Source organism: Rhizobium esperanzae, from assembly GCF_002204185.1.
Classification (GTDB): domain Bacteria; phylum Pseudomonadota; class Alphaproteobacteria; order Rhizobiales; family Rhizobiaceae; genus Rhizobium; species Rhizobium esperanzae.
In genome coordinates, this window is sequence record NZ_MXPU01000003.1 from 1 (window position 1) to 227692 (window position 227692).

At 61.8% G+C, this 227692-nt stretch carries 210 protein-coding genes, 1 tRNA gene, 1 other RNA gene, 8 pseudogenes and 1 riboswitch (1 of these 221 cut by a window edge); of the genes and pseudogenes, 93 read left to right on the forward strand and 127 right to left on the reverse strand.

The annotated features are described in order from the left end of the window. The 4 genes and pseudogenes from B5E41_RS04350 to B5E41_RS04370 all read right to left on the reverse strand — a co-directional run. A partial coding sequence (locus B5E41_RS04350) for a VCBS domain-containing protein (protein WP_210191817.1) occupies positions 1 to 766 on the reverse strand: 766 nt, incomplete at its 3' end. Between the two features lie 853 nt (positions 767 to 1619). Continuing rightward, positions 1620 to 2063 carry an SRPBCC family protein gene (locus B5E41_RS04360; RefSeq protein ID WP_088391380.1) on the reverse strand — a complete coding sequence of 148 codons (444 nt, stop codon included), beginning with the start codon at positions 2061 to 2063 and terminating at the stop codon, positions 1620 to 1622. Between the two features lie 111 nt (positions 2064 to 2174). Next, positions 2175 to 2584, reverse strand: a pseudogene (locus B5E41_RS04365) (GFA family protein). 52 nt (positions 2585 to 2636) lie between these two features. Further along, positions 2637 to 3329: a type 1 glutamine amidotransferase domain-containing protein gene (locus tag B5E41_RS04370; protein ID WP_088391382.1), complete on the reverse strand. Its 693-nt coding sequence runs from the start codon at positions 3327 to 3329 to the stop codon at positions 2637 to 2639. Positions 3330 to 3587: 258 nt separating this feature from the next. On the opposite strand from B5E41_RS04370, the gene B5E41_RS04375 reads away from it, so the two are divergent. The 13 genes and pseudogenes from B5E41_RS04375 to B5E41_RS32745 form a co-directional block, all read left to right on the forward strand. Continuing rightward, a complete protein-coding gene (locus B5E41_RS04375) occupies positions 3588 to 4589 on the forward strand; it encodes a LacI family DNA-binding transcriptional regulator (RefSeq protein ID WP_088391384.1) in 1002 nt (333 codons plus the stop codon). Between the two features lie 167 nt (positions 4590 to 4756). Then, positions 4757 to 5791 (forward strand): sterol desaturase family protein, encoded by a 1035-nt coding sequence (locus tag B5E41_RS04380; protein ID WP_088391386.1) that lies wholly within the window; start codon positions 4757 to 4759, stop codon positions 5789 to 5791. Next, complete coding sequence (locus tag B5E41_RS04385; protein WP_088391388.1) at positions 5788 to 6099, forward strand: MocE family 2Fe-2S type ferredoxin; 312 nt, start codon at positions 5788 to 5790, stop codon at positions 6097 to 6099. Before B5E41_RS04380 ends, B5E41_RS04385 begins: the two co-directional genes overlap by 4 nt. A gap of 6 nt (positions 6100 to 6105) precedes the next feature. Next, positions 6106 to 6459: pseudogene (locus B5E41_RS04390) on the forward strand (FAD-dependent oxidoreductase); the annotation flags it as partial. 305 nt (positions 6460 to 6764) lie between these two features. Further along, complete coding sequence (locus tag B5E41_RS04395) at positions 6765 to 8411, forward strand: putative bifunctional diguanylate cyclase/phosphodiesterase (RefSeq protein WP_088391390.1); 1647 nt, start codon at positions 6765 to 6767, stop codon at positions 8409 to 8411. 73 nt (positions 8412 to 8484) lie between these two features. Beyond that, a complete protein-coding gene (locus B5E41_RS04400; protein ID WP_088391392.1) occupies positions 8485 to 8991 on the forward strand; it encodes a hypothetical protein in 507 nt (168 codons plus the stop codon). Continuing rightward, the gene (locus tag B5E41_RS04405) at positions 8988 to 10160 is read left to right on the forward strand and encodes a class I SAM-dependent methyltransferase (protein WP_088391394.1); all 1173 of its coding nucleotides are present in this window, start codon (positions 8988 to 8990) and stop codon (positions 10158 to 10160) included. Before B5E41_RS04400 ends, B5E41_RS04405 begins: the two co-directional genes overlap by 4 nt. Continuing rightward, positions 10160 to 12517 (forward strand): SpoIIE family protein phosphatase, encoded by a 2358-nt coding sequence (locus B5E41_RS04410; protein WP_088391396.1) that lies wholly within the window; start codon positions 10160 to 10162, stop codon positions 12515 to 12517. Before B5E41_RS04405 ends, B5E41_RS04410 begins: the two co-directional genes overlap by 1 nt. Before the next feature lie 3 nt (positions 12518 to 12520). Further along, positions 12521 to 13081 carry a slr1658 superfamily regulator gene (locus B5E41_RS04415; RefSeq protein WP_088391398.1) on the forward strand — a complete coding sequence of 187 codons (561 nt, stop codon included), beginning with the start codon at positions 12521 to 12523 and terminating at the stop codon, positions 13079 to 13081. A gap of 7 nt (positions 13082 to 13088) precedes the next feature. Next, positions 13089 to 13427 (forward strand): slr1659 superfamily regulator, encoded by a 339-nt coding sequence (locus B5E41_RS04420; protein ID WP_085859846.1) that lies wholly within the window; start codon positions 13089 to 13091, stop codon positions 13425 to 13427. Between the two features lie 470 nt (positions 13428 to 13897). After that, the gene (locus B5E41_RS04430) at positions 13898 to 14836 is read left to right on the forward strand and encodes a sialate O-acetylesterase (protein WP_088391969.1); all 939 of its coding nucleotides are present in this window, start codon (positions 13898 to 13900) and stop codon (positions 14834 to 14836) included. Positions 14837 to 15036: 200 nt separating this feature from the next. Then, complete coding sequence (locus tag B5E41_RS04435) at positions 15037 to 15669, forward strand: hypothetical protein (RefSeq protein WP_088391400.1); 633 nt, start codon at positions 15037 to 15039, stop codon at positions 15667 to 15669. A 207-nt stretch (positions 15670 to 15876) separates the two neighbouring features. Beyond that, a pseudogene (locus tag B5E41_RS32745) lies at positions 15877 to 16185 on the forward strand (MBL fold metallo-hydrolase); the annotation flags it as partial. Positions 16186 to 16698: 513 nt separating this feature from the next. Here B5E41_RS32745 and B5E41_RS04445 read toward each other — a convergent pair. The 5 genes from B5E41_RS04445 to B5E41_RS04465 all read right to left on the reverse strand — a co-directional run bounded on the left by B5E41_RS04445 (position 16699) and on the right by B5E41_RS04465 (position 23246). Continuing rightward, positions 16699 to 18831, reverse strand: coding sequence for a beta-galactosidase (locus tag B5E41_RS04445; protein ID WP_088391402.1), 2133 nt, complete (start codon positions 18829 to 18831; stop codon positions 16699 to 16701). A gap of 18 nt (positions 18832 to 18849) precedes the next feature. Beyond that, complete coding sequence (locus B5E41_RS04450) at positions 18850 to 19995, reverse strand: ABC transporter ATP-binding protein (protein ID WP_088391404.1); 1146 nt, start codon at positions 19993 to 19995, stop codon at positions 18850 to 18852. Between the two features lie 37 nt (positions 19996 to 20032). Then, positions 20033 to 20884, reverse strand: a complete 852-nt coding sequence (locus tag B5E41_RS04455) for a carbohydrate ABC transporter permease (protein WP_088391406.1) — start codon at positions 20882 to 20884, stop codon at positions 20033 to 20035. Beyond that, positions 20884 to 21768, reverse strand: a complete 885-nt coding sequence (locus B5E41_RS04460) for a carbohydrate ABC transporter permease (protein WP_088391408.1) — start codon at positions 21766 to 21768, stop codon at positions 20884 to 20886. Before B5E41_RS04460 ends, B5E41_RS04455 begins: the two co-directional genes overlap by 1 nt. Before the next feature lie 203 nt (positions 21769 to 21971). Continuing rightward, entirely contained in the window at positions 21972 to 23246 is a 1275-nt protein-coding gene (locus B5E41_RS04465) for an ABC transporter substrate-binding protein (protein WP_088391410.1), read from the reverse strand. 203 nt (positions 23247 to 23449) lie between these two features. Here B5E41_RS04465 and B5E41_RS04470 point away from each other — a divergent pair, with 203 nt between their 5' ends. From B5E41_RS04470 to B5E41_RS04480, 3 genes are all read left to right on the forward strand, one after another. Beyond that, entirely contained in the window at positions 23450 to 24655 is a 1206-nt protein-coding gene (locus tag B5E41_RS04470; protein WP_088391412.1) for an ROK family protein, read from the forward strand. Between the two features lie 215 nt (positions 24656 to 24870). Then, positions 24871 to 25137 carry a DUF2277 domain-containing protein gene (locus B5E41_RS04475; RefSeq protein WP_088391414.1) on the forward strand — a complete coding sequence of 89 codons (267 nt, stop codon included), beginning with the start codon at positions 24871 to 24873 and terminating at the stop codon, positions 25135 to 25137. Between the two features lie 144 nt (positions 25138 to 25281). Then, complete coding sequence (locus tag B5E41_RS04480; RefSeq protein ID WP_088391971.1) at positions 25282 to 25668, forward strand: cupin domain-containing protein; 387 nt, start codon at positions 25282 to 25284, stop codon at positions 25666 to 25668. A gap of 99 nt (positions 25669 to 25767) precedes the next feature. Here B5E41_RS04480 and B5E41_RS04485 read toward each other — a convergent pair whose 3' ends face one another. Both B5E41_RS04485 and B5E41_RS04495 read right to left on the reverse strand, forming a co-directional pair. Beyond that, positions 25768 to 26223 carry a DUF4168 domain-containing protein gene (locus B5E41_RS04485; RefSeq protein ID WP_088391416.1) on the reverse strand — a complete coding sequence of 152 codons (456 nt, stop codon included), beginning with the start codon at positions 26221 to 26223 and terminating at the stop codon, positions 25768 to 25770. A 696-nt stretch (positions 26224 to 26919) separates the two neighbouring features. Then, positions 26920 to 27783 (reverse strand): DMT family transporter, encoded by an 864-nt coding sequence (locus B5E41_RS04495; RefSeq protein ID WP_088391973.1) that lies wholly within the window; start codon positions 27781 to 27783, stop codon positions 26920 to 26922. Positions 27784 to 27986: 203 nt separating this feature from the next. On the opposite strand from B5E41_RS04495, the gene B5E41_RS04500 reads away from it, so the two are divergent. Further along, positions 27987 to 29393 carry an aminotransferase-like domain-containing protein gene (locus tag B5E41_RS04500; RefSeq protein WP_088391418.1) on the forward strand — a complete coding sequence of 469 codons (1407 nt, stop codon included), beginning with the start codon at positions 27987 to 27989 and terminating at the stop codon, positions 29391 to 29393. Positions 29394 to 29595: 202 nt separating this feature from the next. On the opposite strand, the gene B5E41_RS04505 is transcribed toward B5E41_RS04500, so the two are convergent. Together B5E41_RS04505 and B5E41_RS04510 are read right to left on the reverse strand one after the other, a co-directional pair. Beyond that, positions 29596 to 29997, reverse strand: coding sequence for a response regulator (locus B5E41_RS04505; RefSeq protein WP_064694529.1), 402 nt, complete (start codon positions 29995 to 29997; stop codon positions 29596 to 29598). A gap of 10 nt (positions 29998 to 30007) precedes the next feature. Beyond that, the gene (locus B5E41_RS04510) at positions 30008 to 31702 is read right to left on the reverse strand and encodes a sensor histidine kinase (protein WP_088391420.1); all 1695 of its coding nucleotides are present in this window, start codon (positions 31700 to 31702) and stop codon (positions 30008 to 30010) included. A 134-nt stretch (positions 31703 to 31836) separates the two neighbouring features. On the opposite strand from B5E41_RS04510, the pseudogene B5E41_RS04515 reads away from it, so the two are divergent. After that, positions 31837 to 32369 (forward strand): annotated as a pseudogene (locus B5E41_RS04515) (N-acetyltransferase family protein). A gap of 228 nt (positions 32370 to 32597) precedes the next feature. Here the strand turns inward: B5E41_RS04515 and B5E41_RS04520 are convergent. Both B5E41_RS04520 and B5E41_RS04525 read right to left on the reverse strand, forming a co-directional pair. Continuing rightward, the gene (locus B5E41_RS04520) at positions 32598 to 33227 is read right to left on the reverse strand and encodes a Vgb family protein (protein WP_088391422.1); all 630 of its coding nucleotides are present in this window, start codon (positions 33225 to 33227) and stop codon (positions 32598 to 32600) included. Positions 33228 to 33254: 27 nt separating this feature from the next. Next, positions 33255 to 34475 (reverse strand): ATP-binding protein, encoded by a 1221-nt coding sequence (locus B5E41_RS04525; RefSeq protein ID WP_088391424.1) that lies wholly within the window; start codon positions 34473 to 34475, stop codon positions 33255 to 33257. 115 nt (positions 34476 to 34590) lie between these two features. Here B5E41_RS04525 and B5E41_RS04530 point away from each other — a divergent pair, with 115 nt between their 5' ends. Both B5E41_RS04530 and B5E41_RS04535 read left to right on the forward strand, forming a co-directional pair. After that, the gene (locus B5E41_RS04530; RefSeq protein WP_088391426.1) at positions 34591 to 35388 is read left to right on the forward strand and encodes a DUF899 domain-containing protein; all 798 of its coding nucleotides are present in this window, start codon (positions 34591 to 34593) and stop codon (positions 35386 to 35388) included. A gap of 5 nt (positions 35389 to 35393) precedes the next feature. Beyond that, on the forward strand, positions 35394 to 35723 hold the full coding sequence (locus tag B5E41_RS04535) for a hypothetical protein (RefSeq protein WP_088391428.1): 330 nt from the start codon (positions 35394 to 35396) through the stop codon (positions 35721 to 35723). 98 nt (positions 35724 to 35821) lie between these two features. Here B5E41_RS04535 and B5E41_RS04540 read toward each other — a convergent pair whose 3' ends face one another. Next, positions 35822 to 36829, reverse strand: coding sequence for an SDR family oxidoreductase (locus B5E41_RS04540; RefSeq protein WP_088391975.1), 1008 nt, complete (start codon positions 36827 to 36829; stop codon positions 35822 to 35824). Between the two features lie 280 nt (positions 36830 to 37109). Here B5E41_RS04540 and B5E41_RS04545 point away from each other — a divergent pair, with 280 nt between their 5' ends. Further along, positions 37110 to 38132 (forward strand): LLM class flavin-dependent oxidoreductase, encoded by a 1023-nt coding sequence (locus B5E41_RS04545; RefSeq protein WP_088391430.1) that lies wholly within the window; start codon positions 37110 to 37112, stop codon positions 38130 to 38132. 187 nt (positions 38133 to 38319) lie between these two features. Continuing rightward, positions 38320 to 39276 (forward strand): LysR family transcriptional regulator, encoded by a 957-nt coding sequence (locus B5E41_RS04550; protein ID WP_088391432.1) that lies wholly within the window; start codon positions 38320 to 38322, stop codon positions 39274 to 39276. Here the strand turns inward: B5E41_RS04550 and B5E41_RS04555 are convergent. Further along, a complete protein-coding gene (locus tag B5E41_RS04555; protein ID WP_088391434.1) occupies positions 39239 to 40477 on the reverse strand; it encodes an MFS transporter in 1239 nt (412 codons plus the stop codon). The two genes, B5E41_RS04550 and B5E41_RS04555, sit on opposite strands and share 38 nt — an antisense overlap. Next, a complete protein-coding gene (locus B5E41_RS04560) occupies positions 40474 to 41124 on the reverse strand; it encodes an ArsR/SmtB family transcription factor (protein WP_088391436.1) in 651 nt (216 codons plus the stop codon). Before B5E41_RS04560 ends, B5E41_RS04555 begins: the two co-directional genes overlap by 4 nt. A 156-nt stretch (positions 41125 to 41280) precedes the next feature. Between B5E41_RS04560 and B5E41_RS04565 the strand changes: the two genes are divergently transcribed. After that, on the forward strand, positions 41281 to 41964 hold the full coding sequence (locus tag B5E41_RS04565; protein ID WP_088391438.1) for a class I SAM-dependent methyltransferase: 684 nt from the start codon (positions 41281 to 41283) through the stop codon (positions 41962 to 41964). On the opposite strand, the gene B5E41_RS04570 is transcribed toward B5E41_RS04565, so the two are convergent. The 5 genes from B5E41_RS04570 to B5E41_RS04590 all read right to left on the reverse strand — a co-directional run bounded on the left by B5E41_RS04570 (position 41945) and on the right by B5E41_RS04590 (position 46992). Next, a complete protein-coding gene (locus B5E41_RS04570) occupies positions 41945 to 42757 on the reverse strand; it encodes an ABC transporter ATP-binding protein (protein ID WP_088391440.1) in 813 nt (270 codons plus the stop codon). The two genes, B5E41_RS04565 and B5E41_RS04570, sit on opposite strands and share 20 nt — an antisense overlap. 7 nt (positions 42758 to 42764) lie before the next feature. Next, positions 42765 to 43802: a FecCD family ABC transporter permease gene (locus B5E41_RS04575; protein WP_425350117.1), complete on the reverse strand. Its 1038-nt coding sequence runs from the start codon at positions 43800 to 43802 to the stop codon at positions 42765 to 42767. Further along, positions 43799 to 44803: a FecCD family ABC transporter permease gene (locus tag B5E41_RS04580; RefSeq protein ID WP_088391442.1), complete on the reverse strand. Its 1005-nt coding sequence runs from the start codon at positions 44801 to 44803 to the stop codon at positions 43799 to 43801. Before B5E41_RS04580 ends, B5E41_RS04575 begins: the two co-directional genes overlap by 4 nt. 19 nt (positions 44804 to 44822) lie before the next feature. Continuing rightward, complete coding sequence (locus tag B5E41_RS04585; RefSeq protein WP_088391444.1) at positions 44823 to 45791, reverse strand: ABC transporter substrate-binding protein; 969 nt, start codon at positions 45789 to 45791, stop codon at positions 44823 to 44825. A 103-nt stretch (positions 45792 to 45894) separates the two neighbouring features. Continuing rightward, positions 45895 to 46992, reverse strand: coding sequence for an adenylate/guanylate cyclase domain-containing protein (locus B5E41_RS04590; RefSeq protein WP_088391446.1), 1098 nt, complete (start codon positions 46990 to 46992; stop codon positions 45895 to 45897). Positions 46993 to 47438: 446 nt separating this feature from the next. Between B5E41_RS04590 and B5E41_RS04595 the strand changes: the two genes are divergently transcribed. After that, a complete protein-coding gene (locus tag B5E41_RS04595; protein ID WP_020921685.1) occupies positions 47439 to 47663 on the forward strand; it encodes an alpha-amylase family protein in 225 nt (74 codons plus the stop codon). Positions 47664 to 47742: 79 nt separating this feature from the next. Here B5E41_RS04595 and B5E41_RS04600 read toward each other — a convergent pair whose 3' ends face one another. Together B5E41_RS04600 and B5E41_RS04605 are read right to left on the reverse strand one after the other, a co-directional pair. Then, positions 47743 to 48051, reverse strand: a complete 309-nt coding sequence (locus tag B5E41_RS04600; protein WP_011425935.1) for a GCG_CRPN prefix-to-repeats domain-containing protein — start codon at positions 48049 to 48051, stop codon at positions 47743 to 47745. Positions 48052 to 48224: 173 nt separating this feature from the next. After that, positions 48225 to 48671, reverse strand: coding sequence for an SRPBCC family protein (locus B5E41_RS04605; RefSeq protein ID WP_064803540.1), 447 nt, complete (start codon positions 48669 to 48671; stop codon positions 48225 to 48227). 267 nt (positions 48672 to 48938) lie between these two features. Further along, a riboswitch (FMN riboswitch) is annotated at positions 48939 to 49081 on the forward strand. A 79-nt stretch (positions 49082 to 49160) separates the two neighbouring features. On the opposite strand from B5E41_RS04605, the gene B5E41_RS04610 reads away from it, so the two are divergent. Together B5E41_RS04610 and B5E41_RS04615 are read left to right on the forward strand one after the other, a co-directional pair. Beyond that, on the forward strand, positions 49161 to 49595 hold the full coding sequence (locus B5E41_RS04610) for a 6,7-dimethyl-8-ribityllumazine synthase (protein ID WP_011425937.1): 435 nt from the start codon (positions 49161 to 49163) through the stop codon (positions 49593 to 49595). Positions 49596 to 49844: 249 nt separating this feature from the next. Beyond that, positions 49845 to 50533, forward strand: a pseudogene (locus B5E41_RS04615) (VOC family protein). Positions 50534 to 50836: 303 nt separating this feature from the next. Here B5E41_RS04615 and B5E41_RS04620 read toward each other — a convergent pair. Beyond that, positions 50837 to 51613, reverse strand: coding sequence for a DUF1194 domain-containing protein (locus B5E41_RS04620; RefSeq protein WP_088391448.1), 777 nt, complete (start codon positions 51611 to 51613; stop codon positions 50837 to 50839). Positions 51614 to 51983: 370 nt separating this feature from the next. Beyond that, a complete protein-coding gene (locus B5E41_RS04625; RefSeq protein WP_088391450.1) occupies positions 51984 to 52523 on the reverse strand; it encodes a Pycsar system effector family protein in 540 nt (179 codons plus the stop codon). A 130-nt stretch (positions 52524 to 52653) separates the two neighbouring features. Here B5E41_RS04625 and B5E41_RS04630 point away from each other — a divergent pair, with 130 nt between their 5' ends. After that, the gene (locus B5E41_RS04630) at positions 52654 to 56412 is read left to right on the forward strand and encodes a FecR domain-containing protein (protein ID WP_088391452.1); all 3759 of its coding nucleotides are present in this window, start codon (positions 52654 to 52656) and stop codon (positions 56410 to 56412) included. Continuing rightward, entirely contained in the window at positions 56412 to 58394 is a 1983-nt protein-coding gene (locus B5E41_RS04635; protein ID WP_088391454.1) for an adenylate/guanylate cyclase domain-containing protein, read from the forward strand. Before B5E41_RS04630 ends, B5E41_RS04635 begins: the two co-directional genes overlap by 1 nt. A gap of 32 nt (positions 58395 to 58426) precedes the next feature. On the opposite strand, the gene B5E41_RS04640 is transcribed toward B5E41_RS04635, so the two are convergent. Both B5E41_RS04640 and B5E41_RS04645 read right to left on the reverse strand, forming a co-directional pair. Beyond that, positions 58427 to 58954 carry a GNAT family N-acetyltransferase gene (locus B5E41_RS04640; protein WP_088391979.1) on the reverse strand — a complete coding sequence of 176 codons (528 nt, stop codon included), beginning with the start codon at positions 58952 to 58954 and terminating at the stop codon, positions 58427 to 58429. 253 nt (positions 58955 to 59207) lie between these two features. Further along, positions 59208 to 59789 carry a TetR/AcrR family transcriptional regulator gene (locus B5E41_RS04645; protein ID WP_088391456.1) on the reverse strand — a complete coding sequence of 194 codons (582 nt, stop codon included), beginning with the start codon at positions 59787 to 59789 and terminating at the stop codon, positions 59208 to 59210. Between the two features lie 138 nt (positions 59790 to 59927). On the opposite strand from B5E41_RS04645, the gene B5E41_RS04650 reads away from it, so the two are divergent. Together B5E41_RS04650 and B5E41_RS04655 are read left to right on the forward strand one after the other, a co-directional pair. Beyond that, a complete protein-coding gene (locus B5E41_RS04650) occupies positions 59928 to 60485 on the forward strand; it encodes a DUF308 domain-containing protein (RefSeq protein WP_088391458.1) in 558 nt (185 codons plus the stop codon). 161 nt (positions 60486 to 60646) lie between these two features. Beyond that, the gene (locus B5E41_RS04655) at positions 60647 to 61627 is read left to right on the forward strand and encodes an SDR family oxidoreductase (protein WP_088391460.1); all 981 of its coding nucleotides are present in this window, start codon (positions 60647 to 60649) and stop codon (positions 61625 to 61627) included. 293 nt (positions 61628 to 61920) lie between these two features. On the opposite strand, the gene B5E41_RS04660 is transcribed toward B5E41_RS04655, so the two are convergent. After that, complete coding sequence (locus B5E41_RS04660; RefSeq protein WP_088391981.1) at positions 61921 to 62673, reverse strand: nucleotidyltransferase domain-containing protein; 753 nt, start codon at positions 62671 to 62673, stop codon at positions 61921 to 61923. Between the two features lie 271 nt (positions 62674 to 62944). Here B5E41_RS04660 and B5E41_RS04665 point away from each other — a divergent pair, with 271 nt between their 5' ends. Both B5E41_RS04665 and B5E41_RS04670 read left to right on the forward strand, forming a co-directional pair. Next, positions 62945 to 63640 (forward strand): fumarylacetoacetate hydrolase family protein, encoded by a 696-nt coding sequence (locus B5E41_RS04665; protein WP_088391462.1) that lies wholly within the window; start codon positions 62945 to 62947, stop codon positions 63638 to 63640. A 10-nt stretch (positions 63641 to 63650) separates the two neighbouring features. Continuing rightward, positions 63651 to 64181, forward strand: coding sequence for a gamma carbonic anhydrase family protein (locus tag B5E41_RS04670; protein ID WP_088391464.1), 531 nt, complete (start codon positions 63651 to 63653; stop codon positions 64179 to 64181). Positions 64182 to 64353: 172 nt separating this feature from the next. On the opposite strand, the gene B5E41_RS04675 is transcribed toward B5E41_RS04670, so the two are convergent. Further along, positions 64354 to 65061, reverse strand: a complete 708-nt coding sequence (locus B5E41_RS04675) for a methyltransferase family protein (RefSeq protein ID WP_088391466.1) — start codon at positions 65059 to 65061, stop codon at positions 64354 to 64356. Between the two features lie 215 nt (positions 65062 to 65276). Continuing rightward, positions 65277 to 65678 (reverse strand): hypothetical protein, encoded by a 402-nt coding sequence (locus B5E41_RS04680; RefSeq protein ID WP_064810724.1) that lies wholly within the window; start codon positions 65676 to 65678, stop codon positions 65277 to 65279. A gap of 311 nt (positions 65679 to 65989) precedes the next feature. Between B5E41_RS04680 and B5E41_RS04685 the strand changes: the two genes are divergently transcribed. After that, positions 65990 to 66358, forward strand: coding sequence for a hypothetical protein (locus B5E41_RS04685; protein WP_088391468.1), 369 nt, complete (start codon positions 65990 to 65992; stop codon positions 66356 to 66358). 20 nt (positions 66359 to 66378) lie between these two features. Here B5E41_RS04685 and B5E41_RS04690 read toward each other — a convergent pair whose 3' ends face one another. Both B5E41_RS04690 and B5E41_RS04695 read right to left on the reverse strand, forming a co-directional pair. Then, positions 66379 to 66777, reverse strand: a complete 399-nt coding sequence (locus B5E41_RS04690; RefSeq protein WP_088391983.1) for an ester cyclase — start codon at positions 66775 to 66777, stop codon at positions 66379 to 66381. Positions 66778 to 66844: 67 nt separating this feature from the next. After that, complete coding sequence (locus tag B5E41_RS04695; protein WP_088391470.1) at positions 66845 to 67420, reverse strand: transglutaminase-like cysteine peptidase; 576 nt, start codon at positions 67418 to 67420, stop codon at positions 66845 to 66847. A 191-nt stretch (positions 67421 to 67611) separates the two neighbouring features. On the opposite strand from B5E41_RS04695, the gene B5E41_RS32090 reads away from it, so the two are divergent. After that, entirely contained in the window at positions 67612 to 68760 is a 1149-nt protein-coding gene (locus B5E41_RS32090; protein WP_141098742.1) for a hypothetical protein, read from the forward strand. Positions 68761 to 68991: 231 nt separating this feature from the next. Here B5E41_RS32090 and B5E41_RS04705 read toward each other — a convergent pair whose 3' ends face one another. The 3 genes from B5E41_RS04705 to B5E41_RS04715 are packed head-to-tail and all read right to left on the reverse strand — an operon-like array spanning position 68992 to position 71142. Further along, positions 68992 to 69390, reverse strand: a complete 399-nt coding sequence (locus B5E41_RS04705) for a Fur family transcriptional regulator (protein WP_011425958.1) — start codon at positions 69388 to 69390, stop codon at positions 68992 to 68994. Continuing rightward, a complete protein-coding gene (znuB, locus tag B5E41_RS04710; protein ID WP_020921701.1) occupies positions 69387 to 70199 on the reverse strand; it encodes a zinc ABC transporter permease subunit ZnuB in 813 nt (270 codons plus the stop codon). Before znuB ends, B5E41_RS04705 begins: the two co-directional genes overlap by 4 nt. Further along, positions 70192 to 71142, reverse strand: a complete 951-nt coding sequence (locus B5E41_RS04715) for an ATP-binding cassette domain-containing protein (RefSeq protein ID WP_020921702.1) — start codon at positions 71140 to 71142, stop codon at positions 70192 to 70194. Before B5E41_RS04715 ends, znuB begins: the two co-directional genes overlap by 8 nt. A 101-nt stretch (positions 71143 to 71243) precedes the next feature. Between B5E41_RS04715 and znuA the strand changes: the two genes are divergently transcribed. From znuA to B5E41_RS31600, 3 genes are all read left to right on the forward strand, one after another. Then, on the forward strand, positions 71244 to 72308 hold the full coding sequence (znuA, locus tag B5E41_RS04720) for a zinc ABC transporter substrate-binding protein ZnuA (RefSeq protein WP_088391472.1): 1065 nt from the start codon (positions 71244 to 71246) through the stop codon (positions 72306 to 72308). Positions 72309 to 72421: 113 nt separating this feature from the next. Continuing rightward, a complete protein-coding gene (zigA, locus tag B5E41_RS04725; RefSeq protein WP_088391474.1) occupies positions 72422 to 73627 on the forward strand; it encodes a zinc metallochaperone GTPase ZigA in 1206 nt (401 codons plus the stop codon). Further along, positions 73624 to 73800 (forward strand): hypothetical protein, encoded by a 177-nt coding sequence (locus tag B5E41_RS31600; protein ID WP_176439338.1) that lies wholly within the window; start codon positions 73624 to 73626, stop codon positions 73798 to 73800. The genes zigA and B5E41_RS31600 overlap by 4 nt, the downstream gene beginning before the upstream one ends. A 308-nt stretch (positions 73801 to 74108) precedes the next feature. On the opposite strand, the gene B5E41_RS04735 is transcribed toward B5E41_RS31600, so the two are convergent. Continuing rightward, positions 74109 to 74435, reverse strand: a complete 327-nt coding sequence (locus B5E41_RS04735; RefSeq protein ID WP_088391476.1) for an RcnB family protein — start codon at positions 74433 to 74435, stop codon at positions 74109 to 74111. Positions 74436 to 74760: 325 nt separating this feature from the next. On the opposite strand from B5E41_RS04735, the gene B5E41_RS04740 reads away from it, so the two are divergent. Then, the gene (locus tag B5E41_RS04740) at positions 74761 to 75144 is read left to right on the forward strand and encodes a VOC family protein (RefSeq protein ID WP_088391478.1); all 384 of its coding nucleotides are present in this window, start codon (positions 74761 to 74763) and stop codon (positions 75142 to 75144) included. 93 nt (positions 75145 to 75237) lie between these two features. Beyond that, positions 75238 to 76569, forward strand: coding sequence for a hemolysin family protein (locus B5E41_RS04745; protein WP_088391480.1), 1332 nt, complete (start codon positions 75238 to 75240; stop codon positions 76567 to 76569). Here the strand turns inward: B5E41_RS04745 and chrA are convergent, their stop codons facing one another. Both chrA and B5E41_RS04755 read right to left on the reverse strand, forming a co-directional pair. Continuing rightward, positions 76570 to 77991 (reverse strand): chromate efflux transporter, encoded by a 1422-nt coding sequence (chrA, locus tag B5E41_RS04750; RefSeq protein ID WP_088391482.1) that lies wholly within the window; start codon positions 77989 to 77991, stop codon positions 76570 to 76572. Position 77992: 1 nt separating this feature from the next. Then, positions 77993 to 78808: a chromate resistance protein ChrB domain-containing protein gene (locus B5E41_RS04755; RefSeq protein ID WP_088391484.1), complete on the reverse strand. Its 816-nt coding sequence runs from the start codon at positions 78806 to 78808 to the stop codon at positions 77993 to 77995. A 333-nt stretch (positions 78809 to 79141) separates the two neighbouring features. Here B5E41_RS04755 and B5E41_RS04760 point away from each other — a divergent pair, with 333 nt between their 5' ends. Then, positions 79142 to 79456: a hypothetical protein gene (locus B5E41_RS04760; protein WP_085778663.1), complete on the forward strand. Its 315-nt coding sequence runs from the start codon at positions 79142 to 79144 to the stop codon at positions 79454 to 79456. 350 nt (positions 79457 to 79806) lie between these two features. Here the strand turns inward: B5E41_RS04760 and B5E41_RS04765 are convergent, their stop codons facing one another. From B5E41_RS04765 to B5E41_RS04810, 10 genes are all read right to left on the reverse strand, one after another. Further along, a complete protein-coding gene (locus B5E41_RS04765) occupies positions 79807 to 80109 on the reverse strand; it encodes a hypothetical protein (RefSeq protein WP_085859882.1) in 303 nt (100 codons plus the stop codon). An 89-nt stretch (positions 80110 to 80198) separates the two neighbouring features. After that, positions 80199 to 80495, reverse strand: coding sequence for a hypothetical protein (locus B5E41_RS04770; RefSeq protein ID WP_088391486.1), 297 nt, complete (start codon positions 80493 to 80495; stop codon positions 80199 to 80201). A 136-nt stretch (positions 80496 to 80631) separates the two neighbouring features. Then, positions 80632 to 80707 (reverse strand) — tRNA-Lys (locus B5E41_RS04775). A 219-nt stretch (positions 80708 to 80926) separates the two neighbouring features. Next, positions 80927 to 81838 carry a PhzF family phenazine biosynthesis protein gene (locus B5E41_RS04780; protein WP_088391488.1) on the reverse strand — a complete coding sequence of 304 codons (912 nt, stop codon included), beginning with the start codon at positions 81836 to 81838 and terminating at the stop codon, positions 80927 to 80929. Positions 81839 to 82064: 226 nt separating this feature from the next. Then, positions 82065 to 82835, reverse strand: a complete 771-nt coding sequence (locus B5E41_RS04785; RefSeq protein ID WP_088391490.1) for an NUDIX hydrolase — start codon at positions 82833 to 82835, stop codon at positions 82065 to 82067. Positions 82836 to 82843: 8 nt separating this feature from the next. Then, positions 82844 to 83953: an endonuclease/exonuclease/phosphatase family protein gene (locus B5E41_RS04790; RefSeq protein ID WP_088391492.1), complete on the reverse strand. Its 1110-nt coding sequence runs from the start codon at positions 83951 to 83953 to the stop codon at positions 82844 to 82846. Positions 83954 to 84070: 117 nt separating this feature from the next. Further along, complete coding sequence (locus B5E41_RS04795; RefSeq protein WP_088391494.1) at positions 84071 to 85090, reverse strand: ABC transporter ATP-binding protein; 1020 nt, start codon at positions 85088 to 85090, stop codon at positions 84071 to 84073. Then, a complete protein-coding gene (locus B5E41_RS04800; RefSeq protein ID WP_088391496.1) occupies positions 85078 to 86772 on the reverse strand; it encodes an ABC transporter permease in 1695 nt (564 codons plus the stop codon). The genes B5E41_RS04795 and B5E41_RS04800 overlap by 13 nt, the downstream gene beginning before the upstream one ends. Positions 86773 to 86779: 7 nt before the next feature. After that, positions 86780 to 87757, reverse strand: a complete 978-nt coding sequence (locus B5E41_RS04805; RefSeq protein WP_088391498.1) for an ABC transporter substrate-binding protein — start codon at positions 87755 to 87757, stop codon at positions 86780 to 86782. Between the two features lie 124 nt (positions 87758 to 87881). Then, positions 87882 to 88649, reverse strand: coding sequence for an alpha/beta fold hydrolase (locus B5E41_RS04810; RefSeq protein WP_088391500.1), 768 nt, complete (start codon positions 88647 to 88649; stop codon positions 87882 to 87884). A gap of 185 nt (positions 88650 to 88834) precedes the next feature. Here B5E41_RS04810 and B5E41_RS04815 point away from each other — a divergent pair, with 185 nt between their 5' ends. Next, positions 88835 to 89305 (forward strand): MarR family winged helix-turn-helix transcriptional regulator, encoded by a 471-nt coding sequence (locus B5E41_RS04815; RefSeq protein WP_088391502.1) that lies wholly within the window; start codon positions 88835 to 88837, stop codon positions 89303 to 89305. A 370-nt stretch (positions 89306 to 89675) separates the two neighbouring features. Beyond that, a complete protein-coding gene (locus B5E41_RS04820; protein WP_088391504.1) occupies positions 89676 to 90734 on the forward strand; it encodes an aldo/keto reductase in 1059 nt (352 codons plus the stop codon). Positions 90735 to 91011: 277 nt separating this feature from the next. On the opposite strand, the gene B5E41_RS04825 is transcribed toward B5E41_RS04820, so the two are convergent. Beyond that, the gene (locus B5E41_RS04825) at positions 91012 to 92232 is read right to left on the reverse strand and encodes an aminotransferase-like domain-containing protein (protein WP_088391506.1); all 1221 of its coding nucleotides are present in this window, start codon (positions 92230 to 92232) and stop codon (positions 91012 to 91014) included. 60 nt (positions 92233 to 92292) lie between these two features. Here B5E41_RS04825 and B5E41_RS31605 point away from each other — a divergent pair, with 60 nt between their 5' ends. From B5E41_RS31605 to B5E41_RS04870, 9 genes are all read left to right on the forward strand, one after another. Next, entirely contained in the window at positions 92293 to 92469 is a 177-nt protein-coding gene (locus B5E41_RS31605; protein ID WP_176439339.1) for a hypothetical protein, read from the forward strand. A 94-nt stretch (positions 92470 to 92563) separates the two neighbouring features. Next, entirely contained in the window at positions 92564 to 93664 is a 1101-nt protein-coding gene (locus B5E41_RS04830; protein WP_088391508.1) for a branched-chain amino acid aminotransferase, read from the forward strand. A gap of 329 nt (positions 93665 to 93993) precedes the next feature. Beyond that, on the forward strand, positions 93994 to 94245 hold the full coding sequence (locus tag B5E41_RS04840) for a ribbon-helix-helix domain-containing protein (RefSeq protein WP_088391510.1): 252 nt from the start codon (positions 93994 to 93996) through the stop codon (positions 94243 to 94245). Further along, a complete protein-coding gene (locus B5E41_RS04845; RefSeq protein ID WP_088391512.1) occupies positions 94229 to 94564 on the forward strand; it encodes a type II toxin-antitoxin system RelE/ParE family toxin in 336 nt (111 codons plus the stop codon). Before B5E41_RS04840 ends, B5E41_RS04845 begins: the two co-directional genes overlap by 17 nt. Next, positions 94554 to 95141, forward strand: a complete 588-nt coding sequence (locus B5E41_RS04850) for a class I SAM-dependent DNA methyltransferase (RefSeq protein ID WP_088391514.1) — start codon at positions 94554 to 94556, stop codon at positions 95139 to 95141. The genes B5E41_RS04845 and B5E41_RS04850 overlap by 11 nt, the downstream gene beginning before the upstream one ends. 277 nt (positions 95142 to 95418) lie before the next feature. Further along, positions 95419 to 95856 carry a DUF2231 domain-containing protein gene (locus tag B5E41_RS04855; RefSeq protein WP_088391516.1) on the forward strand — a complete coding sequence of 146 codons (438 nt, stop codon included), beginning with the start codon at positions 95419 to 95421 and terminating at the stop codon, positions 95854 to 95856. A 2-nt stretch (positions 95857 to 95858) separates the two neighbouring features. Then, complete coding sequence (locus tag B5E41_RS04860; RefSeq protein WP_088391985.1) at positions 95859 to 97430, forward strand: PQQ-dependent sugar dehydrogenase; 1572 nt, start codon at positions 95859 to 95861, stop codon at positions 97428 to 97430. Between the two features lie 73 nt (positions 97431 to 97503). Then, the gene (locus tag B5E41_RS04865) at positions 97504 to 97827 is read left to right on the forward strand and encodes a hypothetical protein (protein ID WP_088391518.1); all 324 of its coding nucleotides are present in this window, start codon (positions 97504 to 97506) and stop codon (positions 97825 to 97827) included. A gap of 425 nt (positions 97828 to 98252) precedes the next feature. Continuing rightward, positions 98253 to 98996 (forward strand): TIGR04290 family methyltransferase, encoded by a 744-nt coding sequence (locus tag B5E41_RS04870; protein ID WP_088391520.1) that lies wholly within the window; start codon positions 98253 to 98255, stop codon positions 98994 to 98996. Positions 98997 to 99025: 29 nt separating this feature from the next. On the opposite strand, the gene B5E41_RS04875 is transcribed toward B5E41_RS04870, so the two are convergent. Beyond that, positions 99026 to 100774 carry a hypothetical protein gene (locus tag B5E41_RS04875; protein WP_088391522.1) on the reverse strand — a complete coding sequence of 583 codons (1749 nt, stop codon included), beginning with the start codon at positions 100772 to 100774 and terminating at the stop codon, positions 99026 to 99028. Positions 100775 to 100918: 144 nt separating this feature from the next. On the opposite strand from B5E41_RS04875, the gene B5E41_RS04880 reads away from it, so the two are divergent. Genes B5E41_RS04880 through B5E41_RS04890 form a run of 3 tightly spaced genes read left to right on the forward strand, consistent with a single transcriptional unit; the run spans position 100919 to position 103625 of the window. Beyond that, positions 100919 to 102022, forward strand: coding sequence for an inositol-3-phosphate synthase (locus B5E41_RS04880; RefSeq protein ID WP_085859969.1), 1104 nt, complete (start codon positions 100919 to 100921; stop codon positions 102020 to 102022). After that, entirely contained in the window at positions 102019 to 102618 is a 600-nt protein-coding gene (locus B5E41_RS04885) for a histidine phosphatase family protein (RefSeq protein WP_088391524.1), read from the forward strand. The genes B5E41_RS04880 and B5E41_RS04885 overlap by 4 nt, the downstream gene beginning before the upstream one ends. A gap of 32 nt (positions 102619 to 102650) precedes the next feature. Next, positions 102651 to 103625: a beta-xylosidase gene (locus B5E41_RS04890; RefSeq protein WP_088391526.1), complete on the forward strand. Its 975-nt coding sequence runs from the start codon at positions 102651 to 102653 to the stop codon at positions 103623 to 103625. Here the strand turns inward: B5E41_RS04890 and B5E41_RS04895 are convergent. The 4 genes from B5E41_RS04895 to B5E41_RS04910 all read right to left on the reverse strand — a co-directional run bounded on the left by B5E41_RS04895 (position 103599) and on the right by B5E41_RS04910 (position 108026). Beyond that, positions 103599 to 104900, reverse strand: coding sequence for a Coenzyme F420 hydrogenase/dehydrogenase, beta subunit C-terminal domain (locus B5E41_RS04895; protein ID WP_088391528.1), 1302 nt, complete (start codon positions 104898 to 104900; stop codon positions 103599 to 103601). The genes B5E41_RS04890 and B5E41_RS04895 overlap by 27 nt on opposite strands. Before the next feature lie 115 nt (positions 104901 to 105015). Continuing rightward, positions 105016 to 106077, reverse strand: coding sequence for a polysaccharide pyruvyl transferase family protein (locus tag B5E41_RS04900; RefSeq protein ID WP_088391530.1), 1062 nt, complete (start codon positions 106075 to 106077; stop codon positions 105016 to 105018). Positions 106078 to 106284: 207 nt separating this feature from the next. Further along, a complete protein-coding gene (gene ilvC / locus B5E41_RS04905; RefSeq protein ID WP_004668557.1) occupies positions 106285 to 107304 on the reverse strand; it encodes a ketol-acid reductoisomerase in 1020 nt (339 codons plus the stop codon). A 50-nt stretch (positions 107305 to 107354) separates the two neighbouring features. Next, positions 107355 to 108026: a TetR/AcrR family transcriptional regulator C-terminal domain-containing protein gene (locus B5E41_RS04910; RefSeq protein ID WP_176439340.1), complete on the reverse strand. Its 672-nt coding sequence runs from the start codon at positions 108024 to 108026 to the stop codon at positions 107355 to 107357. Between the two features lie 181 nt (positions 108027 to 108207). Between B5E41_RS04910 and B5E41_RS04915 the strand changes: the two genes are divergently transcribed. Next, on the forward strand, positions 108208 to 108666 hold the full coding sequence (locus B5E41_RS04915; protein WP_088391989.1) for a hypothetical protein: 459 nt from the start codon (positions 108208 to 108210) through the stop codon (positions 108664 to 108666). A gap of 28 nt (positions 108667 to 108694) precedes the next feature. Here the strand turns inward: B5E41_RS04915 and B5E41_RS04920 are convergent, their stop codons facing one another. The 6 genes from B5E41_RS04920 to B5E41_RS04945 all read right to left on the reverse strand — a co-directional run bounded on the left by B5E41_RS04920 (position 108695) and on the right by B5E41_RS04945 (position 115214). Continuing rightward, the gene (locus B5E41_RS04920) at positions 108695 to 110326 is read right to left on the reverse strand and encodes an FGGY-family carbohydrate kinase (RefSeq protein WP_088391991.1); all 1632 of its coding nucleotides are present in this window, start codon (positions 110324 to 110326) and stop codon (positions 108695 to 108697) included. 151 nt (positions 110327 to 110477) lie between these two features. Continuing rightward, a complete protein-coding gene (locus B5E41_RS04925) occupies positions 110478 to 111194 on the reverse strand; it encodes an HAD family hydrolase (protein WP_088391532.1) in 717 nt (238 codons plus the stop codon). 3 nt (positions 111195 to 111197) lie between these two features. Next, positions 111198 to 111926 carry a glycerophosphodiester phosphodiesterase family protein gene (locus B5E41_RS04930; RefSeq protein ID WP_088391993.1) on the reverse strand — a complete coding sequence of 243 codons (729 nt, stop codon included), beginning with the start codon at positions 111924 to 111926 and terminating at the stop codon, positions 111198 to 111200. A 27-nt stretch (positions 111927 to 111953) separates the two neighbouring features. Next, the gene (locus tag B5E41_RS04935) at positions 111954 to 112874 is read right to left on the reverse strand and encodes an ABC transporter permease subunit (protein ID WP_088391534.1); all 921 of its coding nucleotides are present in this window, start codon (positions 112872 to 112874) and stop codon (positions 111954 to 111956) included. Positions 112875 to 112876: 2 nt separating this feature from the next. Continuing rightward, positions 112877 to 113842 carry an ABC transporter permease subunit gene (locus B5E41_RS04940; protein ID WP_176439343.1) on the reverse strand — a complete coding sequence of 322 codons (966 nt, stop codon included), beginning with the start codon at positions 113840 to 113842 and terminating at the stop codon, positions 112877 to 112879. 13 nt (positions 113843 to 113855) lie between these two features. After that, on the reverse strand, positions 113856 to 115214 hold the full coding sequence (locus tag B5E41_RS04945; protein ID WP_088391536.1) for an extracellular solute-binding protein: 1359 nt from the start codon (positions 115212 to 115214) through the stop codon (positions 113856 to 113858). A gap of 152 nt (positions 115215 to 115366) precedes the next feature. On the opposite strand from B5E41_RS04945, the gene B5E41_RS04950 reads away from it, so the two are divergent. Next, entirely contained in the window at positions 115367 to 116401 is a 1035-nt protein-coding gene (locus B5E41_RS04950; protein ID WP_088391538.1) for a sn-glycerol-3-phosphate import ATP-binding protein UgpC, read from the forward strand. Positions 116402 to 116484: 83 nt separating this feature from the next. Further along, complete coding sequence (locus tag B5E41_RS04955) at positions 116485 to 117489, forward strand: sugar-binding transcriptional regulator (protein ID WP_088391540.1); 1005 nt, start codon at positions 116485 to 116487, stop codon at positions 117487 to 117489. Between the two features lie 86 nt (positions 117490 to 117575). On the opposite strand, the gene B5E41_RS04960 is transcribed toward B5E41_RS04955, so the two are convergent. From B5E41_RS04960 to B5E41_RS04970, 3 genes are all read right to left on the reverse strand, one after another. Continuing rightward, entirely contained in the window at positions 117576 to 119258 is a 1683-nt protein-coding gene (locus B5E41_RS04960) for a hypothetical protein (RefSeq protein WP_088391542.1), read from the reverse strand. Further along, a complete protein-coding gene (locus tag B5E41_RS04965) occupies positions 119258 to 120316 on the reverse strand; it encodes a glycosyltransferase family 2 protein (RefSeq protein WP_088391544.1) in 1059 nt (352 codons plus the stop codon). The genes B5E41_RS04960 and B5E41_RS04965 overlap by 1 nt, the downstream gene beginning before the upstream one ends. 101 nt (positions 120317 to 120417) lie before the next feature. Next, entirely contained in the window at positions 120418 to 121326 is a 909-nt protein-coding gene (locus B5E41_RS04970; RefSeq protein WP_088391546.1) for an AraC family transcriptional regulator, read from the reverse strand. Between the two features lie 204 nt (positions 121327 to 121530). On the opposite strand from B5E41_RS04970, the gene B5E41_RS04975 reads away from it, so the two are divergent. Beyond that, on the forward strand, positions 121531 to 122577 hold the full coding sequence (locus B5E41_RS04975) for an NAD(P)-dependent alcohol dehydrogenase (RefSeq protein WP_088391548.1): 1047 nt from the start codon (positions 121531 to 121533) through the stop codon (positions 122575 to 122577). A 192-nt stretch (positions 122578 to 122769) separates the two neighbouring features. Here the strand turns inward: B5E41_RS04975 and B5E41_RS32750 are convergent. From B5E41_RS32750 to B5E41_RS04990, 4 genes and pseudogenes are all read right to left on the reverse strand, one after another. Further along, positions 122770 to 122949: pseudogene (locus B5E41_RS32750) on the reverse strand (hypothetical protein); the annotation flags it as partial. Further along, positions 122950 to 124215, reverse strand: coding sequence for an NAD(P)/FAD-dependent oxidoreductase (locus tag B5E41_RS04980; RefSeq protein ID WP_088391997.1), 1266 nt, complete (start codon positions 124213 to 124215; stop codon positions 122950 to 122952). A 270-nt stretch (positions 124216 to 124485) separates the two neighbouring features. Continuing rightward, positions 124486 to 125013: a BA14K family protein gene (locus tag B5E41_RS04985; protein ID WP_088391550.1), complete on the reverse strand. Its 528-nt coding sequence runs from the start codon at positions 125011 to 125013 to the stop codon at positions 124486 to 124488. A 241-nt stretch (positions 125014 to 125254) separates the two neighbouring features. Beyond that, a pseudogene (locus B5E41_RS04990) lies at positions 125255 to 125719 on the reverse strand (Lrp/AsnC family transcriptional regulator). Positions 125720 to 125872: 153 nt separating this feature from the next. On the opposite strand from B5E41_RS04990, the gene B5E41_RS04995 reads away from it, so the two are divergent. The 4 genes from B5E41_RS04995 (at position 125873) to B5E41_RS05010 (ending at position 129762) form a co-directional block, all read left to right on the forward strand. Then, positions 125873 to 126592 (forward strand): aspartate/glutamate racemase family protein, encoded by a 720-nt coding sequence (locus B5E41_RS04995; protein WP_088391552.1) that lies wholly within the window; start codon positions 125873 to 125875, stop codon positions 126590 to 126592. A 245-nt stretch (positions 126593 to 126837) separates the two neighbouring features. Further along, complete coding sequence (locus B5E41_RS05000) at positions 126838 to 127755, forward strand: bifunctional helix-turn-helix transcriptional regulator/GNAT family N-acetyltransferase (RefSeq protein WP_088391554.1); 918 nt, start codon at positions 126838 to 126840, stop codon at positions 127753 to 127755. A 60-nt stretch (positions 127756 to 127815) separates the two neighbouring features. Next, positions 127816 to 128439 carry a TetR/AcrR family transcriptional regulator gene (locus B5E41_RS05005; protein WP_088391556.1) on the forward strand — a complete coding sequence of 208 codons (624 nt, stop codon included), beginning with the start codon at positions 127816 to 127818 and terminating at the stop codon, positions 128437 to 128439. A gap of 108 nt (positions 128440 to 128547) precedes the next feature. Next, positions 128548 to 129762: an MFS transporter gene (locus B5E41_RS05010; RefSeq protein WP_088391558.1), complete on the forward strand. Its 1215-nt coding sequence runs from the start codon at positions 128548 to 128550 to the stop codon at positions 129760 to 129762. Here the strand turns inward: B5E41_RS05010 and B5E41_RS05015 are convergent. After that, positions 129759 to 130175: a winged helix-turn-helix transcriptional regulator gene (locus B5E41_RS05015; protein WP_088391560.1), complete on the reverse strand. Its 417-nt coding sequence runs from the start codon at positions 130173 to 130175 to the stop codon at positions 129759 to 129761. The genes B5E41_RS05010 and B5E41_RS05015 overlap by 4 nt on opposite strands. A gap of 122 nt (positions 130176 to 130297) precedes the next feature. Between B5E41_RS05015 and B5E41_RS05020 the strand changes: the two genes are divergently transcribed. Continuing rightward, positions 130298 to 131206 (forward strand): SDR family oxidoreductase, encoded by a 909-nt coding sequence (locus B5E41_RS05020; protein WP_088391562.1) that lies wholly within the window; start codon positions 130298 to 130300, stop codon positions 131204 to 131206. Between the two features lie 236 nt (positions 131207 to 131442). On the opposite strand, the gene B5E41_RS05025 is transcribed toward B5E41_RS05020, so the two are convergent. After that, positions 131443 to 132195, reverse strand: coding sequence for a pyridoxine 5'-phosphate synthase (locus B5E41_RS05025; protein WP_088391564.1), 753 nt, complete (start codon positions 132193 to 132195; stop codon positions 131443 to 131445). A gap of 429 nt (positions 132196 to 132624) precedes the next feature. Here B5E41_RS05025 and B5E41_RS05030 point away from each other — a divergent pair, with 429 nt between their 5' ends. Beyond that, a complete protein-coding gene (locus B5E41_RS05030) occupies positions 132625 to 133317 on the forward strand; it encodes a MerR family transcriptional regulator (protein WP_088391566.1) in 693 nt (230 codons plus the stop codon). A gap of 70 nt (positions 133318 to 133387) precedes the next feature. Here B5E41_RS05030 and B5E41_RS05035 read toward each other — a convergent pair whose 3' ends face one another. Continuing rightward, the gene (locus tag B5E41_RS05035; protein ID WP_088391568.1) at positions 133388 to 134515 is read right to left on the reverse strand and encodes an ATP-dependent DNA helicase; all 1128 of its coding nucleotides are present in this window, start codon (positions 134513 to 134515) and stop codon (positions 133388 to 133390) included. Between the two features lie 83 nt (positions 134516 to 134598). Then, positions 134599 to 135525 carry a LysR family transcriptional regulator gene (locus B5E41_RS05040; RefSeq protein ID WP_088391570.1) on the reverse strand — a complete coding sequence of 309 codons (927 nt, stop codon included), beginning with the start codon at positions 135523 to 135525 and terminating at the stop codon, positions 134599 to 134601. Positions 135526 to 135656: 131 nt separating this feature from the next. On the opposite strand from B5E41_RS05040, the gene B5E41_RS05045 reads away from it, so the two are divergent. From B5E41_RS05045 to B5E41_RS05060, 4 genes are all read left to right on the forward strand, one after another. Then, a complete protein-coding gene (locus B5E41_RS05045) occupies positions 135657 to 136136 on the forward strand; it encodes a carboxymuconolactone decarboxylase family protein (protein ID WP_064682658.1) in 480 nt (159 codons plus the stop codon). 68 nt (positions 136137 to 136204) lie between these two features. Next, on the forward strand, positions 136205 to 136960 hold the full coding sequence (locus B5E41_RS05050) for an SDR family oxidoreductase (protein ID WP_088391572.1): 756 nt from the start codon (positions 136205 to 136207) through the stop codon (positions 136958 to 136960). A gap of 55 nt (positions 136961 to 137015) precedes the next feature. Next, complete coding sequence (locus tag B5E41_RS05055; protein WP_088391574.1) at positions 137016 to 137432, forward strand: cupin domain-containing protein; 417 nt, start codon at positions 137016 to 137018, stop codon at positions 137430 to 137432. Between the two features lie 93 nt (positions 137433 to 137525). After that, a complete protein-coding gene (locus B5E41_RS05060; RefSeq protein ID WP_088391576.1) occupies positions 137526 to 139007 on the forward strand; it encodes a cyclic nucleotide-binding domain-containing protein in 1482 nt (493 codons plus the stop codon). Here the strand turns inward: B5E41_RS05060 and B5E41_RS05065 are convergent, their stop codons facing one another. Then, positions 139008 to 139496 (reverse strand): RrF2 family transcriptional regulator, encoded by a 489-nt coding sequence (locus B5E41_RS05065; protein ID WP_088391578.1) that lies wholly within the window; start codon positions 139494 to 139496, stop codon positions 139008 to 139010. A 185-nt stretch (positions 139497 to 139681) separates the two neighbouring features. On the opposite strand from B5E41_RS05065, the gene B5E41_RS05070 reads away from it, so the two are divergent. From B5E41_RS05070 to B5E41_RS05080, 3 genes are read left to right on the forward strand one after another with little or no spacing between them, the layout of a single operon-like run. Further along, positions 139682 to 140062, forward strand: a complete 381-nt coding sequence (locus tag B5E41_RS05070; RefSeq protein ID WP_088391580.1) for a COG4315 family predicted lipoprotein — start codon at positions 139682 to 139684, stop codon at positions 140060 to 140062. 16 nt (positions 140063 to 140078) lie between these two features. Further along, positions 140079 to 140594, forward strand: a complete 516-nt coding sequence (locus B5E41_RS05075; RefSeq protein ID WP_088391999.1) for an RNA polymerase sigma factor — start codon at positions 140079 to 140081, stop codon at positions 140592 to 140594. Next, on the forward strand, positions 140591 to 141373 hold the full coding sequence (locus tag B5E41_RS05080) for an anti-sigma factor family protein (protein WP_088391582.1): 783 nt from the start codon (positions 140591 to 140593) through the stop codon (positions 141371 to 141373). The genes B5E41_RS05075 and B5E41_RS05080 overlap by 4 nt, the downstream gene beginning before the upstream one ends. 3 nt (positions 141374 to 141376) lie before the next feature. Here B5E41_RS05080 and B5E41_RS05085 read toward each other — a convergent pair whose 3' ends face one another. The 3 genes from B5E41_RS05085 to nthA are packed head-to-tail and all read right to left on the reverse strand — an operon-like array spanning position 141377 to position 143056. Further along, positions 141377 to 141748, reverse strand: a complete 372-nt coding sequence (locus tag B5E41_RS05085; protein WP_088391584.1) for a nitrile hydratase accessory protein — start codon at positions 141746 to 141748, stop codon at positions 141377 to 141379. Beyond that, positions 141735 to 142394: a nitrile hydratase subunit beta gene (gene nthB, locus B5E41_RS05090; RefSeq protein ID WP_088391585.1), complete on the reverse strand. Its 660-nt coding sequence runs from the start codon at positions 142392 to 142394 to the stop codon at positions 141735 to 141737. Before nthB ends, B5E41_RS05085 begins: the two co-directional genes overlap by 14 nt. Further along, positions 142391 to 143056, reverse strand: a complete 666-nt coding sequence (nthA, locus tag B5E41_RS05095; protein ID WP_088392001.1) for a nitrile hydratase subunit alpha — start codon at positions 143054 to 143056, stop codon at positions 142391 to 142393. Before nthA ends, nthB begins: the two co-directional genes overlap by 4 nt. 386 nt (positions 143057 to 143442) lie before the next feature. Between nthA and B5E41_RS05100 the strand changes: the two genes are divergently transcribed. Beyond that, positions 143443 to 144714, forward strand: coding sequence for an SDR family oxidoreductase (locus B5E41_RS05100; protein WP_088391587.1), 1272 nt, complete (start codon positions 143443 to 143445; stop codon positions 144712 to 144714). Then, positions 144714 to 145190: a DUF2269 family protein gene (locus B5E41_RS05105; RefSeq protein WP_088391589.1), complete on the forward strand. Its 477-nt coding sequence runs from the start codon at positions 144714 to 144716 to the stop codon at positions 145188 to 145190. The genes B5E41_RS05100 and B5E41_RS05105 overlap by 1 nt, the downstream gene beginning before the upstream one ends. Here the strand turns inward: B5E41_RS05105 and B5E41_RS05110 are convergent. Next, the gene (locus tag B5E41_RS05110; RefSeq protein WP_088391591.1) at positions 145182 to 145775 is read right to left on the reverse strand and encodes a LysE family translocator; all 594 of its coding nucleotides are present in this window, start codon (positions 145773 to 145775) and stop codon (positions 145182 to 145184) included. The two genes, B5E41_RS05105 and B5E41_RS05110, sit on opposite strands and share 9 nt — an antisense overlap. Positions 145776 to 145927: 152 nt before the next feature. Between B5E41_RS05110 and B5E41_RS05115 the strand changes: the two genes are divergently transcribed. Continuing rightward, a complete protein-coding gene (locus tag B5E41_RS05115; protein WP_088391593.1) occupies positions 145928 to 146776 on the forward strand; it encodes an aldo/keto reductase in 849 nt (282 codons plus the stop codon). A gap of 149 nt (positions 146777 to 146925) precedes the next feature. Here B5E41_RS05115 and ilvN read toward each other — a convergent pair whose 3' ends face one another. Beyond that, entirely contained in the window at positions 146926 to 147498 is a 573-nt protein-coding gene (gene ilvN / locus B5E41_RS05120) for an acetolactate synthase small subunit (protein ID WP_011426035.1), read from the reverse strand. Between the two features lie 23 nt (positions 147499 to 147521). Then, positions 147522 to 149312, reverse strand: coding sequence for an acetolactate synthase 3 large subunit (locus tag B5E41_RS05125; protein WP_085860005.1), 1791 nt, complete (start codon positions 149310 to 149312; stop codon positions 147522 to 147524). A gap of 322 nt (positions 149313 to 149634) precedes the next feature. On the opposite strand from B5E41_RS05125, the gene B5E41_RS05130 reads away from it, so the two are divergent. Further along, positions 149635 to 151659, forward strand: coding sequence for an ATP-binding protein (locus B5E41_RS05130; RefSeq protein ID WP_088391595.1), 2025 nt, complete (start codon positions 149635 to 149637; stop codon positions 151657 to 151659). On the opposite strand, the gene B5E41_RS05135 is transcribed toward B5E41_RS05130, so the two are convergent. Together B5E41_RS05135 and miaA are read right to left on the reverse strand one after the other, a co-directional pair. Further along, positions 151644 to 152558: a dihydrodipicolinate synthase family protein gene (locus B5E41_RS05135; RefSeq protein ID WP_088392003.1), complete on the reverse strand. Its 915-nt coding sequence runs from the start codon at positions 152556 to 152558 to the stop codon at positions 151644 to 151646. The two genes, B5E41_RS05130 and B5E41_RS05135, sit on opposite strands and share 16 nt — an antisense overlap. 52 nt (positions 152559 to 152610) lie before the next feature. Continuing rightward, on the reverse strand, positions 152611 to 153507 hold the full coding sequence (miaA, locus tag B5E41_RS05140) for a tRNA (adenosine(37)-N6)-dimethylallyltransferase MiaA (protein WP_088391597.1): 897 nt from the start codon (positions 153505 to 153507) through the stop codon (positions 152611 to 152613). Between miaA and serB the strand changes: the two genes are divergently transcribed. Next, on the forward strand, positions 153506 to 154396 hold the full coding sequence (serB, locus tag B5E41_RS05145; RefSeq protein ID WP_088391599.1) for a phosphoserine phosphatase SerB: 891 nt from the start codon (positions 153506 to 153508) through the stop codon (positions 154394 to 154396). The genes miaA and serB overlap by 2 nt on opposite strands. A 95-nt stretch (positions 154397 to 154491) precedes the next feature. Here the strand turns inward: serB and B5E41_RS05150 are convergent, their stop codons facing one another. From B5E41_RS05150 to B5E41_RS05170, 5 genes are all read right to left on the reverse strand, one after another. Beyond that, positions 154492 to 156204: a DegQ family serine endoprotease gene (locus tag B5E41_RS05150; protein ID WP_088391601.1), complete on the reverse strand. Its 1713-nt coding sequence runs from the start codon at positions 156202 to 156204 to the stop codon at positions 154492 to 154494. A 200-nt stretch (positions 156205 to 156404) separates the two neighbouring features. Continuing rightward, positions 156405 to 157364 (reverse strand): protease modulator HflC, encoded by a 960-nt coding sequence (gene hflC, locus B5E41_RS05155; protein WP_088391603.1) that lies wholly within the window; start codon positions 157362 to 157364, stop codon positions 156405 to 156407. Positions 157365 to 157369: 5 nt separating this feature from the next. Further along, positions 157370 to 158458, reverse strand: a complete 1089-nt coding sequence (hflK, locus tag B5E41_RS05160) for an FtsH protease activity modulator HflK (RefSeq protein WP_088391605.1) — start codon at positions 158456 to 158458, stop codon at positions 157370 to 157372. 149 nt (positions 158459 to 158607) lie between these two features. Continuing rightward, entirely contained in the window at positions 158608 to 159126 is a 519-nt protein-coding gene (locus B5E41_RS05165; RefSeq protein WP_088391607.1) for a dihydrofolate reductase, read from the reverse strand. Positions 159127 to 159139: 13 nt separating this feature from the next. After that, on the reverse strand, positions 159140 to 159934 hold the full coding sequence (locus tag B5E41_RS05170) for a thymidylate synthase (protein ID WP_088391609.1): 795 nt from the start codon (positions 159932 to 159934) through the stop codon (positions 159140 to 159142). 111 nt (positions 159935 to 160045) lie between these two features. On the opposite strand from B5E41_RS05170, the gene ssrA reads away from it, so the two are divergent. The 4 genes from ssrA to B5E41_RS05190 all read left to right on the forward strand — a co-directional run bounded on the left by ssrA (position 160046) and on the right by B5E41_RS05190 (position 161624). Then, positions 160046 to 160408: a transfer-messenger RNA gene (gene ssrA, locus B5E41_RS05175) on the forward strand. A gap of 126 nt (positions 160409 to 160534) precedes the next feature. After that, complete coding sequence (locus B5E41_RS05180; RefSeq protein WP_088391611.1) at positions 160535 to 161050, forward strand: SspB family protein; 516 nt, start codon at positions 160535 to 160537, stop codon at positions 161048 to 161050. Positions 161051 to 161101: 51 nt separating this feature from the next. Next, positions 161102 to 161296 carry a DUF4169 family protein gene (locus tag B5E41_RS05185; protein ID WP_039620947.1) on the forward strand — a complete coding sequence of 65 codons (195 nt, stop codon included), beginning with the start codon at positions 161102 to 161104 and terminating at the stop codon, positions 161294 to 161296. Between the two features lie 103 nt (positions 161297 to 161399). Next, positions 161400 to 161624, forward strand: coding sequence for a ribbon-helix-helix domain-containing protein (locus B5E41_RS05190; protein WP_088392005.1), 225 nt, complete (start codon positions 161400 to 161402; stop codon positions 161622 to 161624). A gap of 56 nt (positions 161625 to 161680) precedes the next feature. Here the strand turns inward: B5E41_RS05190 and B5E41_RS05195 are convergent, their stop codons facing one another. The 3 genes from B5E41_RS05195 to B5E41_RS05205 all read right to left on the reverse strand — a co-directional run bounded on the left by B5E41_RS05195 (position 161681) and on the right by B5E41_RS05205 (position 168215). Beyond that, positions 161681 to 165391 (reverse strand): AsmA family protein, encoded by a 3711-nt coding sequence (locus B5E41_RS05195; protein WP_088391613.1) that lies wholly within the window; start codon positions 165389 to 165391, stop codon positions 161681 to 161683. A 113-nt stretch (positions 165392 to 165504) separates the two neighbouring features. Continuing rightward, entirely contained in the window at positions 165505 to 166917 is a 1413-nt protein-coding gene (locus tag B5E41_RS05200) for an FAD-binding oxidoreductase (RefSeq protein WP_088391615.1), read from the reverse strand. A gap of 263 nt (positions 166918 to 167180) precedes the next feature. After that, a complete protein-coding gene (locus tag B5E41_RS05205; RefSeq protein ID WP_088391617.1) occupies positions 167181 to 168215 on the reverse strand; it encodes an aldo/keto reductase in 1035 nt (344 codons plus the stop codon). A gap of 91 nt (positions 168216 to 168306) precedes the next feature. Here B5E41_RS05205 and B5E41_RS05210 point away from each other — a divergent pair, with 91 nt between their 5' ends. Next, positions 168307 to 169209: a LysR family transcriptional regulator gene (locus B5E41_RS05210; protein ID WP_088391619.1), complete on the forward strand. Its 903-nt coding sequence runs from the start codon at positions 168307 to 168309 to the stop codon at positions 169207 to 169209. A gap of 208 nt (positions 169210 to 169417) precedes the next feature. Continuing rightward, positions 169418 to 170512, forward strand: a complete 1095-nt coding sequence (locus tag B5E41_RS05215) for an AbrB family transcriptional regulator (protein ID WP_088391621.1) — start codon at positions 169418 to 169420, stop codon at positions 170510 to 170512. Here B5E41_RS05215 and B5E41_RS05220 read toward each other — a convergent pair. After that, positions 170472 to 171359, reverse strand: a complete 888-nt coding sequence (locus tag B5E41_RS05220; RefSeq protein WP_088391623.1) for an AraC family transcriptional regulator — start codon at positions 171357 to 171359, stop codon at positions 170472 to 170474. The two genes, B5E41_RS05215 and B5E41_RS05220, sit on opposite strands and share 41 nt — an antisense overlap. Before the next feature lie 33 nt (positions 171360 to 171392). On the opposite strand from B5E41_RS05220, the gene B5E41_RS05225 reads away from it, so the two are divergent. Then, positions 171393 to 171800 carry a DUF2000 family protein gene (locus B5E41_RS05225; RefSeq protein WP_088391625.1) on the forward strand — a complete coding sequence of 136 codons (408 nt, stop codon included), beginning with the start codon at positions 171393 to 171395 and terminating at the stop codon, positions 171798 to 171800. A gap of 67 nt (positions 171801 to 171867) precedes the next feature. Here B5E41_RS05225 and B5E41_RS05230 read toward each other — a convergent pair whose 3' ends face one another. The 9 genes from B5E41_RS05230 to B5E41_RS05270 all read right to left on the reverse strand — a co-directional run bounded on the left by B5E41_RS05230 (position 171868) and on the right by B5E41_RS05270 (position 185441). Next, positions 171868 to 172533: a YiaD family glycine zipper/OmpA-like lipoprotein gene (locus B5E41_RS05230; RefSeq protein ID WP_088391627.1), complete on the reverse strand. Its 666-nt coding sequence runs from the start codon at positions 172531 to 172533 to the stop codon at positions 171868 to 171870. Positions 172534 to 172767: 234 nt separating this feature from the next. Next, positions 172768 to 173766, reverse strand: a complete 999-nt coding sequence (locus B5E41_RS05235; RefSeq protein ID WP_088391629.1) for a flagellin N-terminal helical domain-containing protein — start codon at positions 173764 to 173766, stop codon at positions 172768 to 172770. 267 nt (positions 173767 to 174033) lie between these two features. Then, positions 174034 to 177189, reverse strand: a complete 3156-nt coding sequence (locus B5E41_RS05240; protein ID WP_088391631.1) for an efflux RND transporter permease subunit — start codon at positions 177187 to 177189, stop codon at positions 174034 to 174036. Further along, positions 177186 to 178394: an efflux RND transporter periplasmic adaptor subunit gene (locus B5E41_RS05245; protein WP_088391633.1), complete on the reverse strand. Its 1209-nt coding sequence runs from the start codon at positions 178392 to 178394 to the stop codon at positions 177186 to 177188. Before B5E41_RS05245 ends, B5E41_RS05240 begins: the two co-directional genes overlap by 4 nt. 267 nt (positions 178395 to 178661) lie before the next feature. Continuing rightward, entirely contained in the window at positions 178662 to 179576 is a 915-nt protein-coding gene (locus tag B5E41_RS05250) for an adenylate/guanylate cyclase domain-containing protein (protein ID WP_088391635.1), read from the reverse strand. Positions 179577 to 179780: 204 nt separating this feature from the next. Continuing rightward, a complete protein-coding gene (locus B5E41_RS05255; RefSeq protein ID WP_088391637.1) occupies positions 179781 to 181331 on the reverse strand; it encodes a SpoVR family protein in 1551 nt (516 codons plus the stop codon). Continuing rightward, the gene (locus B5E41_RS05260; RefSeq protein WP_064803758.1) at positions 181328 to 182602 is read right to left on the reverse strand and encodes a YeaH/YhbH family protein; all 1275 of its coding nucleotides are present in this window, start codon (positions 182600 to 182602) and stop codon (positions 181328 to 181330) included. The genes B5E41_RS05255 and B5E41_RS05260 overlap by 4 nt, the downstream gene beginning before the upstream one ends. Positions 182603 to 182614: 12 nt before the next feature. Next, positions 182615 to 184558, reverse strand: a complete 1944-nt coding sequence (locus tag B5E41_RS05265; RefSeq protein WP_088391639.1) for a PrkA family serine protein kinase — start codon at positions 184556 to 184558, stop codon at positions 182615 to 182617. Between the two features lie 406 nt (positions 184559 to 184964). Then, positions 184965 to 185441 carry a VOC family protein gene (locus tag B5E41_RS05270; protein WP_088391641.1) on the reverse strand — a complete coding sequence of 159 codons (477 nt, stop codon included), beginning with the start codon at positions 185439 to 185441 and terminating at the stop codon, positions 184965 to 184967. Positions 185442 to 185654: 213 nt separating this feature from the next. Between B5E41_RS05270 and B5E41_RS05275 the strand changes: the two genes are divergently transcribed. Next, on the forward strand, positions 185655 to 188132 hold the full coding sequence (locus B5E41_RS05275; RefSeq protein ID WP_088391643.1) for an ATP-dependent helicase: 2478 nt from the start codon (positions 185655 to 185657) through the stop codon (positions 188130 to 188132). Positions 188133 to 188157: 25 nt separating this feature from the next. Here B5E41_RS05275 and B5E41_RS05280 read toward each other — a convergent pair whose 3' ends face one another. Beyond that, positions 188158 to 188505 carry a hypothetical protein gene (locus B5E41_RS05280; protein WP_088391645.1) on the reverse strand — a complete coding sequence of 116 codons (348 nt, stop codon included), beginning with the start codon at positions 188503 to 188505 and terminating at the stop codon, positions 188158 to 188160. Between the two features lie 243 nt (positions 188506 to 188748). Between B5E41_RS05280 and pncA the strand changes: the two genes are divergently transcribed. Together pncA and B5E41_RS05290 are read left to right on the forward strand one after the other, a co-directional pair. After that, a complete protein-coding gene (gene pncA, locus B5E41_RS05285) occupies positions 188749 to 189375 on the forward strand; it encodes a bifunctional nicotinamidase/pyrazinamidase (protein WP_088392007.1) in 627 nt (208 codons plus the stop codon). 87 nt (positions 189376 to 189462) lie between these two features. Continuing rightward, positions 189463 to 190128: a dihydrofolate reductase family protein gene (locus tag B5E41_RS05290; RefSeq protein WP_088391647.1), complete on the forward strand. Its 666-nt coding sequence runs from the start codon at positions 189463 to 189465 to the stop codon at positions 190126 to 190128. A 48-nt stretch (positions 190129 to 190176) separates the two neighbouring features. On the opposite strand, the gene B5E41_RS05295 is transcribed toward B5E41_RS05290, so the two are convergent. Next, positions 190177 to 191769, reverse strand: coding sequence for a hypothetical protein (locus tag B5E41_RS05295; RefSeq protein ID WP_088391649.1), 1593 nt, complete (start codon positions 191767 to 191769; stop codon positions 190177 to 190179). Between the two features lie 93 nt (positions 191770 to 191862). Then, positions 191863 to 192108, reverse strand: a complete 246-nt coding sequence (locus B5E41_RS05300; RefSeq protein ID WP_088391651.1) for a DUF2164 domain-containing protein — start codon at positions 192106 to 192108, stop codon at positions 191863 to 191865. A 132-nt stretch (positions 192109 to 192240) separates the two neighbouring features. Between B5E41_RS05300 and B5E41_RS05305 the strand changes: the two genes are divergently transcribed. Then, positions 192241 to 192972, forward strand: coding sequence for an AzlC family ABC transporter permease (locus tag B5E41_RS05305; RefSeq protein WP_088391653.1), 732 nt, complete (start codon positions 192241 to 192243; stop codon positions 192970 to 192972). A gap of 3 nt (positions 192973 to 192975) precedes the next feature. Then, a complete protein-coding gene (locus B5E41_RS05310) occupies positions 192976 to 193284 on the forward strand; it encodes an AzlD family protein (RefSeq protein ID WP_088391655.1) in 309 nt (102 codons plus the stop codon). Positions 193285 to 193310: 26 nt separating this feature from the next. On the opposite strand, the gene B5E41_RS05315 is transcribed toward B5E41_RS05310, so the two are convergent. Next, complete coding sequence (locus B5E41_RS05315) at positions 193311 to 195146, reverse strand: aminopeptidase P family protein (protein WP_088391657.1); 1836 nt, start codon at positions 195144 to 195146, stop codon at positions 193311 to 193313. Between the two features lie 279 nt (positions 195147 to 195425). Here B5E41_RS05315 and B5E41_RS31610 point away from each other — a divergent pair, with 279 nt between their 5' ends. Beyond that, entirely contained in the window at positions 195426 to 195599 is a 174-nt protein-coding gene (locus B5E41_RS31610) for a hypothetical protein (RefSeq protein WP_004668779.1), read from the forward strand. 445 nt (positions 195600 to 196044) lie between these two features. On the opposite strand, the gene B5E41_RS05325 is transcribed toward B5E41_RS31610, so the two are convergent. Further along, on the reverse strand, positions 196045 to 196923 hold the full coding sequence (locus B5E41_RS05325) for a 50S ribosomal protein L11 methyltransferase (protein WP_088391661.1): 879 nt from the start codon (positions 196921 to 196923) through the stop codon (positions 196045 to 196047). A 68-nt stretch (positions 196924 to 196991) separates the two neighbouring features. Beyond that, entirely contained in the window at positions 196992 to 197594 is a 603-nt protein-coding gene (locus tag B5E41_RS05330) for an SCO family protein (protein WP_088391663.1), read from the reverse strand. Between the two features lie 392 nt (positions 197595 to 197986). On the opposite strand from B5E41_RS05330, the gene B5E41_RS05335 reads away from it, so the two are divergent. Continuing rightward, entirely contained in the window at positions 197987 to 199951 is a 1965-nt protein-coding gene (locus tag B5E41_RS05335; RefSeq protein ID WP_088391665.1) for a methyl-accepting chemotaxis protein, read from the forward strand. Between the two features lie 2 nt (positions 199952 to 199953). Then, on the forward strand, positions 199954 to 200421 hold the full coding sequence (locus tag B5E41_RS05340; RefSeq protein ID WP_004668786.1) for a chemotaxis protein CheW: 468 nt from the start codon (positions 199954 to 199956) through the stop codon (positions 200419 to 200421). 266 nt (positions 200422 to 200687) lie between these two features. Here B5E41_RS05340 and B5E41_RS05345 read toward each other — a convergent pair whose 3' ends face one another. After that, positions 200688 to 201179, reverse strand: coding sequence for a CreA family protein (locus B5E41_RS05345; RefSeq protein ID WP_088392009.1), 492 nt, complete (start codon positions 201177 to 201179; stop codon positions 200688 to 200690). Positions 201180 to 201257: 78 nt separating this feature from the next. Then, positions 201258 to 201848 (reverse strand): 3'-5' exonuclease, encoded by a 591-nt coding sequence (locus B5E41_RS05350; protein ID WP_088391667.1) that lies wholly within the window; start codon positions 201846 to 201848, stop codon positions 201258 to 201260. Between the two features lie 273 nt (positions 201849 to 202121). Between B5E41_RS05350 and B5E41_RS05355 the strand changes: the two genes are divergently transcribed. Next, positions 202122 to 202658, forward strand: coding sequence for a GNAT family N-acetyltransferase (locus B5E41_RS05355; RefSeq protein WP_088391669.1), 537 nt, complete (start codon positions 202122 to 202124; stop codon positions 202656 to 202658). Positions 202659 to 202741: 83 nt separating this feature from the next. Here the strand turns inward: B5E41_RS05355 and B5E41_RS32645 are convergent. From B5E41_RS32645 to B5E41_RS05405, 10 genes and pseudogenes are all read right to left on the reverse strand, one after another. Continuing rightward, a pseudogene (locus tag B5E41_RS32645) lies at positions 202742 to 202962 on the reverse strand (type II toxin-antitoxin system HigB family toxin); the annotation flags it as partial. A gap of 40 nt (positions 202963 to 203002) precedes the next feature. Next, the gene (ligA, locus tag B5E41_RS05365; protein WP_088391671.1) at positions 203003 to 205159 is read right to left on the reverse strand and encodes an NAD-dependent DNA ligase LigA; all 2157 of its coding nucleotides are present in this window, start codon (positions 205157 to 205159) and stop codon (positions 203003 to 203005) included. Between the two features lie 110 nt (positions 205160 to 205269). Beyond that, on the reverse strand, positions 205270 to 205797 hold the full coding sequence (locus B5E41_RS05370; RefSeq protein ID WP_088391673.1) for a DUF6886 family protein: 528 nt from the start codon (positions 205795 to 205797) through the stop codon (positions 205270 to 205272). Between the two features lie 267 nt (positions 205798 to 206064). Next, positions 206065 to 207738, reverse strand: a complete 1674-nt coding sequence (recN, locus tag B5E41_RS05375; RefSeq protein ID WP_088391675.1) for a DNA repair protein RecN — start codon at positions 207736 to 207738, stop codon at positions 206065 to 206067. A gap of 5 nt (positions 207739 to 207743) precedes the next feature. Then, complete coding sequence (locus B5E41_RS05380; RefSeq protein ID WP_170965882.1) at positions 207744 to 208613, reverse strand: outer membrane protein assembly factor BamD; 870 nt, start codon at positions 208611 to 208613, stop codon at positions 207744 to 207746. A 268-nt stretch (positions 208614 to 208881) separates the two neighbouring features. Continuing rightward, a complete protein-coding gene (lpxC, locus tag B5E41_RS05385) occupies positions 208882 to 209838 on the reverse strand; it encodes a UDP-3-O-acyl-N-acetylglucosamine deacetylase (protein ID WP_064803794.1) in 957 nt (318 codons plus the stop codon). Between the two features lie 265 nt (positions 209839 to 210103). After that, positions 210104 to 211834 (reverse strand): cell division protein FtsZ, encoded by a 1731-nt coding sequence (gene ftsZ, locus B5E41_RS05390; RefSeq protein ID WP_088391677.1) that lies wholly within the window; start codon positions 211832 to 211834, stop codon positions 210104 to 210106. Positions 211835 to 211890: 56 nt separating this feature from the next. After that, positions 211891 to 213222 carry a cell division protein FtsA gene (gene ftsA, locus B5E41_RS05395; RefSeq protein WP_064803798.1) on the reverse strand — a complete coding sequence of 444 codons (1332 nt, stop codon included), beginning with the start codon at positions 213220 to 213222 and terminating at the stop codon, positions 211891 to 211893. After that, entirely contained in the window at positions 213219 to 214151 is a 933-nt protein-coding gene (locus B5E41_RS05400; protein WP_088391679.1) for a cell division protein FtsQ/DivIB, read from the reverse strand. Before B5E41_RS05400 ends, ftsA begins: the two co-directional genes overlap by 4 nt. Continuing rightward, positions 214139 to 215065, reverse strand: a complete 927-nt coding sequence (locus tag B5E41_RS05405; RefSeq protein ID WP_088391681.1) for a D-alanine--D-alanine ligase — start codon at positions 215063 to 215065, stop codon at positions 214139 to 214141. The genes B5E41_RS05400 and B5E41_RS05405 overlap by 13 nt, the downstream gene beginning before the upstream one ends. Before the next feature lie 446 nt (positions 215066 to 215511). Here B5E41_RS05405 and B5E41_RS05410 point away from each other — a divergent pair, with 446 nt between their 5' ends. Next, positions 215512 to 216441, forward strand: a complete 930-nt coding sequence (locus tag B5E41_RS05410; RefSeq protein WP_088391683.1) for a UDP-glucose 4-epimerase family protein — start codon at positions 215512 to 215514, stop codon at positions 216439 to 216441. A 1-nt stretch (position 216442) separates the two neighbouring features. Here B5E41_RS05410 and murB read toward each other — a convergent pair whose 3' ends face one another. The 9 genes in view from murB to B5E41_RS05455 are tightly spaced (at most 22 nt apart) and all read right to left on the reverse strand, a layout consistent with a single transcriptional unit that may run on beyond the window. Further along, a complete protein-coding gene (gene murB / locus B5E41_RS05415; protein WP_064810823.1) occupies positions 216443 to 217417 on the reverse strand; it encodes a UDP-N-acetylmuramate dehydrogenase in 975 nt (324 codons plus the stop codon). Then, a complete protein-coding gene (murC, locus tag B5E41_RS05420) occupies positions 217414 to 218829 on the reverse strand; it encodes a UDP-N-acetylmuramate--L-alanine ligase (protein WP_088391685.1) in 1416 nt (471 codons plus the stop codon). The genes murB and murC overlap by 4 nt, the downstream gene beginning before the upstream one ends. Continuing rightward, entirely contained in the window at positions 218826 to 219950 is a 1125-nt protein-coding gene (gene murG, locus B5E41_RS05425) for an undecaprenyldiphospho-muramoylpentapeptide beta-N-acetylglucosaminyltransferase (protein ID WP_088391687.1), read from the reverse strand. The genes murC and murG overlap by 4 nt, the downstream gene beginning before the upstream one ends. Positions 219951 to 219956: 6 nt before the next feature. Further along, positions 219957 to 221111 (reverse strand): putative lipid II flippase FtsW, encoded by a 1155-nt coding sequence (gene ftsW, locus B5E41_RS05430; RefSeq protein ID WP_064803810.1) that lies wholly within the window; start codon positions 221109 to 221111, stop codon positions 219957 to 219959. A 1-nt stretch (position 221112) separates the two neighbouring features. Then, a complete protein-coding gene (murD, locus tag B5E41_RS05435) occupies positions 221113 to 222525 on the reverse strand; it encodes a UDP-N-acetylmuramoyl-L-alanine--D-glutamate ligase (RefSeq protein WP_088391689.1) in 1413 nt (470 codons plus the stop codon). A 7-nt stretch (positions 222526 to 222532) separates the two neighbouring features. Continuing rightward, a complete protein-coding gene (gene mraY / locus B5E41_RS05440) occupies positions 222533 to 223633 on the reverse strand; it encodes a phospho-N-acetylmuramoyl-pentapeptide-transferase (RefSeq protein WP_011426095.1) in 1101 nt (366 codons plus the stop codon). A gap of 22 nt (positions 223634 to 223655) precedes the next feature. After that, a complete protein-coding gene (locus B5E41_RS05445; RefSeq protein ID WP_088391691.1) occupies positions 223656 to 225095 on the reverse strand; it encodes a UDP-N-acetylmuramoylalanyl-D-glutamyl-2,6-diaminopimelate--D-alanyl-D-alanine ligase in 1440 nt (479 codons plus the stop codon). Further along, positions 225092 to 226612 (reverse strand): UDP-N-acetylmuramoyl-L-alanyl-D-glutamate--2,6-diaminopimelate ligase, encoded by a 1521-nt coding sequence (locus B5E41_RS05450; protein WP_088391693.1) that lies wholly within the window; start codon positions 226610 to 226612, stop codon positions 225092 to 225094. The genes B5E41_RS05445 and B5E41_RS05450 overlap by 4 nt, the downstream gene beginning before the upstream one ends. A 6-nt stretch (positions 226613 to 226618) precedes the next feature. After that, on the reverse strand, positions 226619 to 227692 hold the 3' portion of the coding sequence (locus B5E41_RS05455; RefSeq protein ID WP_088391695.1) for a peptidoglycan D,D-transpeptidase FtsI family protein. It continues 684 nt past the right edge of the window; only the last 1074 of its 1758 coding nucleotides appear in the window; its start codon lies off the right edge, out of view; the stop codon is at positions 226619 to 226621.

Here is a 227692-nt window from a genome sequence, read left to right on the forward strand (position 1 = left end):
AGCTGACGCTCAGCGTATCGCTGACCGCGTCGCCCTGGTTGAGCGCCTGCGTCGCCGCCCGGCTGTTGTCGAGCGTATAGGTCCAGCTGCCGGTGGCGGCATTGAAGCTGAAGCTGCCATAGATGCCGTCGAGCGAGGCCGGGGCGGCAAACACCGCCTCGCCGTCGTCGACGTCGCTGACCGTCAGCTTGCCGGAGGCACTCGGATCGCCGCTGCCGGCTGCCCCCGCCTCGACCGTCGCCCGGTCGTCGGTCACCGTCGCATCGACGACGATCGCAGCCGCATCGTTGGCGCCGGTGAGCGAGATTGAGACATTTGCCTCGCTCAACGTGCCATTGCCGAGCCGTATCGCATAGACGAAACTGTCTTTGAGGATCTCACCGGCAGACAGCGTGTTGATATCCGCGCCCGAGCCCGCGATGCCGCTTCCATCGCTAATACGGTATTCAATCTTTCCATTGTTGATTCTGACCCAATTGCCGAGCAGGGTCGTCTCCCAGGCAGATGCACCATTCGCTCCGACGTCTTTCGCAAGAAGCTCATAGTCAGTGGTAATTGGATTGCCATCTCCGTCTTCGACCGAGAAGAGGGATTTGGCATTACCACCAAGATCATTCGACATCACGTCAAGGGTTATGGTTTTGGTGGCCGCATTGTAGAGCTGGAGACTGAGCAGCTGATCTTCCGTCCAGATGTAAGAGTCATCCTTCGCCTGTGGCGTATTGGTGAAAGAAGTCGTGCTGCCACCGGTGCTTTGCGTAGCCATTAGAATACCCCCATAACACAAAACAAGTAACCGGGAACTGATTCAAGACTATTCAGGCCAACACGGCACGCATGAACGCGCGGTCACCCCGGTATTGTCGAGGCAAACACCATTTTTCTTAAACAAGAACCGGAATACTCCCCACTCCTAATAAAGTGTTAACATATATACTGTGAAATGAAAGGCGATTTTCTTGCGACGGTTAATTTCTCCCCGAGTTCACTGCGAGAGAGGCCTCTCGTCAGCGCGCACGCGTGACGGCGATCGCCGAGACTGAAGTCGTAGACACTCGCCCTGACGGACAATGGGGTGCGACGGCGCGCGAGCGCGTTGGCGAAGCGCAGGCTCAAACGTCAGAGCGTTTCCACTTTTCCTCGATCAGGTCAGCACCGGCTGAATCCATGCCGATCATTTCATCCAAATATCATGAAACTTCTAGCCAGAACTCGTCAGCAGCCGAACAAGCCGTCGCCGCGTCTGTGCTCGAAGACATGCAGAAAGCAAGCCCGGAGGCCGGTCAGCCGGAGCCGGCAGCCGCGCTGTGGAGCTCGATCCCCAGGACATGGCTAGGCTGATCTGCGAGGGGATGACACTGCCGATGGCCCTGTGATCGACGGGCATGACCCTGACCTATTCCCTTTGGCTGTCTTCGCTGCTTCCCGCACGCGAGACGGTCGGCTCGATCAGGCAAAGCGCGGATTACGCTTAGAATTGGGCCGACCGCGGCCGACCACGCCCCAGCCCCTGCAACCTCCGCCTCTCCGCCCCCGTTCCACCGAATATTTGTGGAATGACGGGTGGAGAGGTGACGAGCGGCTGTGCGGCGCCGCTCGTCAAGTCTCGCGCAATTGCATCATTCGTTGATGTCAGGCTCGACGACCCGAGCCAGATTGCGCAGCGACTCCTGCCAGCCGAGATAGCAGGCTTCGGGCGGGATGAGATCGGGCACGCCGGCCTGGGTGATCTCCACCTCAGTGCCCACCGAGACTTTCTTCAGCGTCACCGTGACTTCCATTTCGCCCGGCAGGTTCGGGTCGTCGAACGTGTCCGTGTAACGAACGCGTTCGCCCGGGACGAGCTCACGAAATTCGCCGCCAAAGGCGTGGCTGTTGCCGGTGGTGAAGTTGCGGAAGGACATTCTGAAGGTGCCGCCGACGGCCGGCTCCAGGTGATGCACGGTGCAGAGGAAGCCGTTCGGCGGAAGCCATTTGGCGAGCGCATCGGCCTCGATGAAGGCGCGATAGACCTTCTCCGGGCTGGTGGCGAAAACGCGGTGCAGTCGTATGGTGCTTGGCATGGTCGTGATCCTTTAATGGACGGAATGAACGAGCTAAGGACGGACAAATCCTCACCGATCCGACACGGGATCGATCTTTTCTTCAAGAAAAATCACTCGGGTATGCGTGTGTCAGCTCGGCATGCCCTCGAACTGCGGAAGATGGAGCGGCGTTGCCCAGGCCAACCGGCGTTTGGTGAACATCTCGACCCCAGGCTGTATCAGCTCGGGCCGGTCGAGGCTGCCGAGTGTAACAAAGACCATGCCAGGGAAACTTTCGAGGTTGCTGCTGAACAGCCTTGCGCCGCAATCGGGGCAGAAGTTGCGGTCAAGCCCCTTGCCGGTATCGGCAATGTAATGAAACGCTTTCGGCGTGCCGGCCATCAGCGTGAAATCATCCTGCGACACGGCGAAGTGGCGGCCTCGCCGCCCGAGGCCTTCTTGCAATCCAGACAATGGCAGTCGGCGACAAAGGTCGGATCGGTATCGAAGGCGAACTGCACCGCACCGCAGGCGCATTTCCCGGTATATTTCCTGCTCATGCCTGGCGCCTTTCATCTGGTGTAGGAATGTCGGCAGGCGTTGCCATCGGACTCAGGCTGCGGCCTGCTCGCCCAACGCGTTGAGCAGCAGGCGGGCGGCCTGCTTCGACGAGGCCGGGTTCTGTCCGGTGATCAGCTGATCGTCCTGGACGACGTGTACGGCCCAGTCTTCCGTCGCCGAAAACTTCGCCCCCTGCTCTCTCAGCACGTCTTCGAGCAGATAGGGCACGACATCGACGAGCTGCACGGCGGCCTCTTCGGAGTTGGTGAATCCGGTCACCGTCCGACCCTTTGCGATCGGCCCGCCGTCCGGCGCCCTGACCTTGGTCAGAATCCCCGGCGCGTGGCAGACGAGCGCCAGCGGTTTTCCCGCAGCAAGCGTCTCCTCGATCAACGTGTGGGCGTTGTGGTCGTTCGTCAGGTCCCAGAGCGGCCCATGGCCGCCGGGAAAGAACACGGTATCGTAATCGGCCTGGTCGACGTCAGACAGCCTCAACGTGTTGGCGAGCGCAGCTGTGGCCGCCGGGTCGCGTTCGAATCGGCGCGTGTCTTCCGTCTGAAACGCCGGCTCGTTGCTCTTCGGATCGAGCGGAGGCTGACCTCCTTTCGGCGAAGCGAGCACGATCTCGGCGCCGGCGTCACGGAAGACGAAATAAGGGGCGGCGAGCTCCTCGAGCCAGAATCCCGTTTTCCTGCCGGTATTTCCCAACTGGTCATGTGATGTGAGAACCATGAGAATTTTCATTGCCCAGCTCCTTTGGCCGGCCGGAGGACAAAGTCTCCCGCGCCCGGTTTAACGGTGAATACTGCCTGCAATCTCATGCTGAATTGGGAGAAATCATAGATCGACTGCACCCGCGATACAAGCTTTCCTTGCGCCAGCAGCAGGTGCCGCTTAACCCGCACCGACGAGCTCTGTGAGTTTTGGGGCTCGGCTGTATGAAGAAGGACGGATTGCCCATAGGATCGATCACATCGCGTTAGCTATTCCAGGGATTGAAAAGTGAGCAAGCCGAATTATCGGGATATCGCCCGCCAGGCCGGCGTCGGGACTGCCACGGTCGAGCGGGTCCTGAACGGACGTGGCGGCGTTCGCCCCGAGCTTGTCGAAAAGGTGATCATTGCCGCGCGCGCTCTGGATTATCCCCGCAAGCTTCCGGACACCCATCGCGGCCTCTTGCGAATAGAGGTGTTGATGGTGCGTCCTGAAACGACGTTCTATCAGCGGCTCTCCGCAGCGTTCGAGAGGATCGCGGCAACCCTCGACCCGCTGGTCATCGTGCATCGCAGCTTTACCGAAGAGATGAAGCCGGAAGAAATCGCGCGCCGCATCTTGTCGGTCGGCCTGCGGCGCGCAGGCCTGATCCTGGCGGTGCCCAGCAGTCCGGAGATTGGCGCGGCCGTCCAAAAGGTCAGCGCCCAAGGCTTGCCGGTCGTCCACGTCGTCACTCGCGCCTCGGAAAATACAGGCGAATTCGTCGGCATCGACAATTATGCCGCCGGCCGGACGGCAGCGCTGTTTATCAGCCGAATGGCCCGCCGAACCGGTCCCGTCTTTGCAATCTGCCATCCGATCTATCAGGTGCACCGCGATCGCATCCGCGGCTTTTCGGACTATTTTCTCGAGCACCCCGGCACCACCAGCTTCCAGTGCCTGGGATTCGGCCTCGACGAAGAGCATCTCGGCGCTGAACTCCTGTCCTCAGCATTACGGATGTATCCCGACCTTGCCGGCCTCTACAATGCCGGCGGCGGCAATTCCGCGCTGATCGATGTGCTGCGGCGGCATGCGCGCGAACGCGGCATCTTCTTCGTCGGCCACGAGCTCACCGACTATACGCGCAGCGCCCTGCAGGACGGCATCATGGATGTGGTCCTCGACCAGGCCCCCGAGGCGCAGGCCAGGCGATCGCTCGATCTGATCCTGCGCCGGATCGGCTTGACCGACATCGAACCGGATCGCGCACCCATCCGCTTCATCACAATCACCAAGGAAAGCGCTTGATCTAATTTGATCAAAAATGGCTTCGTCGCCGCGAAGATCTCCTGCTACTTTCAAGACAGGAGGAGAGCGGGCGTCGAGAGCCGCGACATCCCGGCGCGAAAAGCGCGCTCCTCCGATCAGGATACATATGCGGGCGGGAGGTTCCCATCCGCCCGGAGGAGAGAGCAATGGACGATCTGAAATTCGGCACGCGCAACAAGCGCGGCGACTGGGCGCCGAACCAGCCGGCCGAAACCGCCCCGCTGTTTGCGTTTCCGCTGCGGCTGATGGCGATCCTGAAATGGCTGCCGCATTACTTCTTTCCCTGGAACGCGATTTTTGCCGCCTCCGCCGTCGCTTACTGGGCCTGGGTCATTCCGCCGGTGGAAACGATGCAAACGCTCGACATCGGCTGGATCGCCTGGCTCTATGCCGTGAACGCGATCTGCGTTTTGCTCTTCTACGGCGCCTTCGAAGTGCATCTCTATGTGCTGAAGCGGCAGGAAAATCGTTTCAAATACAACGGAAAATTTCCGTCCGAGCAAAAGAACAAGGCCTTCTGGTTCGAGCGCCAGAACGTCGACAACATGCTGCGCACCTTCCTGTCGGGGGTGACGATCTGGACGGCGATCGAAGCTGCGATGCTCTGGGCCTACGCCAACGGTTACGCCCCCTGGCTGAGCTTCGCGGAGCACCCCTGGACACTTGCTCTCGTTGCGCTCGTCGTGCCGATCATTCACGAGTTCCACTTCTTCTGCATCCACAGGCTCATCCATACGCCCTTCCTCTATAAGTGGGTGCACTCGGTCCACCACAACTCGGTCAATCCCTCGCCCTGGTCGTCGCTGTCGATGCATCCGGTCGAGCACCTGCTCTATCTCGGCACAGCGTTCTACCACCTGATCCTGCCGTCCAATCCGATACTCATGCTCTACCAACTGCATTATGCCGGCTTCGGCGCCATTCCCGGCCATGTCGGCTTCGACAAGGTGGAAATCGGCGGGGACAAGCTCATCGATAGCCACGCCTATGCGCATTACCTCCACCACAAATATTTCGAGGTGAACTATGGCGACGCCCTGATCCCGCTCGATAAGTGGTTCGGCACCTGGCACGACGGCTCTGCCGAAGGCGAGGCGCAGATGCAGGAGCGCTACCGCAGGCGCAAGGAAAAACTCGCGGCCCGCAAGGCCCCCCTGGAAGTCGGAGAAGCCGCCGAATGACCTGGATCACAGCCGTCAAACTCGAGGACATCGAACAGGAAGGCGTCATCCGCTTCGACCATGGCGGGCGCACCTACGCCATCTATCGCGGCCCTGATGACAGTGTCTATTGCACCGCCGGCCTCTGCACCCACGAGGCGATCCATCTCGCCGACGGGCTGGTGATGGATTTCGAGGTCGAATGTCCGAAGCATTCCGGCGCCTTTGACTATCGCACCGGCGAAGCCTTGAGGCTGCCCGCCTGCGAGAATCTGAAAACCTATCCGGCGGAGGTGATCGACGGAGAGGTTCGCGTGGCTCTGATCTGAGCAGGCGCTGCCGAAGGTGTGCGTTTCCACCTCGATCGAGGCGTTGCCGCAATCGGCGATGACGGCGTCACCATCAGCGACGGCAGCGTGGTCCCCGCCGATCTCATCGTCAGCGCCATCGGGGTCCTGCCCGAGACCGCCCTGGCGGACGCGGCGGGACTGGCAACAGGCAACGGAATTCTGACGGACCGGCATCTTCGCAGCAGCGCGCCGAACATTTACGCGGCGGGCGATTGCGCGGCGGTCGCCCAACCCGGCGGAGGGCATATCCGCTATGAGAGCTGGCGCAACGCCAGGGCGCAGGCCGAAACAGCAGCGCGGAACATGGCCGGTGCCGCCGAGACTTTTGCCGCCATTCCCTGATGGGCCGAGGCGCTGGCCCTGCGCCAGATGGTGCGCGAACAGTGGGCTGCCATTGCCTGAGCCGCAGCGCACGAACAATCGCGCGGCAATCCGTTCTCTCGTCAGCCCCTGCAGCCGCCTTTCGATGGCAGCAACCACTTCGTCGGACCAGTGCGCGCGCATCCACAGCCGCAAGCACATTGGGCAGATGTTAGGGATTGTTAATCAGAAATGCCTAATGTATTTCTTAAGGTGCACAAGTTGTGCGGGAGTTGAGTTGCTATAGTATCTGGTAGGACATTCAATCAGGGAGAGCCTCCGACATGCGGAAAATTCCTGCTGCCCGCTTGGCCCTCGAAAAAACGGAGGCAATAACTTGGGGCTTGATCGACCGGCTTTTATTCTTTGATCGCGATTTCAACCCGGTTGAAAATTTGCTTGGCAATGCGCTGCCCGCTTCCGTCAAACCAGCCGCGTCCTTCTGGGAGCTTTTTCCGGAGCTGGACAAATCGGCCGTCATGCTCGCTTTCCGTTCACTGGGTGACAGCGCCCAGCCTTTGCGAATAACAGGCGCACTCGGCGGATCACATGATTTGACGATCTATCGGATCGGTGATCTGTTTGCCGTGGTTCGATCCGAGGAACACGATGACAACGAGCGCGCAACCCTTTTACATCTCGCCACTCATGATCCGCTGACTGGACTGCCGAACCGGCGCCAATTCAGCGAGGACCTGAGCGCGCTGTTGCAGGAAACTGCAGCCTCGAGCGAGACCCTTTCATTAATGCAACTGGACCTTGACGACTTCAAACCTGTCAACGACACGCTCGGGCATGCCGCGGGCGACAAGCTTCTTCAATCGGCTGCAAGGCGTATCCAAGCCTGCCTCTCCAGCGATGACAGGGCCTATCGATTGGCCGGCGACGAATTCACGGTGATCTCCGTGGGCGAAGGACATCCGGCCAAAGCGCACCGCTTGGCGGAAGACCTGGTTGCCGCATTCAAAAAACCCTTCACGATAGACGGCATCGCGCTCTTTGTCGGTACAAGCATCGGCATGTCCACCGCTCCGCCGGACGGCACGAGTCCGGAACAACTGATGAAAGCTTCCGACCTCGCACTCTACGATGCCAAGAAAGAGGGGCGTGGTCGGGCAAAAGCCTATGACCCAACAATGCTAGAATTGCTGGAGCAGCGGGAACTGCTGCGCCGCAGTCTGCGTATGGCGCTCGACCAACAGCAATTCTATGTCGAATACCAGCCGATTGCCGAGGGCGGCTGCATTGTCGGCTTCGAGGCGTTGATAAGATGGCACCACCCCCTGCTTGGAAAAATTCCACCGGCGGCGTTCATTCCGATGGCCGAGGCGGACGGAATGATGCCAGACATTGGCGCGTGGGTTTTAGAGCAGGCATGTCGTGAGGCGATGAAATGGCCGGAGAACTACCTCGTCGCCGTCAATCTGTCAGCGGCTGAATTTTTGACAAGCGGCCTGACCGACCGGATTTCCCAGACACTGGACCTGGTCGGACTACCGCCCGAGCGTCTGGAGCTCGAAATAACCGAGAGCGTACTGCTCGAGCGTACCGTCAACAACATTGATACGCTCAACACGCTCAACTTACTGGGCTTACGAATTTCGCTGGATGACTTCGGCACCGAATATTCGTCCCTGAGCTATCTGAAGACATTCCCTTTCGACACGATTAAGATCGACAAATACTTTATCACCGATCTCGAAACCGATCTGAAAAGCCAAGCAATCGTCCGCTGTATCGTGAACCTTGCACATGACCTCGACATGCAAGTGACAGCCGAGGGAGTTGAAACGCCGGGGCAGGCGGAATGGCTGCACAGTGTGGGCTGCGACAGGCTTCAGGGCTATCTGCTGAGCAGGCCGCTTCCCGTGGAGGCCATTGACGAATTCATCAAAGGGGCGGAAGCATCCAAAAGCCACGCTCGACAATAGTGCTCGAAACTTTTCGCCGTGCTTCTACATTGCATGCAGATCCAACGCTCCTGACAGACGAACGGAGGGCATATTGGAAGAGGAAGCATCCCGCTTCGACGACCACGCATTTGTGCCGATGGTATCGCTGGAAATGAACGTTGCGATGTTCAAATCTCAATGGCAATTTTGCGACGAGATTACCGAATATCTCTCCGACATCCTCGGTCAGGGTCACAGCGATCCGGCTCGCTACTCCAACTTTCTTTCGGTCGCGGCAAACGAGCTGGTAGAGCTCGCCTTCCGCGCGACAAACGAACGGGGAAAGATACGTTTCAGCCTCTCACGCAACGCGACGTTCAACCGGCTGAGAATTGCCTTTCCTTGCGATGAGGAATTCCGCCGCAAACATATCAAGGTAGGATCAAGCGAAATAGCGCCTGGCCTCGATAACGGCTCAGGTCACCTGGTTACCAAGCCCGATGAGGCCTTGCTCAGTAATCTGGCGACTATATTAGGCGCCGCTATCCGCATCGAGAGAGACGGCGAGGACGGGATCGAAATCATTGCCGATTTCCCCTCCGCCGAGGATTTCCAATGAGCCTGCTTCCCCTGCCCTACACCGTGCGGTTTGATCCGACAAATCAAGAGCTCGTGCTGTCCGGCAAGATGCGGCCCGAAAGCACTGCGGAGATTGCCGATGCCCTCGAACTGATGCGGCAATGTTTGGAGAGATATAGCGGCATCGTTTACCTCAACGTCAAACGCCTGACGCACATCAATCTGACGGCCTTCGCCGCCCTTTCCGATGTGGTGGCGGCAGGCTGCCGAACCAGGCCGGAACGGCAGATTAAGATCATTACGTCGAGCGTGATGGCGTGGTCTGCCTCGCTGTTCGAGACGTTGACGGCATCGCAACCAAACGTATCGGTGGAAGTCTATGATTCGGCCTTTTATCCCGGGCAAAGCTTTGTCGAGGACGAGAGCTTCATTCCCATTCTGCGCACGCAGACGAAAATGACATGGAGGCACGAACGCGAACTTTTGCCACGCCACGGTCTGCGCCCCGGCCTTGTCATGGCCGACATCTGTTGCGGCATTGGTGATTTCGCAGCTCTGGTTCAACGGGAATTCAACCCGACCCGCCTTGTCGCACTGGACCACTCGGTCCGCAGTCTCGACTATGCCCGCAAAGTCGCCGCCGAGTTCGGCCTGGAAGGCATCGAGTACACCTATGGCGATGCTTCTCAGATGCTGCTTCGAGACAATCAATTCGACTTCGTGACCTGCCGGCACTCGCTGCAAATTTTTGACCGCCCCGAGATGCTGCTGCGGGAGCTTTATCGCATCTGCAAGCCCGGCGGCCGTGTCTACATCACGAATGAAAAGAATTCGCATTGTTTGGGTGAGCCGCATGGCGACTCGATTAAATGGACCTACGAGGAGGTGGCGAAATTGTTCAGGCATTTCGACATGGATGTCGAGATGGGGCCGAAAAGCCGCCACCTCCTGCTCAATGCCGGATTCGATAGCATCCAAGTCGACTGCTTCATGGTCACGAATCTTGACGGTGATCCCCAGGACTTCGCAGACATCATCGAAGCCTGGGAAAATGTCTATGCAGGCGAGATGGCCGTCCGCCGCGGCGACTCGCCGGATTTCATTCGCCGATTCCGGCAAGGATTCAAGGATCACGTCTTTGCCGCTCTTCACCCCAAGGGTTACGCAGGCTGGCCGATCTGGGCAGCCTCTGGTCGAAAGCCGCTGTAATGGATGGGGCATTATCGAAAAGGCCGGTGGGACTGAGCTCGTTTCGGGCGAAATTCATCCTGGTCGTCGGTGGTGCCGTTCTCTTCGACCTGCTGGTCAGCGGTGGCCTGGCGCTTTGGAATGTTCAGAGGCTGTCGCGCGACGCAACGCTCGAAGTCGGCCAGGGCCTCGAAGCCGCCAGCCAGGAATATATCCGCACCTATGCCGATTCGACCGCAGCCCAAGTGACGCTGCTCCTGCGCCAGGTTCACAACGACGTCGACACCTTGGCGGGCGTGCTCCAGGGGCAGATCGACAATCCCACCCGCAATTCCGACGTCGGAGCGGCGATCGCCCGCACGTCGCCTGGCAGCGTCAGTCTGTCTTACGACGAGAAGGGGAAGTGGTCTCAGAACGCGCCCGGCTCCGCTTCGGTCGTCAGCGTCTGGGGTTACCTGCTCGGTGATGACCATCAGCCGAAACCTGAAATCCGGCGAGATATAGAGACAAGCGCTGTTCTCGATCTCGTTGCGCCGACCCTGCTGCAGCACGGCGCTTCAAAGCTGCAGATGTATTACATCGGACCGAGGGAGCGACCGATTTTCAGAACGGCGCCCTACACCGACCAGGCTCAGACCTTTGACCGCCTTTATCCCGGGCACAACGAAGCTGATTTCTGGAACTTCTTTTTTCCGGGCCTTTATGAGTCCTGGCAGAGCTGGGCCCGGGACACGAAAACTCGACCCGTCGCAGACGATATCACGCAGACGGCCCCATATACGGATGCCATTACCGGCAAGCTGATCGTCAGTTTCTTTCATCCGCTCTGGACCGCCGACCGGAAGGACGTCGCCGGGACGGCCGGCGCCGATATCACGCTCGACCAGCTCGCCCAGACGGTTGAAAATGTGAAGGTGGCCCAGTCCGGCTTCGGCTTCCTGGCCATGTCCGACGGAAACGTGGTCGCGATCAACGGCACAGGCGAACAGACGCTCGGACTGCGTTCCGCGAGTGGTGCGAGCGGAACCGGCGTGACCGGGCTGGAGCGCTCCTTGAAAGGAAGCTCTCAGCCTGCGATAGCGAAACTGGCGCTCGACCGGGAGCAGGGCATTCAACATCTGCTGCTGCAGCGGGACGGCAATGAGGTCCCCTATATCGTCATCGTCAAGAAGCTACCCGCGACCAATCTCTGGTCCAGCGGTCCGGTTCGGCAAGAGGCGATGTTGCTGGGAGTGGTTGTGCCGGAACGGGAAATCGATGCCTCCCTCTACGCCGCCCAAGCGAAAATATCCGAGGCCACCAACCGGATCGTGATCTATCAGATCCTGGCGATCTTGATGTCGCTGCTGATCGTGACGATCGCTGTGTTTGCGGCTTCGAAACGCATAACGAGCGGGATCAGCGCACTTGCGGGGGCCGCTAAACGCATTCAGGCGCAGGACTATTCGGTCAGAGTGGCGATAACAAGCAAAGATGAGGTCGGCGCAGCTGGTGAAGCATTCAATCGGATGGCCGAACAGATCAGCTATCACACCGAAAATCTCGAGCAACTTGTCGAAGAACGAACGGCCCAGATCGAAGATCAGAAGGAAGAAATTTCGGCGCTGAACGCACAGCTCCAGCGAGAAAATCGCCGTCTCGGAACAGAGGTGGCCGTCGCTGAAAGAATCCAGCTTATGGTTCTTCCGTTGCAACAGGAGCTGGAGGAATTTCAGGACATCGAGATCGCAGCCTATATGAGACCGGCGGAAGAAGTCGGCGGCGATTATTACGACGTATTGAAGAACGGAAGGCGGCTGAAGATCGGCATCGGCGACGTCACCGGCCACGGGCTAGAAAGCGGCGTATTGATGCTGATGGTCCAGTCTGTCGCCCGCGCCCTTCAGGAGGCGGGAAACACCGATGCCGTCAAATTCCTGGCGGATCTAAACAGCGCCCTGTTCAAGAACATAGTGAGGACGAAAATAGACAAACATCTGACCTTGGCCTTTCTGGACTATGACGGCCGGGAAATGATCTTGTCGGGGCAGCACGAGGAAGTTGTCATTGTGCGGGCGAACGGTGAGATCCAACGCGTCGACACCATGGATCTCGGCATTCCAATCGGCTTAGACGCCGATATTTCTGCATTCATCAAAACTCGCGAAATTGCGTTCGAGAAGGGCGACCTCATCCTCCTGCACACCGACGGGGTAACAGAAGCAGCAAACGACTCGGGGGAAATGTTTGGCATCGAACGTCTCTGTAGCGAAGCGCTTCGCTTGAAGGGTCAGAGCGCCGAGAAGGTCGTTTCCGGAATTGTCGCGACACTAATGCACTTCATCGGATCGCAGAAGATCTACGACGACATCACGCTTCTCGCAGTACGGCATAGGTGAGACATGGCGCCCAAAATATACGGCATCGAATCTTTGGCGGAGATCAGCCTGGATTCTGGCGCTCGCCTGACATTGAGTGACGGGCCGCTTCAGCTTGGATGGAAGCATTCAGGAATGACGTCGGACTTCATAGCGGAGATCATGGCGCTGCCCTACTCCCGGTCGAGGAAAGATTACCTGCAGGCGCATCATGATATTGGATACCTCAGCAACGAGCTGATCGAAAATGCCGTCAAATTCCGACAGCCTGGCGAGATCCTTATCGAAGCCGGCATAATCGATGGAAGCTTTCTGTTCAGGGTCAAGAATGCCGTCGACAGCGCGACAGCGTCTCGATTCCAGCAGCTCCTGCACCGCCTTCAATCGAAGGAGCCCGGTGTACTTCTTCTTGAGCAAATCGAAATCAACGCCATATCGCCAGAAAGCGGTTCCGGTTTAGGCCTGCTCACCCTTTTGAGCGATTACGACGCGAGAATGGCATGGACATTCGAAGAGAATAATGACGAGCATATCATACTGACGACGACTGCAGCTGTGGCGATGCCCCCCTCCTCCAATCTGTGAGCGAAGAATGGAAATCAGCGACGAGAACTTCCGCGTATGGGCGGAAAAAAACGAGGTGTATTTTGATGGCGTCTTCCGCCTGGCAGGCCCGGACGCCTATGCGCCGATCTATTCACTGATAACAGGCCTGCTCCATGAGGGGCACAAACAAGTGACGTTCAACCTGACGGGCCTTGAATTCCTGAATTCGTCGGGCATCAACCTCCTGGCGAAGCTGACAATCGAAGCCAGAAAGATGGGCGACCTCCTGCTCATCGTCAAAGGCACCAATCAACATCCGTGGCAGGCAAAATCCCTCCCGAATCTGAAGAAGCTGCACCCGCTGCTCGATTTGCGCCTGGCGTGATTTGCGGCAAACAACTCTCCTTCTTCATTCCTGTCTCGGGCTGACCCGCGGGAGATGCAGTCGCGCCCAATCTTGCCAACGACCGCGGTGATGCCCGACCGGATCGACCCTCCCGAGCCGACCCCACCGGTTGGCCGCGACGAATAGCCGGTGCTCTGCTCCCACGTTGTCCTTCGGGCCACAATCTGTGATCGTCTTTCAGTGGACGAGCAACGGGAGTTTTCTCCATGAAGCTGATGCTGCGGAGTACGATCTCTCACCCATCCGGATGATTGTAATCACTGGTCCGATCTATAGTTTAGAGCAGGTTTTTGGCGACGCCACGCGACTAGTCGACGATCGGGGCTCGGATTTCGCGACGAACTCTTTTTGCAAAAAGCATGCCCGAGCAAGCAGATGTGGCAGGTGTAAAGGAACTTTCGTGGCTGGAATAGCTTCGAATAATCCGAATGATGTTTAAAGGTAACAACATGCGTAAAACAGTAGCAGTCGGCCTGGCAGCCCTGATCGCCATGTACCTTCTCGGCGGCACGAGCGCGAGACATGAGATCTTTCCTTGGCCGCAACTTTCCGCGGCGAAGAAAATGGTAATCGGAGAGAAGGCGGCAGCTCCAAGCCGTTATACTTTCGACGACAAGGAACGACTCATTGCCGATGAATCAAAAACCGCTGTGACCTGCCCCGCTCAAACTGATCGAACTGCTGTCCTACTCATTCTTGGCCAATCGAACGCGGCCAACTACGGTGGACAACGGCACCGGTCGGATTATGGCGCTCGCGTTGTAAACGCCTTTGACAAACGGTGCTTCATCGCGGCGTCGCCGCTTCTTGGCTCGACCAATACCAAGGGAGAGTACTGGACGCTTCTTGGGAACAAATTGATCGCGTCGGGACAAAACGACAGCGTCGTCCTCGCACCTCTCGCATACGGCGGATCAGAGGTCGCACGATGGGCGACAGGCGGTGACCTCAATCCTATGCTTGTCGATACAATGAAACAGCTTCACGATTCCGGTTATCGGATAACGAGCGTCCTCTGGGTGCAAGGAGAGGCAGACCTCGTTCACGGCACCACCGGGGAGGCCTATCAAAAACATTTCATGTCGATGGTCGACACATTGCGTCAGCACGGCGTCGAAGCACCCGTTTACATTTCGATCGCATCGAAATGCCTGGAACCGAGCAACGGCGGCTTCAAGGAACACATTCCGGACAATGCGATCGTACGGGCGCAACTGGCTCTATCAAGAAGTGGCCACGGTATCCGAGAGGGCGTCAATTCTGACGCGTTACTCGATGGAGACGACCGCTACGACGATTGCCACTTCGGGGGCACAGCCGGAGAGAAAGTGTCGCAGGCCTGGCTGAACCTTCTGCGTGGCGAGAGCCACCTGGAAAGCTCGCGATAGTCTTCCCTGAACCGGTTCTGGCGCCTTCGCGAGCTTCGACCATGGCCGCCCGCAGGTCGAGTCCCGGATGCTTCTTCTGGGACCATAGCCGGGGCCTTTCGCCAGACCTCCGTCCGATGTGCAGAGCGCGATAGCAATCTATCCTCCAAGTCAGATCTCGTCGTGCAGTTGCACGGCATCTGGTCTCATTGGAGGAAACGATGCGGATAACAACCTTAGCGTCCCTGGCCGTGCTTTCGCTGACGCTTGCAGCAAGCCCGGCAACGCTTGCCGGGCTCGACATGAACGCCCTGGCAAAGGACGGTGGAAACGGTGGCGGCAATGGCGGCGGCAACGGCGGTGGTAACGGCGGCGGCCATGGAAATGGTGGCGGCCAGAACAGTGGTTCAACCCATGGCAACTCCAACTCGTCAGCCGCGAAAGGCAAATCATCCGAGGCAGCAGGCAAGTCCAAATCGGGCAAGTCAGACACCGCAGCCACCAGCACGAAGGAGAAGAACCTGTCGGCGCAGCTTGCGGGACTGAATTCCTTGAAGCGGAACTATCGGGCGCTGATGAATACATCGGATCCACGCATGACTGCCATCTCGGCTTACGCCGTGGCTTATGCCCAGTATGAAATCGACAACGGTATCGAGCCTGCGGCCGACGATCCCCTGCTGGGCGATCAGGCGCTGGAGGACGCGTTGGCTTCCGCAACGAAAACCGGTCAGGTCAGCCCGACGGTCCTGGATGAAGCCAAGACTATTCTCGGGGTTGGCGATGCCGACGGCAAGATTGATCAGATCCGCACCTCGCTGGAAAACGCCGCGTCGGCGGCGCCAGACGAATAGCCACATGGCGAGATGTGAGAGGTGCGAAGCCGACTCTGGTAAGCTTCGCACCGAACTGAGAGCATTTCCGTTTCTGTCTGCGTCCGGAAATGCTCTATTTTTTTGCCAATTTTCCAGCGGTCCAAGCCTTCTTATCGGCCATTATGCATTGGCCAACTCAGCTTTCAGATCGGCGAAGGCCTCTCTCACATAGTCAGAAAGGAACTTTTGTCCCTGCTCTTCCGCCCAGCGGTCGATCGCAAGGCGCAACGCGCCGACAGACACCATCGCCACCACGCGCAGCGCCCGGCGTCGCTCCGCCTGCGGCCAGATTTCGCACAGCACCTCAAATGTCGCCTGCTCCATCTGCAGATATTTGGTCTGGTTGCTAGACGCAGCGTCTATTTCGGCGGCGATGGAGGCTATGCGACGCACTTTGCCGAGATCGGAAATCGCCTTGGCGCTCCGGACATCGCGCTTCTTGGAATCGGCGCTTATGCGCCGCGCTGGTTCATGAAACCGGTCCATATGGACCCTGCCGAAGCAGTCGTCGCGCACAAGGACTTGGGCGCAAAACTGAGCATCGGCATGCATTTCGGTACTTTTCAGCTCGCGGCCGAACCCTTTGAGCAGGCTCGGGCGAGCCTGCGGGAAGCCTTGGAGAAAGAGGGGGTAGATAAGGACAGTTTCGTCACCCTGCAGGAGGGAGAGACCCGTGTTTATGACATGGAACGCAGTGGGGAGGCCACTCTGAAATCAGGAGCGGGGCCGGCGCTCGAAGAGAATTCGAATATGCAACTTGACAGCCCAGATAGTCGCTCATCCCAGTGCTCGTCATGGGGATCCAGAGCGCCCAAGTCCTTGGGCGCGGGAGACTCGCTTCCACCCCAGGTGAGTGGTGCCGACGCGCGGTGGCTGGATTCCTGTCACATCAGCCCTGAGGGACAGAAGAAGGGAGGAGAAGTGACGCCCCGCAGGGCCTCAAGGACGAGGCGGGTGCAACGACGGCGGGAAGGGCTAGCACATCGTCAACGTTCTATGTGCCGCCTCTCACCCCTCCAACTCAACAATCGCACATCCATACCCCCCAAGCTCCAGTCTCCCCATCACCCTCTTTTTCCCATTCAGCAGATCCCGCCCGGCTGGCACACCACCCACCGTCACAGCCTGATCCATATAATTCTGCACGAACAGCAGCCGCCGCTCTTCGTTCATCCTCATCGTCACCTCCACACCCTCCGGCAACCCGCCGACCAGCGGCTCGATGCCGGCTGGCGCAAACAGCCGTTCCGTCAGCGCCTCGGTCAGCTCCGGCGTGAGATAGGTGCCGAGATAGACCACCTGCCCTCTGCCGACCCTGCGGGAGGTCGCCATGGGCTGGCCTTCGGCGTAGCGGTTGGACCAGGCGGCGATGACTTCGACATCGGGGCCGATGGTGAGGTTTTCGTAGAAATGGCCGGCGGCCATTTCGCGGTTGCCGATCTTGAAGCGGCGGACGCGGCGATTGCTTTCGGCCGGTTTGTTCGGCGGGATGACGAGGCCGCCGGAGCGTTCCATCACGTCGAAGAGGCCGTTGGCGCCGGGGGCGGCGAGGCGGCCGAAATCTTCGACGCGCACGCCGGTCAGCTTGGAAAGCGCGGTGCCGGGAGCCGTTTCGCGGATGACGTGGTTGTCTTGCGTGCGGGTGCCGGTGCGCGCGCCGACGACGACAGTGCCGCCTGATGCGGCGAAGGCTTCGAGCCTCGCCGTCCATTCGTCCTTCCACATCACCCAATGCGGCACATAGAAGAGCTTCAGCTTGGAAAGATCATCCTCGGGGTGGATGAAGCCGCAGGCAATACCGCGATCGTAGCAATGCTGATGCAGCAAAATCGCATCGTCCTGCGGGCTCGGCAGGCCGATCGGATAGGTCTTGTGGGCTTCCTGATTGTCGAAATCGGAGCCGGCGATGCCGACATCCATGCGCACATAGGTGCCGAGGATCTTCGGCTGCAGCGCCGTCATCTCGGTCGCGAAGCGCGTGGCCTCCTCATAGCGGTGGCGGCCGATGTCGTCATGGTCGATGATGCCCATCCAATAGATCTCGGCGCCGAAATGGGCGGGCCGCCAGCGGAAGAACATCAGGCCGTCGGCGCCGTGGGCGACCGAGGAGAGCGCCATGCGGCGCAGTTCGCCCGGCTCCGGCGTCAGCGTGCAGAAGCCCGGCTGGCTGCCGAAGCCCGATTGCTGCTCGGGCACGATGTAATTGCCGGAAAAGCCGCGGCAGATATCGAGATGCAGCGCCTGCACCTTGGCGTGGTTGCCGAGCCGCATGAACTCGTCATAGAGCATCGGATAGATGTCGTAGCCGACGAAATCGAGATCCTTGCTGAACTGGCCGCGGAAATCGATGTCCCTCAAGCCGCCGAGATTGTGGAAGACGAACCAGGCGGGTTTCACCGCCCGCAAAATCTCCACCTGATCGTGCTGGAAACGCGCCGTCGAGAAGGCGAGGAAGCGGTGATAATCCTGCAGATGGCCGGGGCTCGGAAAGGTCGGGCCGAATTCGATCGGCAGCACCACCTGATCGAAACTGTCATAGGCCGTCGCCCAGAAATCGCCACCCCAGGCAGCGTTGAGCTTTGATATCTCTCGGTATTTATCGGCGAGGAAGGCCTGGAATTCGCTGAGCGTCGCTTGGGAAAAGCTCTCCGGCATGCTGGTGTTCAGCTCGTTATCGGTCTGCCAGCCGACGACATAAGGATTGTCGCGATAGTGCTCGGCTATCGCCCTGGTGATGCGCTTGCTGTGCTCGCGGAAGACCGGGCTTGCCGTGTCGCAATGCTGGCGAGAGCCGTGGCTCATCGGGCGGCCCTTGCTGTCGATCCTTAAAATTTCAGGGTGGGCAGCGGTCAGCCAGCGCGGCGGCGTCGCCGTCGGCGTGCACATGATCGTATCGACGCCGTGGCGCCCGAGGATTGATATGGCGCGGTCGAAGAGATCGAAGTCATAGGTGCCGAGCCTGGGTTCCAGAATGTGCCAGGCGAACTCGGCCATGCGCACGACATTGAAGCCGGCTTTCGCCATGCGCTCGGCATCGCGCTCCCAATAGCTTTCATCGACATGCTCGGGATAATGCGGCACGCCGACCAGGAAGCGGTCTGTTTTGACGGGGTTCCATACGGAGAGGGTCTTGTCGGACACGGGCGTGGTCTTTCCTGATTACTTGTCGAGGATGGTTTTGCGGGCGCTGATCGTGCGCCCGCCATCGGATGAAAAGAGATAGAGTTCCCGGGCGTCGAGCTTCAGCGCGACGTTCTGCTCGGCGGCAAAGGGTGCGACGTAGCTGAGCTGCACGGTGATATTGCCGGTGCCGCTCTCAGAGGCGATGGTCCTGAGATTGCCGGCATCGACATAGAGGATGGTTTCGCGGCCGAGATGCTCGACGAGCCTGATCTGGCCGTGGATCGCCCCGCCCTCGCCGCCATCGGCGACTATCGATATGTTCTCCGGCCGGACGCCGAGCGTCAGGCTGACGCCTTTCGCCAGCGCTGTCGCCTCCGCCAGTTCCACCGTCACCGGCACGAGGCCCGGGGCGGAGACGGTGACATTGCGGCCGGACACACCGTCGACGGTGACGCCGAGAAAATTCATGCGCGGCGCGCCGAGGAAGCCGGCGACGAAGAGATTGTCGGGATTGCGGTAGAGCTCCAGCGGCGAGCCGACCTGCTCGATGAACCCCTTGTTCAACACAACGATGCGGCTTGCCATAGTCATCGCCTCCACCTGGTCGTGGGTGACATAGACCATGGTGGCGCCGAGCTCGGCATGCAGGCTGCTGAGTTCGACGCGCATCTGCGTGCGGAGCGCCGCATCGAGGTTAGACAACGGCTCGTCGAACAGGAAGACCTCGGGCGAGCGGGTGATCGCCCGGCCGATTGCCACGCGCTGGCGCTGGCCGCCGGAAAGCTCCTTCGGTCGCTTGTCCAGCTGGTCGTCGATGCGCAGGATCTTGGCGGCGCGGGCGACCGCCGCATCGATCTCGGCCTTGGGGCGCTTGGCCATGCGCAGGCCGAAGCCCATATTCTCCGCCACAGTCATATGCGGATAGAGCGCATAGGACTGGAAGACCATGGCGATGCCGCGCTCGCCCGGCTCCTCGCGCGTCACATCACGGCCATTGATCAGGATCTGGCCCGACGAGATCGCCTCCAGCCCGGCGATGCTCTTCAAGAGCGTGGACTTGCCGCAGCCCGATGGCCCGACCATGACGATGAACTCGCCCTGCGCCACGGAAAGATCGATGCCGCGCAGCGCGTGATAGGCGCCGTAATTCTTGTTGATCTCACAAAGTTCGAGGCTGGTCATGTCCTGGCCCTCTCTTATTGAAACGGAAGACACCGGCTCATCCCTTCACCGCGCCCATGGTGAGGCCGGCGATGAAATGCCGCTGCATCAGGAAGAACATCACGACGGGCGGCACGGCGACCACGATCGTGCCTGCTGAAACCAGGTTCCAGGCCGAGACCCACTCGCCACGCAGATTGGCAAGGCCCGCGGTGACAGGCTTGACGCTGTCGCTGACGGTCAGCACCACGGCCCAGAAATAATCGTTCCAGACGAAGGTGAAGATCAGGATGGCAAGGGCGGCGAGCGCCGGCCGCACCAGCGGGATCACCACATGGATGAGCGTCTGGAAGGGCGAAGCCCCTTCGGCCCGCGCCGCCTGGAACAGCTCATCGGGAAGTGCCGCGATGAAATTGCGCATGAAGAGCGTCGCGAACCCGGTCTGGAAGGCGACGTGGAAGATGATCAGCGCCACCGTGGTATCGATCAGGTCGAGGCGCACCATCAGGTCGCGTACCGGGATCATCATGATCTGGTGCGGCAGGAAATTGCCGCCGACGAAGAGCGCGAAGATCAGCATGTTGCCGGGAAAGCGGTAGCGCGACAGCACGAAACCCGCCAGCGTCGACATGACGAGCACGCCGATGACCGAGGGAACGGTGATAATTAGGCTGTTCAGGAAATAGCGCGCCATCGGCGTGTCGGTGAAGACTGCCCGGTAATTGTCGATGACGCCGATCTCGGTCGGCCAGCCCCAGAGATTGCCGCCCATCACGTCAGCCGTCGAGCGGAAGGAGGTGAGGACGATCGCAAAGAGCGGGCAGAGCCAGAGGATGAGCACGACGACGACGGCGAACACATAGAAGCGGCGCTGCCAAGTCGCGGTTTCGGGTATCGGACGAGGATACATCAGCCTCCCCTCTCTTCGCTGCGGATGATGTGGGTGAGATACCAGGCGATAAAGACGGCCATGATCACGAAGAGCACCGAGGCAATCGCCGCGCCATAGCCGAAGCGGTAGGAGAAGATCGACTGCTCGTACATCTGGTAGGCGAGCACCGAAGACGAGCCGAACGGCCCGCCCGCGGTCATCACCGAGATCATGTCGAAGGAGCGCAGCGCGCCGACGACAGTCACCGCAATGGCGATGAAGGTGACTTGCGTCAGCTGCGGCAGCACGATGTGGCGCAGCATGTTCCAGCCCCTCGCCCCATCGACGCGCCCTGCCCCGATCAGCTCTTCGCTCAAATTGTTGAGGCCGGCGAGATAGAGCACCATACAGAAGGTGATCTGCGGCCACAGCGCCGCGATGACGATCGCGAAGGTGACGAAATGCTCGTCGGAGAGCACTGCCGGCGCCACTGCCCCGAAGGCCCGGAAGATCAGCGCCAGCAGCCCGAAGTCCGGCGTATAGACCCAGGTGAAGACGACGCCCACCGTCACCGAGGCCAGCACCAGCGGAATGAAAAACAGTGATTTCAGGAAGCGCATGCCTGCGATTTTCTGGTTGACCAAGAGCGCGATGGCGAGCCCGATCGGCGGTGCCGCCATGAACATGACGAGCCAGATCAGATTGTTCTTCAACGACACGTATAATTGCGGATCGTTATAGAGCTCGATGTAATTGCCGAGCCCGATCCACACCATCGGCCCGAACCCATCCCACTCGTGAAAGCTGATCCAGACGCTGCGCACCGCCGACAACAGGATGACAGTGAAGAACAGCGCGATCGCAGGCGCGATGAGCAAAGTCGGGGTAAGCCACCAACGCTGGCGGCGCCATAATGTCTGCATTTCTGGAGCCTCAAATTATATCGGGAGCGGGCTGATGCCCACCAACACCGCTAACAAGGCGGGCCACTCCCTCCTTCGTCATGCTCGGGCTTGTCCCGAGCATCTGCCCCCTTCGATAGGGCAGCAGATCCTCGGCACAAGGCCGAGGATGACGTCGAGTGAAGAGTACGGCCGTCAACAAGCCGGGAGCGATCCGCCACCCTTCAAATCTTATAAATCCGCTTCCGCGTCCCCTCGAGCCGCGTAAGGATGGCCTTACGCCGGTCGGGCTTAGCCATGAACTCCTGGAAGCCGACGAGGCCGGCCTGGGCCATGTCCGGGTCGCTGTCGCGGTCGTAATATTGCGAGGTGCCCTGCACCGTCTTCATCGTCTCGACAGCGATATTGACGAGCGGATCCTTACTCGGCGGCAGGTCGTGGCGCGGCGGCACGTTGCCGCCCGGTTCTAGATAGGCCGCCAGGTTCTCCGGCTTGTAGAAATAGGCGAGGAAATCGCGCGCGCCCTGTTTGTTCTTCGCCTTGGAGGGAATATGGACGGAATTAACCGAGAACTCCTCGAAACGGCCGATCTTGGGATCGAGCACCGGGAAGGTTGCGTAGGCGAGCTGCGGCAGGTCCGCTTCGGTGAAGGCCGAACGCAGGAAGGCGCCGAGGTTCATCATGCCGGCCTTCTTCTGGGCCAGAAGTGCTGCGGCCTCCTGCCAGCCGAAAGAGGTATGGTTCGGGGTGAAGAAGCCCTTCGAAATCATCGCCTCCCAGTGGTCGAAGACCGGCGTCAGCGCCGGATCGAGATAGCTCATCTCGCCGTTCATCAGCGCCATGTGCCTGTCCAGCCCGTTGATGCGCAGATTCATCTGATCGAACCAGCCGGCCGCGGGCCACAATTCCTTGGTGCCGATCGCCACCGGGGTGATGCCGGCCGCCTTGCACTTGTCGCCATAGGCCATGAAGTCCTCGGCGGTCTTCGGCACTGTCAGGCCGTATTGATCGAACACATCCTTGCGGTAGAACATACCCCAGAGCGTGCCGCCCGTGGGCAGCCCGTATTGTTTGCCGTCATCGGTGACGGCGCCGGCGGTCGCGCCCAGCACGTCCTTGTATTTCTCCTTCTCGAAGAGATCGGAAATATCGTCGAACAGGCCGCGCTTGACGAAGGCACGCATGCGGTTTCCCGAAAACCAGAAGCAGATGTCGGGCGCGCCGGCGACGAGATAATTGCGGATCGCCGTCTTGTGCGCCTCGTGGTCCATATTGTTGATGACGACATTGACGCCGGCTTCCTTGCCGAAGCCCGCCGCGATCGACTTCAGCGCATCGAGTGCGGCGCCGTTATTCTCGGACGAGATGACGGTGACTTCCTGCGCCTGCGCGATCGCAGGCATCGGAAAGCTGCCCGTGACCGCCGCCGCCGAAACCACCCCCGCCCCTTTCAGGAAGCTTCTGCGGGTGGTTGAGGGAAAATGCTTTAAGAATACCATTGAATTCCTCCCGGTTGATCGATCAACACCGCCTGGCCCGAGCCGCCTCCTCCTTGGAACGCGCTCGATCAGGCATTCAACGCGCCGATCCGGTGCCCTGACCTCCAACGTACAATCCCGCTGGCTCTGTTGATCGGCGGCCGAACTTATGCATAGATTGTCCGACCCCGCAATAATTAATTTACAAAATTAAGGAATTCATCGTGAAGCTGAAAGGCGACCAGACCACGGCAAGAGCCATGAACCGACGCCTCATCCTCAACCTTCTCAGACGCGAAGGGCCGAGGAGCCGCGCCGATATCGCCACCGTCATCGGCCTCAGCCCCGCCGCCGTCACCTTCGTCGTTTCAGATCTGCTGGAGGAAGGCATCGTCACCGAGGGCAAGGCCGTGCCCGGCCCGGCCGGCCGCCGGCCGATCCCGGTCGAAATCAATTACGAGCACTCGCTCGCCCTCGGCTTCAAGCTGATGGTGGATTCCGTGGAATGCGTGGCGACCGATCTCGCCACGAATCCCGTCGCTGCCATGCGTGTGGGCCTTGAGAGCCACGACCCGGATTATGTCGCCGATCTCTTGGCGGCCACGGTCCCCGAACTGGTGAAACTCGCCGGCCGGCCGAAAGCAAAGCTTGCCGGCATCGGCATCTCCATGCCAGGCGTCATCAACCACGAGCAGACCGCCTGCGTGCGCAGCCACCGCTTCAAATGGGACAACGTCCCCCTCGCCGCGCTGGTTGCAAGCCGCGTCCACGTGCCGGTCTGGCTGGAGGACGATACCAATGCCTATGCCATCGCCCAGCAGCTTTTCGGCCTCGGCCGCCAGCACCGCAACATGGCGGTGCTCGCCGTCGGCGTCGGCATCAGCTGCGCCCTGGTCATCGACGGCAAGCTCTATCGCGGCGCCAATGGCGCTGCCGGCAAGTTCGGCCACACGCTGTTCGAGGAAGGCGGCCGCCTTTGCGAATGCGGCAAGCGCGGCTGCCTGATGGCCTATCACTCCGAACTGTCGATGCTGCGCCGCTGGCGCGAGGCGACCGGCCGCGGTGACGAACTCGGCCTCCCAGAACTCCGCGAAGCGCTTTCATCGGGCGACGCGACCGCCACCGCCCTCGTCGCCGAATCCGGCCGCGGCATCGGCACGGCGCTCGCCAACCTCGTCAACATCACCGATCCCGAAGTCATCGTCGCCGGCGGCGAAGCCGTCTCGCTTGGCGATCCGTTCCTTACCCCCCTTCGCGAAGCCCTCGCCGCCCGCACCTTCCGCGCCGCCCCACCGCTGCTCCCCGACTGGGAAGACAATTCCTGGGCGCGGGGAGCGGCGGCGCTGGTGACGCAGAAGATCTTCGATTTCGAATCATCTGGGGGCGTGACGGATATTGCGACGCTGGGCGTCAGAGGTTCGGCGGCTTAAGAGAAGAGCGGCGAGTTATCCTGCCGGACAGGTGCTGCCATGCAGCCGTCGAATCCTATATAAGCCGCCCTCTTCGCGAGGCGCTGGCCGCCCGGAGCTATCCCGAGCGAGTACCGCTTCCGCGGTGGCCCGGTTGCAATTCCCGTTTACGCGATTACTTCTTTTGCTGGGAGTAAGTTTCCGTCGGTGACAACAAGAAATGATCGGAGCAAGCCATGTGCCGTAACATAAAACCTCTGTTCAATTTCGATCCGCCGGCGACGGACGAGGAGATTCATGATGCCGCGCTCCAGTTCGTGCGCAAGCTCAGCGGAACGACCAAGCCGTCGAAGCGCAATGAGGCCGCGTTCGAACGCGCGGTCAGTTCGATTGCGGCTTGCGCCCGCGAACTGCTCGTTTCACTGGAGACATCCCAACCGCCTCGCGATCGCGAGGAGGTCGCAGCGAAGGCGCGTGCGAGATCCGCGATGCGGTTCGCGTAAGCCAAGCGTCGTTTTCGCAGGCAGTCTCAGCCGGGCAGATACACTCGCTTACAAGAATGAGGGTTTCCCGACACATACCTGGTTCAATCATCGACTGAAATGGCGATGCGGCTAATTGGCCGCCAATTCAGGAAGGATGACACGATGAAAATGATTCAGGCCATGGCGCTCGCCCTTGCTCTCGGCACTGCTGCGGCAGCGCATGCGGAGCAACCGCTGCAGCGCACCGATCTCGTCAGGAGCGATATCGACGTACCCGGCCATGAGGCCGTCCAGGTGCGGGTCGATTTCGCCCCCGGCGTTCTCGCGCCGAGACACGCGCATCCGGGCGAAGAGATCGCTTACGTTCTCGAGGGGACTCTGGAATATCGGCGCGACGGTGGGGAGCCGGTGACGCTCAAGGCCGGCCAGTCCTTGTTCATCCCCTCCGGCGTAGTGCACTCGGCAAAGAACGTCGGCAGCGGCAGGGCTTCGGAGTTGGCGACCTATATCGTTCGCAAGGGCGAGGCGCTGGTCGTGCCCGCCAGGTGAGGCCGCGTCAGGATTGGGGCGGGCGCAGGCAGCGCTCGCCGCGGGATTGCTAGCCGCCCGCCCCTCGTCCGACTTGAGGATGGTGCAGGGGTGCGCTGTCTATTGCTGCTGCTGCGACTGCGCCGGCGGCGGTGTGCCGATCTTGTCCAGGACCTTCTTGGCCAGGGCCGGGTCGCTCTGCGCCGCCGTCAGGATAGACGAGTACTCCTCGACAGAGATCGCGTTGGAGGCTTTGACGGTATCGACCATCTGCTTCTTGGCCTCCTCCTGCAGCTTTTGCTTGGCGGCTTCGTCCTTCGTCGCGTCGATCTTGGCCGAATATTCCTGCCGGACCTTGTCGACCTGCACATAGGCAACGGCAAAGGCCTCGAGTTTCTGATCGCTGACGGCCGCTGGCGCAGCTGTGCCGCCGCTCTGCCCCTGCATCGGCGCCTGGCCCTGTGCGGCCGGCTGCTGCCCTGCCTGGGCCATCTCGACAGCCGACGCCGGGCTGAATGCCAGCAGGCTAAAAACCGCAGCGGTCATCGTTGCGACAGGTGTGTAACGAGTGATCATATTCGTTCCTTTTCACGTGCGTGATTTGACGGCAGCAAGACCGCCTCGGTCGATCGCTCAGCCGCTCAAAGGCTGGCGAGGTCGCGACGATGAAGCCTGAAATGGGCACGATGCGGCGGTAACGAGGCCATTTGCTGACGATTGAGCGGCGGCTTTGTGACCGGCGGCCTCATCTGCTCGGGTAGTTCTGGGGACGGTATCGAGAGAATGCCCAGAAGGAAGACCGCAACCCTTTTCGACGGTGAACGGCGTGGGCCCTGGCAGCGGCCAGAGCTTAACTCTGATGTTGGGCATGTCCCGTTCCCACAGAAACCGCTTTCGCAACTCTGCCAAGGAGTGTTCCCAGTCTACTTTCTCGCAAGCTGATATTGCGGTGTGCAAATAGCGCTTGAGAGTCAAAAGCTGTATTCGTGAAGCACGATGAACTTGCCTTCTCGTCCCTCACCGCCAGCTCTGCCGGGCGCGACGACATACAGGAAGAAGTGCTCCGTCCAATCGCAATCGACAGGGCCGACGTCGAATTGCAGCTCAAAGCCAACTTTATCGGTGTCCAGCGGCTCGTCGCCGTGGGAGGCATCGAGATCTATTGCCCAGCTATCGTCCGACAGGCCAGGAGCTACAAAATTCGAAATTTAAAGCTTGATCATTCGTCGCGCGATACCATCGGCGATGTCAACCATCAACGGGTCAGGCTCCCTACCGCGCAAACCTCCGTGCCCCGGCGACGCACAGGATAACGGCGACCGTGACGATGAGCATACTCCAAGTCACCGTCTCACGCAGCAGGGTGGCGGCAAGTGCCAGGCCAAAGAACGGCTGGAGCAGTTGCAGCTGTCCGACAGCGGCGATGCCGCCCTGCGACAGGCCGCGATACCAGAAGATGAAGCCGATTAGCATAGAAAACAGCGAGACATAGGCAAGGCCGATGAGCGCCGGTGTTTCGATGCCGGCAAAACTTGCCGGCCGATAGAAAAACGCCACGACCACCATCAGCGGCAAGGACAGCACCAGCGCCCAGGAAATCACCTGCCAGCCGCCAAGCGTGCGTGAAAGCCGGCCGCCTTCGGCATAACCGAGACCGCAAGCGACAATCGCCGCCAGCATCAGCAGATCACCAACCGGTGATGCCGTCAGGCCCTGCGTCAATGCGAAGCCCACGACCAGTGCACTGCCGAGAACCGAGAAGAACCAGAAGGCCGGCTTCGGCCGTTCACCGCCGCGGATCACGCCGAAGATCGCCGTCGCCAGAGGCAAAAGCCCGACGAAGACGATGGAGTGCGCCGACGTGACGTGCTGCAGCGCCAGCGCCGTCAACAGCGGGAAGCCGACCACGACGCCGAGCGCGACGATAGCGAGCGAGAGGATGTCGCGCCCCGACGGCCGCCTTTCACGAAAGGCAATCAGCAGGCAGAGCGCCAAAGCCCCGGCAATCGCCGCGCGTGCGACGGTCAGGAACACGGGATCGAACTGCGCCACCGCAACGCGCGTCGCCGGCAGCGAACCGCTGAAGATCACCACGCCGATCAAGCCGTTGATCCATCCTGCCGTCATGCGTTCCATCATGCACTCTTCCTTCCAGACGCCTGCCGTCCAAAGCGCCCCCGGGTCTTGAACGATCAGCATGAAAACAACGACTTGAGGCACGTCACTTGAATCAAATTCGCAGCGATGCGCCTCAGCCTTTATCGATCAGGACGGATGGTCAGGACAGTGACAATCAGATACGATTTCGACAAACTGTTATGGTTCGGTAAGCAGTACAGATGAACGAAGAACTGGCAGGACGCACACGCGTCGAGATGGTGATCGCAACGATCCGGCAGCGCATTGCCGGCCGCAGCCTGACGCCCGGCGCAAGGCTGCCCTCGGTCCGGGGATTGGCGGCGACGTTGAAGCTGTCGACCTCGACCGTGGTCGATGCCTATGAGCGCCTGGTCGCCGAAGGCGCGATCCTGGCGAGGCCAGGCTCCGGCTTCTATGTCGCCAACCAGGCGGCGCCCTTTGCGCTTGCCGAGGCCGGGCCGAAACTCGACCGCGCCGTCGATCCGTTCTGGATATCGCGACAATCGCTGGAGGCCGGCGAGAGTGACCTGAAGCCCGGCTGCGGCTGGCTGCCGCCCGCCTGGCTGCCGGCCGAAGCGATGCGCCGCGGGCTCAGAACGCTTTCCCGCGCCGATGGGCCGGTGCTTGCCGATTACGGCCAGCCGCTCGGCCTGCCGCCACTGCGCCAGCTGATTTCGCGGCGCATGGGCGAACGCGGCATCGAAGCCTCGCCCGATCAGATCATGCTGTCCGAATCCGGTACGCAGGCAATCGATCTGCTCTGCCGTTTCCTGCTGGAACCCGGCGACACGGTGCTGGTCGACGACCCCTGCTATTTCAACTTTCATGCGTTGCTGCGCGCCCATCGGGCCAAGATCGTCGGCGTTCCCTATACGCCGTCCGGACCCGATATCGAGCTGTTTGCGCAAGTCGTCGCCGAACACCGGCCGCGGCTCTACATCACCAATTCCGCCATCCACAATCCAACTGGCGCAACGCTGTCCCCGGTGACGGCCCACCGTCTTCTGAAACTCGCCGACCAGTTCGACCTCACCATCATCGAAGACGATATCTTCGCCGATTTCGAATATACGCCGGCGCCTCGCCTTGCCGCCTTCGACGGGCTCGAGCGCGTCATCCACATCGGCAGCTTTTCGAAGACCTTGTCGGCCTCGGCCCGCTGCGGCTTCGTCGCCGCCAAACCGGAATGGATCGACGGCCTGACCGATCTCAAGATCGCCACCTCCTTCGGCGGCGGCCGGCTGACCGCCGAACTGGTGCTGAACGTCTTGAGCGACGGCAGCTATCGTAAACACATGGAGACGCTGAGAAACAGGCTTTCCCGGGCGATGGGCGAGGTCTCCGCCCGGCTGAAGGGTCTGGGAATAACACCCTGGCTGGAGGTCCAGGCCGGCATGTTCCTCTGGTGCCGTCTGCCGGGCGGCGTCGATGCGGCCGAGGTGGCGCGGGCCGCGCTGGAAAGGAAGATCGTGCTAGCCCCCGGCAATGCTTTCAGCCTGTCGCAGTCGGCGACGAATTTCATGCGGTTCAATGTGTCGCAGACGCTGGACGCTAGGGTGTTCGAGGTGCTGGGGGACGTGTTGGGGAGGCAGAGGAAGTTGGAGTGAACACGCTCGCCGTTGCCCCTCGCTCACGCTCCCGGCATTCGCTCCTATCGCCGCTCACCCCCTCGTCTGCCTGCCGGCATCTTCTCCCAGGGGCGTGGCCGCGCACTCCCCTCTTCTCCCCATCGCGGAGAAGGTGCCCCGCAGCGTCGGATGAGGGGGCCGCACGGCACGCCCTTCATCCTCATCTCGTTGAAGCCACACCTCAAAACGACCGATTGACCGCCTTATCGTTCTCCAGCCGCGTCACGCAGCCCTCCAGCTTAGCGAGCAGCAGGTCGAAGTCGAGCGGCTTGGTCAGGTAGTCGGCAGCACCGGCCCGCAGGCCGGCGAGCGTGTTTTCCCGATCTGTTAGCGCCGTCAGCATGATGAAAGGAATGTTGGAGAGCTCCGGGTGATTGATCTGGATTTCCGCCAGGAGCTGGTGCCCATCCATAACAGGCATGGAAATGTCGCTGATGACGATATCAGGCCATTTCGACAGGATCATTTCCAGGCCCTCTGCGCCGTTCGAGGCCTCGAGCGTCCTGTAGCCGGCTTCGCTCAACTCTTCGACGAGGAGATTCCGGATCTCGACTTCGTCTTCTATGCACAGGACTGTAACCATAAGCTCTTCCTTAAGCTGCGACTTGTTGATCCGACAATAGAAACTCTATTGGCAGAGAAATGGTGAATGTTGTGCCTTTGCCAAGCTCACTCGTCACCTCGACTGTGCCGCCGTGCAGCTCGATAATCTGCTTGACGACGTTCAGACCAATGCCGGTTCCGGCAATACCCGTCGCGCTGCGGGCGCGATAATAAGGTTGAAACAGTTTCGGCAAATCATCCGCATCCATGCCGATGCCGCTATCGGCAATGGCGATTTCCACCATTTTCGCATTAACCCTGGCGTGAACATAAATGTCAGGCGCATCGGGCGAATATTTGACGGCGTTCGAAATCAGATTGGTGAAGACCTGCTCCATCGCGCTTCGATCGAAGGTCAATACGTCAGGCATGCGATCGAGATCGAGATGGAAGATATGCGAAGGGCTGAGCTCGCGCTGTCGACCGCAGCAGGTGATGAGCAAGGCTCTCAGATCATCTTCGCTCCGTTTCAGCATGATCTGTCCGGTTTCGAGCCGGCCGCTCGCAAGGATGCTCTCCATGAGATCGACCATGCGCACCACCGCGCTGCGGATCACTCCGGCTTTTTCGTGAACATACTCGCCGCTGACGTTGGTCGTCGAGCGGCAGAGCCGCTGGGCGGCTGCGTCGATGATGGCGAGCGGCGTTCGAAATTCGTGCGAGGCCATGGCGACGAACTGGCGCTGCAGCGCATTCACCTGGCGCTCGTGCACCAGCAGCCGATCCAACTCTTCCCTTTGTCGTTCGATCTCGGCTGTTCGGTCCGCCACCATCTCTTCCAGATGGTTGCGGTGGCGCGTGATCTCGGCCTGACTGTCCAGCAGAATCAGCGAAGTGCGATGCAATCCCCGTCCGAGCCCGAACACCGCGGCGATCAGCAGGGCCAGGCAGCCGAGCCCCGCCGGCGCGATCTGCTGAAGCAGCATGAAGCCCGGCCGGATCGGCTGCCACACGAGATAGCCGATCACCCCACCGTCATAAGACGAGACAGGCACTTGCGCCCGCTCGTCGTCACCCTTCGAAGGGGAAAAATGCAATCCTTCAAGTCGCGCGTAATGGGCGATGCTTTCAGCCGCTTTTCCGTCGATGAACTTGACAGAGACGGCGATGAACTCCTGACCCGCTTCGATTTGCATCCTTGTCGAACTCGGCAGAATGGGGCGCGCGCTTGTTATCGCCGGTCTGTTGCCAATCAGGATCGTACGTACCCTGGCCAGCTGGCCAAGCGGTTCGCCACCGGTCCTTTTGCGCTCCACGAGAGCCACCCGAGCCTCGCCCGCCAGCGCCGTCATTTCCTCGCCATCGTCGCTTCCGAGGCGCGGTGGCATAGTGTCCGTCCCGTCGCGGAACGCAAACAGCAGGCGATTGGTATCGTCGAAGATGTATGTTCTATCGTGTCCAAAATATTGACTCGTCCAGCGGCCGACGTTGTCAAGCAACCATTCATGGTTCCGCTGCTTGGAATAAAGGAAGGCGTCGTCCCATTTCGTGATGCTTTCCTGTTCCCGGGGAAGCGCCTTGATCTGCTCATCCAGTCGCTGTCGCACAAAGTCGGCTTGGCGGCGCAAGTAGAGATCATCGACCTTCACGGCGGCAAGCCATGCAAATCCGCACAGCAGCCCGGCCGCCGCACAGGTGAGCGCCACCAGGACGAGCATGATGTGCGATGTGAGCCTTACCTTCAATACTCTCAACCCTTTGATGGCGCCCCTTCCCTCGAAATTGACACGTAAAAGTTGACGGAGGATGAATTATGCGCTTCGGTGCGGGTCTGCGACACGTCCGTCTTGGATATTTCGCTGTCTGCGAAGGAGACCTTGTGGCCGCAACGACATCCAAAACGTCAGGCATCAACGTCGAACCGATCACTGCTGCGCATATCGACAGTTTTCATCGCGCCCTCGACCTGGTCGCGCGGGAGAAAAAATACCTGTCCATGCTGGAAGCAACGCCCCTGCCGCAGACGCGTGAGTTCGTGACGGGCATGATCGCAAAAGGCAATCCGCAATTCGTTGCTGTGATTGGCGAAGAGGTCGACGGCTGGTGCGATATCAGCCGGCATTTCTTCCCGTCCCACGCTCATCGCGGCAGACTCGGCATGGGAATTCTTCCCGCCTATCGCGGCCAGGGTCTCGGGCGGAAGCTCATCGAAACGACATTGAGAGCCGCGCGGGAAGCTGGTTTTATGAGGATCGAACTCGATGTGTATGAGGACAATAGCCGTGCGATCGCACTCTATGAAAAACTGGCTTCGTGCGCGAAGGCATAATCCGGCGCGCCGCGCGCATCGATGGTCGGTTCATCGATGCGATCGGCATGTCTCTTTTATTCGACGAGGATGGGGCGGCATAATTTGGCGTATTGTCCGCGATTTTGTTCCCGCGCCATCGATTGGATCGGCGCCGGCACTCAAGAGAGCCTCGTCCCGCGGGGGCCGCAACGGCGAGGTGGACGTGCCGGCGGTTGGGGCGGCAAGGAGCAGCGTTGGGGCGTGTGCTTCGAGGCTCCGCGAAGGGCGAGGCGGGTGCGCTGACGCCGGCTTCTTGTAAGCAGCAGCCCCCGCACCCGGCGGCGCAGCGCTCACGGCCGGCGCACGGCGCGGATCTTGCCGCTGTTGCCTCCGCCACAGAAGAAGCAGCCGGCGCCGTCGGATTCGAGCCCGGAGACGCCGGCGCCGTCCGGCATGTCGAGCCGTTCAAGCACCTCGCCCGTCTTCGGATCGATGCGTCTGACGTCGCTGTCGTCGCCCTCCCAGGTGCCGTGCCAGAGCTGGCCGTCGACCCAGGTGACGCCTGTCACGACGCGGTTGGATTCGATGGTGCGCAGGATCTTGCCGGTTTCGGGATCGATCTGATGGATCCTGCGGCCGCGATGCTGGCCGACCCAGAGCGTTCCCTCGGCCCATGCAAGGCCGGAATCGCCGCCATGGCCGGGGGCTGGGATGGTGGAAAGGATCTGACCGGTCTTCGGATTGATCTTGTGAATGACGTCCTCGGCGATCTGATAGAGGAACTCGCCGTCGAAAGCCGTGCCGGCGTGGGAGGCGACCTCGATCGACCGCACAACCTCGCCGCTGTCGGGGTCGAGCGCGTTCAGCCTGTCGCCTGAGGCGAACCAGACATGCCGGCCGTCGAAGGTGACGCCGTGAACGCGCTCCGCACCGGGAAAGGGTCCATATTCACGCAGAATGGTCGCAGCCGATGTCTTCATGTCTTCCTCCTTGTCGGTTGACCCATACTAGTCGCTCGGCAGCGGTCCCGGGAGTAACAAGATCGTCGGGAAAGAGGAGAGCGGCGGGCTCATCCAGCGGCGTGCCCGCCCGCGTCCGATCGCTTGCACCTTCCCCTCGCCGGCGAGCGCATCCAGCGCTCGCTGCACGGTGCGCGGACTGGCGCCGAGCGCGATTGCCAGCGCCGAACTCGACCACGCTTCGCCATCGGCGAGGAAGGCGAGCACCGCCGCATGCGGCCCTTCGACGAGCGGGGCAAGCACTGCAACCTCAGAAGTGCCGGCAGGAGAAAGGGCAAAACCGCGCTTGGTAGCCGAGACTTCCGCCAGGCCGCCCAATTCCGCGCGCAGCCGACCGATCTCGACGCGCAGCCGGGCGCGATGCGATTCATCGGCATGCTTGCCGCGGAAGGCGCCTGCGATCAGCGCGCCCCGCGACACATCCGCCGGCCAGGCTTCGGCAAGCGCGCGAGCGAGCGCGAAAAGCACCGGCCGGCTCGCAAGCGGCACCACCGCTCTCGCCGCGCGCACGACATGGCGGCAGGCATCAATGACGAGCGTGCCGCTGGAAAAGAGCGCCTCCACCTCGGCAAGCAGCAGCGGCTGGTCATGCCCACGAGAAACCAACCGCGCCGCCGGCAGATCGAGCACATGTCCAGCGGCTTCGACCTCCGCCGTCAACACGGGCATATTCGCCCGCTCGGCCGCAAGCTGTGCCCGTTCGAGTGCTGCGCGGGCCGCATGCGTGCGCAGGCGCCGAACGGCGATGCCGGCCGCAACAAGCTCATGGGCGGCCCGCAAGGCCGGCGGCAGCGGCGTCGGGTCGAGCGCGGCCAGCGCCTGCTCGGCTTCGTCGAGGCGGCCGATCAGCACCAGTCGGCGAATGGCGATATTGCCGGCATGGGCGGCGTTGACCCGGTCGCCATGCGCTTCCAGAACCTTGCGCGCCGCCTCCAGCGTCTTCGGCGGCCAAGTGAGATCGCGCGAGACGAGCGCGATCTCTGCCTCGGCGACGACACAGCGGGCGCGAGCCACCGCCTCCCGCGGTCCGAAAGCACGCGCGGCACTCTTCAGCAGCGCCTTGGCGCGAATGAGGTCACCGAGCTGTGCCATGGCGATGCCGCGCAGCGCCAACGCCGGCGCATCGTCGCGCAGCGCCACCCGTTTCAGCGCACCGAGCGTATCGCCCGATGCCAGCGCCTGCGCAGCAGCCGTAATCAGCGAGTCCATTCAAATCCCGTCACACTTGTCACTCCCGGCATTTGTTCCCCCGCCGTAATCTTTCGCTCAACGGCAGGCAACAGAGCCGGATGCTACGACGAGAGACAGGCAAAGGAGAAGACCCATGACGGCAATGCTGAACGCAACCCGCGAGCAATGGCTGGCGGCGAGACTTGATCTGCTCGAGGAGGAAAAGGAACTGACGCGCCAAAGCGATGCGCTGGCGGCCAAACGCCAGCAGTTGCCGCGTGTGAGGATCGACAAGGACTACCGCTTCGATACCGAAGGCGGCGGTGCTTCGCTGAAGGATCTGTTCGGCGGGCGTTCGCAGCTCCTGATCTATCATTTCATGTTCGGGCCGGATTACAGCGCCGGATGCCCCTCCTGCTCCTCGATCGCCGACGGCTTCAACGGCTTCTTCGTCCACCTGGAAAATCACGACGTCGCCTTCTGGGCCGTCTCGCGCGCGCCGCTCGCAAAGCTTGAGGCCTTCAAGCGGCGCATGGACTGGAGCTTTCCCTGGGCTTCCTCGGCCGGCAGCGATTTCAACGCCGATTTCAGCGTCTGGTTCAGCCCGGAGCAGCAGCGTCTCGGCGAGATCGAATACAACTACCGTCGCGAACCGCCCGCCTCCGAACCGCCGGCGGGCAAGGCCGTGCCGGAATGGCAGTCGCGCGGCAGCGACGAACCCATCGTCCAGATCGCTTCGATGACCGGCACCGACGTTCCCACCTACACCCGCGACCGCCCCGGCGTCAGCGCCTTCGAACTCATCGATGGCGACGTCTACCACAGCTATTCCAGCTATGCGCGCGGGCTCGACGGGCTCTGGGGCATGTATCAATGGCTCGACCGCGCGCCGAAGGGCCGCAACGAAACCGGCATCTGGTGGCGCCACCACGACCGCTACGGCAAGGAGTGACTGTCATGGCACTCTTCGCTCACGTCCCGAAACGGGCTGACGCCAGCCCCTCCCTCGACACAGATAACTGGCTGTCGATGGCCGCCGCCGCTGACGAACCCGCCGGCGAACCGGCCAAACCCGCTCTCGCCGCCGATTTTCTGTCTCTCGCCGCCGCCCCGACCTTCGCGATCATGGCGCTGCTGACGGCAGCAACTGGCAGCGCCGACGTGATCTGCACCACCACGCGCGATACCTTCCCGCTGACCGGAATGGTGCCGATGTACCTGCTGATGACCGGCTTCCACCTGGCTCCGTGGCTGCGCCTTGTTAGTGGGGGCATGAAGAGATGGTGATGGTTCACCCGCTCGCCTGTGCTCGTCACACGAACGGAGGAGAGGGCGTGCTACACGGCATGCCATACAAACATCCAGCATCTGCACCATCCAACCCGCTACCAAAACCGGTGCCGGCTGCCCAGCGCCAGCCGCCGGCGCGGGTACGTCCTCGGCGCAGCGGCGCCGATCGCCAGCACAGCCACCGCGATGAGACCGAGGAGGATCGGCGCCGAATACCTGTGCCGCGATCGGAGCCCGCCATCGATCCGGGCGGCGTCGGTGGAGGGCCAGTAGAGATTGCCGTCGCTTTCGGCGGCGCGCGGCGCCCGCTTGAAATAGGCGGCCATCAGCCGGCCAAGAGCCCTGGCGGCAAGATTGGGCGCCAGAAGATGGGCAAGCCGCGTTGCAGTGGTGACCACGCCGACCGTGGTGGTGGCGCGCGGCGACCTGGCGACGCCGACGATCGCCTCGGCGACGCGGCGCGCATCGAGAACCGGCGGCGGCGCGGTGACCTGGCGGCCGACATAATTGGCGCCATGCCTGAGGCCCGGCGTATCGACAAAGGCGGGATAAACGTCGCATACGTGAATGCACGGCTTGTCAGCCACCTCCGCCCGCAGTGCTTCGGAGAAGCCGCGCAGGCCGAACTTGCTGGCGCTATAGGCCGCCGCGAATGGCGCCGCCGCAAAGCCGCCGAGCGAGATCATGTTGATGAAGATACCCCTGCCCTGCTTCAGGAAGATCGGCAGCACCGCGTGAGCATCGTTCATGTGGCCGATCAGATTGGTGCGGATGATCTGCTCATGCGCCTCAATCGGCGTCTCCTCGAACCGACCGACCGCCCCGACGCCGACATTGCTCACCCAGACGTCGACGTCGCCGAGCGTTTTCGCCTTGTCGGCCAGCGCCCGCACGGCAGCAGGCTCGGTGACGTCGGTGACAACGGATATCGCCTCCGCACCGAGACCTCTGCACGTCTCCGCAACTTTTTCCAAAGCCTCGCCGTTACGAGCGGCCAGCACAAGCCTGCTTCCGCGCCGCGCGAATGCCTCGGCAGTGGCCTGGCCGATGCCGCTCGATGCTCCCGTGATGACGACCACCGCATTTTCGAGATTGATAGACATCGTTCCGCCTCTCTGTCCTAGCGAAAGCCGGCGCCACAGCAGCACATCCATCAAAACACCGCCGTGAAAGCGGAGTTCCCGAACGACGATCGCTCCTTGCATATCCGGCGCCCGGCCCGGGAAATGCGACTCATTTCCCGACGTTTACGAGCGTTGCCTCGCGTCCCGCTTCAGCAAGCGTCTCCGGCCAAGCGCGCCATTCCATTCCGGTTGTGATTGTCTTGCGCACCGAAACTATGCGATGACCGATCCATCATGAGATGCAACGGATAAAGGCGGCATGAAGAAGATCGGTTTTCTCTCGTTCGGGCACTGGACGCCCTCGCCTCAATCGCAGACGCGTTCGGCGGGCGATGCGCTGCTGCAGTCGATCGACCTTGCCGTGGCGGCCGAGGAGCTCGGCGCCGATGGCGCTTATTTCCGCGTGCACCATTTCGCCCGGCAGCTCGCCGCGCCCTTCCCGCTGCTTGCCGCCGTCGGCGCCAAGACCAGCCGGATCGAGATCGGCACGGCGGTCATCGACATGCGTTACGAGAACCCGCTCTATATGGCCGAGGATGCCGGTGCTGCCGATCTCATCGCCGGAGGGCGGCTGCAACTCGGCATCAGCCGCGGCTCGCCCGAACAGGTGATCGACGGATGGCGCCATTTCGGCTATGCGCCGCCGGAAGGTCAGAGCGAGGCCGACATGGCCAGGCATCATGCCGAAGTTTTCCTCGAAGTGCTGCGCGGCGAAGGTTTCGCCAAACCAAACCCGCGGCCAATGTTTCCGAATCCGCCCGGCCTGCTGCGTCTCGAGCCGCATTCGGAAGGCCTGCGTGAGCGCATCTGGTGGGGGGCGAGCTCCAACGCCACCGCCGTCTGGGCAGCCAAGCTCGGCATGAACCTGCAGAGCTCGACGCTGAAGGACGACGAGACGGGCGAGCCGTTCCACGTCCAGCAGGCCGACCAGATCCGCGCCTATCGCGACGCCTGGGAGGAAGCCGGCCACGCGCGTCAGCCGCGCGTCTCGGTCAGCCGCAGCATCTTCGCGCTGGTCGACGAACGTGACCGCGCCTATTTCGGCTACGGCAACGACGAGGGCGACAAGATCGGCTTCATCGATGAGAAGACCCGGGCGATCTTCGGCCGCAGCTACGCCGCCGAACCTGACGTGCTCATCAAGCAGCTTGCGGAAGACGAGGCGATTGCCGAGGCCGACACGCTGCTGCTCACCGTGCCCAACCAGCTCGGCGTCGCCTACAACGCCCACGTCATCGAAGCGATCCTCACTCACGTCGCTCCGGCGCTCGGCTGGCGCTGACGGCGAGGCTTGTCGGCGCGAGCCTTCGATTTGGGCGGTGGTGACGCGAAACGGCAGCTGTCGCCGACCGCCATCATTTCGATGCGCCCGGGACCTAACTGGCGCGGCCGACGTTGATGATGCGAGCCTTGAATCGGTCACATCTCGACCGAGTTAAGGCTGCAGTTGAATCGCTCGAGTTGCCTTCATGCCGCGCACGAACCTGAACGATATCCTGATCTTCATGGCCGTCGTCGATGCCGGAAGCTTTATCGCCGGCGGCCAGGCCATGGGCCTCTCCCGTTCGGCAGCCGGAAAGGCCGTTACTCGCCTGGAAGAACGGCTCGGCGCGCGCCTGCTCAACCGGACCACGAGGACACTGAGCCTGACCGATGAAGGACGAGTGTTCTACGATCACGGGCTGCAAATCCTGACATCGGTCGACGAGGCGGAGGCGAGCATTGCCGGGCAAAGCGGTGTGCCGCGAGGCGTTCTCAGGCTCGCCGTTCCCGATGTCTTCGGGCCGCTTGTCGGGCTCCCTTTGCTCGACAAATTTCTTCGCACCTGGCCCGACGTGCAGGTCGAAGTGAGCCTCACCGATCGCCCGGCCGAGCTTCTCGAGGATGGCTTCGATCTGGCGATCGGATTTGGCGCAACGCCGTCTGCGGCCGACAGCCGATTGATCACGCGCGTCATCGCCAGTGACAAGGTGCTGCTCTGCGCCTCACCCTCCTACCTCGCCGAACGCGGCGTTCCGCGCGATATAGCGGATCTCGCCGCCCATGATTGCCTGTTCTTCACCAGCCGCGGGCAAAGGCAGAGCTGGCGCTTTCGCAGCGGCAGCGGCTGGATCAAGGCACAGGGGCGCAGCCGCCTGAGGCTCGACAGCGGTCAAGCCGTCCGCGATGCCGCCCTGGCCGGCCTCGGAATCGCGCTCCTGCCGGACTTCCTCATTGCCGCCGATTTGACCGCCGGCCGTCTTCGGCAAGTCCTCCCTGATCTAGAAACCGACGACACGAAGATCGTGGCGCTTTACTCCGACAAAGGCGTGCTGGAGCCGCGCGTCCGGTGCTTCATCGATCTGTTGATCGAGGAAATCGGAGGTCAAGACCAGGGTCTGCGCGGGCTCACACCACAGCCTTATCAAAACCGCGAAAGCTCTTGAGCGCCAGCGGAGAGAGGGTCGTGGCGAAATAGGCGAGCCCGCAGAGGAGCATCGATGCGCCAAGCCCTGTCGTACTGATCAGCGCGCCGCCGACGAGGCCGCCGAAGGGGATGAGGGCAAAGCAGAGGGCGGTGTTCATCGCGGTGACGCGCCCGGTCAGCGGCTTGGGAATGCGCTCGAAGATCACTGCCGACAGGATAGGGTTGAGGAAACCGGAGGCGAAGCCGGCGATTGCGAGAGTCGGAAAGATGGAGCCGAGCGGCGCATCCAACGCGAGCACCAGAAAGCGTGGGCATCCGGTCAAGAGGAAGGCCACGGTATAGACGATCAGACGCGGCATGCGCTCGCCGATAACAGCGGCAATCGCCGCGCCCGCGATGGAAGCGCCGGAGAAGGCGGCGAACATCGCTCCGAGCAGCTCCGGCCCATGACCGGAGTTCTTCGTCCAGACGGGCAGCAGCACGGCGTAATAGGCCTGATCGAGCAGATTGGTGATCGCCACCATGGTGACAATGCTGACGAGCACGGCATCGCTGCGCAGAAAGCGCCAGCCTTCCCGGAGATCGTCGAGATAGGAAGACAGGTTGCCCGACGGAGCGTCGGACGCGATGGGCCGCTCGGGAGCGCGCCGCATGCCGGGTATGCCGGTCGCGACGACCAGCGCTGCGGCGGCGAAGGTGGCGGTGTTGACGAGGAGCGCCTGACCCGGGCCTATCAACCCGATCAATGCGCCGGCCCCGGCAGCGCCCACCGTTGAGGCCAGCCGTTCGATGGCGCTGGAGACGCCGGTCACCCGTTCGAGCGGCACGGCTGCCAGCGCAGCGATATCGGGAACCATCGCTTGCTTGGCGGCATCGGAAGGCCCCCGCAACACGCCCATGACAAAAACGACGGGCAGCAGCACCGGCACGGTCAGCATGCCCAAGAGATCGAGAAGCGGCACCAGCCCGACCGCGATTACGGAGGCCGTGTCGCAGATGATGGCGATGTGCTTGGCGCCGATGCGGTCGATCAGCGGCCCGCCGAGCGCCTTGGCGAGCACATAAGGCAGCATCTCCATCAGCGCCGTCAGCCCGGTGAGTACAGGGCTGCCCGTGGCGCTCAGCACCAACCAGGGAATGGCGATGGTCGATAGCCGGGTGCCGGAAAGCGAAAGCGTCTCGGACGCCGCGAGCGCCAGGAATGGCCGGTCCCGTCTCACGGCTTGTCCTCCCCTTCGCGATGCGGAAGGCGCCCCGGATAAGGAAAGGCGTGCAGCATGACATAAAAGGGAACCATGCCGGGCTCTTGAGACGCTGCCTCCCCCAGCCGGGGGGCAGCCTGCATTGCTTCCAGGATGATATCCCTCAGCCGTTTCGTCAGGGCCTCGGCTTGTGCCGCCGTCATCGGGATGATGATGTCGTCGCCAGCCGTCGCCTTGCGCCATTCGGCCGGCAGCTCGGCATATTCCTCCAGCGCCTTCTGCATCTGGCCGACCTGCAGCGAGAGGGCCGCCTGGTTGAAGGCGATGTCGAGATCGAGCGCCTCCCCTTCGGATTCGATCGCCGGCACCGAGGTCAGCTCATGGCTGGCGCGCCACCAGCGGTCGCGCCGCGAGGCATGCGGCGCCTCCTCGATAAAGCCGTATTGGGCGAGCTGGCGCAGATGATAGCTCGTCGCACCGCTGTTCAGGCCGAGCCGGACGGCGAGCTGCGTCGCGGTGGCAGGCCCATCGATCCTGAGCATGCCGAGCATGCGCAGCCGGACGGGGTGTGCCAGGGCCTTCAGCGCGGACGGTTCGGGTACGACACGGCTGACGGTACGCGAGGCAACGGCATCTGCGGCAGGTTCGGAGTTCTGCTCTTTCATGACCTCATCCTATAATCGCAAACATAGCTTTGCAAAGACTTCTTGGTAAAATTATTCGCCTTTCGAAAGGCACGTGAAAACCCGCGTCGGGCCTAGCCAAGCATCATCACGCGCCCTAAGACCATCGCCACGATCCGCATCAACGAGGGGCAAGGGATGGCTGAGGAATCGCAGAAAAACATCGGCACGTGGTACATCGACCCCGATGCCGAAGACAGGATGGCCGATGGACATGCGCCCATCTGGCGCCACCTAATCGATCTCATGCTGGAGCGCGACCTCTCCGACAAAAGCGTGCTCGATTTCGGCTGCAATCAGGGCGGCCTGCTGCGCCATCTCTATGCGATCCGCCCGTTCCGCAAGGCGCTCGGCATCGACATCGCCGAAACCTCCATTGCCAAGGCCGAGACGCTGAAAGGTAATCTGCCGATCCAGCATCAGGTCGGCGGCAGGCTGGAGGGCTGGAGCGACGAATTCGACCTCGCCGTCAGCCATGAGGTCATCTATCTCGTTCCCGATATCGACACACACGCCGCCGATATTCGCCAGGCGCTGAAGCCGGGCGGCGTCTATTATGCGGTGACCGGCTGCCACACGGATAATCCGCTCTGGCCGAGATGGCGCGAGCTCGTCGCCAACCGCACCAACACCGTCGTTCAGGATCGGTCGATCACCGATTACGGCCTCGCCTTCGAAAAGGCAGGCTTCGACGTCTCCGCCCGCAAGCTCGAATATGAGGGTTTCATACCCTTCGTCGCGGATGGCTGGACGCCTGATTTCGCCGATGCGCTGGACTATTACACCCAGACGAAGATCGTCTTCAGGCTGGTGAAGCGCTAGACGCTGCCGGCTGAAGCCGCATCAGCTCTGCATCGAAATGCGGTGGATTGTTCGGAGCGACCTGGACGAAACGACCCCTGACGCGGAAGATGTCCTGGACGAGGTTGCGCTCGGCAAGCTCGCGTGGCGCGCCGTCGAATCTGAGCTGCCCCTTTTCGAGCAGCGAGATGCGGTCGCTGACGGCGATCGCCTGGTTGATGTCGTGGATTGCCATGACGACCGTCACGCCCTTCTCGCGGCTCAGTCGATGCACGAGATCGAGCACCTCGACCTGATAGCCGATATCGAGGAAGGAGGTCGGCTCATCGAGCAGCAGGATCTCCGCTTCCTGCGCGAGAGCGGCCGAAATCCAGGCTCTCTGACGTTCGCCGCCGGACAATTCGCGCAGGCTGCGGTCGGCCAAATCAGACAGGCCGGTGCTTTCGAGCGCCCATTCGATCGCCTCTTCGTCGCGGCTGTCGTAAGAGCGGAACAGGCCGACATGCGGATAGCGGCCCTGACGCACGAGCTGGGCGACGGTCATCTCGTCGGGTGCGGCCGGCTGCTGCGGCAGGAAGGCGAGCTTCTTCGCCAGCATGCGGCGCGACATCGAGGCGACGGCGGCGCCGTCGAGCGACGCCCTGCCCGCCGCCGGCCGGATGAGGCCTGCCAGTGCATGCAGCGCCGTGCTCTTGCCAGAGCCGTTCGGCCCGATCAGTGCCCGGATCTCGCCCTTCTTGAGCGAGAGATTGAAACCGCTGAGGGCTTTTCGCTTGTTGTAGACGACCGAGAGGTCGGAACAGGACAATGGCATTTCGGCCTCACATGGTTTTGCGCAGCAGCGCGAGCAGAAGCGGCACGCCGAAAACGGCCGTGACCACGCCGATCGGGATTTCCTCGGCCTGGCCGAGCAGCCGGCCGATGAGATCGCCAAGCGTGACGATGACGGCGCCGAGCACGATCGTCAGCACAAGCGACAGCCTGAAATTCCGCCCCGCCAGGAAGCGTGCGAGATGCGGTACGATGAGGCCGACGAAGACGATCGGCCCGACCGCGCCGACGGCGCTTGCCGCAAGCGCGCAGGAGAGGATCAGCACGATCGAGAACTGCCTGCGATAGCCGAGCCCGAAGGATCGGGCGACGAGCGCATCGAACTGCAACAGCATCAGCGGCCGGTGGATGACCGGCAGCATGGCGAGGCCGGCAATGGTGAAGGGCAGCAGGAAGAGCGCATGATCCCAGCTGCGGGCGTAGAGACTGCCGGACAGCCATTCGAGAATGATCTCGATGCGGGCCGATCCCCATCCGGCGATGAGGCCGATCGCCACCGCATGCAGCACCGCGCCGACCGCGACGCCGCAAAGCGTGATGCGCAGGGCGCTGAGGCCGAGACGGAAGGCAAGCAGATAGATGACGCCGCCGGCAAGCAGGCCGCCGGCAAGGCCAGCCGCCGGCAGCCATGCCACCGGCAGTTCGGCCAGCGTGTTCGAGCCCGGCTCGAAAATATAGACGGTAAAGAGCAGGAAGATCGTCACCGATAGTGTCGCCCCCTGCGACACGCCCATCAGCGAGGGATCGGCCAGCGGGTTGCGGGTAATGGTCTGCAAGAGATATCCCGCCAGCGAAAAATGGATACCGGCCAGAATCCCGGTGGAGATGCGCGGCAGCCGGATATCGAGAATGATCAGCCGCGCTTCCGCCGAGCCGCCGCCGGTCAGCACCACCGCGACGTCGCCCATGGAAATATCGGCAACGCCGAGGAAGATCGCCGCCGCAAGCGACAGGAGCGCCAATGCGGCAAGCGCAGCTGTCATGCCGAGGCTTGCCGGGCCGGCCGATATCGATGCCGGCGCGCTCATCGCATCTCACCCGCAAGGCTCAGCCGTCCGCGTTGGACGAGATAGATGAAGATCGGGCCGCCAAGCAATGCGGTGACGATGCCGACCGGCAGTTCACGCGGGATGGCGATGCTGCGCGCGAAAACATCGGCGACCGTCACGATCAGCGCGCCGAGAGCAGCACTCAATCCGATCTCCCATCCGGTGCCGCGTGGCTTCAGCAACCGGGCGATGTGGGGAGCGGCAAGACCGACGAAAGCCACCGGCCCGGCAATTGGCGCGACGCCCGCGACCGGAATAACGGCAAGAATGAGGACGAGCGGTTTCCACAGTCCGAGCTGCAGGCCCATGCCGGCCGCCGCATGATCGCTCAGCATGAACATGCCGATGACACGCCGCAGAAGGAGCGCCCCGACGACGCCGGCGATCGTCCATGGCAGCATATAGAGGAGATGCGACCAGGTGCGCCCCTGGAAGCCGCCGGCAAGCCAGAAGAGCAGTGATGCCGATTGCGGCCCGGTCAAGAGCAGCACATAGGTGGTAATCGCGCCGAGAAACAGCGAGACGCTGACGCCGCCGAGCGCAAGCTGCAGCGGCCGTCCCTGCCCGCCGCGCGAAACCCAGAACGTCACCGAAGCCGCCGCAAGTCCACCGGCGAGGCCGATGAACGGATAATAGGCAGGCGAAAGCCAGGGCACGAAGACGAAGCAGCAGACGATCGGTGCGACCGACCCCGCGGTCACGCCGGTGATGCCGGGATCAGCCAACGGATTGCGCGTCAGCGTCTGCAGCACATAGCCGGAAACGGCAAGCCCCGCGCCGCCGGCAGCTGCCGCCAGACTGCGCGGCAGGCGCAATGTCCAGACGAGAACGGATTCGAGCTTCCCGTCGGGCGCCAGCAGCACGCGAACCGCGGTCTCGACCGAGAGCGTCTTGGCGCCGACCAGCAGCCCGAGCATCGCCGCCAGCATGGCGGCGACGACGATGAGCCCTATGGCCAGGAATGATTGCCGGGGACTCATCGCAGACCTATCCTTGGGCTTAGTTCTGCAGTTCGGCCGGGATCAGCTTGACGGCTTCGGCCTTGACGTCGACGGCCGGGAACGTGTCGGGGTAGAGGTAGTGCGCGGCCTCGCGCAGCACGATTTCGCGGGCGATCGGGCCATTGGTCTCGACCCACTGGTCACCGACATAGAAGACGCGGTTGTTCTTGACCGCCGAAAGCTGCGACCAGATCGGGTTGCTCTCATGCGGGCGATCCGGGCCGGAATCATAGACGAAGATGACCTCGGGGTCCTTTTCCAGCATGGTTTCGAGGCTGAGGTCGATGCCGAACTCGCCGCCCGGGCTCTTCGGGCCGGGAACATTGTCGCCGCCGATCGCCGCGACAATCGAGGCCGCGGTGTTTTCCGTGTGGAAGGCGAAAGGCGTTGCACCGCCCCACATGATCAGGAAGCGCGGATGAACGTCCTTCGGCGCCTTGGCGGCGAACTCTGCAAGATGCTTGCGGAAATCGGCGTTCAGCTGCTCGCCGCGCTCGGGCCTGCCGAGCAGCTTGGAAAGGGCGGCGGTCTCGCTGTAGCTCTCTTCGAGCAGTTCCATGTTGTAGGCGACATAGGGCGCGATGTTCTGAAGCTGCGCCGCATTGCCGACCGTATAGCGGCGGATCGCGATGATCAGATCCGGCTTGGCTTCGGAGAGAAGTTCCAGATTGGGCTTGGCGCGCTGGCCGATCTGCTTCATCCCGGAGGTCAGGCCGAGCAGGAAATCGGGCTCGCGGCCTTTCGTCATATAAGTGCTGGCGACCGGCTTGATGCCGAGTGCCAGCGCGACGTCATCTGCGAAATAGGAAATCGAGGCAATGCGCTTCGGCTGTGCCGGTACTTCGACGGTGACGCCGCGGTCGTCGACGACCGAGACTTTCTTGCCGTCGTCGGCCTGCGCGGCCCCTGCCATGAGCATTGCGGACAGGCCCAGGGCCGAGAAAAACTTATGTGCGTATCGAGTCATATCTGAAAACTCCCCTCTGACGGGCAGAGGCTTTAGCCAAAAAAGCGGAGTTTAACAATCATGTTTTTTGCGCGGTTTCTGATAAAAGACGGCACTGCAGGACTCAATCCTCAGCCAAAGTGAAGACGGCGCACGGCTCGGCGATGCCGCGCAGGGTGTGCTGGCCGAGCGGCATCAGCGCGGCATCGGTATTCGCCGCCACCGCGCCTGAGATCAGTACGCTATGGCCGAGCGGCTTGCAGAGCCCTTCCAGCCGGCTGACCAGATTGACCGCCGGACCGATGGCAGTGAAATCTAGCCGGTCGGCGGCGCCGATATTGCCCCAGAGGATTTCGCCGAAATGCAGGGCAGCGCCAAAGGGCAGCGGCGCCAGCCCCTCAGCCACACGCATCCCATCGAGATAGACCATGCCAGCGCGGCTGGCAGCGACAGCCCGAAGCGCCGCCTCGCAAGCCTCTCGATCAGCCCGGGCCTCGTCACCGGAAGCAGCGGTGACGGGAAAAATCGCCAACACGCCGTCGCCGATGAATTTCAGCACCTCGCCGCCAAACGCGTGCACGGCGCCGGCGACGCGGTCGAAATAAGCGTCGAGCGCTGATATCATCGCCTGCGGCTCCGTCACCTGGGAAAGCGCGGTGAAATCCCGCAAATCGGCGCAGAGAAGAGCGGCGCGAATGGTTTCACCGGTGCCACGGGCAAGCGCACCCGACTGAACCCGAGCCGCACTGCGCCGACCGAGATAGGCTTCCAGCAGTGCTGACCGCGCCTCCCGCGCCGCAAGGGCTGCGAGCGGCGCGGCAGCAAAACGCGCGACCTCCTGCAGCCGCGCGGCTTCATCAGGAGCAAATTCGTCCGCCCCTTCCCCCTTGGCGATGCCCGCCCAGCCAAGCATGGCGTCGTCCTGAGAAGCTCCAACCCTCTCCTCCCAAACCGGCCCGAGCCCTGCCAGCCATTCGCGCCCGGCATCGCTTTGAGGTGCGGCGGCAAATCCCAGCGCCTCGATGACGGCTCCGGTTTCGGCCCGCCACAGCCAGGTACGCCGCGCGATGATCGGATGCGGCACCGAAAGTGTCAGCGCGCCGCCGGAAAGCGCCAGGCCATCGGCCAGCAGCCGGCGCCCGAGCTCGGCCAGAAACCGTTCGGGACCGGGCGAAGCCGCAGCCTCGTCAATCAGCCAGGCAAGAGAGGAAGGCAGATCCATGGGTTAACATTGGCATTGCAACACCACGCGGGCAACCCCGGGACATCAGCCACGGGCACTCCTGCGGCCTCTCAAGAGGTCTCCGGTATCCGCCTGTTGGCAGCCAAAGCCCGAGATGTCACCCTCAGCCTTGTGCCGAGGATCTGCGACGATCCAATTACGGATTTGAAAGCAAAGGGGTTTCTGTCAAGCAATTGCCCTGGTCAAATACTCGGCACAAGGCCAAGCATGAGGGAGGAGACTTTGCCGGCAAACAGAGGACACCGTGGGGGATTTCCTGTCGGCACTTGCTCCCGCCGAGTCCCTCCGCGACCTGTCAACCCCACCGCTCAACAACTCTGTGGAAAACCATTCACCTCGGTGGAAAAAATCCGATAAACACTTTTAAATTGCGCGACATCGATTCGATAATGTGCCAGATTGTCCTTAGCAATTGAGGGGTTGCGATGGGCACGACATACTGGCCGAAAGACCCGCTTGACGGGAATGACATGACGCTATTGACGTCGATCCTTCGGCGGTGGTGTGCGCGCTATGGGATCGAGTTTACGGCCGAGGAAAGCAAGCGGAAGGCGAAGGAACTCATCGAATGGTTCGAGTTCGGCGTCAAGGATCCGGCCGAGCTCGAAGAGCTGATTGACGGAAAGCACTGGCTCGTCAGCCGCATCTGAGCGCGGTCGTTATTTCAACAGATAAAGGCCGGGCGAAACATCGCACCGGCCCTCGTTCGTCCGCTTCTGTCAAAGGCTTTTAGTAGTCATCCCGCCAGCGGCGTTCGCGGTCCCAGCGCCGCTCATAGCGCCAACGCGGGCCATCCCAATCGCGATGACGCCGCTCCCAGCCCCAGCGGGGCGGACCGCCATAGAAAGCTACAGGCGGCGGGCGGCGCCAGTTGCGCCGGCATTCGCCCCAGCGGGTCAGGTGCCAGCCGCGACCACAGGCGTAGTCGACCTTTGTGACAGTGCTCTCAACCTTGATTGCCCCGATCGGCATCGCCTGAGCTGTGCCGATCGAGAGGCTGCCAGCGAGCAAGGCAGCCGCGATAGAAAGTGCCTTCATCGAAAACTCCATTTCGTCCAGCCGCAATCACCTTAGGACCGCCAAATTGAACTGGAGATGAACTGCACGTTCATGTTTACCGACGAATAAGCAGCACTTTTTTGACCGCGGCGGATCGTTCTTCCCGCAGCGTCAAGCGCTTGAGGAACATCCCGCCGCCTGCCGAAAACCGTTCATCTCCTGCCGTAAAATGGATCTGGACCAGGGTTCCGCCCGGCGGCGACCTCGGTGAGCCGTCCGAGGTAATGCGCCCAGCCTTCCTCATGGCCAGCGCATTGCTCCGCACTCGGCAGGCCGCTATGGGTGAGCCGCAAAAGCGTCCCGCCTCCCTGCTCGATCAGGTCGATCTCGACCAGACTCGATCCCGGCGGCACCACCTCGCTGCCGTCCCAGCCGAAGCTGTAGGCAAGCCGATGCACCGGCACCACCTCGCGAAACGAGCCGCGCGCAAAGCGGGCGCCGGTGACGTTGACGAGGTAGAGCCCGCCGGGCTCCGGCTCGACCTCGGCCTCCGTCCCCATCCAGCGCAGGATCTTCTCCGGATCGGTCATCAGCGCAAACACCGCCGCCGGCGGCGCCGCAAGATGCGCCTCACGGCGCACGACGAAAGATTCTGGCATGTCTCTCTCCCATGGTTGCTGCCCCGGTTCGGGGGAACGACACATCCTGCTGTTTTGACGTGAGTGTCCTCAGCGAAGCATGTAGGCGTGAAGATACGCCTAGCAAGGGCGGGCATCCTGTAACGCGCGCTTAGCGTGAGACCCTCACCGGCCTCGGCGCGGCAACCTGCGGGCACCTCAGAATGAGGCTCGCTTGGGTTACAACCCGCACCCATCCGGAAACCATCTTACCCTATTGCCAGCCCGCCGCCTTGCCCCTATTGTCCGCGCCGTTCTCAGGGCGGGGTGAAAGTCCCTACCGGCGGTATGCAGTTTCGATTGCGAGCCCGCGAGCGCCTTCCTCGGAAGGGTCAGCAGATCAGGTGAGATGCCTGAGCCGACGGTCATAGTCCGGATGAAAGAGAACGTGCGCTGCTGCTGCCCTCCAGGCTGGCGGCGGATGCTCGTGATCGCCTTGGGTGACGTGTCTGTACGCCAAAGGAGATTACCATGACACCCACCCGTTACGCCTTCGTCAAAGCCGGCTGGCACGCCGATATCGTCGACCGTGCGCTTGAAGGCTTCCAACAGCTTGTTCCCGCCGAACAGATCGACGTATTCGACGTCCCCGGCGCTTTCGAAATGCCGCTGCTGTCGCGCGATCTTGCCGCGACCGGACGTTATGCCGCCGTCATCGCCGCCGCCTTCGTCGTCGACGGCGGGATCTACCGCCACGAATTCGTCGCCCAAGCCGTCGTCGATGGCCTGATGCGTGCAGGCATGGATACGGGCGTGCCGGTGCTATCCGTTTCGCTGACGCCGCACCACTATCAGGAAACCGAGCATCACACGCAGATCTACCGCGCCCATTTCGTCGAGAAGGGCCGCGAGGCGGCACGCGCCGCCCTGATGATCGGCAAGACACGTGCCGCTCTTGCGGCCTGAAGCAGGTCGCGCAAAAGTGTGCAGCGGTTTGCGGCAACGACATGCGTGAAAACAAAAACCTAAAGCGCAAAGAGCGAATCTGAAAGATCGCGACGCGCTTTAGCAGCCGCGCGACAGGCGGCGGGATCGGCCCGCCGTCTCTTTTGCTCCGATAGAATAATTGATTCGACGCCCCCAACGCGCTGTGGTCCACTCGACCCCGACATGTATCGCCATTCTTAATGCGTCCAAACCTCAAGGGAGCTGAAGATGAGCAATGCAATGCGCAGTGAACCCACCACCGAATCCATGAAAACACGACCGGTCGACACCAAGCTCGAAGTGGTCGTCATCCCCGTTTCCGACGTCGACCGCGCCAAACGTTTCTATGACGGCCTGGGCTGGAGGCTCGACGCCGACTTTGCCAATGATGCCGATTTTCGGGTGATCCAGTTCACCCCGCCGGGCTCCGGCTGCGCCATCATCTTCGGCAGGAACGTCACGGCCGCCGCCCCCGGCTCCGCGCAAGGGCTCTACCTCATCGTCTCCGACATCGAGGCCGCGCGGCGCGATCTCATCGCCCGCGGCGTCGAGGTGAGCGAGGTCTTCCACGACGCATCGGGCGTCTCTGCCGGCAAGGACGAGCCCTATCTCTTCGGGCGCCTGCGCATCGCCGGCCACGACCCCGAGCACCGCAGCTACCGTTCCTTTGCCTCGTTCAAGGATCCCGACGGCAATGGTTGGCTGTTCCAGGAAGTCACCACCCGCCTCCCCGGCCGCATCGACGCCGATGAGACGGCCTTCTCGACATCGAGCGACCTTGCGGCGGCACTCCGCCGCGCCGCCCAGGCCACGGCGAACACGAGAAACGCAACGGCGGCAAGTATGATGAGAACTGGCCGGACTGGTACGCCGAATACATGGTCAGCGAACAGGCCGGCAGGCAATTGCCGTTGTAGGTGGCGCCGGCAGACGTTGGGAGCACCCGGCTCGCCTTCAAACCCCTCATGGCGGGCTTCTTTCCTTTTAAACGTGCCGTGTGCCCCCTCTGTCCTGCCGGACATCTCCCCCACAAGGGTGGAGATTGGCAAGTGGCCTGACCGTCGCTCCCTCCCAACCGGCAGCGACAATCACGATGCTTTAGTTGTTTGGGGAAGCCGTTACGCCCAGCCGATCTCCCTCCCTGTGGGAGATGTCCGGCAGGACAGAGGGGGGTGCGACACGGCGTGTCCTCTCATCCCAAGTCGCGCCACAGCCACGCCTCACCGATCGAATATATCCCGCCACTGCTTCTCGCCGATCAGACAATCCGTCGTCGGCGCGTCCGCAGCGATCCTCTCCACCCCAGGCGACGGAGAAATGCCGCTGATCTCGAGCACCAGCTTGCGGCGCACCGCGATGGCGAAATCCTCGATCTTGTGGACCGGCAGCACGAAGCTGCCGGGGCCGCCGATCACGCAATCGGCGTAATATTTGTCGAGCCCGCCGGGGGCATCGGAAGGACGCAGCATGATGGTCAGGCCGTTGATGATCATGCCTGACGCCACCGCCTTGTCGCGGGCGGGTATGACGGGATCGCCGGAATTGTTAGGGCCGTCGCCGGAAACGTCGATCACCTCGCGCCTGCCGCGAAAGGGACCGGTGGTGATCATGCTGGCGCCCTGATCGATGGCGGTGGAGATCGAGGTGCGCCGTTGCGTGGCAATCGGCCGGGCGTCGAGCTTGTCGGCAAAGGCGATCGCATCCGCCTCCGTCTCGATGACCTGCCAGTCGATCATCGAATCCTGGACGACATAGCCCGCCCATTCGAAATAGCTGATGGCGATGCGGCCGGTGAGCCCGCCCTTGACCGCATCGATGAATTCCTTGTGCTTGAGCGCTTCGACATAACCGTCGCGCTGAATGCCGATCTCTTCGAAGTCCATTGACCGCGAAGTGTCGACGGCAAGCACCAGCGTCACGTCGACCTCGTTTCCGCCCACCCCAGCTGTCGGCACGACTCCGGTAAGACCCATGAGCACCGCAATCGTCGTCAGCATCGACAAATCCCCGCGCCATCAAGCGAGGAAACTGTAACACAGCTTGGCCCGCGCAGGAGGCCCGGCCACGCCCGCGGCTTCAATTTTCGGTGATATTAGGAGTGCCCCTCGCCCTTCGAGGCCCCTCACGGGCACCGCAGGATGAGGCTCTCTTGAACGCTGGGCGATATCCCCACACCGCTCATCGGCCGCGACATCCGCCAACGTCCTCATGAGCGCGGCATCCTCCAACCTCCTTCATACTGAGGCGCGTAGCCCGCAGGGCGAAGCCTCGAAGGACACACTCCAGCGCTGCTCCTGGCTATCATCAATCCAGCGTACCGCCTCGCCATCGCGTCCCTGGAGTGAGGCTCTCTTTAAGGCCCCACCCTCACTCCGCCACCAAAAGCAGCACATAGGCGATCACGCTCACCATCAGCCCGCGAAATGCAAAGGTGACACAGCGGTACTTGTTGCAGGCGATGGCGGAGAGGATGTTGGCATTTTCGAAATACTGGTCGAAGAGGTAGCGCTCGTCACGGCGAACAGCGGCCTCGAAGAACATGTCGCGATGCTTGGGCCAGGAGCCCCAGAACAGCGAGGTGGAGGCGCCGAGACGCCGCGGCAGCACGACGAGAATCGCCGACAGGATGGAGAAGACCGAGGCTGCGGCAAGCAGGCCGGAGAACAGTATGCTGCCCGGCGTCCCCCCGGCGTAGCGCGCCAGGCTGAAGACGGCCCTCACCTCGCTCGAACTCACCAGAAAGGCGAGCATGAAAGTAAAGATATAGGCGGCCTTCTGATCGGATATCTTGATCTGATCATAAAATATGTCATTGATTTTCTTGATATGATCGAAATACTCGGTGCTGACGTCCCCGCTCGAGGGATTGCTCAGCATTACCTCAGTGGCATTTTCAAACTCGCTCACCTGAATACTCCATACCCCAAAGTGTTTCCCTGATATTACACTTCTCGACGAAAGCAAGAACACGTGTGCAACATGCTTGACTTTTCCACTCCACGCGGACAAAGGGGAAGCGGGGTATGGGGTCGAGGACATGCGGGGTTATTCCAGTAACATCTGTCGCATCGGGGTGGCGCTTGCGTTTGTCGTACCCGGGTTCGGGCTGCCGGCGATGGCCGATCCCCTGCCGCGTGCCACGCCGGTCGCCGGCTCGGTCATTGCCCGAAAGACCGGCGAGGAAGTGCGATTCATCGACGTGTCGGACTGGCGCGTCGTCGATATCAACCAGGATCTCCTGACTGGAGACGTACTGCGCACTAACGCCAACGGCCAGCTCGCCATCGTCTTTTCCGATCACACCCAGGTCCGCCTCGGCCGCAATTCGTCGCTGCAGGTCAAGAAGATGGCCGCGAGCGGCGATACGGTGCTCAATCTCCAATCCGGCACCATCTGGGCACGCGCCGAGCGCGGCGGCCAGGGCCTGACTGTGGAAACACCGGCTGCCGCCGCCGCGATCCGCGGCACCGACTGGACGATGACCGTCGAGGGCGCCAAGACCTCGATGATCGTGCTGGAAGGCCGCGTGGCGCTCAGCAACCCGCAGGGCAGCGTCGAGGTCAGCGAGGGTGAAGGGGCAGTCGCCACCATCGGCCAGGCGCCGCACAAGATCATCAGTGTCAATCCCGATGACCGCGAACAGATGCTTTTCTATCTGGACCTGCGCGACGGCTTCGACCTGATGCCGACCTCGCCCTTGCGGGCCGACCGCATGGCGACGGAGCGCCGCCGCCTGCTGGCGCTGCCGCCAGAGCGCCGCACGACTGAAGACTGGCTGGAACTCGCCGAAGTGCAGAGCGCCTTCGATGGACGGCAGGCCGCAGCCGCAACGCTGGAGAATATCCGCGGCCGCAAGCTGACGGCAGCCCAGCAGGCGCGCGTCGACCTGATCGACGCCACCATCGCCGGCTCCGAAAAGCGCTATGGCGATGCCGCAAAGCTCTTCCAGAAAGCCCTGCCGCATCTCGATCCGACACGCCGCAACATGGCGCAATATGGCGGCTATTTCGCCCGTTCGCTTGCCGATCCCAAACATGCCGAACCGCCGCCGGCCAATACCGCCGGCCCCTACGGCGCGATCATGCAAGCCTATACGACCGGCTTCTTGGAAAACCCTCGCGCGGCGCTCGAGATCATCAAGAAAGCCGAACAGCGCTATCCCGACGATCCGACCCTGCCGGCGGTCCGCGCCCAGCTGGCGCAGCTCACCGACGACGGCGAACAGATGAAGGAGGCGATCGAACGCTCGCTGGCGCTCGACCCTGACCATCCAATGGCGCTCTCCGCCCGCGCGAGCTACAGGGCGGTCTATCAGAGCGACATCAACGGCGCGCTTGCCGATCTGAACCGCGCCATCGAACTCGCCCCCGGCGCATCAGGCACGCTGAATTCGCTCGGCCTGCTGCAGAGTTCGCGCGACGCCAATGGCGAAGCGGAAAAGGCCTTCAAGAAGGCGATCGAGCTCGATCCGCAGGACCCGCTGCTGCACGCGAACTTGGCAATACTCTATCTCGACCAGGGGCGGATGAAGGAGGCCAAGCGCGAGATCGATACGGCAATCGCCCTCGATCCATCCTTCGATCTCGTCCTGCTCGCCCGCGGCCGCTATTACCTGCAGACCGGCGAGCGCGATAAGGCGCTCCAAGATCTGCTCGCCGCCAGCACCGCCAATCCGGCGCATTCGCAGTCGCAGCTGATGCTGGCCGCCGCCCATTACGAAAAGGGCGACCGTATCCCCTCGCAGCAGGCGCTCGACAATGCCGACCGGCTCGACAAGAACGACCCGGCCATCTCGGCCTTCCGCACTGCCGTCGATATCGACGATTACGACGCCGACGGCGCGATCCGCAACGCGCAGGAGTTCCTGCGCCGCTCGCGCGCCCGCGGCGGCGATTACAGCAGCCTCGGCGCCAATGCGAGCGCCGGATCGACCTTGAACGATGCCTTCCGCCTGCAGGGGCTGGACGCCTGGGGCCGCTATTATGGTGATGCGGTTTTCGATCCCTTCCAAGGCAGCGGCTATATCGATCAGTCGATCAAGGGCAGCATCTTTCCTTTCGTCAACGCCACCAATTTCAGCGACGACAACATCATCCAGAACCGCGGCAACGCATCGAGCTACTCATCCTTCATCCAGGGCCTGCTGATCAATCCGCACATGCTCTCCGGCCGTTCACGCTCGGCGACGCTGTTCGACGTTCCGTTCATCGAAGGCTCGCTCGGCGGCGGCATCAACAGCCTCGACGGGCATACCAGACGTATCGGTGAAGCCGATATCCAGGGCTATTCCAACGAAACCATCCCGATCAGCTTCTACGGCAACTTGACCTGGGAAGAGCTGGCGCTCGACCGCGACTACCGGGATTTCGGCGGTGTCCAGACGGATAATAAGCTGCTGGGCGCCAACGGTTATCTGACGGCAACGGTCACGCCCGATGATCGCGTGGTCGCGTTCGTCAACCACGGCAAGAATGATGGAACATTGAACGCGCAAACGCAGGGCACGGTGCTGACGGACCTGTTCAATTTGGCGGGCGTTCCGATTAGGGCGATAGTTACGTCGGAATATTTCCGCCGCGATGTGGAGAACGAGCTAACCAATGCCGGCATAGGCTGGAGCCACACCTTCGCCTATGAAAATATATTGAATGGTGCATTCCTCTATTCGGAGACCAGATCGCGAACAGCAAGCTCTCTTCAAGCCGACGATGCGCCTCTTTTCCCCCTACCCGATCCAGACATCATTCCTGTCCTTGATGGGGTCGAGGACATCTCATCCAAAACTTACATCGGGGCCCTCAGCCATTCCATCGGCAGCGGGCCGCTGACCTGGCGATACGGGATCGAGGGCGGGTGGACAGACACCAGCAAGACCATCTCATCCCGCTCTTATGAAATCGTTCCTCTCTTCCCGGTCATCCCGGAAGTCATCAGCGATCCCAGCACCACCAACAACACCGTCGATATCGGCCGCGCCTATGTCGATGTGCTGCATGAGATCACGCCCGATCTCAAGGGCGAATACGCCTTGTTCGCCACGCGCCTGGAAGGCGATGGCATCGATATCAGCCGGCTGGAGCCGCGCTTCGGTCTCGCCTGGACGCCGGTTCAAAACCACTGGCTGCGGGCCGCCTTCATGCGTCAAAGCTTTGATACCACCGTGCCGACCCTTGCCCCGATCGGCATACTCGGGCTGCAGGCCAACCAATTTTCGACCAATCTGCAAGGTTATACGGATACGGTCGCCCTGCAATGGGATGCAGAATGGACTGACCGCTTCTTCACTTCGGTCGAATATCAGCATCAGGAATTGCACGATTTCTCGATCGATTTGCCGCTGATCTCACTTCCCTCGGATACCAGTCTGCCGATCTCGCGCGGCAGCATCGATCGCGCTTCCGTCACTGCCAACGTCGCGCTCGGCAACGGCTTCGGTCTTTCAGCCACCTATGCCTATATGGATTCGGAGAACAGGGACCCGCTCGAGCCGATTTATGGCGGCCCTCTTCCCTTCATACCGCAGAATTCCGGGCAGATTGCCCTGACCTGGGTGAACGAAGCCAAGGTAAAGGCGACGGTCGCCGCCAACTATATCGGCGAGCGCGACGGCGATCGCTTCGGCACCAAGCTCGACGATTACTGGAGCCTCGACGCCCACCTGGTCTGGGAGCCGTTCGACAAGCGCATCGAGCTGGAAGCGGCCGCCTATAATCTGCTCGACGAGGACTTCGAGATCACCCCCGGCGTGCCCGGCTGGGGCCGCGCCTTCAAGGGCACGCTTAAAGTCCGCTTCTGATGCCGGCACAGAACGCGCCTCGGCAGACCGGACTGAACGGCGGTCAGATCGCAAGCCGTCGCCTCAGGCTGCTCGTGCTGTCGCTCGCCGTACTGGTCGCCATCTCGCTTCTGTCGCGCCTGCCCGCCTGGTCGCTGCTGGAGCTCAGAAGCTTCGACTATCTCTCGACCGTCGACGATCCCCGTCCGCCACCCGGCGGACCCGTCATCGTCGCAATCGACGAACCCTCGCTTGCCGATATCAACGCGCAGTGGCCCTGGCCGCGCAGGCTGCATGCCGAGCTCATCAGCCAGTTGCGCGCCGCCGGCGCCCGCGTCATCGGCCTCGACATCATCATGGCCGAGCCCTCGAACCCGGATAATGACGCGGCGATCACCAGTGCCGTCGGATCCGATGTCGTGCTGGCTGGCGACGAGACGCTGATCGAGACGCCACAGGCCTCGCAATTGATCCGCGCCACACCCATGCCGCAGCTGACCGACGCAGGCGCCGTCACCGGCATCGCCTCGATCGATCTCAGCGGCGACGGCATCTTCCGCCGCATTCCGGGCTACGAGGATGGCTTTGCCGCCATGCTTGCAAAGACCTCGGGAGTGGCGCCGGAAGCCCTGCCGGCTGGTCGGCTTATCCAATCCTTCGGCCCGGCCCGCAGCTATCCCACCGTCTCCTATTATCAGGCGCTCGACCCGAAGAACCTGCTGCCGCCGGATTATTTCAAGGATCGCGTCGTGCTCGTCGGCCTCAGCCTGCAGAATGCGCCTGAAATCGACAAAGGCGGCGTCGACGCCTTCGCAACCCCCTATACCGTTCACACCGGCAAGCTCGTCTCCGGCGTCGAGATCCAGGCGACGATCTACGACAATATCCGGCGCGGCCTGTCGATCGCCGAGGCCCGGCTGCCGACGGTTGCCGCCTGCATTCTGATATCGGTGCTGCTGGCCGCCGCCACCGTCTGGCGCTCGACGGGATGGTTGACGGTCGTGAACAGTGCGGCCGCCCTCCTCGCCTTTGCGGCCGTCAGTGCCGCCTGTATCCGGCTGGCCCATGTCTTCGTCTCGCCGCTTGGGCCTACGGTCGCCTATATCTCCGTCGTCTTCGGCCAGGCCGCTTTCGATTTTGCCGAGGAGCGCCGCAACAAGCGCCAGATCACTCGCGCCTTCGCCCAATATATCTCGCCCGATCTGGTCAAGCGCCTGTCGAGCGATCCCACGCAGCTGAAGCTCGGGGGCGAGCGGCGCACGCTCTCGGTGCTGTTCTCAGACGTACGCGGCTTCACCACCATCGCCGAGACGCTGAAGGATGATCCGGAACAGCTGACCGGCCTGATCAACCGGCTGCTGACACCGCTCTCCGATGTGGTGATGGATCACGGCGGCACGATCGACAAATATATGGGCGACTGCATCATGGCCTTCTGGAACGCGCCGCTCGACGATTCCGACCATGCGCTTCACGCCGTGCGGGCCTCGCTCGCCATGCAGGCGGCCATATCGAGGCTGAATGGCCAGTTGGAGCGGGAAGCGGCCGCACTCGGCAGCAAGCCGCACGTCCTGAAGATGGGCGTCGGCATCAACACCGGCGAATGCATCGTCGGCAATATGGGCTCGACCCGCCGCTTCGACTATTCCTGCCTCGGCGACAGCGTCAACCTCGCCTCCCGCCTCGAGGGCGCCTCGAAGAATTATGGCGTGGCGCTGCTGCTCGGCGAGGAAACCGCAAGGCTGGTGGCCGCCGACTACACCACCGTCGAACTCGACCGCATCATCGTCAAAGGCCGCACCGTCCCCTCGCCCGTCTTCACCGTCGTGCACAAGGCCGATGCCGCAGCGCTGGCCGCGCATCAAGCCTTCATCGAGGCGAAATATGCCGGGACGCTTGTGCCATCCGACCCGGTCTTCGATACGTTGGCTGCCGATATCCCAGAACTTGCCCCGTACTACGCCGCCATGCGGGATGCGCTGGTTGGCGATGGTGGGGAGTGATCGCGCAGCGACAGTTCTGCGCAGATGCTCCTCTACGAGCCGAGCGCGTACATGTTCGTCGGCGCGCCATGCAGCATCACCTCGCGCTCGAAACGGAAGCCGCATTTCTCGAGGATGCGGCTGGATGCGGCATTGATGGGACGCACCAGCCCGATCACGCGCTCCGCATGCAGCTCGTCGAAAGCAAAGGCCAGCGTTTCCCGCACCAGCTCCGTGGCATATCCTTGCCCCCAGCTTGCAGGCTGGAGATGATAGGAAAGATTAAGGCCGCCGAACTCCTTGGAAAGGGTCACGCCGCCGAAACCGATCAGCGCGCCTGCTGCCTCGACCGCCCAGCGCCCGAAGCCGTGATCTTTCCAATGACCTATGTCACGGGAAAGCCTCGCAGCACTTTCTTCCGGCGAATCCGGGCGCGGCATAGGCCGATGTGCAACCAACTCCGGTCGGGAAAAAAGCTCTGTCAAAAAATGAAAATCTCCGGCCACAGGAGTTCTAAGCTGCAATCTCGCAGTATGCCGGATCGCCGGAGACGCTGAGTCATTGAACTCTTTTTCCAGCATCGTCTGCCTCGTCATTGAGGACACGATATCCTCAGCACTTCTTGCCGGCCACGGCAATCTCCAACGCTCCTCATCCTGAAGTGCGCAGGCCAAAGGCAGGAGCCTCGAGGGACACGCCGCAGCGCCGCTCCTTGCATCCATCAACCGTCAGCCTGAGCACCCGCCTCGTCCTTCGAGGCCCCTGCGGGGCACCTCAGGATAAGGCTCTCTTGGGCCTCGGCGCGGCATCCGCCAGATTGGCGGGAGGAGATCGCTATGCGGTTCGCAGCCTCGCAATCTCGGGTCCAACCACCGCGATAAACAGTCCGGGATCGCCGAGAGCCCGCGCCGACAGCATTGCCCCATGCACCGAGGCCATCAGCATCTGGGCCTGCTCTTCCGGCCGCTTGTCCAGCCGGAACAGGCCCTGCTCCACGCCGGCCTGCAGCACCGAGGTCAGCCATGCCGCCAGATTTCGGAAATGGGCGCGCACGCGTGAGGCCACCTCGTCAGGCAGCATCTGCATTTCGCCGGCGAGCATGGCGCAGACGCAGAAGGGCTGCGAGGCGTTCTCGATGCAGGTACGCCAGTAGTCGATGTAGAATTGCAGCTGATCGGCAGGGCTTGCGGCTTGCTCGCGCAGCGACTGCAATCCCGCCGCCGCCTGCCTGGTGTAGCGATCGACCAGCACCGCGACCAGCTCGGCCTTCGCAGGGAAATGATGGTGGATGCTCGCCTTGCGGATGCCGATCGCGTCCGAGATGTCGGCATAGCTGAAGCCATTATAGCCACCCGCCACGATGAGCGACTGGGCGATATCGAGGATTTTGTCCGAGGTCGATGCCGTTGATTTCATACCGCCGCCTACCTTCTGGTAGGAAGATTGTCAAGCTCTGGCACTCTGCTCTCCCGTCACAAGAAGGTGTCCGCGAATTGCGTTGACTCCTGTTTGCCGCCTTCCTACTAGCAGGTAGACAAAACAGGAGCCCTGCCGATGCAAAATCAATCTTCCAATCAGTCCGACTGGCTGCGATCCTACTACTTCACACGCGCCGCATTCTCGCTCATCTGGATTGCCGCCGCCATTCTCCTTGCCGGGCAAGCGGGCGCTGCGGCCTTCCTGCTGGTGATCTATCCCTTGTGGGATGCGCTCGCCAATCTGGTCGACGCCCGGGTCAATGGCGGCTTGCGGGCCAATCCGTCGCAGACGCTGAATGTCGTGGTCAGCACGGTCACCGCGCTCGCCGTCAGTATTGCGCTTGGTAAGAGCACCCATGCCGTCCTCGCCGTTTTCGGGGCCTGGGCGATCCTCTCGGGCCTGTTGCAGCTCTATACCGGTGTGAGGCGCTGGCGCACTGAAGGCGCCCAATGGGTGATGATCCTGAGTGGCGCGCAATCCGCCCTTGCCGGCGGCTTCATGATCGGCCGAGCGCTCGGCACGGCCACGCCGACGATCCACGATATCGTGCCTTATGCCAGTTTCGGCGCATTCTACTTCCTGCTCTCCTCGATCTTGCTTGCCGTCGCGGCCTATCGCAAAGCGCACGCATAGGCACTATCCGGCTCCTGCGGTGGTAGACTTGCCGCCGCCGGAAGCCGGGCACGACGCACTCATGATCTCGGCGATGCAAAAGATTTGCGGGAGACGATGAAATTCTTTACCGCTATGAAAGGTGATCACAGTCCCCGCGCCCAGCCTCCGAGGTCACTCCCATGGCTTTGAAAGTTCTCTTCATTGGCGGCACCGGCCAAATTTCCTATCCTTGCGTCGAACGCGCCGTTGCCGCAGGCCACGATGTCAGCGTCTACAATCGCGGCTTGAGAGACGCCGCCCTGCCCACCGGTGTCACCTCGATCGTCGGCGACTTGGGGTCGAGCGCTTACGCCGATCTCGCCGGGACCAATTATGATGTCGTCTGCCAGTTCATCGCCTTCACGCCGGATCAGGTGGCGCGCGATGTCGAGGTCTTCTCGGGCAATTGCAGCCAGTACATCTTCATCTCCTCGGCTTCGGTCTACGAAAAACCGCCGCGCCACTACGTGATCACCGAGGAGACGCCGGCGATCAATCCATACTGGCCATACAGCCAGGCCAAGATCGCCTGCGAGGAACTGCTCAAGAAGTCCGATAACCTCGTCTGGACGATCGTCCGCCCTAGCCACACTGTCCGCACCGGCCTGCCGATCATGATGGGCGATAGCGATATCATGGCAAGGCGCATGCTGGACGGCGACCCCATCATCGTAGCCGGCGACGGCCACACGCCCTGGACGCTCACCCGCTCGGTCGATTTCGCCGTGCCTTTCGTCGGCCTTTTCGGCAAAGACGCGGCGCTAAAAGAGATTTTTCACATCACCTCCGATCGTGCGCACCTCTGGAACGATATCCAGAAGACCATCGCAAGATTGCTGGGCGTGGAAGCCAAGATCGTCCACGTGCCGACGGACACGCTGATCAAGTACAATCCGGAATGGATCGGCCCGCTCCTCGGCGACAAGGCCTGGACGGCCATTTTCGATAATTCCAAGGTCAAGCGCGTGGCGGGCGATTTCACCTGCGCCGAGAGCCTGGATGAAATCCTGGCCGACTCGATCATGCACCTCAAGCAGCGCCTAACTAAGGGCCGGCCGCCCAGGGGTGAACTCGATGGGCTGATTGACAGGATTTGCGCGGCGCAAGGTGGGCTTGGTTAGGATACGGCAGGCGACGAGTGGTGGCGACAGCGCACTCGCCCGTGGCTGGATTCCTGTGACAGGCACAGGAATGAGGGAGTTTGGAGCGACGTTCTCGCCCGTGCTCCTCCCCTCTCGTTGGAACGCGGCATCCTCCAACATCCCTCATCCTGAGCGCGCAGGGCAAAGGCCGGAGCCTCGAAGGACGCGCTCCACCGCTGCTTCTTGCCTACATCCGATGCCGGCGCAGCCGCCTCGCCCTTCGAGGCCCCTCGTGGGGCACCTCAGGGTGAGGCTCTATCGACCACTCGCACCTATTCCAGCCGCCGCGCCTCCACCGGAGCCTCCTGCTTGAAGCCGTCGAAAAAGCGCCCGCCACGCAGGGCAAGTTCCCGATCGGCGAGAGCCAGGAGCCAGGCGCCGTCACCCTGCACCGCCAGCCTGAACGCGGCATCGAATTCCGCCGTCAGTTCCCCATCAAGCTTCATCATGAGCCGCGGCGCCCACTTGCCGCGGCCGGTCCATGCGCCGCGCCCAAGCAACATCAGATCGGCGAGCTTCTGGTAGAGAGCCGCCGCGATAGCAGCGATTTCTTCAGGCGGTCGGTCGCCGCGCAGGTCGTCGGCGAGATCAGTGACTTGATAGCGCAGCATATCATAGCTCGGGCTATCGAGAGGCTTCGGCCCCGCGGCGAGAACGCTCGCCGCCTTCGCCTGGATGAGGCGCCCACGCTCGATATCGGGCCCGATAATGCTGCCTGTCGCAACCATATTGACCATGATGGGACAGCCGCTCTCCGCGTCGTGATGGAGATAATGCGCCAGCGTCTGCGGATCATGGACGAAGGCTTCGACCGGAAAAACGTCTTCGGTGAAGGATTCCCGCCAAGCCCGGTCGAGCGACGAAAACACGACGACGAGATCAATGTCCGAAAAAGCAGCCCCCTCGCCGCGCATGATGGATCCGGAAACATAGGCGAAGGCGGCCCCGGCATAGCGGCTGGCGAGAGAGCGGCAGGCGGCGGCGCGCGCCCGCTCGGCAAGAAACTGTTTCTGGATATCGTCCACGTTCTCGTCCTCGAATGCGGAGACGAGCGGCAACAAAAAACCCGCTCGTTTCCGGCGGGTTGGTATCTTCTGCAATGAACGGAATTCAGTTCACGCTTCGGCCACCCACCGCCAAACGGTGGTCGTAGACATCGTGGAGACTGCGAAAATCCTGCTCATGGACGTAAGTTATCGCCCGCCGGCAACAGCGTCAATCCGCCAAGCACGCTTCCCCGCCGCACTGTTTTCCGTCTAAGATCACCGAAAGACTCGTTGAACAGGAAGGCCCGCCATGCCCCATCCCGCCACCGTCATTCCGCGCCCAGCACCGGTTCTGCTGCCGGTCGAAGGCAGCGACGAGCGTTTCCCGGTGCGCCGCGTCTATTGCGTCGGTCGCAATTATGCCGATCATGCGATCGAGATGGGCCATGATCCGAGCCGCGAACCGCCCTTCTTCTTTCAGAAGAACGCCGATAATCTGCTGCCGGCGGGCAACCCATTCCCTTACCCGCCGCTGTCGAACGACGTGCATTACGAGGTGGAATGCGTGCTGGCGCTGAAATCGGGCGGCGCGAACATCCGGGCCGAGCAAGCGCTCGATTGCATCTACGGCTATGCCGTCGGCATCGATTTCACCCGCCGCGACCTGCAGGGCGAAGCCAAGAAGCTTGGCCGTCCCTGGGAGCTCGCCAAAGCCTTCGAACATTCCGCCCCCGTCTCGGCGATCGTGCCGGCAAGCCGTCTCGGCCATCCCGCCGACGGCCGGATCTGGCTGGAGCAGAACGGCAGGCGCGTGCAGGACGGCGACCTCAACCAGATGATCTGGAAGGTGCCGGAGATCATCGCCGAACTGTCGAAGCTCTTCGTGCTGGCGGCCGGAGACGTGATCATGACGGGCACGCCGGCCGGCGTCGGCGCGGTTGCCAGGGGCGACCGCATCACCTGCGGCATCGAGGGTGTTGCGACGCTCTCGGTCGACATCGTCTGAGGAGAGGTCCATGCCCGTCTACGCGCTCGGCGGCCTGACGCCGAAACTGCCTGCCGCCGGCCTCCACTGGATCGCGCCGGATGCGCATGTGATCGGCGATATCGAGCTCGGCGAGAATGTCGGCATCTGGTTCGGATCGGTGCTGCGCGGCGACAATGAGAGGATCACCATCGGCGCCGGCACCAACATCCAGGAAGGCGTCATGGCCCATACCGACATGGGCTTTCCGCTGACCACGGGCAAGGGCTGCACCATCGGCCACCACGCCATCCTCCACGGCTGCACGCTCGGCGACAACGTGCTGATCGGCATGGGCGCGACCATTCTCAACGGTGCCAGGATCGGCAACAATTGCCTCGTCGGCGCCAATGCGCTGGTGACGGAGGGTAGGGAATTCTCCGACAATTCGCTGATCGTCGGCGCGCCGGCCCGCGTGGTGCGGGTGCTTGATGAGGCGGCTGTCGAGGGCATTCGCCGCTCGGCGGAAAATTATGTGGCGAATTGGCAGCGGTTTGCGCGGAATCTCAGGGTGATTGCGTGATTGCCGGTGGCAGCCCTCGCGGCCCTCATCGGAAAGCCTAGCGGCTGGCTGGCAACCTCGGACTTCGCGCAGGCCCGCCACACGGCATACTGATCAACCTCATCCTCGGATGCGCAGGCCAAAGGGCCGGAGCCTCGAAGGACGAGGACCGGTCACAGGCGCTTGAAACCGCTCACCAAACACCCGGAATCCACCGCCAACGCACCCGTTCCATATACTCCACATATCCTTCAAGCCCTTTGCGCAACTCCGCCTCCTCTCCGAGCGTCCGGCCAAAGAGCACGACGACGAGCAGCCCCACGGGGATCAACGCATAGAGCGACCCGAGTGACAGCGCTGTCCCGGCGGCGAGCAAAATGGCGGTTGCATAGCCGGGGTGGCGGATCACGGCATAGGGCCCACTGTCGATCACCTTGTGGTCGCGGTCGGTCTGGATGCGCACCGTCGGCTCGAAATGCCGGTTGACCGATTGTGCCCAGGTGAGGCCGAGATAGCCCGCGCCCATCACGAGATAACCGAGGACAACGACCCACCAGGGTTGCGGCGCCCAGCGGAAACGGCCGTCGTCGAACGCGCCGACCGGAAGAATGGCAGCAAAGAGAATGATCGTCAGCGTCGCGACCACGGCATCCCAGCGCTTGGTTCCCTTCTGATATCGGCTGCGCGCCGCGAACAACTCCGGATTCGTCCGCGAGATCCAGACGAGCCCGATTGCTGTCAGCGCCAGGAAGAGGCTGAGAAAGATCCAGCCGCGCGGCCAGGCGAACGTGCCGGCGGGCCAGAACAGTGCGGCAACCATCACCGCGATGGTTATCGCGAGCGATCCGAGCGACGGCGCCGCCGCAAACGAGCGACGCAGCTGGCGGTGTTCCTGCGTCATGACCGTTTTCCGCTCCACCGGGCAAGTAAGCGCCTTCTGCTGTCAGCAGCAGCGGCAAAAATTCGACAGTCCCACGCCTGATTTGGGAGGTGAAACGCGCGCAACAACCCGTGGCAAGGCGGCAAATGAAATCGCCCCGATAACAGACGTCATTGTTTCCGCAGTTGCGTGGCCGGACTGCCGTTGCGGCAGTGTTGGATATTATTGAAAAACGCCTATTCGGCCGCTTCCAGAAACTGGTTCTCTCCCGACGAAGCGGCAAGCGCTCGAACCCTGGCTTCGGTCTTGGCGATCAGCTGATAGAACTCGTCCTGCGCTTCGACATCCAGCTGAATGACGGCATTGACGTCATCGGGGGTATCGCAAACACAGGCGACCGCCGAAATGGGACAGATGCCGCCGGGATAACGCTTACCGGTCCCTGTATAGGCGCGACGGCCCCAGCGCTCGGAATAGACTGTTTCCTCCCGATCGAGATGGAGGATCGTGCCTTTACAGGCGGTTACGATGGCCGCCTTGCCGTAAGCGAACCAATGATAGTTCAGCTTCCGGAGAATATATTTGCCAGTGATGTCTTCGCCAGCCAGTTCGGCAGGGTCTTCTATCATTCGGATCATGAGAGCGTCCTCAACATGAGCGCAATATCCGTCATCTCTACTTGCCTCGCAAGTCGAAAAGTGCAGCTTTTGTAGTAGCTTAGTCACAAAGTGTTTCTGATTCTTACATCTTGCATGCGCCAGGCAGCTTGCCGGTCATGCAATCCATTGTCGAATATCCCGCCTTTGCACCTGATTCCGCCTTTTCCAGAGGGCAGCCATGCCGCCTTGCGTTTTCCCGCTGAGGCCCAATATTTGAAATCCTGGATCGGCAATCAGCCGTCGGATGACAGCTCAACTGGTCCGCCGGTTCACACCAGCAGGAGTGCCCCATGGTCGAAGCCGTCAACAGCATCTCCTCCACAGCTGCGTCCGAGCCCACTAAGATCGGCATCAGCACCTCGATCGGCTCGGAACCAGACAATGCCTGGGTTGCCGCCCGCCAGTCGCAGATTACGGCCGATCAGCACCCATCGAACGGAGCTGCGGAGACGAATGGTGCGGGCACTCTCATTCCGCATGCGGATCTGCTCGTCGACGAAGAGGAGCATGGAAAGCGGCATGGGCATGCGCGATCAGGCGAAGGAGAAGAGGCCGGGGAAGCAGCGGAACGGCCGCTCCTGTCCGGTGAAAGCGAGCGGATCGGCACCCGCAATTTCGACGAGGATACGCCTTTCGGCGAGCGCGTCGCCATCCTCTGACAAAGTCCCGCTCCGCCGTGTCACAGCCCGTCCACAAGCTGAGCCTCGATCGCCGCCTTGTCGATGACCGACCAAACCTCGATGATTTTTCCGCCGCGAAATTCGTAGATCACGTTTTCGGTGAAGGACAGGCGCCTGCCGTTCACATCGAACCCGAGAAACTTTCCTTTCGGCGAACAGTCGAAGCCAAGCCGGCAGGCAACGTAAGGCGGATCGATAAGAAGCATCCGCACATTGAAAGAAAGATCGGGAATCAGATCGAAATCCCGCACCAGCATGGCGACGTAGCCCGCAAGCCCAAGCCGCCGGCCATTATGCACCGCATCCTCATCGACGAACTGGCCGAGATCGGGCCAGTCCTGCCGGTTCAGGCAGGCGATGTAGCCTCGGTAGAGATTGGCAAGTTCGGTTTTGGTCACAGACGATTCCTTGCGCGGCTGAAGCATTCGGCAGCGGCAGCGGGCGCGCCGCCTTGCGGTTTTCAGCTCAGGAGAACTCGCCGGCGCGGGGACCGGCAAGCGTCACGCGCCAGCCGGTGCGCGACTGGAAATCCTGGGTGGCCAGAAACGTGTAACCCGTCGTGCGCCAGGGCTTCACGGCGCTGGTCAGATTGTCGAGCACATAATCGCCGCCGGCCGTGCGGGCAATCAGAACGACGTGGTTCTGATCATGCGGTCCGATCACCACGGAAAGCGCCAGCCTGTTCGATGGAAAACCCGCCTCGATCAAGTCCTTCATCTTCTGCAGCGCATAGTCCTCGCAGTCGCCACGGCCGGCAACCGGTAGTGACCAGACATCCCCATTTCCGGATGACGAGCGATCTTCCGCCGAAACGATACGTCCGTTTACGGCACGATTGATCTTTTGAAGAAGCGCTATTCCCGCCTGATCGTTCAGCTCTTGCGCCACCGTCCTGCCGCACAGCCACTTGTACTTGGCGCAGGCCGCAGCGAATCCCACCGGTGCGCCGATGCTTCGCGTCACGGGCAGCGACGATCCCGCAAATGCCTGAAAATGCGGAACGATCACCAAAAATACCGCAAGAGAAAGGAGACGCTTCATGGCCGATTCCCTTTGTTCGTCACGGGAGAATAACACAGCCAGTATAAAAATTTATTAAAATTTTATACTTGCAAATTTAACTGTATTTGGTGATTGAAACAGATTAACCATTGTTTATTCTTCATGTTAATCCCTTGTTAGTATAAATGATCTCCCCATTAACGGTTAATTAACCTTGGGAGACGAGTGAAATGATCAGCAGAGCAGTAAAATTCAGCCTCGCTGTGGCGTCCCTTCTGGCAAGCAGCAGCTTGGCAACGGCAGCCCCCACAGTCGTTAATTGCAAGGCCGCAGTCCGCGGCACCCTCGAATACAGGCTGTGCATGCCCACGCGGGCAATACAGACCGACAGCAAATTCGGTCCGAACGATAAGGATCGCAGCAGCCATGACGCGGGTGGCAAGAAGACATCCAGCGCCAGCTCGCACGCCAGCAATGGCAACGGTGGCGATGACGGGGACAGCAAAGACGTCGGCCAAAATGGCGGCAGCGGTGACCAGGGCGACAGCGGCGGTCAAGGCGGCAGCGGCGATCAAGGCGGCAGCGGCGATCAGGGCGGTAGCGGCGATCAGGGCGGCAGCGGTGACCAGGGCGGCAGCGGTGACCAGGGCGGCAGCGGTAACCAGGGCGGCAGCGGTGACCAGGGCGGCAGCGGCGATCAAGGCGGCAGCGGTGACCAGGGTAGCGGCGATCAGGGCGGCAGTGGTGACCAGGGCGGCAGCGGTGACCAGGGCGGCACCGGCGGCAAGGGTGACAAGGGTGACAAGGGCGGCAAGGGCGGCAAGGGCGACAAGGGCGACAGGGGCGACAAGGGCGGCAAGGGCGACAAGGGCGGCAAGGGCGACAGGGGCGACAAGGGCGGCAAGGGCGACAAGGGCGACAAGGGCGACAAGGGCGACAAGGGCGGCAAGGGCGACAAGGGCGGCAAGGGCGACAAGGGCGGCAAGGGCGGCAAGGGCGAGGAAGATCACGGCCATGGCAAGGGCGGCAACGACGGCACGGGCAACAGCGGCAATGGCGACGCCGGCAAGGGCGGCAACGACGGCGCGAGCAGCGACGGCAACGGCGATGCCGGCAAGAGCGGCAACGACGGCGCGAGCAGCGGCGGCAATGGCGATGCCGGCAAGAGCGGCAACGACGGCGCGGGCAGCAGCGGCCATGACGGCGCCGGCAAGGGCGGCAACGACGGTGCGGGCAGCAGCGGCAATAATGGTGCCGGCAAGGGCAGCAACGACGGCGCGGGCAGCAGCGGCAATGACGGCGCCGGCAAGGGCAGCAACGACGGCGCGGGCAGCAGCAGCAATGACGGCGCCGGCAAGGGCGGTTCCGGCAAAAACTGATCGGAACGATTGAGGCGGTTTGTCCGCGCCACTCGGCTGGCCGGCAGCGGGCGAACCCCTCTTTCCTGATGCTCGCGCTTGTCGCGAGCATCTCCGTACGGTCGACGCGAGGCAGATCCTCGAAGCTAGCGCGAGGATGACTCGGACGGAAAAAGGTGGTCAACAAGTGGAGGGCCGGTTTGCCGGCCCTATCTTTTTGATCGCCCTATCGTTGGCAACGGAACGGTTTCTTTACGCCGCGCAGGCCTCGCACAATCCGCGGATCTCGATCGTGGTCTTCTCGGGCTTGAAATTCTGTCCGCGCACCCAGCCCATCAGCCGGTGGTCGACCTCGTGGTCGTGGAATTCCATCACCTGGCCGCAGCTTTCGCAGATGGCAAAGGCGACGATGCCGTGGCTGTGGCAATTGTCGCCCGGATGGGCGCAGGCGACGAAGGAATTGATGCTTTCGAGCCGGTGCACGACGCCATATTCGAGCAGTTTCTCCAGCGCCCGGTAGACCTGCAGCGGCGCGCGAAAACCATGGTCGCGCAGCTTGTCGAGGATGGTATAGGCGCTGAGCGGCCCCTCGGCCTTCTCAAGCACCTCGAAGACCAGCGACTGGTTCTTTGTGAGTTGCGGTGTTGTCATGAGCCTTGTCCTTGCGCGAGCGCGCGGCGCCTGACGGGAAGCAGGCTGAGAATGAAGAGGATCAGCGCCGCGACGACGATTGAGGGGCCGGACGGCGTGTCGTAGGTCAGCGAGCCGAACAGCCCGCCGACGACGGCGGCCGCTCCGATCAGCGAGGCGAGCACAGCCATGATTTCCGGCGTGACCGAGAAGCGCCGTGCGGCCGCCGCCGGAATGATCAGCAGCGAAGTGATCAGCATGATGCCGACGATCTTCATGGCAATGGCAATGACGACGGCCATCAGCAGCATGAAGAACAGCCGCGCCCGCTCGGGTCTCAGCCCCTCGGCCTCGGCAAGCTCGGCATTGACGGTGGCAGCCAAGAGCGGGCGCCACAGCCAGGCGATCGCCGCCAGCACGAACAGCCCGCCGCCCCAGATCAGCGCAATATCGGTGGTGGACACGGCCAGGATATCGCCGAACAGGAATGCGATGAGATCAATCCTGACCCAGCTCATGAAGGCGACCATGACCAGGCCGATCGCGAGCGTCGCATGCGAGAGGATGCCGAGCAGCGCATCGGCCGACAGCGCCTGGCGCTTCTGCAGGAAGAGCAGCAGCACCGAGACGAGTGCGGCGACGGCGAAGACCGCCAGCGTCAGGTTGAGTTCGAACAGCAGCGACAATGCGACCCCGAGCAGCGCCGAATGGGCGATCGTATCGCCGAAATAGGCCATGCGCCGCCAGATGATGAAGCAGCCGAGCGGCCCGGTCGTCAGCGCCAGCCCGACGCCGGCAAGGATGGCGCGCACGAAGAAATCGTCAAGCATGGCGGCCCTCCCCGCTGCGGGAATGGGCGTGTTCATGAGCATGATCGTGCCCATGATGATCGTCATGAGCGTGCGCATGCGCATGCCCATGATCTTGGCCATGTGCATGCTCATGGGAATCATGAGCGTGCTCATGCGGGTGATGTCCATCTTCGGGATGGCAATGATCCGTTACGGAGCCGTCCGCATGCAGCACGCGGCCATCCGGCAGGTGCGTATGATCGTGGTGATGGCTGTAGACGGCGAGCGTCTGGGCCGCCCGGCTGCCGAACAGGCGTACATACTCCGGGCTGCGGCTGACGGCCTCGGGCGTGCCGCGGCAGCAGACATGGCCGTTGAGGCAGATCACCGTATCGGTCTCGGCCATGACGACATGGAGGTCGTGCGAGATGAGCAGGATGCCGCAGCCGCTGGCGTTGCGGATCGATTTGATCAGATCGTAAAGCGCGATCTCGCCGGAGAAATCCACTCCCTGCACCGGCTCGTCAAGCACCAGCAGGTCAGGCTTGCGGGCGATCGCCCGCGCCATCAGCGCCCGCTGGAACTCTCCGCCGGAAAGGTGCTGCACCTCGGCGCCGATCATATGGGCAATGCCGGCGGCTTCGAGCGCCGCCTGCATATCGCGATCCGGCAGCGGCCCGGTCAGCGTCATCAGCCGGCGCACCGTCAGCGGCAGCGTCCAGTCGATCGAAAGCTTCTGCGGGACATAGCCGACCTTGAGGCCGGAGAGGCGCTCGACCCTTCCCTCGTCGGGCTTCAGCACGCCGATCGCCGCCTTGGCGCTCGTCGATTTGCCCGAGCCGTTCGGACCGATCAGCGTGACGATCTCGCCGCGCGAAACGGAAAATTCGACGCCGCGCACCAGCCAGCGGCCGCCGCGCAGAACGCCGACGTCTTCGAGCGAAACCAGCCGTTCGCCCTTGGTATTTGCGGGAGAGAGCATCAAATTTTCCGAAAGCGCTGTTGCATCCTGCTATTGCACACGTTATAGCATAACGCAATTGATGTAATAACATAACGCTTACAATTCAAGCGGAGCATATGATGAAACGCGCCTTGGGGCCCACCCTGCACAGCCTGGCCCTCAGAATTCCGGCTACCCTCGCCATCCCGGCCCTTGCGATACCCGCCTTGCTCTTTGCCGGCACGATGCAGGCAGCCGATGCGCCCGTCGTCGTCACCTCGATCAAGCCGATCCATTCGCTGGTTGCGGCAATTATGCAGGGCGTGGGCGAGCCGGAGCTGATCGTCGATGGCGCCTCTTCTCCGCACACCTACAGCATGAAGCCTTCGAACGCGCGGTCGCTACAGGAGGCCAAGGTCATCTTTTGGGTTGGCCCGAACCTGGAGGCTTTTCTCGAAAAGCCGCTCGAAGCTTTGGGCTCGAACGCCAGCGTCGTCGAACTCGACAATGCGCCAGGCCTGACCAAGCTGCCCTTCCGCGAAGGCGGCGCCTTCGAGCCACATGACGACGGGGACCATGAAAATGCCTCCGGAGATGACCATGGTCACGATCATGCGGCTGAGCCCGGACATGACGATGGCCACGCGCATGATGAGGATCATGAAGAACATGAGCACGGCCATGGCGCCTTCGATACGCATCTCTGGCTCGATCCCATGAATGCGAAGGCGATGGCCACTGTCATCACGACCACGCTGGTCGCCGCCGATCCCGCCAATGCGCTGACCTATCAGGCCAATGCTGAGGCGCTTGATGACAAGCTGACGGCGCTGGACAAGGAGATCGCTAACACCGTTGCGCCCATCAAGGACAAGCCCTTCGTCGTCTTCCACGACGCATACCAGTATTTCGAGCACCGCTACGGCATCCGCGTCGCCGGTTCGATCACTGTCAGCCCGGAAACCATTCCCGGCGCCGAGCGCGTCTCGGAAATCCACCGCAAGGTCGGAGAACTCGGCGCAACCTGCGTCTTTGCCGAGCCGCAATTCGAGCCGCGCCTCGTCAAGGTCGTCATCCAGGGCACGAGCGCCAAATCAGGCGTGCTCGACCCGGAAGCGGCGACGCTCAAGGCCGGCCCCGATCTCTACTTCACCCTCATGCGCGGCATTGCCGATAGCCTGAAGGGCTGCCTTTCCAGCGCATGATCGTCATGCGACGCCCTGGAAAGAGCTGAGGCGGAAAGAGGCGGATGACCCCGTTCCGCCTTTTTTCGGCATCAATTATGTAATGATATAACATTAATATCAATGAGGTTCCCATGGACAACAGACTTCCGGTCACGGTGCTCTCCGGCTTTCTCGGCGCCGGCAAGACGACGCTGCTCAACCATGTGCTCGCCAATCGCGAGGGCTTGCGTGTCGCCGTCATCGTCAACGACATGAGCGAGGTCAATATCGACGCCGCACTGGTGCGCGATGGCGGCGCCAATCTCTCGCGCACCGAGGAAGAGTTGGTCGAGATGAGCAACGGCTGCATCTGCTGCACGCTGCGCGACGACCTGTTGAAGGCGGTGCGCGATCTCGCCGATCAGGGCCGCTTCGATTACCTGCTGATCGAATCCACAGGCATCGCCGAGCCCCTGCCCGTCGCCACCACCTTCGAATTCCGCGACGAGAGTGGTCAGAGCCTTTCCGACGTCGCAAGGCTGGACACGATGGTGACCGTGGTCGACGCCGCCAATCTGCTCGCCGATTACGCCTCGGCCGATTTTCTCGCCGACCGCGGCGAAACCGCAGGCGACGGCGACAACAGGACGATCGTCGACCTGCTGGTCGAGCAGATCGAATTTGCCGATGTCGTGGTGCTGAACAAGATCGCCACGGCAAGCGAGGAACAGCGCGACGCCGCGCGCAAGATCATCGTCGGCCTCAATCCGGATGCCAAACTGATCGAGGCGGATTTCGGCAAGGTTGCGCTGAAGGAGGTGCTCGGCACCGGCCGTTTCGACATCGGGAGGGCCGAGACTCATCCGCTCTGGTACAAGGAACTGCACGGCTTCAGGGATCACGTGCCGGAGACCGAAGAATATGGCATTCGCTCCTTCGTCTATCGCGAGAAGCGGCCCTTCCATCCGGCAAAATTGCAGGCCTTTCTCGACAGGACATGGCCGGGCGTGGTGCGCGCCAAGGGCTTCTTCTGGCTGGCGACGCGGCCACACCATGTCGGCGAGGTCAGCCAGGCCGGCGCGATCGTGCGCACCGGCAAGATGGGCCTCTGGTGGGCGGCCGTGCCACGCGAGCAATGGCCCGAGGAGCCAGGCTTCCTCCGTGCCATCGGCCCCTATCTCGACCCTGTCTGGGGCGACCGCCGCCAGGAAATCGTCTTCATCGGCGCCGACCCGATGGACGAGGCTTGGATCAGGAGCGAACTCGACGCCTGTCTGGTGCAAAGCGATGCGTTCACACCCGAACACTGGCGCAACCTGCCCGACCCCTTCACCAGTTGGAGCCGGCAGGCGGCATGAAGGCGACAGCGATCAAACGCTATCGCTGCGTCTGCGAGGAATGCGATCCATTGCCGCCGATCGAGGGGCTGCATCCGTTGACGCATGACGTTGTCGATGAGACGCTGCGAAAAGCCAGGGGATTGCTCAGGGTCATCGCGGAGCAGATAGTGCCGTTGCGCCGGCGGGGATGATGTGGGAGACATGGACAAAGGTCGGTGTGTTTGGCACCCCCCCTCTGCCCTGCCGGGCATCTCCCCCACAAGTGGGGAGATCGACTGGACGTAACTGCTTCCCCAAACAATTAACGTGGCGGTCGACGAAACCGTAGATAGGCAGGAAGGCCAAGCTTCTTGCCAATCTCCACCGTTGTGGGAGAGATGGCCGGCAGGCCAGAGGGGGGGTGCCACACGGCACGCCCTCTCCTCGCTCATTCTATTTGGGAGGCGGGGGCCACCAAACCCCATCCTCAAGACCGAAAAGGCGGCCGAAGCCGCGCCAATCAGCGTCCGACGACAATACTGGAGATCACCCCGCTGGTAACGCCGATCAGCAGGAAATCGTTGTCGGCGCGGACCCAGCGATAGCCGCGGGGCGGGGGCGCCAGGCGGTAGCGGCGGTAGTCGTTGACGTCGCGAAAATGGCGACGTTCGCGGGCATTGACTCGATATCCCTTCTTCCAATGCGGCCGCACGACGGTCTTCTTGACGATCACCTTCTTCTGGACGACGACAGGCGGGCGACGCAAATCATCCGCGCTGGCTTGGGAGGCGATGATCGGCGAGAGAAGGAAGGAAGCGGAAAGAAGGGCTGCGAAGAGCTTTTTCATGTGGGGTTCCTCATGTTGGGCACAGGAGCAAACTAGGCCCGAAAAGATGAACCGAAACTGAAACTTAAATTAAACTTCGGTAATGGAATCCGATGGCTGCGGGGTAAAACTAATATTTTAGTTTAATATTATATATCCCCGGTGAGCGGCCGTTGTCCCCGACAGGACGCAATCGACGCATAGTCCGGAAGATCGGATTCGATTTTCTGCGGAATTGGGCGCAGATTCAAATAACGGAGCGTTGCTCTGCGCCTTCGATCGAGCGCCTGGCGCCGTTGGACCCGCCGCACGGGATCGCTCGACTTAAGAGATGATGGAGGAAATCATGCCCGGCATCAGTGTGCGTTATATTGTTGACGACGTCGACGCCGCATTGGAATTCTACACGCGGCATCTCGGCTTTTCGGTCGCGCTTCACCCGGCCCCGAGCTTCGCCATTCTGACAAGGGCCGGTTTTCGTCTGCTCGTCAGCGGCACGACCGGACCGGGCGGCGCCTCCCAGGCAATGCCCGACGGACGAAAGCCGGAGCCCGGCGGATGGAACCGCATCCAGATCGAAGTCGCCGACCTCGAAGCTGAAGTCACCAAGCTGCGCCAGGCGGGCGCACATTTTCGCAACGACATAGTCCAGGGCATCGGCGGCAAGCAGATCCTGCTGGAAGACCCGGCCGGAAACCCTGTCGAGCTCTTCGAAGCGCCGAAGCGATAAGCGCCGCGGGATCGCAAGAATGGCGGCCGCGCCTTGCCAGCTCTGTGCGAGCGTGTAGTTTCGGACTCGCATCAATTCAGGGGTAAGCAAAATATGTCCGAATCCGCGGGCGGGCTCTTCGACTTTGTCGGGATACTAGCCGTGTTCTTTCTCGTCGCTGCCAATGGCTTCTTCGTCGCCGCCGAATTCGCACTGGTTTCGATGAGGCGCAGCCGTGTTGCCGAGCTTGTCGCGGCCGGTCGCATGAATGCCTCCGCTCTCCAGCGCGCCATCGACAATCTCGACGCCAATCTCGCCGCCACCCAGCTCGGCATCACCATCTCGTCGCTGGCTCTGGGCTGGGTTGGCGAGCCGGCACTCGCCCATCTGATCGAACCGTTGCTCTCGTGGCTGCCTGAGCCATGGGTAACGACCGGCGCCCATACCGTCGCCATCGTCATCGCTTTCGTCATCATCACGGCGCTGCATATCGTGCTCGGCGAGCTCGCGCCTAAAAGCCTGGCGCTGCAGCGCAGCGAGGCCACCTCGCTTGCGGTCGTGCGTCCCCTCGGCCTCTTCCTGCTATTGTTCAAGCCGGCGATCTTCACCTTGAACGGTATGGGCAACCTCGTGCTGCGGGCGGTCGGCCTTCGCGCCGGAACTGGAGAATCCTCGTTCCACTCGCCGCAGGAGTTGAAGTTGCTGGTCGCCGAGAGCCAGGAGGCCGGTCTTCTGAACCAGGTGCAGCAGCAGCTCGTCGAGCGGGTATTCAACATCGGCGACCGGCCGATCTCCGACATCATGACCCCGCGTCTCGACATCGAATGGTTCGATGCCGACGACAGCGAGGCGGAGATTCTGAAGACGATCCGAGAATGCAGCCATGAGCAGTTGCTGGTCGCGCGCGGCTCGATCGACGAGCCGATCGGCATGGTGTTGAAGAAGGATCTTCTCGATCAGGTTCTCGACGGCGGCAAGGTCAGGCCGCTGGAGGTGATCAAGCAGCCCCTGGTGCTGCATGAGGGTAGCAAGGTCGTGCGCGTCATCGACAGCTTCAAGGCGTCGCCCGTGCGCCTCGCCATCGTCGTCGACGAATATGGTAGCCTCGAGGGTATTGTCACCCAGACCGACCTGCTCGAGGCCATCGCCGGCGATCTGCCGGGCGCCGACGAGGAGCCCGACATCGTCGTACGGGAAGACGGTTCGCTGCTGATCGACGCCATGATGCCGGCCTTCGACGCCTTCGAACGACTGGGCCTCAAGGATCGCCCCGACGCCGATTTCCATACGCTGGCGGGCTTCGCGCTGCATCAGCTCCAGCATATCCCGGAAGCCGGCGAAACCTTCCTTTTCGAAGACTGGCGCTTCGAGGTGCTCGACATGGATGGCATGCGCATCGACAAGATGCTCGCAACCCGCATTCCCGCCGAGGGAGCAGAGGCCTGATCAATTCATCGCCAGCGTCCAGAGCATGCCTGCGATCGCACACCCGAAGAGCGTCGCAATAACTGAGGTCTTGAAGCGGAAGAGCGCGATGGCGGCAGCGACGGAGAGCGCGATTGCCGCCGGTACGGCAGATTGCAGCTCAGGAATATCGAGCCGCAGGTTTCCGAAACTGACCTGCGCGACTTCGGCAAACAGCGTGTGCAGCCCGAACCAAATGGCGAGGTTGAGTATGACCCCGACCACCGCCGCCGTGATCGCCGACATTGCCCCGGCAAGCGCCACATTGCCGCGCAGCTTTTCGATGAAGGGCGCACCAAGGAAGATCCAGAGGAAACAGGGCACGAAGGTTACCCAGGTCGTCAGGATCGCGGCAAGGGTGGCGGCAAGCATCGGATCGAGCGAGCCGGGATTGCGAAAGGCGGCCATGAAGCCGACGAACTGGAGCACCATGATCAGCGGCCCCGGCGTGGTCTCGGCCATGCCGAGACCGTCCAGCATCTCGCCGGGTTTCAGCCAGCCGAAATGCTGCACGGCCTGCTGCGCGACGTAGGCGAGCGCGGCATAGGCGCCACCGAAGGTGACGACCGCCATCTTGCTGAAGAAGAGGCCGATCTGGCTGAAGACGTCACCTGGTCCGAAGAACGCGTAAAGGACGGCGACCGGCACCAGCCAGAGCGCGAGCAGTATAGCCGATATGCGCAGTGACCAGGCGAGGTTGGCGCGCGCATGCGCCGGAATGCCCTCGCCCAGCGCCGATTCGGCATCCGACAGCACCGCGCCGCTTGCGGCCCTGTGGCCGCCGCCCGCCTTGAAGGCGTCGAGGCCGAGCCTGCCGCCGAAGAAGCCGATGATGCCCGCGGCCAGCACAATCAGCGGGAACGGCACGTGGAAGAAGAAGATGGCGACGAAGGCCGCGGCCGCGACGGCAAGCATGACGCGGTTTCTCAGCGCCCGGCTGCCGATACGGATGACGGCCTGCACGACGACGGCCAGGACGGCCGCCTTCAGCCCGAAGAACAGGCCGGCCACGATGCCGATGCTGCCATAGGCCGCGTAGATATAGCTAAGGCCGAGGATCGACAGGAAGCCCGGCAACACGAAGAGCACGCCGGCGACGAGACCGCCCAATGTGCGATGCATCAGCCAGCCGATATAGACGGCGAGCTGCTGCGCCTCGGGCCCAGGAAGCAGCATGCAATAATTCAGGGCATGCAGGAAGCGGTGCTCGCCGACCCATCGCTTCTCGTCGACGATGATGCGGTGCATGACGGCGATCTGGCCGGCCGGGCCGCCGAAGCTCAAGGCAGCGACACGCAGCCACACCCGGAAGGCCTCCCCGAACGAAACGCCGTGGTGATGCGCCTCGCCCGCATCCTTCTTGCCCGCCTGTACGGCGGGCGCATTCTCCGTCATATCGACCATCTCATGCCCTCTTTTTTGGCGCGGGCCAGTTGTGGGTCTCTTCGGTCGCATCGCGGCACCAGCGGAAGAAGGCATCGTAGAGAAGCATTCCGGCCTCGAGCTGCTCCAGATCGTCGGAATACATTCTGGAGAGGCCGAGCGAGGCGGCAAGCAGACCGGACGCCTCGGGGGCGAGATCCAGCCTGGCTGTATCCGCCGCCCTGACGATCTGCGCCAGCCGCAACAGCGGTTCGGATGCCAACCCGAACTCCTCGACCATCACGTCGAAGGTGCAGAGCTCTCCGCGATGGCTCCAGAACACGTCCTCGATATCGAAGGGCGCAGCCCCGAAGCGCTCGCCGACCGAGACAACCTCAGGGGCCGGCACGAACAGGAAGACGGCATTCGGATCGATGAAGCGCCGGATCAGCCAGGGACAAGCGATGCGGTCGATTTTCGGCCGCGCCCTGGTCACCCAGACGGTGCGCCCCTGCGCGTCATGGCGCGGCAGCTTCGCCTCGGGCACCGCTGGTCCGGCCGCGGCCCAGGCTTCGAAGCCGCCTGCGAGGCTTTCCGCCTCAATTCCCGCATGCCTGAGATAGGCGGCGACACCATGGCTGAGCTTGGCTCCCCTGTGGCAGACCACGACGACGGCATCGGCATCGATGCTATCGGCCCAGGACGCAACCTCGGCGTGATCGCGCCGGATCGAGCCCGGCACCAGGCGCGGATCAAGCGCGAAATCCTCGTCCGTGCGGACGTCGATGACGCAGGGCGCCCCGGGAGTGCCGATGAGGCGGCTGAGCTTGTCGGGAGATATTTCCAGAAATGACGGCATGACGCGTCCCTCCGTTGATCGGTTTTACCGGACGCGATTCTTCGGCATGTCGCCTCGTGGGGTGATCGCAACCCCAGACCCAAAGCATTGGCAAAGACACCCCGTCCTGTCAAGGACGAGACTTACGCTGCGGTTATGTCCGTCTATACGGCGGCTGTGCCGTGCGTATGACAGCCAGCGATCTCCTCACGCTTCCCCCCCCCGCAATTGTTTCGCCTGCCGCTCAAGAAGCCACTCAGCCCAAAAACCCCGCCAATACAAATGCTTCGGCCCCAGAGTGGAACAAAAGTCCCACTCATCCATTTCTTCCTCACCGAAAGAGGAGAAAGTACCATGACGTACGACCCCAATAATGCCAACGATCCGAACCGCCCGCTGAACCCGAACCTGGACCTGCGCACGACGCCGCCGGCGCGCAGCAGCAATACGTGGGTTGTTTGGGTTGCTGCATTGGCCGTGATCGCTGTTGCTGCATTCGCCTATTCGCAGTGGAGCAGCACATCTCCCGGTACTTCGCCGGATACGACAGCCTCCACGACCCAGTCCGAGCCGGCGCCGGCAAAACCGATCGCTCCGACCGACAACAGCGCAACGCCTGCTCCGGCACCTGCACCGGCCACCCCGCCGGCCGCTCCTGCCCAGCAGTAACCGCTCCGGTCGTAAGAGCCGCGCTAGATGCCTCCTTGGCGTATCCGGCAGGACACGCCAAGGAGGATCTATGCGTCGAATAGGGTATGGTCCGTGGGCGACCCCAACCTCAGAGTGACGCACCGGCCCCGGCTTCTTTTCTACGGCCGGCCCTTGAATAAGCGCAATCGGCACTTACTTAGAGATTATGGAATTTGTCTCTGACGGCTGACCACGGATGTACTGGCAGCCGTCATTGAGACAGATCGAGGAAGGTCGGTGCGAGTTTCGCCCGGCCTTTTTTCTTGGCCTATTGGGGAAGACCGAGCGCTTTCACGGTCCCCGCCTGAAGCGTAACCTGCAGCCCGATATTAGTTGGGAATCCTGTTGTAGAAGGATTGCGGATCGTACACGCACTCATAGTCGAGAACGCACATCTTCCCGTCCCCATCCCTCACCGTTGCGGTGTCGTACTTGTCACCCAGATTGCATCGGGCCGGGGGATAACGGAAGCTACGACCGCCGATGCCCATACGCACGAAAACGGCTTTGTCCTTGCGGATGATTTGCGCAAGCTCCTTGCAGCTGTGATCCCTGGCATTGACCTCTACCGCCTCGACGGCAAGGGCTGCGGACGGAAACAACAGGGCGAAGGCCAAAAGGACGCTTTTCATGGGAACTCCTGGATGCGAGAGCGTGATGGCGGCAAAAAAACGAGAGCGGTTTCGGATGATATCCCACGCAACTGAAAACGAATTCTGATTCAGGGAAAGTTATAGGGCGACGCCGGGTCGAACACGCAGGCATAGTCCAGAACGCAAGCCCTCCCTTTGGCATCGCGAACGCTTGTGGTGCTGCGCTTGTCGCCCATGCCGCACTGCGCCGGCGGATAGCGGAAGCTGCGGCCGCCGAGGCCGACAGGGACAAAGACCTTCTTGTTCTGCCGGATGATCTGCGCAAGCTCGCTGCAGCTGTGGTCCCCCGCTCTGACCTCCATTGCGCTGGCGGCAAAGACAGGCAGCGGCAAGGATAAAGCCACGACGAATATGACGGTTCTCATGGACCCCTCTCGTTAACCAGAGAGAGATAGGGTGCGCAGGTCGACACAGCCAGTCATGCGGCCGAGCCGAAACATGCTGTCCGCCTCGAAGCGAGACCATGCGCTGACGCAATTCAATCAATCTTATCAAGAGATTTGGTGGGTGATGTAGGGCTCGAACCTACGACCCGCTGATTAAGAGTCAGCTGCTCTACCAACTGAGCTAATCACCCGTTCGCGCTTGGCTGCGCGGTGTGACGGGGCGTATAAACAGGATCGGCAGGCTTGTCCAGCGCATCAGCGAAAATTCTTTGGTTAATCTCAAAGATTTTTCCGCAGCGCCGAAATGCGACGCATAATCCTGGAAATCGGAATCGATCTTCGAGAGGGATGATGCGCCAATTCAAGGTGATAGAGCATCCCGCCTGCCGGAGCGCAGCGCTCGCATAAACTCAAAGGTCGAGTGTGCCGCTCGCCAGCCGCACCGCCTGGCCGCCGATCCGCGCGTTGGAAATCGTCCCGCCCTCAACATCGATATGCAGGTGGATGAAGGATGGACGGCCCATCTCGACGCCCTGCTCGATCGTGATCGGGTGGTGCCCGTCCGTCAGCCGGTCAAAATGGCGGATTGCGCCGGAGAGCGCCGCCGCCGCCGCGCCGGTGGCCGGATCCTCGACGATGCCCATACCGCTGGCGAACATGCGCGCATGGAACTTCGCCACGTGATTGACGCCGCCGCGGCAATAGACATAGGCCGAGGCAAGCGCGCCATCGGCGAAGGGCACGATCTTTTCCCAAAGCTGCGGATCGAATTCCACCCGCTGCGCCGTGCCGACATCGTGCACCGGAATGAGCAGAAACGGAACACCCGCGCTCCAGACCGAGGGAACGTGATTTTCGAAGCCGATTTCGGTGACCTTCAACGACAGCGCATCGGCAATACCGAGCTTGTCGAGCGGCATGACGGCCTGCTGCGATTTGCGTGGCAGGTCAAATTCGGCAAAGCTCGCCTCACCCTCCCTCACCCGCACGGCGCAACGCACCGGCCCGACATTTTCCTCGAGCACCATGACGAGATCGAGCGCCGCTGCGCCGTGAGCCCGCTCGGCCAACGCCACCGCCGTGCCGACAGTGGGATGACCGGCAAAGGGCAGCTCACGGCCCGGCGTGAAGATTCTGAGCTTCGCCGCGTAGGCTGGATTGGTCGAAGGCTGCACGAAAACCGTCTCGGAGAGATTGATCTCTCGGGTGATCGCCTGCATCGCCTCGTCGCTGAGATTGTCGCCGTCGAAAACCACCGCCAGCGGGTTGCCCGCAAGCTTTCGATCGGTGAACACGTCATAGACGCTGTAGCTTCGCGCCACATCGGCCTCCTTGAATCGATCGTCGCGCCGCCAACCTGCCCGACCATGCGACCGAGTGCAAGGCGCTAACTCGGGTAAGAACCACCCGTCTCCGGCACGAGACGTCGGCACTCGGCAATTTGCACGGGATCGTTAATGAAAATCGATTTTCTCGGAAGCGCTTGACGAGCGTGGTACCCCCCGAAAGGGGCCTCGAAGGACGAGGTCGGCCTCCGATTGCCGCGCCCTATGCGCCCCTCTTCCCGAAATACCAGTCAATCACCGGCAGCATGGCGATATTATATGGATATGCGTTCCGGTCAGCCGAACGGATCGCGACCGCACCCGCGATCTCCTTGTCTTCGGCGACCAGCATGTGGGCCTCGATCCGCTCGACCATTTCGTCGGCGGTCAGGTCGAAGCGGAACAGCCTCAGCAACGTCACCGTACGCCTGGCGTGGCTGGCGAAGAGTCCCTGCCCCGCCACCGAATCGGAAAGATCGAGGCCGGTTTCCTCGTGGACCTCGCGGCGCATGTTGGCCTCGATGTCACAGCGCCCGTCGAAGATATCCTCCGGTTCCAGCGAGCCGGCGGCGAAATAGACCTGGCCGGGATTGGCGGTGTGCGCACCCATGCGGATAGCAACCAGCGCGCCGTCGGAGCTTTCGAGCACGGGATAGGCGAAGATGTGCAGCCCGCCTTGGCGCTGCGGCTGGCGGCGCCAGTACATGAAGGCGGAAAAGGGCGTGACGTAACCCTCACCCGAAATTCCGTCCTCGCCGAGCGACAGCCGCTGTTGGAAGATCAGGCGCCCGTCGAAGAGCGCCGGGTTGGCGGCGATCTCTCTCACCCAGTTCTCGCGGATCGCCGTTTCCTCGGCGGCGACGAAAGGATGCGTGCCGGGCAGGATGCGGAGATCAACGCCGGCGATGGGGAAGACCGTGCTCTCCGGCGGCCAGCCGGCGAAATCATCGGGAAAATCGGTGTTCAAAAAATTTCTGCTCAAATTCGTTTTCATGTTCGCTCTCAGGGGAGATCCAGTGTCATGACGACGGGGCAATGGTCGGAGGCCTTCGGCCGGTCCCAGCCGGTACGGGGATAACGCTCCACTTCCTGCCCCGGCGGAAAGATGGTGCGGTAGGGTTGGCCGCTGCGGATGATCTCAGGCACGCGGCCGGCATTATGGGCGGCAAGTGCGGGCGAAAGCCAGATATAATCGAGCTGGCAAAGGTGCTGCTCCTGCGGCCCGCGCGCATGATAGAGCGTCCAGCGGTCGAGGGGCTGACGACGGCGTACGACATTTTCAGCAAAGCTGTCATGGCTGAAGACGTCGAGCGCGCTTTCGGTCTCCACCTGATGCTCGAAATGATAACCCGCGCCACGCCGCCCAACGACGTCGACGCGCTCCTGATAGTCGTTCATGTCGCCGCTGATGGCAAAGCTCTTCGAAGCTGTATGGCCGGCGCCGAAGCGGTCCTCGATGATGCGACGCACGGCGCGCGCCTCGGCGCGACGGAGCGGCAGTGTCGATTGCCGCCCGTCCAGCCCATCGCGCGGATTGCCCATTGACTTGAAATGCACGACATAGAGCGAGAAAGGCCTGCCGCCGATCAGGAGGTCGAGTTCGAGGCAGTCGCGCTTGAAGATTTTGTCGTCGATACGGTTGGTAAGCGCCAGTTCCTCGTCGAAGAGATCGAAATCTCGATAGGTCGCCATCGCATGGCTTCTTATGTCCTTGAGAACGATCTTCTGGCCATCGCGCGTTTCCTCGCGCATCAGCACGGCGACATCGATGCCGCGGCTGTCATTGCCCTCGACCAGGAATTTCTGCCGATAGCCGTTTCCGACCATGCGGAAGAGATAGCCGTATTCGAACGCCTGAAGTGCGGCCATGTTGTCGATTTCCTGCAGGCAGAGAATATCGGCGTCGGCATCCGCGATCGCCAGCGCCGTCATCTGCCTCGTATCATCGGTGGCGGCGATCACCCGCGCCTGCTCGAGCTGCTGATAAACGCCCTCGCTGTTCACCTCGAAAAGCTTGATGACGCGGTCCTGGCGCAGCTGGTTGCGGAAGCCGGTGAAATCGAAACGGGTGAGCAGGTTTTCGACGTTGAAGGTGGCGAGGCGAAGCGACATGGAATGAGTCCGGTTGCGCGCAGTACCTTATCCGGCAATCGCTGCAGGAAAAGGTGGCGGGGCGAAGAAAATTGCGAACAAACGCCCCTCTTGCCGCCCCGGATGCGATTATCTCGATCACAGCCGCCAGCCGGAGCGGATGACGATGCGCACCGTCTCGCCGGTCTCGACGGCGACGCGACTATAGGCGCGCAGCGTCTGGCCGTTGCCGAGCGTGAGTTTGACGGCGTAACGCTCGCCCTCGAAAAGCACGGATTCGACGGTCGCGGAAGCCCCTTCGCCGCCGATGATCACATCCTCCGGCCGCACCAGGATATCGGCGCCATCGGTGTTTGCCGCCTGAAGCGTATTCTGCAACTCATCCCACTCCAGCTGGCGTTCGCCGACCATCACAGGCAGCGTCAGGATCGCCCCACGCCCGATCAGCCCGCCGACGATGCGCCCTTCCGGCCGGGCGTAGATTTCGGCCGGCGGCGCCACTTGCAGCAGGCGGCCTTCCGACATGACGGCGACGTCGGTTGCGAGCGCCATCGCCTCGCTCTGGTCGTGGCTGACGTAGATCATCGTTGCACCCGAGCGCTGATGGAACTCGCGGAAGGTTTCCTCCATCTCCTGCTTCAGCTGCCGGTCGAGATTGGCGAGCGGCTCGTCGAGCAGCACGATATCGGGCGATGTCACCAGGCAGCGGGCGAGCGCCACGCGCTGGCGCTGGCCGCCGGAGAGATCGGCCGGCCGTCGCCCGGCATAGTCGGCGAGCCGGACGGTGGAAAGCGCCTCGCAGACCTTTGCCCGGTAGGCCGCGCCCGAGATGCCGCGAACCTTGAGGGGATAACCGACATTGTCGGCAACGTTCATATGCGGCCAGAGCGCATAGGACTGGAAGACCATCGCCATGTTGCGCTTCTCAGGCGGCAGCGACTGGGCGGCATCCGCCAGCAGCCGCTCACCGAGGTGGATCGAGCCGTCCGAGGGCGTCTCGAAACCGGCGATCATCCGCAGCACCGTCGTTTTGCCGCAGCCGGAAGGCACGAGCAGGGCGAGGAAACCGCCTTCGCGCACATCGAGCGAAAAGCCGCTGACAGCCGCGCGCCCGGTGCCGAAATCCTTGGCGACACGATTGAGGATCAGTTTCGCCATGGGACCACCCCTTTCGGCAGCCGTTTCGCCAGGAATTCCAAGAGCAGCATCAGCACGACGACCATGAGGACGACGAGCAGCGAGAGCGCCGAGGCAAGGTCGGAACTGCCGCTGTCGTCGAGATTGTAGATGGCGACCCCGAGCGTCTGGGTGCCGGCCGACCAGAGCAACGCCGAGATCGTCAGCTCGTTACAGGCGATGAGGAAGACGAGGATGACCGATGCACCGGCGGCGGGCGAGATCAGCGGCACGACGATATCGCAAAGCCTGCGGAAGAAGCCGGCGCCGGAAAGCCGCGCCGCCTCCTCCAGCGCCGGATCGAGTTGGTGGAAGGCGCTGACGAGGGGTTTCAGGCTGACGGCAAAGAAGGAGGAGAAATAGGCGATCAGGATGATCCAGATCCTGCCGTAGAGCGAGACGTTGAGGACCGGGATCGGTGCGGCGAAAACCAGGATGAAGGCCACCGCCATGACGATGCCCGGCAGCGAATAGGGTAACTCGATCAGGCTGGCGACGATGCGGGAAACGGTATCTCTCCGTCGCGTCAGCGCATAGGCCGCAGGCACCGTCACGACAAGGAGTCCAAGCGCCGTGGCGCCGGCAAGCAACAGTGAATTGATAAAGGCCGTGCGCGTCACCGCCTGCCGGAACAGGATCTCCTGAAAAGCATGCAGCGACATGGTCTTGAAGGTGAGCGGCACGCCATAGGCCGGCACCAGCGCGCCGGCGACGAGCGCGAAGAAGGGTGCGGCCAGCATGAAGAACAGGATGGCCCAGAGAAGCGGCGTAGCAAGGAAGCGCCAGGCGCCGAGCTGGAAAGCGGCACTTGCCCCTGACAGGCCGATGACACGATAGTCCCGGCCTCTGAGCGCGCGGTCCTGGATCATCAGCCCTGCGACCGAGATCATCGCAATGATGCCCGAAAGCACGGCGACATCTCCGAAGGTGCGGCTGGTGAAAGCTGAGAATTTGGTGAAGATGAGCGTCGGCAGCGTGTAGATCGAGGCGGGGATGCCGAGAATGGCGGGGATGCCGAAATTGCCGGTGCAGGAAACGAAGGAGATCGCCGCCCCGGCGATAATGCCGGGCAGAGAAAGCGGCAGGATGATATCGCGGAATACCCTGAGACTTGAGGCGCCGGAAAGCCGTGCAGCCTCCACGCCGTCACGCGGCAGCGTCATCAGCCCTGCCCTGAGCGCGAGATAGACCAGCGGCGCATGCTGCACGCCATAGAGCAGGGCGATGCCGCCCACGGAATAGAGCGGCTGCGGCGAACCCAGCGGCGGTGCAAGCGAGAGCGCCTTCAACAGCGGGCTCGACGGTCCCGACATCTGCACCCAGGCGAGCGCGGTCACCTGCGGCGGGATCATCATCGGCAGCACGAAGAAAAAGCTGAGCGGCCCCTTGCCGGGAAGATCGGTCAGCGTCAGCAGGAAGGCGAAGAGGCAGCCGATGGCAAGCGAGATGATCGTGCCCAAAACCGCGGTGATGAGGGTGTAACAGGTGGCCTGCCAGAGCGACGGCTCGCTCAGCACGTCGACGACACCGCCGCTGGCGAAAGCCGTTATCCCGACCATGGCGAGACGAGCGAGCGGCAGCACGCTGAGGATAAGAACGATGCTGACGATAAAAGGAAACAGCCAGGTGGGCTGGCTGTTTCCCAGTCTTGCATATCCCTGCATGAAAGGATCAGTTCGAGCCGTAAATGCCCGAGAAGGTCTTCAGATCCCGGTCGGTATTCTTGAGCGCTTCGGCAGCCTTGATCGGCAGGACCTTGATGGCATCACGCGCCGGGAAACCTTCCGGCAGCTTCATGCCGTTGCGGGCCGGGATGTAGCCGAGCTTCAGGAAGCCTTCCTGGCCCTTTTCGGAGAGCACGTAATCGACGAACTTCTTGGCGGCCTCGGCATTCTTGGTGCTGGCGAGAATGCCGACCGGCTCGGTCACGGCCGAAACGCCTTCGCTCGGGAAGACGAACTCGACGGGCGCGCCCTTGGTCTTCTCGCGGATCGGCAGGTAATCGACGACCATGCCGTAAGCCTTCTCGCCCGAAGCAACCGACTTCAGGACGGCGCCGTTGCCACCGGCCGCGATCGCGCCGTTTTCGGCAAGCGCCTTGTAGAAGTCCCAGCCGAGGCCGGGAACGGCGGCCAGCGTCTGTGCGTGGATGAGCGCGGCGCCCGAAGTGAGTGGGCTCGGCATGGTGACGAGGCCCTTGGCTTCCGGCTTGGTCAGGTCCTTCCAGCTCGTCGGCTTGATCGTGGCTGAGGTGTTGTACATGATGCCGGTGGTGATCAGCTTGGTCGAATAATAGTAGCCGTCAGCGTCATAGAGGCTGGCATCGTACCCTGCGGCTTCCGGCGACTTATAGGCCAGCAGCTTGCCGTCTTCCTTGAGGCGCTCCAGCGTCACCATGTCGGCGATGAGGAGGATGTCGGCGACCGGATTGCCGGCCTGGATTTCGGCCTGCAGCTTGGCGATGATCTTCGGCGTGCCGTCGCGCACCCAGTCGACCTTGATATCGGGATTTGCGGCTATGAAGCCATCGACCGTCGCCTGCGCGTCTTCGTTCGGCTGGCTGGTGTAGAGAACGAGGTTTGCGGCCGAAGCCGGAATGGAAAGGAAGCTCGCGGCGAGAAGAGCTGCAGCGGAAACGATCGTCTTCATGGGAGGGGTCCTCGGGAATTGCGTCACCCTCCCTTATTAGGGGTCGTTGACAGAGATGTGACAAGGCGCAGCGGCAGCGCTGCGCCTTGAAACCACTGCATTGCCGTCGCCTTTCCGAGAGACGTTACTTCGCGGCCTCTTCGATGAGCTCCGCCACCTTCTGGGGCTGTGAAACCATCACGACGTGGGACGCGCCCTCGACCACGATGGTCCGCTTCGACCCTGCTCTCTCGGCCATGAAGCCAAGGGCTGCGGCCGGAATGTTCTTGTCGCCGGTGCCATAGACAAACCATGACGGCAGCTTCTTCCAGGCGGGCTCACCGGATTTTTCGGTCAGGGCCGCTTCCGTGACCGGTCGCTGGGCCACCGCCATCAGGGCCGCCTGTTCGGCCGGCACGTCGCTGGCGAACTGGTCATGAAACTTGGCCTGATCGATAGAGAGATCGACGCCGCCTGCGCTGAGTTTCACCGGAGCCGCAAGCGCTCCGCTCAGCGTGCCGCCAGGAAACTTGCCGGCGAGATCGGCGACCGATTCCCCGGCCTCCGGCGCGAAGGCGGCGACATAGACCAGGGACTTGACGTTGTCATGGCCGTTCGCGGCGGTCGAGATCACCTGCCCTCCATAGGAATGGCCGACCAAGACGACGGGGCCGGCAATGCTGCCGACGACATCGGACACATAGGCGGCGTCGCCCGATACGCTGCGCAGCGGATTGGCGGCAGCAACAACCGAGAAGCCGTCCTTACGCAGGATCTCGACGACGCCGTTCCAGCTGGAGGAATCGGCAAAGGCGCCGTGAACGAGGACGACGGTCGGTTTGGCCGGCTGAGCGACGGCAGCACCGGAAAGAAGAGCGCCCGCCAGGGCGGCGACAGCAGCAAACTTGAACATGGGCAATTCCTTTCGTCGTTGAGTTTCAATGGGAGCCGAACCGGGAGCCATAAGCTGCATTCCCTTCGACATGTTGTTTTCAAGCGATTTATTTGTGCGCGATCTAAGTAGAAGACAACACGCCGAGCGTCAATAGCTTGCAAATAGATCGCGCACAAATTATATTGAGGTGGGAGGAGAGTGTGATGAAAGACACCCCAACGAATGATCTCGCCGACGTGCCGAAAGTCGATGAAATGCTTTGCTTTTCAATCTATTCGGCAGGCCATGCCTTCAACCAGCTTTACCGCCCACTGCTCGATGAGCTGGATCTGACCTACCCGCAATTCCTCGTCATGACAGCCTTATGGGCGCGTGACGACCGCACGGTGAAGGATCTCGGGGAAACGCTTTTCCTTGATTCCAGCACCCTCACCCCGCTCTTGAAGCGGCTGGAAAATGTCGGTCTCGTCACCCGCAATCGCAATCCCGCCGACGAGCGCCAGGTGCTTCTGCGCCTGACGCAGAAGGGGCAGGCCCTCAAGAGCCGCGCCACCCACGTGTTCGATTGCATCGGCAAAGCCGTCGGTCTCGACGTCGAGACCGTCGGCAAGATTCGCGATACGATCGCTTCGCTCCGCGACAATATTCACAAGAAGGACAAGGAAGCGAGCTGACCGAGGGCGTTTCTCACCGCGTCGTCCTCAATCCTGCTACATCGGATCTCCTGGCTTCGTCGAAGCCAACCGGTTGATTATTCTCGCGCGGCAGTAACGGAACGTAAGGCTTTCATCGTGAGGCCCTGCGTCCGGCGACCCTCCCAACAAGGCGGAGGGACTAACTTGGGGGCACCCTCTCGCTCCTCCCGAAAGACCAAAGATTTTGCGGGTGCGGCAGTTTAAGCCCCTCCCCCTTGTGGGGAGGGGTTTGGGCCGGGGTCTTTAACCGGACAGCATCAGGCATGAGCGGTTTTCACCCAAGCATAAACCTGCTCTTGTCATTCCCCCGCTATGCGTTACGTCAATCGCATTTCGAGGAGGAGTTTCAATGGAATATCGTCTGCTCGGCCGTTCCGGCCTGAAGATTTCGACTTTGACCATGGGCACGATGACCTTCGGCGGCGTCGGCTGGGCCAAGATGGTCGGCGATCTCGGCGTCTCCGAGGCTAAGAAGATGATCGATATGTGCATTGACGCCGGCATCAATCTGATCGACACCGCCAACGTCTATTCATCAGGCGAATGCGAAAACATCATCGGCGAGGCGCTCGCCGGCAAGCGGCCACAGGGCGTGTTGCTCGCCACCAAGGCCCGCTTCGGCATGGGCGACGGCCCGAACGACCGCGGCCTGTCGCGCTATCACCTGATCCGCGAGTGCGAGGCGAGCCTGAAGCGCCTGAAGACCGATGTCATCGATCTCTACCAGGTGCATGAATGGGACGGCCAGACACCGCTCGAAGAGACGATGGAAGCACTCGACACGCTGATCCGGCAGGGCAAGGTGCGTTATGTCGGCTGCTCGAACTATTCCGGCTGGCACATCATGAAGGCGCTCGGCATCGCTAACGAGCACCGCTACCAGCGCTTCGTCAGCCAACAGATCCACTATACGCTGGAAGCCCGCGACGCCGAATACGAACTGCTGCCGATCTCGGTCGACCAGGGCCTCGGCGTGCTGGTCTGGAGCCCGCTCGCCGGCGGCCTGCTTTCCGGCAAACACCGCCGCAACCAGGCCGCCCCCGAAGGCACGCGCCAGTTCGCCGGCTGGACCGAACCGCCGATCCGTGACGAAAATCGCCTCTGGAACATCGTCGAGACGCTGGTGGCGATCGGCGAGGAGCGCGGCGTTTCGGCCGCACAGGTGGCGCTCGCCTGGCTGATCGGCCGCAAGGCCGTCACTTCGGTCATCATCGGCGGGCGCACCGAAGCCCAGTTCCGCGACAACATCGCCGCTGCCGAGCTGAAACTCACCGGTGAGGAGCGCGAGCGCCTCGACGCCGTCAGCCTGCCGCCGGTGATCTATCCTTACTGGCATCAGCTGAACACGGCGAGCGACAGGCTCGGCGAAGCCGACCTCGAGCTTTTCGGCGCGCATCTCCAGCAATAAAAAGCGGACTTGCTCGGGAAGAGGCAACGTCTCGTTTTCTGGAACGTCTGTTGTGAAAACGTGAGCAAGCGCCTTGCTCCCTTGTTCACCCCAGCGGGCAGAAGGTGGCCCGAAGGGTCGGACAAGGGGGCCGCGGGGCACGACATTCATTGCACTTCGCCTGCGCTCAGCGCACTCGCTCCTCTCGTCGCCCCCTCATCTGCCTGCCGGCATCTTCTCTCCGCTGGGGAGAAGGGGGATGTAGCCAAGTCTCGCCCCTTCCCTCACCTGCTCCAGTTCACCCGCTAATCTCCTCAGCAACCAACCTACCCAAACGGCTGATGCCGTCCTCGATCATCTGCTCATTCGCGCAGGAGAAGCTGACGCGGAAGGTGTTGGCGCCGGAGCCGTCGGCGAAGAAGGCTTTGCCGGGCACGAAGGCGACTTTGGCGGTTTCGAGCGATTTCGCCAGCAGCTTGGCGCCGTCCATGCCCTCCGGCAGCGTGATCCAGATGAACATGCCGCCTTCCGGCTTCGTCCAGCTGGTACCCTTGGGCATGTATTTCTCAAGCGCCGCCAGCGTGCAGTTGCGGCGATGGCTGTAGACCGCTTTGATCTTGGCGACCTGTTTGTCGAAACCGCGCGCGGCAACATCCGATATCGCCATCTGGTTGATCGTCGACGAGTGCAGGTCGGCCGCCTGCTTCATCAGCACCAGCTTGCGGATGACGGGCGCATTGGCGACGATGAAGCCGACGCGAAGGCCGGGCGCCAGCGTCTTGGAGAAGCTGCCGCAATAGATCGTACGCGTATCGTTGATATGGCCCTTTTCGGCGATCTCCAGCGCCAGGATCGGCGGGATCGGCTCGCCGTCATAACGCAGCGACTGATAGGCCGCATCCTCGATGACGGCGACGTCGAGCTCCTCGGCAAGTGCCAGCACCCGCTTGCGGCCGGCGAGATCGACGGTTTCACCGGTCGGATTGGAGAAATCTGCGGAGAGATAGGCGAATTTCACCTTGCCGCCGGCGGCGGCAGCCGCCGCGCGATAGGATTCCGGCGTCCGGTTGCCGCCCGGCGTCAGTTGGTCATAGGCCGGCTCATAGGCGTTGAAGGCCTGCAGCGCGCCAAGATAGGTCGGCCAGGTCACGAGCGCGGTATCATTGGGCGACAGGAAGAGCTTGCCGAGATAATCGAGCCCCTGCTGCGAGCCTGAGACAATGAAGACATTGTCGAGTCCGCAGGGAATACCGAGCGCACCCATCTGCTCGACCAGCCATTCGCGCAGCGGCTTATAGCCTTCGCTGACCGAATATTGCAGCGCCGAGTTGACGGCCGCACCCGAAAAAATACCGGCATAGGCCCGCTGGAATTCCTCGGCCGGAAACAGCGCCGGATCCGGAATGCCGCCGGCAAAGGAAATGATGTCGGGCTGGTCGAGAAGCTTCAGGAGCTCGCGGATTTCGGATGCGCGCATGCGCGACGAGCGCGACGCAAACATGGTGTCCCAGTTCAGCATGGAGGTTTCCTCGTATTTTCTATATCGCCGACAAACCATGCGGCGGAAATTATGTCAACAATGCTGACCTATTTTCTTGTGACGGTGACAAGTCGGAGATCTTATTTCCAAGGGCCTTGGTGCAAAATTCGCGCTGATGTCGCGGATTCACTTGATGGTGACGCCAGCGACGATCGACGGCGCTCGATTCTGAATTTGCTGCTCGACGTCGACCACATCGAGCGATTATTCCTCTGATCAAGCCGAAACCCGCTGCTTCAGACCTTTCCAAGACCGGCTCGGCGGCGGTAGTGTCGCCGCCACTATTCAATTTACTATCAAGGTGCCAGCAATGACCGTAACGTCGGCCTCTCCTGAAATCAAAATCGAACTCCACAAGTCCCCCGTCTCTGACGCCGACCGAATCCAGGCACTGGAGGCACCCGGCTTCGGCAAGATTTTCACGGATCACATGATCCTGGCACGATGGACGGCCGACAAGGGCTGGCACGATGCGAAGGTTACGCCCAGGCGGCCCTTGGAGCTCGATCCTGCGAGCGCCGTGCTGCACTACGCTCAAGAAATCTTCGAGGGCATGAAAGCCTACAAGGCAGACGATGGCCGGATTCTGCTCTTTCGGCCTGAAGAGAACGCACGCCGCTTCGCGCAGTCGGCGACCCGCATGGCGATGCCTCCTGTGCCCGAAGAACTCTTCCTGAAGGCGGTCGAAGCACTGGTCCGCGTCGATAAGGCCTGGATTCCGTCCGGCGACGCCAGCCTCTACCTTCGCCCCTTCATGTTCGCCAACGAGGCGTTTCTCGGCGTTCGTCCGGCTCAGGAATATGTCTTCTGCATCATCGCCTCACCGGTCGGCGCCTACTTCAAGGGCGGCGCGAAGGCCGTCTCTCTTTGGGTCGAAACCGAATACACCCGCGCAGCCAACGGCGGCACCGGCGCTGCAAAATGCGGCGGAAACTACGCAGCCAGTCTCGTGGCGCAAGCCGAGGCGTCGAAGAGGGGTTGCGATCAGGTCGTCTTCCTCGACGCCGCGGAGCATCGCTGGGTCGAAGAACTCGGCGGCATGAACGTCTTCTTCGTGATGAATGATGGATCGATGGTGACCCCGCCCCTTGGCGGTACGATCCTGCCGGGCATCACCCGGGCTTCCGTCATCGTGCTCGCAGAAGAAAGGGGCTTGCGCGTGGAGCAGCGTCCCTACTCCTTCGCGGAATGGCAAGAGGATGCCGCCGGCGGCAGGCTCGTCGAAGCCTTCGCTTGCGGCACTGCCGCAGTCCTGGCGGGCATAGGCTTGGTTCGACATGCCGGCGGCGAGTTTCTGGTCGGAGACGGACAGACCGGCAAGCTGACCAGCGAACTGCGCCAGCAGCTCGTCAGTCTACAAAAGGGTGTAACGAACGATGAGCACGGCTGGACGCGCCTCATCCCGGCCTGAACTTCAAACTTTTCACGCGAACGGCGGCGCCAACACCGACATGGTGGCGCCGCTCTCGGTCTCGCCCGCAAAGCCATCGGGCTGGCCGCAGTTCTCAAACTCGCCGCCGCCGATGCGGTCATTTACGCGATCGCGAGCGCCACGACGCCGACATCCTGACTTGCGACGCGTTTCAAGAATCTCGAACGTGCCGTCACATCGATAAGAAGACTGACCGCCGTGTGACCCAAGCGCTCGACTGCGGGGGGCAACGCTTCTATCACGGGGTGGGGAATGGTAACGGGCATCAGGGACAGCTGAAGCGGCACGCACGGACGGCAGCGAATTCAATGGCGAAAATGACGATCTCGCTTCCGGATGATCTGGCGGATTACATCGCGCGCCGTGTCGCAAGCGGCAGATACGACAGCGCCGGCGCATTCATGGCGGAGCTTATCGTGACGGACCAGGACCATCGCAGGCTCGACGACGACGAACTGCGCGAGATCCTGAGGGAGGCCGAGGAGAGCGGTATCAGCGACCGGCGCATTCCCGATATCCTGCTGGAAACGAAGGTGAAGCTGCGTGACATCAACCTATAGGCTGACCCGAACGGCCGACGCCGTACTGTCAGGCATCGACGAATATGCCAATCTGCATTTCGGCGAGGCGCAGGCGGATGCCTACCTTCTCGACTGGGACCGGATTTTCATGCTTCTTTCGCGCGTGCCCTCCATGGGCGACGAGTGCGACACGCTCGGCGCCGGCCTGCGCCGCCTCCTCCACATGCGCCATGTCGCCTTCTACCGGGAAATACCCGACGGCATCCTCGTCATCGACATCATCGGCGCCGACCGGCTTGCCGAAAGACATCTCCAATCCAACCGACGACCCGGACCGGCAGCCCCCCATGCCCCATGACAGCACCTCCGCCTTCTACGACAACAACGCAGAGATATACGCCAACCGCGCACGCAGCCTGCCGAAACAGAAGCTCGACGCCTTTCTTGCCCAACTTGCGCCGGGGGCCCCGATCCTCGAACTTGGCTGCGGCGGCGGCCAGGACAGCGCCTACATGCTCTCTCAAGGCTTCGACGTGACGCCAACCGACGGCTCACCCGAACTCGCGGCACAGGCCGAGGCGCGAATCGGCAGGAAGGTCAGTGTCATGCTGTTTGAGGATATCAACGCCGAGGCCGCGTTCGACGGCGTCTGGGCCGAAGCGAGCCTCCTTCATGTCCCGAGATCGACCCTGCCCGACATCTTCGCCCGTATCCACCGCGCGCTCAGAACCGGCGGCATCCTCCACGCAAGCTTCAAATCGGGAGAAGCCGAAGGGCATGATGGCTTCGGGCGCTATTACAACTATCCATCCGCCGATTGGCTGTCGGCGCTTCTGACGGCAGCCGGCTGGCGCAACCTCGCCGTCGAGGAAAGCGATGGTGGCGGATATGACGGCAAGCCGACCCGCTGGCTCATCGTGAGTGCGCAACGATAAAGGTCGGCGCTTCGCCCCCGTTCGCCGGCGATCTGGCACCGTCGCGCTTTCAGGTGAAACGCCGCCCCCTCCGTCATTCCTCTGTCTGTCGCAGGAATGACCGACAGAGGGTAGTGCCCCCACATTGTCATTCCGGTAGTGCAACGCGAAAGGCGGCCGCCGCTATTTCGCGATTTCGCCGAGGAGGCGATCGACAAACCGGTGCCGCTGCAACGGAACTATCCGCTGCCTCCACGGTTGGATCGCATATCTGCGCTCTTGCCGCTCGGAGCATGCCATGGCTGTACTTTCCCGCAACGATCGAGACGCGACCGCCTATCCGATACAGTCGCTCTTCGTCCCGTTCCCTTTCGTCTGCTTCACGCTTGCGCTCGCGACCGATATCGCCTTCTGGCAGAGCAACAACCTCATGTGGCAGAACTTCTCCGCCTGGCTGTTGTGTGCCGGCCTGGTGTTCGGCGTGATTGCGATCCTGGCTGGTTTGATTGACCTTGCGCGGCCTCGCACCCGTCCGCTGCGATCGGCTTTCCCGTCTGTGCTTCTCTACCTGATCATCCTCGCCCTCGCCTTCCTGAACAGCCTTGTCCATGCCGGCGACGGATGGACCGCCGTGGTTCCTTATGGGCTGACGCTCTCGGCCGTTACATCAGCGCTTTGCTTGGTGGTAGCCGCCGTTTCCGCCCGCAAATATACCAGATTGACCTGGAGGATATGATGATGATGAGGTCCCTCATTCTCGGCACCTCGGTTCTATCGCTCTTCCTCGGATTCGGCACGTCGGCGCAGGAGGCCGAATTCGATCTGTCGCAGCAGATCGGCCCGAATCCGGTTCTGCCTGAGCCATCTTCCTCCCTGATATCTGATCTCAAGGTCGCGGAAGTGGTCGGCTGGAAGGAAAGAGAGACGCCTGCCGTTCCCGACGGCTTGAAGATCAGTGCCTATGCGAATGGCCTCGCCAATCCACGCACGGTCCATACCCTGCCAAACGGCGACGTGCTCGTCGTCCAGTCCCGCGGCCCGACCGGCGAACCGACCTCGCGGCCGAAGGATCTCATCCGCGGCTGGATCATGTCGATCGCCCACGGCGGCAGCGGTGAACAGAAAGAGAGCAATATCATTACCCTGCTGCGTGACACCAATCGCGACGGCACCGTCGACGAACGCCATGACTTGCTGAAGAAGCTCGATTCCCCCTTTGGCCTTGCCTGGATAGACAACACGCTTTACGTCGCCACGACGAGCGCCATCCTTGCCTACCCTTACGAACTCGGCCGGAACGAGATTGCCGCGCAGCCGAAAATCCTGACGCCGCTTCCCGGCGGCCCGATCAATCATCATTGGACAAAGGATCTGGCCCTCAGCCCCGACGGCCAGACGCTCTATGTCTCGGTCGGATCGAATTCCAACATCGTCGAGAACGGGCTCGAAGCAGAAAAAGGCCGTGCCGCGGTCTGGCAGGTCGACCGGAAGACCGGCGCCGCCCGCGTTTTCGCCTCCGGTCTGCGCAATCCGAACGGTCTCGCCTTCAATCCCGAAACGGGTGCGCTCTGGACTGTCGTCAATGAGCGTGACGAGCTCGGCCCGAACCTCGTTCCCGACTATATGACCTCTGTGGAGGACGGCGGCTTCTACGGCTGGCCGTGGAGCTACTACGGCAACCACGTCGACGCTCGCGTTCATCCGACACGAACCGACATGGTCGAAAAGGCAATCCGGCCGGACTACGCCCTGTCCAGCCATGTTGCCGCGCTCGGATTGACCTTCTCCATGAATTCCGCGCTGCCGGCCGCATACGCCAACGGCGCCTTCATCGGCGAGCACGGCAGCTGGAACCGGAATAGCTTCAATGGCTACAAAGTTATCTTCGTACCATTCCAGAATGGCAGGCCATCTGGCAAGGCGCAGGACGTCGTCACAGGCTTTATCCAGGGTGATCAGGCAAAAGGGCGGCCGGTCGGAGTGGGGATCGATGGGACAGGAGCGCTGCTTGTTGCCGATGATGCCGGCAATACCGTTTGGCGCGTCGCTTCATCCGACGGCAAAGTCACGCCGCAGCCGATTGGCACGGACCAAATGTCGGGGAATCCCCAAGGCTCGACGAATTCGAAAACGGCGCGGACTTTCGATTCGAACCTCGGCGTAGCAATGGAAACGACGAATTCGACCGCCCAAACCCAGGGACATCAGGCCTCGGCCGACGAGCGCTTGACCGGCCAGGAGCCACTTTCCGGAGTGCAGGACAAGTTTCAGCCTGTGCAGATGCAGATTGCCCCTGCGGCCGGCCCCTAAAGACTTGGTGGAGGCCGAATTCGAAGAAGGACCGAGACGACATCTGGATAAACACCAAACGGAGATTTCAGGCATGCCGACCACATCCCGGAAGTTCAAACGACTCCTCAGCGCGCTGTCGCTCGCCGTGGCGATCCTTCCCCTACCGCTCCAAGCGAACGCGCAGGCGCCGCCTGACAAATGTGTCGCCCCGTCACAGCCAAACCAGGGCCGCGGTTCAACGGATGACCATCAAGATCTCTCCAAGAAACTGGACGAATGCAACGGCGAACTCAGGCCCCCTCCCGTCGGCGACACCGAGATGGTGGAGCCGGCGCCAGACACCGGTAATTCGCGCATCATCCGTCCGGGAGATATGCCGCCCAACACCAATCCGTCGAACAATTCCCATGATTAAGCTCACAGTCCAGAGATCTTTGGTGGGCCGAGAAGGACAATCTCGCACACAATTGGCGGGTTTTTCTTCTTCAGCGGGAACCGAAAACCATCAAGAGGGTTCGGCCACAATCTGACGAAGCCGGCTAAAGCTGAACATGCCGCAGGTATCTCAAAAGCGGACGAAGATTGGAGGGGGAGATACCGAAGATCCCTTATTGACCACCTGTCTCCCTGGATGGATCGCCCGTTCGCTCGCCAGAAGTGGGGTTCACCGAATGAGCCAATTGGCAGATATGAAGAACGCCGAACTCCTCGAGCTCGCGGGGATCGGCCCCCGGTCCGTCGAGCAGATACGGTCGGCGATCAGAAAATTCAAACGTAACCGGACACACACCTCGGCGGCGCAGTCGAAGCAATGATCGACATTGCGGATCGGAGTACGGAATGAACGAAAAGGCTCGACTGGAAAACGACATCGCAGCCCTGAGGCCGTGGTTTCACAATCTGCGAATTAACGGCGTTCAGACCGCGCCGGATCATTTCCTCGGTGACTATCCATCCTTCAAATGGGCCCATTTTCAGCAGGTCGTGCCTGAAGATCTCCAGGGATGCAGCGTTCTCGACATCGGCTGCAACGCCGGATTCTATTCACTTGAAATGAAGAGAAGAAATGCCGGACGGGTCGTCGGAATCGATTCCGACCCGCATTATCTCAGGCAAGCCGAGTTCGCAGCCAGACAGACAGGTGAGGATATCGATTTCAAGCTGATGTCGGTGTACGAGGTGGAAAAACTGAAGGAGAGATTTGACCTGGTCCTTTTCATGGGTGTTCTTTATCACCTGCGTCATCCGCTGCTGGCACTCGACCTTCTGCATGAGCATGTCGTCGGCGGCCAGATGCTGTTTCAATGCATGCAGCGGGGTGAAGAGGAAGTCGCGGCACTCAGCGAAAATTACGACTTTTTCAACACGACGATATTTGAGCAGCGCGGCTTTCCCAAAGTGTATTTCGTGGAAGAACGTTACGCTGGCGACCCCACAAATTGGTTCATTCCGAACAAGGCGGCGGTCGAAGCGATGCTGAGAAGCGCCGGGTTTGTCATTCGTGCTAATCCAGAACGGGAAGTTTATCTGGTGGAACATGGAAGCCGCCATCCGATGGCGGAGCCGCCTCCGTCACTTTGCTGAAAAATTTTCCGATCCAGACTGCTTCGCAGTCAGGGTCCGATCAATTGCCGCAGGCGGTCCAGGTAACGTTTGATGGTATTTTCAATGCGGTCCGCCTCGGCGCCATCGACGCTGGCCCTGGCCTGCGACCACAGGCCTATCTGAAAACCGAGATAGCAGGGCTCAAAAAACTTGAGCACATCGTCCCGCAGATCGCAGTCCGCTTCCCGACTGATGAGATCGGCAAGACGATCGCGCTCCTTGCTCGAGAATTCGAATTCCACGCAGGCACCCACGACGTCCCAGGCAATGTCCTGGCACCCGATCAGATCATGGGCCGCATTGTGGTCGAGCGCATCCGTCTTCATGATGCGCCCGGTGGTGGTCGTCAGCCATTCCCATGAGTGAAGCCGGTTGTCCGTATCGACCCGTCGCAATCGTCCGGCTAGCCGCTCGGGCGTGCCTATCATGCACGTCAATTTTTCCGCCATGTCCGATCCCCCCGCTTCCGCAATATTGAAAACAGCCATCTCATACAGTTTCTGAATCGACGCGCCGCCGTTTCGTGCCGGGAGGTGACGGGCACGAAAACCGAGATAACAACCGAGGTGATCGACGATGTCGCGCCTGCTTGCACCGCTATGGTCGAGGGGTGTTCCATCCAGCCACTCCTCGACAATGAATCCGTAACAGGTGCCGGCAATCCTAGGAATAAAGCCGGCTTCGCTCAGCAAAGAGCCTCTTCTGGCCTTGTCCACGTCGCTCCCGCAAAGCCCGGCAAATTTGACAAGCCATGCCCCTCCTTCGGCTTCCATCAGGAATTTCCGTCTTTCCATCTGCATATAGCTCGGTGGCCAATGCGAAGGATCGCGATACCGAACATCGCGCCATGCGCCACCGGACAGGTCCCGCCACGACGAACGCTCGCCTCCGACAACATCGGCCGCCCATGTCTGCAGACGATGTTTAGGATCTTGGGCCTTCAGGGCAACATCGTCGAAGCTGACGACATGGCGTGGCCGATCTCGCCAACGGGTCCGATGCGGCTCGCTTGCATGCGGGCCCGGTTCACCTGTGTGGCTCGGGAAAAAGTGAAGCCGATCAGGCACCACGCCGTTCGCCTGCAACCAGTCCGCAACGCAGCCAAACGAGCTCCCCGACAGCCCCGGCCCTTCATCGACGATGGCGAAATCGGTGTCACGGTCGGCAAGAATGCGCTTGGAAAAAGCCGGTGTGACGCGTACGTGCCGCTCGAAGGGGTGACCAGTCGGGCGCAGCGAATAGGCCGGCTCGGCACCCAAGGCTGCCGAAACCAAGGCCGCGAGTCCGGTCCCGATGCTTCGTATCCCGATGACGACTGTTTTAGGCGTCAAATTTGAGATCGAAGCCGCCTCGATATAGCTCTCGGGATACAAAGCATAAAAGGCGTAGCCCTCGGCGCGCTTCATCCGCACCGGATCGGCACTGGCGAGAGATTCGAGTTTTGCTGCCCAATCCTCTGGAAAGGACAAAATGCCGATAAAACCGTTTCGCCACGATTGCATGATCGCTCGTGCCTGCATGCGCAGAAGTTTCGCACCTGCGTCCTGAAGCTCGGACATATCGTCCGCGCCTTTTCTCCCGAATTCCTGATCGGCCAATCCCTGAACCAGTTCTCCAGTCAGGATAAACGCTCGAATTAGCGTTTCGTGGCGCTGCCGGCTTGGCTGCATTTCGATGCACGCCATCATCATTCTTGAAATCGATGCGCGTACTGCTGCCGCGTTCTCGATGTGCTCGACATCGCCGTAGACCAGCATCCCGTTCTCCTTCTTTGCAGCGATGCCCGTCCGAGCTGGTTGGATCATCGTCAGACGCGACCGAAAAAAACGGGAAGGTCGGGAACCGTCGCAGTTCCCGCTTGTTAGCTTTGTAGATGCCTGAGCAAGCCCCTGGAGGGAACCATGCGTTCGAAATCCATTCGCGTTGGATTGGTGGGAGTTGGCAATTGCGCCTCGTCATTGGTTCAAGGACTTACCTACTATGATAACGCCCGGGAAAACGAGCCGGTTCCAGGCCTGATGCACATTGATCTCGGCGGATATCACGTACACGATATTGAGATATCCGCAGCCTTCGATGTTGCGGCTTCAAAGGTAGGGCGCGATGTCGCGGAAGCGATCTACGCCGAGCCAAACAACACGCAACGTTTCGCAGACGTCGCTCCGCTTGGCGTCGAGGTGAAACGCGGCAGGACGATGGATGGGATAGGGAAGTATCTTAAGGATCGGATCGAGGAATCGACGGAGCCGCCGGCGGACGTGGTGGAAATCCTCAGGCGAACCCGAACGGACGTGCTGGTTTCCTATCTTCCCGTTGGCTCGGAAGAAGCAACGAAGTGGTACGCCGAACAGGCACTGGCGGCGGGTTGCGCCTTTATCAATTGCATCCCGGTATTCATAGCCTCCAAACCGGAATGGCAGCAGAAGTTCGCTGCCCGAAAGCTGCCGATCATCGGCGACGATATCAAAAGCCAGGTGGGGGCAACGATCGTCCACCGAATGCTCGTCAATCTCTTCCGCGAACGGGGGGTCCGTGTGGATCGCACCTATCAGCTCAATTTCGGCGGAAACACAGATTTTCTCAATATGCTGGAGCGCGAGCGGCTGGAATCGAAGAAGATCTCCAAGACCCAGTCCGTCACCAGCCAGTTGGATATTCCGCTTCCTGCAGACGATGTCCATGTCGGACCAAGTGACCATGTCCCGTGGCTCACCGATCGGAAATGGGCTTATATCCGGCTCGAGGGCACCACTTTCGGCGGCGTGCCGCTCAACGCAGAGCTCAAGCTTGAGGTGTGGGACTCGCCTAATTCCGCCGGCGTGGTCATCGACGCAATACGCTGCGCGAAACTGGCCCTCGACCGGGGCTTGGGCGGAGCTCTGACAGGGCCGTCGAGCTATTTCATGAAATCGCCGCCGCAACAATTCACCGATTACGAGGCCCGCCGCCGAACGCAGAATTTTATTGATGACCAGGAGGATGTTCTGCGCGGAGCCGCGGAATGACGGCAACGTTCTTCCTGGTACGTCACGCCGCGCACGACAATGTCGGGAATTTCCTGGCGGGCCGTACAGCCGGTATCTCGCTTGGCGAAGCCGGCCGCTCGCAAGTTCAGCGTCTCGGGCAGAGGCTGCGGCGCGAGGACATCAATGAGATCTATACCAGCCCGCGCGAGCGAACACGGGAGACGGCAGAAGGTATCGCATCAGCCTGTGGCCTGTCTCTACCGCGAACCGACGATGCTTTGGACGAGGTGAATTTCGGCAACTGGTCCGGAAAGACGTTCGACGTTCTCAATGACGATCCCCTGTGGCGCCGCTGGAATAACACACGCAGCCTCACCCGCACCCCAGGAGGCGAGACCATGCTGGAGGTCCAGACCCGAATTTTCGGCCTTATGGAGAGCCTGACCAGCGGCGGGAATGAGAAGCGAATAGCTCTTGTGTCCCATGCCGATGTCATCAAGGCGGCTGTCAGTCATATTCTGGGACTGCCGCTCGATGCTTGGCCGAGATTTGATATTGCGCCCGCCTCGGTCACGACGGTTGTGATCGGCGGCTGGGGTGCAAAAGTGATGACGCTCAACGAAGTGACCTTGTAACCCGTTCGTTAAATCCTGCCCGGGGAATTCAAATGATTGAAGCTGCAATGATCTGGAACGAGCCGAACAACAAATCGCACTGGGATCCTGAGATCGATCCCGAATGGAGCCTGTTTGCGCAAATGGCAATCCTGGCGGCCGATGCCATCGCAGCCAAGAATCCGGAACTGACGAAGGTGCTCGGCGGAATATCCCCAATCGACCCTTTCTTCATCAGCCGCATGAAGAATTACGGCGTGCTCGATCACCTCGATGCCGTCGCGCTGCATGGTTTCCCGCTCGACTGGAACCTCTGGCAGATTCATGACTGGCCGGAGAAAATCAACGAAATACGCGCCGTCACCGATCTGCCGATCTGGGTCAGCGAAGTGGGCGTCTCGACCTTCGGCGCGGAGGAAGTGCAGTTGTGGGGCCTGCAAAGAACTGCCGAGTTGCTCAAGGGCAAAGTCGAGCGCTGCCAATGGTACAGCCTCTACGACCTCCCTCGATCATGGGAGGCAACAACGCGTCATCGCGAAGCCGAAGGCTCCTCCTATTACCGGCACTACTATATGGGCATTCTGCGCGAAGACGGGACGCCCAAACCGGCGCTTGAGGAGTTTGCCAAACACACGCCTGATTTCGGGCTGGTGCAATGGTTCCACTTTGATGACCCGCGGTTGGATGAGGCTGCTGCCTGGATGAGGCGGTTGGGCGTGAAATCTGTGCGCACCGGGCTTTCCTGGGCGGACCGATTCCGGCCCAATGCCCTCGAGTGGTTCGACCGACAGATGCAAGCCCTCGAAGATTTCGACGTAACGGTGACATTCTGCTTCACGCCGGAGCATAGAGGTATTGCGCCCCACCATACCAGTCCGCCCTTGGTGCCCGAAGAATTTGCCGGCTTCTGCGAAGAAATGGTCGAACGTTACGCCCCGCGCAGGGATAGCGGATATGCGTCGCGCGTTGCCAAGTCAGCAGCCCAAGTGCTGGGGCTTGAATCACGTGCGTCCCTCGGAGCCGGCTAAACCCAGGCTCTGGGCTATCCTGCCGATCGGCCCCCGGGAATAAGCGACTCCCTGATAACATGCCAAGGCAGCACGAGCCCACAGAATGTAAAGTCTGGGGCTGTGCAAGAAAACGGCGATCGCAAAGACGCGATGGCTCCAAAAGCTGATCCAATAGCGCATGATGTAGACCGCCATGCGCTGCCGAGACAGGCCATGGCTGCCGGCACGGACGCGTTTGCGCGGGCGCATACCCATACGCGGCCAGCTCAACCGGAATGCGAGGCCCTCGCGACGCTGACGGAACCCGGCGGCCTGTGTGGCTATAACAAAGTCGGAATCGACAGAAGACAGTGCGATCCTCTTCTCAGCGATCCCCGCGTGAATCGCATCCAGAAGTGCATTTGAGCGGACGATCACCACGTTCGTTCCTCTTCCATCAGAGGAGTAGGGCTCCTTCCAGGCATCCCCGAAAGCGATGTCGGCCGTTTCTGCAACGACGTCGTCGCAGAAATTGCAGGCGGAATTCTGGAAAAAGCCCGCACCCCAGTCCCCATCGACCAGATGCCACCAGTCTTGGGCGCACGTCTCTCCGTTTTCGAGTGTCAGCTGAGCCCGATACCAATTCGCAGGCCGATCCTGGGTTTTCTTCCGGTAGTCGAGCCGTTTAACCTTTCTGATGTCCTGCCCCATCTGCCATGCGAAGCTCTCGGCCATGCGCGCGCTTTTCATGTGGCCGCAAAACAGCCCAAGCGTGAAGGCAATTCGCTCTTTCAATACCGGGTCACCGGCACAGGCCAGTCGCACCGCCTTGATGAAACAGGGAATGCCGACCACGGCATACCGGCCCGGCGCCTCACGAATGGACTGAAGCACACCGGAAAGCTCGACAGGATAATATCGAGATTTGGCGCCTGCCTGGAGTTCCTGCAGATTGCGCGACAGCGAATAGTGAAACAGGCGTCCTTCCGATTGCGGATCATCGCTCTCCTTGACGTGAGCAACACAGTCGACAAGCCCCAGGCGCAGCAGTTCCGCCGCCATCCAGGTGACCATGCCACCGGAGCTGCCGTTCGAACGATATTCCCCTTCCTCGACATGGCCGACAAAAGCGGCCTCGAAACGCCCCAGTAGAGGGTCTCGATTTTTCGCACCGGCAAAATACTCGGCCGCCAATTCGTCCTCGTCCCGGGCCACCGGCGAAAACGGGCAAATTCGCGCAAATTCTTCATCACCGCCCTGCAACCACGTCTTCGGGCCTGCCGGTTTCATTTGCCCGTACCGGTCGAGAGCCATGTGCACATCAGGTTGCGCTGACCTTGCGACACAGGAGCCGCAGCCGATGCAGAAACCGGAGCCTGCAATATCCTTGGGAGCAATGCCCGGCGCGAGCCGATTCTTTTGATCGGAGCTATTGCAAGGCATGGCTGAGATAGGCGTTGGATCTATCGCGCAGGGAGGATATCCGCTGCGAAATACCCGTAGGAAGTGGATTACCGAGGATAACATCCAGATGCGACGGGGACGTATCTTCGGTCAGCACATGATGTTCGGCTCGGACGAGCTGCGTTAGATCGCGAAGCTTGTTGGAGCGGTAATCGGAGAGGACGCATGCAAACGGCTTCTCGTTGACAAGCGAGAACACGCATCCATGAAAGAAGTTCGTCACAACAGCCTTTGCTTCGGAAATGAATATGGCGAAGTCCTCGGGGCCGGCATCAATCCATTGCTCGTCGGCCCAATCATTCCGATAGCCGATGCTGACAAGCGGATAGTCCCGGTCTCCTGCCCACCGCCGCACTGCATCCTGAAACCACGTGGGGAAACTGTGCCCGTAGACGGCTATATAGGTTGCAGCCTCCCCGTCACCCCTGCTCGCGTTCATCGTCCGTGGAAATTGCAGGCACGGGTCGAGAACGAGTTCGGGCTCCAGTCCCAATGTTTCGTGGATGATCCGCTCCGAATGGAGGTCCCGCACCGAAATATGAGAAAACTTTCGCAGCTTTTCCGCCCACCCCTCCAGTCGCTCCGACAATGTCAGACTTCCAAACGTCGCGGCATAGGAGACAAGCCGCCTGCATCGCAGGCCTTCGCCGTAAAAAAGCGGATACCCGCCATACCAGGGATGGCGAAGGTTCCACACCTCGTCGCTGCCGACGACAATGAGCGGATAGTCGTTCATCGCGGCCGGGTTCTCCAAGGGAAAAGGCGATGAAAGAGGTAAGCTGGCAAACGAGTGAAAGAATTTCCGGATCTTCGCTTTGTAGAGCGGGTAGTCTTCCCTTGGCGTTGCGGCAGGAAGCAGCGGTTGCAGCGCGCATTGCCATTCCGCGCGGTTCACGCGATCGGACATGTGTTCCAGGAGAACGGCTTCTACTCCCATGGACGCGAGGCCTTCGGCCAGACAGCGTGCCTGCCAATAGGAGCCATAATTTATGCAGCGATGAAAGGTAAGAATTCCGGTCTTAGACATCTGATCCCTGAAGCAGATCGAATAGATCCCACTAACCGACCAGCCCCAGTTCCGTTCCCAACAAACCGAAGCTCGCCTCCTGGTCCGGGAGCAGCTTTCTTCAGCATGTCGCAATGAATCAAATAACCCCCGGCTCAGCCGGGGGTTATGAGCAGTCTGGAGGCTGGAGCTTTTACCCCGACCTCCCGTTTAAGCTAGCGAAACAGCTTAGTTGACCGACTTGTCGACCAGCTTGTTCTTGCCGATCCAGGGCATCATGCCGCGCAGCTTGGCGCCGACTTCCTCGATCTGATGGCTGTCGTTGTTGCGGCGGATGCCCTTGAAGCGGGCCGCACCCGACCGGTATTCCTGCATCCATTCAGAGGTGAACTTGCCGGTCTGGATGTCCTTGAGGACGCGCTTCATCTCAGCCTTGGTTTCTTCGGTGATGATGCGCGGACCGGTGACGTATTCGCCCCACTCGGCCGTGTTGGAGATCGAGTAGTTCATGTTGGCGATGCCGCCTTCATAGATCAGATCGACGATCAGCTTCACTTCATGCAGGCATTCGAAATAGGCCATTTCAGGCGCATAACCGGCTTCGGTGAGCGTTTCGAAACCGGCGCGGATGAGCTCGACGAGGCCGCCGCAGAGAACGACCTGTTCGCCGAAGAGGTCGGTTTCGCACTCTTCGCGGAAGTTGGTTTCGATGATGCCGGAACGGCCGCCGCCGACGCCGCAGGCGTAGGAAAGAGCGAGTTCAAGCGCGTTGCCAGAAGCGTTCTGGTGAACGGCAACGAGGCAGGGAACGCCGCCGCCCTTCTGGTATTCGCCGCGAACCGTGTGGCCCGGGCCCTTCGGCGCGATCATGACGACGTCGACCGAAGCCTTCGGCTCGATCAGGCCGAAGTGAACGTTGAGGCCGTGAGCAAAGGCGATGGCAGCGCCGTCGCGGATGTTCGGAGCGATGTCGGCCTTGTAGATGTCAGCCTGCAGCTCGTCAGGCGTCGCCATCATCATCAGGTCGGCCCAGCCGGCGGCTTCGGCAACCGTCATCACCTTGAAGCCATCGGCTTCGGCCTTCTTGACTGTGGGCGAACCGGCCTTGAGAGCGATAACGAGGTTCTGGGCGCCGCTGTCCTTCAGGTTCAGCGCATGGGCGCGGCCCTGCGAGCCGTAGCCGATGACGGCGACTTTCTTGGCCTTGATGAGGTTGAGATCGGCATCACGATCGTAATAGACGCGCATTTGAAGTTCCTTCCCTTGTGCTTGTCCTGTTGACTGTCATTAAGGCGAAATCAGCCGAGAACCGGCATCTCCGCCAGAACCTTCTCCGTGCCGTAAAGCCGGAGGAAGGCGGTCACCGCCCTCTCCGCCTGGCGCGCGGTATCCTTGAGGCCCGGTTCGCCGAGCAGCATGCGTACATGCAGGTCGGACACAACAAGGCCGTAAAGCGTGTGATAGGCTTCGTCGGCATCGGAAAAACGCAGCAGACCTGCCCTCTTGCCGGCATCGATCAGCGCCATGGCGCGCCGGTCGATCTGGCGGCGCCCGCGTTCCAGCAGCAATTTGCCGAGCTTCGAGCCGTCGCGGTTCGCCTCCGTCTTGTTGATTTGTCCGATCGCCAGTCGGTTCAGCGCCAGCGAGACGTCGCCTGCGAGCACCTCCAGCAGGTCGCGCGCGAAAATGACGACATGGTCGTGCAGGCTCGCCGCCGTCAGCCTTTCGCCGTTGCGCTCGAAAGTGCGCACCTTGCTCGCCTGATAGGCGATCATTGCCGAGAGCAGCCCGTCGCGGTCGCCGAACCACTTGTAGAGGCTCTCTTTCGAGCAATTGGCAGCGCGCGCAACACCCGAGGTCGTCAGCGCTTTCTCGCCGCCATCAACGAGCAGCCGCAGCGCCTGCTCCAGAACGGCGTTTTGGCGCGACGAAAATTCGCTCGGCTCTGCGGTATCGACGGACACGGTCATGGCTCCCACGTACGTACCGTACGGTACGGTTCGCGGACTTTATGCGGCAATCCGATCGGGCCGTCAAGCAGGCCCGGCAGATTTTTATACGGGAAAGGCCGGTGCCGCACCAGAATTGGATAGGCGGACGCCGGATTGAGATTGCATAATGCTGCAGAATGTCATTTGCCGGGAGCCTTCCATGTCGCGTCTATCTGCTGCCCTTCTCTTAGCCGGAGTGATGCTCCTGGCAACGACGCCCTTCACCGGCCGCGCCGCCGCACAGTCGGAGAATGAGGTCTATAACCGCATCGAGGAATTGCACGGCAATGCCGCGGGCTTCGACCGGCCGCTGCGCCAGCTTGTTCTGGCCATGCGCTCCGGCGCCGCCGAGACCATCGCCGGCCTTGCTGAATATCCGCTGAGCGTAAAGGCAGATGGCGAAACCCATGATGTCGAAAACGCCGAGGATTTCATCGAGAATTTCGACGATCTGGTGACTCCGGAGACCCGCAGCGCGGTCGGGCGCCAGCAATATGAGGATCTCTTCGTCAACAGCGAGGGCGTCATGCTCGCAAATGGCGCCGTCTGGATGGGTGCAGTCTGCGACGACAACGCCTGCGAGGAAAGCCATTGGGCGATCATCGCCATCAACAATTAGCCCCGACGCGCTTGTGGCGCAGCAGTATTCAGCCATCGCTGCGAAGCTTGCGCGCCAGCGTCTGAAGCTCCTTGAAGGCTTCGTAGCGCTTGCGGTGGAGATCCGAAATCTCACCCTCAGACGGCTTAAAGCGTGTTTCCACCCTGGTGAGCTCGCTCATCGCCGCGCGCACATCGGCGAATTGCCGGCCGGCGACGGCCCCGAGGATGGCCGCCCCGAGCAGCACCGGTTCCTCGGCCTTCGTCGCGACCACCGGCTTGCCGCTCGCATCGGCAAGCACCTGGCGGACGAAATCATGCTGGCCGGCGCCACCGCTGATGACGATGTTTTCGACGGTGACGCCCGCCTCGGCCTGCGTTTCGATGATCTGTCTGAGGCCGTAGCCGATGCCGCAAAGCCCGGCGACGTACAGCGAGACGAGGCTGTCGACATCCCGCTCCATGCCGAGACCGGCGATAACAGCCCGGGCATGCGGATCGGCAAAGGGCGCGCGGTTGCCGAGGAATTCGGGAACGACATGCAGCCCGGCCGCCAGCCTGACGGCATCGGAGGCACGGCCCGCCTTGCCGGCGGCCATGTCGGCAAGCAGGACCGGCAGCGCAACGCCGGCGCTCCTGGCGAGCTCCTTCGCCTCTCCGGCCGCCGGATGAAAGGAGAGAAGGTGGTCGATCGCCGCGCCGGCGGCACTTTGGCCACCCTCGTTCAGCCAGAGCCCCGGCACCATCGCCGAATAGTAAGGTCCCCAGACGCCGGAAACGAAAGACGGTTCCGCCGTCGAGGTCATCGTGCAGGAGGACGTCCCGAAGACATAGGCAAGATTGGCCTGCGGATCGGCGCCGACGGTGCCGACGCCGCCGGCATGGGCATCGATCAGCCCGGCCGCGACGGCCGTGCCCGGTACCAGGCCGAGCTCTTCGGCCGCAGCCGCGTTCAGTCCCTCGCCAAGCGCCGAACCCGGCTCGACGATGGAGGTGCCGATGCGGGCAAAGCCTTCGTCTGCCAGCACGCCAAGGCCGATCTGATGGAAATAGCTGCCGTCCCAGCGCTTCTCATGGGCGAGATAGGTCCACTTGCAGGTGACCGTGCAGGTCGAGCGCGAGAGGTCGCCGGTCGCCCGCCAGGTGAGGAAATCCGCAAGGTCGAAGAATTGCCAGGCGGCGTCGAACACCTGGGGGCGGTTGTCCCTGAGCCAGAGAAGCTTGGGGGTTTCCATCTCGGGCGAGATGCGGCCGCCGACATAGCGCAGCACATCATGCCCGAAGGCGTTGATGCGCTCCGCCTGCGGGACGGCACGGTGGTCCATCCACACGATGATGTCCCGTTCCGGGTCTTCCGAAGGCCCGACGGGCAGCGGCTTGCCGCCTTTGCCGAGAACGACGAGCGAGCAGGTGGCGTCGAAGCCCAGTCCGACCACCGAAGCCGGGTCGACGCCGGCTGCGGCAACCGTCTCCCGCACAGCGGCGCAAACGGCGCGCCAGATCTCGCTGCTCGATTGCTCGACGATGGAACCGGCCTCATGAAACAGGCTGATATTGCGCTTGGCGGAGGTCAGCATGCTGCCGGCCATATCGAACAGGCCCGCCCGGGCGCTGCCGGTGCCGACATCGACGCCGATGACATATCTGGCATCCGCCTCCGGTGTGTGGAATGTGTCGCTCATGGTCTCTCGCTTCAGATCGCCTGCGATCGGGTTGATGGGCAGTTTCAGCCGGATTTCAAACTCTATGTCCGGAAAGATCGCCTCCAGGGAGGCTGACATTACGCAGTCGCGGCGCCATGGCAAGGGAGGCCAACGCGCTGGGCAGATGCCGTCACAGCCTCCTCCCGACATTTTCGAGAATGGCGGTGAGCTCCCCCGCCCCTGTCGCAACGGCGGCCGCTCCGGCGGCGTCGAGCACCGCGCGGCGGCCGGGCCTCGGATCGGCCGGATCAACGAATCCGATGGCCGTCATGCCTGCGGCGATTGCCGACGCCACGCCATGGACACTGTCGTCGATCATGACTGACTTGCCCGGACGGGCCCGGAAGCGCTCGGCGCAATGCAACAGCAGGTCGGGTGCCGGCTTCGGCCGCGAGACAGCTTCGGCGCTGAACACGTCCTCGGCGAAGGCGCTCCAGAGATCGAGCTTGCCGAGGCTGTTGCGCAGCCGCCGCATCGTGCTGTTCGAGGCGACGCATTTCGGACGGTCGAGGTTGTTGACGACCTCGGCAATGCCGGCAATCGGCTTCAGCGAACGGGCGAACTCCTGGAACAGATGGAGATGCCACCTCTCGAACAGCGCCTCGACATCGCTGATTGCGTATTCGCGCCGGCACATCTCAGCGATGACGCTTTCCGAATTGCCGGTGAATTTGACATGAGCCTCCGCCGCGCTGATCGCAATACCGGCGCCTTGCAGCGTTTCCGCGAGCGTGCGGCTGGCGATCGGCTCGCTGTCGATCAGCACGCCGTCGCAATCGAAGATCACGAGGTCGATGCTGTCCATGGCGCCTCGCGTGCCGGGATGATCGATGCGGCTATCGAGCATGCCTCACCTCCGCGCCTGCAGGGCGAGATCCGGCCGGTCCGTGGTGATCTGCCGGATCGGTTTGGCAAGCCAGTATTCGAGATCGCTCATTTCGTTGGGAACCCAGGCGCCGAGCCGGTCGAGCGGCACGAGTTGGGTGATCTCGTCCCACTTCGCCTGGAGCAGCGATTTTTCGATTGCGATAATATCCGAGCACTGCTTTATCAGGCAGAGGCCGCTCGCAAGGCCGGGGCGCTCGGCCGACTTGGCGTCGAAGGACGACAGGGTGCGAATTCCGGGAGCGGCCCTGCGAATATCGGCAAGCACGTCGGGATGAAAGCTCGTCAGGATCGAGCGCTCCTTTAGACCAAGCCGCTCGACGGCGGCGAACGCCTTGGCGGCCAGGCCCTCGTAAGGCGTGCCATCGGCATGGGTCTTCAGTTCGATATGAAGCTCGAGCGGCGTGGCCGTGAAGATGGCAAGGACCTCTTCCAGCGTCGGGATCGCCTCCCCGTCGCTGTCCTTGAGACGGATTTCACGATGTTTTCCGGGTTCGATATCTGCGACCAGGCCGCGCGCATCCGTCGTGCGCTCCAGCGTCGGGTCGTGAATGACGAGCATTTCGTCCGAGCGCGTCAGGTGGATGTCGAATTCCACGCCATCGACCGGCATTTGCGCAAGTTTGCGGAAGCCCGAAAGACTGTTCTCAGGCCAGAGATTGCGGCCACCACGGTGGCCGATGATATGCACCATCGTCTGAATATCCTTAAGATTCGGCATCTACTTTCCGGAGTCCACCAGCCCCTTGGTGAACCAGCGTTGCATGAAGAGGATGACGGCTGCCGGCGGAAGCATGACGAGCAGCGCAGCACTCATCGCGATGTTCCAGGCAGGCGCGGAGTCCGAAACGGGAACGAGCTGCTTCAGGCCGAGGACAGCGGTCCCCATCTCCTTGTCCGTCGTGAAGAGCAGCGGCCACAAATACTGATTCCAGCCATAGAGGAACAGGATGATCGACAGGGCCGCGATGTTGGCGCTCGACAGCGGAAGAAGGATATCCTTGAAGAATTTCAGGGGACCGGCGCCATCGAGCTTGGCCGCCTCGCAAAGCTCGTCGGGAACGGTGAGGAAGAACTGCCGGAACAGGAAGGTTGCCGAGGCGGAGGCGATCAGCGGCAGGATCAGCCCGGCATAGCTGTTGACCATGTTCCATTTTAATGAGGCTTCAATGCTGTAGCCCGTCAGCCCTTCGACGACACCGGAAAGGCCGATCACCCCGGCCAGCCAACGGACCGGCCCGGCAGCATCGGCGACCGCCTCATAGGTCGGGATGATGCGGACCTCGACCGGAAGCATCAGCGACACGAAGATGAGCCAGAAGGCCGTCATGCGAAACGGGAAGCGGAAATAGGTCACCCCGAATGCGGCAATCAGCGAGATCGCTAGCTTGCCGATGACGATGCCGGCGGTGACAATGATCGAATTCAGGAACAGCTGCGAGAACTCGCCCTGTTGCCAGGCGGACGCCAGGTTTTCCAGAAAATGCGACCCCGGCACCACCGGGAACGGCGCCTGCTGAACCTCCTGCAAGGTGAGCGAGCCGGCGACGAAGGCGAAGTAGAGAGGCAGGCAGACGAAGACCGCGCCGACGAGCAAGATCGCGTGGCAGAAGATCGAAAGACCGAGATGGCGTTCGGGCATGGCTACACCTGGTAATTGACCTTGCGCTCGAGGGCGCGGAATTGAACGATGGTGAACAGGATGGCGATCAGCATTAAAAGCACGGACTGGGCGGCCGACGAGCCGAGATCCAGTTGCACGAAGCCGTCCTGATAGACCTTGTAGACCAGGCTGTTCGTCGCCCCCGCCGGGCCGCCACGCGTGACCGCGTCGATAATGCCGAAGGTTTCAAACAGGCCGTAGACGAAGTTCATCACCACGAGGAAGAAGATCGTCGGCGAGATCAGCGGAAGTGAAATCGTGAAGAAGCGTCGGACCGGTCTTGCGCCGTCGAGCTTTGCCGCTTCCAGAAGCGAGACAGGCACGGCGAGCAATGCGGCGACCAGAAAGATGTAGTCGTAGCAGACATTCTTCCAGACAGAAGCGATGGTCACCAGAAGCTGCGCATCGAAAGGTCGCCGGTTCGGATCCCATTCGAAACCGAACCCGTGCAGAAGCTGAGCGATCGGTCCAACCGCCGGATTGAACAGGAAGGCCCAGATCACGCCCGATATAACCGGCGCGATCGCATAGGGAAGCAGGATGATGCTCTTGTAAATCCCCCTGCCTCTGATCACGAAATCGGTCGCGAAAGCAAAGAGACCGGCAAGCAGAAGCGTTGCGGCATTCTGTGCGACGGTGAACCAGAGCGTGAACAGCGCGCTGGCGCGATATTCCGGGCTTGCGAACAGATTGTAGAAATTTGTGAGCCCGACGAAAATCTGCGTGCCCCCGAAGGGATCGACCTGAACGAAGGCCAGCGATAGCGACTTGTAGGACGGTATGAAAAAGAAGAACAGGAGGATCAGCAGTTGAGGCGCAACCAGGCCGAAGGCGAGCCACGGCTTGTTGAAGTGGGCGGACTTCAATCCGGCCTCCGACGGCTGCGCGACCGAGCGGCCCGTCGACAGAAGATCGGGGACGCGAAGGCGCCTGACGGCGCCTTCCATCTTTCCCAAGGTCCTACTTTGCTGCATGAAGCTGCTCATACTGGCGAAGGATCTGGTTTCCGCGGGCCGCCGCGGCATCCAGCGCCTGCTGTGGTGTCTTCTGGCCGGTCCAGACACCCTGGATCTCTTCCACCAGAAGCGCCATCGCCTGATTGTGATTGCCGAAGCGGAAGCCGCGCGAGTTGTCGGTTGGGGTACCGCGTGTGAGCTGGAGAATGGCGATCTCGCGGGTCGGGTGGTCCTTGAAATAGCCCTCGGACTTGGCCTGCTCATAGGCGGCGTTGGTTACCGGCACATAGCCGGTCTGCTTGCTCCACCAGACCTGCGTCTTCGGTGAGGCAACGAAGTTCAGGAAGGCGGCAGCACCGGCATATTCTTCCTCCGACTTGCCTTTCAGGACCCAAAGCGCGCCGCCGCCGATGGTGCTGTTCTTCGGCTCGATGCCTTCCTCATGCGGCAGGAAGGTCGCGCTCCAATTGAATTTCGCACCGCTTTCGACGGCAGCATGCGCCGCGGTGGAGGCGACATAGGTCGAGCAGGTGCCCGAGGTGAAGAGCTGGTCGGGCGAGAGCCCCTGCCCGGCCATCTGCAGGATGCCGGCGTCCATCCAAGTCTTCAAGCGCGTCACCTGACCGACCACCAACGGGCTCTTGTTGAAGATGAATTCGGTGTCGAGGCCGCCGAAGCCATTCGCCTTGGTGCCGTAAGGCTGGTCCTGGATCGCAGCATAGTTCTCGATCAGGCTCCAGTAGAAGTCGTTGGCAAGCGCCATCTGGCACTTCGAGACCCCTTTCTCCTTGATAGCACGCAGCTGCTTGTCGAGCTCCTGCCAGGTCTCGCCCGGCTTGTCGAAGCCAGCTGCCTTGAAGTGATCGGCATTGTACCAGAAGATCGGCGTCGAGCTGTTGAAGGGCATCGCCGCCGGCTTGCCGTCGACCAGATAGAAACCGGCGACCGGCGCGACGAAATCATTCCAGTCGATCTTGTAGCCTTCCTTCTCCATCAACTCCGGCGCCGGAATGATCGCGCCGGAATTGTACATGGTCAGAAAGCCGCGCTCGGCCGCCTGGATCAGCACGGGCTGCTGATGGACGCGATAGGCGGCCACCATTGCCGCCATGGTCTCTTCATAATTGCCTTTGCCGATGCCGACGACCTCGTATTTGTCCTGCGAGGCGTTGAAGTCCTTAATCAGCTGGTTGGTGATCTCGGCCAGGCGACCGCCTGCCGCATTCCACCATTCGATCTTGACACGATCGGCGGCGCTGGCGTGGCTTGCATTTGCCAATCCGAGCGTCACCAGGGCAGCGCCCGCCGCGAATGACCGGATCGTCCGCCCGACACGGGACCCTATCGAAGACATTGCCGTCATTTCGTTTTCCTCTCCATTGCCGTTGTTCGCCGACCGGTGCGTCGAGCGCCGGTCAACCCCCTCCCAGAGTGGCGATAAAACAAGGTTGGGGTCACTTGTTACAAATGTCAATAGCATGTTACAAATGTATGACGACCCCGGAGGAGGGATGCATGGCGGCTATCGAACTGATCGACCTGAGGAAGAATTACGGACCGGTTCCCGCGGTAAAAGGGATTAATCTCAGCGTCGCGGACGGCGAAATGATTGTGCTGGTCGGGCCTTCGGGATGCGGAAAATCGACCCTGCTGCGGATGATTGCCGGCCTCGAGGCCGTAAGCTCCGGGCACCTCAGGATAGCAGGAAACGACGTCGGCCATGTCGATCCGGCCGACCGCAACATTGCGATGGTCTTCCAGAACTACGCGCTCTATCCGCACATGACCGTTCGGCAGAACCTCGAGTACGGCCTCAAGAACCGCCGCGTTCCGCGCCACGAGATCGACCGGCGGATCGCTGACGCCGCCGACATTCTCGAAATCGGCGAATTCCTCGAGCGGCGCCCCCGCCAGCTCTCGGGCGGCCAGCGCCAGCGCGTCGCCATGGGCCGCGCCATCGTCCGCGATCCCGCCGCCTTCCTCTTCGACGAACCCCTGTCCAATCTCGATGCGAAGCTTCGCGTGCAGATGCGCGTCGAAATTCGCAGGTTGCAGCGGCAGCTGAAGACGACCAGCCTCTATGTGACGCACGACCAGCTCGAAGCCATGACGCTGGCCGACCGGCTGGTCGTCATGAACGGCGGCAGGATCGAGCAGATCGGCACGCCGATCGAGGTCTATCGCCGCCCCGAAACCGTCTTCGTCGCGGGCTTTATCGGTTCTCCACCGATGAACCTGATCGAACTCGATGAGCTCGGCCCCTGCGACCTCCCGCTGCCGAAAGATACGGATCTCGTCGGCATCAGGCCGGGCGCGGTCTATCTCGGTGCCGGGTCGGCACGTGATCTCCAGTTCGACGCTTATGTCGAATTGATCGAGACCGTTGGTGATGAGAACAACGTGCATCTGCGCATCGACGGCAGCGATAGGCGCATCGTGGCGAGCGTTTCCACCGATCAGCGGATGCAGGAGGGTGAGTGCATTTCCTGTCATGTGAGAAGGGATGATCTGCATCCCTTCAACCGGACGACGGGGCGGCGAACCGATTGACCGGATGACGGCGCCCCCCTGCGATTGACAACCGCCGGGGATTTGAGGATCCATGGCGTCGAAGCGGAGGCGCAGTTTATCGCATGTCACAGAACAGAAGTGCTTCTCTTGCGCCTGTAGCGCTCCCCGACGAGCAGATGCAGGTGCGCGTCGTCTGGCTCTATTATATGGAGGGACGCACGCAGGGCGAAATCGCCGAAGCGCTGTCGACCAACCGGCTTCGCGTCAACAAGATCATCGCCGAGGCGCGCCGCTCCGGCCTCGTGACGATCACGCTCAATTCCCGGCTCACCTCCTGCGTCGCCCTGGAGCAGCAGCTAGCGGCGGAATTCAACCTCAATCGGGCGATCATCGTTCCGACTCCCGAAGATGCGGAACTCATCCCCGTCCTGCTCGGCCAGGCGGCCGCCGATTATCTCGTACAATTGCTGAACGGCGGCAACATCCGCGGCGTCGGCGTCGGCTGGGGGGCGACGCTACGCGAAATGGTTCGTCACATGCCGTCGCTGAGACGGCCCGATCTCTGCGTCAATTCGGTCATGGGCGGGCTGACGCACGGCATCGAGATCAATACGTTCGACATTGCGAGCGATCTCGCTCGCCAGCTCAACGCCGAATGCGCCTATCTCGCAGCGCCGATCTACGCCGGCAGCCCGGAGTCGCGCACCGCGATCATCAAGCAGGACGTTTTTGAAACGGCGTTTCGGCAGATCGAGGCCAATGACGTCATCGTGCTCAGCATCGGCGACATGACCGAACGCTCGCTACTGATGCGCTACGGCCTGCCGAGCAGCCTCAATATTGAGGAACTGGTCGCAGCCGGCGCCTGCGGCGATGTTCTCGGCCAGTTCGTCGATAAGAAGGGGCGGCCGATCGACCATGCGATAAACAGGTGCGCGATCGCTCCCGAGCTCGAAGCGCTGCGCGCCATTCCGAACGTCATCTTCGCCTCAGGCGGCCTTAACAAGGCGCAGGCCATCGCCGCCGTGCTGCTGTCAGGTCTGGGGAACGTGCTGATCTGCGATGAGGACACGGCCCGCCAGGCGCGACAGCTAGCGCTCGATCTCAGGACGACCGGCAGTTCGTAGAGCCGAACAGGCACGGCATCGGCAGCCTGGAGCGTAAATCCAAAAGCTTAGAGCGGTTCTGCACTTCCGTGAAAAGCTGAACCGCTCTAAGACGCTCTAGCGCAACCGACCGGGATCGAGAGAGGTTCCGCCGGCATTACCTTGTCGATCGCATAAAGCTGCGCGAAACCGGCATCCTCGATGAGCGTCAGTCCCGCCGGCATCAAGCTGCCGACATAACGGTCGGGGATATCGGCATTGGCAACGAGGATGAAATCGAAACGCCTGTGCCAATCCGAGAGATAGGGCGTAAAATCCAAATATTCCCGCATCATTGCCGGGCATGAAAGTACGGCGATCGACACCAGATTGCCTTCGGGAACTGCGATATGCGACCATGGCGGCAGGACGGAAAGCGGCTGCTTGCCCTTTGCCGTGAAGAGCGTCGGCACGAAAGCGTGCGAGAACGGCACGGCGAGCGTCGGCAGATGCCTGAAGGTATCCAATCCCCAGGCAAAGTGCCGATTGGAATGGGCAAGGCTGCTGGCGGTCTCCGGTTCATGCCCCAGAGGCAGCACGGCCGTACCGGCGGGTATCTTTCTCAGCACAGCCTCAACAGCCGTGACATCTTTCTGCGCAAGCCACCAATTCCACCCGATCCAGCCGGCTCGGCCGAAGACCGCAAGATTGATGACCAGCGCCAGCGACAGCGCCTGTCGGCGTGTCAAATTGGCAAACGGGCACACCATCGCCATGGCGACGAGCGCCGTCATGATCGGAAAGCGCCAGCTGATCCAGCCGGTGCCGAGAGCGTGTCGCGGCGAAATACAGGAAAGAAGCAACAATCCGCAGGCGGTAACGGCAAGCCCCGCATGCACCTGCATGTCGCCCATACGTGCGGCCCGCGTGCAGATGAGGATCAGTGGCAGAAACAGCACGACGTCTACCAAGGGAACATAGGTCGTGATGGCGGAGACAAGGTTTATCAGGATCAGGATGACGCCATCGTTCCAGGCAAGCCCAAGGCCGCTCCCCCCGGCATCTGGTAAAGCAGCAGTGCGGAGGTACAACGCGAGCGGCGGTAGGGCGCAGGCACTGATCGCCAGCACCAATCGGCCGGTAAGCCTCGCCAAAGCGGCCTTTGATCGCAATATGTCGATGCGCCAGGAAAATTCGAGGCCGCAGACGATCGCTGTATAGAAGCCCAGCGAGAAGATGTGCATCACCGTCAGCAGCAGTGCGGCGGCGAGCCGCCAGGCAAACAGCAGGGCAAAATTTCGGCGCTGTAGCCGCAGGTCGGCGCAGGCGAAGAACAAGGCCATGCCGAGGCCGATCTGGAAGTTGATGAAGCCGCCGATCATCGTGGCGCACCATCCAAGCGACAGCATTGCAATCTGCCAATAGGATCGGCTGCCGAAAAGCGTCCGGTGCAGCACGATCGCGCCAAGCGGCGGCAGCACGATCGCCAGGAAAAGCAGGGCCCGCGCCAGCCTGTCGGCCCCGACAAGCGGCCCTATCCAGGTCGCAAGAAGATCGATCCCGACATTGGTGAAGGTGCGGTTCCAATCGACCGTATAGATCTCCGGAAACGGCTGTTCGCCGATGCCGCCCGAAAGCAGCCAGATGCGGGCGTAGTGATTGGCGTAGTCGAGAACCGGCGGAAAGTGAAACAGGACGACCAATGCAGCCGCAAGCGCGACGAACACGGCGATCGCAATGGTGGAGTCCTGCCGGGCGATCAAATCCTCCGGCACGGCCGCGGCATGAACAGGCGCAGCAATTCGATTCATTATTTGATCCGGTTGCTCTTTTGCGGCCGCGGCAACTCTGCCGGCGCGAAGGCCGAATCCAGCGCGGCGCGCCGGTCGCCGGCGCTCATTTCAGAAAAAGTCGTCGGCAGTTCGGCCTGGTCGCCGCCCCGCAGGATCGTCTCGACCATGAACATCGGCCGCCTCTTGCTCTCCTGCACCAGACGGCCGAGATACTCGCCGATGATGCCGATGCAGATCAGCTGGATGGCGCTGAAGGCGCTGACGGCGGCCATGATCGACGACCAGCCGGTGACAGTCTCGCCTTGCAGCCAGCGAACGAAGGTATAGACGAGCAACGCCATCGCCACACCGGCGCTGATCATGCCGAGCCATGTGGCAATGCGCAGCGGCGTCGTCGAAAAGCTGGTGATCGCATCGAGGGCGAAATTGATCATCTTGCGCAGCGGATATTTCGTCGTGCCGGCAAAACGCGCGTCGCGCTCGTAGGGCAGCGCCACCTGCCTGCCGCCGATCCAGCTGACCATGCCGCGAATGAAGCGATCGCGCTCCGGCATCGCCAGCAGGATATCGACGACGCGCCGGCGCATCAGCCGGAAATCGCCGGTATCGCGCGGGATGCTCACGGAAGCGAGCCTGGAGAGCGCACGATAGAAAAGCGAAGCGGAGGCGAGCTTGAACCAGGTTTCACCCTCGCGACGTGTGCGCTGACCGTAAACGACGTCGGCGCCGCGCTCCATGATCGGCATCATCATCAACAACAGCTCGGGCGGATCCTGAAGATCGGCGTCGATCAGGAGCACGTGCTCGCCCCGTGACGCCGAAAGACCCGCCGTCGATGCCAGCTGGTGGCCGTGATTGCGCAGCAGGCGAACACCGAGCACCTGCGGCACTTTTGCCGCCAGATCCGAAATGATTTCCCAAGTAGCGTCAGATGAGCCGTCATCGACGAGAATGAGTTCGAAGGCGTCGCCGGCGACGCTCTGCGCAGCGGCGGCGGCGCGGCGGCAGAATTCGCGCAGGCCTTCTTCCTCGTTGTGACAAGGCGCGACGATCGAAAGGAACGGTGTTTGCGTCATGCGGACGACGGTGCCTGCTTGATTGTTGGCGCCAGCCTAGCCGGGAAACGTCAAACATCCTTTAATGGCGGGCCGGCAGCAGCCGCCGAACGTCCCTAGCGCTATTCCGCCGCGATGATCTCGCGCACGCCGTCGACATCGCGGGCCGGCGAAGCGCCGTAAAGGCGGCTGTATTCGCGGCTGAACTGCGACGGGCTCTGATAGCCGACCCGGTGGCCGGCCGTGCCGGCATCGAGACGCTCGACGAGCATCAGCCGGCGCGCCTCGTGCAGGCGAAGCTGCTTTTGATATTGGACGGGCGTCATCGCCGTGACCGACTTGAAATGATGGTGGAAGGACGACACGCTCATATTGACGCGTTCGGCAAGATCCTCAATGCGCAGCGGCCGCGCGAAATTCTCCTTCAGCCAGGCAACGGCGCGTGCGATCCGGTTGCTGTGGCTGTCAGCTGTGGCGATGTTGATCAGCCGCGCGCCGTGCGGCCCAGTCAGCACCCGGTAAAGGATTTCCTGCTCGATCAGCGGCGCCATGGCGGGAATGTCGCCTGGGCGATCGAGCAAGCGCAGCAGGCGGACGGCGGCATCCATCAGCTCCGGCGGCGCGACGTTCACCACCATCCCGCGCTGCCCGTCGGTATGGGCAGCCGGCCGCGGAACGTCGATGCGGCTGAGCAACTCCAGCAGTTTCTCGGAATCGATTGCCAGCCCGAGACAGAGATGCGGCACCTCGGGACTCGCTTCCGTGACCCGCCAGGCGACCGGCAGGTCGAGCGAGGTCAGGAGATAGTCGCCGGTCCCGTAGCTGATCTGCTCCGTGCCGAGCTGCAGGCTTTTCGCCCCCTGCAGCACGAAGGCGAAACACGGGCGGTAGCTGCTGTGTAAGGGATCGCTCGGCTTGGAGCGGCGGCTGACATGAAGATTGCCGATGGCAGTCGCGAACTCACCGTCGCCAGGTGCAAAACGCATCGCGATGTCGACGATTTCCTGATAGGGGCTGAAGGGCAAGGTCATGCGGCAACTCTTTCTGTCGATTGTCCGACGCCGTCGATACCGCTCCTATCTAGAGTGCCTTGGCCGTTTCGCAAACAGATAGGCGCCTCACTTTTGCAGGATCGTGCAAAAAGCTGAGAGGATCGCTCTAACCCTCTCCCGCCGTTCCAGGCAATAGTCCGCCATCCCGCTCAACCCCTCCCATAAACGAAAAGGAAGGTTCCCATGCCTATTGCAAGAGGCTACGCCGCCACCGACGCTTCCAAGCCGCTGACCCCTTTCACCTTCGAGCGCCGCAACCCGAATCCCGATGACGTGGTCATCGACATCAAGTTTGCCGGTATCTGCCATTCGGACATCCACACCGTCCGCAACGAATGGAAGAACGCCGTTTATCCGATCGTGCCCGGCCATGAGATCGCCGGCATCGTCTCGGCCGTCGGTTCGGCCGTCACCAAGTTCAGGGTCGGCGACCGCGTCGGCGTCGGCTGCTTCGTCGATTCCTGCGTCGGCTGCGCCGAGCGCGACCTCGACCGCGAGCAGTACATGCCGGGTCTCTGCGGCACCTACAACGACTTCGAAGCCGACGGCAAGACGAGGACGCAGGGCGGCTATTCCGACTCTATCGTGGTGAGGGAAGGCTACGTCATGTCCATCCCGGACAATCTGCCGCTCGATGCCTCCGCGCCGCTGCTCTGCGCCGGTATCACGCTCTATTCGCCGCTGCGTCACTGGAATGCCGGCCCCGGCAAGAAGGTCGCGATCGTCGGCATGGGGGGCCTCGGCCATATGGGCGTCAAGCTCGGTTCGGCCATGGGTGCTGACATCACCGTTCTCTCCCAGAGCCTTTCCAAGAAGGAAGATGGGCTGAAGCTCGGCGCTAAGGAATATTACGCCACCAACGACCCGGAAACCTTCACCAAGCTCGCCGGCACCTTCGATCTCATCATCTGCACCGTCAGCGCCGAGATCGACTGGAACGCCTATCTCGGCCTCCTGAAGGTGGACGGCTCCTTCGTGGTCGTCGGCGCGCCTGAGAACCCGATCCCGGTGCATGCCTTCTCGATCATCCCTGGCCGCAAGAGCATCTCCGGCTCGATGATCGGCTCGATCAAGGAAACCCAGGAAATGCTGGATTTCTGCGGCAAGCACAACATCGTCTCCGAGATCGAGAAAATCAACATCGATCAAGTCAACGAAGCCTATGAACGCGTCCTGAAAAGCGACGTCCGCTACCGCTTCGTCATCGACATTGCTTCGCTGGCGGCGTGAGGAAATTGAAGGCGGCTCGAAAGGGCCGCCTTTTTTTGCGGCAAACTCCACCGCCCTCATGCTGAGGTGCGCAGCCCGTAGGGCGGAGCCTCGAAGCATCGCCCGCAAGCGCTGCTCCCGCCCGCCGCCTCGGAGCACCCGCCCCGTAGCTGGATTCGGGCCGCATGCCCCATCCATGACCAAAATGCGCTCTCATACACTCCCTCGCAACCGCAGCAGATACTCCACCCCGTTAAACGGATCGGGCCCCGAACGCCGGCGTAGGCGCGGCGGCCCGGCCATCGGCGCATAGTGATCGAAAGCGGTTTCCATCGTCCCTGCCCCGCTCGTCAGCCCCGGCAATTGCTGCTGGACGCTCAACACGCCAGCAGCCTACCCCTCCTCCCGCATCGTCTCCCACTGCGTGATCAGCCGCGCGCTGTGCTGGCCGCTCAGATAGATCCACAGCCAGTTCCAGGCGACGGCAAAGCGCGAGCGGGTGCCGATCAGGAAGTAGATATGGGCGATGCCCCAGATCCACCAGGCGATCCAACCCTTGAGCTTGATCCGGCCGAAATCGATGATCGCCGCACTCTGGCCGATCGTTGCCAGGCTCCCCTGATGCCAATATTTGAAGGGCGCAGGCGCCGGTTTGCCGGACAGGCGAGCGCGGATGACTTTTGCCACGTAGCCGCCCTGCTGCTTGGCGGCGGGCGCTATGCCAGGCACCGGCTTGCCATCCTCCCGCATGACAGAGGCCGTATCACCGATAATGAAGACATCGGGCAGGCCCGGCGCGCTCAGATCCTTCTCGACGATGGCGCGCCCAGCACGGTCGGCCGGGATATCGAGCCACCGCGCCGCCGGTGAGGCGGTGACGCCGGCCGCCCAGACGATCGTGCGGCTGGGCGTGAAAGTCTCGCCGATTCGGACACCGTCGACGCTGCACTCCGTCACCGGCTTGCCGAGGAGCACCTCGACCCCCAGTTTCTCCAGCGCCTTTTGCGCATAGGCCGAAAGCTCTTCGGCGAAGGTAGGCAGCACCCGCGGGCCGGCTTCGACGAGCACGACGCGGGTCTTGCGCGTATCGATATTGCGGAATTCCTTCGGCAGGGTGAAATGCGCGAGCTCGGCGATGATGCCGGCGAGCTCGACGCCGGTCGGCCCGGCGCCGACGATGGTGAAGGTTAGCAGCGCATCGCGCACGGCGGGATCGGCCTCCATCTCCGCCTTCTCGAAGGCAAGCAGCACCCGTCGGCGGATCGTCGTCGCATCCTCCAACGTCTTCAGGCCGGGCGCTACCGGCTCCCATTCGTCACGGCCGAAATAGGCATGCGTCGCCCCTGTCGCCAGCACCAGCGTGTCGTAACCCAGAGTCATGCCGTTGCGTAACGAAACCGTCTTCGCGCCGCTGTCGACGTCGGTGACCTCGCCGAGCAGCACCGTCACGTCGGGCCGGTCGGCATAGAGGCGGCGGATCGGCCAGGCGATTTCCGAGGTGGAGAGAATGGTCGTCGCCACCTGATAAAGCAGCGGCTGGAAGAGATGATGGTTGCGCCTGTCGACGAGCGTGATCTTCACGCCTGCGCCCTTCAATCCGTTGACGAGCTGCAGCCCGCCGAAACCGCCGCCGACAACGACGACGTGATGATCGCTCATGCCCTGCCCCTTCTGCGCCATTTTGCTGAAAGCCAATGTGGGCTTCGGCGCAAAGGTTGCAACTGCCGTTTTGGAATGCCTCCCCTGCACCGATCGCAGTCGACAGAGCGTGTCGCGCAAAATTGCGCCTGCAGCCCAAGCACGCGAAGCTTGCGGAGCGGAAATCACGCAAAGTTATTACTGCCCAGACTGGGCCTCAGCCGCCGTCCGAGCGGGATCATCACGTTGGTCGGCCTGAACCAGTTCACGGCGCCGATGCGCAAGTGCCGATCAATAGGGACTGATGCACTGGCGACGGGGTCCATAATAGGGCTGGAAGGTATTATCGAAAGCCCTATACGAACGATAACGCGCGTAGCACCAGCTCACATGGCTGCCGCCCCGCCCGTAATAGACGGTCGATGCGTAGTTCCGATAGGGCGGAGCATAATACCGGCCATAGTAGCGGTACGGCGGCCCATAATATCGGTAAGGCGAGCCATAATACCGGTAAGGCGAGCCGTAATAGCGGTAGGGTGAGTCGTAATAACCGTAAGGCGACCCGTAATAGCGGTAAGGCGAGCCGTAATAGGGCTGTGACAATGCGCTGCCAATGATGGTGCCGACGGCTAGACCGCCTAAGGCCCAGCCCAAGTTATCTCGTCGATGATGTCCGCCTCGGCCACGCCATCGTACTTGCTCTATCTGCTGCTGCTGTGCCTCGATCTTGGGTGGGTTGATAACCGGAAACGCCTGAGCGGGCGTGATGCCAGGGGCACCTATGATCAAGCATAACGCGGCGACGGTTAGCTTTCTCATGACTGTTCTCCTCTATCCTCCAACTGGAGGAAATATCCTCCCCTCCTCCTGAACTAAAGGTGAACGCAATATGTCGAAAAACGTTCCGTAGCGAGACAAATGAATCGCTATCGCCGGCGCTGGAGATTATCGGCTCCGCGTGCAATCGTGTGGGCGCCCGGATCAGAGAAGTTTTCCCCCAGCATGAAAAAGCGACGAATATCTCCGTCGTTCATACTGCCATGCCTCGGCACATGACTGTTCATCGGACGTAGCCCACGGGTATCGCCATTCCATGCTTCAACTCTTCCATCGAGATCGAAGCCGAGACGTCGAAGAGTTCCAGCTTGCGCACGATCTGCTTGTAGATGACATCGTAATGCTCGACGCGCGGCAGCACGATTTTCAGGATGTAATCGTGGTTGCCGGTCAACCGGTGCGCCTCGACGATCTCGGGAATATCGCTGATGATCCTGCGAAAACTCTCCGTCTACTCGTCCGAATGATGGGCTGTCTTGACCAGCGCAAAGACTGTCGTCGGCACGCCCATCCTTTCGCGGTCGAGAACGACGATGCGCCTGGCGATATAGCCGGTCTCCTCCAGTCGCTGGATGCGCCGCGAACAGGCCGAGACCGAAAGCGCCACACGTTTGGCCAGATCGGTCACGGATATGCCAGCATCCTTCTGCAGCATGTCGAGAATACGTCTGTCGCGATCGTCCAGCATGTGCGTGAAGTCAACCCTGCGCCTTGAACTTGCGCAATCTTACCACACCACGCAAAATGGTGGCACAAATTCCGCGTGAAGAACAAATAATGCAAACATGCCGCGCCGGAAATACGGCATGATTTTCGAAACTCGAAATGGGAGCATAAAGAGATGGAAACGATCGGCCTGATCGGCGGCATGAGTTTCGAAAGTTCGGCGATCTATTATCGCCTTGTGAACGAGATGGTACGCGCCCGCAAGGGCGGCCTCGCCTCGGCCGAGATCATCCTGCACTCGGTCAATTTCGAAGAGATCGTCGCCCTGCAGAAGGCCGGCAACTGGGCTGGCGCCGCCCGCCGCCTCGGCGATGTTGCCGAACGTCTTCAGGCTGGCGGCGCCAGCTGCGTGCTCATCTGCACCAACACCATGCACCTGATCGCCGAGGAGGTCGCGGCAGGGATTTCCGTGCCGCTGATCCACATCATCGACGAGACGGCGAAATCGCTGCATGCCGCCGGCCGCAAGCGCCCGCTGCTGCTCGCCACCCGCTACACGATGGAGCACGGCTTCTACGCCGAACGCATGAAGAGCCTCGGCCTCGACATCATCGTGCCCGACGCCGCCGACCGTACCACCGTGCACGACATCATTTTCAACGAGCTCTGCGCCGGCCGGGTCCACGACCGCTCGCGTGAGAAACTGATCGATATCATCGACCGCGCCATGGAAAACGGCGCCGACAGCATTATCCTCGGCTGCACCGAGATCTGCCTGATCCTTGATCCCGATCGCCTGCCGCTGCCGGGCTTCGACACGACTGTGATCCATGCCCGGGCTGCAGTCGAATTCGCCCTTGGGGCCGAGGAAGACGTGAAAGAGGAAGCAGCCTGACGTGGACGACAATTTAGTTGACTCAGTCAAATAAATGCATGACAAAGGTCTTCATAGGGAGACTTTTGTCAGTGCGTTGACACAGTCGGCCAACCCTTCCTTCGTCATGCCCGGGCTTGTCCCGAGCATCTGCTTCCGGTCGATAGGGCAGCAGATCCTCGGCACAAGGCAGCACAAGGCCGAGATGACGGCGAGCGAGGAGCGGGTCTTGTCGGCAAATTGCGAGATCTCCCCTGGAGATCACCATGTCCGACATCGCCCTCATCGAAACCGCCCGCGACTTCAACCGCTTCTACACGAATTTCCTCGGCCTCCTGAACAAGGCCTATCTCGACTCGCCGTACACGCTGACGGACGCTCGCATCCTCTTCGAAATCGGATCTCATACGGGCGTCAGCGCCACCGCGCTCGCCCGCGACCTGCATCTCGACCCGGCCTATCTTAGCCGCATCCTCAAGCGTTTCCGCGCCGAAGGACTGATCGAGACCAGCCCCGACCCGGCCGATCTGCGCAGCCAGATCATCCATGTCACCGATCAGGGACGAGAAGAGTTCGAGGAACTCGGACGGCGCGCCAATGCGCAGATCGCCGCCCGTTTCGACACGCTCGCAACCGGCGAGCCGCAGGCGGTCGTCTCGGCCATGAACACGATCCGAGCTTTGCTAGACCCGGCCGCGAAGCCCGCGCCGGCGATCATCCGCGCCCATCGCGCCGGCGATATCGGCTGGATCGTCGAAAGCCAGAGCCGCTTCTATACCGAGGAATATGGCTGGGACCTGCGCTTCGAGGCGCTGGTCGCCGAAGTCGCCGGAAAGTTCCTCGCCAATTTCGATCCCGAGAAGGAATATTGCTGGATCGCCGAGCGCGGCGCTGTCAATGTCGGCTCGGTCCTCGTCACCAACGGCGGCGACGGCATTGCCAAACTGCGCCTGCTCTATGTCGACAAATCAGCCCGCGGCCGCGGACTCGGCAAGCTGCTGGTCGACGAATGCATCCGCTTTGCCAAACAGAAGGGCTATCGCCAGCTTTCGCTCTGGACCAATGACATGCTGGAGGCGGCCCGCGGCATCTACATCAAAGCAGGCTTCCGCCTTGTCTCCGAGGAGAGACATAAGTTGTTCGGCCCCGAGGCGAATGGCCAGACCTGGGTGCTCGATCTCTGAATTTGCTGCATCGCAGAAATTCCGCTTGATTTGGAAACGATCATTCCCTAATTAGGGGCCATGACCGTTGCCAATCTCACAACAGATCAAAAAAACCGCAGCCGCGGCCGTCCGCGCGAATTCGATATGGAGGCGGCCCTCGATGCGGCCCTGCGGGTATTTTCCGAGCGCGGATACCACGCCACCTCGATCAGCGAGTTGGCCGAGGCGATGGGCCTTGCCTCGGGCAGCATCTACAAGGCGTTCAAGGACAAGCGCGGCATCTTCGTCGCCGCCTTTGCCCGCTATCGCAAGCGCGGCCGGCGGCGCCTGGAAGCAATGATCGCGTCGGCCGAAACTGGCCGCGAAAAGGTCTTTCAGATGGTGATGTATTATACGGAGCTCTCGCATGGCGAGGCCGGCCGCAAAGGCTGTCTCGTCGTCGGCGGCGCCAATGACTTCGCCTTGCTTGACGATGAAACTGCCGCCCATGTCGTCACTGCCTTTGCCGCCGACGAGAAGCTGATGGCCGATCTCATCCGCGTCGGCCACGCCGACGGCACCATCCCGAAGAGGGTGGACCCTGATGCCGCCGCCCTCGCCTTTCTCTGCTTTACCAAGGGCTTGCGCGTCATCGGCAAAACAGGACGCAGCAGGCAGGAGATGGTCGCCGCAGCCGAAGCGACGATGAAGCTCGTGACCTGAACGGGTGCGCCCGGACGATCGAAATAGCGGCATCTGGTCAAGGATCGGGTGGCCGCAGTCAGCATTCTTGCATTTAATTCTCATAATCTTTGAATACCGGAGTTTCTGATGAGCATTTCAGCCACCACGCCGGACAAGGTCATTCCACGAGCGCTGTCCCCCTGGCTCACCTTCCTTTTTGCCGCCGCCTGTGGGCTGGTGGCCGCCAATCTCTATTACGGCCAGCCGCTTGCCGGCCCGATCAGCGCCGATCTCGGCTTCTCCCCCGCCGCAACCGGCCTGATCGTCACGCTGACGCAGATCGGCTACGGCCTCGGCCTGCTGCTGATCGTGCCGCTCGGCGACCTCACGGAAAACCGCCGGCTGGTGCTGCTGCTAATCGCCGTCTCTGCCGTGGCGCTGATCGGTGCCGCACTGTCGACGACGCCTGCGATGTTCCTTACCGCCTCGCTCTCCATCGGCCTCGCCTCGGTGGCCGTTCAGGTGTTGGTTCCCTTTGCCGCCAACATGGCGCCGGATGCGACGCGCGGCCAGGTCGTCGGCAATGTCATGAGTGGCCTGCTCTGCGGCATCATGCTGGCGCGGCCCTTCGCGAGCTTCGTTGCCGAGGCCTCCTCCTGGCACATGGTCTATTATGTCACGGCTGCACTGATGCTCGTGCTCGCCATCGTGCTTCGCGCCAACCTGCCGGTCCGCGTGCCGAAAACGAAGCTCGGCTATGGCGAACTGCTCGGCTCCATGGGGCATCTGGCGCTGACTTCGCGCGTGCTGCAGCGCCGCGCCCTTTACCAGGCCGGCATGTTCGGCGCCTTCAGCCTTTTCTGGACGACGACGCCGCTGCTGCTCGCAAGCCCGGCCTTCGGCCTGACGCAGAACGGCATCGCCCTCTTCGCACTTGCCGGTGCGGCCGGCGCTGTCGCCTCGCCGATCGCCGGCCGGCTTGCCGACCGCGGCATGACGAAAATCGCCTCGACCATCGCCATGCTGCTCGGCATGGCCTCCTTCCTGATCAGCCATTTCGCAAGCGATGGCTCGCTCACCGCCCTGATCCTTCTGACCGTGGCGGCGATCTCGCTGGATTTCGGCGTGACGACCAATCTCGTCTGCGGCCAGCGCGCCATTTACGGCTTGAATCCGGAACACCGCAGCCGGCTGAACGGCCTCTTCATGGCCACCTTCTTTGCCGGCGGCGCGCTCGGCTCGGCGCTCGGCGGCTGGGCCTATGCGACCGGCGGCTGGACGATGACGGCCTGGATCGGCTTCGCCTTCCCGGCACTGGCCTTCCTTCTGTTCCTGACAGAAGGGCGCGGCAACAAAGCCTAGCTCTCTGCAGAATCGAAGCGCAAGCGGGCCTCACGAACAGCCTCGTGGTTCGCTTCCGCCCAATTCAAGAGCTGCGACAGCGGCTGATAGAGCGAACGGCCGAGCTCGGTCATCGAATATTCGACGCTCGGCGGCTTGGTCGGGAACACTTCCCGATGGATGTAACCGTCCCTCTGCAGGTCGCGCAGCGTCTGCGTCAGCATGCGCTGCGAGATATCGGGGAGCATCCGCCGCAACTCGCCGAACCGGCAAGGCCGAGCCGCCAGCACCTCAAGCAGCAGCGTCGACCATTTGCCGCCGATATGCTGCATCATGTCCCTGACCGGGCAATTGGAAAAATCGAGACCGGCGAGATCGATCTCGCGCCGCATACCCGGCACCCTGTTCTTCAGACTGAGGACCTTGCCGCTCATCTGCTGGTTCCCTTTTGGTAACGTACAGCCGAAAAACTGCCTCCTTTACACCGCGAAGTCAATTCCTATTCTAGTGTTAGTCTCTTTTTGAGACCAACGTCAAACGCAGAAGGAAATGACGTATGAGCGAAACCATCCTGGTCACCGGCGCCGCCGGACAGCTCGGCCAGCGTGTCATCCACCATCTCATCGAGACCTATAAGGTCGCCCCCGCCAGGATTGTCGCGGCGACGCGTAGCCCGGAAAAGCTCGCTGAGCTGGCAAACAAGGGCGTCATCACCCGCAAGGCTGATTTCGATGATGCGGCCAGCCTGGAGAAGGCCTTCGCCGGCGTCGACCGGCTGCTGATCATCAGCACCGACGCGCTCGATACCCCCGGCAAGCGCCTCACCCAGCACAAGGCCGCCGTCGCTGCTGCCGTCAAGGCAGGCGTCAAGCACATTGCCTATACCTCGATGCCAGCCCCGGACGATTCGCTCGTCATCTTCGCGCCCGATCACCTCGGCAGCGAAAACGCCGTCAAGGCAAGCGGCATCGCCTATACGATCATCCGCAATGCCTGGTACCACGACAATTACTTGCACGGGATGCCGCACAACCTGCAGGGCGGCAAATGGTACAGCGCCACGGGCGACGGCAAGATCTCGACCATTGCGCGCGACGACTGCGCCCTGGCGATCGCAGCCGCCCTCGCCTCCGGCTCTTCCGAAAGCGCCACCTATACGCTGACCGGCACTGAACTGCTGACCAACCGGCAGGTCGCCGCCACCGTCTCCGAGGCCGCCGGCAAGCCGCTCGACGTCGTCGACGTCAATGACGAACAGCTCGGCCAGGGCATCCGCGGGGCCGGCCTCCCCGGCTTCATCGCTGACATGCTGGTCTCCGCCGACGCCAACATCCGCGCCGGCAAATTCGAGATCGTCACCGAAGATTTCACCAAGCTGACGGGTAAACAGCCCCAGCCGCTGAAGGATTTCTTCGTGGCGCATAAGGCTGCATTGACGGCCGCTGGCAGCGCTGGGGGCCATTGAGCCCTTCGCTTATCCCTGCACTTGCCGCAGGGATAAGGGCCAGACTTTGAATGAGAAAAATCTCATTGCCGCAAAGGTGTCATTCACCGAGCAGACGCGCCGTGGCTGGATTCCTGTGACAAGCACAGGAATCCAGTGCGCCCAATGGGCGCGGCAGACGCAATATGCACCGTGTGTCTTACCGCCAGAACGTCGTGACTCGATCCCGCTCGAAGCGCTAAGAGCAACGACCGTCCTCAAACCTTCTGCCCACAAGCCGTGCAAAACCGCCGCACCGTTTCCGCCATGCCATATTCCAGCGCATCGGCGGTCAGCCCATGGCCGATGGAAACTTCGGCAAGATCGGGAATGCGCTTCACCAGATCAGGCAGGTTTGCAACCGTCAGATCGTGCCCGGCATTGACGCCAAGACCGATCGCCAGCGCCGCGTCTGCAGTCTTTCCGAGCGCTTCGAGGATGGGAGCCGCCCGTTCGGGCGCGTCGTAGCAGCCGCCATAGGGGCCGGTGTAAAGTTCGATCCGGTCGGCGCCGACCGCCTTGGCGATCTTGACCGCGTCCTCATCGCCGTCGCCGTCGGCAAAGAGCGAGACCCGGCATCCCATCTTTTTCAGGCGCGCGACGACGTCGGTGAGGAACGCTTGGTATTTGCGGAAGTCCCAGCCGTGATCGGAGGTCGCCTGGGAGGGATCGTCGGGCACTAGCGTCACCTGCTCGGGTGCGGCGCCGGCACAGAGTTCGAGGAATTCCTCTGTGGGATAACCCTCGATGTTGAACTCGGCCTTTGGGAATTCGTCGTCGATCAGGTTGCGGATGACGGGTAAGTCGGAAAATCTTATATGGCGCTGGTCGGGGCGCGGATGCACCGTCAGGCCGCTGGCGCCCGCGGCAAGGGCGATTCGGCCGAGGGCTTCGACGCTCGGCCAGGGGAGATCGCGCCGGTTGCGCAGCATGGCGATGGCGTTGAGGTTCACGGAGAGCTTGGCTGGCATGGCGGATTATCCATCGGTCTCGGAAACGGGAGGCCCAGCTTTTAAGCCAAGTGCCCGGCGATGGCCAACGAGAATCGCAGATGAATGCGACGCCGATCATTGATGGATCGGCAGTACAGTCGTGAGGGACGTACCAGGAGTAGCTCCCGTCGGCTGCAAAGATGCGGCGGGCGCAGTGCGTGTTTTGCTAGAACCTTCGCGCAAAGCCTGCAAAGCACACCGTCGCGTTGCTATCCCATTTAAAAGAGATTATTTTTAGCACTTATAAAAAAGATCGTTCACGCATAACGTGGACATTGTGTCGCGTAAACGTAGGCCGCGTACTGCTTCTTTCCCCATGTAAGACGCTCAGAGGAAACCCCACTCGCCGCGACCGGGAAGCAACTGGCAAATCCGCATGAGGTGCAACAAGATGCCCTAGGAGGGTTCATGCCAGACGGTTCCAAACGCCTGTTTGCTGCCGCCGGTATCGCTTCGGAGGCCCGGTCGAAATACCGGTTCCTGCCTTCGGCCGCGCTGCCGCCGGATCTACCGGAAGGTCCGGTGCCTATCGCCGATATGGCCAACGCATTCGGCGTTACACACAGGACACTGCATTTCTACGAAGAAAAGGGATTGATCTCGGCCAATCGCATCGGCCTGATGCGCGTCTATGGCCAGGACGACGTGATGCGCATGGCTGTCATCACCGTCTGCCGCGAGACGGGCATGCCGATCGCGGTTATCCAAGAGTTGATGGACGAGCTTCGCAACGCCGATTCGCAAGAATCGGCCGAGGCAATGTTTCGGGAGGCCTTGCAGGTGCGCAAGCGCGAATTGACGGCCGAAATGTCGACGCTGCACCGTCAGCTGCAGCAGGTCGGCGATCTCCTGGACTTCGAGGACGGCATGGAGACGCAGTCGCTCAACGACAATCAGGACAGTTCCAGCCTGACCGCGCAGGAACTGCGATGTCTGGAATTGATGGCAGAGGGCTATTCGACCCAGCGCATCGCTCGGGCGCTCGACCTGAAGCATGACGAAACCAGGGATCTCGAAGCTGGAATCATCCTGAAATTCCGCGCCAACAACCGTTTTCAGGCGATCGCCAAGGCCGTCCTGCTCGGCATCGTGCAGGCTTGACGCACGGACAGCGCCCCGACGGCCGCATCGCCCCTTTCCCATCTTGATCGGGATCACGACGCAATCGGGATCAGCGCACGATCGTCAGCGTCTCCGCCGCGCGTGTAATCGCGGTGTAGAGCCAGCGTTCCCGCGTGTCGCGAAAGGCCCAGCTTTCGTCGAAGAGCACGACGTCGTTCCATTGCGAGCCCTGCGCCTTGTGAACGGTCAGGGCATAACCATAGTCGAACTCGTCGTAGCGCTTGCGGGTGTTCCAGGGGATCTCGCCTTCGACATCCTCGAAGGCCTGTTTGAGCAGCTTGATTTTGGCCGCTCCGCGATCCATGTCGTCGTCCTCGGGACGGACGAGGAGATTGATGCCGGGTTTCGTCGTTTCCTTGGACGAGGTCATCACCTGCCACAGCGAGCCGTTGAGCAGACCCTTGGCCGGATCGTTCCGAAGACAGACGAGCTTGTCGCCGGTCTGCGGATAATCGGCGCTGAAGCCCTTCAATTCACGCAGGCGCTGATTGTAGCGCCGCCGCGTCCTGTTGGTGCCGACGAGCACCTGGTCGGCATCGAGCACGAGCTGCTGCGTCACCTCGTTCTTCGAGATCACCTTGGCCGTGCCGTAGTCGCCATACATGATCTCATTGCCCTCGCGCACCTGCATGGCGAGCTTGATGATCGGATTGTCGCGCGCCTGCCGGTGAATATCGGTGAGCAGATAATCCGGCTCCTGGTTGGTGAAGTAACCGCCGCCCGAAACCGGCGGCAGCTGGCCGGGATCGCCGAGCACCAGGATCGGCGTGCCAAAGCTCATCAGGTCCTTGCCGAGCGCCTCGTCCACCATCGAACATTCGTCGACGATGATCAGCGCCGCTTTCGCGACCGGGCTCTGCCGGTTGATCGAAAACATCGGCGCGATCGAGGTCTTGCCGGTTTCCTCGTCCTCCACCGCTTCCTCGCCGCGCGGGCGATAGATCAGCGAATGAATGGTCTTGGCGTTGGAGGCGCCGCGCGAGCGCAGCACCTGCGCGGCCTTGCCGGTGAAGGCGGCAAACAGCACGTCGCCGTCGACGTTCTCGGCGAAATGCCGGGCAAGCGTCGTCTTGCCCGTTCCGGCATAACCGAACAGGCGAAAGAGCGGCGAGCGCCCTTCGTTCAGCCATTTAGAAACAGCCTTGAGGGCTTCGTCTTGTTGCGGCGCAAATTGCATGATCAGACGACTTGGCAGGATTCGCCTGACTTAGGCAAGGCGGAAACTGACGCGGCATGGCCGATGGCGGCAGATCCTTGCACTCACCCGTCCCAGCCCCGGTCCACGCCGCCTGCGCACATCGATGGGTCCTGCCCCATCGCATCAATGAGAAAATCCAGAACCGTCTTGACGCGCAACGGCATGTTGCGTCGCGAGGGATAAACGACGGTGACCGGCAGCCGGCTCGGCTGAAAATCTTTCATCACCGGGATCAGCCGGCCAGCGGCGATATCGGGCTTGGCGATGATGTGGGAGAGCACCGCAAGGCCCGCGCCGGCAAGGGCTGCCCTGTGGATAGCGACGGCGTTGCAGGCCGTCAGCCGCGGAGAGATCCTGACCGATATGTCTTCCGAGCCGTTCGAAAACGACCAGGTATTGGCCTCGCCCGCCCTGTTGTAGCACAGGCATTCATGATCCTTGATGTCCTTCGGTTCGCGCGGCGCCGCCCTGCATGCGAGATAGGCGGGAGACGCGACGAGGAAGGCCGTCGTCCAGCCGATCCGCCGGCAGACGAGACTGCTGTCGGCGACCGGGCCAAGGCGCACTTCGAGGTCCAAGCGCTCCTCGATCATATCCGAGCTCTGCTCCCTGAAAAGCAGCTCGACCGAGAGTTTGGGATGAGCAGCCAGAAGATCGCCCAGCCGCTCGCTGAGATAGAGCCCGAGCGGCGCGGGAACGCTCAGCCTGACCTTTCCCGAAGCGATCGCTCCATCCGATCCGGCAGCATCGCCGAGCTCTTCCACCGCTTCGAGAATACTCAGCGCCATCGGCAGCATCCGTTCCCCCTCCGCCGTCAGCGACAGGCCGCTCGTCGTGCGATGCAGGAGGCGCGTGTTGAAATGGCCCTCGAGTGCCGCGACCTGCCGCGAGACCGCCGGCTGGGTCACATCGAGATCATGCGCGGCGGCTGAAAACGAGCCTGTCTCCACGACGCGCCGAAAGGTCCGCAATGCCGAAACGATATCCATGACAGCTCCCTCATACTTTTGCGCATAGGCTTTATGCCGCCAGACTAAGCGAGAATGGCTTTACAGTCCAGCGATTAAGGATATCTTCTATCCATAAGGATATTTGATATCCTTAATTAGAGGAGAAAGACATGACCCAACGATTGAACTACGCCCAGCAGTCCCCCGAGCTTTTCAAGAAATTCATGGAATTCAGCATGGCGCTGAGGAGCAGCGTGATTGACGAGAAGCTGCAGGCGCTGGTCGAAATCCGCGCCTCGCAGATCAACGGGTGCGGCTTTTGCCTCGACATGCATGTGAAGCAGGCAAAGATCCATGGCGAGAGCGAACTCAGGATCTATCACGTCGCCATCTGGCGGGAATCGAACCTGTTCATTCCCCGCGAGCGTGCGGCACTGGCATGGACCGAAGCCCTGACGAAGCTGCCGGAGGGCGGCGTTCCCGACGAGATCTACGAGCGGGTTCGCGGCCAGCTTTCCGAAAAGGAAATCTCCGACCTGACCTTCGTCGTCATGGCTATCAATGCCTGGAACCGGGTCAATGTCGGCTTCAAGACCGTGCCCGGCACCGCCGACAAGGCATACGGCCTCGACAAGGCTGGCCTGAACTAACCCTCACAATTTGTTGAGAAGATTCAACTTTGACGCTGCCGCACCCCGGCAGCGAACGGAGACCTATTATGAAAATCGTCGTCATCGGCGGAACCGGCCTCATCGGTTCGAAGACTGTCGAACGCCTGCGCAAGCGCGGCCATGAAGTGATTGCCGCCTCGCCGAACTCCGGCGTCAACACGATCACCGGAGAAGGGCTGGCGGAAGCGCTTGCCGGCGCAGAGGTCGTACTCGACCTTGCCAATTCGCCCTCCTTCGAGGACAAGGCCGTGCTCGAATTCTTCGAGACCTCGGGGCGCAATCTTCTCGCCGCCGAAAAGGTCGCCGGCGTCAGGCATCATATTGCGCTTTCGGTCGTCGGCACCGAGCGCCTGCAGGAAAGCGGCTATTTCCGCGGGAAGCTCGCCCAGGAAAAGCTGATCAGGGCCTCCGGTATTCCCTACACCATCGTGCATTCGACGCAGTTCATGGAATTCCTGAATGGCATCGCCCAATCCGGCACGGTCGGGCAGACGGTCCGCCTGTCGCCGGCCTATGTGCAGCCGATCGCCTCCGATGATGTCGCCGACGCCATGGCCGACGTGGCGCTCTCCGCTCCCGCCAACAAGACGATCGAGATATCGGGTCCCGAACGCGCTCGCCTCAGCGACCTCGTCGCCCGCTATCTAAAGGCGATGAAGGACCCGCGCACGGTCGAGGCCGACGCCGAGGCGCGATATTTCGGCGCAAGGCTGAACGATCAGTCGCTCGTCTCCGACGACAATCCGCGGCTCGGTTCGATCACCTTTGAAGAGTGGTTCGCCAAATCAGCCCAGTCGAATTGATCGGCTGGGGACGCAGCCGGGCGCGTCCTCTCCCCCAGCAACAAAGGAGATTCCCATGATCAGAGCATCAATCATCGCCGCCACCCTCGCCTTTCTCACAGCCACCGGTGCGGCCGCCCACGACAGCAGCAAATCCGCGAAGGTGACGCTCGTCTATGAGCACGAGCTGCCGAACGCACCCGGCAAGAGCATCAAGGGCGTGCTGGTCGAATACGGCCCTGGCGGTTTCTCCGAAGGCCATACCCATCCGGACTCGGCCTTCATCTACGCTACCGTGCTCGAGGGATCGATCCGCAGCCAGGTCAATGACGGCCCGGTCAAGGTCTATCAGGCCGGAGAAAGCTTCTCGGAAATGCCGGGCGACCGCCACGGCGTCAGCGCCAATGGCAGCGAGACCAAGCCCGCCCGCCTGCTCGCCGTCTTCGTCGTCGACACCAAGCAGAAAGAGCTGACCTTCCCGTTGCAGAACTGATGGTCGATCCTTGATCACCCGCGCACGCCGATGCTTGCGCGGGTGGCCGACATGCTAAATCATGTGCCGCCCGCCCCTTCCGGAGACAGAGAGATGATCTACGACGCGCTGTTCGGCAAGCCGCTGATATCCCTCATCGTCGTCGGCTTTGCTGGCATCCTCGTCTGGTACTTCCTCTCCCGTCAGCGGCCGACGACGCGGCTGGTGGTGCAGATCCTCTTCTTTGCGGTGATGACGCTGATCCTCGTCGGCAGCGGCATCGAGCCCCACCGTTTTCAGGGATATCAGTCCGAAGACCCGCAGGCCCTGCTCGTCATCGTCGCCAAATCGCTCTGGTGGGTCCACCTGGCATGGGCCGTGATCGGTTTCATCAGGCTCTATCTGGTGCTGGAGGGAAGCCCGCGTGAGGCCCGCCTGCTGCAGGATCTCGTCATCGGTATCGTCTATATCGGCATGGCACTCTCCGTCCTCGCTTTCGTCTTCGGCGTACCGATCGGCACTATCGTCGCCACATCAGGCGTGGTCGCCATCATCCTCGGCCTGGCGCTCCAGAACACACTCGCCGACGTCTTTTCCGGCATCGCCCTGACGCTCGGCCGGCCCTATGTCATCGGCGACTGGATCCTCTTGAGCGACGGCACGGAAGGACGCGTCGTCGAAAGCAACTGGCGCGCGACGCACATCCTGACCGGCGCCAACAATGTCGTCGTCCTGCCCAACAGCTTCCTGGCGAAACTCGGCCTGACCAATGTCAGCCGGCCGGACGAGACCCATCTTCTGATCCTGACCATCCGCATCGCCCCGACCCGGATGCCGGCATCGATCCGCCAGATCATGCTCGCCGCGCTCACGAGCTGCAATTCGATTGTCCGCGAGCCTGCGCCGGTCGTCGCGTTGAAAGGGCTGGACGCCACGTCGCTCGAAGTCGAGCTGCAGTTCCGGGTGACGAGCCCCAGCCAGCGCGTGCCGGCGCGAAACGAGGTGCTCGATCTCGTCTATCGCCATTGCAAATCCGCCGGCTTGCTTTTGGCCGTTCCACCCGCAGCCCAGGTACTGACCGCCGATCTGCCGACGGAAGAAAACGCCAAGCCGCCGACCGTCACGCCGCTTGCGCTGATTGAAGCGATTCCCGTCTTTGCAACACTGACATCAGATGAGAGGCAGAAGCTCGCCGACACCACGACTGTCCGGCAATTCCGCAAAGGCGATGTGATCGTACGGGAGAGCGAAATGCTGCCCTCGCTGATGATGGTGCGCGCCGGCATCATCGTGGCGCGGCGCGAAGGCGAAGAGCGCGGACGGTTTGCGCCAGGTGATTTCTTCGGCGAGACAGGCCTGCTCGCCGGCATGCAGGAAGTCTGCACCTTGGAGGCCCTGACCCCAGTGACGATCTATGAAATCGGTCAGGCGGCCTTCGCGCCGCTGCTTAGCGAACGCCCAGCCCTGGCCGAAGAGATCGCCGAAGCCCTCGCCGGCCGCGCCGAACGCTTCCGCGACGGCGTTGCCCTGCCCCCGGAACAAGCACGCAACGCGCACGCGATCCTGAAGACCATCAGGACCATCTTCAGGGCATGATCAGCCGGCACGCTGGAGCACCCATTGGAACGTGCCTTGCCAGATGTCCGCCGGCACCTCCTCGGATAAGGTGCCGACGAGATCGGAGAGCCGGACGGCTTTCAGCGTGTTTCGCCAAGCCTCGTCGGCTTCCCACATGACGCGCGCAACCGCGCAGGGCTTACTGTCGCAATAGCCTGCCGGCCGGCACGGATTGTTCTCCCGGATATTCGTGCAGGTGAAGCTGCGCGCCTTTCCCTCCACCGCCTCGACAATATCAAGGAAGTTGATCTCGGACGGGGATCTCGCAAGCCTGTAGCCGCCGCTGGGACCGAGCGTGGTATCGACGAGCGAAGCTTGTGAAAGGCTTTGCAGCGCCTTGGAGAGATATTCCTTCGGCAGACCATGAAGCTCGGCGAGCGCCTTGGTGGAGAGATACCTGCCCTCGGGCAGGCCCGCGAGAATGGCGCAGCAATGCAGCGCCCACTCGACCTGGCTTTTCAAGATCATTCAGCAACTCGTAATGGCTGGTTCTGTGAACCAAATTAAGGATATATGTTATCCGAAAATCGATTTGATGTAAATGACTGCGCCATTTTCCGCGAAAACTTTCGCTCAGCCGGAATAAAATTGCCTCGTCGCGTGTCTCATCTCAGGTATCGCAGTATTGCGTGCCCAACCTGAGGAGAGACATCATGACATCCTTGAAATTCCTGTCCGTCGTGGCGGCAGCCGCCCTTGCCGCGACCGCTGCCTTCGCCGCCCCTCCCGTTAAGGAAGTCGAATCCGCCAAGGGCAAGGTGCTCGCCGGCGAAAACGGCATGACCCTCTACACCTTCAAGAAAGACGCCAAGGGCGTTTCCAACTGCAACGGCGATTGTGCCAAGAACTGGCCGCCGCTGATGGCCGCTTCCGATGCCAAGGCCGATGGTGCATATTCGATCATCGAGCGTAAGGATGGCAAGAAGCAATGGGCCAAGGACGGTATGCCGCTTTATTACTGGGTGAAGGACAAGAAGGCTGGCGACATCACCGGCGACGGTGTCGGCGGCAATTGGGATGTCGCCAAACCTTGATGCCAAGAGAGCCGGCGTGAAGACACCCCCGCCCGAAACGTTCGAGGGCCAGATCCTGGCCCTCCTGCCCTCGCTCAGGCGCTATTCGCGCAGCCTGACGCGCTCGGATGCCGACGGCGAGGACTTGCTCCAGGACTGTGTCGAGAAGGTCCTGACGCGCCGCGGCCAATGGCGCGGCCTCAATCTGCGCGGCTGGGTCCTGACCATCATGACCAATCTCTATCGCAACGACCGGCGCGGCAAGGCGCGCGACGGCCTGGTCGAGCTCGACGCCGCACAAGACGTGGCCGCTCCCGAACCGCCGGCCGATCCGCTGGAGCGCGCCCGGCTCGACGATGCGCTGAACAGTCTCTCGGAAGAACACCGCGCCGTGCTGATGCTCGTTGTCATCGAGGGATACAGCTACAACGAGGTCGCCGCCGCGCTCGAGATTCCGATCGGCACCGTCATGTCCCGGCTGTCGCGCGCCCGCCATCGCGTCGCCGAGCGGCTGAAGGCCGATAACGTCATTACGCTTCGGAGACCGAAATGAACGAGACCAACCCGATCGTCACCGAAGCCGATCTCCACGCCTATGCCGACGGCCAACTGGCGGAAACGGCCCGCGCCCGCGTCGAGGCCTTCCTTGCCGACAATCCCGACGAAGCGGCGTTGGTAGCCGAATGGCAGGCGCAGAATACCGGCATCAAGACGCTGTTTGCAGGCTATGAGAAGGCGAAGGACACCGATCCCCAGCTCGTCACCCCGCCACGCGCGCCCTCCTCCGCGCCGAAGCGCTGGATGGCCGCCGCCGCGGCCCTGCTCGTCTTCGCGCTCGGCGCGGTCAGCGGCCATTATGGCCCCGCGCTTCTTCAAAAGCCGGACCTGCAGCTTGCCGGCTCCGAGACCCTGCCCAAACAGGCCGAGACCGCCTTCACCGTCTATGCCGCAGAGGTGCGCCACCCCGTCGAGGTCTTCGCCGACGAGGAGGCTCATCTCGCCACTTGGCTGGGAAAGCGGCTGGCGGTCGAGAATTTGAAGATCCCTGACCTGCAGTCGCTCGGCTTCAAGCTGGTCGGCGGCCGCCTGCTGCCGGTCGACGGCAGGCCGGGCGCCATGTTCATGTACGAGAACCAGGCCGGCGAACGCCTGACGGTCATTGTCGGCCGCAACAGGGAAAACCGCACGACGAGCTTCCGCTTCGCCTCGTCGGGCAATCTCGAAACCTTTTACTGGGTCGACGGCGAACTCGGTTACGCCGTCACCGGCGAAGTCTCGCGTGAGACACTGCGTGGCGTGGCCGAAGAATGCTATCGGCAGTTTCCTTCTTGAGGGTCAGCGGTACGGATCGTTGGCGAGCTCGATCGGCTGCCCATGCGGCGTGGCTTCGGCTGCCCGCTGCCAGCTCTTCTGCAGGTCGAGAATGGCAGATGCATCCGCTATGCCGCGGCTGACAAGCAATTCGGAAAGCGTCGCCACCCAGCAGTCGAAATAATCGCTGCCGTCTTCGGCGCGGCCGGGCTTATGAAGTTCTCGAGACAGGAGTTCGGCCCATTCGCGCCAGGCAAATAGCCCGTTCTCATGCAGATGCACGGTCATGGCGAAGGCTTCGGCGGCCCAAGGCTCGGGAAAGACCGGCCCGCCTTCCGGAGATTTCGGCAGACCGAGCGATTGGCTGAGCTCCGAGGGCATCTCACAAACGCTCAAGATAGCTCTCCCACGCATCGATGGAGACCGTCAGCGACGGATCCGCCCCCTCTCCCCAAATCTCGCCGCCGTCGAAGACGACAGTGTAGAGCCATTGCGGATTTTCGCCTTTGCCATGCGCATTGTCGTCGGGAAAGACGAAGGAGCCTTGCACCGCTTCGACGACGCCCGTCTTCGCACGCGCATAGCGCGGCAGCCGCGTATGGGTGGGCGGATTGAAATTCCTCGTCCTCACCGCCTCACCGACCGCAAAGAGCGGCGCGGTTTCGACGGTACGATCGCAAGGCCCGCCCTTTGCCAGTACATCAGCCACCATCTCCGCTTTCAGCACCCGCTTCGGCGCAGCTCCATCCTGCAGCTTGTGGCCGGACAGCAGCTCCTCGCGCGTCGCAAAGCCGTGCCGCGCAAGCAGCGTCTCGACGCCGCGGATCCAGATCTCGTAGTAGCTGGCAGCGAGATAATCGGCCGGCGGGATATTCTCGCGCGCATGCCGGCTTTCATCGATCGTCCATGCACCAAAAGCGCCGCAGGAAAGCGTGATGCCGAGCGCTCGCTTTTCCCAGTCGGCATGGAAATAGGGCTCATCCTTTTCAGGCCCGACGGGCCCGAAGCCCATCTGCCCGCCGAGATCGTGCGGTCCGTTCATGACAAAGCCTCCGGGCTGCCGCTAGCTGAGATCGGGCTGCCAGCAACCGCGGTGCCGATCATCGCGTCTCGGCTAACGAGGCCGGCAAGTGCGGCCTCATCCATGCCTTCCGTGCCCGCCGGCCGCTCGGGAATCACGAGATAACGCAGCTCCGCCGTCGAATCCCAGACGCGGATCTTCTTGTTCACCGGCAGGGTCAGGCCGAATTCGGCAAGCACGCCGCGCGGATCAATCACCGCCCGTGAACGATAGGCCGGCGCCTTGTACCAGACCGGCGGCAGGCCGAGCACCGACCAGGGATAACAGGAGCAGAGCGTGCAGACGATGAGGTTGTGGGTATCGGCCGTGTTGAAGACGGCGCGCATATGCTCGCCCTGCCGGCCGGTATAACCAAGGCTCGCTATCGCCGCCGTCGCATCGTGCCTCAGCCAGTCCGCGAATTCGGGATTGTTCCATGCTTTGGCCACGACATGCGCGCCGTTCCTCGGCCCCACCTTCGTCTCGTAAGTCTCGACAATCGCATCGATCGCCGCCGGATCGATCAAACCCTTCTCCGTCAGCAGCGTCTCCAGCGCTTTGACGCGCGCCTGCATGTCGGAGTAATGGTTGTCGTGGGCATGATCGTGGTGACGGTCGTGATCGTCATTGTGGTCGTCGTGCAAGGCAATATCCTCCCGGAACGGCGATCGGCCGCCCTGTTTCCTCAATGTGCGCGGCACGCTCCTCCTCTTTTCCCCCGGGGGTCCGAAGGACGGGTCGAGACCCGCGGCTCGACCCCGGTCGGTGGCCTGAAGGGTCGGATGAGGGGGGCCGCACGGCACGCCCTTCATGATTTGCCCTTCGCTTGCGCTCCGTGCATTCGCGGCTCGCCGCTCACCCCTCATCTGCCTGCCGGCATCTTCTTCCCTCCGGGGAGAAGCGGAGTCGTGGCAACCTCTCGCCCCAATTCAAAGCAGGTCGGTAAAGCCGTCTCCCTTCTTTCTACCATACACCACAACCCCGCCAAGCCACTTCTATCCCAATCAAACTTTTCCGCTAATCTCCCGCCATGAACATCCTGATTCTCGGTGCAACCGGCTTCATAGGCTCCGTCGTCGCGGCCCGGCTCGTCTCGGACGGCCATGCCGTGACCGGGCTCGGCCGCAATCCGGCGCGAGCGCGCCTCAAGCAGCCGGCGATCGACTGGCGGCAGGCTGACCTTTCGCGGATGACAAAGCCTGAGGACTGGGAAAACCTGCTCAAAGACCGGCATGTCGTCGTCAATTGCGCCGGCGCGCTGCAGGACGGTCTTTCCGATGATCTGGCGGCCACCCAGGCAGATGCAATGCTGGCGCTCTATGCCGCCGCAAAACGCTCGCGTCCTCTGATCGTGCAGATATCGGCAAGGACGGCGGGCGCCGCCGGCGATCTGCCTTTCCTCGCCACCAAGCGGCGAGCCGACGAGGCGCTGGCGGCAAGCGGCCTACCTCACCTCATTCTGCGCCCTGCCCTCGTTCTCGGCCGCAATGCCCATGGCGGTTCATCGCTCATCCGGGCGCTTGCCGCCTTTCCCCTGGCGCTGCCGCTCACCCATGCGCAAAGCCCCATCGAAGCGCTTTCCGTGGACGATGTGGCGGAAGCCGTGTCACAGGCGGTCGCCGGCCAACTGCGTGGGGATATCGTTCTTGCCGCCGACGAGGTGCTGACGCTTGCCGATCTCGTGCGCCTTCACCGGCAATGGCTGGGCCTGCCGACCGCCCGCGTCGTTTCGCTTGCTCCGTGGCTTGCGCGGGCGGTGACCTGGTTCGCCGATCTCGCCGGCCTACTCGGCTGGCGTTCGCCACTCCGCTCTACGGCGATGATTGTCATGTCCGAAGGCATCAAAAGCGCGAAGGCGCAGAGTGCCCTTGCCGCGACTTCAGCAGCAGCAACGCTCGCGGCCAATCCTTCCGGCGTGCAGGATCTCTGGTTCGCCCGGCTCTATCTGCTGAAGCCGCTCGTCATAGCGGGACTGTCGGTCTTTTGGCTGCTCTCCGGCCTGATCCCGCTGCTTTCGATGGAAAGGACCTCGGCGCACTTCCTGCCCTTCATGTCGGAAGCGGCGGCAAAGGCGCTGACTCTTGCGACCTGCATCGTCGATGTGGCGCTCGGAGCCACCGTGCTTGTTCGCCCGCTCGCCAGACGCGCCCTTCTCGGCATGCTCGCCGTCTCATTGGCCTATCTAGCCGGTGGCACCCTTCTCGAACCCGCGCTCTGGCTCGATCCGCTCGGTCCCCTCGTCAAGGTGCTGCCATCGATCCTGCTGACGCTGACGGCGCTTGCCACCCTGGATGAACGCTGATGCTCGCGCAATGGCTGCTGCTTGCCCATGTGATCGGCGCGACCGTGCTCTTCGGCACCGGCGCCGGCATTGCCTTCTTCATGATGATGGCGCATCGCACGCGCAATCCCGCCCTGATCGCCCATGTCGCCGGAACCGTCGTCATCGCCGACACCGTCTTTACCGCGACGGCCGCCCTTCTCCAGCCGGTGACCGGTTATCTGCTGGCGCGATCGATCGGCTGGAACCTGACGGAAGGCTGGATTGCGCTGTCGCTGCTGCTTTATGTATTCACCGGCGCCTTCTGGCTGCCTGTCGTCTGGATCCAGCTTCGCCTGCGTGATCTCGCCCGCGCTGCAGCGGCCTCGGCAAGCGCCCTGCCGCCCGCCTATTTCAGCCTTAACCGCGCCTGGTTCGCTTTCGGCTTTCCGGCCTTCTCAGCCGTCATCGGCATTTTCTGGCTGATGCTGACGAAACCGTCGATCGCATTATTTTAGCATCGGCCAAAGGCTCGCCACCAGGAGCACCGCCATAGTGATGTTGAACCACTTCAGCCGCACCGGGTCGGAAAGCCATTCCCTGAGCGCCGAGCCGAAGCCCGCCCAGGTCGAGACGCTCGGCACGTTGACCACCGCGAAAGCCAGACCGACGATCAGCACGCTGGCAAGATAGAGTTCGGGATTGGTGTAGGTCGCCATTGCCGTAACCGCCATCACCCAGGCTTTCGGGTTGACCCACTGGAAGGCCGCCGCCGAGAAGAAGGACATTGGCGCAGCACTGCTCTTGCCTTCGCCGAGCGAACGCGAGGAGGCAATCTTCCAGGCGATCCAGACGAGATAGGCGCCGCCGGCGAACTTGAGCACTGCATAGACCAGGGGCATCGTATGCAGCAGCGCCCCAAGCCCGAGGCCGACGCCGATCAGCAGCGAAAGGAAACCGGCGCCGATGCCGAACATATGCGGGATCGTTCTGCGGAAGCCGAAATTCACGCCCGAAGCGAAAAGCATCATATTGTTAGGCCCCGGCGTGATTGACGTCGAAAAGGCGAAGAGAACGAGGGCGAAGAACGTATCGAGCGGCATGCGACCTCCAAAGCCAGCTCATTTTTGCGGCGGACCTTATTTAGGTCAGCATAACTGCCTTAAACTGTTGACGCCATTGCATCATTGTCATGGTGACAGGATTGATTGAAAGATAAGAACGCTGCGCAATCTCCTGAACAATGGGAAACATCATGCAGGACGACCCCATCCCCTCCGTCAAATTCCCGAACGACACGGAAGCGCCGGCGCTCGGCCAGGGAACCTGGACCATGGGCGAGGACGCTGGCCATGCCAAGATGGAGATCGAGAGCCTCAAAACGGGCATCGATCTCGGCATGACGCTGATCGACACCGCCGAAATGTATGGCGACGGCGGCGCCGAGGAGATCGTCGGCCAGGCGATCAGGGGACGGCGCGACGAGATCTTCCTCGTCAGCAAGGTCTATCCCTGGAATGCGAGCCTGAAAGGCACGGTCGAAGCCTGCGAGCGCAGCCTGGACCGGTTGGGCACTGACCGGATCGATCTCTACCTCCTGCATTGGCGCGGCAACTATCCGCTGGCCGAGACCGTGGCCGCCTTCGAAACGCTGAAAGCGTCAGGCAAGATCGGCGCCTGGGGCGTCTCCAACTTCGATACCGACGACATGCAGGAACTGGTTCGCGTGCCCGACGGCGCCAATGTCGCCGCCAACCAGGTGCTCTACAACCTCTCCCGCCGCGGCATCGAATATGATCTCCTGCCCTGGTGCCAGAAGCGCGGCATTCCCGTCATGGCCTATTCGCCGATCGAGCAGGGACACATCTTGCACCATCCCGAACTGATCCGCATCGCCAAGGCCTACCAGGCGACCCCCGCCCAGCTGGCGCTCGCCTTCCTGCTCGAACGCGACGGCGTGATCGTCATCCCGAAGACCTCGAATGCCAAGCGCGTGGCTGAGAACCGCGACTGCGTCTCACTCGACATCACCGACGAGGATTGGCAGGCGCTCGACGCCGCCTTCCCGCCGCCGGTAAGGAAAAAGCCGCTGGAGATGCTTTGATCTCCAGCGGCTCGAACTGCGTCACGCCTATCCGGCTATACGCCGCGACCTCGCGATTCCTCTTCTCCCGAGGGGAGAAGAGACTTGCCGCGCCGTCTCCGTCGCTTGCCAGTCAAGGATGACGACGAGGAAAGGATGGAGGTTGGACCTCACATCCCCTGCGCGCCGCGGTTCATCGCCGCGATGCCCGTACGGCAGACCTCGATGAGGCCGAGTGGCTTCATGATGGCGATGAACTGGTCGATCTTGGACGACTTGCCTGTTATCTCCAGGATGAAGTGATCGATCGTTGCGTCCACCACCTTGGCGTGGAAAGCATCGGCAAGCCGCAGCGTCTCGGCGCGCGTTTCGCCTTCGCCGATCACCTTGACCAGCGCCACTTCACGCTCGATCGGGCGGTCTTGGCCGAGTTCGCGAGCCCGCACCGTCAGGTCGACGACGCGGTGAACAGGCACGATGCGTTCGAGCTGCGCCTTGATCTGCTCCAGCACGTGCGGCGTGCCGCGGGTGACGATGGTAATGCGGGAAAGATGCGCCTGATGCTCGGTCTCCGAAACCGTGAGGCTTTCGATGTTATAGCCGCGACCGGAGAACAGGCCGATGACGCGGGCAAGGACGCCGGGCTCGTTGTCGACGAGAACCGAAAGCGTATGGCTCTCGACTGCGGTCGTTTCCGGAGAGATGAAATAGGCAGAGCCCGTGGGCTGAAGATGTGCGTTCATGGTCCTGGGTTCCTACCTTATCGTTATACGAGCTGACGGCCCTTGGCGTCGATCGCGTTGGCGACCGCTTCGTCCGTGGCTTCGTCCGGCAGCAGCATTTCGTTATGGGCCTTGCCCGAGGGGATCATCGGGAAGCAGTTGGCGAGATTGGCGACGCGGCAATCGAAAATGACCGGCTTCTTGACCTCGATCATCTCGATAATGGCATCGTCCAGCTCATCCGGCTTGTCGCAGCGCAGGCCGACTGCGCCATAGGCTTCCGCCAGCTTGACGAAATCGGGCATCGCCTCCGTATAGGAGTGCGACAGGCGGTTGCCGTGCAGCAGCTGCTGCCACTGGCGCACCATGCCCATGTACTGGTTGTTCATGATGAAGATCTTGATCGGCGCGTCGTACTGGATCGCCGTCGACATTTCCTGGATGCACATCTGGATCGAGGCGTCGCCGGCAATGTCGATGACGAGGCTCTCGGGATGGGCGATCTGCACGCCGAGGGCCGCCGGCAGGCCGTAGCCCATCGTGCCGAGGCCGCCCGAGGTCATCCAGCGGTTGGGCTGTTCGAAGCCGAAGAATTGTGCTGCCCACATCTGATGCTGGCCGACTTCGGTCGTGATGTAGGTATCGCGGTCCTTGGTATGCGCAAAGAGCCGCTCCAGCGCATATTGCGGCATGATGACGTCGTTGTTCTTCGTATAGGCGAAGGAATTGCGCGCCCGCCAGCGGGCGATATCGCTCCACCAGCCTTCGAGTCGGTTCTTCTCCGGCTTCTTCGGCAGCGCCCGCCACAGGCGGACCATGTCTTCGAGGACATGGCCGACATCGCCGCGGATGCCGATATCGACGCGGACGTTCTTGTTGATCGAGGACGGATCGATATCGATATGGATCTTCTTCGAGTTCGGCGAGAAGGCATTGAGGCGGCCGGTGATGCGGTCGTCGAAGCGGGCGCCGATACAGACCATGACGTCGCAATCATGCATCGCCATGTTGGCCTCGTAGGAGCCGTGCATGCCGAGCATCTTCAGCCAGTTCTTGCCTGAAGCAGGATAGGCGCCGAGGCCCATCAGCGTCGAGGTGATCGGGAAATCGGTCAGCTCGACCAGTTCGCGCAGCAGCTTGGAGGCCTCGGGGCCGGAATTGACGACGCCGCCGCCGGAATAGATGATCGGACGGCGCGCATTTGCCATCAACTCGATCGCCGCATGGACCTGGTTGAGGTCGCCCTGGATCTTCGGTTGGTAGCTCTTCTGGATCGGGTAATCGGCGGGCGGCGTGTAGGTGCCGGTCGCAAACTGGACGTCCTTCGGAATATCGACGACGACGGGGCCCGGACGGCCGGATTGGGCGATGCGGAAGGCCTCGTGAATGATGGCGGCGAGCTGGTTGACGTCCTTGACCAGCCAGTTGTGCTTGGTGCAGGGCCGGGTGATGCCGACCGTGTCGCATTCCTGGAAGGCGTCGGAGCCGATCAAGGGGGTCGGAACCTGGCCGGTCAGGCAGACGAGCGGGATTGAATCCATCAGCGCGTCCTGCAGCGGCGTGACCGCATTGGTGGCGCCAGGACCTGACGTGACCAGCATGACGCCGACCTTGCCGGTGGAGCGGGCGTAGCCTTCGGCCGCATGGCCTGCCCCCTGCTCATGGCGAACGAGGATGTGCTTGATCTCGTCCTGCTGGAAGATCTCGTCATAGATCGGCAGGACCGCGCCGCCGGGATAGCCGAAGATATGTTCGACGCCGTTGTCCTTCAGCGCCTTGAGAACGATCTCCGCCCCCGTCATCCGATTGCCTGCCGCCTGATTGTCCGTGCTCATCTGTCTTTTCCGTTTGATGCTGGGATTTGCGTTTGTGGCCGGGAGCCCGATTTCGGGCACAAAAAAAGGCCCCGGAGGAGCCTGTCATCTAGCGCATGGGTGGCTATCGCCGGATGGTTACACCATCCTGCCCATGCGCCTTCCCACCACGATAAGAGCCGTTGCGATTTTCATGGCGGGAAGTGATAGACAGAAAATTTCACAGCGTCAACGCATGCCGCAATAAAAAACTGCCCAGCGCCCGCGCCTCCCAAAATCGATAGGATGAAGGATTTGTTAAAGGATCGACTTTATCCTTTAACGCTACCGCAGGGAGTAGCCTTTGCTCAACAACGACTTGCGCATGTCTGGCAAGGCAGGCGAGCACGATCGACGCGACGGCCATACGCCGGGAAATCGCTTTCTCGGCCGCGTCGTTGCATGCAGCGGCTCCAGGGCGACCATTGCCGCCGTCGCCGAAGAGGGCGGCACCGATCTCACCGAACTCTGGTCCGTCGGTCGGCTGATTTCGATCAGCGTCGGCCGTAACCGCGTTGTCGCCCTCGTCTATTCCATGAATACCGGCAGCCATGCCTGGGGCGAAGGCGAGGACAATTATTTCAAGATCGAGACGGAGCTTCTCGGCGAAGTCCGCGTCGATGAGGACGGGCGCGAGGAATTCTCGACCGGTATCTCGCGTTATCCCTATCTCGGCGCCATCGCCCATCGCATCCGCGCCGCCGACCTGATGCGCATCTATGATGCCGGAACGGGGACGACCGCCGTCATCGGCAAGCTGACGCAGGACGAAAGCATCGATGCGGCGATCCATATCCCCTCGATGCTCTCCAAGCATTTCGCCGTCGTCGGCTCGACCGGCGTCGGCAAATCGACGGCCGTGTCGCTGCTCCTGCACAAGGCGATCGCGGCGGATCCGAAGCTGCGCGTGCTGATCCTCGATCCGCACAATGAATTCGCCGCCGCCTTTCCCAAACACGCCGTCACCATCGATACTGATACGCTCGACCTGCCCTTCTGGCTGATGCGGCTCGAAGAGTTCGCTGAAGTTGTCTTCCGCGGCCGTCCGCCGGTGCCCGACGAGCTCGACATGCTGCGCGACATCATGCCCGAGGCCAAGCGCGCCTTCCGCGGCAGCGACAACTCGCTGGTGCGCCGCACGACGGAAAAGAGTTCGATCACCGCCGATACACCGGTCCCCTACCGCATGGCCGACCTGCTGGCGCTGATCGACGAGCGCATCGGCCGCCTGGAAGGCCGTGCGGAAAAGCCCTCCCTGCGCTCACTGAAGATGCGCCTCATCGCCGCGATCAACGATCCGCGCTATCACTTCATGTTCTCCAACAACACGATCAGCGACACGATCACCGACACCATCGCGCAGATCTTCCGCATCCCCGGGGATAACAGACCAATCTGCACCTTCCAGCTTGCCGGCATTCCCTCCGAAGTGGTCAATTCGGTCGCCTCCGTGCTCTGCCGCATGGCTTTCGAAGTGGCGCTGTGGAGCGACGGCGCCATCCACATGCTCGTCGTCTGCGAGGAAGCGCACCGCTACATCCCCTCCGACCCGACGCTGGGCTTCGTGCCGACGCGCCAGGCGATCGCCCGCATCGCCAAGGAAGGCCGCAAATACGGCGTCTCGCTCGGCATCATTACCCAGCGGCCGGGCGAACTCGACCAGACGATCCTCTCGCAGTGCTCGACGCTCTTTGCCATGCGCCTTGCCAATGACCGCGACCAGGAAATCATCCGTTCGGCCATCCCGAATTCGTCGATCTCGACGACGAGCTTCATCTCCTCGATCGGCAATGGCGAAGCGATCGCCTTCGGCGAGGCGATCAGCGTGCCGATGCGCATGCGCTTTTCCCGTGTCGACGAGAGCCTCCTGCCGAAGGCCGCCAGCGCCAACAACAAGCATAGTGAGGAAGATCCCGACACGGTCGATCTGCGCAAGATCGTCACCCGCATGCGGGCGGTGACCGTCGGGCCAGACATTTCGAATTTCCAGCAGAGCGTTGCGGCATCCATGCCGGGTTCCGATGAGGCGGAGGAAGCCGACGAGGCTTTCGACACAAAACCCGTCCCCCCGCCCGCGCCGGCTTCGGCGCCGCTCGAATCCTACCGGCGCGAATTACTACCGCAGGCGCCGCGGCTGGACCCCGCCGAGCCGGCCCCCATCGATCCGCGGCTGGACGCGCTGCGCCGCGAACTGCGCCGCGAAGAGCCGGTCTTTCCCCGGCCGGCGCCACCGGCCGATCAGCCACCGATCACCCGCCGGGAACCAGGCCCGTCGCTGCGGGATAGCATCCTGAAAAAGCCGCTGAGCAGCCTTTACAACAAGGATTGACGTTCAAGCTCGATCGGCGGCCGGGCGGCATCGAGCACGCGCTGCCGGTCCGCCGGCCCAAGCGCCAGGAGCGGCCGCGGAAGCTCCGCCCGGACATCCAGAAGATGCTCGGCCATCATATAGACCACGCGAATGCTTCCATACGCCTTGAACACCTCCCAGAGCGGCTGCATCAGGCCATCGAGCCGGCGCGCCTCGCCGTCATTGCCGGCGATAGCCGCTTTCGTCAGAGCGAGCGCGGTGCGCGGAAGCAGGCCGCCGATAACACTGTACCAGGCGTCTGCGCCTGCAAGCAGTGCCTCCGCCGCACCCCAATCGCCGCTGTAGCCGATCGCGAGGTCAGTCTTTTCCCGCAATAGCGCAAGCTCCCCAAGCAAATCGCCGTCTGCCGGCAGCGGCATCTTCACCGCCCTGATCGTCTCGATATCAGAAAGACGCTGCAGAAGTTCGCGGCTGAAGGTGAAGTGCGTCGTGCCGGGATTGTTGTAGATGCAGAGCGGAAGCCTGGTCGCCCTCGCCACTGTGCGGAAATGCTGGTAGGCCTCTTCCTGGGTCAGCGGCGTATAAGACACAGGCGCAAGCAGAAGCGCATCCGCGCCGGCGGCCTCGGCGTCCCTCGCGAGATCCACGGCACAATCCGTCCTCAGAGCGCCGGCGCCGACGAGGAGCGGAACACGGCCCTTGACGCATTCGACCGCCGCCGTCACGGCCCGCAGCCGCTCCTCGCGCTTGAGATAGGCGTAGATCCCGGTGCTGCCGAGAAGGCCGATGGAGGTCACACCTGCCTCGCACAGCGGTTCCAGCAAGCGGCAGAGCCCCTCAATGTCGACCCGGCCATCGGGATCGGCAGGCGTTGGAGGAAAGGCCGAGAGCCCATGGAACGGAGAGATGCCAGGCATGTTGCGATCCTGATAGAAGTTGATTGGCAACGACTGACGATATCGCCTCATCCTAAAGGGTCAATCGCTCCCAGCTGTCATCCATCTGATTGCGGAACCAGGTCATTTGCCGCTTGGCATATTGCCGTGTCGCCGCAGCCCCCTTCTCCAGCACCTCATCGCGCGTCATCTCGCCCCTCAGCATCGCCGCGATCTGCGACACACCGATGGCCTTCATGACAGGCGCGTCGGCCGGCAGGCCGAGCGCAAGCAACGCCTTTACCTCGTCTTCCGCACCCTGTTGCAGCATCTTTTCGAAACGGCCGTTGATGCGGGCATGCAGCACCGCCCGGTCCGGCAAAACGACAATTTTGCAGGCCCCCTCGGCATCGATCACCACCGGCCCTGACCGACCCTGGAAATCAGCGATCGAGCGTCCCGTTGTTTTGATCACCTCCAGCGCCCGGACGATGCGCTGGCCGTCCTGGCGGTTGAGGCTTGCCGCCATGGCGGGATCGACGTCAGAAAGCTCGGCGTAAAGCGCGTCCGGCCCCTCCTCCACGAGTCGCGTCCGCAATTCTTCCCGCAGGGCCTCGGGAATATCCGGCATGTCGGAGAGACCGCCGATCAGCGCCTTGAAATAGAGCCCCGTGCCGCCGACGAAAACCGGTAGCTGCCCGGCGGCTCTGAGTTCCGGCAAAAGCGCCGAGACATCGCGCAGCCAGGCGCCTGTGGAATAACCGGCCCCCGCCGGCACGTGGCCGTAGAGATGATGCGGCACGCCTTGCATCTCCTCTTCCGACGGACGCGCAGTCAGCACTCGCAGCGTATCGTAGACCTGCATGCTGTCGGCATTGACGACCGCGCCGTCGTGGCGTTTGGCCAATTCGACGGCAAGCGCGGACTTGCCGCTGGCGGTCGGCCCGGTTATCAGGATCGCGTTCTCTACGCTCAGAAGGTTTTCCATCATGGCCCTCGTTGCCACGCTTGTTGCCAATCCGTCAAATCCTGTGCTTACTCCTGGCATCGCCGAACAAGCGGCCGAGGCAGTAACCGCTTCCGGCCTTTACTGGCTGGCCGACGGCGTTGCCTGCGACATTGCACTGCGCGACGGCACGGATGCGCAAGCCGCCGAGGCCAATCTTCTCGCCGTTATATCGAGCGCCCCCATCGACCTCGTCATCCAGGAGCAGGACAGCCGCCGCAAGAAGCTGCTGATCGCCGACATGGATTCGACGATGATCGGCCAGGAATGCATCGACGAACTTGCCGCCGAAGTCGGCCTGAAGGAGAGGGTCGCCGACATCACCGCCCGCGCCATGAATGGCGAGATCGCCTTTGAGCCCGCCCTGCGTGAGCGCGTCGCCCTCCTGAAAGGATTGCCAATCTCGGTTGTCGACGAGGTCATCGCCAAGCGCATCACACTGACGCCGGGGGGGCCGGAGCTGATCGCCACGATGAAGGCGAAAGGTCATTACACCGCTCTCGTCTCCGGCGGCTTCACCGTCTTTACCAGCCGCATCGCCGCCACCCTCGGCTTCGACGAAAACCGCGCCAATACGCTGCTGGACGAGAATGGTATTCTCTCCGGCTTCGTCGCCGAACCTATCCTCGGCAAGCAGGCAAAGGTGGATGCGCTGAACGAGATTTCAGCAAACCTCGGCATTTCGCCACAGGAGGCAATCGCGGTCGGCGACGGCGCCAATGATCTCGGCATGCTGCAGCTCGCCGGCTCCGGCGTCGCCCTCCACGCCAAGCCCACCGTCGCCGCTCAGGCGCAGATGCGCATCAATCACGCCGACCTGACGGCGCTGCTTTATATTCAGGGCTATCGGAAGACCGATTTTGTGACGGCTTGAACGTCCGATTTCAACAGAAGACGGATATACAACAAAGGCGGAGAGGTTAAGCGGGAACAGGAAGGCGGCACCTGGTCGCCACCGCCGCAGTTCTCCTATTCCATCGGCACCGCCACGAACCGCAGATCGCCGTTGGCCGATGCGATCATCAGCTGGGCGTTGCGACGGCCTTCCTGTTTCAGCGATTTCACCTTGGCCGCGACCGCATCCGGGGTTTTCATGAACTCCTGCGCCACCTCGACGATAACGTCCCCCGGCTTCAACCCCTTTTCGGCCGAGGCGGAGCCGGGCTCCACCTCCGTGACGACGACGCCGTCGACGCTTTCGGCGATGCCGAAAGCCTTGCGTGTTTCGGGACTGAGGAGCGACAGCGACAATCCGAGCACGTTCTTCGGCGTAGCCGCATCCGGCGATACCTGGCCCTGTTGGTGCTGGTCCGGCGCCGGTGCGCCCGGTGCGGGCGCTGCCTGATCGCCGGTATCCGGCTGATCCATATCGTTGTTCTCGTCGGGATCAGGGGTGATCACGCCGTCCTGCGAGCCATCGGGCGCTGCATCGCCGGATGCCGCCTGATCGCTGTCTTCGAGCCGGCCGAGCTTCACCTTGACGGTCTGCTCCTTGCCGTCTCGCAGCACCACGACGTCGACTTCTTTTCCGACCGTGCTTTCCGCAACGACGCGCGGCAGGTCGCGCATTTCATTGACCGCCTTGCCGTCGAATTTCAAAATGACGTCGCCCGCCTTGATCGAGCCGTCGTCGACGGGGCCGCCCTTGATGACGCCGGCGACCAGTGCGCCCTTGGCGGTGTCGAGCCCGAGGCTGTCGGCGATGTCGTCGGTCACCGGCTGGATGCGCACGCCGAGCCAGCCGCGTCGCGTCTCGCCATACTGGCGCAACTGCTCGACGACGCCGGAAGCAAGTTCGGACGGTACCGAGAAGCCGATACCGATCGAGCCGCCGCTCGGCGAGATGATCGCGGTATTGATGCCGATCACTTCACCCTTCATGTTGAAGAGCGGGCCGCCGGAATTGCCCTTGTTGATCGCCGCATCCGTCTGGATGAAGTTGTCGTAGGGGCCGGCATTGATATTGCGACCGCGCCCGGAAATGATGCCGACGGTCACCGAACCGCCGAAGCCGAACGGATTGCCGATCGCCATCACCCAGTCGCCGATGCGCATCTCGCTGGAATCGCCGAATTTCACCGATTTCAGCGGCGTCTTCGGCTCGACCTTCAACACGGAAAGATCGGTCTTCGTATCCGTGCCGATCAGCTTCGCCTTGAGCTTCGAGCCGTTGGCGAAATTGACCTCGATGTCGTCGGCGCCCTCGATCACGTGGTTATTGGTAACGATATAGCCGGCCGGATCGATGACGAATCCGGACCCGAGCGAGCTGACATTATGGTTGGGGCCTTTGTTGCCCTGCTGTTTGTTGAAGAAGTCGTTGAAGAATTCCTGGAATGGTGAGCCGTCAGGGGCGCGCGGCGCCGGGCCGACCCCTTCGTCATCCTTCACATTCTGCGAGGTCGAGATATTGACCACGGCATCGAGCAAGCCTTCGGCGAGATCGGCAACGGAAGCCGGACCGTTGGTCGGGACGACGGTCTGAACCGGTGGCTTCTGCTGCGGCGTGGTAGATGCAGGAGGCGCGGGAGCAGCCGGAACAGGCGCGGCAACCCCTGGCACTGCTGTCTCAGGCGAGGTTTGCGCAAAAGCAATCCCACTCATACCGGTTTGCGCCAGGATGGTGGCGCTGGCCAGAAGCGCGAGCGTTCGTCTGAAGGGCAAGCGAATCGTGGGGGCCATCAAGCTTCCTCATAAGGGGCAAATGCGCATATTCAGCACCAGCATAAGGCGGAATGATGGAGGGTGAAATCACCTTTTCGCGAAATCCCCGTGCAATCTGACGGACCATCACAAAAGCCCGGCCTCGGCTCTTGAAATCGAAAAGGGCCGGCGCTGGGCCGACCCTTTCTCGATCTTGGCGGGAAACAGATCCCGCGTTCTCAGTTGGCCGGCGCTGCCGGAGCGGTTGCTCCGGGCGTTCCCGGAGCCGCCGCAGGCGGGCTGGCCGGCGGCTGCCGGGAGGCGCTGGCGGCGTTGTTGAAATAGCGGAAGAATTCCGAATCCGGCGACAGGACCAGTGTTGTGTCCTGCGACGAAAGCGCCGCCGCATAGGCCGCCATCGAGCGATAGAACTCGAAGAAACCCGGGTCTCTCGAGAATGCCTCGGCGAAAACGCGGTTGCGTTCGGCATCGCCCTGGCCGCGCAGGATCTCGGAATCACGCTGGGCGCCGGCAGTCAGCTCGACGACCTGGCGGTCGGCGATGGCGCGGCGGCGCTGACCTTCCTCGTTGCCCTGCGCCCGCAAAAGCTCAGCTTCCGCCAGTCGCTCGGCCCGCATGCGGTTGTAGGTGCGCTCGGAAACATCCTGAGTGAGATCGGTCCGGCTGATGCGCACGTCGTCGAGCGTGATGCCGAGCGTCTCCGCATCCGCCTGCAGCTCGTTGCGAACCTCGAGCATCATCGCCACGCGTTCCCGGGAAAGCGCGGCTTCGATGCTGCGAACGCCGTAGACCCTGCGCAAGGCGGAATCGAGACGCGTGCGAAGCCGCGCTTCCGCCGCCTCTCTGTCACCCGAAACCGTTTCGCGGAAACGGCGCGCGTCGTTGATACGGTAGATAAGGAAGGCATTTACCTCATAGAAGGCGCCGCCGGAAACCTGGACACGGATATTGTCAAGGTCGAAGCGCAGCTCCTGCTTCGGCACGTATTGCACCCTGTCGGCATCGGCAAAGGCGAAAGGCAGCTTGAAATAGATGCCTGGGTCACTCTTGACTGACTGGATTTCACCAAAGCGAACGACGATAGCCTGTTCGCGGGCGGTCACGACGAAGACCGAGGAATAGATTCCGACCAGCACGACCGCCAGGAGGATCAGAATTACGGGAAGTCTGTTCGACATTGGTCTCAGCCTCCCTGCTGCTGTTGTTGCTGCGTCGGCCGGCCGACCTCATTGAGAGGCAGATAAGGCACGGCGCCCGCCTTTTGGTCTATGATCACTTTCTTGGAACCCTTCAGCACCTGTTCCATGGTTTCCAGGAACAGCCGCTCCCGCGTCACGTCAGGAGCCTTGGAATATTCGTCATAGATCGAAACGAAGCGTTGCGCTTCACCTTCAGCCTCCTTGACGATCCGGTCCTTGTAGGCGGCTGCGGCTTCGCGGATGCGGGCCGCATCACCGCGGGCTTGGCCGAGCTTCTGGTTGGCGTATTGGTTAGCTTCCTCCACGAGGCGCTGCTTGTCCTGATCGGCACGCTGCACTTCCTCGAAGGCATCGGCCACGTCACGCGGCGGCGCGACGTCCTCGATCGTCACGCGGTTGATCGCAATGCCGGCGCCGTAGCGATCCATCGTATCCTGGATGATGTTGCGCACTTCGGTCTCGATCGGTCCGCGATTGTCACGGAAGGCATCCTGTGCCGGGCGCCGGCCGACGATTTCGCGCATGGCGCTTTCGGAAACCTGCTGCAGCGTTTCAGCCGGATTCTCGAGACGGAAAAGATAGGATTTCGGGTCATTGATCGTGTAGAGCACGGAGAACTGCACGTTGACGATGTTCTGGTCGCCGGAAAGCATCAGTCCAGCCGTCGAATTGCTGTTGTTGCGTCCGCCGATATTCTGCTGCTGCTCGGTCACCTTCACGATCTCGACCGCGTCCATCGGCCAGATGCGGAAATGCAGGCCGGGCATGGAAATTTCCTCTCTCGGCTTGCCGAAGCGCAGCTCGACGCCGCGTTCGTCCGGCTGGACAGTGTAGACGCACTGGATCAGCCAGAAAACAGCGACGATCGCCACGACGATCGTTGCCACGCCACCATTGAAACCGCCGGGAACGATATTGCGCAACTGATCCTGGCCGCGCCGAATGATGTCTTCCAGATCGGGCGGTCCGCCCTTGCCGCCACGCGGGCGGTTCGGCCCCTGGCCCCATGGTCCCTGATTGTTACCGCCGCCGCCCCAAGGGCCGCCGCCGCCATTCTGATTGCTCCAGGGCATCAAAACCTCGTTGTTCGTTAAGTCTTCCCCGCATTCGGGACCGTGGGGGCTGACCGGCCGATGCGTTGGTGACCGTTATAGGTATCGCCGCACCGGCTTTCAACGCAGCGTGAGAAACTTGGTCAATTTAATTGGAAAATAGTTCGTTTTCAGGCGCGACGGCGTTCGTAGACGACAAAGCGCGTGGGATAGCTGTCCTTGTCGCCGGCCGGCACGGCGACTACCTCCCCCGCCTGCCAGACGCCAGGATCGATCGCCGGAAAAAACGCGTCGCCGTCAAGATCGGCCTCGACATGCGTAATGCACAGCCGATCGGCAAGATCGATGGCCTGAGCATAGATCTGCCCGCCGCCGATGATGCAGATTTCGCCGGTCCCGGTTTGCAGCGCCATTCTGTCGGCAGCGTCCATCGCCTCGGTCAGCGAATGGGCCATACTCACATCGGGGTGTTCGATCGCTGCTCGTCGCGAAATGACCACGTTCGGGCGCCCCGGCAGCGGCTTGCCGATCGACTCATAAGTCTTGCGGCCCATCACCACAGGCTTGCTCAGCGTCAGCGCCTTAAAGCGCTTGAGATCGCTCGATAGCCGCCATGGCATGTCGCCTTCCCGGCCGATGGTGCCATTGCGTGCGACGGCGGCGATGATGGTCCTGCGGATTTCGGCCATGAAATGTCCCGGGTCAGACGGCGATCGGCGCCTTGATGCTGGCATCGGCTTCATAGCCGATCAGCTCGAAATCATCGAAGGTGAAGCCGAAAATGTCCTTCACTTCGGGATTGATCCGCATGAAGGGCAGCGGCTTCGGCCGGCGCGTCAGCTGCAGCTTCGCCTGGTCGAAATGGTTGTGATAGAGATGCGCGTCGCCGAGCGTGTGGACGAAATCGCCCCCTTTGAGCCCCGTTACCCGAGCCACCATCATCGTCAAAAGCGCATAGGAAGCGATGTTGAAGGGTACGCCGAGGAAAATATCGGCGGAGCGCTGGTACAGCTGGCAGGAGAGCTTGCCGTCGGCGACATAGAACTGGAACAGGCAGTGGCACGGCGGCAGCGCCATCTGGTCGACCTCGGCCGGGTTCCAGGCCGAGACGATGTGGCGGCGTGAGTTCGGATTGTTGACGATGCCTTCGACGAGATTGGCGATCTGGTCGATATGGCCGCCGTCAGGCGCCGGCCAGGAGCGCCACTGGGCACCGTAGACCGGTCCGAGATCGCCGTTCTCATCGGCCCACTCATCCCAGATCGAGACGCCGTTCTCCTTGAGATAGCGGATATTGGTTTCGCCCTTCAGGAACCAGAGCAGTTCATGGATGATCGAGCGCAGATGCAGCCTCTTCGTCGTCAGGACGGGAAACCCCTCCTCGAGATCGAAGCGCATCTGGTAGCCGAAGACCGAGCGCGTGCCGGTGCCGGTACGGTCGCCCCGGTCGGAGCCCTTTTCCATCACATGGGCGAGGAGATCGAGATATTGCTGCATGTCGCGCTGATTCCGTTTTCTCCAATTTAAGCGTTCGCCTCGAAGAAACCAATCGCAGGCGGATATTTTCCCGTTCTTTCTATAGGCCGACATAAAGCTTTTATGACGTTTGCCCTTTCCTTGGACGGAAGAAATCACTATATCAGCCCTGCCGGCTTTCGGGCCGGCTATGGCAATAAATGAGCGGTGTAATAAACCTATTGGACCCGGGGGCGGTACCCGGCGCCTCCACCAAAAACCGGCGGAATCGAAGGCCGGCTTTTGATGGGGGCGAAACAGGATCGACAAGGGTGTAAAGATCGACTTTTTGCTCGGCATTGTACCGCCGTTATCGGGCTAAAATTGTAGTTGCAAACGACAACTATGCGGAAGCTCGTCTCGCTGCTTAATCGCGGTGTGACACTTCAATCAAAGTCCTAGTGGTTCGCACCTCTAGGCGGGGTCCGAAGGCACCTGGCAACAGAAGCCTTCACCTTCTCCCTCAGACTGAAATCATGTATGCTGATCTATGCGTGACTCGGCTCCGGACTTTCCCAAGGCGCCTGAACGTGCCATATACCTTGTGAAAAGACTTCAGAACCGACGAAAGACAGGAAAAGCATGGGGCAGGATCATATCCGCTACGACATTCTGGCGCAGGATGCACTTCGCGGCGTCATCCGCAAGGTTTTGGCGGAGGTAGCAACGACGGGCCGTCTGCCCGGCGACCACCACTTCTTCATCACCTTTCTGACCGGTGCCGCCGGCGTGCGCATCTCCCAGCACCTGAAGTCCAAATATCCCGAGCAGATGACAATCGTCATCCAGCATCAGTTCTGGGATCTCAAGATCACCGAGACGCATTTCGAAATCGGCCTTTCCTTCTCCGACGTTCCGGAGAAGCTGGTCATTCCGTTCAACGCGATCCGAGGCTTTTACGATCCCTCCGTCAATTTCGAGCTCGAATTCGACGTACCGCTTGCCGACGGTGAGGAGCTGCCGTCCGGTGAGATCACCGCCTATCCCGTCGACACAGCAGGAAAGCCTGACGAAGCCGCCGGCGCAAAACCGGCCGACGGCGAAGAGAAAAAACCGGGCTCCGTCGTCTCGCTCGACTCCTTCCGCAAGAAGCAGTGATTTCAAAGGGAGGCTCAGCCTCCCTTTTTCATAAGGATCAAGCCTCACCGCATGAGTGCCGAAATCATCAATCTGCGTCAGTTCCGCAAAAAGCAGGCCCGCTCCGAAAACGAGAAGCAGGCCGAGCAGAACCGCATTTCCTTCGGCCGCACCAAGGCCGAAAAGCAGCTCACCCGCAGCCTGAACGAGAAGGCCGATAAGGCTCACCGCGACGGCCGGATCGAGACGGATGACGACGGCGCATGAAGCTTCACGCAAAGCTTGAAGAGCCGGAAACGAATCGGCGATCAGCCACTTGCGCGATTTCCTTGAATCGATCCTCCAAGCCGATTGCGATGTGAACCGACTGATGATCCGCAAGCACTCGGCGACACTGCATGGCCATCGCACCAGCTTTTCGCTGGAAGATGAATTCTGGGCCGAACTGAAGACGATTGCGGCAAGCCGTTCGATGTCGCTTGCCGCCCTGATTTCCGAGATCGACGACCACCGTTCCCCGGACAGCAACCTGTCCTCGGCGCTGCGGCTCCATGTGCTTTCGTGGGCGAAGGCCGGCTGTGGCGGCCGGCCGTGACGCCGGGAATTCAAACAAAAACCTGAAACATCTCAGGCGACGCAAACCACGCGTCTTCATTGCGCCTGAATGCCCGGCAGATGATCGAAATCGAGCTGACCGGGCTGCATCTGCCCGGAGCGCCGGGCCGCTTCCGCCTCGGCGGCCGCCCTCGCCTGCGCATCGGCCTTGGCTTTTGCCTCCGCTGCGCGTGCGGCCTCCGCCTCGGCAGCGGCCTTCTGCGCCGCCGCCTCCTGCGCCAGTGCGCGCAGCCGCTCTTCCTCCGCCTGCCGTTGCCGCTCGATTTCGGCCGCTCTGACGCGCTCGGCGTCATTGAAACGATAGAGCGCCACCTCGCGGCGCAACCTCTGCTTTTCAAGCACGATCGCCTGCAGCCGCTCGACGCGCCGCCGCTCGCGCTCAAAAGCACGCAGCGACAAGTAGCTGGTGATATCGGTCACGTCCATCGTCTTGCCGGGTGACGGCAGCATGCCGGAAAAGTTCAGCCTCAGCGCCGGCTCGACACCCGGAAGCGCCTCCGCGCCTGGATTGAGGCCGATGCCGACCGTCGCGCTGATCCGCTCCTCCGGCAAGGCGATCTGTGCGTCGGCGGTAACCCGGGCCAGATCGTTGGCCACGGTCACATTCTGCACCCTGAGCGTTCCATCGGTGACGTTAAAGGGAATTCCGAGCGGCGGCAGCTTCGCCTCGCCGTTGTTGAGCAACGTCTCGACGATCGGATGCACCTTGCCGGCATTGATCTGTTCCTGCATCGGGTCGGTGGCGGCAAGCAGCGGCGGAAGGATGGCAAGGTTCAGTCCGCGTATGCTCGTATCGCCGAGTCTCAGTTCCCCTGATCCATTGAGTGAGCTGGCGATCTCGCCAACCGTCTTGCCCGAGGCCTCCATCGACAGCGACAATCCGAACTTGCCGTTGGCAATCGGCGCGCCGTCACGCAGCCAGATGACCCCGGCAAGATCGGAATCGGCGAGCGTCAGCTTCGTCTGCAGGAAACCGGTGCCATCGGCATTGGTGAAGAGCAGGTTGCCGGAGAGCTTGCCGCCATCCCAGTTACCGGCCATGTCGTTGAGCTGCAACTCGTCGCCCCTATAGGCGACGTTGCTGGTGAAATCGGATACTGCCGTTTCCGGCAGACCGGGCCAGAATTCCTCGGCCGACAGCTTCACCTTGACGTCGAGATCCTTGAAGGTGGGCAGGCCTAGCGGCGCCTTCGACAGCGTGCCGCTGGCGGGATCGACGATCTGGCCGAACACCGCCTCGCCGAGCCAGCCGGCATCTGCCTTGGCAAGCGTCAGCTCGCCGCTCGCCGTCGTCTTCGCAGCCTTGCGGTCGAAGGTCAGCGCACCGGAAAACGCGTTGTCGGCCGCATGTCCCTTGAGATCGGACAAGACGATCTTGTCGCTATCGACGGCGGCGTTGACCTGCAGGCCGAACGGCAACCCCGTTCCGGTCTGCGGCAGGGCAATGCCGTTCATGATGAGATAGGGGTCGATATCGGCGCTGTCGAGCGAAAGCGCGATCTGACCATTCATGAAACTCTCCGGCCGCACGTCAACCTTGCCCTTCGCGGTAAACGAGGTCCGATCGGTCGCAAAGGTCAACGCCGCATCGGCAGGATCGTTGCCCGACGCCTTCACCTTGAGCGTCAGGCGGCCGTTCGCGCCGACATCGACCGGCAGCGGGTCGAGCCCGGCCTGACCGAACAAGATCGACGGCACGGCGTTTTCGAGCGTCGCCTCGAGGCTCGTCGTACCGTTGCCGGTCAGCGCCAGGAGATCGGACATGCGGTAATCGAGGTTGACCCGGCTGCCGTTCGAGACGCCGGCCAGCGTCACCGTCAGCGCATCGCCCTCGTCGCCACCGAGCGTCAGCGCGCCGCGTAACGCCGTATTGCCGTACCAGCCGGCGTTGCGCACCAGCCGGTCGAGCACAGGGTGGTGTGGAAGATGCTCGCGCAGCATGGTGAAGAAGCCGCCGGGATCGGCCGATTTGAAGGTGATCTCGCCTGCACCCTTATAGTCGAGCAGCGAGCCTTCGGCCCGGCCGGTCGCCGTCAGCTCGGCGCCCGCTACATTCTTGACTGACAGCCGGTCGACCGCAAGCGCCCCGTCGGCAATCGTGAAGGTGGTCTCGACATTCTCGGCGTCGACCCCGAAGGCGGTGAACCTGTCGGCCTTGAGCTGTGCGGCGATCTTATGGTCGAGGACATTGTCGCCGCTCTCCTGCCCGGTCGCGAGCCCGGCCAGCGCCTGCAGCGCGTCAAGATCGAGCGTGTCGCCATTCAGCGCCACCGACAGGGTCGGCGTCTGGCCGGAGATCGCCTGCCGCTCCAGCCGGCCTTTCAGCGTCGCCGATCCGACGGCGATTTCGAGATTTTCGAAACGCTGCAATTCATGAGTCAGGCTGACATTGGCGGAAAAACCCGCCTGCCGCAATTGGCGGATGGCCGGGTCGACCGGGCCGGCCAGCCAGGAAGCCAGCCCCGTTGGCTGGTTCGAGGCCATCACGATCTGACCGTTGAACGAGGGTTCTCCCTGAAGCAGGAGCTTGCCCTTGCCTTCCACTTGCGTGCGCCCCGGCAGCGTGCCGACGGCGCTGTCGATCATCCAGCCGGTACCGGCCGGCTCCAGCTCCAGTTGCACATCGCGTAGTGTCGTATCGCCGGCGACGATGGCCGGCAGTTTGACGCTTGCCTTGCCCGGCACCTGCGGAATCGGCACCTGCGCGACGATATCGATCAGAGAATTCAACCGCTGGCGCGCCGAAACCGCGGCATCCCGTGTCGTCTTGCCGGCCGCGCCCTGATTGCCGATGCGGTTCACGTCTATCTGCTGCCCGTCGGCGGTCAACAGGAATTCCGGCGCGTTGCCGGTATCGAGCGTCGCCTCCCCGGTTATCACATAGGGATCGTCCGTCGGGCCGATCTCCATCCGATATTCGGGAATGCGGATACGTTCATTGGTAAGCTCGAAGCGGCCCTTGAGCCTCGGCGGCTGCTCGTTCTTGTTGGCCGACCTGGCACTGTTGCGGTTTTCGATCGCCGCCGAAAGCTGGCCCTGATAGTTCGGCTTGCGGTCGACCAGCTTCAGTTCGCCGTCGAGATCGATACTGACCGGATGTTTGTCCGGCGACAGCTTCGTGCGCATGCGCAGCGCACCCTTCTCGTCCGGCTGGCTGCTCGAAATCGAGAAATTGCCGTGCTCACCGTCGAGCGCCGCATCGCCTTCGACACGCCAGGGGCCGGCGAGCGATTTGGCCGACATCTCCGCATTCAGGCCAGTGATGCGACGCGCCCGGCCCGACTGGTCATCGAGGAAGTCGACTTCGCCACCGCTGACATGCACATTTTCGAGAACGACTGTTTTGGCCGGTATTTCGGCGCGGCTGCCGCGCATCCAGTCGAGTGTGCCGTCTTTGAGCAATCTGAGGCGCACCTTCGGATTGACGACGCGCATATCGAAGATCAGCGCCTCGCCCGAAAGGAAAGGCGCAAGCTCGGCATCCATCGAAAATTGTTCGACCTTGACGATCGGCGTGCCGTCTGCCTCCTGGCCGACACGCACGTCATGCAGCGTGACCGACGGAAACGGCAGCAGACGGGCATCCACGGTGCCGTGGACGGTGACTTTCTTGCCAATGATGCGGCTTGCCTGATCCTCGAAGTTCTTGCGGAAATCCGTCCAGTCGATGAACAGCGGCGCAAGCAGCGCCACAAACAGCACTACGACGATCACTCCCCCCAGAAAGACGAGGAACCGGCCTACCAATGCAAGGATTCTCCATTCGGGATTGTGTTGCCGACACTGTTCAGGGTTCTATTGTCGACACTAGCGCTATTCATGCGATGGGCAAGGCCCAAGTTCATGAGAATATTCCGTTTTCAGCCTTGATGGAAAATCTTGCCGGGATTGAAGATACCGTCCGGATCGAGCGCCTGCTTCACCTGTCGCATCAGATCCACCGAGCCTCCGAGCTCCTGCTCCAGAAAGGCCATCTTGCCTTGCCCGATCCCGTGCTCGCCGGTGCATGTTCCATCCATATCGAGTGCGCGGCGGTTGAGCCGCTCAACGAAGCTCTCGGCCCTGGCGATGTCCCCGGCGCTTTTGTCGTCGAACAACAGCAGCACATGGAAATTGCCGTCGCCGGCGTGGCCGACGATAGGGCCGAGCAGCCCATGTTCCTCGATATCCGCCTGCGTTTCGGACACGCAATCGGCAAGCCTCGAGATCGGAACACAAACATCGGTCGAAAGTGCGGCAAGCCCCGGCGCCAGCGCCCTCGCGGAAAAGTATGCGTTATGGCGCGCCTTCCAGAGCTTCGTCCGCTCCTCGGCATTGGCGGTCCAAAGAAACTCGCCCCCGCCGCATTCAGCCGCGATCTCGGCGAAGGCGGCCGATTGCAGCGGCACGGTCTCGTCTGTGCCGTGGAATTCGAGAAAAAGCGTCGGGCTTTCGGCATAAGACAACCCGGAATAGGCGTTGCACGCCCGCATCTGCACAGCATCGAGCAGCTCGATACGCGCCACCGGGATCCCCATTTGGATCGTCATGATGACGGCATCGCAAGCCGCCTTGATGCTCGGAAAGGCGCAGACGCCGCCGGCAATCTTCTGCGGAATCGCCTGCAGGCGCAGCGTCACCGAAGTCAAGATGCCGAGCGTACCCTCGGCGCCGACAAAGAGCCGCGTCAGGTCATAGCCGGCAGAAGACTTGCGGGCGCGCCGCGCCGTGCGGATCTCCTCACCGTTGGCGGTGACTGCCGTGACGGCAAGCACATTGTCCTTCATCGTGCCGTAGCGCACCGCATTGGTGCCGGAGGCCCGCGTCGACGCCATGCCGCCGATCGAGGCATTGGCGCCGGGATCGATCGGAAAGAACAGGCCGGTATCGCGCAGATGGACGTTCAGCGCCTCACGGGTGATACCGGGCTCGACCGTGCAGTCGAGATCCTCCGGATTGACTTCAAGCACCCGGTCCATGCGGCTGAAATCGATCGAAACACCGCCATTGACGGCATTGACCTGACCTTCCAGCGAGGAGCCGGTGCCGAAACCGATCACCGGCACCCTGTGCGCTGCACAGGCCCTGACCGCCATCTTCACATCATCGGCGTTTTCGGCAAAGAGAACGCCGTCGGGCAGTAGCGACGGAATATAGGTGGTCGTATGGGCATGCTGCTCACGGAAGGACTGGCCGGTCTGGAAACGCTCGCCGAAGCTCTGTTTGAGAATACCGAGCACGGCGGATATCCCCGCCTCGTTGCGTGTTCCAGCCTTTGCGTCCTTCAGCGCCATCCCTTTGATCTCCCTGCCATTCCGCGTAGACGAGACCGCGTCCCGCAGACTACTGCGCCGCACGTCCGTTCAGACGTACATGGACGCTGTAGAACTTTAAAATTGCTGCATAATTTCGTCTTATATCGATTCCGATTTAAGGAGATATGCAGCAGGCTGGGTATGGGGCAAGTCAAAGCGGCTGTCCAGTTAAGATTGGGAAAAGATTTCACTCCCCCTTTGTTGTAGACCAGGGGCCATGGACAGCCCGGCCCGCGGCAGCCTCAGACGATCGGTGGATTGAGGAGCGCAAAACCCTGCTGCCGTCGATACGGGAAATAAGGATAAGGCGCCGTCACCGCGCTGACCGTGTCGAGCCTTTCGATCTGATCCTTCGACAGGCTCCAGTCGGCCGCGGCAAGGTTCTGCCTGAGCTGATCTTCGTTGCGGGCGCCAATGATGACGCTCGATACCGTCGGCCGGCCGAGCAGCCAGTTTATCGCGATCTGCGGCACCGTCTTGCCGGTCTCCGCTGCGATCGAATCCAGCACCTCGATGATGTCGAACAGCCTCTCGTCGTCAACAGGTGGGCCGTATTGGGCTGTCTCGTGCAGGCGGCTTGCGGCCGGCAGCGGCTCACCGCGGCGGATCTTGCCGGTGAGCCGCCCCCAGGCGAGCGGGCTCCAGACGAGAGCGCCGACGCCCTGGTCGACGCCGAGCGGCATCAGCTCCCATTCGTAGTCACGCCCCGCCAGCGAATAATAGACCTGATGGGCGACATAACGAGGATGACCCCAGCGCTCGGCCGCCGCGAGCGACTTCATCAACTCCCAGCCGGAAAAATTCGAGACGCCGACATAACGGATCTTGCCTGCGGCGACGAGGCCGTCGAGGGTCGACAGCACCTCCCCGACCGGGGTCGAGGCATCGAAGGCGTGAAGCTGCAAGAGGTCGATATAATCGGTGCCGAGCCGGCGCAGCGCATCCTCGGTCGCGCGGATCAGCCGCGCCCGCGAGGTGCCCCAGTCCTGCGGCCCCTCGCCCATCGGCAATGCGGTCTTGGTCGAAATCAGCACGGCATCCCGCCGGCCGCGGATCGCCTGGCCGAGCACCTCCTCGGAAGCGCCGGCCGAATAGACATCGGCCGTATCGAAGAGATTGACGCCGGCTTCGAGGCAGATGTCGACGAGCCGCCGCGCCTCTTCGGCATCGGTATTGCCCCAGGCGCCGAACAGCGGGCCGCTGCCGCCGAACGTGCCCGCGCCGAAGCTCAAAACCGGCACCCTGAGGCCGGATGCGCCGAGATTTCGATATTCCATGATCTATCTCCTGGGTTTCCTCTGAGATAGACCCGGTCTCTCCGTTGATATAGATTGCCTGACAGAATAGCATCTGTGACTTGAATTCATCATGAGCCGTCAGGACATCAACCGCTCGGGCGAAATGGAAGTCTTCGTCAGCGTCGTCGAGCGCGGCGGTTTTTCCGCAGCCGCCACGGCGCGACGCATGACGCCGTCGGCCGTCAGCAAGCTCGTCGCCCGGCTGGAGACGCGCCTCGGCGCCCGCCTCGTCAACCGCTCGACCCGTAAGCTGCAGCTGACGCCGGAGGGCTGCGCCTTCTATGAGCGCAGCATCGCCATTCTTGCCGATATCGCCGAGGCCGAACGCCAGGCTTCCTCGGGCGAACAGGCCTCGGGCCGCATCCGCATCAACACCAGCGGCTCCTTCGGCAATCACGTGCTGGCGCCCCTCGTGCCCGCCTTCATGGCGGTTCATCCCGGCGTGACGCTCGATATCACCCACACCGACAGGATCGTCGATCTGATGGAAGAGCGCGCCGACGTGGCGATCCGCACCGGCCCCCTGAAGAACTCCAGCCTGATCGCCCGCAAGCTCGGCGCCACCGGCAAGCTCATCGTCGCCTCGCCCGATTATCTCAGGCATCATGGCGAACCGCGCAGCGTCGCCGACCTGAGCCGCCATTGCCGCATCGGCTTTTCCTACGCCCGCGCCGTGGAGGGCTGGCCACTCAGCGAGAACGGCGAGACCGTGTCGGTGCCGATCACGCCAGGCTTGCAGGTTGGAGACGGCGAAGCCATGCGCCATCTCGCGCTCTCCGGCGCCGGTCTTGCGCGCCTGCCCGCCTTCACCGTCGGCGCCGATATCGAAGCCGGCCGGCTGGTGCCGGTGCTGGAAGCGGCCAATCCCGGAGATATCGAGCAATTCTATGCCGTCTACATGGGCCAGGGCGGACCGCTGCCGGCGCGCGTGCGCGCCCTGCTCGATTTCCTCGTCGGGCATGTTCGACTCTGATGAGATAACAAGGACTTGAGACGGCGGCTTGATTCAAATTCACACGCTGTATCGCCTAGAAGCCAGATTTCGCAATTGACCGCCCTCGCAGCCCCCGCCTATACCGAGGCAGCGCCGACCGGCCCTTGAGCCGGCCTCTCTTCATGCCGGACCTCCTCCCACCTTCACCCTCAGGACTTGGCGCCGGCCGGGAAACATATGGGGATTCATGCCACTCAGCCACGCACGCCGCCTGCTGCGGGATGCCGGCCTGCCGAAATGGGCGCTGCTGCTCACGCTTTCCACGGCCTTCACCGTCTTTCTCGAACTCTTCGCCCTGCCCGCCTCGCTGCTGATCGGACCGATGGTTGCCGCCATCGCGCTGGCGCTGACCGTCGGCAAGGGAAAGCTTCGCGTGCCGCTTCTGCCGCTGCAGTTCGGTCAGGTCCTCGTCGGTCTGATGATGGCGCGCACCATCACCCCTGATATTCTCGGCGCGATGGCGAAGGACGCGCCGCTCTTCCTGCTGTTCGTCCTCTCGGTCATCGCCATCGCCACCGGCCTCGGCTGGCTCCTGACGCGCTGGCAGGTGCTACCGGGAACGACCGCCGTCTGGGGCTCGTCGCCGGGTGCGGCCTCCGCCATGGTCATCATGTCGGAAGCCTATGGCGCCGATGCCCGCCTCGTCGCCTTTATGCAATATCTGCGCGTCGTCTTCGTTGCCGTCGGCGCTTCGGTGATTTCGCGCCTGTGGGTGGCGGCCGACGGCGGCGAGCCGCCGCCGCTCGTCCTCTTCCCCGCAATCGACTGGCCGGCCCTTGCGGCGACGCTCGCCATTGCCGGCTTTTGCGCCCATGGCGTACGCCGCCTGCGCATCCAGGGCGGCATGATCATCGTTCCGCTCTTTCTCGGCGCCTTCCTGCAGGGCGTGGGCCTCCTGAAGATCGAGCTGCCGATGTGGCTGCTCGCCACCGCCTATGCGCTCGTCGGCTGGAGCATCGGCCTGCGTTTCACCCGCGCGATCATCAGCCATGTGGCGCGCGCTCTGCCGCGGGTCGCCGCCTGTATCGTGCTGCTGATGGCGCTCTGCGGCTGCATGGCAGCGGCACTGCACATCTTCGCCGGCATCGATCCGCTGACGGCCTATCTCGCCACCAGCCCCGGCGGCGCCGATTCCGTCGCCATCATCGCCGCCTCCAGCGATGTCGACGTGCCCTTCGTGATGGCGATGCAGACCGGCCGTTTCCTGGTCATCCTGCTGATCGGGCCGGCGCTTGCCCGCTTTATCGCGCGCCGCTCCGGCCTTGCGGAAAACCCCGCCTAAGAATTGTCCACTGGCCAGGTGTGATGCCATAGGCCTTCTTGAAATGGCGATTGAAATGCGCTTGGTCGGCAAAGCCGGTCGCAGCCGCCACATCGGCAAAACCCTCGCCGGCACCCATCAGCGCCCTCGCCTGCTGCAGGCGCCGCATCAGCAAGTAACGATGCGGGCTGGTGGCAAAGGCCGTGCGGAAATGCCGTGACAGCGTGAAGCGGTCGAGGCCGGTAATCTTCTCCAGTTCGCCCGAGCGCACGGGCCTGAGCGCATGCGCCTCCAGATAATCGCGTGCTGCCCGTACCTGCCGCCAGGCGACCGTGCCCAGTGGCCGGCGACGCAGCTGCGAATGCCGTGACAGGCCGCCGGCGACGCGGCTGACGAAATCGTCGACGAAAAGCTCGTCCAGCTCCCGATCGAGTGCGCCGAGCGCTCCCAGAAGCACCTTCGCCAGCGCACTATCGGCAATCACGGGCTGCTCGACGAAGGGAAGCCCGATCTTCTCCGCCTCAAGGCATTCCATCAGCAGCGAAGGCTCCATGTAGAGCATGCGGTAATGCAGCCCGGCCTCGGTCGCCGCCCCGCCGTCATGCTCCTCGTCGGGATGCAGCACGATCACCTGCCCCGGCAGGCTGAAGCGCCGCTCGCCGCGATATCTGAAAGTCTGAACGCCGTGCAGCGTGACGCCAAGCGCATAGGTATCGTGCCGATGCGGCTCGAAGACGTTGCCGGAAAACTGCGCCTCGATACGCTCGATGCCGGGAAAGGCGGGCGCAGTCAGGATGCCGCTGCCCACCTGCGGCTCGCACAAACGTTCAAGACCCTCGAAGACCTGCGGCGTTAGATCCTGGCTCAACGCGTTTCGATACCCCTGATGAGAGAGACTGGAATGTTTGATACCAAAATTGCGATCGTCCTGCGAAACAATCTTGCCGGCTGGCAGAAGCTGAACGTCACAGCCTTCCTGTCGACAGGCATCGTCGGACAATATCCTGAGATCATCGGCGAGCCTTATAAGGACCGCGCCGGCAATCTCTACAATCCGCTATCGATCCAGCCGATCATCGTGCTTTCCGCCGACGAGGCGACGATATCGACCATCCACCGCCGCGCGCTGGAACGTGAGGTAACCTCCTCCATATTCATCGAGGAGATGTTTGCCACCGGCCATGACGCCGCCAACCGCGCCGTCTTTGCCGAGTATGCCCCTGACGACGCCAATGTCGTCGGCATCGCGATCAGAGCCGACAAGAAGATCGTCGACAAGATCACCAAAGGCGCGACGATGCAGCATTGATGCGATCAGCAGAAACGAAAGAGGCCGAGCGCGAGCCTGGCCTTCTGTTGTCTGAAAGAGCGCCTGCTCACCCCTGCGTGATCGGCGCGATCTGGATTTCGACGCGGCGGTTCTGGGCACGTCCGGCTTCGCTCGCGTTGGAGGCAACGGGTTGGGACGGGCCGAAACCGACGGCGGAGACGCGGCGCTGGTCGATGCCTTGACCGCCGAGATAATCGGCAACCGACAGCGCGCGGCGCTGCGACAGGTCCTGGTTATGCTGCAGGCTGCCCGTCGAATCCGTATGGCCGTTGACGTCGATCAGCGTGCGGTTGAACTTGCGCAGCACGATCGCCACCGAATTCAGCGTCGGATAGAAGCCGGGCTTGACCGCATCCTGGTCGACATCGAAGGTGATGTTCGAGGGCATGTTGAGGATGATGTTGTCGCCCTGACGGGTGACGGAGATGCCGGTGCCTTCGAGCTGGGCGCGAAGCTCGGCTTCCTGCTGGTCCATGTAGTTGCCGATCGCGCCGCCGGCCAGCGCGCCGATACCGGCGCCGATCAGCGCCGCATTGCGCTTGCCATGCCCGCCGCCGCCGACGGCCACGCCGACGAGAGCGCCACCGAGCGCGCCGAGCGCAGCACCGCCCGCCGTATTGGAAACCTTCTGCTCACCCGTATAGGGATCGGTCGTCGTGCAGGCGCTGAGATAGCTTGCTGCGACAGCCAGAAGTACGAATTTCTTGATCATGGACAGGACGGTCTCCGTTCAAAACTGATGCGAGCAAATGGCAAGGATTACGGCAAGAAAATGAAGATGTTCTCTTGATAGGCGAATTTCAGGCGCCGAAACAGCAGCCATGTTGCAGCAATGCGCTGATATCACCAGTTTTAAGGCAGGCTCGACCACGTGGACAGTGGCCGAGGCGCGCAGCTGCAGGGCGGAGCCTCGAAGATCGGCGGCGGATGGCTGGGTGGTCGCCCCTTAGAAATTCTGGAACAGCTGCCTGACCGTATCGTAAGTCGCATTGGCGATATTCAGCGATTGCAGGCCGAGCTGCTGCTGCGTCTGCAGCGCCCTGAGCCTGCTCGACTCCTCCTCCATGTCGGCATCGACGAGCCGGCCGATGCCAGCGGTGATGTTGTCGTGCAGCTGGGTGGCGAAGTCGTTCTGCAGCTCGATGCGTTTTTCCAGCGCGCCGAAGGCCGAGCCGACCGTCGTCAGCTGCGTCAGCGCCGCGTCGACGACGCTGATCATCTGGCCGATCTGCCCTTCCGTCGTGGTTGACGAAAGCGAAATGACGACCTGGCCGGCGGTGGTGCCATTTTTGCTGGTCATCAGCACGTAGTTCTGCGCGGTCCCGAGCTCGGTGGCGAAATAGGACGAGGTCAGCACGCCGTATTCGCCCGAGCCGGTGGCGCGGTCGTCAATCAGGTAGCGCGCATCCTTGGAGGTGGTGGCACCCACCGGCGTATTGTCGATATGGTAGCTCAGCATGCCTACAGAGACGGTACCGTCGGCATTGCGGATGAAGGACGCCGGGATCTGGCGCGGCTGCGTCGGGGTCGCATCGTTGGTGAGGATCACCCAGTTGTCGCTGTTGAAAGTCGCCGATTCCGAAACGCTGCGCAGTTGCTCCTGCAGCTGCTTGAGCTCTTCGTTGATCTTGTTCTTGTCGACCCCGTCCTCGGTGGCGGCGACAAGCTTGGCCTTGATCTCGGAGACGACGTCGATAACGTTCTGGACACCGGTATAGGCCGTGCCCATCGTCGCAGCCGCCATGCCGAGTGCATCCTGGACCGCCGAAACGGCCTTGTTGTCGGTGCGCGCGGTGGTGGCGATCGACCAATAGACGGCATTGTCGGCCGCTTTGGCGACACGCATGCCCGTCGTGATGTGGTTCTGCGTGACCGTCATATTGCGATTGATATCACGCAGCACATAGAGCGCCGCATCAACGGAGACGCGCTGATAAATACTCACGGAACTAGACTCCAAAAACACAACAGAACGCAACTGAACAGGGATGAACCTTCCGCACAGACGCTCATGTCCGGGGTCGCTGGATCTCCAGCGCATTGCCTTCAAGAAACGAAGAAGGCCAGTCGGTTCCTGGCCAAGATCATTGCCGCTTATGCTTAAAAAACGGCTAATCTTCAGAGGGAATTTATCTTATCCGCAAGACTTCATACACCATAAGAAACGCAGCCGAATGGCAATCCGGCAGCGCGTTCAAGTCGGACGGAAGGCTTATTCGGCGGCCTGCAGCTGCTCCTCGTCGGGTGCCGCACGCGGCCTCGTCGCGACCGACATCTCCTCGTGCAGGCGCGCCTCTTCATGAGCATGCGGCTTGGCGAAGCGGGCAAGCAGGAGATAGGCGACCGGCGTGATGAACAGCGTCACCAGCGTCGCAAAACCGAGGCCGCCGACGATCACCCAGCCGAGCGCCACGCGCGCTTCCGCACCCGCGCCATGGGCAAAGACCAACGGCACGCCGCCGAGAATGGTGGCGATCATCGTCATCATCACCGGGCGAAGGCGCAGCGCGCAAGCCTTTTCGATCGAGGAGCGCACGTCCTCACCCCTGTCGCGCAGCTGATTGGCGAATTCGACGATCAAGATGCCGTTCTTAGCCATGACGCCGACGAGCAGCACCAGGCCGATCTGGCTGTAGATGTTCAGGCTGGAACCGGTGATGATTAAAGCGAAGACGGCGCAGGCAAGGCCGAGCGGCACCGTCGACATGATGATCACCGAGGAGAGCACGCTTTCGAACTGGGCGGCGAGCACGAGGAAGATGATGACCATGGCAAAGCCGAAGGTCAGCGCCATGCCGTTCGAATTCTCTTCCAACGTTGCGGCTTCCGCAAGCGGCAGCAAGCGTGCGCCCGGCGGCAAGATCGGCTCGGCGAGCGCGGTCACCTGTTTCACCGCATCGCCGAGTGACATGCCGTTCTTGAGGCCGGCGGTGATCGCGACGGAGGCGAGCTGCTGCTCGCGGTTCAGCTGCGGCGCGACCGAACCCTCCTTCATCGAGGCGATGACTGACATCGGCACGATCTTGCCGTCGCCGGTTTTCAGGAACACGTTTTCAAGATCCGTGGGATCATCGATCGGCCGCGTCGTCGAAGTCAAAAGCACGGGATAGGATTCACCGTCGACGAAGACGTCGACCACCGAGCGCCCTTCGAGCAGCGACTGGATCGCCGTCGAAAGCCCCGTGATGTCGATGCCGAGATCGGAGGCGCGCTCGCGGTCGATCGCCACCGACACCTGCGCCTGGCTGGGCTCGCTGGTCAGCCGGGGCGTATCATATTGGCCGGTGGCATCGAGCGCCTGCACCAGCTTGGCGGCCGCCGCCGTCAGCGCCTCATGATCATTACCGACAAGCGCCATCTGCACGCCGCTGCCGGCGCCGCGGATGCGCAGGCTGTTGGAGGAGATGGCGTTGCCGCGCAGCGCCGGCACCTTCGCCGCCGCCTGGTTGATGTCGCCGACGATCTCGGCCTGCGTCCGATGCCGCTCTCCCCAGGGGGCGAGCGTCAGCACCATGAAGCCGCTGTTCAAAGAACCGCCCTGCCCGGAGATCGAAAAGACGTTGCGGATGTCACCGCTGTCGACCAGCGGCTGCAGATATTCCTCGACGAGCTGCATCTTGTCGCGGGTATATTCGAGGCTCGATCCCTGCGGCGTCGTCAGCCGCATCATCACCATCGACCGGTCCTCTTCCGGCGTCAGCTCGCTCTTGACCGTCGAGAAGGCGATGAGCGCGGCGCCAGCAAACAACACCGAGAAGAGGATGACGACGAAGGGCGCGTTGAGGCAGCCGTGCAGCGCCCATTTATAGAGGCTGGCGAAAGCCCCGCCGACGCGGCCGAGCGCGCCGTGATCCTCGATCATCGGCTTCGTCAGCATGCGCGAAGCGAGCATCGGGCACAATGTCAGTGCCACGATCGACGACAGCCCGACCGAAAAGGCGAGCACGAAGCCGAATTCCCGGAAGAGACCGCCGACCTGCCCCGGCAGGAAGGAGAGCGGGATGAAGACGGCCGCCAGCGTCGCCGTCGTGGCGATGACGGCGAAGAACACCTCGCGTGTGCCGAGCACAGCGGCCGCGCGCGGCCCCATGCCCTCGGCACGCCGGCGCACGATGTTTTCGAGCACCACGATCGCGTCGTCGACGACGAGGCCAGTGGCCAGCACGATGGCGAGCAGTGTCAGGATGTTGATCGAGAAGCCGACCATATAGATCGCAGCAAGCGTCCCGATTAGCGCCACCGGCATGCTGACGGCCGGGATCAGTGTCGCCCGCCAGTCGCGCAGGAAGAGATAGATGACGGCGGTGACGATAACGGCGGCGAGCATCAGCGCCAGCACCACCTCATGGATCGCGCCCTGAATGAAGACAGCATCGTCGCTGGTGATGGCGATCGTCGTTCCCTCGGGCAGCGTCTTCGACAGCTGCTCGACGGCGGCCTTGATGCCGGTCGAGATGTTGAGCGTGTTCGACTGCGCCTGGCGGATGATGCCGAGGCCAATGCCGGGCTTGCCGTTCGAGCGCAGCGCCGTATCGCCGTCGCGGGGTCCGAGCGTCACGGTCGCGACGTCGCCCAACCGGACGCGGTCCTGCAACATCACATTGGAGAAATCCGCCGGCGTCTGCAGGTTGGCGGTGGCGCGCACGACGATATCCTGCGTCGTGCTCTTCAGCGAACCGGCCGGAACGTCGAGCGCGGCATTGTCGAGCGCCTTGGTCAAGTCGCCGATGGTGAGCCCGCGGCTGGCGAGCGCCCCCTGATCGACATCGACGCGGAAGACCTTTTCCTGGTCGCCATATTCCTCGACATCGGCCACGCCGTCGACGGAGGCGAGGCGATCGATCACCTCGTTTTCGACGAGCTGCGTCAGGTCGTCCATGTTGAGGTTGGTGGAGGTGACGGCGAGGCGCATGATCGCCGAGGAATCCGAATCCGCCTTGACGATCTGCGGCGCATCCGCCTCGTCGGGCAGGTTCTGGGCGATGCGGCCGATCGCATCGCGCACGTCATTGGCGGCGACCGCGAGATCGATCGCATCGGAGAATTCGAGCGTCACCCGGCTCTGGGCGAAGGAAGAGGTCGAGGAGATCGACTTCAGGCCGCTGACGCGGGCGACCGCGCCTTCGATCACCTTGGTCAGTTCCTGGTCGATCGTCTGCGGTGAAGCTCCGTCGAAAGTGGTGCGCACGGTGACGACGGGACGGTCGACATCAGGCAGCTCCCGCACTTCGACGCCGACATAGGCCGCAAGACCGGCGACGACCATCAGCGTGTTGAACACCAGCGCCAGGATCGGCCGGCGAACGAAAAGCGCGGTGAAGCTCTGCTTGCCCGACGCTCGGTCCTGAGGCAATTCGGTCACGCTCATTGGGTCGCGACCTCCCCGTTCGCGGCGACATCGGCGGAAACACGCACTGCCCCGCCCTCACGCACGCGCTGCAGGCCCTGCGTCACGATCTTGTCGCCGTCCTTGAGATCGGCCCTGACGAGAACAAAATCTGGATTGCGCTGCACGATGCTCACCCGCACCTTGTGCGACTTGTCGTCGGTCACCTGCCACACGAAGGCCCCTTGTGAATCCCACTGCACGGACTGCGGATCGACCGCCGGATATTTGTCGCCGGGGAATTTCATGCTGACGCTGAAGGACATGCCGGCGCGCAGCTCGTCGGTAGAGTTGTCGATGCGGGCGCGCAGGCGCAGCGTGCGGCTTGCCGCATCGATGCGGTTGTCGACCGCCTCGATCACGCCGGAAAACACCTGCCCCGGCTTTGCCACCGACATCGCCTCTACCGGCTGGCCGACCTCGACCGTATTCGAGAAACGCTCCGGCACCCAGAAATCGACGAGGATTTCCGAACGGTCGTCCAGCGTGACGATCGGCGTTGATGTCGTGACATTATCGCCGATATTGACCGGCACGATGCCGACGATGCCGTCGATCGGGGCCGTGATGTTGCGCCTGGCGAGATTGAGCTCGGCGGCCTGCAGCTGCAGCCGCGCGCCCTGCTCGGCGATCTCGGAATCGAAGACGTCCATGCGCGACACGCTGGACTTGATGTTGTGGTAGAGATTGGACTTCTCGACCGCGGCTTTCACCGCCACATCCGCCTGGCCGCGGGCGATCACCTGCTCTTCGCTATCGAGCTTGGCGAGCACCTGCCCGGCCTTCACCCTATCGCCCGACTTGATGAGGATTTCGCGGATCGTTCCCGTGGCCTGCGGCGTCACCGCGACGGAACGGATCGCATCGCCTGTACCGATGGCATTCAGCCGGTCGTTGACGACGCCTTGAACGACGGCCTGCGTCGCGACGAGAATGGCGCTGTTGCGCCCGCCGCCGCTGCGGCGGTTCTGTCCCTGTCCCTGCCCTTGGCCCCGTTGCCCTTGCGCCCCGACGGAAGCACCGGCATCGGCGGTTTCAGGAGCTTTAGGCACGATCATGGAAACGAGGCTATCCGGAATGCCTGCATCGCGCATCTTATCGCCGGCGCCGGGCGCAAAGAAAACCCACGCGGCAAAACCGGCAATGATGACGATGAGCGAAAGTATAAACTGCTTCCAAAAGGCCATTCACGTCTCCGGAGGGACTCGGGGTTGGACCAGGGTCGGCAGAAAGAGGCGCTGCGGGATCAAGCTTCCCATCTGATGCGACAATATCGCGCTTTTACAGCTTACCGACAAGCATAAGCACCCGGCATTACCGATTTGTAATATCAGCGAAGAATGGGAATAATCCGGCCGCTCACTTTTGCTTGAATGGAGCTCGCAAAGGTCTTCGATGCTGCCGGTCTATGGACGAAGATCGCTCAAAACCCATGAAAAATGAGGGGCGGAAATCTATCGGCGCATCGCCCATCGCAGGCCGATCATCGCGGCGATTCCCAGTATTGGCCAAACCGCCCAGAAGGTTCCACTCCAGGTGAGGACGTTGATGCCGATAATGCCGAGCGCCGTGATCGCGAGTGTCACCATCCTGCGGTCGAAACGCGCCTGGTCACGATTCCAGGCAAGTGCTGCAATGACGATGAGCGCAAGCAGCGGAAAGCGGGCCCAGAAAACTCCGTTCCATGTGAGGAGATTGATGCCGACGAGTACGGCGGCGATGACGCCGAGCACGCTGAACAGCCTTCGGCCGTAGCCGGCAGCCGGTCTTGCCTCGGCGGTGACCGGAGCCGCCGGCTGGGGCCGAACGGTGGTGGGTCGTTCCGCAGGCTGCGCCTCCTCGCCTCCGTCGCCGATCTTGACCGCATAGCTCGGCACGCCCTCGTCGACATTCTTCACCGTCAGCGGCCCGAGAAACTCGAAACCAACAGCTACCTTGTTGCGCACCTGATCGTAAACGGTGCTCGATATCACGATGCCGCCGGGGGCGGCCGAGGCCTGCAGCCGCGCGGCGATATTGACACCGTCGCCATAGATGTCACCGCCCTCGACGATGACGTCGCCGAGATTGATGCCGATGCGGAAAAGCATTCGCCCGTCGCTTGGACGGCGGGCATTGAAGCCGGCGAGTTCGTTCTGGGTATCGACAGCCGCGCGCACGGCTTCGACCACACTCGGGAATTCGGCGATCAACCCGTCACCCCAGGTGTTGACGACACGGCCGCCATGGCTTTCGATCAGGTGTCCCATCGCCTCGCGGCAGCGCTTCAGCGTCGCAAGCGTCCCCTCCTCGTCGGCCCCCATCAGCCGCGTATAGTCCTGCACGTCAGCACAGAAGATCGTCGTCAGCTTCCGCCGCGTTTCACTCATGGTCACTCGCCTTTGCTATCGGCCCCGAAAGGTCGCTGCAAAGCTGGAATTGGGTTGAATGGGGACCAATATGAACGATTGCAGCGGCGGTAAATTACGCAGCCTTTGTATTTGTTGCCATCAATAATTGCCGATCGCCACCGGATGCGGGCAAAAGGATAGAGGCTTACGACGCGCTTAAGCCCGCGCGCTGAAAAAAACCGATCATTGAACAATCCTGCGCGGGCTCGCCGTATGTTCCTTCACCACGGTGCTCGAGCCGTCGATTTCCTGAAGCAACACGTCGTAGCCCCAGAGGTCGGCCAGATGTTGCAGGACGAGCTTCGTGTCACCTTCCTGCAGATAGCAGCCGTTCATGACGATATGCTGCAGCAACAGGCGGCGGTCGCCGGCGAGATCGACATCGACGATATCGATGGCCGGATCGGTCCAGCCGATATCGTATTCGCGGGAGAGCTGCCGGCGAATGCGCAGATAGCCTCGCTCATTGTGAATTGCCGAAACCAGCACACCTTCGGTCTGTTCCGGGTCGTCGTAGAGATGGAACAGCCGCAACCGCCGGATCAGGTTCGGGCTCAGGAACTGGCTGATGAAACTCTCGTCCCGGTAATTTGCCCAAACGTCGCGCAGAACCCCCATGGCGTCGCCTCGTCCCGCAATATCGGGAAACCATGCCCGGTCCTCTTCCGTCGGCTTCGTGACGATCCTCTCGATGTCCTGCATCATCGCAAAACCAAGCGCATAGGGATTGAAACCCGAGAACCGCCGATCGTCGTAGTTTGGCTGGAAGACGACATTGGCGTGCGACTTCAGGAATTCGAGGAAGTTCCCGTCGCTGATCTGCCCCCGCTCGTGAAGCCGGTTCATGATCTGATAATGGACGAAGGTGGCGGTTCCCTCGTTCATCACCTTGGTCTGACGCTGGGGATGGAAATATTGCGCGACATGGCGGACGATGCGAAGGATCTCGCGCTGCCACGGCTGTAGCCGCGGCGCGGATTTCTCGAGAAAATATAGGATGTTATCCTGCGGGAGACCGAGCGCGGCCCGGCGCTTTTCCAAACCGATGTCACCCGCCTTCTTCGCCTTGCCAACGGGAACCGTGCGCCACAGGTCGTTGAACATCTGCTCCTCGTGGGCGCGACGCTCCTGTTCCCGCTTCTCCTCCTGGCGAAGGTCGATTGTGGTCTTGCCGGCATATCGATGCACCCCATGCGACATCAGCGCATGCGCCGCATCAAGCGTTCTTTCGACGGCCGTCTCGCCGTAACGCTCTTCGCAGCGGGTGATATAACCCTTGGCGAAATCAAGGTAATCGAGAATTCCCTCGGCATCGGTCCAGAGCTTGAAGAGATAGTTATTCTTGAAGAAGTGATTGTGGCCAAAGGCCGCATGGGCGATGACGAGCGTCTGCATCGTCGCCGTGTTTTCCTCCATCAGATAGGAGATGCAGGGAGAGCTGTTGATGACGATCTCGTAGGCAAGGTCGCGCATCCCGCGGCGGTAGAAGGTTTCATGATGCGCAAAATGTTTTCCGAAGGACCAATGGCGGTAAAAGAGCGGCATGCCGGTTGAGGAATAGGCATCCAGCATCTGCTCCGAGGTGATGACTTCGATCTGGTTCGGATAGACATCGAGGCCGAGTTCGCCGAGCGCGATCTCCTCGCACGCATCATGGACGCGCTGCAGCGTTGCAAAGTCCCAGTCGGCTCCCTCGAACAAGAGCCGCTCTCTTGGCCTCACCGTCATGGTCATGGCGTCACCTTCGGCTGTGCGTCACGTTTCTGGAAGAGATCGTGGAAAACAGGGAATATTTCGCTTCGCCGGCATACCTTGCGCATCGAAAGCGGCAGCGGTTCGGAACGGATCCCGTCATAGAGCATCCAGAGGGGCGATCGCGATACTGAAGAATCGCCGCCTTCCTCGCCGACCTCGATATAGGCGAAATACTGGCACAGCGGCAAAATCTCGCGCAGCAGTTGCCCGGTCAGATTTCCGTCCGAATGGGCATTGTCGCCGTCCGAGGCCTGGGCGCCATAGATATTCCACTCCGCCGGGTCGAAACGCGCCGCGATGATCGCCCGCATCGCGGCAAGCGCGCTCGACACCAGCGTGCCGCCCGTCGCCGGACCGTAGAAGAAGGTTTCCTCGTCGACCTCTTCTGCCCTGTCGGTATGGCGGATGAAGACGATTTCCACTTTCTTGTAGCGTTTCGACAGGAAAAGGTAGAGCAGCAGGTAGAACCGCTTCGCAAGGTCCTTCATGTGCTCCGACATGGAGCCCGAGACGTCCATCAGGCAGAACATCACCGCTTTGGCGACAGGCTTCGGCTCGTTTTCGAAGCGGCGATAGCGCACGTCGAGCGGATCGATATAGGGAATGCGCCGGCTTTTTTCCGTCAGGGATTTGAGTTTTGCCTCAAGCGCCAGACGGGCCTCTTCATCCTCACATTCCTCGATCTGCCGCTGCAGGGCTTCGATCTCTTCGCGGCGTGGGCGGCCAAGCGCAACGCGGCGCATCATCGCCAGCTTCGTGGTGCGACCGACGGCAATGTTGGCAGGGGATCCCGATACGGAATAACCGGCCCGAAACGGAGTTTCCTCCTCCGTTTCGGCTAGACGCCGCTTGGCAAGGTCTGGCAATTCAAGGTCATCGAGGAACACATCGAGGAATTCCTCCCGCGTCAGCACGAAGCGAAAGCCGTCCTCACCGTCGCCTTCGCCTGCATCTTTTGGTTTTCCACCCTTCCCACCCGGCGGCCGCGGAATGATGTCGCCTTCGACGAAGGCCCGGTTCCCGGGCAGGATATGGTCGGCGATGCCGCCTTCGCCCCGTCGAAAGCTTGGTTCGGCCATTCCATCGATCGGCAGGCTGATCTCCCCACCGTCGAGCACGTCTCGAATGTTTCGATTCTGCAGCGAACGTTTCACCGCCTGCTGCACGGCTCCCTTCATGCGTCGAAGGAACCGCTGACGATTTTCCAGACTTTTACCGCGCGGATTTAGCCGCCGGTCGACAATGTGCATAATGGCTCCGCATTAACTTGCCTGTTTGACGCGCATGTACCATTCGACGAGGCGCCGAACCTGCCGTTCCGTGTAACCTCGCGCGGCCATGCGCGAGACGAATTCGCTATGCTTCTTTTCTGTTTCCGAATCCTTCTTCGATCCGAAGGAAATGACCGGCAAGAGATCTTCGACCTGCGAGAACATACGCTTCTCGATGACTTCCCGGATTTTCTCGTAGCTCGTCCATGACGGATTTTTTCCGCCATTGGCCGCCCGCGATCTCAGCGAGAACTTGACGATTTCGTTGCGGAAATCCTTCGGATTGGCAATTCCCGCCGGCTTTTCGATCTTCGTCAGCTCCTGGTTGAGGAGCTCGCGGTCGAGAAGCTGACCGGTATCGGGATCCTTGAAGTCCACATCTTCGATCCAGGCGTCGGCATAATCTACATAGCGGTCGAACAGATTCTGTCCGTAGTCCGAATAGGATTCAAGATAGGCCTTCTGAATCTCGTTGCCAATGAACTCTGCGTAGCGTGGCGCAAGATCGGCCTTGATGAATTCCAGATAGCGCTTCTCGACGTCGTCGGAAAACTGCTCGCGACGGATCGCCTGTTCCAGCACATACATCAGATGGACGGGATCGGCGCCGATATCCGTAGTGTCGTGATTGAAGGTGGAGGCGAGCACTTTGAAGGCGAAGCGGGTCGATATTCCGTCCATGCCTTCGTCGATGCCGGCAGCATCCCGGTATTCCTGGACACTGCGGGCGCGCGGGTCGCTTTCTTTCAGGCTCTCCCCGTCATAGGTGCGCATCTTCGAGAAGAAGGTCGAATTCTCGTGCTTGCGCAGGCGCGAAAGGACGGAGAAACGCGCCAGCATTTCGAGCGTTGCCGGGGCGCACGGTGCATCCACCAGTTCCGATCCCTCGATCAGCTTTTCGTAGATCTTCTGTTCCTCTGTCACCCTCAGGCAATAGGGAACTTTGATCACGCAGATACGGTCGATGAAGGCCTCATTGTTCTTGTTGGCCTTGAAGGTCTGCCACTCCGCCTCGTTCGAATGCGCAAGGACGATGCCGGAGAAAGGTATGGCGCCGATATTCTCGGAGCCGATATAGTTGCCCTCCTGCGTTGCCGTCAGCAGCGGATGCAGCATCTTGATCGGGGCCTTGAACATTTCGACGAATTCAAGGATGCCCTGATTGGCGCGGTTCAGCCCACCCGAATAGCTGTAGGCATCGGGATCGTTCTGGGAGTAGGTTTCCAGCTTGCGGATATCGACCTTACCGACCAGCGAGGAGATGTCCTGGTTGTTCTCATCGCCAGGCTCGGTCTTGGCAATCGCGATCTGGCGCAATCGCGAAGGTTGTATTCTGACGACGCGGAATCGGGAAATATCGCCCCCAAAATCGTCGAGCCGCTTCAAGCACCACGGGCTCATCAATCCGTTCAGACGCCGCAGCGGGATTCCATACTGCTCCTGCAGGAGCGAACCCATCGTCTCCGGGTCGAAGAGGTTGAGCGGGCTTTCGAACACGGGGCTGACCTCGTCACCGGCCTTCAGCACGTAGATCGGATGAACCTCCATCAACTGCTTCAGCCGCTCCGCCAGCGACGACTTACCGCCGCCGACCGGACCGAGCAGATAAAGAATCTGCTTGCGCTCCTCGAGCCCCTGCGCCGCATGCCGAAAGAAGGAGACGATGCGTTCGATTGTCTCTTCCATGCCGTGAAAACCCGCAAAGGCAGGATAAACCCGGATAGTCCTGTTCATGAAGATTCTGCCGAGGCGCGCATCCTTGGCAGTGTCCACCATCTGCGGCTCGCCTATTGCAGCCAGCAGGCGCTCGGTCGCGTTCGCATAGGCGATCGGTTCGGTTTTGCAGAGATCGAGATATTCCGAAACCGACATGTCGCTTTCGCGGCGCGCTTCATAACTGCGTGTGAACGCATCGAATACGGATTCACTCAGCATGGGACCTCCATTAAGGTTATGCCGCAGGCTCTAAGCCGTATAACCATCGAGATGGCCACGGCGTTCCTAAGAATCAATAGTTTCGTAGGTATATTCGACGCTGACCGGCCGTTTGTAGCAATGCACAAAATTGTGCATGCACCGGTAATTTTTTTACTCCGCGAAACTGTTTCCCATTGTAGTTGAGAAAAGGGTCATTGGCATATCAGCACATTTAGCGACGTGACATGAATGTCAAAAAGGTGTGCAATGGCGCCCGTGATTCGAGCCGTGGAAAATCGACAATCGGCCCGCCGGTGAGAGCAAGCCGGCTCTGACAGCAGACACCCAGCGCGCTCCCACAGCATGGGGCCGGGCGGATGTCACCACGCGCCCGTATGTTCCTATCATATGCTTCCCGGCACTTTTAGCCGTTGAATGCCTTCTCCAGCGCAGCCACATCGATCTTGACCATGCCGAGCATGACTTCGGTGACGCGCCTTGCCCGCTCGCGATCTTCGTCGGCGATCATCTCGGAGAGCGCGCGCGGGACGATCTGCCAGGAAAGACCCCAGCGGTCCTTCAGCCAGCCGCAGGCCTCCGGCGTGCCGCCATTGGCGAGGAACGCGTCCCATATCCGATCGATCTCCGCCTGGCTTTCCAGAAGGATCGCTATCGAAAAGGAATGGTTAAAGCTGTCGAGCGGACCGGCCTTCATCGCCAGGAAGGCCTGGTCGCCAAGCGTGAACTCGATCAGCTCGACGCTGCCGGGAGGGCCGCTCGGTGTTTCCGCTGGAAGTATGGTGGTGCGGCCGATCCTGGAATCCGGAATGATCGACACGTAGAATTCGACGGCTTCGCGTGCCTGCTCCGCGAACCAGAGATTTGAAATGACCTTGGGCATGGACAGCTTCCTTAGTTGGCGAGTATCCCGGACTTCTGTCCGATGCTTCGAGGACGTCTGGTCGCCGCCCGTTCCGACAGGCCGCAATCGGAATTTTTTCGCCGCCCACCCGCGGCGGCCTCGCCGCCCACACCCCTGCAATAGCGGTGATTCCAGAATGAAAGCAGAACATCTTTTCTGGTCTTTCCTTCCCGAATCACTACATTACGCGCCATGAGCAATAGTTTCGACGATATTCCCTTCTTCGACGAAGAGCCGGGCGAAGTGGCGCGCAAGCCGCAGCCGTCTGTCGCAACTGCCGGAAGGCCAGCCGCCGGCGGCGGCATCGCCGCCCGAGCCATGGCGGCCCGTGACGGCGGCAAGCGGCCGGATTATCTCGCCGGATTGAACCCGGAACAGACCGAAGCCGTCGAAACGCTGGAAGGCCCCGTCCTCGTGCTCGCCGGCGCCGGCACCGGAAAGACGCGCGTGCTGACGACCCGCATCGCCCATATCCTCAATACCGGCCGCGCCTTCCCGTCGCAGATCCTCGCCGTCACCTTTACCAACAAGGCCGCGCGCGAGATGAAGGAGCGCATCGCGCTGCTCGTCGGCGGCGCCGTCGAAGGCATGCCCTGGCTCGGCACCTTCCACTCGATCGGCGTCAAGCTCCTGCGCCGCCATGGCGAGCTCGTCGGCCTGAGCTCCGGTTTCACCATTCTCGACACCGACGACGTCGTGCGCCTGATCAAGCAGCTGATCCAGGCCGAAGGCCTCGACGACAAGCGCTGGCCGGCCAAGCAATTCGCCGGCATGATCGACACCTGGAAGAACAAGGGCCTCGGCCCCGCCGATATCCCCGAGGGCGATGCCCGCGCCTTTGCCAATGGCCGCGGCCGTGAACTCTATTTCGCCTATCAGGCGCGCCTGACGACGCTGAACGCGTGCGATTTCGGCGACCTGCTGATGCATCCGATCGCGATCTTCCGCAAGAACCCGGATCTCCTGAAGGAATATCACGGCCGCTTCCGTTATATCCTCGTCGACGAATATCAGGATACCAACACCGCCCAATATATGTGGCTGAGGCTGCTGGCCCAGCGCGCCAAGGGCGAGCCGCAGAATGTCTGCTGCGTCGGTGACGACGACCAGTCGATCTATGGCTGGCGCGGCGCGGAGGTCGACAATATCCTGCGCTTCGAGAAGGATTTCCCCGGCGCCAAAGTCATCAAGCTGGAGCGCAACTACCGTTCGACCGAACATATCCTCGGCGCGGCCGCCCACCTGATCGCCCACAATGAAGGCCGCCTGGGCAAGACGCTATTCACCGACCGCGCCGATCCCGACGACGTCAAGGTGCAGGTTCACGCGTCCTGGGACTCCGAGGAGGAAGCCCGCGCCATCGGCGAGGAGATCGAGCAACTCCAGCGCAGCAAGCATCTGCTGAACGATATGGCGATCCTCGTGCGCGCCTCCTTCCAGATGCGCGAATTCGAAGATCGCTTCGTCACCCTTGGCCTTAACTACCGCGTCATCGGTGGCCCGCGCTTCTATGAGCGCCTCGAAATCCGCGATGCCTTGGCCTATTTTCGGCTCGTCGCACAACCGGCCGACGACCTTGCCTTCGAACGCATCATCAACACGCCGAAGCGCGGCCTCGGCGATACCACGGTGCGTGCGCTGCATGACTATGCCCGCGCCCGCGACATCCCCATGCTGGCAGCGGCCGCCGACATCATCGAAACGGACGAGTTGAAGCCGAAGGCTCGCAAAGCCCTCTTCGACGTGGTTCAATTTTTCCGCCGGTGGCAGGAACTGCTTGAAAACACACCGCATACCGAACTTGCCGAGCAGATCCTCGAAGAGTCCGGCTATACCGACATGTGGAAGAACGACAAGAGCGCTGAAGCCCCGGGCCGTCTCGAAAACCTCAAGGAACTGATCCGCTCGATGGAAAGCTTCGAGTCGATGCGCGGCTTTCTCGAACACGTCTCCCTTGTGATGGATGCCGAGACCAACGAGAACCTTGACGCCGTTTCGATCATGACGCTGCATTCTGCCAAGGGCCTGGAATTCGACACCGTCTTCCTCCCCGGCTGGGAGGAGGGCCTGTTCCCGCATCAGCGCTCGCTCGATGAAAGCGGCCGCGCCGGCCTGGAGGAGGAACGCCGCCTCGCCTATGTCGGCATCACCCGCGCCAAACGCCGCTGCCACATCTGGTTCGTCTCCAACCGCCGCATTCACGGTCTCTGGCAATCGACCCTGCCCTCGCGTTTCCTGGACGAACTGCCGGAGAGCCATGTCGAGGTCGCCGAAATGGAGCAGAGCTACGGCGGTTACGGCCGCGGCGGCTACGGCCAGTCACGCTTCGACAAGGCCGAACCCTTTGCCAACTCCTATTCCACGCCCGGCTGGAAACGTGCCCAGGCCAACAAGACCGACGCCACCCGCGACAACTGGGGTACCCGCTCCGGCCACGCCGTCGAACGCATCGGCTATGGCGAAAGCGGCCCGAAGGGACGCATGATCGACGGCGAACTGGTGGCGAAGTCAACGTCCTCGGAGCCGTCGCGCTTCACCCTCGGCGACCGCGTATTCCACATGAAGTTCGGCAACGGCAACATCACCGGCATTGAAGGCAACAAGCTGACGATCGATTTCGATCGCGCCGGACAGAAGCGGGTGCTGGACGGGTTCGTCGAGCGCGTCTGACCGCGCGACGAAACCACGCGAACAGTCACCCAAACATCCGCATACTGCTGAGCCCGAGGATGTCGTTCAGCAGGGCGATCCCCATTCCGATGGCGACGATCGACAATCCGATCAGGAACAGCCGGCGCGCCCGGTCGTATTTGACGGCGAGCAGCGAATCTCGCGCCAAGAGGTCGGCAAACACCTTCACCTGAATGGCGATGCCGACGGTCAGGAATGACATCGGCAGCAGATCGACGCGGCTCCAGTCATTCGGGTTGGAAACCCACAGACTGATGAAGTTGAGCGAGAAACCAAGGATGATTCCGGTTGCCGTTAACGATCCGTTGCGGAAGGTTGCATCGATCTTTTCATCTGTCTGGGGTTCGGACATGGTCTCCGTCTCGGCTTGCTGCTCGGGCAAGAAAGGCAGAAATCGGGGCGGCCGGCAAGGCCGGCCTCTTTGCTGGACGCAACCGGCAGCTATCGCATTGGTTGAATTAGCGAATTCTTTTCCGCCGACTGCTACCAACAGTGACAGAATTAACGCTTGCATGCGGGCTCCCGGGAATTCACTAGTTGATGCATTCGGTGCACTTGGCATTTGCATTGCCATAACGCGAAGGGATTGGCCTTGATGAAAGCGCTGCTGCTCGTCGATATCCAGAACGGCTTCTGTCCGGGAGGAAACCTGCCGGTGCCGGACGGCGACAAGGTCGTTCCCGTCGCAAACAGGCTGATCGACAGCGGCAAATACGATCTGATCGTCGCCTCCCAGGACTGGCATCCGCCCGGCCACGGCAGCTTCGCCTCCGCCCACCCGGGCGCCGCCCCCTTCGAGATGGGCGAACTCTCTGGCAAGCCGCAGATGATGTGGCCGGACCACTGCGTCCAGGGCACGCTCGATGCCGAACTGCATCCCGCGCTCAAATCCGAAGAGATCGACCTGATCCAGCAGAAGGGCGAGAATCCCAAGATCGACAGCTATTCGGCCTTTCGCGATAATGACCGGGATGCCTCGACCGGCCTTTCCGACTTCCTCGAAGACCAGGGCGTCACCGATCTCGATGTCTGCGGCCTCGCCACCGATTACTGCGTCAAGTTCTCCGCGCTCGATGCGCTGGAAATGATGCCGGGCATACGGGTGCGCTTCATCGAGGACGCCAGCCGCGGCATCACTCCCGAAGGCGTTGCCGCCGCCATCGACGAGATGCAGGCGCATGGCATCGCGATTATCGACAGCGCCAAGGCTCTGGCCGGCTAACTCACGCTAAAGATAATGCGGGGATGTCGGAACGGCTCACGCCCACCCGTCCTTGGCTCTGAACACGCCAACCATGGAAGCCGAGAGATGAGAAAGCTTGTGACCGCAGCCTTTGTGAGCCTGGATGGCGTAATGCAGGCGCCCGGTGCGCCTGAGGAGGACCCGACCGGCGGCTTCACCCTTGGCGGCTGGACCGCCAACTACTGGGACGAGACGATGGGCCAGTTCATGGATGGGATCTTCACCGATCCCTTCGCGCTGCTGCTTGGCCGCAAGACTTACGAGATCTTCGCCGCCCATTGGCCCTATGTCGGCGAAGACGATCCCATCGGCAAAGCCTTCAGCGCCGCGACCAAATATGTCGCGACCACCTCGAAAGAGCCGTTCACCTGGGAAAATACCATTGCGCTGCGCGGCGATGTCGCCGCCGAAATTGCCGGGTTGAAACGGGAGGACGGCCCCGACCTCCTGACGCAGGGCAGCAGCGGCCTCGTGCAAACCCTGCTGGCGCATGACCTGATTGATGAACTCCGGCTCCTGACCTTCCCCGTGATCCTCGGGCCCGGCAAGCGCCTGTTCGGCGATGGCGCCAAGCCGGAAGCGCTGCAGCTCATCGCCAACTCGGTATCAACGACCGGCGTCATCATGAGCGTCTACAAGCGTGCCGGCGAGGTCAAGCCCGGGAGCTTCGCGATTGCCGAGCCCTCGCACGCCGAGCTCGCACGCCGCGCGCGAATGAAGCGCGAGGGCTGAGAAGTGTGGGCGAGTGAAAGAGCTGATGCCAGGCTGCTGTCTGGCTTCTTATTTCAAGACATAAGCGTCGTAGGTCTCATCGCTTCCGGCAGCCGGGCCGAAGCGTTTGATGAGCTCTGTCGCGCTTTGGAAAGCCGAAATATCCTCAGGCGTCAGAGACAGCCGCCAAACATAGCTTTCACGCAAGGAGACCGGAGCGGTAATCTGATCGAGCCGCTGCGAAAGAAGAATGACGACGGGCACCTTCTCACTCTCCCGCAATCGGCGTGCCGATTGGAGGATGTCGGCAAGGCTGAGCGAAAGCCGTGCGTTGCGGGTATATCGCACGATGGCGCCGAACCGGTCCTCCCGCAGAAGATAGGTACGGTTGGAAACGTAGTAAGGCAGCGCTTCCACGAGATAATCGGGATCCGCCATGATGATCGCATCCTTGAGATCGGGGCGTGATTGCATGAACGCACCGACATCCTTGCTCCGGCTGAAAGGTATTTCGGCCACGAAGGTCCGATTGACCTTTACGGCAGCGGACATGACCTGCAGCGCCAGCAATATCGTGAAGCACAGGCGGCCAAACTTTACGATGCGGCCGGCAGCCGCCGCGCCGGAAACGCCCGCCCCGTCACCCTGGATGTGTCTAGTCAAGGCGGTCATCGCGATCATGAAGACCAGCCAGAGCGCCTGGTGTCTATATCCGCCCGGATAAACGAGCGTAAACAGCAACGAGAGCCCTAACAGCACCAGCGCCGCTGCGATCATGGCCGCCGGTCGGTTCGCCAACCCTAACAGGCTGCCGTAGATCAGCACCGACATCAAAGCTGCGAAGATGCGGAAAGCCGACGGATCGGCCACCATCAATCCGAGAATACTGTCGGGATAGAACGACAGAAAATGCGAACTGGCCAGCGCAAGAGCACGAAGGGCGAGCAAAGCGAAATTCTCGCCGCTGAGGTCGTTCTGCCCTGTATCATTGAAGGTCGGATAGACCGTGAGGAAACACAGAACAACTCCAACCGCGGCCAAGACTGCGGCTGTCGCAAAGCCGCGATACTCCCGTAAAGGAGACCTTGGCCGCGCCAGAACCAAATCAAAAAACCAATAAGCCAGGAAGCCGCCGACAAGGACCACCGAATGCACATTGGTGTTTGCCAGCAAGGCAAACAGCAGGCCGCTCCATATGCCATTGCGCACTCCCTTCTGCCACGTCAGGACGATCACAAAGACCATCAGCATGCTGATGCCGTAGTTTCGCGACATCGCGGCGTATTCGAAAACCGAAAAACTGCCGAACAGCGACAGCAGCATGATGGAAAGAGGCAGCTTCAGCCTGAAGACGAGAAGACAGGCCGCAGCCGCCGCAATCGTCAGCGCCACGACCTTCAAAACGACGGGTGAGCCTACCAACGCATGGGCGGCGCGCAGAAGGATATACCAGATGGCAGGATGGCCTTCGCCTTGCATCTGGCGAAGCATATCGGCGAAATTGTCTCCCTGAAGGGCCAGCGACAATGCGCGAACTTCGTCACGCCAGACGGTTTCGGACCAGCCAAGCGCGGACGCTAGTGCAAGCCAGACGAAGAAGATCAGCGCCCTGCCAAGCTTCGCCGAACGGGATTCATCAACAATGGAGACGATCGAGGCCAAATGACACGCAACCCGGTGAATGAAAGCGTGACGACCATATCGGCCGGGACATAATTTGGCGTTAAATGAACGCTCCGATTTGATCTCCAGGCACTAGGATTTTTCCTCCCTCTCGAGAAGATGGATGTCCTCGGCCACGTCTTCCATTCTCTTCAACAAGGCTGCCTGAGCATCTCTCAGACCGCGATTATAGATGTAAGGCCCGATCTCCTCGGTGAAGAAATCGAGCAGGAATTCGGCCGGCAAGGCGCCGATGGGCTCAAGTTCCCGGTCGAAATAGGCGCGGACGCGCGAAACGATTTCAGCCTTTTCTTCCTTCGAAAACTCGATCTTCTTCATGAGGTTCTCTCCGTCGGATGCAATCAGGCCTTTGATGCTTCAGCGAAATCGATTGGTCAATCAACGAAATTCAATTGCCGTGACAGGTCTTAGCCCATAAGTGAAACCTGAATTTCCAACAGGATCACCCACATGAATCGCGCCGACTTTGTTGAAGGTTTGCGGGGCGGCTCCGCCGTTGCGCTGGCATCGGCGCCCTTTGGCGCTTTGTTCGGGGCGCTCGCGGTCGAAAACGGCATGTCACTCTCCGAGGTCGCCTTCATGAGCGCCACAGTCTATGCGGGCGCCAGCCAGATGGTCGGCATCGAACTCTTCGGCCACAATGTCCACGCCTGGCTGATCGTGTTGTCGATTCTCGCCGTCAATTTCCGCCACGTGCTCTATTCGGCGGCCTTGGCGCGCTACATCGGCCATTTCACGCGGGTCCAGAAATTCTTCACCTTCTTCCTGCTCGTCGATCCGCAATTTGCCGAAGCGGTGAAGCGCAGCGAGGCCGGCAAACCGCTGACCTTCGCCTGGTATTTCGGCTTCGGCATCATCATCTACATTCCCTGGGTGCTGATCAGTGTCGCCGGCGGAATGCTCGGCGGCTTCATCGGCGATCCTAAGGCGATCGGACTCGATATCCTGCTGCCGGCCTATTTCCTCGGCATCGTCCTCGGCTTCCGCAAGCGAGATAATTTCCTGCCCGTGGCGCTCGTCAGCGCGGTGGCATCAGTGCTCGCCTACCGTTATGTCGGCTCGCCATGGCATGTCAGCCTGGGTGCGGCCGCCGGCATCGTGCTGGCTGCCCTGCTGCCGCTGCCGCGCGAGGTGCCGGATCTCCAAGCTGACGCCCTTCAATCCGAAGTGCACGAGGTCTGAGCGATGGAATTCGATCTCCACATGGCGCTCGTCATCCTCGCCGCAGCGGTCGCCACTTTCGCCACCCGCATCGGCGGCTATATCCTCATCACCCGCATGAAGAGCATTCCGCCGCGCATGGAAGCGGCGCTGAATGCCGTGCCGGCCGCCGTGCTGACGACGCTGGTCGCGCCTGCCTTCTTCATCGGCGGCTGGGAATCGAAACTGGCGCTCGCCGTCGCCCTCTTCATCGGCCTGCGTTTCACCCATACATGGATGCTGGTCGCCGCCTGGATAGTCGTAATGATCTGGCGCCATGGCGCCGGCGTTTGACGCCGGCGTTAGGCGCCACCACTAGTCTAATATTCCAAGGGCAGCGTCGCGTTTTCGAGCCACGCCCTGACGTCGTGATCGTGGATGAGCGGCATCAGCGCCTCGCATGTGCGGCGGTGATAGTCGTTGAACCAGTGCAGCTCATCATGGGTCAGAAGCTCGGGAATGACGAGGCTGCGGTCGATCGGGCAGAAGGTCAGCGTCTCGAAGCCGAGCATGGGCATGTCGCCGCCTTCGATCTCCTCGGCGCCGCGCACGTAGATCAGGTTTTCGATGCGGATGCCGAAGCTGCCCGGCCGGTAATAGCCCGGCTCATTCGAAAGGATCATGCCGGGCAGCAGCTCCTGCGTCGAAAGCCTGGAGATGCGCTGCGGCCCCTCATGTACCGAGAGATAAGAGCCGACGCCATGGCCCGTGCCATGGGCGAAATCGGCCCCTGCCCGCCACAATGCGATGCGCGCCAACGGATCGAGGTCACAGCCGCGCGTGCCCTTGGGGAAGCGCGCCGTGCTGATTTGTATCATGCCCTTCAGCACCAGCGTGAAGAAGCGGCGATGCTCCTCCGAAACCGCGCCGATCCCCACCGTGCGGGTGATGTCGGTCGTGCCGTTGAGATATTGCGCGCCGGAATCGATCAGGAAGAGTTCGCCGGCCTCGATCATCCGGTTGGTCTCGGTCGTCACCCGGTAATGCATGATCGCCGCATGCTCGCCGGCGCCTGATATAGTATCGAAAGAAATGTCCTTCAGCGGATTCTGCATGCTTTGGCCGACGCGGGCGCGCGCCGCTTCGAGCCGCTCGGCGGCGGCGATCTCGCTCACCGTGCCGGGTTTCTCCTGCGACAGCCAGTAAAGGAATTCCACCATCGCCGCCCCATCCTGCAGATGCGCGGCGGCCGAGCCGTTGATCTCGACATCGTTCTTCACCGCCCGCGGCAACTTGGCGGGGTCGAGACCTTCGACTGCCTCTCCCCCCGCCTTGCGAATAATGTCTGCGAGCGCATAGGAAGCGATATCGGGATCGACCAGCACGCGGCCGCCATCCCTGGAAACCGCCGCCAGCCGTTCTTCCAGCGCCGAAGGCGGCAGCTGAGTGCAGATTTGGCCAAGATAGGCCTCCGCTTCGATGCCGGTCTTGCGCTTGTCAAGGAAGAGCTCTGCCCGACCATCGGCATGAATGATGGCGCGCGCCAAGGGATGCGGCGTATGCGGCACGTCGGCGCCGCGTATGTTGAAGGCCCAGGCGACCGAAGAGGGATCGGCAATCAGCACCGCCGCCAGGTTCTTCTTCGACAGACCTTCGGCAATCATGGCAATCTTATCGCTGGCCAAGACACCGGCCTGGGCGACATTCTGGATGGTGACGGGCCCCAGCGGCTCGACCGGCCGATCGCTCCAGAGCCTGTCGAGCGGATTGTGCGGCAGGAAGATCAGCGTCCCGCCGATCTCCGCAAGCGCCTTTTCCAGACGGCGAATCTCAGCGCCGGAATGCAGCCAGGGATCGATGCCGAGCTTGAGACCTTTGGCGCCGTTTGCGGCAAGCCAGACGTGCGGCGGCTCGTTGACGAGATCACCGCCTGAAAATACCGTGCCGTCGACCTGTTCGGCAAGCTGGGTGACATAGCGCCCGTCGACGAAGACGATCGCCTGCGAGCGCAGGACGAGGGCGACGCCCGCCGAACCCGTGAAGCCCGTCAACCAGGCAAGACGCTCCGAGCATGCGGGGACATATTCGCCGTTGAATTCGTCGGCGCGCGGCACGAGGAAGGCGTCGATGCCGAGCGAATCGAAAGTGGCGCGGAGTGCCGATACCCGATCCCTGCCAAAATGCGGCGTGGAGGTGACGTCGAAAGACTGGAACATGCTGAAAACCCGAATGGTTGAGACGAATCCGGTTAAATGGGATAACGGCCATGTTAGCGAAATTTCAATCGATGGGGAGAAAAAGCGACGAAACGAGTCGAAACCCTTGGGGCCGCTCAGCATTTTGACAGAACTGTGACGGCAAAAGTTAATTTGGCACGCTTTATGCATTAGCCGCATAGCTCCCATGAGGAAAACCCTCTGCCTCCGCATTTCAGAATAGCTATATAGGCGCCATCGAACGGTTCGCATGAACCAGCAACCAAAGGATTTTTTGAAATGACCGCCTCTCTCTCGCGCTTCGCATACAGCAGCCCGGTGCAGGCTGGCGAACGCCAGACCGTGCGTCACGTAATCGGCGCCCGCCGCCCGCAGAACGAGGACAGCCTCAAGCTGCTCGGCGCCGGCCAGCGCGTCACGCGCCACCAAGGCGCCCCCAGCTACGCGTTCTAAGCCTGAAAGCCGGTCCGTCTCCTCCCTCCCGGACCGGCCTATTGGAATGCAGTAGAGCCCGCTTGAGCGCTCCTCCTCCTTTGAGCTCGCGGGCATTGACCGGATAGACCGGTCCAAGGCGGTGCCACTGGCACCGCCTTTTTCTTTTGTCTGAAGTGAGCTTTTAATTTTAGACGGTGCCAAAAACAGCTTGTCTCCCATGGCGCGCGCAAACCTCCCTCTCCCTCCTGTGCTCGTCACAGGAATCCAGTGCGCCCAAGTCCTTGGGCGCAAGAGACTCTCTTCAATCGCACATAGCGCTATTCACCGCGCAGACGCGCGGTGGCTGGATTCCTGTGACATCCGTCGGGCAAAGCCCGAGGAAGGGAATGAGGGAGGTGGAGGAGAGGGCGAGCCTTAGCAACGGTACACGATTCAGGGAGAGTTTGAGCTTCGTAGCGAAAACTCAAGGCCGGTCGAAATGGATGGTGACCCAGCCATTCCGCCAGATCGTCCTGACATGGCGAAGCCTGGCGCCGCTATAGGCGGCGATCACCTTCCAGCGCTGTGCGGCCAGAATGCCCGAGAGGATCACCGATCCGCCGGGCGCCAGATGTGTGGCGAGCTTTGGCGCCATCCGGATCAACGGCCGGGCGAGGATGTTGGCGATGATGAGATCGAAGGGGCCATGCTCCGAAAAGGCCGTCGAATGAAAGCCCGGCGCGGTCTTCGTAACGATGCCAGACGCGATGCCGTTGCGTCGTACGTTCTCGGCCGCGACCCGCGTCGCGATCGGATCGATATCGGTAGCAAGCACTGGGATGTTTTTGAGCTTGCGCACCGCAATCGCCAGAACGCCGCTGCCGGTGCCGAGGTCGAGTGCGTTGGAGACCGGGCGCGAACGCACCACCGCATCGATCATCTCCAGGCAACCGGCCGTTGTGCCGTGATGGCCGGTGCCGAAGGCTTGGCCGGCATCGATCTCGATGGCGATGTCGCCGGAGAGGACCTTCTCGCGGTCATGCGAGCCATGCACCAGGAAGCGCCCTGCCCTGACCGGCTTCAACCCTTCGAGCGATTTCGCTACCCAATCGACATCCGGGATGACTTCTCGCAACAACTGAGCATCGGGAAAAGCGACCTTCAGCGCCGCCTCGATGCGAGAGCGCACATCTGACTCGTCCTCGGTTATCATATAGACGGAGGCTTCCCAGACATCCTTCTTTTCATCGATTTCGGTGGTGCCGATGGCAAAGTCTTCTTCGCCGAAGACTTGAGTCAGGAGCTCGAGGATCGCTTCGGCCTGGCTTTCGGTGGTCGACACGTAAAGGCGGATTTCACTCACGATAGGCGGTCTTTCCCGTTTCCGTTGCCCGCCATCGGTCGAGCCAACGCTCCATCACGCTGAAGCCATCACCCCTTATTGACGAGATTCTCCAGCTTCTTTACCGCCGTGTCCGGATTTTCGCCATAGGCGATCGTTCCGGAAAACCGCCCTGCCGAATCGAGCAGGAAGACCGAGGCAGTATGATCCATCGTATAGTCGCCGTTTGGATTCTTCTCGTCGACCGGCACCTTTTTGGCATAGACGCGGAACCCCTTGATGACCTCGGCAATCTTGTCCGGCGGGCCCGAAATGCCGGTAATGCGTTTGGAAACGTTGGAGACGTACTCGTTCATGATCTGGGGCGTATCGCGCTCCGGATCGACGGTCACAAAATAGGCCTGCAGTTTGTCACCATTCGGATCGACCTTCTCCAACCAGCCGTTCAGCTCGAAAAGAGTCGTCGGGCAGACTTCCGGGCAATGGGTAAATCCGAAGAACAGCGCCGTCGGCTTGCCGCGCAGCGCCTGCTCGGTGATCGGCTGGCCGCGCTGGGAAACCAGCGTGAAAGGCACGCCGAACGGCGGTTCCGCCACGACATCTTGGGACTTCATGGGATACCACCTCAACGCGCCGAGAACTCCGGCAAGTATCAGAACACCGACCCAGACGGCGATGCGGAATGTCTTCATTTGCGTGATCCTCGATCCAGGCGGATGTGCCGCCCGCTTCTACCGCCGTGATTATAGTCTCGGCCGAAGGCGCGCAATTCAAGAATGTGTTTTTTGACCCGTGATTAATTGTCTTATGAACGGCAATTGCCGATCGCGCCAGATCAGCCGACCGGAATTGGCATCCATCAAAAACTCCTCGCGGGTTCAATGGCTTGCCTTCAACCCCGATCATACGATCGCATGATGAATATCATTAGGAAAGACTTAAGCCGTCGTATCTATTATTTGGCAATGCGTGCGGCCCGATCGAGCCGTCCTGACATGAAGTCTGCCGAGTGGCGAAAACCCCGGACGTCCGCATGAGGGTAGGAAAACATAAACCCGAGCGGTTTGTGGAGGGGTCTTTTTCAATGACGAATTCATCAGTGCGCAGGAGCCTGTCGGTCAGCCAGAGGCTCTGGACGCTCGGTGGCGCAGCCTTCCTTGGTTTCGGAACGATGCTCGGCGTCGGCTGGTACGAAAACATGCGTGTCGACGCCGCCCTGCACCGTGCCGGCGACATTCAGGCGAGCGTCAACCACATCGATGCCATGCGGGTTGCGAATCTGACGATGGTCCTGGCCGCCATGGACATTATCGTCGACAAGGACGACAAGGTGGTCGAGCCTGCGCGCCTCAAGCTGATCGGCGATTCACTGACTGCCCTTTCCGGCGGTTCGAAGGAAATGCGCCTTCTTGCCGACGAGATGCGTGACGATGGCTTGTTGAAGAGTTACGACTCCGATGTCGCCGCAATGGGCAAGGCAATCCAGGTCGATCTCGTCGCCCTTGTCCAGCAGGGAGCGCCCGATGCCGAGTTCGACAAGATCGACGACGCGATCGACGGTGCCGGCGAAGAGCTGACTGCAACGCTCGACAAGCTCGCCGCTGACGGCACCGTCTTCGCCCAGCAGCATGTCGAACTTGCCAATGCCGTATCGCGGGAAGCCCTCATCCTGCAGGTCGGCCTGGGCATCTTGGCCATCCTTACCATGGCTGTCCTGCAATATATTCACGGTGGTTCGATCCGGCGTGGCATCGACCGCGTGCGCGAAAGCATGCAGCGCATTATGAACGGCGACCTGACCAGCGACGTTCCGGAAAAGAACCGCGGCGATGAGATCGGCGAGATGGCCCGCGCCGCCGACGGCTTTCGTCTTGCCGCCATCGAAAAGCGCGACCTCGAAACCAAGAGCCAAACCGATAGACAGCGCAGCGACGCCGAACATCGGGAGCGTGAAGCGGCAAAACTCGCCGATGCCGAGGCGCTGAACGCCGCCGTCACCGCCCTTGGCCACGGCCTTACCCGTCTGTCGGAAGGCGATGTCACCGTTACGATCGACCAGCCTTTCCGCGAGGAACTGGAACGCCTGCGCCGCGATTTCAACCAGACGACGGCGACATTGCGCAAGGCGATGAGCGACATCGCGGTGAACAGCAGCTCGATCGAGGCAAACAGCCGGCAGATGCGCGCCGCCGCCGACGATCTCGCCAAGCGCACCGAGCAGCAGGCCGCCTCGCTGGAAGAGACCTCGGCCGCTCTCGATCAGATCACAGCCACCGTCCGCAACGCCACCAGCCGCGCCGAGGAAGTCGGCCACATGGTCTCGCACACCCGGCAGAATACCGCCAAGTCCGACATCGTCGTCGGCGATGCAATGGCCGCAATGCAGCGAATCGAAGGCGCTTCCCGCGAGATCGGCAAGATCATCAACGTCATCGACGAAATCGCCTTCCAGACGAACCTCTTGGCGCTCAACGCCGGCGTCGAGGCCGCGCGTGCCGGCGAGGCCGGCAAAGGCTTTGCCGTCGTTGCCCAGGAAGTGCGCGAACTCGCCGGCCGTGCCGCAGGTGCGGCCAAGGATATCAAGGCCTTGATCGGAAAATCCGGCGAGGAAGTGAAGATCGGCGGCGAACTGGTGACAGCCGCCGGTGAAGCGCTTCGCCAGATCGGTGAAGATGTTCTGCGCATCGACGAACATGTTAAATCAATCGTAACCTCTGCGCGCGAACAATCGGTTGGATTGAACGAAATCAATACTTCGATCAGCCAGATGGATCAGGTCACGCAGAAAAACGCGGCCATGGTGGAAGAGACGAATGCCGCAAGCCATACGCTCGCCATCGACGCGGAAAACCTGACGCAGCTGGTCAAGCAGTTCAAAACCGGCGAGGGCATGAGCGCCCGGCAAACGCCGCGAGAGGCAACCGCCGCCTCGCATTCGAGACCTTCTCCCGCACGCAGCCTGATCGGCAAGGTCGCGGGCGCATTCAACGGCGGTTCCGCCGCCAAAACCATCGCCGCTCCCGCCGGGGACAATTGGGAAGAATTCTGATCATGAACAACAACGCCATCAAGCAATCGGGCGCCTATCTCGAAATCGTTTCATTCCATCTGGGCGACCAGGAATTCTGCATCGACATCATGGCCATCCGCGAAATCCGCGGTTGGGCGCCGGTGACGCCAATGCCGCATACCCCGCCCTACGTTCTCGGCCTTATCAACCTGCGCGGCGCGGTGATCCCGGTCATCGACATGGCCTGCCGCCTCGGCATGAAGATGACCGAGCCTTCCGAGCGCTCGGCGATCATCGTCACCGACATCGCCGGCAAGCTGGTCGGTCTGCTGGTCGAGCAGGTTTCCGACATGATGACCATCAAGAGCGAAGACCTGCAGCCGCCGCCGGAAATCATCCCGGAAGCCCAGCGCGCCTTCTGCCGCGGCATCGTCGCGCTTGAGAAAACCATGGTCTGCTTCCTGAACCTCGATACCGTCATTGCCGACGAGCTGAATCAGGCGGCTTGATATTCACCATAGTGATGTTGAAGGGCCCGGTTTGTCCGGGCCTTTTTGTTTTATACGGTCGCGCGAGCAAGCCCACCCTCCCCACAAGGGAGAGGGCCTAACCCGAAGGCCCCGCGCCGCCTCGCTCCTCCCGAAACGCCGAAGATGTGGAAAGCGAGTGCGACAGGTTAAGCCCCTCCCCTTGTGGGGGTCCGGAGGGCGGGTCGAGACCCGTGGCTCGACCCCGGACGGGTTTGGGGCGGGGTCTTTTATGATGAAAGCCCCACCTACGGCTTCCCATTCTTCCAAGTCACGCTCTGCCCATAGAGCGGAATGGTCGAGATCGACATCTTCGCCGAACCATCTGTCAACTCGCGCGAATGGGCGAGATAGATCAGCGTGTCGTTGGTCTTGTCGTAGATGCGGTTGACAACCAACGTCTTCCAGATCAGCGACATCCCCTGGCGAAACACTTCGCTGCCGTCCTTGGAGAGGTCGATATTGCCGATCTCGATCGGCCCGGTCTGGCGGCAGGCGATGGAATTGTTGGACGGATCCTCGAACCAGTTGCCGTTCTTGAACCGGTCGATCAGGCTGCGATCGAAATAGGTGACGTGGCAGGTGACACCCTTGACCTCGGGATCGGAGAGTGCCTCGACGATGATGTCGTTGCCGATCCAGTCGACCCCGACCTTGCCGACGACTTCGGCCGAGGCGGCGCCCGTGGAAACGGCAACGAAGGAAAATGCGGCGAGAAAAAACATGCGCAGCTTGGACATGGCGGCTCCCTGGATGATCCGCATTCTAGATAAGCATGCCCCCAGGCTTTGCAAGAAAGCGCCGCTGCAGGATCAGATTCAGCCCTTCCGGCAGGTGCAGGGCGCGTAGCCCTTCGCCGTCAAGCGCCCAGGCGTCATGCCGATCAGCGCCGGGATCGCTTCCACGGCTTTCGCCTTGACCGCCTTCGCCATCTCGATCGCCGCTGCCGCACAGATCGCGGCATCCTCGGCGGCGTTATGGTGCATGAAATGCAGACCAAGATGGTCGGCGATCAGGTTCAGCCGATGCGAGAGGAAATGCGGCCAGATCCGCTGCGCCATTTTCAGGCTGCAGAGATAGGTGAGTTCCGGATAGGATTGCCGGTAGAGATCGAGGCTCGCCCGCCAGACGCTAAAATCAAAGGCCGCGTTGTGCGCGATCATCGTCGCGCCGCTGATATCATCGTAGAACTCGTCCATCACCTCGGGGAATTCCGGCGCATCCTCGACGTGCTCCGGCCGGATACCATGGATCGCGATGTTCATCCCAGAAAACCGCATCTCGCGCGGCCGGATCAGCCGCTCCTCGACGCGCGTCACCCGCCCCTCCTCGATCCAGGCAAGGCCGACCGAGCAAGCGCTGCCGCGCTGCTCGTTGGCCGTCTCGAAATCGATGGCGATTGTCGTCAAAGACAAATATCCGAATCCTCTACCGCTACCGGCATAATCATAGCGGAAGGCGAAGGCAAATTTCGGCCTGTTGACATCTGCACGCGGATGGGGAAACCTCCGTGCATGATCAACTCTGTGACCCTTACCATCCACCATATCGCCTCGACCCTTCCAGGGTACGCGGGAGCGATGGTGCGTCACTAGCCGTCCGATCATCCCGAAAACCCTGCCGAGGCGAGCAGGGTTTTCGAAAATCCGGCTCTCCTCCCTGAAACCGAAGGAGAGCATCTCATGTCAGAAAACAAAGAGAATGAACCCCGCGACCGAGCGCGCCTGCCGGACGGCGTCGTCGTGCGCGCCGTACGTCTTTCCGATGCTGAAGAGATCACCGATCTTATCAACTTACCGGGCTACCGGGCCGGCACCCTGCGGCCGCCCTACCAGCGGATTGAAGACGTTCGCAAGAAAATGGAAAGCCCCTCGCCCGGCGCGCTCAACCTCGTCGTCACCCTGAATGTCAAGATCGTCGGCAATTGCGGCCTCAACCGCCTTAGCGGCCGTCGCCAACACGTCGCCAGCCTCGGCATGGGCGTGCATGACGACTTCACCGGTCGCGGTTTCGGCCGCATCCTGCTTGGCGCGATGGTCGATGCCGCCGACGACTGGCTCGACATCAAGCGGCTCGAACTGACCGTCTATACCGACAATGAGGCTGCGATCGCTCTCTACGAGAAGTTCGGCTTCGAAAAGGAAGGGCTTCTGCGCTCATTCGGCTACCGCGCCGGCCAATATGTCGACGCCTATACGATGGCGCGGCTGAGGGCTTAGGCAACAGCCAGACGAATAGGGCTTGACGAGGCATTCGGCGGGAACGCCCCATGCCTCGTTGAGCTTGAAAACAGCCGGTCGGCATGGGCAACGTGGACGATAAGGCGGTATTTGTTTCCGCCGATATCGAAAATCACCCTGTTGTCACCGACGAAATCTACGTTGGTACCTAACATTTTTTGATATCCGCCGGTTCCGCCCATTCCGCTTTGCTGACAACAGCATGCCAAACGCAAAAAGGAACGCTAGCCTGCGGGTGCAACTCCCAAAAGGCACGCAGTGTCGACTTGGCGATCACCTGCATGGACGAGAATATTCCCAATACGGGAAGAATCAAGCATCGATCACCCGCCAATCAGCGCCAGCCACTCGTCTTCGTCCATCGTCTGGACGCCGAGTTCGCGGGCCTTGTCGAGCTTCGAGCCGGCGCCAGGGCCGGCGACGACGATATCGGTTTTTTTCGACACCGAGCCCGCCACCTTGGCGCCGAGACCTTCGGCCCTCGCCTTCGCCTCGTCGCGGGTGAATTTTTCGAGCGAACCGGTGAAGACCACCGTCTTGCCGGCGACGGGACTGCCTGAAGTGACTGGCTGTTCGGCCTCCGCGGGAGTCACCTCCTCGAGCAGGCGGCCGATCACCTCGATATTGCGCGGCTCCTTATAAAACTCGACCATGGCGCGCGCCACGACCTCGCCGATGCCCTCGATGGCGTTGAGATCGTTCCAGGCATCGCCGGAAAGCGTTGCCGCCTCCTTCATCGCGGTCGCAAAAGCCTCATAGGAGCCGTAGGAGCGCGCCAACAGCTTCGCCGTGGTCTCACCGACATGGCGGATGCCGAGCGCATAGATGAAGCGATGGAGCGCGATGCTGCGCCGCTCGTTGATCGCCGCATAGAGCTTGCCGACGCTGACCTTGCCGAAGCCGTCGATATTTTCCAGCTTGGTGAGCGAGGATTGCTGGCGCTTCTCCAGCGTGAAAATCTCAGGCGCCGTGCGGATCTGCAGCGACGGATCCTCGTTTTCAAAGAAGAAATCGATCTGCTTCGAACCGAGCCCCTCGATATCGAAGGCGTTGCGCGAAACGAAATGCTTCAGATGCTCCGTCGCCTGCGCCCGGCAGATAAAGCCGCCGGTGCAGCGGCGCACCGAATCCATCTTGCCGGTTTTCTCGTTCACCTCGCGCACGGCATGCGAACCGCAGACCGGGCAGATCTTTGGGAATTCATAAGGCTTCACCTCGGCGAGGCGCTTCTCCATGACGACATCGAGGATCTGTGGAATGACATCGCCGGCGCGCTGGACGATGACCGTATCGCCCTCGCGGATATCGTGCTCCTCCGGCCGAATACGCTCACCGCTATTGCCGATGCCCTTGATGTAATCCTCATTATGCAACGTCGCATTGGTGACAACGACGCCGCCGACCGTGATCGGTTTCAGCCGCGCCACCGGCGTCAGCGCCCCGGTGCGGCCGACCTGGATCTCGATCTTCTCGATCTCGGTAAAAGCCTGCTCGGCCGGGAACTTATGCGCCGTCGCCCAGCGCGGCGAACGCGAGCGGAAGCCGAGGCGCTGCTGCAGTTCCAGGCTGTCGACCTTATAGACCACGCCGTCGATATCGTAATCGAGATCCGGGCGTTTGAGGCCGATCTCGTCATAATGCGCCAGGATGTCGGCAACCGAATTCAGCCGCTTCATCAGCGGATTGACCGGAAAGCCCCAGTCCTTGAAGGTCTGCACCATGGCGAATTGCGTGTCGGCCGGCATGTCCGACATCTCGCCCCAGGCATAGGCGAAGAATTTCAGCTTGCGGCTCGCCGTGACCTTGGGGTCGAGTTGGCGCAGCGATCCGGCCGCCGTGTTGCGCGGATTGACATAGGTCTGCTTACCCTCCGCTTCCATCTGCCGGTTCAGCGCCAGGAAATCGCTCTTGGCCATATAGACCTCGCCGCGGATTTCCACGACTGCGGGAACGCCCTTCGGCAATTGGTTGGGTATTTCGGCGATCGTCCGGATATTGGCGGTGACGTTTTCGCCCGTGGTGCCGTCGCCGCGCGTGGCGGCCGTCGTCAGCCTGCCGTTCTCGTAGCGGATCGACATCGAAAGTCCGTCGATCTTCGGTTCGGCGGTAAAGGCGATCGACTGGTCCGGCAGCCGGCCGAGGAAGCGATAGACGCTGGCGACGAAATCCTGCACGTCCTCCTGCGAAAAGGTGTTGTCGAGTGACAGCATCGGCCGCGCGTGAACGACGGGCGAGAAAGTAACCGAAGGCGCCGCACCGACCCGCCGAGACGGGCTGTCCTCACGGATCAGCTCGGGAAAACGCGCTTCCAGCGCATCATTGCGGCGCTTCAGCGCATCGTAATCCGCGTCCGAGATTTCCGGCTGGTCCTTGCCGTGATAGAGCGCATCGTGATGCGCGATCTCTTTCGCCAGCCGCTCGAGCTCGACAGCGGCCTCTTCGATCGTCAACGTGTCGACGGCGGAACCTTCGGTGGACATGGGACATCACTCCAGAGAATCTGGCCAGGAAATCTGCATTGTTTTTAGAGCAAAATCGCCGGATGAAAAGGGAGGCTGCATATGCCGCATCACGAAGATTGACAACTGCCCTATTCCCAATCCCGCGCGTTGCGCAGCCGGATGCCGCTGACATGAAGGCCGGTGGTCCAGAGGCTCGTCAGCGGCCGCAAACTGCCGACCATCCGCAGATCGACGGCGCGGGGCGCGAACTCCTGGTCGAGGCGTGAGATGGAAGTCCGCTCGATGGGAACGACGCGTCCGCGGGCCACCCACATGCCAGCATCGCCGATATCCTCGAAGTCCTCAACCGGCATCTCATAGCGGTGGATCGTTTGCGCTTCGAGCCTTTCCAACCACCGGCGCTCGATGAAGGCCGCTGCCCGCGAGTTGCCGAGCCATTGCCGGCGCTCGGCTTCGGACGTCTCGGATGTTGCCCATATCAGGATGCGCGGGCAGTCTCGGGGAAAGAGATACATCAAATCGTGGTCGGCATCGATCGCCCAGACGAGCGGACCATTCAACCATTCCAGGCCCACCGGGCGGACCGAGGGAATACGAACCGGGCGCGGCTCGAATGCTGCGATATCCGGATCATCACTGAAATGAAAAAGGCGCATGGCAACAGATCGCCGCTGATCGGAATGACGCGCATAGCGCGAAGCCGAATGTTTGTCACCGTGGCGGCGCAGTGAATGACTCTCTTTACTGAAAAAAGGGCTCCCCGTGCCGCCCAAGGCTTGGGCACCCTGCATCCCTGTGTGACGAGCATGAAGATGAGGGAGATAGAGGTCGGCATTCGCGCTAGATTTCATCGCTGAAAGCAAAAGCGCTAATCGCAACAGCGGCAGCTCGAAACCGGACTCACTATCGTCGGCCCGAAGCGGTCAGCCGTTGCCTGCCAGCAGCCGCTTCGCCGCCGCCCTCGCCTCTTCGGTTACCGAAGCACCGGCCAGCATGCGGGCGATCTCTTCGGTGCGATCCTTGGGCGCCATCGTCGCGACGCGAGTGGCGATCTTTTCTGAATCTTCGGCCGCCGGCCCCTTGGAGATCAGCAGATGCGTTGCCGCCCGCGCCGCGACCTGCGGCGCATGTGTGACCGAGAGAACCTGCACCCGCTCGGACAGCCGCTTCAGCCGCTGGCCGATCGCATCGGCCACCGCGCCGCCGACGCCGGTGTCGATTTCATCGAAGACGAGGGTCGGGGCCGAGCCGCGATCGGCGAGCGCCACCTTCAGCGCCAGCAGGAAACGCGACAGTTCGCCGCCCGAGGCGACCTTCATGATCGAGCCGGGGCGCGTGCCGGGATTGGTCTGGACATGGAACTCGACAACGTCGATGCCTTCGGGCAGCGCCTCCCGCGCATCCGTGGTGATCTCGACCATGAAACGAGCGCGTTCGAGCTTCAGCGCCGGCAGTTCGGCCATCACGGCGGCAGCCAGCGCGGTGCCGGCTTGATGGCGCTTGTCGGAAAGCGAGCGCGCCGCGGAATCGTAATTCTCTCGCGCCAGACCGACCTCCGCTTCGAGCCGCGCAAGCCGCTCCTCGCCCGCATCGAGGTCGGCGAGATCGGCGATCATGCGCACCGCCAGCGCCGGCAGTTCGGTGACGGGCACGGAATATTTGCGCGACGCAGCTCTGAGCGCGAAAAGCCGCTCTTCCACCCGCTCCAGTTCCCTCGGATCGTATTCGGTCTTGCGCAGCGCTGCCTCAACCTCCATCTGCGCGTTGGAAAGCTGGTCGAGCGCGGCATCGAGCAGCGTCACCGTCTCTTCGAGCAGCCCGGGCGCTTCATGGCTCTTGCGCTCCAGCCTGCGCACCAGCGAGGCGATATGCGGCACCGGCGAGGCATTGCCGTTGAGGAATTCGGAGGCTTCGGCGATGTCGCCGGCGATTCGCTCCGCCTTCATCATCGTCTGCCTGCTTTCGGCGAGTTCGTCCTCCTCGCCGTCCTGTGGCGAGAGTTTCTCGAGCTCTGCCACGGAGGAACGCAGATAGTCGGCCTCGCGCGCCGCACTTTCCACCTTCTCGCGATGCTTTTTCAGCGTCCGCTCGCTGTCGCGCCAAAGACGGTACAAACGGGAGACCTCCGCAACCTCATCGGTAAGGCCGGCAAAGGCATCGAGCAGGTTGCGGTGGGCATTGGTGTCGACAAGAGCGCGATCATCGTGCTGGCCGTGGATCTCGACCAGCATCTGGCCGGCCTGCCGCATCAGTTGCACACTCACCGGCTGGTCATTGACATAGGCCTTGGTGCGCCCATCGGCTGATTGCTGACGGCGGAAGATCAGGTCGCCCTCGTCGTCGATGCCGTTTTCACGCAGGAGCACGCGCGCCCCGTGGTCCATGCCGACATCGAACACTGCCGTCACTTGGCCCCTGTCTTCGCCATGGCGCACCAGACTGCCGTCACCGCGCCCGCCGAGCGCCAGCGACAGACTGTCGAGCAGGATGGATTTGCCCGCTCCCGTCTCCCCCGTCAGCACGGAAAGGCCGGTCTCGAAGGCAAGATCCAGCCGCTCGATCAGGACGATATCGCGGATCGAAAGCTGGACCAGCATGGGATTTAGGAACCGAGCAGGAGTTTCTTGCCTGCCGCCGCGATCCAGGAGCCCTTGTTCTCACGCGGCTCTGCACCACCTGTCTGCAGCAGCTTGTAGGAGTCGGCGTACCACTGGCTGTCCGGATAGTTGTGACCAAGAACGGCTGCGGCGGTCTGCGCCTCGTCGACGATACCCATGGCGTAATAAGCCTCGACGAGACGGGCCAAGGCCTCTTCGATCTGGTTCGTGTTCGGATATTTCTCGACGACGATGCGGAAGCGCGAGATTGCGGCGAGATATTCCTTCCGCTCCATATAGTAGCGGCCGATCTGCATTTCCTTGCCGGCGAGCTGATCCCGGGCGTAACGGATCTTCGCCTGGGCGTCGTCGACATATTCGGAGTTCGGATAATTGTCGATCACAGCCTGCATCGCCTCGATCGTCTTGGCCGAGGCGCGCTGGTCCTGGGTCACGTCGACGATCTGTTTGGAATAGGTGAGACCGATGAGATACTGCACATAGGCAGCGTCCTGGGACTTCGGATATTGCGACATGTATCGATTGCCCGAGGCAAGCGCATCATCGAGCTTGCCCTGGCGGTATTTGACAAAGGTGCTCATGACAAGCGCCTTGCGCGCCCATTCGGAGAATGGGTTCTCGCGATCGATCGCGTCGAACTTGCGCGCCGCTTCCGCCATGTTGCCCGCCTTCATATTGGCAAGGCCCTGGGTGTAGAGCACGTCAGGCGGATCGGTTTCGAGGCCAAGCTTGGTGATGTCGATATCGGGATCCGACTGGCAGCCGGAGATCGAGGCGCCTGCGCTAAGCACCAGAAGCGATGCGAACAAAGCGCGCGCTGTCTTCATCATACCTTCAGATCCTGCATAAGCCATTCAAAAGAACCCCACTGCCGCCGCTCGCTCCACGACAGCCACGCCTCGCTGGCGTTTCTAGCCACAAATGTGCATCAAGAGCAACGCAATGATAAGGCATTAACGCATTTTTGTGGCAGCCGCCGCCGGATTGGCCGGCTTTTCCTCTTCTCTCCAACCTGTGGCAGCTAAGCAACTGCGAGAAAACGCCTATCACCACAGACTCGGGCCGACATAAAAAAACCGCCTCCGGGAAAGAGGCGGCCTGGTCTTGAGAATATGCTGGAGGTCATGCCGACCAGGGAGCGAATTCCGAAGCGCTGACGGCGATCAGTTCACGAGCGGCAACGCGCTGGCGCGGCGTCGAGGTCTCGACCACCTCGTAGGCAGACGGATCGGCGAGTAGCGCCTTCAAAGCATTGGCATTCATCTTGTGGCCGCCACGATAGGATCGGTAGCAACCGATGAACTGGACGCCGGCGAGCGACAGGTCGCCAACGGCATCAAGCGTCTTGTGACGGACAAACTCGTCCTTGGCGTATCGCAGGCCTTCGACATTGATGACCGTATTGTCGTCCGAGATGACGACGGAATTTTCAAGCGAAGAACCGAGTGCATGTCCCGATGCCCAGAGACGCTCGACATCACGCATGAAGCCGAAGGTGCGGGCGCGGGAAAGTTCGGACTTGAAGACGGCGGCGTTTATGTCGCCGGCCCACTTCTGCCGACCGATCAGCGGGCATTCGAAATCGATTTCGACTTCGAAGCGCGTGCCGTCATAGGGACGGAATTCACTCCACGAGCCGCCATGCTCGATCCGCACCGGCTTGGTAATGCGGATATAGCGACGCTTGACGCCGAGCGAGACTAGACCGGCCTGCTCGATCGCTTCGACGAAGGGCAGCGAGCTGCCGTCCATGATCGGCATTTCTGCGCCCTGCACCTCGATGATGACATTGTCGAGGCCGAGCGCATAGACGGCGGCCATGACATGTTCGATCGTCGCGATTGAATGCGTGGGTGAGAAGCCGAGCACCGTGCAGAGGTCTGTATTACCGACCTGCGAGGAGACGGCCTTCAGTTCGGTGATGTCGCCATTATCATGCAGACGCTGGAAAACGACGCCGGTGTCCGCTTCGGCCGGGTTCAGGGTGATCGAGACGTTCGCACCAGAATGAACGCCGATGCCCGAGAGCGTCACGGGACGCGATACCGTCGTTTGAAAACCCAGCAAGCCAATAGCCATAAAATCTGCCTTTATTTTTCCGCTCCAGCGGTTGGTGCCACGGCGCGGTTATCATTCCTTCTGCGGAAAGCGTCTCGTCAAGACGACTCCCAGCGCAGTTTTCTTGTGCCATATTTACGTGCGCCGGCCCTGCAATCCAAATCACTGTTTCTTTCGTTTTGTTACGAAGTCACACAATTGATATCGCTCACGAATTCTCGACCGAAAAACAACAATGCCCGGGACCTGGATCCCGGGCATGAACGGTGCCGAAGCCCCCGATATTTCAGTTCGACTGGCGGCGCAGGAATGCCGGAATTTCCAGCTGGTCGTCTTCCTGCATCATGCGAGCCTGCGGAACCGCGCGACCCTGATCGTCGAGATTGCCGCGGCGCGGCGCATAGAGGCTTGCCTCCGGCGACAACGGACGGCGCTGCTGTGACGCGGCCGGCGGTGCGGCGGTCATGTCGGCGGCAACGGCATCATCGTCGCGGCGGCCAAGCGAATTGGTGATTCGCTTGAGCAGGCCCATCGGACCGCGCTCTTCCTGCTGATGCGCCGAAGCCGGCTGCGTGCGGTGGTCGAGTTCAGCCTGGACGACCGGCGGGAAATCCTCGACCTTCGGCATGCGCACCGGTTCAGCCGCCTGCCGGATAATCGGCTCCTGTCGGATCGGCTGCTGCTGGATGGGCTGCTGCTGGACGGGCTGGCTCATCACCGGCTGGCTCATTACCGGCGCCGGAGCCTGCTGTTGCACCTGCGGACGGATCGCCGGAGCTTCCGGTGCAGGCGCGAAGATCTTGCTCTGCGGACGGAAGACTTCCTGCTGCGCAGCAGGCTGCTGGACAGGGGCGCTAGCACGCGGGGCCGGAATTTCGAGCTCACGTTCCACCTCGGCTTGGCGGATGGTCTGCGCGATCGGATCGGCGGCCTTCGGTGCCTGCATCACCGGGGCAGGCTGAACTGCGGCCGCTGCCGGAGCAACAGCCGCGGAGGGACGGATAGCGGGCCTGGCGGCCGGCTGGAAGTTGCGCTCGGCGGCTTCGCTGATCGCCCGGTCGATACCGGTCGCGACGACCGAGACGCGGATGATGCCTTCGAGCGATTCGTCGAAAGTGGCGCCGAGGATGATGTTGGCGTCCGGATCGACTTCTTCGCGGATGCGGGTCGCAGCTTCGTCGACTTCGAAGAGGGTGAGGTCGCGACCGCCGGTGATGGAGATCAGCAGGCCCTGCGCGCCCTTCATCGAGGTTTCATCGAGCAGCGGGTTGGCGATTGCCGCTTCGGCTGCCTGCAGTGCACGGCCGGAGCCGGAGGCTTCGCCGGTGCCCATCATCGCACGGCCCATTTCGCGCATCACCGAGCGGACGTCGGCGAAGTCGAGGTTGATGAGGCCTTCCTTCACCATCAGGTCGGTGATGCAGGCGACGCCCGAATAGAGAACCTGGTCGGCCATGGCGAAAGCGTCGGCGAAGGTCGTCTTGTCGTTGGCGATGCGGAAGAGGTTCTGGTTCGGAATGACGATCAGCGTGTCGACAGACTTCTGCAGTTCCTGGATGCCCATCTCGGCCAGACGCATGCGGCGGCCGCCTTCGAAATGGAACGGCTTGGTGACGACGCCGACCGTCAGGATGCCCTTGTTGCGGGCGGCCTGCGCGACGACAGGAGCAGCACCCGTACCGGTGCCGCCGCCCATGCCGGCGGTGACGAAGCACATATGCGTGCCGTTCAGGTGATCGATGATCTCGTCGATGCACTCTTCGGCGGCCGCACGGCCGACTTCCGGCTGCGAGCCGGCGCCGAGGCCCTCGGTGACGTTGGCGCCGAGCTGGATGATGCGCTCGGCCTTCGTCATCGTCAGCGCCTGCGCATCCGTGTTGGCAACGACGAAGTCGACGCCCTGGAGGCCTGCGGTGATCATGTTGTTGACGGCGTTGCCGCCGCCGCCGCCGACGCCGAACACGGTGATGCGCGGCTTCAGCTCGGTGATGTCAGGCTTTTGCAGCTTGATGGTCATGGTACCTGTTCCTTCTCTCTCTGGCCGCATCGCCACGCCGGCCAATTACGCAAATTTCAGAAGCTTTCCTTCAACCACTGGCCCATGCGGGCGATGCGGCTGTTATTTCCCCCAAGCGACATGAGCAGACCGCTCTGTGACGCATGTGTCTCCATGTCCGCGACTTGCGGATAGATCATCAGGCCGACGGCCGTCGAAAAGGCCGGGCCCTTGGCCGCCGTCGGCAGGCCCGAGACGCCCATCGGCCGGCCGATGCGGACGTTGCGGGCCAGAATGCGCCGCGCCACCTCGGCAAGGCCGGTCAGTTGGCTCGCGCCCCCCGTCAGCACGACGCGTTTTCCGACGATCGGGCTGAAGCCGGAACGCTGGATCCGGTCGCGGATCAATTCCATCGTCTCCTCGATCCGGGCCGATACGATGCGCGAAACCAGCGCCCGCGGCACCTGAGACGGCTGGTCGCGATCGTCCTCGCCGATCGGCGGGATCGAGATCAGCTCGCGCTCGTCGGAGGAGTTCAAGAGTGCGGAGGCATGCACGACCTTCAGCCGCTCTGCATCCTCGATGCGAGTCGAAAGGCCGCGCGCGAGATCGGTGGTGACATGATGGCCGCCGAGACCGACGGCATCGGTATGCACGAGCTTGCCTTCGGCAAAGACCGAAATCGTCGTCGTGCCGCCGCCCATGTCGATCGCCGCGCAGCCGAGCTCGACCTCGTCGTCGACGAGAGCAGCAAGACCGGATGCATAAGGCGTCGCGACAATGCCTTCGACCGACAGATGCGCGCGGTTGACACTAAGCTCGAGGTTCTTCAGTGCCGAGCGCTCCGCGGTCACGACATGCATGTCGACGCCGAGCGCATCGCCGTACATTGCCAGAGGATCGCGAATGCCGCGCTCGCCGTCGAGCGAGAAGCCGGTCGCCAGCGAATGCAGCACCGAGCGATCCTGGCGCAGCGATTGCTGGCAGGCCGCCGACAGCACTTTCTTGAGGTCGTTAAGCTCGACTTCCTGGCCGCCGAGATCGATCGTCGCGGTGTAGATATCGCTGCCGAGGCGGCCGGCCGTCAGGTTGACGATGAGGCTTTCGACGGTCAGCCCCGCCATACGCTCCGCCGCATCGACGGCAAGACGGATGACGCCTTCCAGCGCATCGAGATCGGCGATGACGCCGGTCTTGATGCCGCGGGAGCGCTGATGGCCGATGCCGATGATCTCGATATTGTGTGTGCGGCCCGGCAGGATCTGGCTTTCCTCACGCGGCGTCAGCCGGCCGATCATGCAGACGACCTTGGTCGAGCCGATGTCGAGCACCGAAACGACATGCGACCGCTTCGACGAAAGCGGCTTCAGGCGCGGCAATCCGAAATGGGATGAACCGAACAAGCTCATATATTCTGCCCCGCCTTCTTCAATTCCTTGGTACGCTCCGTTACAGCCGCCTGCCGGCGGACCGCCGCTTCCGGCGTCAGCTGGATCGCGGTCCTGTCGGGCAATCTCAGATCCACCGCGGCGATATCCCGCTCCAGGAGCTGATGCTCCTTGTCGAACTTCGAAAGCGTCGCCAGCGCCTGATCGATGCCGTCTTCCGGCAGCTTGACGATGACGCCGTTATCCATGTGCAAATCCCAGCGACGGCCTGATATCCAGACGTAAGCCTTCACGCGGGCCTTCACGTCGGGCCACTTCGAGAAGGCGTCGCCGAGGGAAGCCGCCGCGGTCTCGGCGTCGCGGCCGACGACGAGCGGCAGCGACGAAAACTTGTTGTCGCGAAGCGGCGCAATGACGCTGCCGTTCTTCTCGATCAGCGAAAGCTCCTGCCCGTGCTGCCAGATCGCATAGGCCTCACGCTCCTTGAGCTTCACTTCGATTGTCCTCGGATAGACCTTTCGAACCTCGACATTCTCGACCCATGGAAGATGCGCGATCTTCCGGCGGGCCGCATCGACGTCGAGCGCCACCAGTGAGGTCGTGCCGTCAAGGCCGATCAGCTGCAGGATCTCGATTTCGGAGGTTTCCGAATTGCCGGAGACTTTCACATCCTCAATCGCAAAACCTGCGGCCGTCGTCGTAGCCTGCGCGACGGCTTCGGTGTGACCGCCGAGCGACATGCCGTAGAGGCCGGTCGCAGCCAGGAAGGCAAGCGCCGACACCGTCCCGGTATGGGCCGGAATGTAGATGCGGCCGCTGCCGAGACTGATCAGGAAACGAGTGACGCGGCGCAGCGGACGCGGCAACACGAACCGCTCTTCGGCTTCCACGATCGGAAGCACGGCATGATGGCTGGGTCGCCCTATCCTCTTGACCGTCAACGCAAACAAGACGCGTCCTCCACCATCCACCGGAGAAACTCACCAAAGGAATAGCCGGCATGACCGGCCATTTCGGGCACGAGCGAGGTAGGAGTCATGCCTGGCTGGGTATTGACCTCCAGCCAGATGATTTCGCCGTCTTCGGAGAAACGATCGTCGTAACGAAAGTCGGACCGACTGACGCCGCGACAACCGATTGCCTGATGCGCCCTTAGGGCCAATGTTTGTATTTTTTGGTAAATATTCGGTGAAATTTTCGCCGGGATGACGTGTTTTGAACCGCCCGCGGCATACTTGGAATCGTAATCATAAAAATTGTGTCCCTGCGGCACCACCTCGGTGACACCGAGCGCAGTTTCGCCCATGACGCCGCAGGTGAGCTCGCGGCCGTAGACATAGCGTTCGACCAGCACCTCTTCGCCATAGCGCCATTCGGGCGAGCTGACGACCTGAGGCGGATGCGCCTGATCTTCGGTGACGATCACGACGCCGAAACTCGAGCCCTCGCGCACAGGCTTCACCACATAAGGCGGCTTTATCGGATGTGTCGAAGGAAAGGCGAAACGGTTGATGACCTGCGATTCGGCGACGGGGATGCCGGCGGCGGCAGCGACACGCTTCGCCTTGTCCTTATCCATTGCCAGCGCCGAGGCAAGCACGCCTGAATGCGTGTAGGGGATCTCCAGATATTCCAGGATGCCTTGGATGGTTCCGTCCTCACCGAACGGCCCATGAAGCGCATTGAAGACAACATCCGGCCTCAATGCGGCAAGCTTTTCGGAAACATCGCGGGCGACATCGATCGTGGTTACCTTGAAGCCTTCGGCTTCGAGGGCCTCTGCGCAAGCCTTTCCCGAGGAAAGGCTGACAGGCCTTTCCGAGGAAAATCCGCCCATCAGGACAGCGACATGCTTGCGACTCATCAACACCCCCAAAAATAACTTCCACTTTTGAAATCGACGCTTGCGCGAAGCTGTCTGCGTCGTTTCGCCTTTGTCAGGCCTCACATGCATTAGAGCATCATTATGGTTAATGAAGTGTTTACTTTCGTTAACTCCTGGCACGGAACTTCGCGGCCTTTTAACTTTTGCTCACTGTGCGACCAATCCATCGCCATCGGAAAATGAACCTGCGCGGAAGTGAAAAAGCTCATACGTTCAATCACATACCCAATCGCGCTCACCCGTGATGGAATCGGCCAACAGAATCGGGTGTCATCTCTCCGCCGGATACCGGCAACAGTGAGGCGGCGGCCGGCGCTCGAATTGATTAATGCCGAGAGCATCGGCGCGCGGGCGTCACCGCTTTTCTATTGATGCCGATACCACTTCCGGTTAGCGAAGGCGGATGGGTGAGCAGGGAGAAGATCATGCGATGCCTCGTCACCGGCGCCGCCGGCTTCGTCGGTAGTCCGCTCGTCAAACGGCTGCACGCAGAGAAGACTTGCGAGCTCGTGGCCACCACGAGATCCCAGACCTCTGCCTTTCCGCCGGATGTAATGCATTTTCCGATTGAAATAACCGACGGAACCGATTGGACGCCAGCGCTTGAAGGCGTCGACGTCATCGTCCATCTCGCCGCCCGCGTTCACATCATGGACGACCGCGCGGCCGATCCGCTAGCGGAATTCCGCCGGGTCAACACCGCCGCCGCGCTCAATCTCGCCGAACAGGCTGCCAAGGCGGGCGTGAAGCGATTCGTCTTCGTCAGCACCATCAAGGTCAACGGAGAAGAGACCGACCGCCCGTTCCGGCACGACGACAGACCGAACCCGATTGATCCCTACGGCATTTCGAAGCTGGAATGCGAAATTGGCCTCCGCGAAATCGCAACGCGCACCGGCATGGAAGTCGTCATAATCCGGCCGCCGCTGGTCTATGGCCCCGGCGCACGCGGCAACTTCGCGCTACTCACCAATCTTGTCCGCAAGAAACTGCCGCTCCCCTTCGCTTCGCTGAAGAACCGCCGCACATTGGTCGCGGTGCAAAATCTCGTCGACTTGATCATCACCTGCGCGACCCATCCCGCCGCCGCAGGAGAGACCTTCCTTGCCGGAGATGGTGAAGACCTCTCGACGCCTGAGCTCATAAGGGGAATTGCGGCGGGGCTGGGCGTCAAGCCGATGCTGCTCCCCTTCCCGCCTCCACTGCTGCACATGGCTGCAAAGGCACTCGGGAGGGAAGCCGTTTATCAGCGCCTTTGCGGTTCACTGCAGGTCGACATATCCCGGGCGCGCGACGTTCTCGGCTGGTTACCCGTCGTCACCCCGCGCGAAGGCCTCAAACAGGCAGTCGAATAGTTTATTCGCTCGTTACGCCCTGGAACGGGCGCACTTCGCGGCCGGGCATGAAGACGCCGAGGCGCTTGATTTCCCATTCGAGCTTGATGCCGTCTTTCTCGAAGACTTCACGGCGCACCTGCTCGCCGAGATATTCGAGATCGTAACCGGTCGCCTGCCCCATATTGATCATGAAGTTGCAGTGAAGCGACGACATCTGCGCACCGCCAATCACCAAGCCGCGGCAGCCGGCTTCGTCGATCAGCTTCCAGGCGGAATGGCCGGGGGGGTTCTTGAAGGTCGAGCCGCCGGTTTTCTCACGTACCGGCTGCACCGTCTCGCGGTGATTGCGCACAGCGTCCATTTCGGCGCGGATCTGGGCGCGATCTTCCGGATAGCCCTCGAACAGCACCGAGGTGAAGATCAGATCGGCGGGCGCTTTTGAATGCCGGTAGGAATAACCCATCTCCGCATTGGAAAGCACATGCTTGTTGCCCTTGCGGTCAACGGCGTTGACCTCGATCAGCCGCTCACGCGTCTCCACGCCGTTCGCGCCGGCATTCATGCGCGCCGCGCCGCCGATACCGCCCGGTATGCCATAGAAGAAATGGAAGCCGCCGATGCCATTGTCCATCGCCATTGCCGCGACATGCTTGTCGGGGCAGATGGCGCCGGCGAGGATGCGATTTTCGCCGGCAAGCTCGACGAAGCCGAAGCCCTTGGCCGATAGGCGCAGCACCACGCCCGGAATGCCGCCGTCGCGCACCAGAATGTTGGAGCCGACACCGACCACCGTCAGCGGCACCTCTTCGGGCAATATCTTCAGGAAGGCAATGAGATCGTCGACGTCATGCGGCTGGAACATCAGTTCGGCCAGACCGCCGGCCCTGAACCAGGTGACGCGGTCCATGGGGGCATCCGGCGTGATACGGCCGCGGATATCCTTTACACCATCCCCGAGAGACGCGAGAAGCTTTTCCCCATTCACCTGTTTCATGCGGACTTTCCCGATAGGCCTTCCAATTGCTTGGGCAGTGCTGCTGCCCATGATGTGATGCTCCCAGCCCCCAACAGAACCACGAAATCACCAGGCTTTGCAACCTCCGCAACCATTTGCGGCAGAAGCTCCGCCGAAGCGAGGAAGCGGGCGTCGCGATGGCCGCCGGATTTGATTCGCGAGACGAGCGACATGGAATCGACTCCTTCGATCGCATCCTCGCCTGCCGCATAGACGGGCGCCAGAAAAATACTGTCGGCATCGTTGAAGCAGGCGGCGAATTCCTCGAACAGGCTCGCGAGTCGCGTGTAACGGTGCGGCTGATGGACGGCGATGATGCGCCCCTTGCAGGCCTCGCGGGCCGCCTTCAGCACCGCCTTGATTTCGACCGGATGGTGGCCGTAATCGTCGAAGATCTGCACGCCGTTCCATTCGCCGGTCAGCGTGAAGCGACGCTTGACGCCGCCGAAGGAGGCAAGCCCCTTGGCGATATCTTCATTCGATATGCCAAGCCGGTTGGCGACTGCGATCGCCGCCGTGGCGTTGGAAATATTGTGGCGGCCAGGCATCGGCATGACCAGCCCCTTGAGCTCGGTCCTCTGGCCGGTGCGACGGCGGCGGATCTCGACGTCGAAGGTCGAGCGCGTGCCGTCGATGCGCACATTCTTGAAGCGCACGTCGGCCTGCGGGTTCTCGCCATAAGTGATGATCTTGCGGTCCTCGATGCGGCCGACCAGCGACTGCACCTCGGGATGATCGAGGCACATGACGCCGAAGCCGTAGAATGGCACGTTCTCGACGAACTGCCGGAAGGCCGCGCGCACGGCGTCGAAACTGCCGTAATGGTCGAGATGTTCGGGATCGATATTGGTGATGACGGCGACATCGGCGGGCAGCTTCAGGAAGGTGCCGTCGGATTCGTCGGCCTCGACCACCATCCACTCGCCCTCGCCCATGCGGGCGTTGGTGCCGTAGGCGTTGATGATGCCGCCGTTGATGACTGTCGGATCGAGCCCGCCGGCTTCGAGCAGGGTTGCGACCAGCGAAGTGGTCGTCGTTTTGCCGTGGGTGCCGCCGATGGCGATCGCATTGCGGAAGCGCATCAACTCGGCGAGCATCTCGGCGCGGCGCACCACCGGCAGCAGCTTTTCGCGCGCGGCGATGAGTTCCGGGTTGCTCTTCTTGATCGCCGTCGAAACGACCACGACTTCGGCATCACCGAGATTTTCGGCGCGATGGCCGACGGAGACCTCAATGCCTTTATCGCGCAGTCGCTGCACATTGGCGCCGTCCGATTGATCCGATCCCTGCACCTTGTGACCGAGATTGTGCAGCACCTCGGCGATACCGCTCATGCCGATACCGCCAATGCCGATGAAATGGACGAGACCGATCGCCTTCGGCAGTTTCATGCGCGTGTCCTCTTGAATTCTGAGACTGTCTTGCCGGCGGCAATAGCCTCAACCATGTCGGCAAGCAAGTTCGCCGCATCCGGTTTCCCGGCGAGTTTGGCCGCCGCCGCCATGTGCAAAAGCTTGTCCGGATCGTTCATCACATGGCTCAGTATAGAAGCGATGCGTTCAGGCGAAAGCTCCGACTGAGGGATCACCTTCGCCCCGCCCGTCGCAGCCAGTGCGGCGGCGTTCGCCGCCTGATCATGGTCGAGCGCATGCGGATAGGGCACCAGAATGGCCGGGCGTCCGATGACGGAGATTTCCGAAACCGTGGAAGCGCCGGAGCGGCAGATCACCAGATGTGCCTGGGCAAGACGCTCCGCCATGTCGTTGAAAAATGGCGCTATATCGGCTCCCATCTCCAGCTTGGCGACGCAGCCGCTGACCATCTCCATATCTTCAGGGCGCACCTGCTGCGTCACCCTGAGCCGCGCGCGCAGGCCGTCCTCGAGCAGGCTGATCGCCGTCGGCATGGACTTGGAAAAATACTGCGCGCCCTGGCTGCCGCCGAAGACGACGAGATTGAAGGGCTCGCCGGGATGCGAAGGCAGGTAAGGCCGCTCGGCTGCGGCAAGGATCGCCGGTCGCACGGGATTGCCTGTTGCAACTGTCTTGTCGGAAAAAGCATCCTCGCTTTCTGATAGAAAGCCGCCGGCAATCGCCTTGACGCGCGGAGCCAGCGCCTTGTTGGCCCGGCCCATGACCGCATTCTGCTCATGCAGCATCGAGGCGACGCCGAGCCGCGTGGCGGCCAGCAGCGGCGGTACGGTGGGGTAACCGCCGAAGCCGACGACAATCACCGGCTTCAGCCGCTGGATCAGCCTTTTGGCCGCTCGCATGCCGCTCCACAGCGTCCACAGCGAGCGGGCGACGGCGACCGGGTTCTTCGAGCCGATCGTCGCCGACGGCACGACATGGATCTGCTCGGCCGGGAACTTGCCGGCATAACGCTCGGCCCGGCTGTCAGTCACCAGGTGCACCGAATAGCCGCGCTCCTTCAGCTTGAAGGCCAGCGCCTCCGCCGGGAACACGTGGCCGCCGGTCCCTCCGGCGGCAAGCAGCACGATGCCTTTGCTCATGACCTCTTACTCCGCGGGCATGCCGTGCGGGACGCGGAAGAGGCTCCGGTCCTGCGCACGTTTTTCCGGGCGGTGGCGCGTCAGCGCGAGAATAAAGCCCGCGGTAACGCAGATCGCCACCATGGAAGAACCGCCGTAGGAAATCAGCGGCAGCGTCATGCCCTTTGCCGGCAGCAGCTCAAGATTGACGCCGATATTGATGATTGACTGGATGCCCATCTGCAGCACCAGGCCCGCGACGGCAAAGCGATTGAAATCATTGCGCTCGCGATAAGCATGCGAGAGGCCGCGCAGCACCAGCACGGAAAACAGCGCGACGAGCGCCATGCAGAAGACGATGCCGAATTCCTCGGCCGCGACCGAGAAGATGAAGTCGGTATGCGCATCCGGGATGATACGCTTGACGATGCCTTCGCCCGGCCCCTGACCGAACCAACTGCCGCGGATAATCGCCTCACGGGCGGTGTCGATCTGGAACGTGTCGCCCTCGCCGGTCATGAACTTGTCTATGCGCAGCGCAACGTGCGGAAAGACGTAATAGGCACTGAGCAGGCCGCCGGCGCCGCCAATGCCGAGCAGCATGATCCAGATCCACGGCATGCCGGCCATGAAGAACATGCCCCCCCAGACGGCGGTCGTCAGGATGGTCTGGCCGAGGTCGGGCTGCGCGACGAGAAGGGCCGCAACGATGCCGAAGAGGATGATGGCAAAGAGATTACCGGGGATTTCCGGCTGACGCGCATGCTCGGCAAATAGCCAGGCGCAGACGACGACGAAGGCAGGTTTCATGAATTCCGACGGCTGGATGGAAAGGCCGGCGATCCAGATCCAGCGCCTGCCGCCCTTGACCTCCTGGCCGACGAACAGCACCAGCACCATCATGGCGAGCGAAATGATCAGGAGCAGGATCGCGGTTCGCCGCACCTGGCGCGGCGTTAAGAACGATAGCCCGAGCATGACGGCGATCGACGGGATCATGAAGGCGGCATGGCGCTTGACGAAGTGAAAAGGCTCGAGCCCGATGCGCTCGGCAACCGCTGGAGATGCCGCAAACGACAGCATGAAGCCGATGCCCATCAGGAAGATGAACATCGCCAGGAAGAAGCGGTCGATGGTCCAGAACCAATCGGCCAGAGGCCCACGTTCCGCGCGGCTTACCATGTCATTTCTCTCCTGTTGCCGGGCCGATCAGCATCGTCATTCCGTCAAGGGCGGCCACATGGCTGACGAAGGCATCACCCCTGACTTCGAAGTTCTTATACTGGTCGAAGCTTGCGCAAGCCGGGGATAACATCACGGCGGAAGCAGCAGCTTCGTCGCGCTCCGCATCGGCCGCCGCATGCGCGACTGCGCGCTCCAGCGTGCCGGAGATCTCGTAGGGCACGGCCTCGCCGAGTGTGGCGGCGAACTCCGCGGCTGCCTCGCCGATCAGATAGGCCTTGGCGATACGTGGGAAATAGGGCGCGAGCGTCGAGATGCCGCCTGATTTCGGCAAGCCGCCGGCGATCCAGTAGATGCGATCATAGCTCGACAGCGCCGGCGCTGCCGCGTCGGCATTCGTCGCCTTGGAATCGTTGACGAAGACGACGCGGCCTCGTTTGCCCACAGGCTGCATGCGGTGCTTGAGGCCGGGAAAGGAGGCAAGGCCGGTGCGAATGTCGTCGGCGGACACGCCGACGGCAAGGCAGGCGGCGACCGCCGCCGCCGCGTTCTGCGCATTGTGGCTGCCGCGCAGCGTCTGGATGCCGTCGAGATCGGCAAAGGGCAGCATGGCGCCGCCGCCGGCCTGAACGAGCCTGGTGCCCTCGGCATAAATGCCTGATGCCACCGCGTTACGGCGCGAGATGCGGACCACCTTGACACCTGCCCGCTCGATCCGGTCGGCGATTAGCGCCGAATGGCTGTCATCGATGCCGACGATCGCGACATCGCTGCCGGCGACCAGCCGCTCCTTGACGTCGGCGTAGTGCTGCATCGTGCCGTGGCGATCGAGATGATCGGGCGTCAGGTTAAGCAGGATGCCGGCTGAAGGGTTCAACGTCGGCGCCAGATCGACCTGATAGGACGAGCATTCGACAACGAAATAACGCCCCGCCTTCGGCGGATCGAGCGTCAGCACCGCCGTGCCGATATTGCCGCCGAGCTGGGTGTCGTAGCCTGCGGATTTCAGGATGTGGGCGATCAGCGCCGTCGTCGTCGACTTGCCATTGGTGCCGGTGATGGCGATGAACGGGCAATCCGGCACATGAGCACGGCGCTCGCGCACGAAGAGCTCGACGTCGCCGACAATATCGACGCCGGCCGCCCGCGCGAGGTCGACAGTCCAGTGCGGCTTCGGATGGGTGAGCGGCACGCCGGGCGACAGGACGAACAGCGCGTGCTGGCTCCAGTCGATGCCGTGCAGGTCCTCCGTCCGGATCCCTTCCGCCGAAGCCTTGGCGACGCTGTCGGGATTGTCGTCCCACGCGGTCACCTCGGCGCCGCCCGCGACCAGCGCGCGGGCAGTGGCAAAACCGGAACCGCCGAGCCCGAAGAGCGCGACCTTCCTGTCCTTGAGCGTCGTGACCGGGATCATCGCCGCCTCACCGCAGCTTCAGCGTCGAAAGGCCGAGCAGGGCCAGGCCGACGGCGATGATCCAGAATCGGATCACCACCTGGCTCTCGGTCCAGCCCTTCTTCTCGAAATGATGATGGATCGGCGCCATCAGGAAGACGCGCCGACCGGTCATCTTGAAGAAGCCGACCTGGATGATGACCGACAGCGTCTCCATGACGAACAGGCCGCCGATGATCGCCATGACGATCTCATGCTTGGTGGCGACGGCAACGGTGCCGATTGTGCCGCCGAGCGCCAGCGACCCGGTATCGCCCATGAAGATGGCGGCGGGCGGCGCGTTGAACCAGAGGAAGCCGAGGCCGGCGCCGATGACGGCGCCGAGCACGACGGCAAGCTCACCGGTGCCGGGCACGAAATTGATCTGCAGATAGTTCGCAAACACCACATTGCCGGCGAGATAGGCGATGACGCCGAAGGAGGCGGCCGCGATCATAACAGGCACGATGGCAAGCCCGTCGAGGCCATCGGTCAGATTGACGGCATTGCCGGCGCCGACGATGACGAAGCCGCCGAAGACGACGAACATGATGCCGAGATTGATCAGGAAGTCCTTGAAGAAGGGAAAGGCGATCGAGGAGCCGAAGGTCGAGCCGGCGGTCCCCGAGGCAAGGGCGGTGCGCATCATGAAGTAGACTGCGATGCCAGCGATGACGAATTCGATGCCGAGACGCGCCTTGCCGGAGAAGCCCTTGTGGCTCTGCTTGGTCACCTTGAGATAATCGTCATAGAAGCCGATTGCGCCGAAGCCCAGCGTCACCAGCAAGGTGGCGACGACATAGACGTTGGAAAGATCGGCCCAGAGCAGCGACGCCCCGACGATGCCGGCCAGGATCATCAGCCCGCCCATGGTCGGCGTGCCGGCCTTCTTGAAATGCGTCTGCGGCCCGTCGGCGCGGATCGGTTGGCCCTTGCCCTGCCGGATGCGCAGCGAATTGATGATCGTCGGCCCGAACAGGAAGACGATCAATGCGGAGGTGAAGAGAGCGGCCCCTGTGCGGAAAGTGATGTATCTGAACAGATTCAGAAACTTGAAATATTCCGACAGTTCGACAAGCCAGATCAGCATTCAGGGCCCCTTGTTTACCCGATCAAAGTTCGCGTTGCGTGTCGGCAAATGCCGGGAACTTGTCAAGGAGCGCGGCGACGATCTTGCCGAAACCGATGCCCAGAGACGATTTCACCATCAACACGTCGCCCGGCGCGACCGAGTCCAATACATATTCCGTCAATTCGCTCGTGTTCTCGCGGTATTCGACTTGCACGCTTTCCGGCAATGATCCCTTCAGCGCGGCCATCTCGGCACCCGCAAGCCAGACATGTTCGATGCCGGCGGCAAGCAGCGGCCCGGCAAGATCGGCATGGACCTTCTCGGCATATTCGCCCATCTCCAGCATGTCGCCGAGCACGGCGATACGGCGTCCGCGCGCGATCGGCTCGGCGGCCGCCAGCAGCGCGATCGCCGCGCGCATCGAGGCCGGATTGGCATTGTAGCTCTCGTCGATCAGCATGAAGCTGCCGCGACCGCCGCCGATCGAAAGCCGGTGGCGCTTGCCCCTGCCCTTTTCCGGCTTCAGCGTCGCGAGCGCCTCGATCGCCTTCTCCATATCGGCGCCGACGATCCTGACGACGCCGAGCGCCGCCAGCGCATTCTCGGCGATATGGCGGCCAGGCGCGCCGATCGCGACCTCCAGCGTCTCGCCGCCGATCGTCAACCATAGCGTCGAATTCTCGTCCGCGCCGTTGAATTCCGCGAGCCGGAATTCCGCCTTGGCGTGCTGGCCGAAGGAGTGAATGTTCTCGATGCCGAGCGACTGCGCCGTTCGATCGAGGAAATTGAACTGGTCATTGTCGCGGTTGAGCACGACATGGCCGCCGGGCTCGAGCCCTTCGAAGACTTCCGCCTTGGCGGCGGCGATCTCCTTGATGCTCTTGAAGTTGCCGAGATGCGCCGGCGCGATCGTCGTGATGACCGCGACATCGGGACGGATCATCGCCACCAGCGGTCGGATCTCGCCGGGATGATTCATCCCGACTTCGAAGACGCCGTAATCGGTATCATCAGGCATCCGCGCGAGCGTCAGCGGAACGCCCCAGTGATTGTTGAAGGAAGCGACGGAGGCGTGCACCTTGCCCGACGGCGACAGCACGTGCCGCAGCATCTCCTTGGTGGTCGTCTTGCCGACAGAACCGGTAACGGCGATGATTTTTGCCCGCGACCGCTCGCGGGAAGCCTGCCCCAGACGCCCGAGTGCCGCCAGCACATCGTCGACGACGATCATCGGTACCGTCAGGCGGCCGAGGGCGGGAAGCCTCGCTTCGCTGACGACGAGAAGCGAGGCGCCGTTCGCTATCGCCATCGACGCATAATCGTGACCGTCGACGCGGTCGCCCTTGATCGCGAAAAACGCCTCGCCTGATGTAATCGAGCGGCTGTCGATGGAAATGCCGGTGATGCCTTCGGGCAAGGTGCCGAAAGGGCGCCCCGCCATTGCTGCAATCATGTCTTCGGTCGTCCAGAGCCAGCTCAAGATTTCTGTTCCTCCAAGGCCTTGCGCACCTCCGCGTGGTCGGAGAACGGCAGTGTGACGCTCCCGATCGTCTGCCCTTCCTCGTGCCCCTTGCCGGCAACGATCAGCGTATCGCCGGATTTCAGCATGCCGACCGCCTCGCGGATCGCTGTGGCGCGATCGCCGATCTCGCTGGCGCAACTTGCCGCTGCCATAATTTCCGCCCGGATCGCAGCCGGCTCCTCCGAACGCGGATTGTCATCGGTGACGATGACGACATCGGCAAGGCGGCAGGCGATTTCGCCCATGATCGGCCGCTTGCCGCGGTCGCGGTCGCCGCCGCAGCCGAAGACGACGACGACACGGCCGGTGGTGAAGGGCCTCACCGAGTTCAGCACATTTTCCAACGCATCCGGCTTGTGGGCATAATCGACATAAGCGAGTGCGCCATCTTGGGTATGGCCGACCAATTCGAGGCGGCCCGACGCGCCGACCAGTTTCTCAAGCGCCGCCATCGCGACCTTCGGCTCGACTCCCGTGGACATTGCAAGTCCTGCCGCAACCAGCGCGTTGGCGACCTGGAAATCGCCGGCCAGCGGAATGTCCACCTCGAAGATCTCGTCGCCGATATGGATCTCCGCCGTCTGCTTGTGGCGGAAATGCTCGACACGTTTCAGCGAGAGATATTGCCCCTTGCGCCCAACGGTGCGGACGTCATGACCGGCATCGGCAGCCGCCTTGATGGCCTGCGCCGACCACGGATCGTCCGCGAAGACGACCGCCGGCGAGCCCTTCGGCAGCAGCGTATCGAAAAGCCGCATCTTGGCGGCCATATAGTCTTCGATCGTGGGATGATAATCCATGTGGTCGCGGCCGAGATTGGTGAAGGCTGCGGCGGCGAGCCTGACACCGTCGAGACGGCATTGGTCGAGGCCGTGGCTGGAGGCCTCCATCGAGGCATGCGTAACACCCTCGTTGGCGAGCTCCGCCAGCAGTTTGTGCAACGACACCGGATCCGGTGTCGTCAGTGCGCCATACTCATTGCGCGTCGGCGAAACGACACCGGTTGTGCCGATCATCGCCGCTGCATGGCCGGCATGCGCCCAGATCTGGCGGGTGAAAGAGGCGACAGAAGTCTTGCCGGCCGTGCCGGTGACGGCGACCATGGTCTCGGGCTGCCTGCCGTAAAAGCGGGAGGCGGCGATGGAAAGGAAGCGGCGCGGCTCCTTGACCGCAAGCACCGGGATGGAAGCATCGACAGCCTGGGAGGTGATCGCGACGGCGGCCCCACGGCGGGCGGCATCCGCGATGAACCCCGCGCCATCCACCTTGGTGCCGGCGACCGCGACAAAAGCATTGCCCGGTTCGACCTTGCGGCTGTCCGAAGACAGGCCTGAGATATCAAGCAAGCCTGCCGGGCCTTCGAGCTGTGCTTCAAGTTCCGGAAACTGATCTCCGGCCAGGTTTCGCAATTTCATCGAACGCACTTTTCTCTCTTGAAGCCGGTTCACCCCTCGCGAATCGGCGTCGGTATTCATTCACACTCAATAAGACACCAGCAAGGCCGAACCGCCCTCCCCAAATTTCGGCTCGATGCCGAGAATGGGAGCCGCGCGGCGGATGATCTCACGAGCGATCGGGCCGGCAGTACCGGCGGAGATCGTTCCACCATATTGCTTTTCGCCTGTTTTCGGCTCGTCGCAGAAGGTGATGACGACATATTGGGGGTCATCGATCGGGAAGGCGGAGATGAAGGAGTTGAAGTTGAGCGTCGCGGAATAACGCCCGTTCACCACTTTGTCCGCCGTACCGGTCTTGCTGCCGACAGCAAAGCCCGGCACACGGGCGACGCGCCCCGACCCCTTGTAACCGTTGAAATCGAGCAGATAGCGGACCGAGTCGCTGGTCGACTTCTTGAGGACCTGCGTGGCGATCTGATCGGCCTGTTCGCGCGTGCGCGGCAGGAATGTCGGCTCGATGAGCTTGCCACCGTTGACAAGGGCGGCCGCCGCCACCCCGGTCTGCAGCGCCGTTGTCGAGACGCCGTGGCCGAAGGAAATCGTGATCGAATTGATTTTCTTCCACACGCGCGGCTGGCTCGGCATCTTCACTTCCGGCAGTTCGGTCTGCATTTTCGTCAGCAGGCCGAGCTTGGTCAGATAGTCCTTCTGCGAATCGATGCCAACGAGATCGATGACGCGCGCCGTGCCGATGTTGGAGGAATACTGGAAAATCTCGGGAACGGTCAGCCAGCGACGCTGCCCGTGAAAGTCATGGATGGTGAAGCCGCCGATATAGATCGGTTTGCTGGCGTCGAACGTATCGGACATCTTCACCTTGCCGCTGTCGAGCGCCATCGCCAGCGAGAAGGTCTTGAAGGTCGACCCCATTTCGAAGGTGCCGTTCGTCATCCGGTTGAGCCAGCCTTCCTTGGCGCCCTCCTGCGGATTGTTCGGATCGAAGTCGGGTGCCGATGCCATGCCGAGCACTTCCCCGGTGTGCACGTCGATCACAGCCGCGCCGGCCCCCTTGGACTGAAAATTGTTGACGGCGTTGACGACCGCATCGCGAACGATGTTCTGCACGCGCAGGTCGATCGACAGCCGCACCGGCTCCAG

Excerpts from the sequence above, each read along its gene's own strand:
- B5E41_RS04360 (WP_088391380.1), bottom strand. The coding sequence starts at position 2,063 with ATGCCAAGCACCATACGACTGCACCGCGTTTTCGCCACCAGCCCGGAG.
- B5E41_RS04370 (WP_088391382.1), bottom strand. The coding sequence starts at position 3,329 with ATGAAAATTCTCATGGTTCTCACATCACATGACCAGTTGGGAAATACC.
- B5E41_RS04380 (WP_088391386.1), top strand. The coding sequence starts at position 4,757 with ATGGACGATCTGAAATTCGGCACGCGCAACAAGCGCGGCGACTGGGCG.
- B5E41_RS04385 (WP_088391388.1), top strand. The coding sequence starts at position 5,788 with ATGACCTGGATCACAGCCGTCAAACTCGAGGACATCGAACAGGAAGGC.
- B5E41_RS04395 (WP_088391390.1), top strand. The coding sequence starts at position 6,765 with ATGCGGAAAATTCCTGCTGCCCGCTTGGCCCTCGAAAAAACGGAGGCA.
- B5E41_RS04405 (WP_088391394.1), top strand. The coding sequence starts at position 8,988 with ATGAGCCTGCTTCCCCTGCCCTACACCGTGCGGTTTGATCCGACAAAT.
- B5E41_RS04410 (WP_088391396.1), top strand. The coding sequence starts at position 10,160 with ATGGATGGGGCATTATCGAAAAGGCCGGTGGGACTGAGCTCGTTTCGG.
- B5E41_RS04415 (WP_088391398.1), top strand. The coding sequence starts at position 12,521 with ATGGCGCCCAAAATATACGGCATCGAATCTTTGGCGGAGATCAGCCTG.
- B5E41_RS04420 (WP_085859846.1), top strand. The coding sequence starts at position 13,089 with ATGGAAATCAGCGACGAGAACTTCCGCGTATGGGCGGAAAAAAACGAG.
- B5E41_RS04430 (WP_088391969.1), top strand. The coding sequence starts at position 13,898 with ATGCGTAAAACAGTAGCAGTCGGCCTGGCAGCCCTGATCGCCATGTAC.
- B5E41_RS04435 (WP_088391400.1), top strand. The coding sequence starts at position 15,037 with ATGCGGATAACAACCTTAGCGTCCCTGGCCGTGCTTTCGCTGACGCTT.
- B5E41_RS04450 (WP_088391404.1), bottom strand. The coding sequence starts at position 19,995 with ATGACCAGCCTCGAACTTTGTGAGATCAACAAGAATTACGGCGCCTAT.
- B5E41_RS04455 (WP_088391406.1), bottom strand. The coding sequence starts at position 20,884 with ATGTATCCTCGTCCGATACCCGAAACCGCGACTTGGCAGCGCCGCTTC.
- B5E41_RS04460 (WP_088391408.1), bottom strand. The coding sequence starts at position 21,768 with ATGCAGACATTATGGCGCCGCCAGCGTTGGTGGCTTACCCCGACTTTG.
- B5E41_RS04465 (WP_088391410.1), bottom strand. The coding sequence starts at position 23,246 with ATGGTATTCTTAAAGCATTTTCCCTCAACCACCCGCAGAAGCTTCCTG.
- B5E41_RS04475 (WP_088391414.1), top strand. The coding sequence starts at position 24,871 with ATGTGCCGTAACATAAAACCTCTGTTCAATTTCGATCCGCCGGCGACG.
- B5E41_RS04480 (WP_088391971.1), top strand. The coding sequence starts at position 25,282 with ATGAAAATGATTCAGGCCATGGCGCTCGCCCTTGCTCTCGGCACTGCT.
- B5E41_RS04485 (WP_088391416.1), bottom strand. The coding sequence starts at position 26,223 with ATGATCACTCGTTACACACCTGTCGCAACGATGACCGCTGCGGTTTTT.
- B5E41_RS04495 (WP_088391973.1), bottom strand. The coding sequence starts at position 27,783 with ATGGAACGCATGACGGCAGGATGGATCAACGGCTTGATCGGCGTGGTG.
- B5E41_RS04500 (WP_088391418.1), top strand. The coding sequence starts at position 27,987 with ATGAACGAAGAACTGGCAGGACGCACACGCGTCGAGATGGTGATCGCA.
- B5E41_RS04505 (WP_064694529.1), bottom strand. The coding sequence starts at position 29,997 with ATGGTTACAGTCCTGTGCATAGAAGACGAAGTCGAGATCCGGAATCTC.
- B5E41_RS04520 (WP_088391422.1), bottom strand. The coding sequence starts at position 33,227 with ATGAAGACATCGGCTGCGACCATTCTGCGTGAATATGGACCCTTTCCC.
- B5E41_RS04525 (WP_088391424.1), bottom strand. The coding sequence starts at position 34,475 with ATGGACTCGCTGATTACGGCTGCTGCGCAGGCGCTGGCATCGGGCGAT.
- B5E41_RS04530 (WP_088391426.1), top strand. The coding sequence starts at position 34,591 with ATGACGGCAATGCTGAACGCAACCCGCGAGCAATGGCTGGCGGCGAGA.
- B5E41_RS04535 (WP_088391428.1), top strand. The coding sequence starts at position 35,394 with ATGGCACTCTTCGCTCACGTCCCGAAACGGGCTGACGCCAGCCCCTCC.
- B5E41_RS04540 (WP_088391975.1), bottom strand. The coding sequence starts at position 36,829 with ATGTCTATCAATCTCGAAAATGCGGTGGTCGTCATCACGGGAGCATCG.
- B5E41_RS04545 (WP_088391430.1), top strand. The coding sequence starts at position 37,110 with ATGAAGAAGATCGGTTTTCTCTCGTTCGGGCACTGGACGCCCTCGCCT.
- B5E41_RS04550 (WP_088391432.1), top strand. The coding sequence starts at position 38,320 with ATGCCGCGCACGAACCTGAACGATATCCTGATCTTCATGGCCGTCGTC.
- B5E41_RS04560 (WP_088391436.1), bottom strand. The coding sequence starts at position 41,124 with ATGAAAGAGCAGAACTCCGAACCTGCCGCAGATGCCGTTGCCTCGCGT.
- B5E41_RS04565 (WP_088391438.1), top strand. The coding sequence starts at position 41,281 with ATGGCTGAGGAATCGCAGAAAAACATCGGCACGTGGTACATCGACCCC.
- B5E41_RS04570 (WP_088391440.1), bottom strand. The coding sequence starts at position 42,757 with ATGCCATTGTCCTGTTCCGACCTCTCGGTCGTCTACAACAAGCGAAAA.
- B5E41_RS04575 (WP_425350117.1), bottom strand. The coding sequence starts at position 43,802 with ATGAGCGCGCCGGCATCGATATCGGCCGGCCCGGCAAGCCTCGGCATG.
- B5E41_RS04580 (WP_088391442.1), bottom strand. The coding sequence starts at position 44,803 with ATGAGTCCCCGGCAATCATTCCTGGCCATAGGGCTCATCGTCGTCGCC.
- B5E41_RS04585 (WP_088391444.1), bottom strand. The coding sequence starts at position 45,791 with ATGACTCGATACGCACATAAGTTTTTCTCGGCCCTGGGCCTGTCCGCA.
- B5E41_RS04590 (WP_088391446.1), bottom strand. The coding sequence starts at position 46,992 with ATGGATCTGCCTTCCTCTCTTGCCTGGCTGATTGACGAGGCTGCGGCT.
- B5E41_RS04595 (WP_020921685.1), top strand. The coding sequence starts at position 47,439 with ATGGGCACGACATACTGGCCGAAAGACCCGCTTGACGGGAATGACATG.
- B5E41_RS04600 (WP_011425935.1), bottom strand. The coding sequence starts at position 48,051 with ATGAAGGCACTTTCTATCGCGGCTGCCTTGCTCGCTGGCAGCCTCTCG.
- B5E41_RS04605 (WP_064803540.1), bottom strand. The coding sequence starts at position 48,671 with ATGCCAGAATCTTTCGTCGTGCGCCGTGAGGCGCATCTTGCGGCGCCG.
- B5E41_RS04610 (WP_011425937.1), top strand. The coding sequence starts at position 49,161 with ATGACACCCACCCGTTACGCCTTCGTCAAAGCCGGCTGGCACGCCGAT.
- B5E41_RS04620 (WP_088391448.1), bottom strand. The coding sequence starts at position 51,613 with ATGCTGACGACGATTGCGGTGCTCATGGGTCTTACCGGAGTCGTGCCG.
- B5E41_RS04630 (WP_088391452.1), top strand. The coding sequence starts at position 52,654 with ATGCGGGGTTATTCCAGTAACATCTGTCGCATCGGGGTGGCGCTTGCG.
- B5E41_RS04635 (WP_088391454.1), top strand. The coding sequence starts at position 56,412 with ATGCCGGCACAGAACGCGCCTCGGCAGACCGGACTGAACGGCGGTCAG.
- B5E41_RS04640 (WP_088391979.1), bottom strand. The coding sequence starts at position 58,954 with ATGCTGGAAAAAGAGTTCAATGACTCAGCGTCTCCGGCGATCCGGCAT.
- B5E41_RS04645 (WP_088391456.1), bottom strand. The coding sequence starts at position 59,789 with ATGAAATCAACGGCATCGACCTCGGACAAAATCCTCGATATCGCCCAG.
- B5E41_RS04650 (WP_088391458.1), top strand. The coding sequence starts at position 59,928 with ATGCAAAATCAATCTTCCAATCAGTCCGACTGGCTGCGATCCTACTAC.
- B5E41_RS04655 (WP_088391460.1), top strand. The coding sequence starts at position 60,647 with ATGGCTTTGAAAGTTCTCTTCATTGGCGGCACCGGCCAAATTTCCTAT.
- B5E41_RS04665 (WP_088391462.1), top strand. The coding sequence starts at position 62,945 with ATGCCCCATCCCGCCACCGTCATTCCGCGCCCAGCACCGGTTCTGCTG.
- B5E41_RS04670 (WP_088391464.1), top strand. The coding sequence starts at position 63,651 with ATGCCCGTCTACGCGCTCGGCGGCCTGACGCCGAAACTGCCTGCCGCC.
- B5E41_RS04675 (WP_088391466.1), bottom strand. The coding sequence starts at position 65,061 with ATGACGCAGGAACACCGCCAGCTGCGTCGCTCGTTTGCGGCGGCGCCG.
- B5E41_RS04680 (WP_064810724.1), bottom strand. The coding sequence starts at position 65,678 with ATGATCCGAATGATAGAAGACCCTGCCGAACTGGCTGGCGAAGACATC.
- B5E41_RS04685 (WP_088391468.1), top strand. The coding sequence starts at position 65,990 with ATGGTCGAAGCCGTCAACAGCATCTCCTCCACAGCTGCGTCCGAGCCC.
- B5E41_RS04695 (WP_088391470.1), bottom strand. The coding sequence starts at position 67,420 with ATGAAGCGTCTCCTTTCTCTTGCGGTATTTTTGGTGATCGTTCCGCAT.
- B5E41_RS32090 (WP_141098742.1), top strand. The coding sequence starts at position 67,612 with ATGATCAGCAGAGCAGTAAAATTCAGCCTCGCTGTGGCGTCCCTTCTG.
- B5E41_RS04705 (WP_011425958.1), bottom strand. The coding sequence starts at position 69,390 with ATGACAACACCGCAACTCACAAAGAACCAGTCGCTGGTCTTCGAGGTG.
- znuB (WP_020921701.1), bottom strand. The coding sequence starts at position 70,199 with ATGCTTGACGATTTCTTCGTGCGCGCCATCCTTGCCGGCGTCGGGCTG.
- B5E41_RS04715 (WP_020921702.1), bottom strand. The coding sequence starts at position 71,142 with ATGCTCTCTCCCGCAAATACCAAGGGCGAACGGCTGGTTTCGCTCGAA.
- znuA (WP_088391472.1), top strand. The coding sequence starts at position 71,244 with ATGAAACGCGCCTTGGGGCCCACCCTGCACAGCCTGGCCCTCAGAATT.
- zigA (WP_088391474.1), top strand. The coding sequence starts at position 72,422 with ATGGACAACAGACTTCCGGTCACGGTGCTCTCCGGCTTTCTCGGCGCC.
- B5E41_RS31600 (WP_176439338.1), top strand. The coding sequence starts at position 73,624 with ATGAAGGCGACAGCGATCAAACGCTATCGCTGCGTCTGCGAGGAATGC.
- B5E41_RS04735 (WP_088391476.1), bottom strand. The coding sequence starts at position 74,435 with ATGAAAAAGCTCTTCGCAGCCCTTCTTTCCGCTTCCTTCCTTCTCTCG.
- B5E41_RS04740 (WP_088391478.1), top strand. The coding sequence starts at position 74,761 with ATGCCCGGCATCAGTGTGCGTTATATTGTTGACGACGTCGACGCCGCA.
- B5E41_RS04745 (WP_088391480.1), top strand. The coding sequence starts at position 75,238 with ATGTCCGAATCCGCGGGCGGGCTCTTCGACTTTGTCGGGATACTAGCC.
- chrA (WP_088391482.1), bottom strand. The coding sequence starts at position 77,991 with ATGGTCGATATGACGGAGAATGCGCCCGCCGTACAGGCGGGCAAGAAG.
- B5E41_RS04755 (WP_088391484.1), bottom strand. The coding sequence starts at position 78,808 with ATGCCGTCATTTCTGGAAATATCTCCCGACAAGCTCAGCCGCCTCATC.
- B5E41_RS04760 (WP_085778663.1), top strand. The coding sequence starts at position 79,142 with ATGACGTACGACCCCAATAATGCCAACGATCCGAACCGCCCGCTGAAC.
- B5E41_RS04765 (WP_085859882.1), bottom strand. The coding sequence starts at position 80,109 with ATGAAAAGCGTCCTTTTGGCCTTCGCCCTGTTGTTTCCGTCCGCAGCC.
- B5E41_RS04770 (WP_088391486.1), bottom strand. The coding sequence starts at position 80,495 with ATGAGAACCGTCATATTCGTCGTGGCTTTATCCTTGCCGCTGCCTGTC.
- B5E41_RS04785 (WP_088391490.1), bottom strand. The coding sequence starts at position 82,835 with ATGAAAACGAATTTGAGCAGAAATTTTTTGAACACCGATTTTCCCGAT.
- B5E41_RS04790 (WP_088391492.1), bottom strand. The coding sequence starts at position 83,953 with ATGTCGCTTCGCCTCGCCACCTTCAACGTCGAAAACCTGCTCACCCGT.
- B5E41_RS04795 (WP_088391494.1), bottom strand. The coding sequence starts at position 85,090 with ATGGCGAAACTGATCCTCAATCGTGTCGCCAAGGATTTCGGCACCGGG.
- B5E41_RS04800 (WP_088391496.1), bottom strand. The coding sequence starts at position 86,772 with ATGCAGGGATATGCAAGACTGGGAAACAGCCAGCCCACCTGGCTGTTT.
- B5E41_RS04805 (WP_088391498.1), bottom strand. The coding sequence starts at position 87,757 with ATGAAGACGATCGTTTCCGCTGCAGCTCTTCTCGCCGCGAGCTTCCTT.
- B5E41_RS04810 (WP_088391500.1), bottom strand. The coding sequence starts at position 88,649 with ATGTTCAAGTTTGCTGCTGTCGCCGCCCTGGCGGGCGCTCTTCTTTCC.
- B5E41_RS04815 (WP_088391502.1), top strand. The coding sequence starts at position 88,835 with ATGAAAGACACCCCAACGAATGATCTCGCCGACGTGCCGAAAGTCGAT.
- B5E41_RS04820 (WP_088391504.1), top strand. The coding sequence starts at position 89,676 with ATGGAATATCGTCTGCTCGGCCGTTCCGGCCTGAAGATTTCGACTTTG.
- B5E41_RS04825 (WP_088391506.1), bottom strand. The coding sequence starts at position 92,232 with ATGCTGAACTGGGACACCATGTTTGCGTCGCGCTCGTCGCGCATGCGC.
- B5E41_RS31605 (WP_176439339.1), top strand. The coding sequence starts at position 92,293 with ATGCTGACCTATTTTCTTGTGACGGTGACAAGTCGGAGATCTTATTTC.
- B5E41_RS04830 (WP_088391508.1), top strand. The coding sequence starts at position 92,564 with ATGACCGTAACGTCGGCCTCTCCTGAAATCAAAATCGAACTCCACAAG.
- B5E41_RS04840 (WP_088391510.1), top strand. The coding sequence starts at position 93,994 with ATGGCGAAAATGACGATCTCGCTTCCGGATGATCTGGCGGATTACATC.
- B5E41_RS04850 (WP_088391514.1), top strand. The coding sequence starts at position 94,554 with ATGCCCCATGACAGCACCTCCGCCTTCTACGACAACAACGCAGAGATA.
- B5E41_RS04855 (WP_088391516.1), top strand. The coding sequence starts at position 95,419 with ATGGCTGTACTTTCCCGCAACGATCGAGACGCGACCGCCTATCCGATA.
- B5E41_RS04860 (WP_088391985.1), top strand. The coding sequence starts at position 95,859 with ATGATGAGGTCCCTCATTCTCGGCACCTCGGTTCTATCGCTCTTCCTC.
- B5E41_RS04865 (WP_088391518.1), top strand. The coding sequence starts at position 97,504 with ATGCCGACCACATCCCGGAAGTTCAAACGACTCCTCAGCGCGCTGTCG.
- B5E41_RS04870 (WP_088391520.1), top strand. The coding sequence starts at position 98,253 with ATGAACGAAAAGGCTCGACTGGAAAACGACATCGCAGCCCTGAGGCCG.
- B5E41_RS04875 (WP_088391522.1), bottom strand. The coding sequence starts at position 100,774 with ATGCTGGTCTACGGCGATGTCGAGCACATCGAGAACGCGGCAGCAGTA.
- B5E41_RS04880 (WP_085859969.1), top strand. The coding sequence starts at position 100,919 with ATGCGTTCGAAATCCATTCGCGTTGGATTGGTGGGAGTTGGCAATTGC.
- B5E41_RS04885 (WP_088391524.1), top strand. The coding sequence starts at position 102,019 with ATGACGGCAACGTTCTTCCTGGTACGTCACGCCGCGCACGACAATGTC.
- B5E41_RS04890 (WP_088391526.1), top strand. The coding sequence starts at position 102,651 with ATGATTGAAGCTGCAATGATCTGGAACGAGCCGAACAACAAATCGCAC.
- B5E41_RS04895 (WP_088391528.1), bottom strand. The coding sequence starts at position 104,900 with ATGGCTCTCGACCGGTACGGGCAAATGAAACCGGCAGGCCCGAAGACG.
- B5E41_RS04900 (WP_088391530.1), bottom strand. The coding sequence starts at position 106,077 with ATGTCTAAGACCGGAATTCTTACCTTTCATCGCTGCATAAATTATGGC.
- ilvC (WP_004668557.1), bottom strand. The coding sequence starts at position 107,304 with ATGCGCGTCTATTACGATCGTGATGCCGATCTCAACCTCATCAAGGCC.
- B5E41_RS04910 (WP_176439340.1), bottom strand. The coding sequence starts at position 108,026 with ATGACCGTGTCCGTCGATACCGCAGAGCCGAGCGAATTTTCGTCGCGC.
- B5E41_RS04915 (WP_088391989.1), top strand. The coding sequence starts at position 108,208 with ATGTCGCGTCTATCTGCTGCCCTTCTCTTAGCCGGAGTGATGCTCCTG.
- B5E41_RS04920 (WP_088391991.1), bottom strand. The coding sequence starts at position 110,326 with ATGAGCGACACATTCCACACACCGGAGGCGGATGCCAGATATGTCATC.
- B5E41_RS04925 (WP_088391532.1), bottom strand. The coding sequence starts at position 111,194 with ATGCTCGATAGCCGCATCGATCATCCCGGCACGCGAGGCGCCATGGAC.
- B5E41_RS04930 (WP_088391993.1), bottom strand. The coding sequence starts at position 111,926 with ATGGTGCATATCATCGGCCACCGTGGTGGCCGCAATCTCTGGCCTGAG.
- B5E41_RS04935 (WP_088391534.1), bottom strand. The coding sequence starts at position 112,874 with ATGCCCGAACGCCATCTCGGTCTTTCGATCTTCTGCCACGCGATCTTG.
- B5E41_RS04940 (WP_176439343.1), bottom strand. The coding sequence starts at position 113,842 with ATGGAAGGCGCCGTCAGGCGCCTTCGCGTCCCCGATCTTCTGTCGACG.
- B5E41_RS04945 (WP_088391536.1), bottom strand. The coding sequence starts at position 115,214 with ATGACGGCAATGTCTTCGATAGGGTCCCGTGTCGGGCGGACGATCCGG.
- B5E41_RS04950 (WP_088391538.1), top strand. The coding sequence starts at position 115,367 with ATGGCGGCTATCGAACTGATCGACCTGAGGAAGAATTACGGACCGGTT.
- B5E41_RS04955 (WP_088391540.1), top strand. The coding sequence starts at position 116,485 with ATGTCACAGAACAGAAGTGCTTCTCTTGCGCCTGTAGCGCTCCCCGAC.
- B5E41_RS04960 (WP_088391542.1), bottom strand. The coding sequence starts at position 119,258 with ATGAATCGAATTGCTGCGCCTGTTCATGCCGCGGCCGTGCCGGAGGAT.
- B5E41_RS04965 (WP_088391544.1), bottom strand. The coding sequence starts at position 120,316 with ATGACGCAAACACCGTTCCTTTCGATCGTCGCGCCTTGTCACAACGAG.
- B5E41_RS04970 (WP_088391546.1), bottom strand. The coding sequence starts at position 121,326 with ATGACCTTGCCCTTCAGCCCCTATCAGGAAATCGTCGACATCGCGATG.
- B5E41_RS04975 (WP_088391548.1), top strand. The coding sequence starts at position 121,531 with ATGCCTATTGCAAGAGGCTACGCCGCCACCGACGCTTCCAAGCCGCTG.
- B5E41_RS04980 (WP_088391997.1), bottom strand. The coding sequence starts at position 124,215 with ATGAGCGATCATCACGTCGTCGTTGTCGGCGGCGGTTTCGGCGGGCTG.
- B5E41_RS04985 (WP_088391550.1), bottom strand. The coding sequence starts at position 125,013 with ATGAGAAAGCTAACCGTCGCCGCGTTATGCTTGATCATAGGTGCCCCT.
- B5E41_RS04995 (WP_088391552.1), top strand. The coding sequence starts at position 125,873 with ATGGAAACGATCGGCCTGATCGGCGGCATGAGTTTCGAAAGTTCGGCG.
- B5E41_RS05000 (WP_088391554.1), top strand. The coding sequence starts at position 126,838 with ATGTCCGACATCGCCCTCATCGAAACCGCCCGCGACTTCAACCGCTTC.
- B5E41_RS05005 (WP_088391556.1), top strand. The coding sequence starts at position 127,816 with ATGACCGTTGCCAATCTCACAACAGATCAAAAAAACCGCAGCCGCGGC.
- B5E41_RS05010 (WP_088391558.1), top strand. The coding sequence starts at position 128,548 with ATGAGCATTTCAGCCACCACGCCGGACAAGGTCATTCCACGAGCGCTG.
- B5E41_RS05015 (WP_088391560.1), bottom strand. The coding sequence starts at position 130,175 with ATGAGCGGCAAGGTCCTCAGTCTGAAGAACAGGGTGCCGGGTATGCGG.
- B5E41_RS05020 (WP_088391562.1), top strand. The coding sequence starts at position 130,298 with ATGAGCGAAACCATCCTGGTCACCGGCGCCGCCGGACAGCTCGGCCAG.
- B5E41_RS05025 (WP_088391564.1), bottom strand. The coding sequence starts at position 132,195 with ATGCCAGCCAAGCTCTCCGTGAACCTCAACGCCATCGCCATGCTGCGC.
- B5E41_RS05030 (WP_088391566.1), top strand. The coding sequence starts at position 132,625 with ATGCCAGACGGTTCCAAACGCCTGTTTGCTGCCGCCGGTATCGCTTCG.
- B5E41_RS05035 (WP_088391568.1), bottom strand. The coding sequence starts at position 134,515 with ATGCAATTTGCGCCGCAACAAGACGAAGCCCTCAAGGCTGTTTCTAAA.
- B5E41_RS05040 (WP_088391570.1), bottom strand. The coding sequence starts at position 135,525 with ATGGATATCGTTTCGGCATTGCGGACCTTTCGGCGCGTCGTGGAGACA.
- B5E41_RS05045 (WP_064682658.1), top strand. The coding sequence starts at position 135,657 with ATGACCCAACGATTGAACTACGCCCAGCAGTCCCCCGAGCTTTTCAAG.
- B5E41_RS05050 (WP_088391572.1), top strand. The coding sequence starts at position 136,205 with ATGAAAATCGTCGTCATCGGCGGAACCGGCCTCATCGGTTCGAAGACT.
- B5E41_RS05055 (WP_088391574.1), top strand. The coding sequence starts at position 137,016 with ATGATCAGAGCATCAATCATCGCCGCCACCCTCGCCTTTCTCACAGCC.
- B5E41_RS05060 (WP_088391576.1), top strand. The coding sequence starts at position 137,526 with ATGATCTACGACGCGCTGTTCGGCAAGCCGCTGATATCCCTCATCGTC.
- B5E41_RS05065 (WP_088391578.1), bottom strand. The coding sequence starts at position 139,496 with ATGATCTTGAAAAGCCAGGTCGAGTGGGCGCTGCATTGCTGCGCCATT.
- B5E41_RS05070 (WP_088391580.1), top strand. The coding sequence starts at position 139,682 with ATGACATCCTTGAAATTCCTGTCCGTCGTGGCGGCAGCCGCCCTTGCC.
- B5E41_RS05080 (WP_088391582.1), top strand. The coding sequence starts at position 140,591 with ATGAACGAGACCAACCCGATCGTCACCGAAGCCGATCTCCACGCCTAT.
- nthB (WP_088391585.1), bottom strand. The coding sequence starts at position 142,394 with ATGAACGGACCGCACGATCTCGGCGGGCAGATGGGCTTCGGGCCCGTC.
- B5E41_RS05100 (WP_088391587.1), top strand. The coding sequence starts at position 143,443 with ATGAACATCCTGATTCTCGGTGCAACCGGCTTCATAGGCTCCGTCGTC.
- B5E41_RS05105 (WP_088391589.1), top strand. The coding sequence starts at position 144,714 with ATGCTCGCGCAATGGCTGCTGCTTGCCCATGTGATCGGCGCGACCGTG.
- B5E41_RS05110 (WP_088391591.1), bottom strand. The coding sequence starts at position 145,775 with ATGCCGCTCGATACGTTCTTCGCCCTCGTTCTCTTCGCCTTTTCGACG.
- B5E41_RS05115 (WP_088391593.1), top strand. The coding sequence starts at position 145,928 with ATGCAGGACGACCCCATCCCCTCCGTCAAATTCCCGAACGACACGGAA.
- ilvN (WP_011426035.1), bottom strand. The coding sequence starts at position 147,498 with ATGAACGCACATCTTCAGCCCACGGGCTCTGCCTATTTCATCTCTCCG.
- B5E41_RS05125 (WP_085860005.1), bottom strand. The coding sequence starts at position 149,312 with ATGAGCACGGACAATCAGGCGGCAGGCAATCGGATGACGGGGGCGGAG.
- B5E41_RS05135 (WP_088392003.1), bottom strand. The coding sequence starts at position 152,558 with ATGCCTGGCATCTCTCCGTTCCATGGGCTCTCGGCCTTTCCTCCAACG.
- serB (WP_088391599.1), top strand. The coding sequence starts at position 153,506 with ATGGCCCTCGTTGCCACGCTTGTTGCCAATCCGTCAAATCCTGTGCTT.
- miaA (WP_088391597.1), bottom strand. The coding sequence starts at position 153,507 with ATGATGGAAAACCTTCTGAGCGTAGAGAACGCGATCCTGATAACCGGG.
- B5E41_RS05150 (WP_088391601.1), bottom strand. The coding sequence starts at position 156,204 with ATGGCCCCCACGATTCGCTTGCCCTTCAGACGAACGCTCGCGCTTCTG.
- hflC (WP_088391603.1), bottom strand. The coding sequence starts at position 157,364 with ATGTCGAACAGACTTCCCGTAATTCTGATCCTCCTGGCGGTCGTGCTG.
- hflK (WP_088391605.1), bottom strand. The coding sequence starts at position 158,458 with ATGCCCTGGAGCAATCAGAATGGCGGCGGCGGCCCTTGGGGCGGCGGC.
- B5E41_RS05165 (WP_088391607.1), bottom strand. The coding sequence starts at position 159,126 with ATGGCCGAAATCCGCAGGACCATCATCGCCGCCGTCGCACGCAATGGC.
- B5E41_RS05170 (WP_088391609.1), bottom strand. The coding sequence starts at position 159,934 with ATGCAGCAATATCTCGATCTCCTCGCCCATGTGATGGAAAAGGGCTCC.
- B5E41_RS05180 (WP_088391611.1), top strand. The coding sequence starts at position 160,535 with ATGGGGCAGGATCATATCCGCTACGACATTCTGGCGCAGGATGCACTT.
- B5E41_RS05185 (WP_039620947.1), top strand. The coding sequence starts at position 161,102 with ATGAGTGCCGAAATCATCAATCTGCGTCAGTTCCGCAAAAAGCAGGCC.
- B5E41_RS05190 (WP_088392005.1), top strand. The coding sequence starts at position 161,400 with ATGATCCGCAAGCACTCGGCGACACTGCATGGCCATCGCACCAGCTTT.
- B5E41_RS05200 (WP_088391615.1), bottom strand. The coding sequence starts at position 166,917 with ATGGCGCTGAAGGACGCAAAGGCTGGAACACGCAACGAGGCGGGGATA.
- B5E41_RS05205 (WP_088391617.1), bottom strand. The coding sequence starts at position 168,215 with ATGGAATATCGAAATCTCGGCGCATCCGGCCTCAGGGTGCCGGTTTTG.
- B5E41_RS05210 (WP_088391619.1), top strand. The coding sequence starts at position 168,307 with ATGAGCCGTCAGGACATCAACCGCTCGGGCGAAATGGAAGTCTTCGTC.
- B5E41_RS05215 (WP_088391621.1), top strand. The coding sequence starts at position 169,418 with ATGCCACTCAGCCACGCACGCCGCCTGCTGCGGGATGCCGGCCTGCCG.
- B5E41_RS05225 (WP_088391625.1), top strand. The coding sequence starts at position 171,393 with ATGTTTGATACCAAAATTGCGATCGTCCTGCGAAACAATCTTGCCGGC.
- B5E41_RS05230 (WP_088391627.1), bottom strand. The coding sequence starts at position 172,533 with ATGATCAAGAAATTCGTACTTCTGGCTGTCGCAGCAAGCTATCTCAGC.
- B5E41_RS05240 (WP_088391631.1), bottom strand. The coding sequence starts at position 177,189 with ATGAGCGTGACCGAATTGCCTCAGGACCGAGCGTCGGGCAAGCAGAGC.
- B5E41_RS05245 (WP_088391633.1), bottom strand. The coding sequence starts at position 178,394 with ATGGCCTTTTGGAAGCAGTTTATACTTTCGCTCATCGTCATCATTGCC.
- B5E41_RS05250 (WP_088391635.1), bottom strand. The coding sequence starts at position 179,576 with ATGAGTGAAACGCGGCGGAAGCTGACGACGATCTTCTGTGCTGACGTG.
- B5E41_RS05255 (WP_088391637.1), bottom strand. The coding sequence starts at position 181,331 with ATGACCATGACGGTGAGGCCAAGAGAGCGGCTCTTGTTCGAGGGAGCC.
- B5E41_RS05260 (WP_064803758.1), bottom strand. The coding sequence starts at position 182,602 with ATGCACATTGTCGACCGGCGGCTAAATCCGCGCGGTAAAAGTCTGGAA.
- B5E41_RS05265 (WP_088391639.1), bottom strand. The coding sequence starts at position 184,558 with ATGCTGAGTGAATCCGTATTCGATGCGTTCACACGCAGTTATGAAGCG.
- B5E41_RS05270 (WP_088391641.1), bottom strand. The coding sequence starts at position 185,441 with ATGCCCAAGGTCATTTCAAATCTCTGGTTCGCGGAGCAGGCACGCGAA.
- B5E41_RS05275 (WP_088391643.1), top strand. The coding sequence starts at position 185,655 with ATGAGCAATAGTTTCGACGATATTCCCTTCTTCGACGAAGAGCCGGGC.
- B5E41_RS05280 (WP_088391645.1), bottom strand. The coding sequence starts at position 188,505 with ATGTCCGAACCCCAGACAGATGAAAAGATCGATGCAACCTTCCGCAAC.
- pncA (WP_088392007.1), top strand. The coding sequence starts at position 188,749 with ATGAAAGCGCTGCTGCTCGTCGATATCCAGAACGGCTTCTGTCCGGGA.
- B5E41_RS05290 (WP_088391647.1), top strand. The coding sequence starts at position 189,463 with ATGAGAAAGCTTGTGACCGCAGCCTTTGTGAGCCTGGATGGCGTAATG.
- B5E41_RS05300 (WP_088391651.1), bottom strand. The coding sequence starts at position 192,108 with ATGAAGAAGATCGAGTTTTCGAAGGAAGAAAAGGCTGAAATCGTTTCG.
- B5E41_RS05305 (WP_088391653.1), top strand. The coding sequence starts at position 192,241 with ATGAATCGCGCCGACTTTGTTGAAGGTTTGCGGGGCGGCTCCGCCGTT.
- B5E41_RS05310 (WP_088391655.1), top strand. The coding sequence starts at position 192,976 with ATGGAATTCGATCTCCACATGGCGCTCGTCATCCTCGCCGCAGCGGTC.
- B5E41_RS05315 (WP_088391657.1), bottom strand. The coding sequence starts at position 195,146 with ATGTTCCAGTCTTTCGACGTCACCTCCACGCCGCATTTTGGCAGGGAT.
- B5E41_RS31610 (WP_004668779.1), top strand. The coding sequence starts at position 195,426 with ATGACCGCCTCTCTCTCGCGCTTCGCATACAGCAGCCCGGTGCAGGCT.
- B5E41_RS05330 (WP_088391663.1), bottom strand. The coding sequence starts at position 197,594 with ATGAAGACATTCCGCATCGCCGTCTGGGTCGGTGTTCTGATACTTGCC.
- B5E41_RS05335 (WP_088391665.1), top strand. The coding sequence starts at position 197,987 with ATGACGAATTCATCAGTGCGCAGGAGCCTGTCGGTCAGCCAGAGGCTC.
- B5E41_RS05340 (WP_004668786.1), top strand. The coding sequence starts at position 199,954 with ATGAACAACAACGCCATCAAGCAATCGGGCGCCTATCTCGAAATCGTT.
- B5E41_RS05345 (WP_088392009.1), bottom strand. The coding sequence starts at position 201,179 with ATGTCCAAGCTGCGCATGTTTTTTCTCGCCGCATTTTCCTTCGTTGCC.
- B5E41_RS05355 (WP_088391669.1), top strand. The coding sequence starts at position 202,122 with ATGTCAGAAAACAAAGAGAATGAACCCCGCGACCGAGCGCGCCTGCCG.
- ligA (WP_088391671.1), bottom strand. The coding sequence starts at position 205,159 with ATGTCCACCGAAGGTTCCGCCGTCGACACGTTGACGATCGAAGAGGCC.
- B5E41_RS05370 (WP_088391673.1), bottom strand. The coding sequence starts at position 205,797 with ATGCGCCTTTTTCATTTCAGTGATGATCCGGATATCGCAGCATTCGAG.
- recN (WP_088391675.1), bottom strand. The coding sequence starts at position 207,738 with ATGCTGGTCCAGCTTTCGATCCGCGATATCGTCCTGATCGAGCGGCTG.
- B5E41_RS05380 (WP_170965882.1), bottom strand. The coding sequence starts at position 208,613 with ATGGCTTATGCAGGATCTGAAGGTATGATGAAGACAGCGCGCGCTTTG.
- lpxC (WP_064803794.1), bottom strand. The coding sequence starts at position 209,838 with ATGGCTATTGGCTTGCTGGGTTTTCAAACGACGGTATCGCGTCCCGTG.
- ftsZ (WP_088391677.1), bottom strand. The coding sequence starts at position 211,834 with ATGACCATCAAGCTGCAAAAGCCTGACATCACCGAGCTGAAGCCGCGC.
- ftsA (WP_064803798.1), bottom strand. The coding sequence starts at position 213,222 with ATGAGCTTGTTCGGTTCATCCCATTTCGGATTGCCGCGCCTGAAGCCG.
- B5E41_RS05405 (WP_088391681.1), bottom strand. The coding sequence starts at position 215,065 with ATGAGTCGCAAGCATGTCGCTGTCCTGATGGGCGGATTTTCCTCGGAA.
- B5E41_RS05410 (WP_088391683.1), top strand. The coding sequence starts at position 215,512 with ATGCGATGCCTCGTCACCGGCGCCGCCGGCTTCGTCGGTAGTCCGCTC.
- murB (WP_064810823.1), bottom strand. The coding sequence starts at position 217,417 with ATGAAACAGGTGAATGGGGAAAAGCTTCTCGCGTCTCTCGGGGATGGT.
- murC (WP_088391685.1), bottom strand. The coding sequence starts at position 218,829 with ATGAAACTGCCGAAGGCGATCGGTCTCGTCCATTTCATCGGCATTGGC.
- murG (WP_088391687.1), bottom strand. The coding sequence starts at position 219,950 with ATGAGCAAAGGCATCGTGCTGCTTGCCGCCGGAGGGACCGGCGGCCAC.
- ftsW (WP_064803810.1), bottom strand. The coding sequence starts at position 221,111 with ATGGTAAGCCGCGCGGAACGTGGGCCTCTGGCCGATTGGTTCTGGACC.
- murD (WP_088391689.1), bottom strand. The coding sequence starts at position 222,525 with ATGATCCCGGTCACGACGCTCAAGGACAGGAAGGTCGCGCTCTTCGGG.
- mraY (WP_011426095.1), bottom strand. The coding sequence starts at position 223,633 with ATGCTGATCTGGCTTGTCGAACTGTCGGAATATTTCAAGTTTCTGAAT.
- B5E41_RS05450 (WP_088391693.1), bottom strand. The coding sequence starts at position 226,612 with ATGAATACCGACGCCGATTCGCGAGGGGTGAACCGGCTTCAAGAGAGA.